Here is a 230,686-nt window from a genome sequence, read left to right as displayed (position 1 = left end):
CATATCGCGGGTGGTCGTGGACGCTCAGACTGTAAAAGACAATCCGAAACTGTTGGTTACAGGCATTTGGTGTATGTGCATGCTGGTGTATGCCTATTCCGGCGAGAAGGATGAGGTGCCTTGGCGTCTGCACCGGCTTATGCCTGTGCAGATGTCGTATGACGATCGCGAGAATTATGTGGCAGTGCGATCTCACTTCACCGATTCGGAATGGATTAATCTGCTCATGCAGTCGATTGGCTTCAACCCTGAGCTGTTTTCCGAACGGGCGAAGATGCTGCACTTGGTGCGCATGATTCCCTTCGTGGAACGCAACTATAACCTGGTTGAATTAGGGCCAAAGGGGACGGGTAAATCTCATATTTACTCGGAGTTCTCGCCGCACGGCATGCTGATTTCCGGTGGCGAGGTCACGGTCGCCAAACTGTTCGTGAACAACGCGAACGGACGCATGGGTTTGGTCGGTTACTGGGATACGGTTGCGTTCGACGAGTTCGCGGGACGAGCTAAAAAGGCCGGCAAAGATCTCGTGGACATCATGAAGAATTACATGGCCAACAAATCGTTCTCGCGCGGCAACAATGTTCTGCATGGCGAGGCGAGCATGGTGTTCGTGGGTAACACATCGCACAACGTGCCATACATGCTCAAGAACTCTGACCTGTTCGAGGAACTGCCCGCGCAGTACCATGATCCGGCCTTCCTTGATCGTATTCACTGTTACTTGCCGGGTTGGGAATTCGAACAAATCCGTTCAGAAATGTTCACACGAGGCTACGGATTCGTGGTGGATTATCTAGCGGAAATCTTGCATAACCTGCGCAACGAGGACTACGGCACTGCGTATCGCAAATATTTCACCTTGTCGCCTTCAATCTCCACGCGAGATAAAGACGGAGTTGACAAGACCTTCTCAGGCTTGATGAAGCTCTTGTACCCCGATGGAAAAGCAACCGCCGAACAGATGGAGCCGTTGCTGCGCTGCGCTATCGAGGGGCGCAAGCGAGTTAAAGACCAACTGTGCCGCATCGACTCCACCATGGTGGAAGTGGACTTCAGCTATACGCGCGTTGGCTCTGATCAACCAATCGCTGTACATACTCTGGAAGAGGATGATTATCCGGAACTGTATTGGCGCGGTGGATCTGCTGCTGATGAGACGGAGTTCTCTGAGCTTGGAGATCAACCTGAAAATGTCAATGCTGCTACACATGAAGTCGGTGTAGCAGCGGAGCCGCAAAAAACATCCAACATCACTGATGTGTTGGTCGAATCTGATATGAGTGAACGGAAATCGGCGGCAATACAGAATGGTGCCGGCGAAGGCGAGTCTGATACGGCTGAAGTGCGACGGGCGGAGAACTCTCAGACTGCTAGCCCAGAGCAGTCAGAACCGACGCAGCCCGTCAAAACGTTGTCTCCTCTGGAACGAGCCGCCGCCGCTGCCCAAGAAGGCCATTGGGAGTTTAAAGAGAGTCAGCGGAATGTGACTTACGATAAATTGTTTGGCTGCCATCTCGCTGGAGCTACGAGTATCACGCTCAAGGATCAATATATTCGTATGCCCTATCAGATGCGTAATTTGGCGGAATTCCTCGAAACGGTATTCAATTTTTCTGATCATACCGAAGAGATCCACGTCCACCTCATCACTGGGCATTCCGACGAGCAGCATGTTGACCAGCAGATAGATCAGCTAACGGAGATACAGACTAACTTTGCTCCGTTTGGAATTATGCTTACCTGGGAATTCGATGATTCAGGCCATGATCGATCCATCGTAGCCGACACCGGTTGGCGTATCATCCTCGGCCGGGGTCTCGATATCTTCCAACCTATTGCGGATCGTGATTGGTTTAATCCGCTTATCAGGCAACAAAAGCTTCGCCGCGTCAAAAACTTCGAAATCACGTATATGAGGAAGTGAGAGAGCAATGTGCTCACCAAGCTGGACAGACATTGTTCAGGCAGTCTGCGCAATAGTCAGTGCTGTCGGAGTCGTTGGCACTTTGTTTTTCGCCGCTTGGCAGATTCATCTTGCTTCTAAGCAAATGAGAGATTCGTCGGCACAAGCCAAGAGAGAAAGCGAAGACCGTAATCGCCCCTATATTAGTTTGGATGTTGTTCCAAGTGTTTCCAACGTTCAGGGGACATGGGACTTGTTAATCGTGAACAGTGGCGGAACGGCAGCAAGACAGGTGAAAATATCTTTGAAAGATGGTGCTCTTATTGGGGAAGACGAAAATTCATATTTGAAAGAACATCTGGAACGATTGATGGCGGATGGATTTGATCTTATGCCGGGAATGCATAAGCGGATTTGCTGGATTATCTCTGAAAACAAAGTGGTGACGCAGGGAGCGCCCTTGTACGGAACCATTGTTGTGAACTATCGGTGGGTTCGTGAAGAGCAGACAGTGTTCTATGAGGACTATTGTCCGTATGATTGTATGACTCCGCCTATTCTTGTACCGGGGAAGGGTAGAACAAGATATGGGTCTAAGGATGCAGACCAGATGAAGAACATTGAGTATGCGCTTCGGAGCATTTCCACACACTTAGGTGAATTAAGACGGTAAAGCTATAACGGTGCCGTACTACTCGTAATTGAAAGAGAAAACGTCATGACCATGATCATGTGCCCAGGATGTGGGACCAATATTTCGAATAGGGCCTTGTCATGCCCGCAATGCGGCTATGTAGGGGATGATCCTTCAACGGCCATTGCAAAGCAATCATCATACGAGATGGTCCCCAGGTTCCAAATCGAGATTGAACGCTGGAATCCTAGTAGTAAAACTCTGACGCCCGAGCTGATAGATATGCCGGTAGAGGCGCGTCGACGTCTGTTCGGGTTTCTTGGCAACTGGGAACTTGTACAAACTGTTGCGCCAGCTTTAGCTGATTCGATTAAACAATCGCTTGGCAAGGAGCAAGCAAAGCTCGTGGCCAATCTCCCTGCTGAAATCATGAAAAAAGTTCAATCGAATGAGCTGCGCTTTGGCTTAGACAAGAATGGACAAATTCTGCCGCATGTTCTTGACGAGAAAGGCAAGTATTACAAACAGGTTAGGCTTGACTGGGAAAAGATTCCTCCGGATGTGACTGACTCTCTGCGTCATTTGCAGACGCAGGTCGCTATTGCTGCTGTGCTTGCTGAAGTGCATAGTCTTAGTGACCAGATTGAAGGAATTCGCATTGATCTGCAGAACGATCGACTGGCGCTTGCTGATGGAGCATGGGATAAACTCATGCAAGCACGTGTGATTGAAGATTCACGGCTGCGAGAAACGCTTATGATACAAGCGATTTCGTCCGCTACGGATGCGAAACGTACGTTGATGCGTAATTTCAGTGAGAACGTGAAGGCTCTTCGTTCCTATGAGAATGATCGTATCGATAGGAAAACGTTGGATGCAATAACTAAACGAAACAGATCGAGAGCCGCGGACGCTTTCAATGACCTTGTGCAGATCACCAACGCCGTGCGTGTGGAGGGAACCGGCTACGCTATGTTAGGGCACAACGAGGCCAGTAAAGTGTGTCTTGACCAGTTTCGGGAGTTCATACAAGCGAACCGGCTTGACGAGCGTGACACGTTGTTGGCGATTAACTCATACCTTCCCTCGGAGGCCAAGATGCCGAGCTTGGTTGATCAGTTTGAAGACATAGGACGGCGTATTGTCGCTTTGGACGGCGTAGATGAGCTGGAATCCGTTCCCGTATCTTTACTAGAGCCGTACAGGCCTGTTGATGACACGTCGCAAGTGGATATGGAGAAGTCCGAAACGGAATGAGAAGGAGGCATCCCATGAAGTTATTTCGGAAGAAGGCAGATACTGAAGATGAAAGTGCAGGTGTAGAGACGAATCAAGCTGCCCAGGGTAGCGCGGGAGGAAACGCCGTCAATTACTGTGTTGACTGTGGTAGCGAGCTGGAAAGCACCTGCACCAACAAAAGGTGTAGGGATTGTGCCGCAAAACGCCATGAAAAGCATGCGGAATTGGCGGTCGTTGCGGCAGGTGCTGTCAGTGCGGCGATCGCAATCGGAAAGAAAGCAGCCCCTGTTGCAATAAAAGTCGTCAAGAACCTCGCTAAGAAATAGTCTGCAGCTGGGTAGCTCGCAACGATGAAAGGAGTATGCTTGCTGAGCTGATTGGAGGGGTTATGTCTTTGAACGTTGAACAGAAGGCTGCGACGAGACGGGAATTCGCGCGGAATTTCGAATTGGTAGACGTGACGCCTGTGCAGGTGGCGGCCGATCTTAGTGTGAACGAGTCTCGAATCGAGGACGTCATGAACTTACGTAATGTGCGGCATCTTGAGGATGCTTGGGTATTGCGTCGGTATCTCATGGCGAAAGCGGCGCAGCAGGGCGTTGAACTGGTACCGTTCACCGCGCTTCGCGGGGATCCGGAGGATTACTGGTTCCTCGACGTGGATCGTGTGAACGCTATGATGCTCGACTGAGCAGAGCATCCGTATATCCAGTTGGCACTTAAGTTGTCCAGTTGGCACTTGCTTAGACGATGCTGATTAAAGCAATGGCGGAATGGCGGTAAGCCTACTGGTCGATGTCGGAAATCAGGTGCCAACTGGACGACTTAAGTGCCAACTGGATTGCATTCACCGATGCGCTATCGGCTATTCGTCTGTTCAAGGCACTGTGGCATTGTAAGTAATGGGCTTAGATGATCATACCTAGGCGATGAATCGAATGTAGGTGCGGTCAGCAACGTTTCTTTTGTCAAAACACCAGGCGAAGGACGTCGCAGATTGTATTTGGCTTTGGATGTCACTCCGTCGATCACTGCCACATAGGCGTCTCCGACGAACAAACCATCCTCGTTCAATGACAAATCGCCATGTTTGCCCACGGTCTGCGATTCCAGGATTCTCACGATAGCCAAGTCTAGTTCGCGGGATGCTGCGTGGAGGAGATTCCTCGACTGCGCTGCGCTTCGCTCGGAATGACAGGAGAGTTGAGCTTCGCTTGGAATGACAGGAGAGTTGAGCTTCGCTTGGAACGTTGGGGCGCGTTGTCGTGACGAGCGAAGCCAAGGCCTCTCATTCGGAGAACAAAGGCAAAGAGCTCGTAGTGGCCGGATGCAGTCGTGTTCAGAACGACGAGTGCGTTTGAGTCTGGGATTCTGAGATAAGCTGAAGCAATGGCTGAATCGTTTTCGCAGAGGGTGTATGACGTGGTGCGTCGGATTCCGGAAGGCAAGGTCGCCACGTATGGGCAGGTGGCGGCGCTCGCGGGCGCGCCACGGTCGGCGCGGTTCGTGGGGTTCGCGTTGCATTCCAATCCCGAGCCGGGCGTGATCCCATGCCATCGTGTGGTGTTCCGCGACGGATCGCTAGCGCCCGGATTCGCATTCGGTGGTCCCGACGTGCAGCGGGAACTTTTGGAAGACGAAGGCGTCGTCTTCATACCGCCCAGCGAACAATCCGGAGAATCCGCCGGCGCGGACGGCTGGCGCGTGGATCTGAGTCGCTGCCAATGGGATGCCTGAAACGTCTTTATCCGTTTAGCCGGCTCCATGGCTCCGCTTGTTCTCTGATTCCGAGGGGTATTTTTGATGGAAAACGCAAAAATACCCCTCGGAATCGATGCGAAGCGACATGTGGGGGAAGCCGAGTCATCCCGTGATCTTATGAGGGTACGCGTACAAAGGCGTCAGCTGAGCTTGTCGAGCTGTTTGAGGAGCGAATCGACGTGGCCGGTGGCGCGCACGTTGTAGCGGGCGAGCAGCACTTGGCCATTGGAATCGACCACGACCGTCGAACGCAGCACGCCGACGTGGGCTTTGCCGTAGAGTTTCTTCTCGCCGTATGCTCCGTAGAGCTTATGCACGTTGAGATCCATATCGCTCAGCAGCGGGAATGTGAGATGGTCGCGTTCGCGGAACTTGGCGAGCTTCTCCGGTGAATCCTTGGAGATGCCAAGCACCGTATATCCGGCCGCGGTGAGGCGGTTGAGATTATCGCGAAAATCACAGGCCTGCTTCGTGCAGCCGGGCGTCATCGCGGCGGGATAGAAATACACGATCACGCGTTTGCCTTCGGCCAGCACGTCGGAAAGCCGCACGGTGGCACCGTCGTCCGCAGGAAGTGCGAAATCCGGCGCGGTCTGGCCTGAGACTAGACGGGCGGGAAGTTGAGAATCGGAAACGTTCTGTGTATCTGGTGTTGCGCTCATAAGGCCAGTGTAGGCGCTCATAGGGCGGTTGCGTGGATGCGGCTGAGATCCCTTGACTTCGCTCGGGATGACAGAGCGGGTTGCTCGGGATGACAGAGTGGGTGATTGGGTATCGGAGTGGGTACTCGGGATGGCGGAGGGACAGTGTGTTTTCCGTCATCCCGAGCGAAGTCGAGGGATCGCTTTGCGGAATCAGAGCTTCCGGTTAAGACAGCGGAAAGCGTCTGCGAATCAGGACGCGTAGGTCTGATCGAGAATCTCGTCCAAATCGGCGATGCGCTTGATTTTGGCATCGGGGCGCCAAATCGGATGGCCCGCGGCGACGACCAGATTCGGATGCTCCAATACGCGCAGATCCTCCAAGGGATTGCCGTTCACCACCAGCAGGTCGGCGGCTCGACCGGTTGAGATCGAACCGGTGACGTCCTCCACGCCGAGAATCTCCGCGTTCACGGCCGTCGCCGCATGCAACGCCTCCGCGGCGGTGAATCCGCCACGTTTGACCAGCAGATCCAACTCTCGCCATGTGCCATACTGCGTGACGAACGTCATCGCCGCATCGGTACCCACGCCCACGCGCAATCCCGCCTCGCGTGCCTGACGCGCGCCCTCAAGCATGCCGGCGACCACGATGCGCGAATTCTCCAACTGGATGTCCGTGATGCCGGACACCGACTGATCGACATCCAACAAGGGCAGCGCGGCGCTCAATGTGGGGATCAACGCCGACCAACCGCGCAAAGCGTTCGGATTGTTCAGGAACAACTCGATAAGGTCGTCGTTCAACACTGCGCCGTGTTCGATGGTGTCCACGCCGGCGAGCAGCGCGCGACGCACGCCCTCGGTGCTTTGCGCATGCGCGGCGACGATCACGCCCGACTCGTGCGCGGCATCGCAGATCGCACGCATCTGCTCCACGGTCATCTGCGGCGAGCCCGCCTCGCCCAGTTCCTGCGCGTCCGTCACGCCTCCGGTCGCCGCGATTTTGATCGCATTCGCGCCATGCGAGATATTCTCCAACGTGTTCGCCCGCGCGGCATCCTCGTCCGGGCAGACCAGCGCGATCAGCGGCGCGCCGTGACCTTCGGGAATCGCCAGCAGTGGGCCGGACGCCAACAGACGCGGTCCGACGAGCTCACCCGCGTCGATACGGTCGCGCAGCGCCACTGCCTCATACCCCACATCACCCAAGGTGCGTAGGGTCGTCACACCGGAACATAGCTGCGCCATCACACTCGACCTTGCCTTCGCCGCGATATACGGCCGGCCCAATGGGGAATGGGCGAACGCGGCCACGCGACGCTGCCCGGTCGGTGTCGCCAGTTTGGGATTGATCGGCTTGCCACCGGAGAAGAGATGTGCGTGCGCGTTGATCAGGCCTGGCATCACGGTTTTGCCGGTCGCGTCGAGCATATGGTAGTCGGACGGAATCGGCGTGGACAGGCTGGGGGAGACCTGCTCGATACGTCCGTTCGCGCCGATGATGACGGTCATGTCGTCCAGTGTGGTGCTTTCGGCATCGCCGGTGACCAGCGTGGCGTGCGCGATGGCGAATGGTTCGATGATGGTGGATGGTGCTGCGCTCATGTCAGGCTCCTTTGCGTTCGGCGGCTTCATACCAGTCTAGTCTCGTTGCGGGGAGATCCCTCGACTTCGCTCGGGATGACGGAAAGGATGGCTCGGGATGACGGAGGGGACGGTTCGGAATGATGGAAGGGGCGGCTCGGGAAGACGGGGAACGTTGGCTTGGGAGGAAGGTATGGGGTTGCGTACAGTGGCGGGTATGAGGATTGTTTTGCAACGAGTGAGCGCCGCGTCGGTGGATGTGGCGGATGCGGCGACCGGCGAGCGGGACGCGAGCTTTGAACCGCGGTCCATCGGCGAAGGCTACGTGCTGCTGGTCGGCGTGGGTGACGAGGACGGCGACGAGCAGGTGGCTTGGCTGGCCCGTAAAATCGCCAACCTTCGCGTGTTCGAGGACGAGAACGGCAAAATGAACCGCTCCATTCACGACGTCGGCGGTGAAGTGCTGTCCATCTCGCAGTTCACCTTGTTCGGCGACGTGCGCAAAGGCAACCGTCCGAGTTTCATCGCCGCGGGCAAACCCGAGCACGCCGAGAAAGTGTGGCGTCGATTCGGCGACGCCCTGCGAGCCGAAGGACTGACCGTGAAAGAGGGCAGGTTCGGCGCGCATATGCGGGTGAGTCTCACCAATGACGGACCCGTGACCATCGTGATGGACACCGACCAGCTCATGCGCAAGGCGTGAACACCCCATATGCGATGGAGGGGTGCCAGTCTGGGCCACAAGCATGCCGCGGCGGACGCAAGGTATGTCGTGCCATGCGAATGGTGATTGACGGCACGACGTCGGTTCGTCGTCTTCGATGACGCGCATCGGATGATCCGCGTGGGATACGACGTTTACCGGCGGATGCACATGCGTACGCTGGCCGCCGAAAAAGCGCGAAACCGCGCCCGCCGTCGCTTGAAGGCGGTAGGCTAGACACTGTTTGAAAACATAGAAGGAGAACCACGGTGAGCAATATGTTTGCAACCGCCCCGGTCATGGCCGGCGACGAGGCGCCCGCGGGCCCCGCCGATCCGATCTTCAACCGCCTGTTGAAGGACCGCATCATCTGGATGGGCGAAGAGGTCAAGGACGATATGGCCAACCGCATCTGCGCCCAGCTGCTCATGCTGGCCGCCGAGGACCCGAAGAAAGACATCTGGCTGTACATCAACTCGCCCGGCGGCTCGATCACCGCGGGCATGGCCATCTACGACACCATGCAGCTCATCGAGCCCGACGTGGCGACTGTGGGCCTGGGCATGTGCGCCTCGATGGGCCAGTTCCTGCTGAGCTCCGGCACCAAGGGCAAGCGCTATCTGACCAGCCACGCCCGCGTGCTCATGCACCAGCCGTCCGGCGGCATCGGCGGCACCACCACCGACGTGCGCATCAACGCCGAACTCATCATGGATATGAAGAAGACGCTCGCCGAACTCACGGCCGAGCAGACCGGCCACACGGTGGAGGAGATCTACCGCGACAACGAATACGACCACTGGTTCACCGCACAGGAGGCGCTGGACTACGGTTTCGTGGACCAGGTCATCACCACACGCGACTCGATGAAGAAGGGGGAGTGACCCATGGCAAGTGAGGAAGCGAAGTTCGCCGCCCGCGCCGACCGTCTCGCCGGCCCCACCGGCGTCGTAGGCTTCATGCCGTCCGCGCGCCGCGAGGCCGCGTTCGCGCCGCAGAACCGGTACGTGCTGCCGCAGTTCGAAGAGAAGACCCCGTACGGCTTCAAGCGTCAGGATCCCTACACCCGCCTGTTTGAGGACCGCATCATCTTCATGGGCGTGCAGGTGGACGACACCTCCGCCGACGACATCATGGCCCAGCTGCTCGTGCTCGAATCGCAGGATCCGAACCGCGACGTGATGATGTACATCAACTCGCCGGGCGGTTCCATGACCGCGATGACCGCGATCTACGACACCATGCAGTACATCAAGCCCGACGTGCAGACCGTGTGCCTCGGCCAGGCCGCCTCCGCCGCCGCGATTCTGCTCGCCGCCGGCACCAAAGGCAAGCGCCTGATGCTGCCGAACGCGCGCGTGCTCATCCACCAGCCGGCCATCGACCAGGGCTTCGGCAAGGCCACGGAGATCGAGATCCAGGCCAAGGAGATGCTGCGCATGCGCGAATGGCTGGAGAACACGCTCGCCAAGCACACCGGCCAGGATATCGACCGCATCCGCAAGGACATCGAGGTCGACACCTTCCTGACCGCGCCGCAGGCCAAGGAATACGGCATCGTGGATGAGGTGCTCGAACACCGCCAGTAGATCCCGCGTCCGCGCCCCACGAACTGCGCACGACCTTTACAAGCGATACCCCTGAACCGAGTCGGGTCAGGGGTATCGTTGTTTCTCGGGCATCAACGGATGCGCTCCGATAGGGGCGCGTCTTGACGGTGCCTGGTGCGGTGCGGGACGGCGCGGCGCAAAGCGCGCGAGATAAGACGAAGGAGACGGTCATGGGACGTGTGGTGAGCTACAACGAGGACATCCCACGTTGCACCTTCTGCGGCAAAACCGAACGGCAGGTCAAAAAACTCGTCGCCGGCCCCGGTGCGAACATCTGCGACGAATGCATCACGCTATGCGTCGACATCATCTCCGAGGAACGCCAGCGCGACGCGCAACTCAACGCGTTGAGTCTGCCGAAGCCCGTGCAGATCAACGACTATCTGGACCGGTACGTGGTCGGCCAGCAATCAGCCAAACGCGCGCTGTCCGTGGCCGTATACAACCATTACAAGCGCGTCAACATGGAACTGCGCGAGTCCGCGGACGAGCTGGAAGGCGCGGACGACGACAACGCCGCCAAAGCTCGCGCCCGTCAGCGCCGCATCGCCCGACGCAACGACCCTTTCGCCGAAGTGGAGGTCGCCAAGTCGAACATCCTGCTTATGGGACCCACCGGCGTGGGCAAAACCTATCTCGCCCAGTCGCTCGCCCGCGTGATGAACGTGCCGTTCGTCATCACCGACGCCACCACGCTCACCGAAGCCGGCTATGTGGGCGACGATGTGGAAACCGTGCTGCAACGCCTGCTGCAGGCCGCCGACGGCGACGTGAACCGCGCCCAGCACGGCATCATCTACATCGACGAGATCGACAAAATCGCCCGCAAGTCGGGCGAAAACACCTCCATCACGCGTGATGTGTCCGGCGAGGGCGTGCAGCAGGCGCTGTTGAAGATCCTCGAAGGCACCATCGCCTCCGTACCGCTGGAAGGCACGCGCAAGCATCGCGAACAGGACACCGTGCAGATGGACACGCGCGGCATCCTGTTCATCTGCGGAGGCGCGTTCGTGGGGCTCGCCGACACCATCAAAACCCGTCTCGGCCGGCGCTCCAGCGGTTTCGGCGCGGCTTGGCACGACCATGAGATCAAGGACGAGGAGCTTCTGAGCCAGGTGAGCGCCGACGATCTGGCCGAATTCGGCCTGTTGCCGGAATTCATCGGCCGTCTGCCCGTCATCAGCGTGCTGGAGGAGCTGACCGCCGACGATCTGGCGCAGATCCTCACCCAACCGGCCAACGCGCTGACCAAGCAGTACCGCAAACTCTTCGCCGTGGACGGCGTGGATCTGGCGTTCACCGACGAGGCCGTCCGCGCCATCGCCGAAACCGCCATCGCGCAGGGGACAGGCGCGCGCGGCCTGCGCTCCATCATCGAAAGGACCCTGCAGGAGACGATGTTCCAACTGCCCAGCATGGAGGACGTGCGGCAGGTCATCGTCGACGAAGCCTCCGTCAGGGGCGAGGGAAGCCCGAAACTGCTGCGTGAGGCCGTCGACGACCTGCCTCGCAGGCGCGTGGCCTGACGGTATGACACGCCGAGTTGCGATATGCCTCATCATGTGTATTATTGTTCGAGTTGCCTGAACGGCTTCAAGTTCAGGCGGCATGCGCGAGTAGCCCAGCGGATTAGAGCAGCTGACTACGGATCAGCAGGTCGCAGGTTCGAATCCTGTCTCGCGCACTCCCGGACCACGGGGATAACAGTGGTATGCGCGAGTAGCCCAGCGGATTAGAGCAGCTGACTACGGATCAGCAGGTCGCAGGTTCGAATCCTGTCTCGCGCACCAGACGAAACCCTTGGGAAACCAAGGGTTTTTTCAGTTGTAGTCCATGACGACGATGTGAAAGGTGAGTCGCCTGATGAGCGTGTACGACTTCGATACCATTCTGGAACGCCACGGCTCCTCATCCGCCAAATGGCATCAGATCGTGGAGGAGATGGGCCAGGGCAACGAGGACGTGGTGCCGCTGTCCGTGGCGGATATGGAATTCAAGCCCGCTCCCGAAATCGTCGAGGCCATCGTCGAAGCGGCCACGCATGACGTGTTCGGCTATGATTACGCGACCGACGACTATTTCGCCGCGTTCACCGGTTGGATGGCCCGCCGCCACAACCTCGCCGTCGACCCGGACGCCGTGCGCCTGTCCGACGGCGTGATGCCCGCCATCAACACCGCCCTGCGCGCCGTCACCCATCCGGGAGACAAAGTCATCATCCAACGTCCGGTCTACTATCCCTTCACCTTCGCCTGCGAACGCAACGGCCTGACCATTCTCGACAACACTCTTCGCCTAAGCGACGAAGGCCGCTACGAGATGGACTTCGACGATCTCGAAGCCAAGGCCGCCGACCCGCGCTGCACCGCGATCCTGCTGTGCAATCCGCACAATCCCGTCGGCCGCGTGTGGACCGCCGACGAGCTCAGGCGCGTGGGCGACATCTGCCTGGAACACGGCGTGACCGTGCTGTGCGACGACATCCACGCCGACTTCGCCCATCCGGGGCACCGCACCGTCATGTTCTCATCATTGGGGGAGCGGTACGCGAACAACGCGTTCGAATTCACCGCGCCGACCAAAACCTTCAATCTGGCCGGTCTGCTGTGCTCGAACGCGATCATTCCGAACCCCGAGCTGCGCCGCCGCTTCGACGTGGCGGCCGAGAACATCGGCGGACTGACCGTCAGCCATTTCGGCCTGGTCGCCTGTCAGGCCGCCTACAACCACGCCGAACCATGGTTGGACGAGCTGATGGTCGTGCTGCAACGCAACCTCGGCGTGATCCGCGACTTCGCGGCACGCACCGACGGCATCCGTCTGATCGAACCCGAAGGCACGTATCTGGCCTGGCTGGACTGCCGTGGACTCGGATTCGAAACCCCCGAGGCACAGTGCGAGTTCCTGCGCGGCAAGGCCCGCGTGTTCCTCGACGAAGGTTCGATGTTCGGCCAATGCGGCGACTATTTCGAGAGGGTGAACCTCGCCTGCCCCACCGCGCTGCTGGAGCGGGTGCTTGACCGGTGGAGCAAGGCCCTGTCCGAACGCTGACGCGCGGCCAGTGACGATGCCATGGCGGATGGAGGATCGCCCCGTCATGGAGAAGCCGCCGGCATGCCAGCCATGCGAGACGACGGCGTGTCGTTCCACCGGGTAAGCCCGGGGCGGAACGTCCCTACGCGGTCCGTACAATGGAACGGATCTAAGGAGCGGCGATGAGCGTGAACACCACCATGACAGGCACCCCGAGCATGTGGGAAAGGATCCGGCGCGTAGCCGCCTCCGACCGCATATCAGGCCTGATCATGCTGGGATTCGCCCTCGCCGGTCTGGTGCTCGCCAACCTGCCGTGGACCGCGCACCTGTTCGAGACGATTTCGGAGACGCAGCTGGCGATTCCGTACACGAATATCGACCTGCCGCTCGGCCATTGGGCGCAGGACGGTCTGCTCACCATCTTCTTCCTGATGGTCGGCCTGGACCTGAAGCAGGAGCTCACCACCGGCTCGCTGTCCAATCCCAAGGCCGCGGCCGTGCCCATGCTGTGCGCCGTGGGCGGCATGCTGGTGCCGCCGATTCTGTTTTTGTCGGTGACCGCCCTATATTCGAGGTTCGCGCCGCCGGGCCCCGGACTGGAGCAGATCGCCAACGGCTCCGTGTTCTCATTCAGCGACATCGCGCAAGGATGGGCGGTGCCCACCGCCACGGATATCGCCTTCTCGCTTGCGGTGCTGGCGTTGTTCGCCAAAGCGTTGCCGGGCTCGATCCGCGCGTTCCTGATGACGCTCGCCACGGTCGACGACCTGCTGGCCATTATTCTGATCGCCGTGTTCTTCTCGTCGCTCAACGCATGGTATTGGTTCCTCGGCATCGCTGTATGCGCCGTCGTATGGGCGCTGCTGGTGCGCATGCGCCGTGTGCCGTGGATCGCGGTCGGCTGCGTGGGCATCCTCGCATGGGTGATGATGTTCGAGGCGGGCGTGCATCCGACGCTGGCCGGCGTGCTGGTCGGGCTGCTCACCCCGTCGCGTGAGATGTACGGCGAGACCAGTCCGCGCGCCGAACGCTACCACGACAAGCTGCAGCCGTTCTCGTCGCTGCTGGCCTTGCCGATTTTCGCCCTGTTCGCCACGGGCGTGCATTTCGACGCGCTCACCCCCGCGCTGATGGTCTCGCCGGTGGTGGTGGGCATCGTCGTGGCGCTGGTGGTCGGCAAACCCGTGGGCATTATGATCACCGCTTGGACCGCCACGCATATCGGCGGCCTGAGCATGCCGCGAGGACTGCGCGTGCGCGATCTGCTGCCCGCGTCATGCGCCTGCGGCATCGGATTCACCGTATCCTTCCTGATCGCCTCATTGGCCTATACCGATGCGGAACTCTCCGCGGAGGCCCGATTCGGCGTGTTGATGGCCTCGTTGATCGCGGCGGCCATCTCCGGCGTGCTGCTGCATCGCCAATCCCAACGCTATGAGGCAGCGCGGGCCCTGGAAACGGGGAAGGAACGAGACCACGAAACGCCGGTCGAACGGATCACCACACTGTCGGACGGCACGCAGAGCGCGACCATCGAAGCGTTCACGCCGGAACAGCTGGCGCAGATCAAAGCGCGCAAGCTTCGGGAAAGAATACGCCAAAGGAGGCATGATGACCGAACATGAGACGCAATCGCCGTTAGGCAGCACCTACCATCGCGGTCCGGTGATCATGCGCGGCGACATGATCCCGCAGGAGAGCACCACCGCGAATCTGCTGCGCTCCGACCAGAACGCCGACTGGCTGCATATGGATCCGTGGCGCGTGCTGCGCATCCAGTCCGAATTCGTGGACGGCTTCGGCGCGCTGGCCGAACTCGGCCCCGCGATATCGGTATTCGGCTCCGCGCGCGTGCGGGAACAGGACCCGGACTATCAGGCGGCGCAAACCATGGGAGATCTTATCGCGCGGCGGGGAATCGCCGTGATCACCGGAGGAGGGCCCGGCATCATGGAAGCGGCCAACCGCGGCGCCGCCATGGCCGGCGGACGGTCCGTGGGATTGGGCATCGAACTGCCCCAGGAACAGGGCATCAACGAGTGGGTGAACCTCGGCATGAGCTTCCGCTACTTCTTCGTGCGCAAAACCATGTTCGTAAAATACTCGTCCGGCGTGATCGTCTGCCCGGGAGGATTCGGCACCTTGGACGAGATGTTCGAACTGCTCACACTCGTGCAGACGCATAAGGTCACGTCCATGCCGATCGTGCTGTTCGGACGCGACTATTGGCAGGGACTGCTGGACTGGCTGGCGGGGGAGGTCAGTGGACGGGGCATGATCGCGCCCGTCGACCCGCACCTGGTGACCGTCACCGACGATCCGCAGGAGGCTGTGCGCGTCGCCGTCAGCGGCATTCGCTGAACGTCTTTCCCACGGCGAATATACGAGCGCGACGGCATAAGGCGGATGCCCATGCCGTCGCGGAAAGTCCAAGCGACCGCCCTCATATTCGGCGGATTCCCGTCAGGCTTTAGCGTTTGACGGCGATCGCCATGCCGGTGCCATCGGGCGTAAGCGTGGAATCGAACTCTTCGTTGGCCTCCAGCGATTCAAGGAACGCGCGCATCGCCACGGTCTTCTCTCCGCGATCGGCCGCATCGAGCACGCCGCCTTGCGACAGCATATCGGTGAATACGATGGTGCCGCGTTCGCTCAGCAGTCGAGGCGCCTGATCGAGCGTCGCCTGGTAGTTGGCCGCATCGCCCGCCACCACGATCAGATCATAGTCGTTCGCGTTCAGGCGCGGCAGAAACACGTTCACATCGGCGTTCACCGCGCGCAGCGAAGTCTGCGTCTCATCCTCCAACGCATGGAAGACGTCGCGGATCATCGTGATGCCCTGCGCGGAGGAATCCACCGCGGTCAGCTGGCCGCCATCGCGCAGGCCCTCCAGCAACGCGACCGTCTCCACCAGCGAGCAGGTGCCCACGGCGATCACGGACTGCGCGCCGGTCAACGTGACCATCAGCGACAGCAATTCGGCCTGCGCCGCGGACGTCTGCGGAACTCCGGCCTGCTCCGCGGCTGCGCGGACCCTGATAAGCGTCTGGCTTTGGCGGGCGAAGGCGCGGTCTTCGGCGAATTCCCATGCTTTGGCGTGATTCGTGTGCTGCATTCTATCCATAAATCCTCACTCTACCGTTTCATTCAGGCGGCGGGTAGCGCGGCGAGCGCAACATGCCGCCGCCGATTGCCGATATCGGACGCCTCGCAACGGCCGCGGCTAGCGTTCGCGCACCTTGGCCACGATCTGCCACATCTCCTCGCCCACGTCGATGCCACGCGGGCATTGGCGCGTGCAGGCGCGCACCGACTGGCACGCGGCCACGCCGTCGGCGGTGTCGATGGCCTCCAGACGCTCGGCGGTCCGCTCGTCGCGCGAGTCGTTGACGAAACGGCTGGCCCAAATCAGTGCGGCCGGACCGATGAAGGCGTCGCCGCCGGCATACACCGGGCACAGACCCTCGCACACGCCGCAGGCGATGCAGTTGGTCAGCGTCTCATACTGCGCCAACTGTTCGGGATGCTGCAGATATTCGAACACGTCGATTTTGCCCTCGCTGGTGGTGGCGAGCACGCCGTCCGCCTGCAGATAGGGCTTGAGCTTACGGATCTGGTCGAGCATCGGATCGATGTCGGCGATCAGATCGCGCTGCACGGGGAAGCCGGGCAACGCGGCGAGCTCGATCACGCCCAGACTGCCGTCGGCATCGGCGACGGGGGAGACGGAGACGACCGCGTCATCCGAACCGGCCGCGGCGACGCCGGTCGCGCGGAACCCCTCGTCATCGACGGACGCGGCGGCTTCGGCGGGCTTCGCCCAATCCTTCACCATGGCGGTGCACAACAGATTCGGCGTACCGTTGATCGCCACCGCATCCGAACCGCACATGCCGTGCCCGCAGGAATACCGGAAGGCGAGGGTCGGATCCATGGTGCGTTTGATGGTCAGCAACAGGTCGAGCACGCTGTCATCCGCGCTGGCGGCGACCACATACTCCTGCACCCACTGCTTGCCACGCGGACGGCGACGCGCGGACGCGGCGCCGGAATCGCCGAACGGCGAGCTTTTCTTCGCGAACGGGCTGCCGCCGCGCGCACGGTCGCGCTCACGCTCGGCACGCGGGGTGAAACGATGGATCTGCAAAGTCACGGTGGTGTTGGTCATACGTTCCTCTCCTTAGTATTCGCGCTTCTGCGGCGGCATATCCACGATGCGCACCGGCTGCCAGACGACCGTGCCTTCGCCGTCGGTCATCGAATGCGCGAGGAAGCGTTCGTCGTCGCGTTCGGGGAAATCGGTGCGTTTCAACGAGCCGCGCGACTCGTGGCGAGCGTCGGAGGCGGTGAGCACCGCCTCGGCCAAGGCAAGGAGATGACGGATCTCCCAGATGGCGGTGATCTCCTGGTTGAATGCGGCGGTTTTCTCATGTGCGGACAAAGCCGCCGCACGGGGCGCGAGATCGCCGCGCAACGCGGCCATCGCTTCGGCCAGACTATCGGCGTCGCAGCGCACGGCGGCGGCCCGCTCCATCACGGAACCCAATTCGGCCATCAACGCGTATGGGTTGTCGTCACGCGGGTCCGCTTCCTCCTCAGATTCGGTCGGGGCGGCGAGCAGCGCGTTCAATTCGGTCTCACGGGTGGATTTGACGGCGTCGACGGCCTGTTCCAGCGCGCCGTCGATATCGGGGTCGGCCATCGGTCCGTCCACAGGATCGTCGGCGATGCGGGCGGCCAATGCCGACCCGGCGCGCGTGCCGAACAGACAGGCGTCGAGCAGGGAGTTGCCGCCCAAACGGTTCGCGCCATGCACGGACACGCAGGAGCATTCACCCGCGGCGAACAAGCCGGCGACGATATGACGCGCGCCATCGGCCCATTGATAGACCTCACCCTCCGTGGTGACGGGGATGCCGCCCATCGTGTAATGCGCGGTCGGCTTGATCGGCACCCAATCCTTGGCCGGGTCAAGATTCGCATACTGTTTGACCGTTTCCACCACCTGCGGCAGCACGGTGAGCATATGCGCCTCATCGACGCCGGTCAGATCCAGCCAGACGCAATCCTTCGGACCGTCCGGATCCTTGGGGTCGGCCACGCCGCGTCCCGCGTCGATTTCGGCCATGACGGAGCGGCTCACCACATCGCGGGCCGCAAGATCCTTATGCTCAGGCGCATAACGGGCCATGAAGGCCTCGCCGTCCGCATTGCGTAGGATGCCGCCTTCGGCGCGCGACGCCTCGGAGAGCAGAATACCGGTATGGGCCAGACCGGTGGGATGGAACTGGACGAATTCCGCATCCTCCAGCTGCAGTCCGGCGGCCAGAGCCAACGCCATGCCGTCTCCGGTCAGATCCCACGAATTCGATGTGGTGTGGAACAAACGGCCCGCGCCGCCCGTGGCCAGCAGCACGTTATGCGCGCGCACGGCATGCGTTTTGCCCGTATGCGTGTCATAGGCGACCACGCCGGCCACGCGCGACCTGTCGTCAGTGAGCGCCAGATCGGTCACATACCATTCCTCGGCGAATTCGACGCCGGCCGCCACGCATTGCTGCCACAGGGTGTGCAGGATCTGATGCCCCACACGGTCGGCCGCGTACGCGGCGCGCTTCGCCGGCTCTCCTCCGAAATCCTTGGTATGGCCGCCGAAACGACGCTGCGCGATATGACCGTCGTCGGTGCGCGAGAACGCCACTCCCTGACGTTCCAGATTGATCACGGTCTCAGGGGCGTATTGGGCGAGCAGCTGCGCCGCATCCTGATCGACCAGCCAATCGCCGCCTTTGACGGTGTCGTAATAATGCCAATGCCAATCGTCGGCGTCCACATTGCCCAGGGACGCGGCGATGCCGCCTTCGGCCGAACCGGTATGCGAACGCAACGGCTGGAGTTTGGATATCACCAGCACTTTCGGATCGAGACCCTGCGCGCGCAGATCCTTCGTTTCCTGGGAGTTCAGCAACCCCAGCGCCGCCGACAGTCCGGCCGCTCCGGCGCCGACGATCACCGCATCATACATATCTTCCAACTGCTTCGGACTCATACCCACGATTGTCCCACAAGGGCGGACCGACGGTGTCGCGACGGCCGTGCGGGTGTTGTCGTATCATGACGGCGCGTCGCCGGCGGGAGTGGCGACGCCGCCGTCCAAATCGACGACGCCAAGGAGTTCCAGCTCTCCCAAGGTCTTCATCACCTTGGCGATGGAGTGGTCGCCGTCGTTCCGCTCTCGGCGCAGAGCTCCGAGCAGCGCGTCCGGCGTGGGGTGGAGATGCTGGGCCCGACAGTCGGCGATAAGCGTCATCATGAGCTGTTGCGCCGCGGTCAACGCGATGGCGGGTTCGGCCTGTGAAACCTCGGGCGCGGAATCCGTCGATTGGAGAGGAACGGCATCGGTTGTCGTCGGCCGTGCGGTCGCGGCCTCCTGCCTGCGATCGCGTTTGCTCGCGACGTCGCGCGGATCCGGTATGGGCGACGATTTCGACGCCGGTCGCTCCGCCGAATCCGATGGCACGGTCGACGTGCTGTGGCTTATGGGTTCGCTTTGTTCCGACTCCGACGCCGCGTCTGCATCGCCGTTGAGATGGGCCTGGGATGACAGGTGCGCGACCTGCGGGTGTGATGGCATGGTCTTCGGCGGTGCCGCCGGGGAGGCGTGTGATTCGGGTTGCGTGGGATCCGTCGAGGGCCATGCGGGTTGGTGCGGTTCGTGGCAGATGTCCTCGATCGAGGTGGCCGCGCACAGCAGCATCGCCTTGTTCTGACTGATGATCGCGTTGCATCCCGCGTTGACGGGGGAGTTGATGTCTCCGGGCGCGGCGTACACTTCGCGTTCCAATTCCGCCGCCCATCCGGCCGTGTTCAACGCGCCCGACCGCAGGCGCGCCTGGGCGACCACCAGCGTGGAGCTCAACGCCGCGATGATGCGGTTGCGCAGCAGGAAACGGCGGGCCTCGGGAATCGTTCCGGGGCACAACTCGCTGATCAACGCGCCATGATTCGCCTCGATGCGTTCGAACAGCTGCTTGTTGCGCAACGGCCCCATATGATGCAGCCCTCCGGCGAACACGGCCACGGTTCGTCCCGCATGGTTCAGCGGCGGATTCTCCGCCGCGCGCAACGCGCCCCAATGGGCTGCCGCGTCCACTCCCATCGCCCCTCCCGACACCACCGTATGTCCTGCGGCTGCGGCTTGTTCGGCGACGGTATGCGCCACGTATCGCCCGTAATCGCTGATGTCGCGCGAGCCGACGACGCCGATCGGTTTCGGGCAGCTGACCAGCGCCCGAGGATCCCCTTTGCCCCACAGGCACAACGGAGGCGCCCAATCCGAACGGATCGACAGATCCATCACCTGTTCGGGCCAACATCGATGGTGCGGGGCGATGATCCATTGCGTGCCTTCGGCGGTGAACCATTCGCCGAGCGTGGTCACCCGCGCCGAAGGCATCTCGCCCATACGCGCATGCCAGCGTGCCAGCGAGGTGTGGAAGGCGTTCATCGCCTGTGGGGTGACGGAACGTCCCCAACGGGCGATGCCTGTGGCGAAGGTTCGGTCGAGTTCTCCCAAAGCGTTTCGCGCGCCGTCGTCGCTGTGTCCGGGCGCGGTCTCGGCCAACAGGTTCCACAGCTCTTCGGCGCTGGGACTGCCTTTGAGCAGGGCGACCATGAACGCGTCGGCACCGTCGAGCAGGAAGGTGAGCGCCGCGCGATACAGGGTCTCCGCATCGGGTTCGGCGATGGATGCCGTGCGTGCGGGAGCCGGTGGGTGGGTCGTGCCGTTCATGTCAGAACTCCCGGGTTTTCATGGCGATGGCCTGGCTCATCATATCGACGTCGGGACTGGTCGCTCCCGCGAGGTCGGCCAACGTCCACGCCAGGCGCATCGCCCGATCGGCGCCGCGCAGCGTCAGCCGTTGCGTCGACAAGGCCTGGTTCACCAGAGTCATCGCATGTTGGGAGGTGTTGCGGTGCAGCCAAGAGCCGGAAACCTGCGCGTTGCAGCTCCACCCGTTTTGACGGAAGCGTTCCGCCGCGGCCCTCCGCGCCTGTGCGACGCGGCCGCGGATCGTTTCGCTCGCCTCTCCGGGATCGGCGTTGGCGCTTGCGATGCGGGAGACCGGCGGCACTTGGATCTGGATGTCGATGCGGTCGAGAATCGGTCCGGACAGGCGTGCGAAATAGCGGATGCGATCCTTCTCCCGGCAGGTGCACAATTCGCCGTTGCCGAAGGAATAGCCGCAGGGACAGGGATTGCTGGCCATCACCAGTTGGAAACGGGCCGGATAGTAGGTGGTGCCTTTCGCCCGGGATAATGCCACATACCCCGATTCCAACGGTTCGCGCAGGGTTTGCAGGGTGCGGGCGGAGAACTCCGGCGCCTCGTCCATGAACAGCACGCCGCGATGCGCGCGCGTGATCGCGCCCGGTGTGGCCAAACCAGCGCCGCCTCCCACCAGCGCCGCCGTCGACGAGGTGTGGTGCGGCGCTTCGAACGGCGGCACATCGCTGATGCCGTATTGGGGAAGCGTGCCGCACAGCGAGCGGATCGACGCCACTTCGAGCTGCTCCGCCTCGTTCAGCGGGCACATGATGCCGGGCAGACGCGAGGCGAGCATGGTTTTGCCCGTGCCGGGCGGGCCGGTCATCAGAATGTGATGCCCGCCGGCGGCCGCGACCTCGAGCGCGCGTTTGGCGCTCTCCTGACCAAGCACCTCGCGCATATCGCCCGCTTTGACGGCGGACCGCATGGCGATATCGGCCGCGGACGGGTCGCCTGCGGGAGCCGGGTCATCGGGCAACGTGTATTTGGCATCGCCTCCCATCAGTTCGATGAGCTCGCCCACATGGCGCACGGCGACCACATGCATTCCGTCGATCATCTCGGCCTCGTCCCGATTGGAGTGCGGCACGATGATATTGCGGATACCTCGTTCCCGCGCGCGCAGCAGAATCGGCAGCAATCCGTTGATGGGCAGCACGGAACCGTCCAGATTCACCTCGCCCAACACGATGGTGTCGGCCAGACAGTCGGCCGGAATCGCGCCCGCCGCCGACAGGACGCTCGCCGCGATCGCCAGATCATGGGAGGAACCGCGTTTGGGCAGGCTCGCCGGACTCATATTCACCGTGACCCGCACGGACGGCCAAGTGAATCCGGTGGCCTGGCAGGCGGATTTCACCCGTTCGCGCGCCTCCGACAGCGAGGTGTCGGGCAGGCCGATGATGGAGAAATACGGCAGACCGGGACTGACGAAAGCCTGCAATTGGATGATGAACGCCTTCAATCCGATCAGTCCGACCGACAGCGTGCTACCGATGGGCATCCTCCCCACCTCCTTTCGATGTCGGCGCGGCGTCCGTATGGGCCGCGGGCGTGTTAGAACGCGTTGATGATGTGATTGATCACGGGTCTGTGCCCGCGAGGCACGATGGTGATGACGTCGAAACGCACGCCGTGATGCGCGATGCGATGCGTCGGCTCCATCAGCCATTCGACGGCGGCGTGGCGCAGATGCTGCTGTTTGTCGTGCGTGACCGCCTCTTGGGGCAGCCCGTAGTGCAGGGAGCGTCGGGTTTTGACTTCGACGAAGGCGATGACATGGCGCGGATCCATCGCCACGATGTCAAGTTCGCCGTGACGCGTCTGCCAATTGCGGTCGAGTATCGTCCAGTCGTGCGAACGCAGCCATGCGACCGCGTAATCCTCACCTGCCGCGCCGAACTGTTTGGCGGTGAGTCGGCGGTCGCACAGCCGCATGGCGAGGTCCGGCAGCGCGCTCTCACCCGCGGCGGATGTTTCCATGTGGGTCGACGGTGCCGCCGGCCGCGTCTGGGGAAGCTGCTGGGAAAACGCCGGGAGCCGCGCCGGCGTACGTGTGGGCGAAAGTGCTGTGGTGTTCATGATTCCACTGTCGGCGATGCCCATGGCTGCGCACAAGCGGAATCGGGAAATGTGAATCCAGCGATGGGGAATTGGCGTGTCGTGGATTCACGGTGGATAACTTTTGGGATTTCCACCGATTTCGCGACCCTGTGGATAACCGCTTGCGGGCGCAACAAAAATGGCCGTTCCCGAAGAACGGCCATCAGAGGAACAACGAACGGGCCGCGAAAAGACGCGACCCGAAAGACTACTTGACCAATCCGGTCAGCTCGCCCAGATTGAGTTCGAAGCTCACGCCGCGCTCCTCGAAACGCGGCTGGTTGCGGGTGCTTTCCATCGCATGGCGCACGAACTCGCCGGCGATCCTCGCGGACTCTCCCAGCGGACGTCCCGCCATCACCGCGCCGCACAGGGCTGAAGCGAACGCGTCGCCGGTGCCGTGGATCATATACGGCAGCTTCTCATGCACAAGTTCGACCTTCGCGGCCGCGCCGGTTTCGGCCGAAGCCACGAAGTTGCGCAGCGTGCCGTCTTCACGGTCGACGCCCTTCAAGACCGCGTTCTTCGCGCCCAAAGCCAGCAACGCGTCCAGCCAATCCTCGGCCTCGGCGTCGGTGAGGTTCTGGCCCGGATAGTCGCGGCCGGTCAGAATGCTCGCCTCGGTCAGATTCGGCATCAGCACGTCCGCGCCGTCGGCCAGCGCGCCCATCGCCCGGCACAGCTCCTCGGTGTAGGTCGGATACATCTTGCCGCCGTCGCCCATCACCGGATCGACCAGACGCAGCGCGCCGGGATACTCGCGGTAGAGGCGCTGGATCAACGCCACCTGTTCGGCGGATCCGAGAAAACCCGAATAGACGCCGTCGAGCTCGACGTTCTCCTTGCGCCACGCGTCGAGATAGCCGTCGAGGATCTCGGTGGTGTCGTGGAAGGTGTAGTCGGCGTACATCGTATGCGCGGAGAACAGGGCGGTGGGCACCGGGCACACGTCGCAGCCCGCGGCCGACAGGATCGGAATCGCGGCGGTCAGCGAGCACTTGCCGTAGCCGCACATATCATGCACGGCGGCCACGCGCGGAATGTAATGCGGGTCGCGGTCGAACAGGGTGACGTCGGTCATCGAAACCTCCAGAAGGGCAATGGAACGATACTGCTGGTACCGACTGTAACGGATGGGCGGCGGGCGTGCGGGACATGTCCGCAATCCGACGGGAATCGTCTCGGCGGAACATGCCGTCGGACGGCCGCGGAGAGGACGCGCAAGCCGTCGTATCGGCGTGTCGCATCGGACTTAGGCGTGGATTCCGACCGGTTGGGCGGTGAGTCATCCCAATGATCCCAACGAGTTAGAGAGGGTCATAAGCAACGGCGATAGCGTTCGGCTTGCGCAGCGCGGATCCGCGCAGGTAGCTTCATAACCATCACCTCGCCAACCCGCCTCACGGCGGACGGGCGACGGACGGAAACGAACCACACCAGCCTCACCACACGGAAGGGAACACCATCATGGCTGAGAAGAACGCGAACTACCGTTTCGAAACCCTGCAGCTGCACGTCGGCCAGGAGCAGGCCGACCCGGCGACCGACGCGCGCGCCGTGCCGATCTACCAGACCACCAGCTACGTCTTCCACAACTTCGACCACGCCGAGGCGCGCTTCGGTCTGGCTGACGCCGGCAACATCTACGGACGCCTGACCAACTCCACCCAGGGCGTGTTCGAGGACCGCATCGCTGCCCTCGAAGGCGGCACCGCCGGCCTGGCCGTCGCATCGGGCGCCGCGGCCGTCGAATACGCGGTGCGCAACATCACCCAGTCCGGCGACCACATCGTCTCCGCCAAGAACATCTACGGCGGCACCTACAACCTGCTGCGCCACACGCTGCGCCGCGACGGCATCACCACCACCTTCGTGGACACCGACGATCCGGCCGAGTTCGAGAACGCCATCCAGGAGAACACCAAGCTCGTCTACTTCGAGACCTTCGGCAACCCGAACGCCGACCTGCCCGACTTCGAGGCCATCACCGAAATCGCGCACAGGCACAACCTGCCGGTGGTCGTCGACAACACCTTCGCCACCCCGTACCTGTTCCGTCCGCTGGAGCACGGCGCGGACATCGTGGTGGAGTCCGCCACCAAGTTCATCGGCGGCCACGGCACCACGCTGGGCGGCGTGATCGTCGAAGGCGGCAAGTTCGATTGGGCGGCCGTGCCGGGCAAGTTCCCGACGCTGACCGAACCGGACCCCTCCTACCATGGTCTGAACTTCTATGAGGCGCTGGGCGGGGCCGCGTTCGTGACCCGCGTGCGCGCCATCCTGCTGCGCGACACCGGCGCCACCCTGAGCCCGTTCTCCGCGTTCCTGCTGCTGCAGGGCGTCGAAACGCTGTCCCTGCGCGTCGAACGCCATGTCGAAAACGCGCTCAAGGTCGTCGAGTATCTGCGGACCGTGCCCGAGGTCGAATCCGTCTCGCACCCCTCGATCGAAGGCCGCAAGGACCACGAGCTGTACAAGAAGTACTTCCCGAACGGCGGCGGCTCGATCTTCACCTTCGACATCAAGGGCGGCAAGGACGCGGCGCGCGTGTTCATCGACAACCTGCACCTGTTCTCCCTGCTGGCCAACGTGGCCGACGCGAAGAGCCTCGTGATCCACCCGGCCTCCACCACGCACTCGCAGGAGACGCTGGAGGAGCTCGAGGACCAGGGCATCCACCAGGGCACCATCCGCCTGTCCATCGGCATCGAGAACATCGAGGACATCCTCGACGATCTGAAGGGCGCGTTCGCCGCATTGCGCGAATCCGGCCTGGCCAAGTGAACACGTTCATGACGGGCGTCATCCAGGGGGAGGCGCTCGGCATGAATCCAAAGTGGCGGTGACGGGACGTGAAGGGCGTCCCGCGCCGTCGTCCACCACATAGGAGAACACACTTACCCTGCAGGGGCCTCGCACCGAGTCATGCGGTGCGGGGCCTTTCGCGTGTCCGCCGTCCGGCGGCGGGCGGACTCGTCCTCAAGGATGAGGCGGGGCCGCGCGCATTTCCACCCGGCGCACGATGGGACGCGCGGGCGTTGATTCGTACCTTGGAAGTATCGCCCGGCGGAAGGTCCGGGCCCAAGCAACGACCAAGCATCAACGAATAGGGGAGAACATGACTTCGCAAACCAGAATGGCCTATCCCACGGCCATCGAGGCGATCGACCTCGTCAAGGACTACGGGCGCGGCGAGAACACCGTGCATGCCCTGCGCGGCGTGAACGTGCGCTTCGAAAAAGGGCGGTTCACGGCCATCATGGGGCCGTCGGGATCCGGCAAATCCACGCTGATGCACACGCTCGCCGGACTCGACTCCGCCACCGACGGCCACATCATGTTCAACGGCGCCGACATCACCGCCATGACCGACAACCAGCTCACCCTGCTGCGGCGCAAGAAGATCGGCTTCATCTTCCAAAGCTTCAACCTGCTGCCCATGTTCACCGCGGAGCAGAACATCCTCATGCCGCTCACGCTCGCCGGCGACAAGCCCGACCGCGCCTGGTTCCGCCAGTTGGTGCGCACGCTCGGACTCGAACAGCGCCTGAACCATCGTCCGAACGAACTGTCCGGCGGACAGCAGCAGCGCGTCGCCATCGCCCGCGCGCTGATCTCCAAGCCGGCGCTGGTGTTCGCCGACGAGCCGACCGGCAACCTCGACTCCGTCTCCAGCGCGGAGGTGCTGGGATTCCTGAAGCAATCCGTCAAGGAGCTCGACCAGACGATCATCATGGTCACGCATGACGCGGTCGCCGCATCCTACGCGGACCGCGCCATCGTGTTCGCCGACGGACGCATCGTGGCCGACGAGGCCAATCCGACCGCCGAAGTGATGAACGAACTGCTGATGGCCGAACGCGACCGCGCCACCCGCCAGGCCGCCGCCGAAGCGGAAGCCATGCCCACGGCCTCCGGTCCGCGTCACCGCCGCTGATCCATAGGAAAAGGCACATCATGTTTTCCATTACTTTGAAACTTATGAAGAAAAGCGCGAGGATGCTCATCCCCGCGGGCATCGCAATCCTCATCGGCACCGCGTTCATCGCGGCGACCTTCCTGTTCGGCAACGCGATGGACTCCTCACTGCGCAACCAGCTGACCGCGCAGCTCGGCGGCGCGAACTATTTCGCCAGTCCTAAAAGCGATCGAAGCGAAGCCGAAATGGAGTCGCTGTATTCCATGACGGTCGCCGACCTGCAACTCGACCGCATCCGCGCCATCGACGGCGTCAACGACGTGCGTGCGGACGTCTCCGTGACCATGCAGGCCAACCACGGCTCCAAACACGCCTCCATCCTCGCGGTCGGCACCGCCAAGGAGGCCACAATCCTGCCGGTCGACATCACGGAGGGCGGCCAGCCCATCGACAACAACGAGATCGCCCTGCCTCAGTCCGTGGCCGACCAGCTCGGCGTGCGCGTCGGCGACACCATCACCGTCGACGGCGGCGACCAACGCACCCAGTCCGACGAACTCGACGTGCGCGTGGTGGGATTGACCGACGATCCCAACGGCGCGTTCTCCTATTACGGCGGCGCGGCCGTGGTTTCGAACAACGTGATCGCCGCCGTATGGGGATACGACGACTTCTCCCAAATCAACGCCTCCATGCTGATGCTCGACCTTGACGAGACGAAAGCCGACGTCGCGCTCGCCGACATCGCCGAGCTGCTGCCCTCGGCGTTGACCACCGAATCCCGCCAGTCGTACTCCGACCGGGCCATGGAGAACCTGACCAACAACGGCACCGACATCACCACCATGTTCCTGCTCGGCTTCGGCGTGCTCGCCATGCTCGTCGCCGCGCTGGTCATCGCCAACACCTTCCAGGTACTCGTGGCCCAACGCCGCCGCACGCTCGCCCTCCTGCGCACCATCGGTGCGAAGAAGGGGCAATTGTACGCCTCCGTGCTGTTCGAAGCCGGCGTGTTGGGATTCGTCGCCTCGCTGTTGGGCATCGCGCTCGGCATCGGCTTGATGGCGGTGGTATGCCATTCCAATGCGATGAACGTTCTGATCGGCACGAAGGCCGAACTGGTGATCACCTGGCCCGTGTTCGCCGTGCCGCTGGCCTTCGGCATCGTCATGACCGTCCTCGCCTCGCTCGGCTCCGCCCGCACCGCCACCTCCGTCACCCCATTGGAGGCGCTGCGGCCGATCGAACTGACCGACACGCGCCGCTCCAGCATGGCGCGCGGTCTGCTCGGCGGACTGATGGTGGTCGCCGGCACCGCCATGACCGTGGCCGCATTGTGGCAGATGCACGGACTGCTGGCCGCCTCAAGCGAGATGGATGACGGCTACACGCCGGTGTTGCTGCTCGCCATCGCCGGCTGCGCGCTGGTGTTCGTCGGCATGGTGGTCACCGCCGTGTTCTGGCTGCCGCTGCTCATCAAAGCCTTCGGCGCGCTCGTCTCGCTTGCCGGCCCTTCGGCCAAGGTCGCGCACGCGAACATCCAGAAGAACCCGCGTCGCGTCGCCGCCACCGGTGCCGCGCTGCTCATCGGCGTGACGCTCGTCTCCACCATCGTCACCGGCGCGGCCAGCGGCAAACAGACCATGGACGAGACGCTCTCCACCCGCTATTCGACCGATGTGGTCGCCACCGGCGACATCAGTCAGAGCACGCGCGAGGCCATCGCCAAGGTCGAAGGCGTGGCGAGCGTCGTCTACGCGCCCACCTCCACCGGAACCATAACGGACGCGAACGGCCATGAGACGACCGTGCTGCTCGTCGGCGTCGAAAGCGAAGCGCAGGTCGCGGACGTGGTGCGCGCCGACCTGTCCGACGCCGTCATCGACGAACATACGGCGCTGATGCCCGAATACTCGTCGGCCGGGACCCACCTCGTCTTCGACGGCGGCCAGCATATCGAACTGACCGACGAGGAAGGCGCGACGACCGGAACCACGCTGGACCTCGACATCACGCAAAGCGACTACCGGCGCGTCTCCAGCATGTACGGCGCGGTCGCGTTCGTCAGCGACGCCCTGTTCGGCGACGGCGACATCACCGAACAGGGGCATATGACGCTGATGCGCATCGAAGAGGGGGACCGCTCCCTCAACGACATCTTCACCGAACTGCAGAACGTCCTGTCCGACGAGGCGGGCGTGAGCTTGACCGGGCCGGTCGCCGAACGCACGCAATGGAACGGCATCATCGACTCGATGATGGCCATGCTCGTCGGACTGCTCGCCGTGGCCGTGCTCATCGCCCTGATCGGCGTGGCCAACACGTTGAGCCTGTCGGTGATCGAACGCACCCGCGAATCCGCGACCCTGCGCGCCATCGGCATGACTCGCGGCCAGCTGCGGCGCTCGCTCGCCGTCGAAGCCTTGCTCATCTCCGTGGTCTCCGGCGTGGCCGGCATCGCGCTCGGCACCCTGTTCGGCTGGGCCGGATCCTACATGGTGTTCAGCATCGTCGGCGAAACCGTGTTCCCCTTCGACTGGGCCACCAACGGCATCGTCCTGCTTGTCGCCGCAGTCGCCGCCCTGCTCGCCAGCGTCTTCCCCGCCCGCCGAGCCGTCAAAACGCCGCCGGTCGAAGCTCTGGCCGAAGCCTGAGCTTCAACCAGCGGTGGTCGAAGCCTGGTCGAGGCCTAAAGCCCCGCGCGCGTCGCATGGCGCGCGCGATATACAAGAAGTGCCCGCTCATCATCACGATGGGCGGGCACTGTCCATTTCAGAAGAGATGGTTGTTGCTAGACGAGATGGTTGTCGTAGGCGAAGACGACGGCTTGGACGCGGTCGCGGGCGTTGATTTTGGCGAGGATATGCGCCACATGGGTTTTGACCGTGGGCAGGGAGATGAACAGTTTGTCGGCGATCTCCTGGTTGCTCAGGCCGTTCGCGATTTCGATAAGCACCTCGCGTTCGCGGTCGGTCAGATCGTCGAGTTCGGGATCGGTGTAGTAGCCGGTCGTCGTCCCACCGACGCCGGGATTCGCCGTCGCGTACCCTCGCGCCGCTTCGGCTCCGGCGGCGGTCGCGTCATGCGTGTTGGCATAGCCGTCCTGCATCATCTTCTCGATGAGACGCTTGGTGGCGGAAGGCTCGATGATCGCGTTGCCGTTGAACACCGTGCGGATCGAACCCAGCAGGGTCTCCGGTTCCGTGTCCTTAAGCAGAAAGCCGGACGCTCCCGCGTTGATCGCGGACATCACATACTCGTCCAGATCGAAAGTCGTCAGGATGATCACACGCGTCTGGCGGACGGCGTCATCTTCCGACTCCGCCGATTCGGCCACGTCGGCCATTGAGGATGAGTTGGAATCGCCCACGGCGGAAGTCAACGCGGTGATGCGACGTGTGGCCTCCAAACCATCCATGCCGGGCATACGCACATCCATCAGCACCACATCGGGGCGCATCTGTTCGGCCAAAGCCACGGCTTCGGCGCCGTCACGCGCCTGCCCGACCACCACCATATCGTTCTGCGATCCGATTACCATCGCGAAACCGGCGCGCACCAGCTCCTGATCATCGGCGATCACCACGCGAATCCGCTGTTCTTCACTCATACTTTCACCTTATCGAATCGGCCGGCGACGCACCGGCGGAACATACCCTGATTTTTCCCTGAGCGGCCATGCGTCGCATCATCCGTGACGCATCGTTCGACGGCCGTCGTGCTCCTCGGAGCGCGCATAGTTCCGTTCCCCGGCCATCGTATGGCTCAAGCCGATTGGGTGGAATGGCCCGCGTTCGGTTCCTCTTCTGCGATGCCGCGCAGCTGCTCGTCCAACGAGGCCGCGGGCGTCAGCTGCAATTCGGGATTCTCCGCCTCGGCCGTATGCGCCTCGTCGCTGAATCCGGTCTCGCGCAGCAGCTGGCGCATGCGGGCCAACGCCTCGCGTCCCTGATGTCCGATCGCCTCGAAGGCCGCCGTGATCGCCTCGCTGGACGGCTCCTCGCCGCGTGCGGCCGCCTCGTCCAGCATCGCCAGACCCGCTTCGGCCCGCGCGCTCACACTGGTGAGGGTGGCCGTCACCTCGGTCTGGATGTTCGCGCTGATGCGGTCGCGTTCCATATTCGCCGCCAGCACACGCTGCTTGGCCCGTTCGGCGTGCAACGCCTCTTCACGCGCCTGTAGCACCAGCGCGTTCGAACCGCGCGAACGAGACCACAGCGCGCCGGCGATCGTGGCCGCGCAGCACAGCATCACGATCATCATGTACATCACCGGCATCAAACGCTGGTAGGAGGTCATGCCGGCGAGCAGTTCACGCTGCCCCGTCGCCAGCCGGTAGAGCGCATACGCCAACGAGAAGTCGCCGTGAGCCTCCGAGTCGGAGAAGATGGGCGCCGTGGTCGACCAGACCTTCGCGCCGAACAGCAGGGAGACGATCGCCGAGATGACCGCATATCGCTTCCATGTGTGCCTGCGCTCGTACAGCACCGCGGAATACAGGGCCACCAAAGCGAATATGTTGGTGAACATCACCGTCGGCAGGAAGATCAGTTGGAACGCCGATACGGCGGCCACGACCAACGCCACGGCGTCGGGGAATCGACGGCGGAACATCAGCGGCAGGATGGTGCCGCCGGTGACGAACCACACGTATGCCGTCGAACCGTAGTCAGACCAGTTCGTGCCCAACAGGACGGACGAGGTGAACGATGTGATCGACAGCAATCCCAATCCCAGCAGCGTGCCGAACACGTCCATGGCCAGATAGTGGCGTTCCGTCCACTGCGACAGCCGTTCGATCCAATTGAAGCGTTCGCCGTGGAGTGAGTCGGGCTGGTCGATCGGCTCGCTCCGCAAGACCTGGGCCGCCGCGGAAAGGGGCAGAGGGATGGGGAGAGGATCCCTCGACTGCGTTTCACTCCGCTCGGGATGACGGGACGAAAAGGCGTTCGGAGTCGTTTCGACGGCGGTCGGGGATGCCTCAGTCGAAGCCGGGGATGTTTCGGATTCGACCGGAGCGTAGGGGAGGAAGGCGGTGACCTCGAAACCGCGGGAGTCGGGACGTGGGCCGGCCGCCACCGAACCGCCGGCCGCCTCGACGCGTTCGCGCATGCCGACCAGACCATACCCGGGCTGATGACCGTCCTCGCTCGCCGTCGCTCCTCGTCCATCGTCCAGCACCTGCAAGGTCACGCCGTTGGCCTCCCAATGCTCGACGACGTCGACCCGCACGCGGGCGCGCGGCGACGTTCCGACCGCAGGCGCAAGCGCGTACTTGCGCACATTGGTCAGCGCCTCCTGCACCAAACGGTACGCGGCCATGCTCGCATCCTCACTGAGACGCTGAGGCGTGGGGACGCCGACGATATGACGCTCCAGCGTCCAGTCGTCGCCCGCCGCCGTCCGTGATTGGTCGATAAGGGACTCGATGTCGCCGTAGCCGGCGCTCGCCGACCAGCCGAACACGGTGAGCAGCCGGCGCATATCACCCAACGCGCGTTGCGACTCGTGACGGATCGTCTCCATCGTGCTGCGGGCGACCTCCGGATCATGCGCGTCCGCATACCGACCGCCATCCGACTGGATGATGATGATCGACAGCGTGTGCGCCACTACATCATGCATATCGCGGGCGATGCGCGCACGTTCCGCCAACGCGGCGATATGCTGCTCCTCCTGCTCACTGGCCCGCAACGCCTGCTCGCGCTCGCGCATCAGCCGCAGCGTGTACAGGCGGGCGCGCTGCCAATAGGCGAGCACAATCACCGAAACCACGCACAACGTGATCGCCACACCGAAACCGATAATCTCTCTGGCCACCGTGCTGGCGCAATCAGCGGTCATCTCGAACGCGCCCGTCGAAGAGCGGCACACGCGAGCGGACGGAACCGGAGGCGACATGAACAACGGTCCCGCGTCAAGCGAGAAGCCGATCACAACGGAGGCGATCACGCTCATCACCGCCGCCACCACAAGAAAATCGCGCGTGTGCTTCGGATCGCCGTACACAATCACCGAATACAACATCACCAGCGCGGAGTAGTCACCCAACACCAGACTCGGGCCGAACACCAGCTGCAGCAGCGCCAGCACGACGAACGCCAACGCGGAGGCCTGCGGCCAGCGTCGGCGAAACGCCAACGGCACCATGACGACAATCGTCCAGATCACGGAACTCGAAGGCGATTGCTCGAATAGCGCGCCAACCCCATCTGTTGCCGAGGCGGTGGAGGCGACGAGGAACAGCATCATGGCCAGCGCGGTCAATGTGTCCATGAACAGCGGATTGTCCACCATCCACCGCCGCGCGCGCCGCCACCAAGCCATGCTGTTCGTCATGAGGTTCAGCCTAACGCCTCAGCCGCACCGCCCGCCATCCGCCTCGCGGACGATGCGACCGGGATGCGGTCAGGATGCGCGGCGACCGGACTAGTCGGCACTCCCCACGACGGGTCGCACGCGTGATGCGCACACGCCCGACGGATGGGCGCCCCGGCGCGTTGCGGCACGGTTTGTCGCGCGCAATGAGTGAGATAGAGGCATGACTTTGCTTACGAAATACTATGTGCCAGGACTGGCCATCGAAGACCACTCCATCGACGTGCCGCTCGACTGGGCCGGCAACGAGCCGGGCCGCGACATCAGCGGCGAAACCATCAAACTCTTCTACCGCGTCGTCACCGCGCCCGAACACGTGCATGACGACCTGCCGCTGCTCGTCTTCCTGCAAGGTGGCCCCGGTGGGGCCGGACCTCGCCCCCTAAGCTCCACTTCTGACGGATGGATTGGAGAGGCCTGCAAGCATTTCCGTGTGATCCTGCCCGATCAGCGTGGCACCGGACGCTCGAACCGCGTCGACACGCACACCATGGCCGCGCTCGCCGCCCGAGCCGACTCTCCGGCCGAGGCCGCCGCCGCACAGGCCGCGTATCTAAAGCATTTCCTCGCCGACTCAATCGTGCGCGATTTCGAACACCTGCGTCTGAGCGAATTCGACGGCCGTAAGTGGGTGACGCTCGGCCAAAGCTACGGCGGATTCCTCACGCTGACCACCCTTTCGCTGTTCCCGCACGGCGTGATCGCCAGCTTCACCACCGGAGGCATCCCGCACGTGCCCGCGGACGCGACCGAGGTGTACGAGCACACCTTCCCGCGCATGGTCGCGAAAACCACGCAATTCTACGAGCGCTACCCGCAGGACGCCGAACGCGCCGCCGCCATCGCCGACATGCTGCCCACCGCGGCCGAAGTCGCCGAACGGCTCGCCGCCGCCGGAATCTACGGTGAGGGGGCCGACTATTCCGCCGGCCTGCGACTGGGAGATATCGACCCGTCGATTCCACTGCTGCCCAACGGCGATCCGCTCACCGTGGAACGTTTCCAGACGCTCGGCTCCGACTTCGGTATGAAACCCGGTTTCGAACGCGTGCATTGGATTCTCGACGACGCCTTCCTCGCCGGAGACGGTTCGACCGTGGCCGGTGGCACGCTGAGCGACGAGTTCCTGGCCCATGTGATGGATGCCACCGGTTCTCGTCCGCTTTACTGGCCGCTGCAGGAGTTCATCTATGCGAACGGCGAGATGACCGCCCCTATCCGTTGGGCAGCCCAGCGCGTGCGCGACGGCCGGCCCGAGTTCGCGGCTGACCAACGTCCGCTGATGTTCACCGGCGAGACGATGTTCCCGTGGATGTTCGAGCAGGAACGCGCGTTGCGTCCATTCAAGCCCGCCATGGACCTGCTGATGGAGGACACAGGTTTCGGCGTGATCTACGATGCGGACCAGCTCGCCCGCAACGAGGTGCCGCTGCAGGCCGCCGTGTACTTCGACGACATGTATGTGGACTCCGGTATGCAGCTCGACACGTTGAGCCGCGTCGGCAATTCGTATTATTGGACCACGAACGAATTCGAACACGATGGGCTGCGCGCCGGCAACGTGTTCGAGAGGCTGTGGAACGAGGCGCTGAACCGCGGCGATTTGGAAGAGCTGTTCTAGAAAGGACCCTTATGGACATCACTGTTGGATTCATCGGATACGGCAATATGGCCCAGGCCATCGCCCAGGGCTGGGTGAACGCCGGCGTGGTGGAGGGCGGCAGAATCGTCGTCTGTGCCGCGCACTTCGACAAGTTGGAAGCCAACGCCGCCAAGCTCGGCGTGCGAGCGATGCGTTCAGCCGCCGAAGTGGTGGAGGCCGCCGACGTGGTCGTCGTGGCGATCAAGCCCTACCAGATCGAATCGGTGCTGAGGCCGCTTGCCGACGCGCTGAACATGCCGGGCAAAACCGTGGTGTCCATCGCGGCCGGATGGGATCTGGCGAAATACCAGGAGCTGTTGGGGGAGGACGCGCACGTGCAGTGCACGATACCGAACACGCCGATGGCCGTGGGCAAAGGCGTGCTCGTCACCGAAATCGCCAACACACTCACCGACGACGAGACGGCGGCCTTCGAAGCGCTGTTCTCTCCGATCAGCCTCATTGAACGCGTCGACACCGCGCATATGGGCATCGCCATGGTGGTGGCCGGCTGCGCGCCCGCATTCACCGACATGTACATGGAAGCATTGGGCGACGCCGGCGTGAAGTACGGGTTGCAGCGCGCCACCGCGTATCGTCTCGCCGCGAAGATGGTCGAAGGCGTGGGAGCCTTGTACCTCGACACCGAAACGCATCCCGGAGCCATGAAGGACGCGGTCTGCTCGCCGGGCGGCACCACCATCAAGGGCGTCGCATCGCTGGAGGAAAGCGCGTTCCGTGGGGCCGTTATCAAGGCTGTGGACGCCATCGTCGGCTGATTGGGTTTTAGCGTCATGCTGAGCGGAGTCGAAGCATCTTGAGATCCCTCGACTCCGCTGTGCTCCGCTCGGGATGACGGGACGGGTCGCTAAGCTAGGGAACCATGTCTCTTACCATCGGAATCGTCGGACTGCCGAACGTCGGCAAGTCCACCATGTTTAACGCATTGACCCGCAACAACGTGCTCGCGGAGAACTACCCGTTCGCGACCATCGAGCCCAACACCGGCATCGTGCCCCTGCCGGACGACCGTCTGCCGGTGCTCGCCAAGCTGGTGAACACGAGCAAGATCGTGCCCGCGACCGTCACCTTCGTGGACATCGCCGGCATCGTCAAGGGCGCCTCCGAGGGCGAGGGCCTGGGCAACAAGTTCCTCGCCAACATCCGCGAGGCCGACGCGATCTGCGAGGTCGTGCGCGCTTTCGAAAACGACGACATCGTGCATGTCAACGGCAAGGTCGATCCGGCCGACGACATCGAAACCATCAACACCGAGCTGATCCTCGCCGACCTGCAGACTATCGAGAACGCGCTGCCGAAGCTTGAGAAGGACCTGCGCGGCAAGAAGATCGAGCCATCCTATCTGGCTGCCGTGCAGAAAGCCAAGGAGATCCTCGAATCCGGGCGCACCATCGACGAGGCCGCCTCCGCGGGCGAAATCGACAAGGCCGACGTCTACGACCTGCATCTGATGACCGCCAAGCCGTTCATCTACGTGTTCAACGTGGACGACGACGAGCTGTCCAACGACGAACTCAAAGCGAAGCTCGCCGCCTCCGTGGCGCCGGCCAAGGCGATCTTCCTCAACGCCCAGTTCGAAGCCGATCTGACCGAACTCGACGAGGCGGACGCCCGCGAGATGCTCGCCGACGCGGGCCTTGAGGAATCCGGTCTCGACCAGCTGGCCCGCGTGGGCTTCGACATCCTCGGCCTGCAGACCTTCCTGACCGCGGGTGAGAAGGAGGTGCGCGCCTGGCAGATCCACAAGGGCTGGACCGCCCCGCAGGCCGCCGGCGTGATTCACACCGACTTCGAAAAGGGCTTCATCAAGGCCAATGTGGTGAGCTACGACGAGTTCGTCGCCGCCGAAGGCTCGATGGCTAAGATCAAGGAGGAAGGCAAGCTGCGCACCGAAGGCCGCGACTACGTCATGGCCGACGGCGACATCGTCGAATTCATGTTCAACGTCAGCAAGTAGCCGTTCCTTACCGCCTTGTGGAGGGCCGTCCGCAAGGTCTGGCGCGACATAACGGAGTCGAGGAGTCCCTTGGATGATTCGGCTCCGTTTTGCATATGAAGACGTTCCTTCGCGAATGCGGTCCGAGGCGTGGTGGGCGGCGCGCATGGAATACTGGTGGCATGTTTGATTTGTTGCAGACGCTGATCGCGGTGTATGAGACCGGCCAATTCACGATGGCCGCCGACGAGCTGAAGGTCTCGCAATCCACGGTGTCGTCGCGCATCGCGCAATTGGAACGGCTGGTGGGCGCGTCTCTGTTCGACCGACATGCGAAAAGCGACGTGACCCCCACCGAGGCGGGGCGTCTGCTCTACGAAAGCGCCGTGGGTATCTGCGGGTCATGGCGCGATGTGCGTGACGCCATCGCCCGCAACCAATCCGCGCACGAGCCTTTCACCATGCTGTTCTCCCATACCACCGCAGGCGTGCTGCTTCCACGGGCTTTGGCCGCCGTCGCCGACAGTCTCGACCGTTTTGACGTTTCGGCCCGTGCCCAGAACTCGGATACGATTTTGGAGCAGGTCGGTTTGAAATCCGCGCAGCTCGGCGTGGTGGAAAAGCCAATCATCAACGATTCCGTCAATCGCGTGACCCTGTGCGAGGATCAGCTGGTGCTGGCGGGGGATCCGGATGGCGTATGGCTGATGCGCGAGCATGGTTCCGGCGTGCGCTACTACACCGATCTGTACTGCAAATCCGTGGGATTGGTACCAAGACGGGTGATCGAGGTCTCCAGCAACGCGGCGATCGCCGCCTCGCTGGCCAGGGGAGTCGGGCAATCCGTGATTTCGAAGGCCTGCGTGCCCCACGGCATCGCCATCCGTGATCTCGGTCCGGAATTCGCCCGGCGCTTCTACGCGCTGGTGCCGCGTTCCGGATTGACCCGCACGCAACGCGAGCTTGTCGATCAGGTGGTTGACGCGTTGCGGCGGTGATCGCATCGGCAGGGAGAGACTGGTTGTGCCGTATGATGCGGCCTCGCATTGAGACGGCACCGCCGATGGATTCCGACTGTTGAATGTGTTATCGACAAAGTCGATGATACATATCGTGATGTTCTATTTGACCGATGACAACCATATGAGTTGAATAGGCAGCATGAGAGAATTCTGCACGAAATGGTGGAAGCGCATCGCGACCACCGATATGCTGTTCATCGCCATCCTGACGCTGATCGCGTCCTTCATCGGCTCCTGGCTCAAACAATTTCCGGGCTTTTCGCTGTTCGGCGCGCTGATCATCGCCTTGCTCATCGGTATGGTGATCCAGTTCCCGATCCGCTCCTTCTATGTGGGTTCCAATGACGACCGCAGGGCCGGCGTCAAGGACGCGGCCGGACTGATCTCCAACAAGCTGCTGCGCCTGGGCATCATCCTGCTCGGCTTCAAGCTCAACCTGGAGGTGCTGTTCACCCAAGGCATCAAATGCCTGCCGATCGCCGCGGTGATCGTGACGCTGGTGATCGTCGTCACCTATGCCATCGCCCGCGCGCTCAAGGTCAACCCGATGCTCGCCATCCTCACCGCCGGCGGCACCGGCATCTGCGGCGCCGCCGCCGTCATGGGTCTGTCTGGCTCCATCACAGTCTCCGAGGAGGAGGAAGAGGAGAAGGCCGATGACGAGGTCATGGCCGTCGCCACCGTCGCCATCATGGGCACCGTGTTCGCGCTGATCGAGATCGCGCTTTTCCCGCTGTTCGGCCTAACGCCCGCCCAGCAGGGCGTCGCGGCCGGCGCGACGCTGCACGAGATCGCGCATGCGGTCGCCGTCGGCGGCGCCTTCGGCGAAGAGGCGCTTAACATGGCCACCATCATGAAGCTCAGCCGCGTGCTCATGCTCGTGTTCGCCGCGATCATCATCGCCATCTGGTGGGATAGGAAGCACTCCACGGTCAAGCATGAAGGCAAGCGCAAGGTCGCTTTCCCGTACTTCATGCTCGGCTTCATCGCCGCGTCCGTGCTCGGTACCTACGTGCCGTTCCTGAGCGCGATCTCCGCCAATCTGGTCGACATCGCCTACATCGTGCTCGGCATGGCCATGGCAGCCCTCGGCATCAACGTGAATTTCAAGGCGATCGCGCAGAAGGGCGCCAAGGCGGTGCTCGCCAGCTTCATCGCCTCCGTGTTGCTCATGTTCTTCGGCGTGGGCATCGCGGTGCTGTTCTTCTGATATCAGAATATTGTGCACTCTGCCGCGCGAACCGTTCATCCGGTTCTCGCGGCAGTTGGCATTTGTGGGCTCCAGTTGGCACATGGTTCCAAACGTCAGGCGACGGGAATGGCTTCATGGCGTCGTGCCCGTTCGCGCGTACCGGCATCTGGGTGCCAACTGGGGCATTCGAGTGCCAACTCGTCGGCGATAGGCTACTGCGACAGAGGTCGTCGTTGAAAAACACTCGAAAATGACGGAGGCCCCGTCCGAATCATCGGACGGGGCCTCCGTAAAGAATGAAGCCGTGGCTTACTTGCGCACGATGCCCTTGATGGCGTTCCAGGCGCTCACCGAGAGGGCGTAGTGGCCCAGGGACGGGTCGGAGGCGGCCAGCGGGGAGCGGAGGGCTTCGTTGATCAGGTTCTTGTTATCCATGGTTATGTCCTTTTCTTATCTAACGTTTTTTTTTAATTGATTATCGAGTCGGTATGCGGTGCGTCTTATTTGCGCACGATGCTCTTGACGGCGTTCCAGGAAGCCTGGGCCAGGGCGTAGGAGCCCAGCGAGGGATCCGTGGAAGCGAGGGGAGCGCGGAGCGCTTCGTTCATGATCTTGTTATCCATGATGGTTCCTTTCCTCACTTGTTGTGTTCCTTGTTCTGTTGACAATGATTACATTACGAGGGTTGAACGGGTTTCGCTAGCCATTTTCATCGCATTCTTGATATAATCATCGGGTAATCAGAGCAATTTACCTTTTGTTCACATGGTGTTGAGGTGATTATCAGGAAAGGAGACGCCTATGGCGGTTGTCGAAGAGGCGAAACTGCGGTATCTGGACTTCCTGAGCCGCGAGGACCGCGTGCGGCACCATCGTTACGTCGAGGAGATGAAGCAGTACGATCTGATGAGGTCGGGTGACGGCGCGGCCATCGCCGAAAGCGTGAAGCTCTGGGATTCCGGGCTGTACGGCCATGTCTGCGACGATCCGTTGCGCAATGCGAAATATCTGTTCGTCACCTCGATCACCCTCGCCACACGTTTCGCCATCGAAGGCGGCATGGACGAGGAGGACGCCTACAACGCGTCCGACCTGTACATTCAGGATGTGGATCGGTGCGAAAGCGTCGCCGAGGTACGCCGCATGCACACCGATATGATGACGTTCTTCACATGGGCGATGGCCGACCTGCAGAAGGTCGACGTGCATTCCAAGGCGGTCGCCGAATGCATGGACTACATCCACTACCACCTGCACGAGCGGATCACCGTGGCGATGCTCGCGAACCATGTGCATCTCAACCCCACGTATCTTTCCGAGCTGTTCTCCAAGGAGACCGGCACGTCGATCTCGCAGTACGTGACCGACCGGCGCATGGAAGCCGCGGCGAACATGCTCAGATACTCGCAGTACTCGCTGGGGGAGATCGCGCAGATCCTTGCCTACAGTTCGCAAAGCCACTTCAGCAAGGTGTTCAAGAAGCAAATGGGCGTCACTCCCGGCGAGTACCGCAAGGCCAACGCGCAGACCGGTATCTGGCCGGAATAAAGAGGATCGTGCTGAGATCCCTCGACTCCGCTCGGGATGACGATGGTGGGAGTGCCGTTCGGAGTGGCAAGCGTCCCTTCGTCATTCCGAGCGGAGTCGAGGAATCCGCATGCGCGACGTGCGCATCCGGGATGACATGATGGAGACGGCGCGGTGAATTCTTCGCGACGTCCCGTCCGCAATGCCGCCGTGCCCGTGTGATTTGAGATACGGTGGATTCCAGCATCGAATAGAAATGCGGCACGCACGCAAGCCGATACGGTAGAGGACGCGCGCTGCGACTAGAAAGAACGCGAGGACGCATCAATGGGCATGCCACTGGACCTGTATGTCATCCGCCACGGCCAATCCGAGGCGAACGTGATCGTGCAGGCGGGGGAGCAGGGCGACAATTCCCTGTTCACCCAAGACAATGTGACCGTTCCTGATCGTTCATGGCGGCTCACCGCCATCGGCCGCAAGCAGGCGGACTGCATCGGCCGTTGGCTGGTGGCGCAGCAGCAGCTGTTCGACCGGTATCTGGTGTCGCCTTATGTGCGCACGCGCGAGACGGCCGCCACGATGGCGCTGCCGAAAGCCAAATGGGAGGAAACCCGCGTGCTGCGCGAGCGCTCATGGGGCGAGATCAACACCATCACCAAGGACGAGTTCCGCGAGAACTACGGGCGCAACTGGATGTTCAAAGCCACCGATCCGCTGTACTGGCGTCCGCCGGCGGGCGAGTCCATCGCCGACGTGGCCGAGGACCGCGTGCACAATCTGCTCACCGCGCTCAACCGCAAATCCGACGCGGAATCCGTGGTGATGGTGAGCCACGGCGACTTCATGCTTGCGCTGATGCTCACTCTGGAGGACCTTTCCGACGAGGAGTTCATGCGCCGCGCGGACGCCCCCGAATGGGCGATCACCAACTGCACCTGCCTGCACTATTCGCGCCGCGATCCCATGACGGGCCGCACGCACAAACGTCTGCGCTGGGAGCAGACCGCGCGTCCCGTGCTCGATCGAGAGACCGGCCGTTGGGAGGTCAAGGTCGAGCCGTGGCGCGAATTCCAGCGCCCGTACCTATCCAACGGCGATTTGGTGGATGTGGTCCACGCCGTCGACCCCCATCTGGAGGAATACGCCCGCTAGACGACATGACGGCGGTGGTGTGTGAGCGATGCATGCCGTGCTGGAACCGGCGTCAGGCTGAACATGGGTGAGACATCAGGTATCGGCATGATGTGGCCGGCACCGTAACGGCGTCGGCGAGATTCTCACTGTTTTCGTCCGAAACGATGCCATGCTTCGGCGGAATCATCTGCCGGGACATGACATCGTTTCGATGGGATAGTTGTCGGTAGGGCGTGGCCGCCATTAAGCGTCTTTGGAGTGGCGGTCGCCGATTTGGAATTCGTCCGCATGCTCGAACATGTACTTCACGGTGATTGGATCATCTCCGGTGAGTTTCTTGAAGTCGTCTGTGAACACGTCCATTTTGCCTTCGCGAATGGCCTGCGCGAAGGTGACCATGCCGTCGGATGAGAACGGGGCCTCGGAGCCTTCCTGGAACACCCCATCCGTGGTGCGCGGCACGCCCATCGCGTCAAACACCTGATAGTTCTCTTCGTCGGTGATCTTCTGGTAGACCACATGGTTGCCGGTCGCGGTGTTGCCTATCTCGATGAACTGGGCGATGGTCATCAGTTCGGGGCCGTTGATGTTCTCGATGGCGTGATGCAAATCGGAATCGCACAGCGCGTAGGCTACGGCCTTGGCGCAGTCCTTGCGCGAGATGTAAGCCATCAGTCCGTCGCCTTGACTGTTTTTGAGCACGCCGTCGGTGTGCACATAGGTGAAGTAGTTGGTGATCATGGCCTCGGCATACTGCGAGTTGCGCAGGAAGATGTAGTCGAGGCCGGCCTCCTGGATGTGCTGCTCCGTCCAGGCATGGTCCTTTTTCTCAACGCTTGGATTCGTGGGATCGGCGGCGTTGACCAGCGAGGTGTACACGATTTTGGTCACTCCCGCGGCCTTTGCCGCGTCGATGGCGTTGCCGTGGGCCCGTTGACGCTTGACGCCTACGAACGGCATCGACACCAAGGCCATGACGTCGCCGCCTTCGAACACCTTCTCAAGCCCTTCCCTCACATTGAAATCGGCGACGCGCGTTTCGACGCCGAGCGCCGCGTACCGTTCGAGGGAGTCCGGATTGTATCCGGTGAAAATAAGCTGTTCGGGCTTTGCGATCTCAAGCAGATAGTCGGCGGCCTGGCCTCCAAGATTGCCATCAACGCCCGTGAGAATGAGTTTGCCCATGAGAATCCTCCTTGATTGAGACGGTAAAGACAGGCCGATTATACAGCGAGAGAATAAAGACCTGCTGATAGCGGGCTTTTCATATTCTGGGAGAACGGTCGCCCGCCATCAATCGATGCGCGAAATCGGCGATGGGACATCCGATGAGATCGGCCAAGCAAGCGCAAGCGTCACAGGAGGCGACGGTGCGTGTCGTCTCCATCTCACAGATTGCGGATTTCGGCGCCGAACGGCCAGAGGGCCAGCTTCGCCATCTTGAACGACTGGATGCCGAACGGAATGCCGATGATGGTGACGCAGTTCGCCGCACCGGCGATCACATAGCCGATGGCCATCCACAATCCCACCAGCACCACCCATACGATGTTGGCCAGCGTGGAGCCCACGCCGCCGCCATACGCCACCGTCTTGCCGAACGGGGTGAGCGTCAGCGCCGCCATCTTGAAGGCCTGCAAACCCAGCGGGATGCCGACGATGGTGACGCATAGCACCAGAGCGACCACCGCCCATCCGAACGCGATCGCCAAACCGCCGAGGACCAGCCACAGGATATTGCCCAAAAGTCTCATGCACCCCAGCGTAACGGGACTGTGGGATTGGCGCTGTCAGCTGACAACTGAGCCATCGCGGTGGGCTTGGTGTCGGTATGGTTGATGCTCCAGCCTTCGGGATGCATCATTCGTCGTGTCGGGCGAAGCCGCATCATCATTCCAAACGCGGAAACGGAGCCGGTGAATCCCCGGCATGCATGCTTTGGGATTCACCGACTCCGTTTCCGCGTTTCCGGCCGTGGACGGAATCAGTCTTCGGACCAGACCTCGGCGGCGACGGACCGCACGAGGGCGATTTTGGCCCACTGCTGCTCCTCGGTGAGCTTGTTGCCCTCCTCCGTGGAGGCGAAACCGCACTGCGTGGACAGGCACAGGCGCTCCAGCGGCACGTACCGCGCGGCCTCGGCGATGCGCTCCTTGATCACGTCGGCGTCCTCAAGCTCGGGCTTCTTCGAGGTGACCAGACCCAGCACCACGGTCTTGTCGTCGGCGACGTGCCTGAGCGGTTCGAAACCGCCTGAGCGCGCGTCGTCGAACTCCAGATAGAAGGCCGTCACGTTCTCATCCGCGAACAGGTACGGCGCGATCGGATCATAGCCGCCTTCGAACGCGTAGGTGGAGTGGTAGTTGCCGCGGCACACATGCGTGGTGACGACCAGATCCTCGGGGCTTCCGGCGATGGCGGCGTTGTTGAGCTCCACGCCCAAGCGGCTCACCTGCTCGATATCCACGGCGCTCATGCCGGTTTTGGCCACGAAATCGGTGTCGCAGTAGATGCCCCATGTGCAGTCGTCGAACTGCACGTTGCGGCAGCCGGCGGCATACAGGTCGGCCAGCACCTGCCGGTAGGCGGCGGCGACGTCGGCCTTGAGCGCCTCGTCGTCCGGATAGACGGCGCGCAGGGACTCCACCTGCCCTTCGGCGCGGTCGAGCGTGATCTCCGAATACAGCTGGATCGGCGCGGGAATCGTCTGGCGGGCCACCTGGCCGTCGTCCTCAAGCGCCTTGACGAACTTGAAATGTTCGACGAAGGGGTGGTTTTCGCCGCCGATCCTGCCGGTCACCACGGCGGTGTCGGCGCGCGTCTCCTCGTCATGGAACATGTAGCCCTGCAAGGCGGAGCGGCGCTCCACACCCTGCAGTCCCCACATGAAATCGAGATGCCAGTAGCTGCGGCGGAACTCGCCGTCGGTGATGACCTTGAGTCCGGCGGCCTTCTGCTTGGCGACCAGATCGGCGATCGCGCGGTCCTCGACCTCCTTGAGCGCGGCGGCGTCGATCCTGCCGGCCTCGAAGTCCACGCGGGCGTCCTTGAGCTCGGCGGGGCGCAGATAGCTGCCGACCACGTCGGCGCGGAACGGGGCGTTCTTCGCATACGTCATGGGTGGGTGTTCCTTTCATGGGGCATCGGTGTCGGATGCGGGGTCCCGGGCATCGCCCGGCAAAACCATTCCACGATACTTGGATGGTGGCCGCAAGTGTCGGCGTTGTCCGCATGCCGGCGCGTCGGACGCGTCGAATCGTAAGGATGCGTCACATGCCGGTGGTCACGACGATCTTCCCTCGGGCGCCGCCCTCCTCCATCAAACGGTGCGCGTCCTGAATATGGTCGATGTCGAACACCGCCCCGATGGGGATGTTCGCCCGCCCCGCCGAGACATCATCCAAAAACGACTGCAGCACGTCGGCGGGAAGGTCGCAGGCCTCGCCGGAATACGCCGTCAGGCGCACGCCTTGCGGCAGGAAGTCGATGGGATAGAAGTCTGGAATCGTCCATTGGTTCGACAGCATGCCCGTGAAACATACGGTGCCGTGCATGCGCACGCAGCGGCAGGTGTCCCTCAGTGTGGGGGCGCCGACCAGCTCGATCGCCCCATCCACTCCGCCGGCCTCGGCGAGAGACGGCATCGCGCGCACCTGAGCGGCGATGTCTCCGTCGTCGACCAACACGATGTCCGCCCCCGCTTCGCGCATCACGTCGGCATGGGAGGGGGAGCGTGTGGTCGACAGCACGGTCAGCCCCATGCGTTTGGCGAGCACCGTGGCCGCCAGTCCCACCGACGAGGTGCCTCCGCGGATGAGCAGCGTGTCGCCGGCATGGGCGTCGACGCCGACGGTGAGGCTTCCGTAGGCGGTTTGCAGCATCTCGGGAACCGCTCCCAGCCGTTCCCATTCCAAGGTGGATTGGAACGGGATGATCTGCGAGACGGGCACGCAGACGTATTGCGCGTAACCTCCATCGAACACGCGCCCCATGCCGCCCATCATGGTCGCCACCTGTTGACCTTCGCGGAACGTGCCGGTGGGGTCGAGATCGATGACGCCGGTCGCCTCGATGCCGAGAATCCGCGGGAACGTGATGGCGTCTCCGGACAGTCCTTGTCTGGTGAACAGTTCCGACCGGTTGACGCCGAAAGCCTTCACCCGGATGCGTGCCCAGCCGGAACGCGGTTGCGGCATGGGCACGTCGCATACGTGCAGATGTTCGACGGGACCGGGCTCGTGCAATACCACCGCTTTCATCACGCATCCGCCTCCGTCTCGTCCGATGCGGCGGACGCGTCCGACGGTTTTCCGTCATCGAGCATGGAGTGCAGCCATTCGATCTGCGCGTTGCGGAACGCGGCCGCCGACACGAACACTCCTCTGCGGTAAGGGTCACTGATCGCCTTGGATTGAATCGGTCGGTCGCCCTGATAGAAGAAGCTCGCCGGCTGCTCGAGGAAATCCAACCGTCGGCGCAGCACCGCCCGCCGTTCCTCCTCATCGGGCAGTTCGGAGAGGAACGAAAGCACCACGTTGAAATGGTTGAGGTCCGTGATGGTCAGCCCGTCGGCCTCGCGCAGCATCTGTTCGAGGCGTTCGCGTCCCGCGTCGGTGAGGGTGAGCATCTTGCGCTGGGTGACGCCCGATCCGGGGACGGTGCGCTCCGTGAGCAGCCCCTTGTCGGTGAGGCGGTGGATGGCGGGATAGATGGTGCCATAGCTGATCGGCCGCGCATAGCCCATAAGCTGGTCCATCTTCTTGCGGAGTTCATAGCCGTGAAGGGGTCCCTCCGCAAGGAACCCCAGAATCATGAGTTCGATCATGCAGCCATAATACACCGAATCGAGATATATCGAATCGAGACACACCGATATTGACATATTACGAATCGATATATAAAGTTGCGGAGCATCAGCACGCGGAGCGTGTGGCCACGGCCCTACGTTCCGCGACCAATCGCAAGTCATAGGGGGGAACGGTGAGCATCGTTTTCGAACATGCGGGGAAAACCTATTCCGATGGCACTCAGGCGGTCGGCGATGTCAGTCTGACGGTCGACGACGGCGAGCTGCTTGTTCTGGTGGGATCGTCGGGATCAGGCAAAACCACCCTGCTGCGCATGGTCAATCGCATGGTGGATCCCACGGCGGGCCGTGTGCTCGTCGACGGCGCCGACGTGGCCGAAGCCGATCCGGTGCGGCTGCGTCGCTCCATCGGCTATGTGATCCAAGGCGGCGGTCTGCTGCCCCACCGCACCGTGGTGGACAACATCGCCACCGTTCCGCGTCTCAACGGCGTCGGTCGGCGTGAGGCGCGGGCGAAGGCTTTGGGATTGATGGAACATGTGGGATTGGACCCGGCCCTGGCCGGACGATATCCCGTTCAACTGTCCGGCGGCCAGCAGCAGCGCGTCGGCGTGGCGAGGGCGTTGGCCTGCGAGTCGTCGATCCTGCTGATGGACGAGCCTTTCTCCGCGGTCGATCCCATGGTGCGCCGCGAGCTGCAGAACGAGGTCAAGCGGCTGCACGCCGAGCTCGGCGTCACGGTGCTGTTCGTCACCCACGACATCAACGAGGCGCTGTTCCTCGCCGACCGCGTGGCCGTGCTGTCCGAAGGCGGCGTGGTCGAGCAGGTGGCCGACCCGCGGGAGCTGCTGGAGCATCCGGCCAACGACACCGTGCGAGCCTTCATCGAGGCGAGCCGGCCGAGAGTGGAGCGTTGAAATGGTCTGGTTCATGAACAACGCCGCCGACATCATGGGATATGCCTGGGCGCATGTCTGGCTGAGCGCGCTGCCCATCGTCGTGGGGCTGATCGTCGCGGTGCCGTTGGGATGGGCGGCGAACGCGCTCGGCCGCCTGCGCGGCGTGGTGCTCGCGCTCGTCGGCGTGTTGTACGCGATCCCCTCGCTGCCGCTGCTTATGGTGCTGCCCTCGCTGTTGGGCACACGTATCCTCGATCCGCTGAACATCGAGGTGGCGTTGGCGATGTACGCGGTGGCGCTGATGACACGGTACGCGGCGGATGCCTTCGCGTCGGTCGATCCCCAGCTGGTCACCTCGGCCACCGCCGTGGGATTCGGCAGGTTGGGTAGGTTCTTCGCGGTGGAATCGCCTCAGGCCGGCCCGGTGCTGCTCGCCGGCATGCGTGTGGTCGCCGTGAGCACGGTGAGCCTGGTGACCGTGGGATCGCTGATCGGCGTGAACTCGTTGGGATTCCTCTTTGTGGAGGGGTATCAGCGCGGATACGCCACCGAGATTCTTGTGGGCGGTGTCGGCACCGTGCTAATCGCCCTCGTCTTCGACAGGCTGCTGGTGTGGGGCGGGGCCATGGCCATGCCATGGACGCGAGTGGGAAGGAAAGAGGTGGATATCCGATGAACGACGCCTATGCGAACGTGCTGCGATGGATGGCCGATCCCGCCAATTGGCAGGGTTCGACCGGCATCCTCTCGCGCACCGGCATCTATCTCGCCTATTGCGCGGTCACGCTGCTGGCCACCATGGCCATCGCCATACCGGTCGGACTGTATGTGGGGCACACCGGCAGATTCCGCGAGCTTGTGGTTCCGTTCACCGGCGCTTTGCGCGCGCTGCCCACGTTGGGACTACTGTGCGTGCTGTCGCTGTGGATGGGCCTGGGATTGGGGGCTCCCATGGTCTCGTTGGTGTTGCTGGCCATTCCTCCGGTGCTGGCCGGAACGTATTCCGGCATCGCTTCGGTCGACCGCTCCGTGGTCGAGGCGTCGCGCGCCGTCGGATTCAGCGAGTGGGGGATACTCACGCAAGTGGAGATCCCCATCGCCTTGCCGTTGATCGTCTCGGGAATCCGGTCCGCCGCGGTGCAGATCGTCGCCACATGGACGGTGGCCGCCTACCTGCCGATCGAAGGGCTCGGCCGCTATCTCATCGACGGCCTCGCCGTGCAGGACTACACCCAGATGCTCGCCGGCTCGCTCATCATCATCGTGATCGAGCTGCTCGTCGACGGGCTGTTCGCCGCCGCGCAGAAGCTCTCGGCCGTCGCGTCGCACGTCTCATAGGGCGGGCGGCGGTCGCGCCGACGCCCGTCCACGTCCAAGTTTTTCAGGAAAGGAAAGAATATGACCATCGGAAACATCACCAGAACATTCGCGATCACCGGCGTGGCCGCGCTGCTTGTCGGCGCGCTGGCCGCGTGCGGAGGATCCGACCCCTTCGCCGACGGCGCGTCGCAGGAGGGGAATGCGGCCGACGCTCTGGTCGTCGGATCGGCGAACTTCGCGGAAAGCGAGATCCTCGCCAACATCTACGCGCAGGCGTTGAACGACAACGGCATCGAGGCGAGCGTCAAAGCCAACATCGGATCTCGGGACGTGTATCTGGCCGCGCTCGAGGACGGATCCATCGATATGGTCCCCGAATACACGGGCAACCTCCTGCAATACTATGACGCCGACAGCGCCGCGGTGACCGCCGACGAGGTCTACGAGGAACTGCCGGCCGCGTTGCCGGACGGCATGACGGTGCTCGACAAAGCCGAGGCCCAGGACTCCGACAGCTTCGCCGTGACCCGTGAGACCAGCGAGGCCAACGGCATCACATCCATCGGAGACCTCGCCAAACTGGGCGACGACCTTGAAGTGGCCGCGCCTCCGGAATTCTCCACGCGTCCCTACGGCATCGAAGGATTGAGGACCAAGTACCGGCTCGGCGTCACTTTGGTGCCGATCAACGACGGCGGCGGGCAGAACACCGCCAAGGCGCTGGCTGACGGCGAGGTGCAGTTCGCGCGTTTCGACTCCACCTCGCCGCTGATCGCCGAGAACGATTTCGTGCTGCTCGACGATCCCGAGCATATGATCGTCGCGCAGAACGTGGTGCCGCTGGCCGCCTCGGACGCGCTGGACGACGAAGCCAAGGCGGTGATCAACGCCGTCCAGGCCGCGCTGACCACCGAAGACCTGCAGGAGATGAACGCCTCCAGCACGCTCGACAAGGAGTCCGCGGCCGATATCGCCAAGGCCTGGCTGGCGGACAAACAACTGTTCTGACCGTCCGGCGACGGGCATGTAACCGGCGGGTGACGCACGAGGACGATGGGGCGATTACAATAACCAAGGAATATGCGGGCGGCCCCACGCGCGGGTCGGAGGCGGCGAGCCGGAACCGGGCCGCGCAGGGTGGCGCCCGCACCCATACAAGAAGTGAGGAGACTCCATTGTCCAACCTGTTCTCCTGGGCGCTGCACGGCGACGGCAAGACGCTCAAGCCGGGCGAGGTCGTCGAACCCGACGAGCGCCTGACCTGGGGCCGCACCATCGGCATCGGCGCGCAGCATGTGATCGCCATGTTCGGCGCGACCTTCCTCGTGCCGATCCTGACCGGCTTCGATCCGTCGACCACGCTGTTCTTCACGGCCATGTCGACCGCGCTGTTCCTGCTCATCAACAAGAACGTGCTGCCCAGCTACCTCGGCTCGTCGTTCGGCTTCATCGCCCCGATCACCGCCGTCACCACGGCGAACAAGGGCATCGCCGTGGCCAGCTTCGGCATCCTGGTCACCGGCCTGCTGCTCGCGCTCGTCGGCGTGCTCGTGCACTACGCCGGCGCCAAGTGGATCGACATCATCATGCCGCCGGTCGTCAACGGCGCCATCGTCGCCATCATCGGCTTCAACCTGGCCCCCAGCGTGTGGACCAACTTCCAGGCCGCGCCCGACACCGCGCTGGTGACCCTGCTGGCCGTGCTGCTCATCGCCGTGCTCTTCCGCGGACTGCTCGGACGACTCAACATCCTGCTCGGCGTGATCGTCGGCTACATCTACGCCTGCATCCGCGGCCAGGTCGACTTCTCCGCCATCGGCGAGGCCGACTGGATCGGTCTGCCGCAGTTCCACCTGCCGCAGGTCGACTTCTCGATCCTGCCCATGTTCATCCCCGTGGTGCTCGTGCTCGTCGCCGAGAACGTCGGCCACGTCAAGTCCGTGGCCCAGATGACCGGCCGCGACTACGACGGCCAGATGGGCACCGCCCTGTTCGCCGACGGCCTGGGCACCGCGATCGCCGGCTTCGGCGGCGGTTCCGGCACCACCACCTACGGCGAGAACATCGGCGTGATGGCCGCGACCAAGGTGTATTCGACCGCCGCCTACTGGTGCGCGGCCGGCTTCGCCCTGCTGCTGAGCCTGTGCCCGAAGTTCGGCGCGATCATCAACACGATCCCCTCCGGCGTGCTCGGCGGCGTGACCACGCTGCTCTACGGCATGATCGGCATGATCGGCGTGCGCATCTGGGTGGAGAACAAGGTCAACTTCGACAAGCCGATCAACGTGATGACCGCGGCCATCGTGATGATCATCGGCATCGCCGACTTCACCTTCGCCATCCAGGGCGTCTCCTTCAACGGCATCGCCCTCGGCACCATCGCCGTGCTCGTCGCCTACCACGGCCTCAAGGCCATCGGCAAGGCCACCGGCACCATCGACAAGGACGATCCCGACGTGAAGTGATCGGCCGTCCGTTTTACACGACGAAGCCCACGCCGCGCGTTCCAGCGGGCGTGGGCTTCGTCATGTCGGAGGCGGATTGGGGCTACTCGAGGTTCGCGTGGAACTCCCACAGCGAATCGAGATCGATGTGCCTCTCCCGTACCATGGACATGGCGATGGCGTCGCCGACCAACAGCAGCGACTGCTCGAACAGGCTGGTCATCGGCTGCTCGCTCGGCTTGGTGCCCGATCCCGGCTTGCCCGCGGCGGGCACATGCACGAACAGATCGGTGTACGGCGTCATCGGGCATTCCTCCACGATGCCGATGCGCGCCACCTTGGCACCGTACTGCTTTGCCTTGCCTGCGATGAACAGGGGAAAGCCGGTTTTTCCGGAGCCCGAGCCGACGATGAGCAGGTCCCGGTCGCAGATGGCCGGCTCGGTGATCTGTCCCACCATCACGGTGTCGATGCCCAGATGCGCGAGGCGCTTGGCGATGGCCTCCAAAGCCAGCTGCACGCGGCCCACGCCGACGAAGAACACCTTGCGCGCGTCGGTGATCATGCCGACCAGCTGGTCGATCTGGTTCTCATCGACGTTGGCGAGCACGTCGGACAGTTCGTTGACGATGATGCGTTCGCATTCGCGGAATGAGGTCGTTGCGGTCATGATATGCGTTCCTTTCTTGCGGTGGCGTGCGTTCTCAGCGGTTGTTGGCGGTTTTCTCGCCGGTGGCCTGCTCGTAGGCGTCCAGCGTCATTGCCCAGGCCTTGCGGATATCGGGGTCGCGTTTGAAGATGCCGGTGTTGCCGAGCACGAAGGTGTCCGCTCCGGCCTCGCGCATGGTTTTGAAGTTCTTCTCGTTGCACGAGCCGTCGATCTGGATCTCGTAGTTCAGTCCGTGTTCGTCGCGGAATCGCGCCAACTGTTCGATCTTGCGCAGGGTTTCGGGGATGAGCGGCTCGCCGCTGTATCCGATCTCCACGGTCATCACGGTGACGAGGTCCACGCGTTCCAGCAGCATCTCGCATTCGGCGAAGGAGGTCAGCGGGTTCACGGCGATTCCGGCGCCGCATCCGTTCTCGCGGATGATGCGCAGGGTGCGGAAGGCGTGCGCGCCGAGCGATTCGACGTGCGGGGTGAGCATGGTCGCGCCGGCGGCCACCAGCTGGTCGATCCAATGGTCGGGGTCGGTGACCATCATATGCACCTCGTTGCGCAGGGTGCTCAGGGGCAGGATCTGTTCGATCCAGGAGGTGCACAGGCCCATGCTGGGGGAGAAGTGCCCGTCCATGATGTCGACGTGGTAGGTGTCGGCCACGGTGTTGAGGTATTCGACCTGCGGGGCCGGGTTGCGGAAGTCGGAGCAGTACAGGGAGATGGCGAAATGGGGTTCGGGGAATGGGGCCGTCATTGGAGTTCCTTGTCTGGTAAAAGGGTGCGTTGGGCCAAGGGTGCGGCGGATCCGTGTCTCGCCCACCCCGGTCGGGTTGTGTTGTGGTGTGGTTGCGCGCCGAATTACTGCTGGGTGACGCGCACGGCGACGCCCATGGCGGTGAGCGCGTCCACGCAGTCGGGCGTGCCTTCCGTCACGATGACGTCCAGCGCATCGCATTCGGCGATGCGGTAGGTGGAGATGTGCCTGAATTTCTCCGGTGTGATGAGGCTCATGACCTTGGCGCCGGCCTTGATGATCACGCGCTTGGTCTCGGCCGACTCCATATACGGCGTGGTGATGCCGTGTTCGGGGTCGATGGATGAGACGCCGAGCAGCACCAGATCGCAGTGCAGCTGCTGCAGCACGGTGAGCGCCGCGGAGCCGATGGTCTCCTTGGACTTATGGTGCACGATGCCGGGCAGCATATTGACCTCGACATGGTCGTAGTCCGACAGCCACAGCGCCACGGCCGGACTGTTGGTGATCACCGTGCCCTCCCAATCCCGGGGGAACGCCTGCGCCGCCAGATAGTTCGTGGAGCCGCCGTCGATGAAGATCACGCGGTTTTCGCAGATTTCGCCCATCGCGGTCTGCGCGAGGCGCTTTTTGACGTCCACTCCGAGGTCGACGCGGTTCTCGAACCGGCTAAGTTCGGTGTCGGGTTTGATCGCTCCGCCGTGCACGCGCTGCACGGCGCCGATCTCGTCGAGCTCCTGCAGATCCTTGCGCAGGGTGGCCTCCGTCACGCCGAGCTCCTTGGCGTAGTCGGCGACGACGATGCGGCCGTTGGCTTCGAGGTACTTGAGGATCAGTTCCTGTCGTTCGGCCTTCATCATCATATGCCTCCTTTGGCTGGCGTCGCGGTGTTGCTGGGTTCATCATACCAAGAGATTTTCGTTTTTTATCGTTTATGGAGAAATATTCATTTCAAAACCTTTCGTTTTGTGTTGACAACTATCGTAACCTTGTGTTATAACTTTGTCAACAAGCAAAACGAAACAAATCGAAATCAAAACGAAATGGTTCGGAATGCTTGGCTGTCGCGCCGATACGGCGACGTGTTATGGCGCGGCACCGACCCCAATAACCGATAATGAAACAAAGACGTCAACGCCCGACGTTCGAATAAGAAAGGCACGCCACCATGAAGCGCTCCGAAATCAACGCCACCATCAAGCAGTTCGAAGAGTTGCTCGACAAGTACCACTTCCGCATTCCGCCGTATCTGAGCTTCACCCCCGAGGAGTGGGCCGGCAAGGACCATGAATGGGATGAGGTGCGCGACAACATGCTCGGCTGGGACATCACCGACTACGGCGAAGGCGACTTCGAACACAAGGGTCTGGCGCTCATCACATTGCGCAACGGCAATGTGAAGGACGACAAGTACACCAAGGTCTACGCCGAGAAGATCATGATGAGCATGCCCGGCCAGCTCTCCCCGATGCATTTCCACTGGAACAAGATGGAGGACATCATCGTGCGCGGCGGCGGCACCGCGGTGTTCCATCTGTACAACGCCGACCCCGAAACCGAGGAGCGTCTCGACACCCCGGTGCTGGTGTGCCGCGACGGCCGACGCTACTACGTGCCCGCCGGCGAGGACATCGAGCTCAACGAGGGCGAGTCGCTGACCTTCTACCCGTACACCTACCACGAGTACTACATCAAGGAGGACTCCGTGCCCACACTGGTGGGCGAGGTGTCGATGTGCAACGACGACAACATCGACAATCGTTTCTACGAGCCCGTCGGTCGCTTCCCCGAAATCGAGGAGGACGAGCCCGCCTACCGCCTGCTGTGCAACGAGTATCCCGCGGTCAAGGAATGACCCGGCCCGCAGCCTAAGCCATCGCGCACCCATCATCCGGCAAGGGGAGCGGCCGACGCATGACGCGCCGCTCCCTTGGCCCCGCATACCCAAAACCCATCATCTTCCAAGGAATGTCTTCATCATGACCAACTCATCACCCGCAACCGTGGTCACCATCGGCGAACTGCTGTGGGATATGCTGCCCGATGGCAAGAAACCGGGCGGCGCGCCCGCCAATTTCGTCTACCATGCCGCGCATAACGGCGTCGAAGCCACGGCCGTCACCGCGGTCGGAGACGACGAGCTCGGCCGCGAACTCGTCTCCGTGCTGTCCGAGGGCGGCGTCAACGTCGTCGCGCAAGTCAACGAATATCCCACCGGCATCACCTCCGTCAGCCTCGACGCCGACGGCGTGCCCTCCTATGACGTCGTGCGCGGCGTCGCCTGGGACCATATCGCATTCACCGACGAGGTGAAGGAACTCGTCTCCCACGCCGACGCGATCTGCTACGGCACCATCGCCGCGCGCGAGGCATGGGGCACAAGGGACGCCATCTACGCGATGATCGACGCGGCGCGCGACGACGCGGTGCGGTTCTTCGACATCAACATCCGCTCCGGCTTCGTGAACAAAGAGGTCATCACCCGGTTCATGGAAGGCGCGACCATCCTCAAGATCAACGATGAGGAACTGCCCGTCGTGGCCAATCTGTTCGGCATCGACGCGCCGGGCGAGTCGATCGCTTCGCAGCAAAACGTCATGCGCGTACTGGCCGAGCAGTTCGACCTCGATGTGGTGATCCTGACGGCGGGCGGCGACTACAGCATCGTGATGGGCCGCGACGAGATATCCATCCTGCCCACGCCGAAAGTCGACGTCGCCGACACCGTCGGCGCCGGCGATTCCTTCTCCGGCGCGTTTCTCGCCTACCTGTTGCGGGGATACGACCTCGCCGCGGCGCACCGCCGCGCCGTCGAGGTCTCCGCGTTCGTCTGCACCCAGTCGGGCGCGTGGCCCCAGTATCCCGACGAATTGGAGGAGGCATGATCATGACAGGCGTCAACGCGGAACATATGGACCCGCATGCCGACGTCGGCGAAGTTGTCGCGGGCGTGGCGTTCGATAACGCAACACGCTCGGATGCGCTCGCCCACATGGGCAGTATGCAGCAAGCCGCCTACGTCCGTCCGATCACCTATCGGGAGGGGCGCGCGCACGGACTCGATGCCATCGAAGTGAAGAACGGACCGTTGAGGTTCGTTTCCATGGCCGACAAGGCGCTCGACGTGAGCGAGTTCGAATACCGGGGCGAGAATCTCACATTCCTGTCCAAGCCGGGGCTCAACGGCCGCAACCAGTTCGACACGCACGGCCAGGAGGCGCTGCGTTCGATTATGGGCGGACTGTTTTTCACCTGCGGGTTCGAGAACATCTGCGGGCCGTATTCGACGCCTGAGGGTTCGCGGTATCCCGCCGGCGACTATCCGATGCACGGCCGCGTGCGCACCACTCCGGCCGAGCATGTGCGCGCCGACGCCCGCTGGGAGGGCGGCGACTACGTGCTCGAGGTCTCGGGCGAGATGCGCGAGGCGGAACTGTTCGGAGAGAACCTCGTATTGCGCCGCGCGATCCGCACGACATACGGCGAGCCGTCGATCATCGTGGATGACGAAGTGTCCAACGAATCGTTCCGCGACGAGCCGCTGATGTGGATGTATCACTGCAACTTCGGCTGGCCTCTGCTGGCGGAAGGCGCCGAGGTCGTCATCCCGAGCCGCGTCGCCACGCCCCGCGACGAGACCACCGCCGCTGACACGACCGCATGGAACGAGATCGGCGCCCCGGAGGCGAACAAGCCCGAAAGCGTGTACATCCACGAACTCGCCGCCGACGAATCAGGGCGCAGCTTCGCGGCCGTCGTCAACCGCGGGCTGGGGCTGGGCGTCGTCATCGATTTCTCCGTGGAGGACTTCCCCCATTTCATGGAATGGAAATCCATGGCCTCGGGCGACTATGTGGTCGGACTCGAACCCTCGAACTCCAAGGTGTACGGACGCGGCTGGCATGAGGAGCGCGGCGATCTGCCCATGATCGCGGCCCAGAGCTCGCAGCGCAAGACGCTCGCCTTCACCGTCGTCGAAGGTCGGGACGCCATCGATGCCCTCATCGCGCGACGCGACGCCATGTTGGCCTGACATCGCCGACTGTCTTTTTTATTTCCAAAAACATCTTTCAACGAAGAAGGAACAACCATGTCCGAAAACAACAAAAGCCAGCGCGCCGTCGCGCGGCGTCTCGCCATCATCGCCGCCATCGGCGGCCTGCTGTACGGCTATGATTCCGCCGTGATCAACGGCGCCACCGAAGCCATCAAAACCGAATTCGCCACCGGCGACGCCGTCCTCGGCTTCGCCGTCGGCTCCGCGCTGATCTCCGGCGGCATAGGCGCGTTGCTCGCCGGCCGCATCTCCGACAAAATCGGCCGTGTGCCCATGATGAAAATCGCCTCCGTGCTGTTCTTCATCTGCGCCGTCGGCTGCGGCTTCTCCACCAGCATCTGGATGCTGGTCGCCTTCCGCGTGCTCGGCGGATTCGCCGCGGGCGTCGCCGCCATGGTAGCGCCGGTGTACATCGCCGAGATCTCGCCGGCCGACGAGCGGGGCGTGTTGGGTGCGATGCAACAGTTGGGCATCGTGATCGGCATCTTCATCTCCCTGCTGGTCAACGCGCTGCTGGTCAACGTCTCCGGCGGTGCGGGCGAGGTCATGGGGCCGTTGGACACCTGGCAGTGGATGTTCATGTGCATGGCCGTGCCCTCCGTGCTGTATTTCGCCTTGGCTCTGGCCATCCCCGAATCGCCGCGATACCTCGTCGCACAGCATCGCGACGAACAGGCCGCGGCGGTGCTCGCCTCGGTCAGCGTCGACCCCGCGCCCATCGACGAGCAGATCGCGCGCATGCGCGCCTCCATCGGCGCCGACCACAAGCCCTCCTTCCGTGATCTTCTCGGCGCGAACGGCCGCGTCAAGCCAATCGTGTGGGTGGCTGTGGTGTTCATGATCTTCAACCAGTTCACCGGCATCAACGTGATCTTCTACTACTCCAACTCGCTGTGGAGCGCCGTCGGATTCACCGAAAAGGACTCGTTCACCATCACCGCCATCACCTCGCTGGTCAACATCGTGGCCACGCTTATCGGCATGACGTTGGTGGACCGTATCGGACGACGCCCGCTGCTGCTCGCCGGATCCATCGGCATGGTCGTGGCCCAAGGCGGTCTCGCGCTGCTGTTCGGCACCGCCCCGATCGTCGACGGTTCCCCGTCGATGGGACCGGTCACCGGACCGCTGGCCTTGGTGTGCGCCAACCTCTTCGTCGTCGCCTTCGGCGTGACCTGGGGCACCGTGTCGTGGGGCATGCTCTCCGAGATGTTCCCCAACGCGATGCGCTCGGCGGGCATGTCCGTGGGCACCGCCGTGCAGTACACCTCGAACTTCGTGGTCACCGTGTCGTTCCCGGTGCTGCTCGGCGTCAACGTGGGATTGGTCTACGGTCTGTTCGCGCTGTTCGCCTTCCTCTCCTTCTTCTTTGTGCTGCGATTCGTCAAAGAGACCAAGGGAATCGCATTGGAGGATATGAAGGCCTGATTCCACCTTCGCACAAAGCGCGTCGCCCCGGACCCGCGTGTGAACTTTGACATGGTGTGAAACGAACATGGGATTCGTGAAAACGCCGAGGTTCCGCGGATCCGGGGCGTGTGCGATTGTGAGGTTCCGTGCGATTAGGGTCGCACGGGCAGGTGGGACGACTCCTTCCGTGCGCGAGGTACCATAGACGGAAACCCAGATAAACCGGTTCGAGAAGGGAACACCCATGTCCGATATCAATGGCAAGCGCATCGCGATCGTCACAGGCAGCGCATTGGGATTGGGATATGAGCTGGCGAGGCAGCTCATCGAACAGGATTGGCTTGTGGCGGGCGTTGACTTCAACGCCGAACGCCAGAGCGAGCTGGCCAAAGAGTTTCCTTCGGATTCCTACCGCGCGTTCGTCGGCGACGTCTCCGACGAGACCTTCGTCAAAGACTCCGTCGCGCGCATCGCCGAGCTGGGCCATATCGATCTGCTCATCAACAACGCAGGGCAGCCGAGCTTCAAAACGCCCACCGGCTACGAGGCCGCGGACGTCGACAAATGCCTCAAGGGACTTAAGGGCATGATCCTGTGGAGTGTGGAGACGCTGCAGGCCACGGGGGAGAAGGACGTCAAAATCGCGAACGTGATGAGCACCGCGGCCACGCGCGGCAACGCCAACGAAAGCGTCTACTGCGCCACCAAATGGGGAGAGAAGGGCTATACGACGAGCCTTCAGGCGGCATACAAGGGCACGAGCGTGAAAATCGTCGGCCTGTACCCGGGCGGCATCGACACCGCCTTCTACCGCGACAGCCACGACTACGTCTCCGAGGAGAAGCAGCATACCTTCATGGATCCGGCCGATGTGGCGCGCGTCATGCTGTTCAACCTCGTCAACGACGCCAACCTCACCGTCTCCGACCTGCAGATCGAACGCAACAGCTGAAGGCTATCTGCGTTACGGGTAGTGGATTCTTTGGACTGCGGAGGTCGATCTGCGTTACGGGTAGTGCCCGATTCGTCATCCCGGCAGTAGCGGCCTTGATATTATGCGGATCCTACTCACGGGTAGACCACATGGACACTACCCGTAACGCAGATCGACCTCCGCAATGGCGTACATCCACTACCCGTAACGCAGATAGGCATGCGACTGGGGTCCTATGGCCGTCCGGCTTCGGCATTGGATCAGATGACACTCAGGCGTCGAGATGATGCAGGGCGCGGACGATGGCGCAGCGATCGTCGATCGTGCCCTCATCCGCGCACATGGTGGCGTACCAGCGCGTGTTGCGCAGTGTGCCGGCCGGTCTGCCGACATGTCGAGCAGCGTGTGTAGGTCGCTGGCGTACTGGAAATGCAGGTGGCTGAGCAGACCGCCTTGCGCGAACGCTCCGCGCGCGGGCATCGGATCGATGGCGAGCAGCCAGCGGAACGGGCAGTCCGTGGACGCGTCGGCGGCTTCGAACACCGTGGTGGGGGAGCCTTCGAGTCCCTTCGGTACCACATGGTGCACGGTGTAGGCGAACGTGCCGAGTTCGCCGCCGTCCTCAGCCAGCCAAGTCAGCGCGAATCCGTCGTCGCCATGCGCGTCGACGCGCCATCCGGCGATGGGAAGCGGCTGTTCCGGACTGGTGGTCGCGCAGGCCATCGACCAGAACGTGCGGATGCCGTGCGCGGCCATCGGCGCGGTGGCCGGATTGGAGAGCGCGGCCTGTTCCGCCTGATTCCATGTGGCCTGCATGGCCGGATCGTTGGACGCGATGTAGTGTTCGAAGCTTTCCCACTGGCCGGCCCAGTCGTTGGGATTGAACGTCATGATTCCTCCTTGGAAGATGGTGTGGTGGATTCCAAATCGATGATGCGGTCGCACCAGTCGGCGGCCAGCTCCTCGTCATGCGTGACGACCAGCACGGCGGTGCCGGTGTCGGCCAGACGTCGCAGCAGCGCGCCGACCTGTTCCATATGCAAGCGGTCGAGTCCGCTGGTCGGCTCGTCCAGCACGACCAGCCGTTTGCCGCACATCATCGCCGAGGCGATGGCCGTACGTTGCTTCTGCCCGCCCGACAGGCTCATCGGATGACGGTCGGCCAATTCGGCAAGGTCGAGCTCGCGCAGCAGCCGTTCGCAGCGGGCGGCGACTTGCGGGTCGGTTTCGTCCAATCCGAGCAGGAGCTCCTCGCGTACGCTGTCGCTGAACAGCTGATAGTTCACGTCCTGCATCACGAGGAATCCGGCGCGGGTCAGCGTGGCGGGACGCGCGGGTCGGCCGTCGAGCGAGATTCGGCCGGAAAGCGGTTTGATCAGGCCTGTGAGCGTGCGCACCAACGTGGTTTTGCCGCAGCCGTTGCGTCCCATCAGACCGGTGATCTCACCGGAACGCAGCTCGAGGTCCGGGATGGCGCGGCTGAACGCGTCGCGTTTGCGATAGCCGACGCATAGGTTTTCCGTGCGCAATATGGTTTCGCCGCGCTTGGGGCGCGAGCGCTCACGGGCGGACGCCGCATCGACGGATGAGCGGTCGGCTGGGGCGGCAAGGTCGTCATTATGGAGCTTTCGTTCGATCCGTCGGCGATATGGCGTGAGATCCAACGCGCGCAGTCCCAAGGCGCGGATCCGCTCCTGCGGCAATGCGAGGAATTCGCTCGCGGGCAGATCGTGCGTGACGTGCCCATGCTCGAAGACCACGTACCGGTCGGCGACGCCGGTCAGCCAGGCGAGTCGGTGTTCGGCGACGATCACGGTCAATCCATCCGTCTTCATCCTTTCGATCGCATGGCGCATATCGTCGATGGCTGAAGCGTCGAGGTTGCTGGTCGGCTCGTCCAACACCACCACTTTGGGGTCGAGCACCGTGGCCGCCGCGATGGCGATACGTTGCTTCTGCCCGCCCGACAGGTGGAAGACGCTGCGGTCCAGCAGATGCGTCACATCGAAACGCCGCGCGACGGACTCCACGCGACGGCGAATCTCCTCGGACGGCAGCCCCATGTTCTCGCAGGCGAAGGTCAGTTCGTCGGTGGTGTTCGCGTTGAAATACTGCGTTTTGGGGTTCTGGAACACGCTGCCCACCAATGGTGTGAACACGTCGATCGGAGTGGACGCCGCATCGAGTCCGCAGGTGCGCTGCGAGCCGGTGAGCTCGCCGGCGAAGAACGAAGGCACCAAGCCATTGAACAGGCGGGTGAGCGTGGTTTTGCCGCATCCGCTCTGACCGCACAGCACCACGCATTCGCCTTGGCGGATGGCAAGCGTCGCGTCGCGCAGCGCATAGTCGTCGCCGGCGGCGGCATAACGGAAGGACGCATGGTCGGCGGCGCAGATGACGGATCCCTCGCCCGCGCCCTGCATGGATACGCCCGCATCCTGCGGCATGGGGGACCCGGAATGGTCACAAGACTTCGGCATGGCGGAATCCATCATCACAACACCCCCACGATATCCAAGGCCAATGGCATCGTGCACACGAGCATCACCAGCCAATCGGCGGCGCGCATGCGGATCTCCGTACGCGAGGTGTGCGCGCCCGGGCGTCCCAATCCTTTGGTCAATGCCGCCACCGACAGATCCTGCGCCACGGTGGTCGCGTTCATCAGCAGCGGGATGAGGATGTATTCCAGCGATTGAGCGGGATGCCGCAGCAGCGCCGCTCCACCCGACGCGATGCCCCGCAATGCCATCGCGTTGCGGATCTGCCGATAGTCCTCGGCGATGGTGGGGAAGAAACGGATCACCACCACACAGGGAATGACGACCGCTTCGGGCGCGCGCATGCGCCGCATCGCGCACACCAATTCGCTGGCCGACGTGGTGGCGAAGGCGTACGCGCCGGTGATGAAACAGGGCAGCATCATACGCATGCCCGCCGCCAGCAATGCCGCGAACTGCAGCCAAACGTTGGGCGTATCGGCCGGAACCAGCATGCTCACGGCAAGCAGCACGGCATAGATAAGCGCGAACCGCGCCGCCATACGCACGCGTCCCGACGCCAGCTGCAGCGCCAGGAACAGCGCGACCAGCATCGCTTCGGTATGCGTGTTCACATGGAAGAACAGCAGGAGATTGGCGACGAGCAGCAGATACAGCTTCGCCCGCGGATCGAGACGCAGGAAGCGGCGCGAGGCGTGTTCCATGCCGTCGCGCGATCCGAATGCCGCCCCGGCGTGTGATTTCGTATATGTCATGGGCTTGCTTGCGTGCGGGATGCGATAGGCGGTGGATGTCGGCGGGCTAGGCGATGCCGGCCTTGACGAAATGCTTGCGCATCATCCGCTGGCCGAACCAGCCGCCGAGAACCGCGCATACGAGGATCGCGCCCATCGACAGCCAGAACGTGCCGACGTTGATGTTCTCGAACACGCCGTTGATATAGGCCGCGTCCTTGCCGCGGTTCTCCAGGCTCGCCACATAGGCGTTCTTCATGAACCACAGCGGCAGGATCGGGCCGGTCAGTCCGTAGGAGAACACGACGTAGCTGACCAGCAGCAGCGTCTTGCTTTTGTATTTGCCGGCGCGGGCGATGAGGTCGGCGGCCAGCGGGAAGACGATGCTGGCGATGAACGAAAGCACGAAATGGCCGGAGATGAACAGGAACAGGCCGATCACCACGCCCATCACCGTGATGCCGCCGAATTTGCCGACACGCGCGGCCAACAGCATGAACACGCAGCCGGAGATCAGCGCCGAGATGGCCGGCAGGAAGATCGAGCCGAAGCCGCCGGTGAACAGCGTGCTCGACAGTGTGGCGACGCACACCATCACGAAATACAAGGCGGTGAACACGCCGATGGTGATGAGGTCGGGCACGGTGAGACGGTTGCTTGCGACATCGGTGGTGGTCTGTTCGGTCATAGGGACGGCCTTCCTTCGTGTGGTGCCTATGGGCGTTGCGAGGTCAGACTTTTCAATCTAACGAGCCGGCGCGCAAAAGGCAATACTTTTTGACAAAAACCCATTATTCGATGACTCGATGTGAGGGATGTCCACCAGTTCGTTCGTTGCCTTTCGTTTGCGCTCAGGCATATGCGCGCGTTCCTGCGCCGATCGGTCCCAGAGAGGGATATAGCATACATGCTATAGTTGGGGCATGAAGATGATCGATGAACTCAAGGACGAGCGCATGCGGCTTGGGCTGAGCCAGAAAGCGGTAGCCGAGGCGATGGGAACCACGCAGTCGGCCGTGTCCCGCGCCGAACGCGTCGGCAATCCCACACAGGATTTTCTGCAGCGCTACAAAAAAGCGTTGGACGGCGCCTTCCACTCCGAGAGCACGCTTGAGCTGGAGACGCTCAAACTCATCGTCTCCAAAGTATGCCGACAATATGGATTGGCGGAAGTATGGCTGTATGGTTCCATGGCGCGCGGCGAGGCGCGGCCTGACTCCGACGTGGACCTGCTGTACCGTCTCGAACCCGACGCGCGCTTCGATATGACGCAGCATGCCGCGCTGCTTGAGGAATTGCGGACCATGCTAGGCAGGGAGGTATCACTGACCTCATTGACCTCATTGGAACGTCATGCCGAAACAAGCCGGGCCAGCAGACGATTCTTCAACCACATCAAACCCGACATGATCAAGGTGGCATGATGTCCGGGACCATCCATGCGGATCAACGCTATCGCGACGAAACCAACCTGCTCCGTCTGTTTGAACATCTGGAACACGCCCTCGCCGACGCGTCCCAGATGGATTCGGCTGATGCGTTGGAATCCGACCGGAGGCTGTTCAATTCGGTGGCGATGGAGATGCTGCAGGCGCAGGAATCCGCGAGGCGATTATCCGATGAGTTCCTCTCGTCCGCGCCGGCCCTGCCGTGGAAGGAACTACGGGGATTGCGCAACATCATCGTGCATCAGTACGACGAGATCGAATCGCACGCGCTCTACGAATCGGCCACGGCGAACGTGAAATCGTTGCTCGAACAGTTGCGTCCCTACGTCGCAACGATTGAAGACGAGTGAGGACCACGGTTTCGTCCCGATGCACGATCGCGCGGCCCGGCGGCCCGTGTCACGCGCCTTATTGGCGCGAATGACGGTTCGCGGCCCAGTCGAACAGCCGTTCCGGTAAGCCTTGGGCGTCGGAGCGGATGATCAGCGAAAAGGTGGCCTTGGCCATATCGTCGTCGATCGGCACCAGGGCGCGCCCCGTCATGGCATCCAGCATGAACGGGGCGTCCGTGACGAAGGTGCAATACGGCGTGGAATGGCGCAGACGGTCGAACACGCCGCGGTCACGCTGTTCGATGAACGTGGAGTGCGGAAGGGACCGGTCCACGCGTTCGCGCCAGAAGCCGATATCGGTGAGGATCAGGAAGGTCTCGCCATCCAGTTGGTCCGCGGTGACGGATTCGCGGGCGGCGAGCGGATGATTCGGCGGCAAGGCGACCGAAAGACGCTCATGCATGAGCTCGCAGGATCGCAATGCCGGCGTCGAAGGCTTCTGGGCTATGATGCCGAGGTCGAGCGTGCCGTCGGCCACATGCCGTTCCACCTCGCTCGAAGCGAGCGTATCCGACGTGAGCGTCTCCTGCGGGAAACGTTCCATCATCAGACTGGCGAGCAGGCAAAGCGGCGCCGGGGCGACGGTGCCCACCCTCACCGTTCGCGTGCGGCGGGCCGTCAGCTCGACGGCCTCGCGCATCAGACGGATGTCGCGCAGGATCTGCCGCGACCAGTCCACCGCGGTGCGCCCCGTCTCGTTGAGGGTGATCCTCCGCCCCGTCCTATCGAAAAGCGGATGATTGAATTCCGCCTCCAGCCGCTGCATGGAACGGGACAACGCCGGTTGCGAGACGCGCAGCGCCTCCGCCGCGGCGGACAGCGTGCCTTCGGCGGCGATGGCGTCAAGGGCTCGCAGCTGGTCGAGTTCCATACCTGACTCCTTCGTTTCTTTTTTGGGACGGGCTGGGCGATTGGCGTCGCCATCAACCCTGCTTATGCGTCTGATGCATAAGCGGTTCCTTGTGTTGCATTGTACATACGGAACCAACTCCGTCAAAATAATGCACGTACGGTATTCAACTCATCAAGGAGTACGCATGCAGCATTTCACCATGAACAACGGTGCCGACATCCCCGCATTGGGATTCGGCGTGTTCCAGATGACATCGAAGGAAGTCGAGGAGCATCTGCCTCAGGCCATCGCCGCCGGCTACACGCATATCGACACCGCCAACGCCTATTTCAACGAAGTGGCCGTCGGCCGTGCCGTCAAGGCGAGCGGCGCCAAGCGCGAGGACCTGTTCGTCACCACCAAGTTGTTCCCGCAAAGCTACCCGTACGAGCAGTGCGCGCGCGACATCGACGCGACGCTCGAACGCCTCGACATGGACTATATCGACCTGCTGCTGTTCCACCAGCCCTACGGCGACTACGTATCCGGCTGGAAGGCGATGGAGGAGGCCGTCGCGGCCGGCAAAGTGAAATCCATCGGCCTGTCGAACTTCCCCGTGCATAAGATCAGGCAGATCCTCGACGTGGCCGATATCACGCCGGCCGTGCTGCAGGTGGAGATCAACCCCTACTGGAACCAGCACGCGCTCAAGAGCGAACTGGCCGACCTGAATCTCGTGTTCGAAGGCTGGTATCCGCTGGGACACGGCGACCAAACGCTGCTCGCCGAACCGGTGTTCGCCCGTCTTGCCGACAAGTACGGCAAAACCGCGGCGCAGATCATCCTGCGCTGGCACCTGCAGGAAGGCAACGTCACCTTCCCCAAGACCTGCGATCCGCAGCATATCAAGGACAACATCGACATCTTCGACTTCGCGCTCGCCGACGACGAGATGGCCGAGATCAACGCGCTGCCGCAGCGCCCGTACTATACGGTGCCCGAAGAGGCCCCCGATTTCGTGCTGCGCCACAACGACTACTCCCAGCAGGTGTGACGCGAATCATTCGGGTCTTTCACGCCGAGGGTGAACAAACGGGGATCCGGTTTTGACCTCAAGCGCTTGAAGTTTTTAACGTCGTGTCCATTGCGTCAAACGCAAATCGAAAGGACACAACCGTGACGAACCATCTGAACTCCATCAACGGGCCCGCCGACCTGAAGAAGCTCGAGCGCGCCCAACTGCCCGAACTGGCCGACGAGATCCGCCAGGCGATCCTCACCAAGGTCACCGCGGCCGGCGGCCACTTCGGGCCCAACCTCGGCGTGGTCGAGGCGACCATCGCCCTGCACTACGTCTTTGACTCACCCAACGACAAAATCGTATGGGACGTCTCCCACCAGTCCTATCCGCATAAGATCCTCACCGGACGCAAAGAGGCCTTCCTCGACCCGGCCCACTACCACGACGTGACCGGCTACACGCATCCGAGCGAAAGCGAGCACGACCACTTCGTCGTCGGGCACACCGGCACCTCCATCTCCATGGCCGTGGGGCTGGCAAAAGGCCGCGACCTGAACGGACGCGACGAAAACGTCATCGCCTTCATCGGCGACGGCTCCCTCTCCGAAGGCGAGGCGCTCGAAGGACTCGACAACGCCGGCGCGATGGACACGAACCTCATCATCGTGCTCAACGACAACGAATGGTCCATCGCCGAAAACCACGGCGGCATGTACGAGGGCCTCGCCGAACTGCGCGCCACGAACGGCGCTTCCGAGCGCAACATGTTCCGCGATTTCGGACTCGACTACCGGTATGTGGCCGACGGCAACGACACCGCCGCGCTCGTCGAAGTCTTCGAACAGGTGCGCGGCATCGACCATCCCGTCGTCGTGCACATCCACACCGACAAAGGCCGCGGCTCCGCATGGGCCGAGGAGAACAAGGAAGCCGGGCACTGGCGTCTGCCCGAAGCCGTGGCGAAGCAGCTGGAGGCCGCCGGCGAGGTCGAAAGCGTCGACTCCGTGACCGTGGACTTCCTGGAGAACAAGATGAAAGCCGACCCCACGGTCGTCGCCATCACCGCCGCCACCGCCGGCTCCGGCTTCCCGCGCGACTTCCGCGAACGTGTGGGCCGTCAGTTCGTGGATGTGGGCATCGCCGAACAGCATGCGATCGCCTTCGCCTCCGGCATCGGCAAGGCGGGCGGCAAGCCTGTCGTGGAGATGTATTCCACCTTCATGCAGCGTGCCTACGACCAGTTGCAGCAGGATCTCGCCCTGCAAGGCAATCCTGCGACCATCATCATGATGAGCATGGGAGCCATCGCGCCGACCGACAACACGCATTCCGGCATGTACGGCATCGCCATGGCCAACACAATCCCCGGACTGACGGGCCTAGCGCCGGCCACGCGTGAGGAATACCTCGCCATGCTCGACTGGTCCATCGACCGCGCGAACCGTCCGGTGGTCATCGCCCAGCCCGGCTCGCTGTATTCCGAGGCCGATCTGGTCGCAGCTTTGGGCGGGCCGGTCGCCGAAGCGAGGGAGGGCTTCTTCGATGAGAAGGATCTGTCGTACCGCACCATCGCCAGCGGTTCGAAGGTCGCGATTCTCGCGCTGGGAGACTTCCTTGGGCTCGGCGTGCGTGTGCGTGCCGAACTTAAAGAAAAGCTCGGCGTGGACGCGACGCTGATCGACCCGCGCATGTTCTCCGCCGTCGACGCGAAGGCGCTGGACGCGCTGCGCGACAAGCATACGGTGGCCGTCACCTTGGAGGACGGCCTCCTCACCGGCGGCTTCGGGCGTGAGGTCGCGGCGCATTTCGCCGCCGACAAGTCCATGACGGTGCTCAACTACGGCGCGGACAAGGAGTTCAACGACTGCGTTCCCGCCGACGAGCTGTTCCACCGTTATCGTCTCGAACCCGAGACGATCGCCGAGGATGTGCGCCTCGCGCTGTAGGAGCCGCTAAGTCGGCACACGTATGGCGGCGTCTCTCTCCTACCTGTTCTGGCGGGGGAGAGACGCCGTTTTTCCGAAAGCGGATATTCGATTGACTTCAAGTACTTGAAGTCATTAGCGTGAACGGTATGACACAGCAGAACACCACAACCAGCCGGACGCAATGGCATACGATCCGCGAAGCCTCGCTGCTGAGCGGATTAAGCGAATCGACGTTACGCTACTATGAGCAGATCGGCATCATTCCGCCGGTGGCGCGCGATCCCAGCTCCGGACACCGCGTCTACAGCGAACATGACATCGACGTGCTGCAGACCATCTCCTGCATGAACGCGATCGGCATGTCGCTCGACGCGATGCGGCAATATCTAGGCAATGCGACCGAAGTCATGTCCGCCGAAGCGGGCGACGTCGATCCTCTGGTCGTGCGCGAACGGGCGAAACAGCAGGTCGAACTGCTTGATGCGCAGGCCCTGCGTTTGGCCGAACAGCTTGAACGCATCAAAATCCAACAGTCCTACTGCGCGATCAAAACGATGTATTGGAACGCCGTGGCCGAGGGCCGTGCCGACGCCGAACGCATCCTCGACGAGAACAGCGATCTCTTCGAGCAGGTGCGTCGCTGCGCATAGCCGGTTTGGTCGGACCGGCTGGATCAGTCGGATTGGTCGGGACGGTCGGGGCGGGTTAGCCCAATGATTTGGTCATCCATCCGTGCTCGCCGTCGTCGAACAGCTCGTCGGTGACCTGATATCCAAAGTGTTCATACATTGGAAAGTTCTCATTTTCGGCGTGCACGGCGGCGATTGCGCCTCCGGCCGCCAAAATGCGACGTTCCGCTTCGGCCAACATTGTTTTTCCGACGCCATGTCCGCGTTCGTCGGCGACCACCGCCAGCCGGGCGATCACCCAACGACCCGGTTGATCGGCATGCTCCGGGTCCGGGAAGAACCGGCACGTCGCCACGGCGCGGTCGCCATCGAAGGCCAGAAGATGCGTGGCGCGCCTCGGCTCATCCCACTCGTCGAACTCCGGGCGGAACTCCTTCTCCTTGACGAACACCGCCGTTCGAATCCTACGAGCCTCATCCGTCGCCACATCGTATTCCAGAATCTTCATATGCGCCTCCGTTACCAACCATACTGTAATATAATCGGGCGTTCTCTCCGCAAATAGTTATTTGATTATGCTCCACGGGCATGCTATGAACAGATCGCTCTGTGGAACCTGCGATCGCGGTGGCTTTGTCGTCGCTGAGGAGGCCGAGTTCAGCGTTGGCCGCCGCGCAGGCGCGTTTGACCGTCGCATAGGCTTTGATGAGTTCGGGATGGTCGCCGTCCGCGAACACGTTCATGAGGGTCGTCAGGTGTTCGAACGGATTGTCGTCGACCGTATGCGCATGACTATCTCAACAGTTCGCATTTGGTTTTTCGGCCGGTACAGTTGATTTCATATATGTATTGGGCATACGGGCGCCGGCAGGAGGATGCTATGGTCACGACGAATCGTTCGCGAGTGGTGGTGGTTGGCACGGGGCAGGTCGGCTCGGCGGTTGCGTCGTCCATTGTGTTGCAGGGATTGACCAACGAGCTGGTGCTCATCAACCATAATCCGGGGAAAGCGCGTGGACTCGCCATGGATCTGGCCGACGGATCGGAGTTCCTCGGCCGGTTCGTATCCATCCGTCACGGCGATTGGGATGATTGTTCGCAAGCCGACATCATTATCATCACAGCCGGGCCTCGGCCGGTCGAAGGGCGGAACCGTTTGGACGGGCTGATGGCCGCGGTCGACATCGTCACCCCGATGCTTGACCGCATCAGGGAATCCGGTTTCGACGGCATCCTCATCATGGTGTCCAACCCGGTCGACGTGCTCAGCTGGTATGCGTGGAAACGCACCGGCCTGCCACGTGCGCAGGTCATCGGATCGGGAACGGCGCTCGACACCTCGCGTATGAAAACCATCATCGGAGAGGTCACCGGTCTTGACCCACGTACCGTGTCCGGATATGTGATCGGTGAGCACGGCGACTCTCAGTTCATTCCCTGGTCCACGGTGTCCTTCGTCGGCAAACCGTTCGCGCGGTTCCTCGCCGACAATCCCGGCCGTTATCCAGGCGTCAGCCTGAATGGCATCGAGAACGCGACACGTCGACGCGGCGACGAAATCAAGAACCGTCGCGGCGGCACCAGCTACGGCATCGCATCCACCGTGTCCGGGTTGGTCAAAACGATTCTCTGGGACGAACGCCGCGTAATCCCCGTTTCCACGCTGATCGACGGCGAATACGAATACGGCGAACGTGATGTGTTCCTCAGCCTGCCGATCGGACTGGACGGTAATGGGGCAAACGAATTCACCGACCTGCATCTGACGGCGGAGGAAATGGAGCGCTTCCATCATTGCGCCGAAGTCGTGCGCTCGCATTGCGCGCTTATCGCCGACAGACTGTAGACAGTCGGCCTTGTCCGTTGGTCGGAATGCGGGCATTGCATAGGTGATGTTTGTTGCGTTCTCCGATTCGCCCGATCGCTCTTCCCTCGTTGAGATGACCTTACGGTTGCGCTCGGTGAGCCCGCTATGATGTCTCGGTGGAAGAAAGGGCGCTGACGGGGAGGTGGGACGCGTGGAACAGTTCGGCATTGTGCTCAATCAGCTGATCGGCATGGGTGTGATGATGCTGATCGGATATATCTGCGTACGTACGAACGTGTTGGGGGAGAAGGCCATTGACGGATTGTGCTCGTTCATTCTCAAAGTCGGCATTCCTCTGATTGTGTTCGCCACGGCGGTGTCCGGCACCACTCGTCACGATCTGATCGAATCGGGACAGATCATCGTGCTTGATCTGGTGATGTACGTGCTGCTGATCGGTTTGTTCACTGTTCTGACCGGGGTGATGGGACTCAAAGCGGAATGCGGCCGTCTATTCCGAGGCTCGTTCGTTTTTGGCAATGTCGGGTTTATGGGATTGCCATTGTTCATGGCATTGTATCCGGACAGGGGCGCCCTTTATTTCGCCTTGTGCTCACTGGTCGATCAGACCATGATGTGGACCTACGGCGTGTGGACGAGCAAACGCATCGGAGAAGACGGGAGGACCGTGGCTGCCACGGATGAAGGCGGACGGGAATCGGATCATCGCGAACATCCTATGTTGGTCGTGCGAATGGCACGGCGCTTGCGCCCGATGTTGAGCCCCGCTCTTGTCGCTGTCGCTGCGGCGTTGGTGGTTATCATCTCCGGCGTGCGATTGCCTGCGGATATGCTGGCACCGCTCAAAGCCATCGGATCCACCGCCTCACCACTGTCTATGGTGTATCTCGGAGGACTGTTCGCGTTGCGTGACTGGATGGGGATTCTAAGAAAGCCGGAACTGTACGTCGGCATCGTGGCCAAAATGCTGGTGCTGCCTATCGTGCTCTACATGCTGTGCATGGGCATACCTCTACTGTTCGGATTCGCGCTTGACCCCGATATCGTGCACACGATAACGCTCGCCTGCGGCATGCCCACGATGGTGGCGATGGTGATGTTCGCAGAGCGGGAACACAACCATCCCGAATATGCGATCGGCATGGTGATGGGCACCACCATCGCCAGCCTGTTCACACTGTCCGTGGTCTCTTACCTGGTGTTCTAATCATGCGGTTCGCATCGAGAACCAGCATGATGACGGCTTTGCTTGATGGTTAGGATTCCAAGGTTTCCAGCTGTTTGCGAATCTTGTGCAGTTTGGCGTAGATCTCGTTGCGCTGGGCCGGATTTTTGGCCCGTGAATGGTCCGTTCGAGTTTGTCGGCCTGGGCCTTCAGCGTCGTCAGCTGCTCGCGTCGGGCGATGCGCGCGTCCAGATCGGATCCATCGGCGGAATCCAGAATCGCCTGCGCGCACAGCATATCCCACACCTCATCCAGCGTCGAACCGGCAAGTTCCAGCTGGGCCTCGCCGGCCGGCTTCCAGTCGCCTGCATACACCTTCGTGACGGGCGTGTGTCCCGGCCTGACCGGCACATTGCGACGCACGGCGAGGGCGCACTCCTCGTGGCGCGCGCCCTCGCGTTCCACCTCACGCACCACGGCGAACACGATGCCCGAGGCGCGTTGGGAGGCGATATGGTCAACGACCTCGACCGGTACGTCCGTGCCGGAAACGCGCAGGCCGATCACCAGGATCTCACGGAAGCGCTTGCCGTCGGCGAGGCCGGTGTTCGCCGCGCGCATCAGCGACAGCATGGTGATCGACTCCACCTCGTTGGCATAACGCTGCTTGAGTTTGGCGGAGACCGGCCCTTTGGCCATGAACATCTGCTTCGGCAGCGTGCCTTTGGCCGCGGGAATCGCCGTGGAGGCGGGCAGTCCCAATGTCAGTGCGGAAACCGTGCCGCAAGCCGCTGCAGTCATCATCGACCTTCTTTCGCCGGAACGTGTCGTTGCCCCGACTCTACCAGTCGAACCTGCGCCACGCCGCGCACGTCCATGAGCCGGGCCGGTAGCCGCGTTCCAAACCTGTATGGCGCCATCCCATATTCGCTTGTCTTTCAGTCAAAGGATATCCAAGGAAGAGAATGTTCGACGCATGTCGTGTGATGATGCCCGTTATGTCAGCATCGTATCAATTGATGAATGTCGGTTGATGTTATGCATTTGCTCTTATGCCATAGGCGATGGGCATCGTACGACACATGTCGAGTGATGTGGGGAGAATACCACTATGGTCATGAAACAGCCCGAGGTCACCGCCAAGACGCGCAACCGTCTGCGCCGCGCGTTCTGGATGCTGTACGAGCGCCAGCCCATCGAGAAGATCACGGTGCGGCAGATCACCGATCTCGCCGGCTACAACCGGGCCACGTTCTACATGTACTACACCAGCGTGCTCGATCTGCGTGAACACGTGGAGGATGATTTCATCGCGCGCCGCATAACCGCCATGCGGGATGTGATCGTCGACTTCAGCGATCCGGACAGCATCCGCATCAATCTCGCCGCGTTTCTCGACCAGAGCGCCAAGGACAAGCCTTTTCTCAAAGTGCTGCTTGGTCCCCATGGAGACCCCGCCTTCGTGGAGAAGATGAAGGAAGCCGTCAAGCCGTTCATGATGCCTCTTATCGAGCGGAACATCGGCAAAGACGCTGCGGGGCGGAACGCGGAATACGTGCGGGAGTTCTATTTCTCAGGCGTCCTTGCCGTGGTCCGCCGGTGGCTCACCGACCCCGATCCCATGCCCACCGAGGATCTGCTTGAACTCATCGTCGGCGTGTTCATGCCGGACGTCAGCGTCGAATAACGCGCGCGATCCGTCTAAACGGTTCGGGTCCCTAGCGCGCGGGCGCGCGGCGCGAAGGACGGTAGACGATCAGCGAGCCGAGCACCAGCGCGGCGGTGACGGCGAGGGAGATCGGATAGACGAGCATAATCGACTCGAACGAGCGATGGGAGGGGAACACCAGCATCACCCAGCCGATACGCGTGCCGCACACGCCGAGCACGGTAAGCAGCGCCGGCACCAGCGAGATGCCGAATCCACGCAGATATCCGGAGGCCATCTCGTAGGCCATGGAGAAGATATAGCCGATGAACACCATGGTCAAGCGGATATAGCCGATATCGACGGCCTCGGGATCATGCACGAAAATCATCAGCAGACTGCGGCCGAACAACAGCACCAGCGCGATCGCCGTGGCGGTGGCGACCACATCCTCCAGATAGCACACGGCGAGCACCCTGCGGCACCGGCCGACCTGACGGGCGCCGTAGTTCTGCCCGGTGAAGGTGGAGCACGCCTGCGCGAAGGAGTTCAGCACCTGGTAGGCGAACACCTCGATGTTGAACGCGGCGCTGGAAGCCGCGATCACCGTGGTGCCGAGACTGTTGATCGCGCCCTGGATGATGACGTTGGCGAAGGCGAACACCGCGCCTTGGATACCGGCGGGCAGGCCGATGCGCAGAATCGACCGCATGGCCATCATGTCCACGCGCAGTTCGCGCAATTCGACATGAATGGGCGCGTCGGTGCGCATCAGCATACGCAGCAGCACCAGCGACCCGAAGGCGTTGGAAAGCACGGTGGCGGTGGCGACGCCCGCCACGCTCATATTGAGCCCCGCGGTGAACGTGAGTCCCAGCGCCACGTTGAGCACGCCCGCCATGGCGAGCACCTTCAACGGCGTGGCGGTGTCGCCCACGGAGCGGAAGATCGCCGCCTCGAAATTATAGAGCAGGATCACCGGCAGGCCGATCAGATAGATGCGCAGATACACCAACGCGAGCGGATACACGTCGGCAGGCACGTTGAGCATGCCCAGAATGGCGGTGGCACCCAGTTCGCCGATGACCAGAGCGGCCACGCCGCCGGCGACGGCCATGACGATCGCGGTATGCACCGCCTTGCGCACGGCATCCATGCTGCCGCGGCCGATCGCGTTGGCGATCACCACATTCGCGCCCAAAGACACGCCTATGAAGAAGTTGATGACCAGCATGACGATGAAACTGTTCGCGCCCACGGCCGCCACGGCCTGCGTGTCCTCGCCGCCTGAGAAATTGCCGACGATGGCGACGCCGGTCGCGTTGAACAGCTGCTCCAGAATGCCCGTGGCCGCCACCGGCAGCGCGAACATCAGCACACGGTTCCAAATGGGGCCGTGCAGCATGTCGATGGCGTTTTTGGAAGCGCTGCTTGTAGCCGTTTCCGCAGAGCTCTTGTTGTCCTTCACAATCATCTCTTTCACTCTTCGACCATCATGGGCCGGCAGGATTATATGGTCATGGGTGTGCGTTGGCCAATAGCCATGCGCTATGGAGTGCCACAGCGCAGAGGCATGGAAAGACTAGCGCTCATCCCAGATGGCTCCCAGCACCGCGCCGATCTTGGACGCGTAGTCGCCGGTGTGGATAGCGGGCGTCCACAGCCGCGACTTGAAATCGTCCATCACCAACGGCACCGCTTTAGCGATGAACTCGTCGCGCGTGTCAAGGGTGCCGTTGTTTCGTAACGTCTCCTGGAGTCCCGACAGGCCGAACCCGCGATAGAAAGTGAGTATCGCATCGGCCACGCGATCGCCGTTGGCGATCGGGTCATCGGATACGGCCACACCGATGCGTTGTCCCACCTTGTGAATCGCGTCCGCCGCCTCGGGGGCCTGTGCGAAATGGCGGTATACGGTCGGCAAGGTCATCGCGCAGGCGTGCCCATGCACGATGTGATACATGGCGCCGATCGCGTGCGCCACCGCGTGGCCGTTCGGCACCGCTCCGGACGCCTCCGCATAATGCGCCGCCCACGCCAAGTGTTCGCGCGCCTCCAGATTCTCCGGTTCTCGGAACGCGACCGGCAGCCAAGTCCAAATACGTTCGAGACAATCGAGCTGTACCAGTTCGCTGAATGCGTTCTGCTGCGTGCCGATAAGGTTTTCCATGCAATGGGCCAGCGCGTCAAGACCACAATATGCCGTGGGGGTCGGCGGCATGCCGACGGTGAGCGTCGGGTCGATGATGGCCAGATCCGCGATGAGGTTCTCATTGCCGATGGAAAATTTGAGATTCAGCGAGGTGCTGGTGATGACGCCGGTGGGAGTGGATTCCGCACCTGACCCTCCTGTAGTGGGAATCGTGATCAGACGGCAAGGCCGGCGATAGGTCTCCGACATCCGTGATCCCTGTTTGCTGTACTCGTGTAGGTCGTCGATGTCCTCAGGGATGCCGGCGATGAGCGCAGCGACTTTCGCGGTGTCCATGCTGGATCCGCCGCCCAATCCGATGACCGCGTCGTAATTCCCCTCAAGGATGAGATCGCGAACCTCAAGACAAGTGGTGTCCGGCGGATCGGGCAAGCATTGGTCGTACACGTCGCAGGAGATGCCCGCCTGTTCGACCGATTGTTTGGCCCGTTCCGCGTAGCCAAGTCCCACAATGCCCTTATCGGTGACCAGCAGGCACGAACGCGCGCCCCAGACGGTCAGATGCCTGCCGATCGTATCGAGTGAGCCATCGCCAAACACGGTGTGTGGGGTTCGCAGTGTTTCGTAAGTGTTCATGAATGTTTGCCTTCGATGAGTGTTCCAGTTTGGAGCGGAAAGAACAAGTCTGTTCCAAAAGTTTATGGATTTATGTCTGTAAATCCTGACAAAGCAATGGTATTCTAATGATTCATTATTAACCAGTGGTATATGAATCAATATGGATTACGGTGTATGAGCCATAGGTTCACACAATCGGAGGCGCGCATGTACGATCGCAGGCTCGATGCCGTCATCGCCTCGGCCGACCTCGGCAGCTTTGGCAAAGCGGCCGAACGGCTGCATATCTCCGTGCCCGCATTGGTCAAACAGGTCAACACCTTCGAACGCGAGCACCATCTCACCTTGTTCCATCGCTCGCGAGGTGGTGTGGAGCCCACGATTGCCGGAGAACAGTTCGTTGAGGATGCCAGAGCGATCATCCGGCAGTGCGATGAGATCGTGCGTCGCGCCCGTGCGGCGGAGATGGGCGGCGACATGCCGGTGAGATTGGGCGTCTCCGTGTTGCGTTCAGGCAAGCGCATCCTCGATTTATGGCAGCACGGAGCCGCGCGGCATGGCGGTTCGCGCTTGGAAATAGTGCCGATGGTCGACGATTACGCCGCATTCGAAAATGTCGTACGGCATCTGGGTGAACATGTGGATGTGGTGGTATGCGCGTTCATGCCGCAGTGGTGGGGCGATGTGTGCGGGACATTGCGTATCGAGGACCAGCCCTTGGCCGTCGCGGTGCCGCGCGACCATCCGTTGGCCCTTCGTAGGCGACTGTCGGTCAGCGATCTGGAAGGCAATCGCGTACGAGTGATCGCCCGTGGACACGGAGGCAACGAGGACGCGCGAGACGCGCTGGAATCCAATGGCGGCATTGAGGTGGTGGACTTCGAACACTACGACTTGTCCGTCTTCAACGACTGCGTCGAATGCGGCGACCTGTTGTTGTCCAAACCGGTATGGTCAGACGTCCATCCGGGATTGGTCACCGTGCCGGTCGACTGGGACTTCACCATGCAATACGGTGTGATGCATGCGCTCGAGCCATCCGCTCATGTGCGCAGATTCCTTGACGAGGTGACCGAACTGGCGGCTTGGGACATGTCTCGATGACATCTCCCAAGCCGTGGAACATCAGAAGGAATGGCGATACAGCGTCGCGCCGGCTTCGTCGACGATGCTGACGGAGGGCTTGTCGTCGACGGTGATGTCGAGATCCACGGTGATGCTGTGCGCGCCGTCCGTGCTGGTGGAGCGGTAGACGTAGCGCGTGTTCTCCAATGTCAGGGTTTCGGTGCGCGCCTCGACCAGCCAAGGGTTGCGGCGGCGTAGGCCGATCAGATCCTGATGCGCGCGGTAGATGGGTTCGCCCAATCGGGAAAGCTCGGCGGGGGAGTCGGGGAATTTCGGGCGGATGTCGTCGTCGCCGCCGAAGCGCTCCTGTTTGATGCCCGTATAGCCCTGTTCGTCGCCGTAGTAGATGCTGGGCACGCCGCCGACGGTCATCAGCACGGCCAACGCGAGCAGGGCCTTGGATTGGCCGATCTGCGAGGCGATGCGCGTCACGTCGTGGTTGCCGATGAAGGTCTGCGGCACGAATGCGTCAAGGAAGGCGTTGTGCCGCTGCAGATTCCAATCGAGTTCGAAGAAGTTGTCGGTTTCCAGACTGTGCTGGATGGACTTCCACAACTCGTATTGCGTGACCGAATCCATGCCGGATTCGCGCACGATGGCCGGATAGTCGCCGTGGATCACCTCGCCGAATATCCAGGCTTGCGGATGGCTCGCGCGCACCTGCGGCAGCACCCGCGTCCAGAACGACGGCGGCACGGCGTACGCGGCGTCCAGACGCCAGCCGTCCGCGCCGCGGTCCAGCCAGTACCCCATCACATCGGCCACCAGATCCACGGTCCGCGATGCCGTATGGTCGAGGTCGACCAGTGAGCCGTGCCCCTCGAACACGTCAAGTGAGGGATTGCCCTCGCCGTCGCGCTCCACTCGAATCATCCCATGCCAAGGGTCGTCCGCGGCGGCGAGTTTGCCGCAAGACTCGTCCAATGCCGCCCGAACGGCCGGATGCTCGCGCCCCACATGATTGAACACGCCATCCAGAACCAGCGTGAGCCCCTTGGCATGGCAAGCCGTAGCGAGTCGGTCGAAGGCCTCGTCGCCGCCGAGCCGAGTGTCCACGCGCTTGTAATCCAACGTGTCGTAACCATGTGACGAGGATTCGAAGATCGGGCCGAGCAGCAGTCCCGAAGCACCCAGCTCGATCGCGTAATCCAGCCAGTCGACCAGCGCGTCGAGACCCCGCCCGTTGAAGCCGCGGCCGTATTGGCGACGGATGTCGCATCCGCAGAATCCCAAAGGATATACCTGCCAGAACATGCCGTACCGCACCCAATCGGGCATCACGTGAGGCGTAAATGTGGCGGTCATCATATCTCCCGTCGGTCGGGTCCGTCGGTCAGGTTGTCGACACCATTGTTCCATGCGGGGCGCGTGGACGGAAGTAGGCACCGCTCCGGGGCGGTGCCTAGTTTGTACGATGCGGGAGCCTTGGGCGGGAGGTCTCAGGCCCCGCATGGGTTCGCCGTTACTTCTTGCCGCCGAACAGACCGCCGACGGATCCGAGAATCGACTGTAGGGCGTCGCCCTTCATGAGATTCTGCGCGAGATCGCCCAAATCGCCGATGTCGAAGCCTTTGCCTTGCAAAGCGGAGGTAAGAGCGCCGACGACCTCGGCCACCTGCTCGTCGCCAAGCTTGATGCCGGTCACCTTTTCGATCATGGCACCGGGGTCGACGCCGAAGGACTTCAGCATCTGCGGATTGTCTTTGATGGCGCTGGCGAGCTGATCGACGATCTGCTGATGTCCGGCGTCACCGGTTGTTTTCTGTGTCATGGGCGCACCCTTTCTTCGCTCTGATGTGTGTTGACTGGTCCATCGTCGCACGCTGGAAGATGTTTGACTGGCCGACTTGCGCGATCTTCGTACGGATGCGTACCGCTTTCAGGTATGTTGCGCCGCCTGCTCCCCGTCGGGGGATGATTCGCGTCCATATAATCGCGGTTGTTGCCTGTAATTCGACGATGGAGAGCATCATGGCAGAGAAGAAGAGCCCGGCGAAGCGCGTCGGCAAGCGCGTCGACGATCCCAAAGACCGCAGGTTCATCGACCGTTCCACCGGTGAGAGCGTCACGGATGTGAAAGCCCACAGCGTCTCGGGCGTCGACTTGGACGCCTCGCACGAGCGTCGCCGCTCACAGGCCATGCCGCTGCGCGTCGTGGCGTTCGTGCTATGGCTGGTCGGCATCGTGATGGAGGTGCTGGCCGTGCTGGAGATGAACGGCACCTTCAACTTCCCCGGACTCGACCGCATGTGGTGGATCATCATCCTGCTGGTGGTCGACTTCGGATTCGTACTGGCCGGCTCGCTGACCTGGAACCGCGCCAACAGCATCGATCCGGCATCCAAGAAGAACGCCGTGGCCTATTGGGTCCAGACCGAACTCGGCGTGATCATCGCGGTGATCGCGTTCGCTCCGATCGTCCTGCTGACCCTGACGAACAAAGATCTCGACAAGAAAACCAAAACCGTATGCTCCATCGTGGCCGGCGTCGCGCTGGTCGCGGCCGGTCTTGGTGGCGCCAACTGGCAGCCTACCACCTCCGAGGCATACGATCAGGCCGAGGTCGCCGCCGCGCAGCTCGCCGACGACGGCGAGGTGTACTGGACCGCGTCCGGCGACGTGTACCACTTCAATCCGGACTGCCCGCATCTCAAGCGTTCCGCCGAAATCTACTCCGGCACCATCGAGGAGGCGTTCGCGGACAACCATAAGACCCGCGCCTGCAAGGATTGCGCCACCGAGGGCGGCCGTTACGTGCTGAAGGACGAGGCGACGGACGGCTCCTCGCAAAGCGATGGCTCCGACGAATCCGGCGATACGGGAGACGAACCCGACGGCTCGGCCGACGCCGAAACCGTCGACGAGGAGTGATCGTAGTTCATTTGCTGTTCATGCGGTCAGTGACGGTTGCGCTGACCGCATGAACAATGTCAATCGGTAGCCCTCAGTCTTTCCACAATGCTTTGCTTCTCCAGATTCTTGAAACAGATATAGGGGATCAGAATCGCAAGCGCAATCAACACCGGTGTACAGATCACCAGCGGCAACAGCGTGAAGTGGAATGTCGCCGTCCAATCGTTCGAGACCATCATGCGGACGCCAATTCCCACGGCCAGAGCGCCCAAAACGTAGGATGCCAACAAGGTGCCTCCGGCGTAATACAGGCCCTCATCGATCAGCATGCGCCGAAGCTGTCGCTTTGTCATGCCGATACTCTGTATCATGGCGAATTCTTTCCGTCGGGAGACAATCGCCGTCAGCATGGAATTGATGAAGTTCAAAATGCCGACAAAGGCGATGATCAAGCTGATGGCGAAGCCCATGACCGTATTGGCCCGTGTTTGTTCCTGATAATGCTCAATCAGAGTGGATTTCGCAGTATAGTTCAGGGATTTATCCACATTATCGCGGTAGTCGACCAGCATGTTTTCCGCCTGTGGCTGGTATTCCTCCGCCACATCGAAGAACAGCTTTCGCAGGGTGTTGTCCGGGTGCGTCTCCCGGAATGTGTCCGCCGGAAGATAGAACGAAAGGAAATCCTGCGTACTGCTGTTGACACCCTCCGTGATCGTGGGGATATCCGCCACAATCGCCATCACTTCATACTGCCGTCCGTCCAGCTCCACCATATCCCCGACGGAATAGGTCGGCTGGGTTTCCTTCTCACTGTCCTCTGCGCCGGTGGCCGCTTCCATCACCACATAGCCTCCGGACAGGAATGCATCCTTATCAAAGGTGCCATCCAATATCCGGCCATCTTGGGCGAACGTATCCAATATCAGGCCGTCAACGCCGTACAGCATGGAAACGCACTCGCCGCTCTCGATCATGTCATGGTAGGCTTCGGCCAGCCCCGCATCCGTTGCTTCAATGTAGGCGATTCGATCGTCGGCATGGTAATAGGTCTGGATATTTTCAAGGGCGGAGGCCCCGATTTGGTGGGTGAATACTTGTGAATACAAACGCCCCGTGGTTTCCAGTCCGGAAAGCCCCTCGATGTTCTGTACCAGCTCCGGGGAAATGGTTGTGCCGTAGGGATTATAGGTTCCGAAGGTGGAGGAAATCGAGCTGTCCTCTACCTCAAAATCACTGATAACCGTCTGGCCCATGTATTTATCAATATCAAAGCTGGCGTTTTTCGCATAAACGCAGGAAAGCAGCACAAGCCCCAGCGTCAGGGAACAGATCACCGTAATGGTGCGCTTCGTGTTCCGACCCAAATTGGCCAACGCCATCTTCGGGATGCTTGCACCACCGGTGCTTTTCTTGATTTTCCGTGTGCTGACGGTGTCTGCGTCGGTGTAGCGCAGGGCCTCCATCGGGGAAACCTTGCCGGCGATTTTGGCGGGCTTCATGCAGGAGATCAGAACGGTCAGATAGGCGAACGCCGCAGAACCAATGAAAATATAGGGATTGACCGCTGCTTGTGCCTCTCCTGTTGTTCCGGTTATCATCACGGGCACCAACACGGCTCCCAGCAGATACCCGATTCCCAGCCCGATAGGAATGCCGATCAGCGACAAACGGTTGGCCTGCCCGTAGATCATCGTCTTAAGCTGCTTTTTGGTGGTTCCTAGTGTTTTCAGCCTGCCAAAAAAGCGGATGTCGCCGGCGACGGAAATCTGGAAAATGTTGTAGATGATCAGATACCCGCTGGCAAATACCAATACCATGCAAATTGCCATCGGCAGCACTTCGCGGATGATGTTCTGGTTCATGGTGGCGTCATAGGCCGCATTGGGGGAAAAGGACACGTCGGACAGTCCGGTGTCGGCTGCGATCCGCTCCGCCGTCCCTTCCAGGTCACTGTCACTGTGAAGATCAAGGTGGAGCATTGTGGTTCCCAAAACCTGCCCGTTCGCAAGTTGCGCTTCCTGGTCAATACCGGAGCACTGGATTTGTACAAAGGCTTCGGAAACCCATGCCATACTTGCCATAGCGGCGGAATTACCGTTCCAATAGCCAGAGAGAACAAAGGTGCTGGTGGTGTATTCATCAGAAGTTAAATCCCTGCGCCATTCAAGGGTGATTTCTTGCCCTAATTCATAGGGCAGCCCCATCTTGTCAAGGGTGATGGTATCCAACGCGATCTCGTTTTCCTGCACCGGCATGGTTCCCGTTGTGGGATAGGAAAAGCTGGAACGGGCGTAGTGTTCGTCGGCATAGCGGATTTCCACCTGCCGCCCGGTCAATTCCTTATTCTCGGCCACGCCGATGATCGTGCTTTTACCGTAGTCCCGAACAGCTTTGTGGGTGATGATTTTCTCCACATCGGCGTCCGCCATGGTGCCGGAGCTCAAATGGCTGTTGTATCCAGCCTGCTGGAAATTCATGTTCCGTATATTGCTCACCATGCTTTGCGACAGGACAAACAGGGATGTGAACATAACCGTTGTTAGGACGATGGCGAAGACGGCAATCAGGTTGCGGGTTGTATTCGCTTTGAAACTGCGGTTTGTCAATGTGCGGATGATTGATTTCTGTTCTTTCATGGTGTCGCCGCCTTACTGCGCAATCCGGCCATCTTCAATGTGGATGGTGCGGTCCGCCCGCGCTGCGATTTCCGGGTTATGGGTAATCATCACAATGGTCTGATGGAATTTCTGGCTGGTGACTTTCAGAAGCTCGATCACTTCGTCACTGGTTTTGCTGTCCAGATTGCCGGTCGGCTCGTCGGCAAGGATAATGGCCGGTTTGCTGGCCAATGCCCTTGCGATGGCCACCCGCTGCTGCTGGCCGCCGGAAAGGGTGTTGGGCATGTTGTAGAGTTTCTTTTCCAGCCCCAGCAACGCCACAATCTCCTTGATGAATTGCGTATCCGGCTTTTTCCCGCCAAGCTGAATGGGCATGACAATGTTTTCGTACACATTCAGAACAGGAACCAGATTGTAGTTCTGGAAGATGAATCCGATCCGCTGGCGGCGGAATACGGTCAAGTCCTCGTCTCTCAGCTTGCCCAGTTCATAGTTATCCACCTTGACCGTTCCGGAAGTGGGGCGGTCTAAGCCGCCCAACATATTCAGCAGGGTGGATTTCCCGCTGCCGGATGTGCCGATGATGGCAACGAATTCGCCTGGCTCGATGGAAATGCTCACGCTGTCCAGAGCCTTGACGTTGATCGGTTCAACGCCGTATTGCTTCGTCAATTGTTTGGTGCTCAAAATGCTCATATACCATAGCCTCGCTTTCTTTTTCTGGATTTGCTCTTACCGTATCCAGGCAAAAGAAAGGCGCAATGGAAAATGCGTAATCTAATATTGACGATGAAAAAACTATGATCTTCCGTCGAAAAAAGAGCAGAAAACGCCGCTTCGCAAAGAAGCGGCGTTTTCGATTAAGGGCAAGGAATCAGAATATTCAGCCGATAGGTTCCTTCTTCCTGTTGGAAGCTGCACTGGCCGCCGTATTTCTCTACGGCTTTTTTGATATTGGGAATCCCAAAGCCATGCACCAAGCGGTCTTGCTTTGTGGTTCTCTCGGTGAGATGGTTCCCCGGTGGCGTATTGTTTTCCACGGTGATAAGCAGCATATCCCGGAAGCGTTCGGCCTTAACGGTAATCAAGCGTTTGGATTCCGGCAGTTTTTCGCTGGCCTCTATCGCATTGTCAATGGCGTTGCCGAAGATGGTGCTGATATCCAGCGGCTCTATAAAGTCGATTCCGTGAAAGTCGACCATAGCGGAAAAATCAATCTGCTTTTCGCGGGCCTTTGCCGCCTTATCTTTTACGATGATGTCCAGAAAATCATTTCCTGTATGCGCATAGTCCTCATAGGCTGTAATTTGGGAGCGCAGCGTTTTCGCCATCTGACGTGTTTCTTCTGTGTTCTGCCTGTTTTCCATAACAAGCAAATGGTTTTTCAGATCGTGGTAGATGGAACGAACCCGTTCCTCATCTTTCATTTTCTCCTGATAGTAAGCGAACTGCTGCTGAAGCTGTGCGATCTGCAGTTTGCCTCGCTGTTCCTGTTCCCGCAGATACATGGTGTTTTTCGCATAGAGAAATGTCATAATGCCGGCCGCAGGAAGAGCCGTTGAAACAATATAGTGGAGTCTGTCTCCCGCAACTCCCAAGTTCAAATGCATATAAACATCTGACATAAAAAACACTATTGCGAAAATAAATACCGTCGTCAGCAAGATAAAGTCTTTATAATTCACTTGATAAGTGAAATTTCTGCACATCAGATATGAAAGGCATAAAACTATAATTCGTGCGATCAAAATAATCGCATATATTTCCCAGCGCATGAGGGAATCGCCGTCAATCGCAACAATAATATCGTCCTGATAGAAAGCGTATCCTATCAGCATTCCTAGGCCTTCGGTTAATACTGGTATCGAAATCAGGTAGGCTTCATAGCAAATACCGCATGTGACAAATGAGTCTGCATAGCATATTTGTATTACAGTCAGACCGACAATGATAAGAACGGGAATTTTATATGCGCCCAACTCAGTAAACCATGTCATAGCATAAATACTGAGAAAATATACGCCTATAATAATGCATTTATTGGTGAAGGCGCTAAAACGAGGCTTCTTACACAGCCATGAGCAGAATAGATACACTGAAATGGCTTCTGTCGCCGTTGAAAGTATATCTAGAATCTGATATGCCCATGTCATAACATATCTCCCCAATAGTCAGCCAGACGCTCCATAAATTCTTTGCGCTTCGGCTGGCTGATGGGAATGGTCTCGCCTGAAATCAATTCAATATCCAGCTTTTTAATGCCTTTCACATAAAACAGATTGACAATATAGCTGGTATGGCAGCGCACAAAGTCGTTATCGCGCAGTGCCCGTTCCATTTCCTTCATGCTTTTGTAGCAGATGATGTTTTCTTGTTCGGTGTGGAACATCAGGTTGCGGTTGAAGGTTTCAATATAGCGGATGGATTTCAGGGGAACCTTGTATTTTCCCGTGTCGTTGGCGATCACCAGAGAAGGATCGTCTTCTTTCCGTCTGCGCTCTACGAATTTATCCAGCTCCGATTTCAGACGGGCGTACTGTAAAGGTTTGATGATGTAGTTGGTCGCCTGATACTTATATCCCTCAAGCCCGTACTGCGTGAGCGTGGTCAGGAAAATAATCCCCACGCGTTCATCCATCCGCCGGATGCGTTCGGCGGCGTGAAGGCCGTTCACCAGCTTCATGCGAATATCAAGGAAAATCAGATCTATGGTGGGATCGTATTGCTCGATCAGCTCCATGCCGTCATAGTAGGGAGTGATCTTTATGCCCAGTCCCGTCTCTTTGCCGTATTGGTTCAATAGGCCGGTCAAATGTTGAACAAAAGCTTTTTCATCGTCGCAAATCGCTATATGCAACACCGGTTCACCTGCCTCTCTCTATCGTCCATCATATGTGAGCTAGCTCATAGTCCGCTCATATAGTGGACTTTTTCTTTCGGGGCAATATGTGGGGGTTAGCGTGATGGGAGCCACGGAATACCCACTGTGGCCGATTCACAGAGATAACACGAGAGAATCACGAACGAGGGAATCATGACGAACGTTGCGTCATCCGCAGCCGCCCAAGCGCCAGCGCCAGGCAGGCTGGAATTCGAGAACGACTATACGCCGGCCGAGGCCGAGCGCGTCATCCGCAACAGTAAGGGACTGCCCGTCGGCGTGCGCCCGAAGATGGTGTGGACCTGGCCCAAGGCCCTGCTGTGGGCCGCCATCGCCATCGTCGGCGCCATCGGCTGGTCCATCCTCGCCGTCTCGCGCGGCGAACAGATCAGCGCCATCTGGTTCGTGATCGTGGCGCTGTGCTCCTATGCCATCGCCTACCGTTTCTACGCGTACTACATCCAAATGAAGATCATGCGCACCGACGACGCGAACGCCACCCCGGCCGAACGCGTGCACGACGGCGCGAACTTCGAACGCGCCGACCGCCGCGTGCTCTTCGGCCAGCACTTCGCCGGCATCTCCGGCGCGGGCCCGCTCGTCGGTCCGATCCTGGCCGCGCAGATGGGCTACCTGCCCTCCGTGCTGTGGATCATCCTCGGCGTGATCCTCGCCGGCGCGGTGCAGGACATGCTGGTGCTGTGGATCTCCGCCAAGCGCCGCGGCCGCTCCCTCGGCCAGATGGCCACCGATGAGATGGGCAAGTTCGGCGGCATGATCCTGTCGATCTTCCTGGTGGTGATGACCGCCATCGCCATGGCCTTCCTCGCGCTCGTGGCCATCAAAGCCATGGCCTCCTCGCCGTGGGCCGTGTTCTCCATCGGCATGACCATCCCGATCGCCCTGCTCATGGGCTGCTACCAGCGTTTCCTGCGCCCGGGACGCGTCATCGAAACCACGCTGCTTGGCTTCGTGCTGCTCGTGCTCGACATCGTCGCCGGCGGCTACATCGCCGACTCGCCGGTGCTCGCCCCGATCTTCACCCTGACCGCCCCGCAGCTGGTGATCGCGCTGGTGATCTACTCCTTCGCCGCCGCCGCGCTGCCGCACTGGCTGCTCGTCACCCCGCGCGACTACCTGTCCACGCTGATGAAGATCGGCACGCTGGTGCTGCTGGTGATCGGCATCCTCATCGCCAATCCCTCCGTGCAGGTGCCGGCTCTGACCGAACTGGCCTTCACCTCCAACGGACCGACCTTCTCCGGCGACCTGTTCCCGTTCCTGTTCATCACCATCGCCTGCGGCGCCCTCTCCGGCTTCCATGGCGCGGTGAGCTCCGGCCTGACCCCGAAGGCCGTCGAGAAGGAGAACCAGATCCGCATGATCGGCTACGGCTCCATGCTGGTCGAATCCTTCACCGCCGTGATTGCGCTCATCGCGGCGATCACCCTGAGCCAGGGCCTGTACTTCGCCACCAACATGTCGACCGCGCAGATCCAGGCCGCCGCCGGCGAATCCTATTCGGCCGAAGCCTCGGCCGAAGCCAACGCCGTCGCCGCCACCGAGAACATGCAGGTCTCCGACATCGAAGGCAACCAGATGACCACCACGTGGGAGTCGGTCGACGAGAACGGCGATCCGGTGGTCTACGAGGGCGAGGAGGCGTTGACCAAGGCCGCCGAGGACCTCGGCGAGCAGAGCATCGTCTCGCGCACCGGCGGCGCCACCACCTTCGCCATGGGCATGGCCAACTTCCTCAAGTCCTACTTGGGCGGCCAGGGATCGCTCGGCTTCTGGTACCACTTCGCCATCATGTTCGAGGCGCTGTTCATCCTCACCACCGTGGATAACGGCACCCGCGTGGCCCGCTACCAGATCGGCGAGATGCTCGCCAACGTCAAGCGGCTCAAGAAGTTCGGCGACCCCACCTGGAAGCCCGGCAACATCATCACCACGCTGGTGGCCACCGCGCTGTGGGGCGGCCTGCTGTGGATGGGCGTGGCCGACGCGAACGGCGGCATCAACGCCATGGTCCCGATCTTCGGCATCTCCAACCAGCTGCTCGCGGCCGCCTGCCTCGTGCTGGTGACCGTGTGCGTGGTCAAGATGGGCCGCGCCAAGTACGCGTGGATCCCCGTCATTCCGCTTGTGTGGGATGTCGCCGTGACCTTCACCGCCGACTTCCAGAAGATCTTCGGACCCTTAAGCTACTTCACCACCGCCGCCAACTACCGCGCGCAGATTGAATCCGGCGCGTTGGAGGGCGAGGCGCTGGCCAACGCGAGGGCCGCGCTGAGCAACGCCTACCTCGACGGCGTGCTGAGCGTGTTCTTCCTCGTGATGATGGGCGTGTTCCTGATCGTCGGCATCGTGGTCGTCGCCAAGACGCTGATCTCGGGCAAAGTGGGCGTCGAAACCACCAGCGAGGAGCCGTTCGTCGAATCCCAGTGGTTCGCCCCGTCCGGACTGGTCGCCACCTCGCTGGAGAAGAAGGTGCAGCGCGAATACAGCGCCAAGCTGCACGAGCTCGCGCAGAACGCCGAAGCCGCGGCCTGATCCGGGCTGCGGCTGGGGTGTGACGCACGTCCCCACGTTGCGTCATTCTGAGCGGAGCGCAGCGGCGTCGAAGAATCTCACTCGCAATGGGTAAGGGATTCTTCGACTCCGTACTTTGTGCTCCGCTCAGAATAACGGTGATAATGCTGAGCGGAGTCGAAGCATCTCCTCGCAGAATGACGGGTCCTATATATGATTCGAACTGGTGGAAAGAACATGAACGTCGTATTGGACAAACTCGAGCGCGCATGGCGCGGCGTCGTCTGGTATCTGCGCGAGGTCAGCGGCGAAGCGCGCTACGACCATTATCTCGAGCATTTCGCCGTCGAACATCCCGGCGAAACCCCGATGAGCGAGGTCGAATACCTGCGCGCCCGCGAGGAATACGACCGTCTGCATCCCAATACGAGCTGTTGCTGTTGAGCGGGTTCGCACGGGATTCTCGGAAAGTGGATGCCGTGCGACTTTTCCGCACACGAAAGTCACATCGCCTCACAAGACGAAATGGCGGCATTCCTTGGAATGCCGCCATTTCCTGTTCGTTTCGGGTTGACAAAGGGTCACACGAATACTTGGTGGGAATAATGCTGTGCGCAACCCGTCAGGATGACGGGTTGCGAAAACGTTGGAATGACGCCGATGCAACCGTGGGTTGCGGAGAAAAATCGGGATGCGACCGCAAGTTGGTAGCGCAAGGACGCGTCGATGCCGCATAGTGAAGGCCGTACACTGATGCGTAACCGGTAAGGAGTCCCGCGATAAGTTTCCGCGACAATCTGCAATATCTGAGAGCGAGCCGCAATCTGACCCAGGAGCGTCTGGCGATGCTGTTGGGCGTCTCACGCCAGTCCATCTCCAAATGGGAGAGTGAAAAAGCGTATCCCGAAATGGACAAGCTGCTGATGATCTGCGACCTGTTCGGCTGCACGCTGGACGATCTGGTCATGGGAGACGTGCGCAATCCCGCGAATCCGGCCGTCTCGTCCCACGATGCCTCCGCTCTCACTGAAACCATCGACGATCGGCGAGTCGGGAACGGTGGATTATCGATGACGGCATCCGAGGAACCGGCGCAGGATATGACCGGCTACGACGATCATGTGCGCCAGTTCGCCCTTATGGTCGCGTCCGGCGTCGCGGCGATCATCATCGGAGTCGGATTGGCGAGTCTGTTCGACGACAACCATTCGATCATCGGGTCGAGCTCATGGAACGAGGTGCTGTCCGTCTTGTTCGTATTCGTCGGCACGGTCATAGGATTGGCCCTGCTGATTCCAGGCGGCATGAGGCACGCTGACTTCAATCGCCAACACCCGTTCATCGAGGATTTCTACACCGACGCCGACCGCACATCCGCCGCGCGACGTACCGCTGTGGGCGTGGTCGTCGGTATCGCCGTCATCATCATCGGCATTCTGATACTGATATACGCCGACGAGGTGTTGGGCGTCGACGACGGATGGCCGGTATGCCTCATGCTGATGACGGTCGCGGTTGGCGTATGGCTGTTCGTCTATGTGGGTGTTCGCCATGAGTTGATGAATATCGAGGGGCGCAACGCCTCTTTGGAAAAGGAACGCAAGGAACGCGCCGGCGAGCGAGACCGCTACGGGGAGCTCACCGGCGCCGTGTGCGGCATCATTATGATCATCGCCACTATCATCGCCCTGCTGCTTCTGTTCACGGGCGAGCCCATCGGTGAGATGGATTGGTCCGACGGATGGCGCACCGGACAAGGCCTGTTCTGGCTGTCGTGGCCCATCGGCGCCCTATGCTGCGGCATCGCCGCGCTGATCATCCAAATCTTCAAAAGCCACCGTGACCGGTAGCGACGGAGAGCTTTAGTGTCTGTCTTCCGCTGGCTCTAGACGTGTGTAATCACGCTAGAGCCAGACGAATCGTTCCGGCGGTAGCGACGTAATGACCTGACTCAGTCGTTCGATGTCGTTGCGGGACAAATGGCCATAGTAGCCATCGAGTCGCGCAGTCTCAAAGCGCACAAGTTGCGCGCAGCGGGCGGTGCTGAGGTGATCGAGTCCGGCCTCGGCCCAATCCTCGATATGAATGTCGCCTTCCTCGGTCCATGTGGGATTACTGGTGACCTTTATTCCCACGCCTTCCTCACCGTCATTGGAGATTCTGATCACTGCAATGGGGCGATACTTGCCGCGTCCTTTATCGTCCTCGTACCTCACCCAAGCGCGTACCACGTCGAAACGACGCAATTGATCAGGAAGAGGCTTGCGATCAGTCATCATCGTCTTTCCAGGACTTGGGAAGAATCATCGCACCGTCCTCGTCATATCGAGGCTGATATACGAGAGCGTCCGGGATGTCGAAAATCGGCCCGTCCTCATCTTCTCCGATCACACTGACGCCTGTGGTGGCAGGCTTGAACGAATTCACCCAATCGGCGACATACTCATCCGGCGTCATGCCTTTAAGCTTGGCGAGGCCGCTGAATACGCGCAAAGCATCCGCATCTACGTTCATGGGCTTGGGATCAAATATCGCAGTGGACATACAAGCCTCCTTCCGCACAACATTCTATCTAAACAATCGTAAGCCGTAATATCGGTTTTATCCTCAGGAGATCCCTCGGCTCCACTTCGTTCCGCTCAGGATGATAGAAAAAGACTTCGCTTTGCTCAGGAGACGTTGATGGCTATGTCGTCATGTCGAGCGGAGTCGAGACATCTCTTCTCAAAGCGTAGGCATTCAACGTCATCTTGGGCGGAGCGGCCGTTTCCTGTCATCCTGGGCGAAGTGAGCACGGCGAACGGAGTCCAAGGATCCGGTTAGCGGTGGGGTTGAACCAGAGAATGGCGAGTTGGGTGCGGTCGGTCGGATGTAGTTTGGCGAGAAAAAAGAGCGTCTTCGTTTGAATATCGGAACCGTATCTGACGAACTCATGGTTGGATGACCAGAGGGCTTTTCAAATTTTTTGTAATACCGCCTGCCATGTAATCACTGAGAAAACGTAGAATATCGTCGGCTGAATAAGCATCGTCTTTCTCAAGCCATAGAGATAAAACGTTAAACAGCGCTCCGACATTAAAGTAGACAATATATCGGCTGAAATCCGATTTCTGGTCGGACAGAGAAAAATGCTCGTCTAAAATTTCTCTGTTGATGACATTCAATACAAGATAAAGCAGATTGTCCCTTTGCAGCAGCTGAAAGAAATTCTTGTTGTGCTCAAGGATTCGGAACGCTTGTTCTATGATCCATGACAGAGTGACTTCTGATTGAGTATGCATCTCTTCAATGTAAGCTGATAATATTTTGGAGATGCAGCTAATTAAAACATCTTCTTTTGAATCAAAGTTACGATAGAACGTTTTTCTTGAGATTTGACTTTTTGAAATGATCTGCTTTACAGATATTTCTTCGTAAGCGGTGTCATTAAGAAGTTGATAAAAGGAATTGATTATCCTGGTCTGCGACCGTAAGGCGCTGGGATTATTTGAACGGTACATCGATTCTCTCAAACTGACACATTCGGACCAGTTTGTGTCATTTGTCATGAAAACATTGCTGACCTTAAAGTCCGACGCTAGCATATCAATATAAAGTGACATAACAGTTTACTTTTGGAGGAAACGGATATGGCTCGCGATGTTTCAATTCGTGTCGTAATCGATGGACGTGAGATTTCCAGAGAGGACGTTCAGAAAAAGGAAATGGAACGATGCGTTCATGCGTCTAGAAAACTTAACCTGAAAATCCAGAATGAAGAACTTTCGGAAATCCGCCAACTCATATTGCAAAGAAAGTTGGATTTAGGACAAGATGTCTTGAAGAAGCTCATGAGAAAAGAAACCCGTTTGGCGGATATTCTCGTCAGGAGATTCGTACGCTTGTCACATGAAGAATATGTGCTCTCTGGGATAGATATCTATGCGAATGGAATTTCAGCGAAAGACTTTACCGCATGGTTCGATCTGCAAGTCAAGAAGAATAATATTCCGGCGATGTTAGCGGCTCATCCTGAACATTACATTATTGATAACCGTCCAGATGGAACGCAATATGTGTGTGAAACCAATGGAGGGTCACCATTCGCGGCGGCGTTCACCATTTATTTCAACGAAACGAATTGCATCAATATTCCGTTGTTGGATAATCATCCCCACCGAATAGAAGGGGTATCGAAACTTTCTGATGGGAAGCGCGTCGGTGCCGCGAGACATCAGTTTCAGGACACGCCTGAGGGCTTGCACGGTCATCTCTGCATAGAATTCCCGAAAAAGACGATGACAGAAGTGGTTGATGGCCATAAGTGGCATCTTGCAATTGAATTCAGCAATTGGCTTGAAGCCGCCGCAGCTGATATCGGTTCTTAGGAAGATCGTTGTTGGAGCCTTCGCACGAAGCCTAAGCTGGATGGAGTCCGTGCGACCTTTCGCACAGGAAAGTCACATTGTCACACAAGACGAAATGGTGACATTCCGAGGAATATCACCATTCTATGCTCGTTTTGGGTGATTAAAAGGGTCGCACGGACGGTTGGAGGGAATAGTTTTGTGCGAAGTCTGTCTGAGCCAGAGGATGGCGAGTTGGGTGCGGTTGGACAGGTGCAGCTTGTCGAGGATGTTGCTAATGCGGTTGCGTACCGTGCCTTCGCTGAGGAACAGTTGCGCGGCGATCTCGCGGTTATCGAATCCTTCGGCGACCAAGGCAGCGACGTCACGTTCGCGGTCGGATAACGAATGCAGTAGGCGTAGGTCTTTGTCCGTGGCGCTGTCGCCGCCATTGATGGTGATGTCGCGGCTGCGTCCTCCGGCATTGTCGTTCCCGGCACGAACGCTGGGAGTATTGTGCGTTCCGGCGGAGGATTCAGATTGGGAGAGAGGGGACCGTCCGTCATTCTCCACGCTGCGTTCGGCCCCCACGCCGGTGAGTTTGCCAAGCACTTCGGCGCCGAGCACGATCTGTCCGGCCATCACCGCCTGCACGGCCGGTGCGACCGAGGCCACATCCTGTTTGATGAGGTAGCCTTTCGCGCCCAACGCCATGGCTTCGTCGATATAGGACTTGTCCGCGAAGGTGGTGAGGAACAGGATGCGGGCCGCCTTATCGAAATCGAGCATGCGGCGCGCGGCCTCCAGTCCGTCCATGCCGGGCATTTGGATGTCGATCAGCATCACATCGGGCCGCATCGCCGGTCCGGAACGGTAGCGTTCCAGCGCTTCGGCCCCGTCGGCGGCCGTCCAAGCCACTTGGGCGACGCCCGTCGCCTGAAAAATCGTGGTGAGCGACGAACACACGATGGCGTCGTCGTCCGCGATGGCCACTTTCATGAATCCGCTCCATTCCTCGTATTCCGGGCTAAGGATTGAATCTCGCCGTTGCGATGCGCGAACGGCGCTTTGGGAATCGACACGAACACCCGCCATCCATCGCCATGAGGGCCAGTCGAGCAGACGCCATCGAGAGCCCGCACCCTGGCTTCGATATCGGCCAATCCCATACCGCGGCGGTCCTCGCGCGGCATGACTGCGGTCCTGCCGGTCGGACGCGAGGGCATCGTCGGCGCGATCCCTCCGCTGCCGTGGGGATTCCTCCATGCGACGGCATCGCCGTTATCCTGTACGACCAGCTGCCAGAACGCGGGGAACTCCTGCGCGACCACCGTCACCCGGTTGGCCGTGCTGTGTCGCGCGGCATTGGATAGGGATTCGCGGATAACCACGGCGAAACAGCGGGCGACCGGCGCGGGCGCGTCGGTGACGGTGCTGCGCAGGTCGACACGCAGTCGGCCCGTCGAACGGGCGGCATCCGCCATCCACGCGGCGAAATCGACCCCCTCGTCATCAAGATCATGCACGGAACGCCGCACCATCGTCATGGCCTCGTCAAGTGTGCTGTGAATATCGGCGAAGCCCTGCTCGGATACGGCGTCATGCCTCGCTTCGGCGAGCACGCGCGACGCCTCGCTCTGCATGATCGCGCGGGTGAGCAGATGGCCCACATTATCGTGGATGTCGCGTGCGATGCGTGTGCGCTCATTCAGCATGGCGGTGCGGGTAGCCGTCATGCGATCCTCGTGGGCGTCGGAGAGCTGATCTCGCAGCGCCCGCACGCTGTTGCGTCGCTCATCCTGTATGCGGTTCAAACGAAGTCCCGTCAGCGTCTGCCGGTGCGCGGACGATCCCCACAGGAACGCCATCACCGTCAACAGGGCGATCACGGCACCGGTGGCGCGCCAGTCGGGATGGGCCAGCAGCGTCCAGCACAGCGGGACCATCCACAGATACGGCAATACCGTGACACGGCCAATCTGCCGCAGCCAGGATTCCGAACGCTGCATTGCGAGGCGTTGATGAGGGTTCCGTGCCGTGTTGGGATGATCGGCAAGGCGGCAGGCGTCGAACGCGACCGTCGGCAGGGTGAAAAGAAACGTCGGCAATATCAGCGAGCATACGATCATCAGACATCCGGGAACCCACGCCCAAGAGAACCGCATCGTGGTGAGCATCCATTCCGTCGCCGACGCGCAGCAGACGGCCGTCAGTATCACGGCGACATCCCGCGCCGTGACGGCACCCCGCCATTGGACAAGCAGCAGCGCGCACAGCGCCATCAGCAGCAACTTGTCCAATAATCCGGTCACAAGCATGAGTCTACTCATCTTCGTCGGCTGCGCGGCCGTGACAAATGTCATTGTCGAAAGTCGAATAGTGAGTGTGGTCACCGGTGTCGAGCCCTGCGCATGGGCGATGATGGAGGTAACGACGAGTATGGGAGGGTGATGATGAGGGATATAGCAAACGAATCGCGTCCGTCTGACGTGCGGGCGGCATCGTCGGCGCGGGATGGAGGCGATGACGTGTCGGATTCGGCGGTCGAAGTGAAGGGATTGGTCAAACGGTACGGTGACATGCTGGCCTTGGATTATTTCGACCTCGACGTGCGGCGAGGTGAGATCTTCGGTCTGCTCGGGCCCAACGGTTCCGGCAAATCCACGGCTATCAACTGCATCCTCGCATTGCTGACCTATGACGAGGGAGAGATCCGCGTGTTCGGCGAACCGGTCACGCCGACCAGCTACGACGTGAAGCGACGTATCGGCATCGTGCCGCAGAACGTGGCCGTGTTCAACGAGCTTACCGTCACAGAGAACATCGACTACTTCTGTTCGCTGTACGTAACCGAGCGCAAGCGCCGCGCCGAACTAGTCGATCAGGCCATCGATTTCGTCGGATTGGGGGAGTTCCGCAGGTTCCGCCCCGGCAAACTCTCCGGAGGCCTCAAACGCCGACTCAACATCGCCTGCGGCATCGCCCACCGGCCGGAGCTGATCTTCTTCGACGAGCCGACTGTGGCCGTCGATCCGCAAAGCCGCAACGCCATTCTCGAGGGCATCCAGCGGCTCAACCGCGAAGGTGCGACCATCGTATACACCAGCCATTACATGGAGGAGGTCGAACGGATCGCCGACCGCATCCTCATCATGGACCACGGCCGGCATCTCGCGCTCGGCACCGCCGAGGAACTCAAAAACATGATCGGCATGGGGGAGCGCATCAGCGTCGCGACCCTGGACCTTGACGACGTGACGCTGCGGCGGATCCGCGCGCTGCCGTTCGTCATCGAAGCCGCTTGGGACGGCAAGGAATTGGACGTGCGCTGCAGACGCGGCGAACGCAATCTCGCCGATCTGCTCGACATGCTCAACGCGTCGGGCGTCAACGTCGGGCATCTGACCAGCCGCCCGCCCTCCCTGAACGACGTGTTTCTGGAACTGACCGGCACCGCCTTGCGCGATTCGGCCGACAGCGACGGAACCGAAGAGTAGGAGCAGGACATGTGGAGTACGTTCATCGCCATGATGCGCGTCAACCTGCGCGACAAATCGGGCGTGTTCTGGATGGTCTGCTTTCCCATCATCCTCGCCACCATGCTGCAGGGTGTGTTCGGCGGCATCTCCGAGCAAAACGTGATCGAGCCGGTGCCAGTGGCCGTGGTGTCGGATGCGGCATGGGACGACGTGTATGGTGCCGAACGCTTCGTGCGGGCCTTGGCGGAAGGCGGCGACGGCGAGACAACGTTGGTGAGCATAACCGAAACAAACGGAATCGAGCAGGCCGAAGAGCTACTGGACGGCGGCGAAGTGAGCGCCATACTGGCCGCGGACGACGACGGCCGCATCGCCATGACCATCTCCGACACGACCGCGGCCCAAGTGCGGGCGGCCCAAGTGAACGGCGGCGACGCGACCTCGATCAGTCTGAGCGCGTTAAGCAACGTGCTCGACGTGTTCAACACGAACAGCGGCATCATCGCCGACGCCATCACCGCGGCACTGCGGCGAGATCCGCAGCTGGCCGGCGACCCCGACTTCTGGACGGCCTTCAGCGACCGCCTCGGCACCGACGCCGTCTCCTACACCAATGAGATCACGCTCACACGGTTCACACCCGACCCCATGGCCAGATACCACTTCGCGCTGCTGGGCATGGCCGCCATGCTGAGCATGCTATTCTCCTGCATCCCCTTGGTGTTCATGCAGGCGAACCTGACCGACAACGGCGCTCGCATCACCGCCGGCGCGCTGCCGAAATCGCGCATGGTGCTGGGCGTGTTCCTCGCCGGATGGCTGATGTCGTTCCTCTCATCCAGCATCGCGTTCCTCTATATCCGTTGCGTGCTCGGCATCACCGTCGGCGGACGTGAGATTCTGGCCGAAATCGGACTGCTTGTCGCCTCGTTCACAGCCAGTGCCTTGGGACTGGCGCTCGGCGCGATTCCCAAACTCTCCTTGAATGCCAAAAACGCCATATCGATCGCCATCTCCGTCGGGCTGTCCGTTCCCGCAGGACTGATGGGCATCACCTCCATGGCGCTCAACGACACGATCCAGCGCGAGGCTCCCTTGTTCCACCTCATCAACCCCGTCAAACAGGTCTCGAATCTGTTCTATGACCTGCTGTACTACGACACTCTCGCCCCGTTCGCCCAAACCATCGCCGTTCTGCTCGTCATGTCCGCGCTCGCCGTAGCCGCCGCGACGGCTCTGCTCAGGAGGCAACGCTATGCGCACCTGTAAAACCGCGTTTCTCGTCATCTGGTCGCATAAAGCCGGGATCTTCCTCGGCTATATGTTCGCCTGCAGCCTGCTGATGATTATGCTTTCCGTCGGCGTGGTCGTTACGTCGGACGATGGGAACGGGCGCTCCGACGCTTTCCAGCAGGTGACGGTCGGCGTGGCCGTCATCGACCGGGACTCCGATTCTCAACATGCGTTCAAGCAGGGGATCGAACGCGCGTTGGCTGACAACGCGACCTTCCACGAGGTGAGCGACACCACACGCGACATGCAGGATGCCCTGGCCGCCGACCAGATCAAACTTCTGGTCATCATCCCGCAAGACTACACCGAACGATTCGTCCAAGCCGCACGCGAGGGGAGTGCGATGCCCAGCGTGGACACGGTGACCGGCTCCAGCTCCGGTACGACCGCCATGGCCGGCATCCAAGTCAACGGATTCCTCGACGCGGTGCGCCTCGCCCTCGCTTCGGACATGGACGTGACAATCGACGAGGCGATCGACCTCGTGGTCGAACAACAGGCCGATCTGCCGCAGGTGACGGTGCGGACCGCGGGCGACGGCAGCACGTCGGGGCGTAGCACCGCAGTGTCGATCACCGCGTTCATTGTGGTGGCGGGCAGCATGGTCTACCCGATGATGATGGTGATGACGCTGGCCGTCGGCCTGGTGGTGTCGCGGTTCAACGAACCGCTCGTCCGTTCGCGGCTGGCGGCGCCGCCGCAATCGTCCGCGAGTATCGGCGGCGGCGTGATGGTCGCCAGTCTGGTTGTGGCGGCGGTCGTCTGGGCGTACCATGCGGCGTTGCTGTTGGTTATCGGTGCCGTGATGCCGGGCGGTTTGGGAGCGTTGGATCCGTCCCGCATCGCCTTGTCGCTGGCGGCGATGCTGGCGCTCTGCCTGACGGCATTGGCGTTCGGCTTCATGGTCGGGCAGTTCTCACTGTCGTGGAACGCCACCAGCGGTGTGGCCAATGTGGTGAGCATGGTCGCGGCGTTTCTTTCCGGCGCGTGGGTTCCCTCGTCGATGATGCCCGATATCGTGATCGCTTTGGCCAAGTTCACGCCCGGCTGGTGGTATGTGGAGTCCATCTACCAATCCTTCGGCGGACGCGACGCCGCCATCGCCGGAGCGCCTGATTTCAGCGGCTGGTGCGCATCGGTCGGCGTGCTGCTGCTGTTCGCCCTGGCCTTCGCCTCCATAGGATTGACGGTGGGCCGCGTGCGTCAGCTCAATCCCACGGCCGCCGGCCCTGCGTTGACGCAGGTGGTGTGATGTTGACGCCTTCGCACGAAGCTTAAGCTGGCTGGAATCCGTGCGACTTTTCCGCACAGGAAAGTCACATCGCTTCACAAGACGAATGGCGGCATTCCAAGGAATGCCGCCATTTTATGTTCATTTGGGGTGATGAAAAGGGTCGCACGGGCGCTTGTCGGGAACGACTCCGTGCGAACCCGACCTATGCTTCCTTCGCCTCCGGTGCGCTCAGACTGTGCTTATGCTTCCTTCGCTGCTGGCGCGCTCAGGAAGTGCTCCTCGCTGGGGAGGACGGCGTTGAGGATCACGGCCACCACGAAGGCGACGGCGATGCAGTTCGAGGCGAAGATCGACTGGAACAGGGCGGGGAAGTTCACGAAGATGTCGCTCACCTGCGTGAAGCCGATGCCGATGGTCAGCGAAAGCGCCGCGATGGTGATGTTGCGCTGCGTGTAGCCCGCTTCGGAGATCATCTGGAAGCCCGAAAGGATGATGTTGCCGAACATCATGATCGTGCAGCCGCCGAGCACGGACTGCGGCAGCGAGTTGAACACTTCGGCGATGGCCGGCACGAAACTCGCCACGATCAGAATCACGCCGCCGGAGAGGATCACCTTGCGGTTGACGACCTTGGTCATGGCCACAAGTCCGATGTTCTGCGCGAAGGAGGTCAGCGGCAGACAGCCGAACAGACCGGAGACGGAGGAGATCAGACCATCGCCCGCGATCGCGCCCGCGGTCTCCTTCTCCGTGGGCAGGCGGTTCAGACCCACCTTGGTCAGCGCGGCCGTATCTCCCAGCACCTCGACCGAGGAGACGACGTACAGCAGACCCAGCGAAATGATCGCGCCCCAATCGAATTCGGGCTTGAACGGCATGAACTGCGGCACGGAGACGATGGCGAGATCGGTAAAGCCGGAGAAATCGACCTTGCCCATGCAGATCGCCACCACATAGCCCACCACCAGGCCGAACAGCACGGACAGCTGCTTGGCGGTGCCCTTCATGAGCAGCTGGAACGCGAGGCAGGCCACCAGGGAGATCAGGCCGAGCGTGAGGTTCTGCCACGAACCGAAGTCCTCGGCTCCATCACCACCGCCGAACGAGGTCGCGCCCACGGTCAGCAGGGAGAAGCCGATCGAGGTGACCACGATGGCCGAGACGATCGGCGGCACGAAACGACGCCAATACTTGGCGGTCAGGCCCAACACCAATTCGAGGAGTCCGCCGACCATCACGGCGCCGACGACCGCGCCATAGCCTTTGTCGGCGCAGATGGCGACCGCGGCGGCCACATAGGTGAACGAGATGCCGGTCACCATCGGCAGGCGCGAGCCGATGCGCCACGCGCCGTACAACTGCAGGCAGGTGCCCAGACCCGCGACCAGCAGACCGGCCTGGATGATGGTCGCGGATTGCGCGTCCGTCATATTCGCCGCGGATGCGACGATGAAAATCGGGGCGAGGTTCGCGACGAACATCGCCATCACGTGCTGCAGACCGAACGGAATGCCCTTCCAGAACGATACGGGAGCGTCGAGGGAGGTCAGCGCCTCCATCGAGATGCCGGACTTCTTCTTCTCTTCAGACATGGGTTCCTCTCTGGGGATTCATTGGTGGATGTGACGTATGCGTTTTACGTCAGAGATGCTTCGACTCCGTTGCACTCCGCTCAGCATGACGACAACGAATCGTCATGCTGAGCGGAGCCGCAGGCGAAGTCGAAGCATCTCAAAGTGCGTTCATGCGGGAATCGTCGCTCAGCGGAACTCGATACGACCGGTCTCAGGATCCATGGATTCGACGATGGCCAGCGAATCGACGTCGTAGCCCTCCTCGCGCAGCTTGTCGCCGCCGCCTTGGAAGCCCTTCTCCACGGCGATGCCGATGCCCTCGACACTCGCGCCCGCCGCCTCGCACAGCGCGATCAGACCGCGCAGCGCCTTGCCGTTGGCCAGGAAGTCGTCGATGAGCAGCACGCGGTCGCCCGCCTCGAGATACTTCTTCGAGACGATCACCGGGAACTCCTTCTGCTTGGTGAAGGAATACACGGTGGTGGTGTACTGGTCGCCGTCCAGATTGATCGACTGCGCCTTTTTGGCGAACACGACCGGCACATTGCCGAAATGACGCGCGGCCATGCAGGCGATGCCGATGCCCGACGCCTCGATGGTGAGGATCTTGGTGATCCGCTTGCCGGCGAAATGCTCGGCCCATGCGGCGCCCATCTGGTCGAACAGGGAGACGTCGCACTGGTGGTTGAGGAAGGCGTCGACCTTCAGCACGTTGCCCGGCTTGACCGTTCCGTCCTGACGGATTCGCTCTTCGAGTTCCTTCATGAACAAACACTCCTCGTATGGTGATGCAAACGGTAATGGGTAAACCATACGCCCCATAGTTGACTCGCGGGCGCACATGCGACGTGCGCGTCGCGAACCGTCCTGACCCGACGGTGTGATAGACATGATGGGCGCATACGCATCGTCCCCGACGCATGACGGACCGGCGGAGGGAACGGACGGTTTGGATAGCAGGAGGAGCACCAGTGCAGCAGGATCCCGATGTCATCGCACGCACCGCCGAGGAACTCGTGGGCGACCTCAATCCGCAGCAGGGCGAGGCCGTGCAATACCAAGGCCCGGCGCTGCTGATCGGCGCGGGCGCAGGCTCGGGCAAAACCCGAGTGCTCACCCGCCGCATCGCGTGGATCCTCAGCCAATTCGGCGCATGGCCCAGCCAGATCCTCGCCATCACCTTCACCAACAAAGCCGCCGCCGAAATGCGCGAACGCCTCGCCACCCTGATCGGGCCGGTCGCCCAACGCATGTGGGTGTCGACCTTCCATTCGGCCTGCGTGCGCATCCTGCGCCGCGACGGCCAGTCCATCGGACTCAAATCGGGCTTCTCCATCTACGATTCCGCCGATTCGGAACGCCTGATCAAAATCATCGCCACCGAATTCAATCTGGACGTCAAGCGCTACACCCCGCGCTCCATCCTGGGCAAGATCTCCGACCTGAAGAACAATCTGACCGGATGGCAGGAATACCTCGCCGCGCACGCCCCGGACTTCACGCCCGGCCAGCGAGGCTACCAGTTCGGCCATGCCGGCGATCTGGAGGCCATCCACGCGGTCCTCTACGCCGAATACGAGCATCGTCTGGGATTGGCCAACGCCGTCGACTTCGACGACCTGATCGGCCGCACCGTCGAACTGCTGCGCAAGGACCCGCAGGTGGCCGACTACTACCACCACCGCTTCCGCTACATCCTCGTCGACGAGTATCAGGACACCAACCACGCCCAATACGTGCTTGTGCGCGAACTCGCCGGAGTGGACGCGCGCGAATCCGCGGACGCCACGCCCGGCGGCAACGGTCGGTTCGCCGGCAAAACCGGCCCCGCATGGATCACCGTCGTGGGCGACTCCGACCAGTCCATCTACGCCTTCCGCGGCGCGGACATCCGCAACATCCAGGACTTCGAGCAGGACTTCCCCAACGCGAAAACCATCATGCTCGAACAGAACTACCGCTCCACGCAGACCATCCTCGACGCGGCCAACGCCGTCATCACCAACAACGAGGGCCGCAAACCGAAGAAACTGTGGACCGCCATGGGCAAAGGCGAGCCGATCGTGGGCTACGCGGCCGACAACGCGCAGCAGGAGGCCGCATGGGTGGCGGGCGAGATCGCGCGCCTGCACGCCGAGGAAGGCATCGCCTACTCCGACATGGCCATCATGTACCGCGCCAACGCGCAGTCGCGCTCGCTGGAAGAGGCGCTGATCAACGGTGGAGAGCCCTACCAGCTGGTCGGCGGCACGAAGTTCTACGAACGCAGGGAGGTCAAGGACGCGCTGGCCTACCTGCAGGCGCTCGTCAACCCCGACGACGACGTGAACCTGCGCCGCATCCTCAACGTGCCCAAGCGCGGACTCGGCGACCGGGCCGAAGGTATCCTGCTCAACTATGCGCGCGAGCACGGCGCCAGCTTCTTCTACGCGCTGATGCATGTGGACGAGATCCAGGACATGCCCACGCGCACCGCCAACCAGTTGCGGGCCTTCCGCGACCTGATGGCCTCGCTTTCGCAGTTCACCCGCGCGCATGACGCCAAACCCAGCGAGGTCGTGGCCGAGGTGCTCGACAAGTCGGGTCTGCGCGCCGACCTGGAGAAATCCGTCGACCCGCAGGACGCCTCGCGACTGGAGAACCTCTCCCAGCTGCAATCCACGGCGGCGGAATTCGAGCAGAAAACCCCGGACGCCACGCTGGCGGGCTTTTTGGAGACCACGGCGCTGGTGGCCGACTCCGACCAGCTGCCCGACGAGGGCGAGGATTCCGGCAAGGTCACGCTGATGACCCTGCACACCGCGAAGGGCTTGGAATACCCGGTGGTGTTCCTCACCGGCATGGAGCAGGGCACCTTCCCGCATTCGCGCGCCATGGAGGATATCAGCGAATTGTCCGAGGAACGCCGTCTCGCCTACGTGGGCATCACGCGCGCCAAGCGGCGGCTGTATGTGACGCGCGCGGCCGTGCGCTCCCAGTGGGGGCAGGCCAGCGACATGATGCCCAGCCAGTTCCTCGACGAGATTCCTGACGAGCTGGTCGACTGGAAGCGGCGCGAGGCCGGCGTGGAGCGTATGCGCGGCGCGTGGGGGCGCGACGAGTTCGACGATGATTTCGGTGGCTGGGACGACGACTTCTCCTCCGGGACGACCTTCGGCGGCTCCGGTTCCTCGTATGGTTCGTCGTACGGGTCGGGTTCCCGATACGGTTCGTCGTATGGTTCGGGATCGTCGTCGTATGGCTCCGGCTCGCGATACGGCGGATCCAGCCGTTCCGGCTCCGGCTCGTATGGAGGCTCATCGTATGGTTCCGGTTCGAGCGGCCGCTCCTACGGATCGGGTTCCGGCTCGCGTTCGTATGGGTCCTCCGGTTCCCGATACGGTTCCGGTTCGGGCTCGTCCTATGGTTCCGGGCGCTCGGGTTCCGGCTCCTCGCATGGCGGTACGCGCGGCGGCAAGGTGACCACGCGCCGCGTCGCTCCGAAGTCCGGCGGTTCGTCCGCGCAGCCCGTGTCTTCGCTGGATAAGGACAACCAGCTGAACATCGCCGATTTTTCGATCGGCGACAAGGTGACGCACGACAAGTTCGGACTCGGCACCGTCGTCGACCTGCAGGACAAGGGGCGCAATTCGGTGATCACCGTCGACTTCGGCTCCGCCGGCACCAAACGTCTCATGCTTCGCGTGGCACCGATCGAAAAACTCTAAAAGAGTTTTTCATAAATCGGTGCAGCGAGGAGTCGGACAGCCCAGCGGGCTGTACGACGACGGAGCCATCCTTAGTTCCGATCGAAAAACTCTGAAGGAGTTTGCCGCTACCACAGACCGGCATGCAAATCAAGTCTTGATTTTCTTGATGTTCGGCTGCATAATCTCGAAGGTTTATGCAACTGATGAGAGGACATCATGAAGAACAAGCTGATCGCATCCCTGCCCGCCATCATCCTCGGCGCGTTGACCGCCATCGCCCCGCAGACCTTCGCGCACGCCTGCGCCGGCCATGACGTTCCCGGCGCCTGCCATTACTCGGCGCTGGCGGCCAGCGGCGTCGGCGTCGTCATCGCCCTGCTCGGCGTGGCCGCCCTGTTCGTCGGCACGCGCGAACGCATCGGACTGAACATCGCCGTCGTGATCAACGCGTTGCTGGTGCTCGCCATCCCCACCGTGCTGATCGGCGTATGCCAGGGAGCGATGATGCACTGCCGTATGGTGATGCTGCCCACGTTGATGGTGCTCGGCGCGCTCGCCATCGTGTTCGCCGCCATCGCCCTGGTCATGGACGCGAAGTCCACCAACGCCGCCGCCACGCGGGTGCGCTGACCGACATGCCGCATATCACCTTGGGCAGGCTGCCCTTCGAGAATCTCAAACGCAAACCGTTCCGCACGGCCGCATTGTTGGTGATCGTCACCATGCTCTCCGCCACGTTCTTCGGCGGCGCGATGCTGGCATTGAACCTCAACGCAGGCCTTGACAGCATGCAGAAGCGTCTGGGCGCCGACCTCATGGTGGTGCCGCAGAACACCGGCGCCAAAGCCGAGGCGCTGCTCACCAGCTCCACCTCCAGCACCTTCTATTTCACCAACGACATCGCCTCATTGGTAAGCAAAGCCGACGGCATCGCGCAATCCACCGTGCAGACGTACATCTCCTCGCTCACCGCCGACTGCTGCGACGAACAGGTGCAGATCATCGGCTTCAACCCGGCCACCGACTTCGTCATCGAACCGTGGATCACCTCGGAATACGACCAGACGTTGGAGACGGGCCAGGTGATCGCCGGCGCGAACATCAACGTGTCCACCTCCGGCACCATCAAACTCTACGACCACGAGTTCCCGGTGGCCGCGCAACTGGCCACCACCGGCACCAGCCTCGACAATTCCGTCTTCGTCAATCAGGAGACGATTCCGCGCATCGTGGGATATTCGGCCCAAGTGGGGCATCCCGCGATTCCCGAGGAATACGCCGACACGGCCGTCTCCGCCGTGCTGATCAAAGTGGCCGACGGATATTCGGCCGAACAGGTGGCCGACAACATCACCGAGGCCTCCGGACTCGACGGCCTGGGATACGTGTATCCGGGTGGCATCACCGCCACCACGAAGACGAATCTGAGCGCGATCGTCGGCTACGTCGCCCTGTTCCTCGCGGCCTTCTGGGTGATGGGCGTGGTCGTGCTGCTCGCCGTGTTCTCCTCATCCACCAACGAACGCAAACGCGAATTCGCGTCGCTGCGCATTATGGGGGCGACCCGCGGCACGCTGGTGGGGCTGATCGTCAAGGAGTCCGCCTTGCTGGGACTTATCGGCGGCGTGATCGGCATCGCGCTCGCCTCGCTGGTGATCTTCCCGTTCAGCACGCTGATCGGCCGCCAGCTGCAACTGCCGTACCTACAGGTCGGCGTGCCCACCACGCTTGGTCTGATGGCGGCCGGACTCGTGTTCGCCGTGCTCACCGGCATGATCGCTTCGGTGGCGTCCGCCTACCGTTTGTCGAAACCGGAGACCTATCTCATGCTCAGGGAGGGGGAGTGACGCGCATGATCGAACTCGTACCCTTTGGTTATCCCGAATATAGGGAAGAGGAGGCGAAGCGATGACGCAGATGGACCAGACGCGCGCGACGGCCTCTGTCGCAACGATGCAGGATCACGAAACGCCTTTACTTGCGATACGCGATCTGACCCGCGAATTCAAACGCCGAGGCGAGGCCTTCGCCGCCGTCGACCATGTGGATCTCACTGTGGACGCCGGCGAATTCATCGCGATCGTCGGACGTTCCGGCAACGGCAAAAGCACGCTGCTCAATCTCATCACCGGATTATTGACGCCCACCAGCGGTTCGGTGACATTGGACGGTCGTGACGTGGCCTCGCTTTCCGACCGTGAGATCTCGGCCCTGCGCAACACGGTCATAGGATTCGTGCCGCAGAGCCATACGCTGCTCGGCAACCTCACCGTGCTCGACAATGTGATCCTGCCCGCCGTGTTGGGCGGCGGAGGCAAGGTTCCGGCGGGAGGAGATCCCTCGACTGCGCTCGGGATGACGGATGATGGGACTTCTGTCGCATCGGAAGGCGACTCCTCCGCCACGTCGAGTGGTGATTCTTCTGTCGCATCGGACGACTCTTCCACCACCTCGGGCGGAGGTTCCTCCGTCATTCCGAGCGAAGTCGAGGAATCCCTTGCCAAGACGGGTGATGGTTCTCTCGTCATTCCGAGCGAAGTCGAGGAATCTCCCGAAACGCAGGTCGATCCGGACATGCCCGACGTCATCGCGCCGATGCCCGCCGCCGAACCCAACGCAAGCGAAGCCGACCCTCTGGTCGACCGTGCGACGGAGCTGCTCACCCGCCTGGGTGTGGCCGATCTGTCCGCCTGCTATCCGAAGGAGCTTTCCGGAGGCGAGATGCGTCGAGTCTCCATCGCCCGCGCGCTGATGAACGATCCCAAACTGCTGATCGCCGACGAACCGACCGGCGATCTCGACGCGGAAAGCACCGCCATCGTCATGCGTCTGCTGCGCGAAACCGCGGACCGGGGCACCGCCGTGCTCATGGTCACGCATGATCACGACGCGCTGGCCTACGTCGACCGCCGCTACCGTATGGACCGGGGCATCCTCACCCAAGACTGACGCTTGTCACGAGGCGCGGGTACTATGTTCACTTTGGTGTGTCCCATCAGGGGCGCACTGTCTGGAGCCTTAGCCCATCAACGGGTCGGCGGCCCGAATCCGTAAGGAGGCAGGCCGTTCGTGAGCGATCACGACGAAGCGTTGGAGAGGCCGGCTCAGCGTGGGGATCCACCCAAGGATTCCCGCGTTCCGTTCAGACAACGACAGAAAGAATAGGAATATCATGACGAACGTTCAGCGTTCCCGCCGTCAGGTGCGTCTTTCCCGCGCCCTGGGCATCGCACTGACCCCCAAGGCTCAGCGCATCTTCGAGAAGCGTCCGTACGCCCCCGGCGAGCACGGCCGCACCCGCCGCCGCACCGAGTCCGATTACGCGGTGCGTCTGCGCGAGAAGCAGCGTCTGCGTGCCCAGTACGGCATCTCCGAGAAGCAGCTGCGCGCCTCCTACGAGAAGGCGACCCGCACCGCCGGCCAGACCGGTAACGCCATGCTGCAGGACCTCGAGGTCCGCCTCGACAACCTGGTGCTGCGCTCCGGCTTCGCCCGCACGACCGCCCAGGCCCGTCAGTTCGTGGTGCACCGTCACATCCTCGTCGACGGCAACATCGTGGACCGCCCGTCCTACCGCGTCAAGCCCGGCCAGACCATCCAGGTGAAGGCCAAGAGCCAGACCATGGTGCCGTTCCAGATCGCCGCCGAAGGCGTGCATCGCGACGTGCTGCCCCAGGTTCCCGGCTATCTCGACGTGAACCTCGCCTCCCTGAAGGCCACCCTGACCCGCAAGCCGGAAGCCGAAGAGGTGCCGGTGCAGGTCAACATCCAGTACGTGGTCGAATTCTACGCTCGCTGATCCTCAGCGAACCCATCCTTTAGGACATACCGGGCGATGCCCCGTGGCCGAATGCGGCCGCGGGGCATCGTTCGTTGTGGCCGGGTTCGCACAGGCCGACGCCCCGGACCATCCCGTGCGACCCATAAATCCCGGCGAAACGCACATATTCCCGAGGAATCGCCGTCATCTTGCCGATTCGCGCTGTTATGCGATGTTCGGTTCGTGTTCGGAAAAGTCGCACGGAAACGATTGCGACTCCCCGTCGTGCGCGTACACTGGGAGGCATGATTCTTCATCTGCACCTCGTCCGGCACGGACAGACCTATTTCAACCGATACAACCGCCTGCAGGGCTGGTCGAACTCTCCTCTGACGGAAGCGGGACTCGCCGACGCCGTCACGGCGGGGGAGAAGCTCAAGGGGATCGACTTCGCCGCCGCCTACTGCTCGGACACCACACGCGCGCAGATGACCGCCGAACGCATCCTCGACATCAACGAGGCGGCCGGCCACGCACGTCCCACGCTTGTCGCGGACATGCATTTCCGCGAGCAATGCTACGGCTATTACGAAGGCCAGGATATGGCGATGGCCTGGTACGCGGCCGGCGCTCCGCACGGCGCGAAAACCTATAACGAAATCGTCTCGAAATTCGGACTCGCCGCCACACGCGACTTCCTTAAAGAGGCAGATCCCTTTCATGACGCGGAATCCGATGAGGAGTACTGGACGCGCGTCGAAGGCGCGTTCGCGCTGATCGCCGCGAATCCCGCGCTCAAAGGCGGCGACGATGTGCTGCAGATCAGCCACGGCAACACGCTGCTCAGCCTCGCCCACCGCTTCGGCGGCGACGATTTGGATCTGAGTGAGCGCCCCGCCAACGGTTCGGTCACCGTGCTCGATTTCGACACCGACAAACCCTTCGCCGAGGCCATCACCATCACCGCGTACAACCGGTGACGGTTCGTGAGTCGCACCTATTGATTAGTCTGGTGCGGTATTGTGTACGGAAGAGTTCGCTGAGCAGGAAAGAGGTTCAAGATGGCTGTAGGAGAGATCGCAGGTCTGATCGCGGCGATTGTGTTCGCGATCCTCGCTGGGTTCATGATCTACCCGCTGATCCGTCTGGGCAAGCTGTTCGACCAGATCGCCGACACCGTCAAGCAGTCCGGCGAGCATGCCATTCCCGCGCTTGACGAGTCCGTGACCACGGTGCGCCAGGTCAACAAGTCGCTGGAGGACGTGAACAAGATCTCCGCGGCCGCGTCCACCACGGCGAACAACGTCGGCGCGCTCACCGATCTGTATGGCTCGTTCCTCGGCAAGCCGGTGATCAAGGCGGCGTCCGCCGCGTACGCGCTGAAAAGCACCGCCCAATCCTTCCTTGCCAAGCAGAGCACCGACCAAGGGGAGAAGTGATGTTCAAACGACTGTTCTGGATCGGAATCGGCGCGGCCATCGGCGTGATGGCCGTCACCAAGGCGCAGGCCTACGTCAAGGCGCACACGCCCGACAAGGCGCGCCAGTTCCTGCTCGGCCCCGATCCCGAGAACGTGACGATGAAAACGATGGAAGGCCTGATCGCCGAATTCAACGCCACGCGTCGAGCCCGCGAGGCTGAACTCAACCGGCAATACGCGGACCGCGCCCGCTGAACACCTATAGGCGCGACTGTTTTCGACGTTTCAACGGCCCTCGGCCACACCTGTAATTCCTCAATGAAGGGCCCGCGCGCCCTCACACCACAACCCACAAGGAGCATGGCACCACAATGCGCACTTCTGAAATCGCGAAGCGCTACCTTGACTATTTCGAGAAGCACGACCATCTCGTCGTGCCGTCGGCGTCCCTGATCTCGCCGAACCCGACCACCCTGTTCACCATCGCCGGCATGGTGCCGTTCATCCCCTACCTGATGGGCGAGCAGACCGCCCCGTACCCGCGCATGGCCTCGAACCAGAAGTGCGTGCGCACGCTGGACATCGACGAGGTGGGCAAAACCACCCGCCACGGCACCTTCTTCCAGATGATCGGCAACTTCTCCTTCGGCGACTACTTCAAGGAGGAGGCCATCCACTACGCGTGGGAGCTGCTGACCCTGCCGGTCGAGCAGGGCGGCTATGGACTCGCCCCCGAGGATCTGTGGATGACCACCTTCACCGATGACGAGGAAGCCCGCGCCATGTGGCGCAACGAGGGCGTCGACCCCGAGCATATCCAGATCATGGGCATGGAGGACAACTTCTGGACCACCGGCGGCCCCGGTCCCGGCGGCCCCTGCTCCGAGATCTACGTGGACCGCGGCCCCGAATACGGCGTCGAAGGCGGCCCGATCGCGGACGAGAACCGCTACATCGAGATCTGGGACCTCGTGTTCGAAAACTACGAGGTCGACAACGTCAAATCCAAAACCGACCTGCATATCGTGGGCGAGCTGGAGAACAAGAACATCGACACCGGCGCGGGTCTGGAGCGACTGGCCTACCTGCTGCAGGGCAAGCAGAACATCTACGAGACCGACGAGGTCTACCCGGTGATCGAGGCGGCCGAACGCCTGTCCGGCCACAAGTACGGCGAGGACGCGGACGCCGACGTGCGCTTCCGTGTGGTCGCCGACCATGTGCGCTCCGCCCTGATGATCATGAGCGACGGCGTGCGCCCGAGCAACGTGGGCCGCGGCTACGTGCTGCGCCGCCTGCTGCGCCGCGTCGTGCGCTCGATGCGCATGCTCGGCGTGACCGATCCGGTGCTGCCCAGCCTGTTCCCGGTCTCCAAGGCCGCGATGGAGGCCAGCTACCCCGAGCTCAACGACACCTTCCATGACGTGACCGAAGCCGCCTACGGCGAGGAGGACACCTTCCTGCGCACGCTGGAGAACGGCACCACCATCCTCGACGTGGCCGTGAGGAAGGCCAAGGAGGCCGGCGAGGAGACCGTGTCCGGCAAGGACGCGTTCACCCTGCACGACACCTACGGCTTCCCGATCGAGCTGACCCTCGAGATGGCCGCCGAACAGGGCGTGAAGGTCGACGAGGCGAAGTTCCGCGAGCTGATGGCCGAGCAGAAGGGCCGCGCCCGCGCCGACGCGCTCAAGAAGCGTCACAACGTGGATCTGTCCGTCTACGACGATTTCAAGAAGACGCTCGCCAAGCCGATCGACTTCCTCGGCTACACCGACTTCTCCGCCCGCGGCACGGTGCTCGGCATCATGCAGGAGGGCAAGGGCTCCGTGCCCGCGGTCACCGCTCCGGCGACCGTCGAGGTGATCCTCGACCGCACGCCGTTCTACGCGGAGGCCGGCGGCCAGCTCGCCGACCAGGGCGAGATCCTCTCCGACGACGGCGCGGTGCTCGAGGTCGACGACGTGCAGAAGCCCATCAAGGATCTCATCGTCCACCAGTGCCGCCTGACCGAAGGCACGCTGGTGGTGGGCACGCAGGTCAACGCCAACATCGATCTGAACCGCCGCGGCGCCATCGCCCGCTCGCACACCGCCACCCATATGGTGCACAAGGCGCTGCGCGAGGAGCTCGGCCCGCAGGCCACCCAGCGCGGCTCCGAGGACGCCCCGAACCGTCTGCGTTTCGACTTCCAGTGGTCCAAGGCGCCGGCCAAGACGGTGATCAGCGCCGTCGAGGAGCGCGTGAACGACCGTCTGCGCGACAATCTGGCCGTCACCACGCAGGAGATGAAGTTCGATGACGCCATCGCTCTGGGCGCCATGCATCTGTTCGGCGAGAAGTACGGCGACATCGTGCGCGTCGTGTCCATCGGCGAGGACGGTTGGAGCCGCGAGCTGTGCGGCGGCACCCACGTTGACCACGTCGGCAAGATCGGCGCGGTCAACATCATGTCCGAAGCGTCGATCGGCTCCGGCGTGCGTCGCGTGGACGCGCTGGTGGGACAGAGCGCCTACGAATACAACGCGCGTGAGCACGCGCTCGTCTCGCAGCTGAGCGACAAGCTCAACGCGCGTCCGGACGAGCTGGCCGACCGTGTGAACACGCTGCTCGCCAAGCTCAAGGAATCCGACCGACGTCTGGCCTCCATGTACGAATCCCAGCTGGCCGCGTCCGTGCCGGAACTGGTGACGGCCGCTCAACAGTCGAACCACTCGATCAAGGTCGCGGCGAAGAACGTCGGACATTTCGGTTCCTTCGACGCGCTGCGCAAGACGGTGCTCGACGTGCGCGGCCGCCTCGGCGAGGACGCTCCCGTGGTGGTGGCCCTCGCCGGCGTGAGCGAGGACGACAAGCCCATGGTGGCGGTCGCCACCAACGATTCCGCCCGCAAGCTCGGCATCAAGGCCGGCGATCTGGTGCGCGGCGCATCCAAGATCCTCGGCGGCGGTGGCGGCGGCAAGCCGGACTTCGCCCAGGGCGGCGGCGCCGACGCGACGAAGATCGACGAGGCGTTGGAGGCGCTGTCCTCCGAGGTGGCGAAGGCCTGACACGCACGACGATGGTGTGGTTAGGCGTTGATCTGGGGAACGCACGGGTCGGACTCGCATTGTCCGACCCGGAGCTCACCCTTGCCCATCCGGCAGGCAACATCGCCGTGTATGGCGATTCCTTCTTCGCGCTGGAGGATGTGTGCGCCCTGATCGAGGATGAGCATGTCGACCGTGTGATCGTGGGGCTTCCCCTGCAGATGGACGGCACGGAAGGCAAAAGCGCGAAAAAGGCCCGTCGGTGGGCCGACAATCTCACCAAACGTTTGAAACTGCTGGTGGACGACGACCAGTCTCCGATTCAGACGGTTCCACAGGTAACATTGGTTGATGAACGGCTGACGACCGTCAGCGCGCACCGTCTGCTTCTTGACGCGTCGGTTCGCACGAACAGGCACAGGCCCGTCGTCGACCAACAGTCTGCTGTGGTGATATTGCAGACGGCACTTGATGGTGCGAAAGAGAAGAAGGAGGCGATCGATGTCCGATAGCTTCAACGATTTTTTCGACGAGAACACGCAGTGGGTCGATCCCGGCGAAACGCCTCTCGGCGCGGAACCCCCGCGTCCGCCGAAATCGCGTAAGGAGATGCGCAAGCGCCGCGAGCAGCGTGCGCGCAAACGCGTGGTGCGCACGATTATCGTCATCGTGGTATTGGCGTTGCTTGCCGCCGGCGGATATTTCGGGTACCGCGCGCTGGCCGCTTGGAGCGCCGCCCGCAACGCGCAGCAGGAACAGGCCGCGATTCAGGACTATCCCGGTCCCGGCGGCGAAGAAGTGCTGTTCACCGTGCAGCAGGGCGAGGGCGCGACCCAAATCGCCGAGAACCTCGTCGAGGCGGACATCGTCAAATCCGCGGCGGCGTTCACCACCGTGGTGGCCGCGAACAATCTGACGCTGTATCCCGGAACCTACACGCTGCGGCTGCAGATGGCCGCCGCCGACGTGGCGAACATCCTTTCCGATCAGACCAACGCCAGCGGATTCCTTGAAGTGCGCCCCGGCGACCGCGTCTCCGCGGTGATCGCCAACGCCGTGCTGCTGACGGACTACACCGAAAGTGATTTCGAAAGCGTCGTCAACGGCGGCGGCGACGGCATTCTGCCGTCCGAGGCCGAAGGCAGCTTCGAAGGCTGGCTGGAACCCGGCACCTACGACGTGCAGAACAAAACCGTCACCGAAATCCTGCAGGAGATGGTCGATGCCCGCATCGCCAAACTCGACGATCTGGGCGTCGCCGCCGACCAACGCCAACGCGTGCTGAAAATCGCATCCATCGCTGAAGCCGAGGTGAATCGCGAGGAGTACTACGGCAAGGTCACGCGCGTGATCGAGAACCGTCTCGAAATCGGCATGAACCTGGGCATGGACACCTCGCTGGCCTATGGTCTGGGCAAAAGCGCCAGCGAAATCACCGACGCGGATATCGCCGACGAGTCGAACCTGTACAACCTGCACAACCACGAGGGACTGCCGCCCACGCCGATCAGCAATCCGGGAGACAACGCCCTCGAAGCGGCGATCAACCCCGAGGAAGGCGATTGGCTGTATTTCGTGACGGTCGACCTTTCCACCGGCGAAACCAAGTTCGTCTCCACCGAAGACGAATTCTGGCAGATCCGCGACGAATACAAGAACAACAACGAGAACGCCAACTGACATGCGTTGAAGGCGGATCGCAAGCGGCCCGGAATCGACAGGTTCGGTTCCGGGCGCTTTTGTTGTTCAACCCCATACGGCGGCGCATGCCACGGCGGCGACCGCGGCGACGACGATCACCGGCACGAACGGCACCTTGCCGCGGTACGGCGTGCGTCGTTGCGGGTCGAATCGCCGCCACCCGGCCATCCACAGCAGGCCGAACGCCCCCTTCGCCAGCCACCAGACCACCACGGCGAACAAGCCGAACATTCCGACGGCCAAACCAATCACGAACGTGCAGGTCACATCCCCGAATCCCAACGCTCCCGGTCGAATCAGCGCCAACGCGCCCTGCACCGCCGCGCACAGCAGCGCGAACAGCAGCGACTGCAATATCACGAACGCGTTGTTCTCGGCCACCGCCACCACGATGAGGGCGAGCAGCTGCGTGAGCGAACCCACCGCAACCCATGCGCGCGGCACCCGACGATGGCGCACGTCTTCAGCGCACAACGCCAGTCCACATAGAAGACTCGGCAGACACGCAAGGTATGACATACCGGTAGGATAGTCCGAAGTTACCCATCGGATAAAGGAGAAGGCATGTTGCGCTGGCAGACCGCGGGAGAATCACACGGCGAGGCGTTGGTCGCGATGATCGAGGGAGTGCCCGCGGGCGTGCGCGTCAACACGGCCGATATCGTCGGCGCACTGGCCCGCCGCCGTCTGGGCTACGGCCGCGGCGCGCGCATGAAATTCGAACAGGACCAGGTGCGTCTGCTGACCGGCGTGCGCCACGGCGTGACCATCGGCGGCCCCATCGCCATCGAAATCGGCAATACCGAATGGCCCAAGTGGACCGAGGTGATGAGCGCCGACCCGCTCGACCATGAACTGGAACGCGAAGGGCGCAACGCGCCGCTCAGCCGCCCCCGCCCAGGGCATGCGGACCTGACCGGCATGCGCAAATATGGCTTCGACGACGCGCGCCCCGTGCTGGAACGCTCCAGCGCGCGCGAAACCGCCTCCCGTGTGGCCTTGGGCGAGGTCGCCCGCCAATTCCTCGAGCAGACACTGGGCGTGACCACCGCCTCGCATGTGCTGTCCATCGGCGGCGCCGGCATCACCGACCCCACCGAGGCGACGTTGCCCACCGCGGCCGACGTTCAGGCTCTGGACACCTCGCCCGTACGCACGTTGGACAAGGACGCCGAAGCCCGCATGATCGCCCGCATCGACGAGGCGAAGGAATCCGCCGACACCTTGGGCGGCGTGGTCGAAGTCATCGCCTACGGCATGCCCGCCGGCGTGGGCACCTATGTGGAATCCGATCGTCGGCTCGACGCGGCGCTGGCCGCCGCGATGATGGGCATCCAGGCCATCAAGGGTGTGGAGATCGGCGACGGCTTCCTCGAAGCCATGCGTCCCGGATCCCAGGCGCATGACGAGATGGTGCCGGGGAAGAACGGCGGCATCGAACGCGTGACCAACCGCGCCGGCGGCATCGAAGGCGGCATGTCCAACGGGCAGCCGATCCGCGTGCGTGCCGCGATGAAGCCGATTCCATCCATTCCCAAGGCCCTGCGCACCGTGGATGTGCTCACCGGCGAGGCCGCGCAGGCCATCAACCAGCGTTCCGACTCCACCGCCGTGCCGGCCGCCGCCGTGGTCGCCGAGGCGATGGTGCGGCTCACGCTCGCCCAGTACGCGCTCGAGAAGTTCGGCGGCGACAGCGTCGAGGAGACCCGCCGCAATATGGAAAGCTATCTCGCCTCCTGGCCCGAGCATATGCGCTGACTCGAGGAACTGTGGAACCTACTGGGATGGATGCTGGGCGGAAAGGCCCGCCCATCCCTATCAGGTTCGCGACAGGCACCCTCGAACCGACGAATGAATGGTTGTGCAGATGAGTGTTGAACGAACTGGCCGTCCGGCCGGCGAAAGCCATGTCATCCTCCCGTATGCGGTGATCATCGGCATGATGGGCGCGGGCAAGACACGCGTGGGCAAAGAGGTCGCGCATATGCTCGGTTTGCCTTTCGCAGACGCGGATGTGGAGATCGAGCGCGAAGTGGGCATGAAGATCCCCGCTTATTTCGAGCGCTTTGGCGAGCCCGCCTTCCGTGAGGTGGAACGCGACCTGATCCTCGACATGCTCGAGGACTTCGACGGCGTCTTCTCGCTTGGCGGCGGCGCTCCCATGACGCCGGCGGTGCAGAAGGCGCTGGCTTTGTATATCGAGCGCGGAGGCAAGGTCGTCTATCTCATGGCCGATCCCGCCGAGGCGATGGAACGCGCCAACCGCGGCGGCGGCCGCCCCATGCTCAACGGCGACGCGGACGCGCGCTGGAAGAAGCTGTACAAGGAACGCGATCCCGTGTTCCAGCGTGTCGCGAACGCGCATGTGCGTACACGCGGACTGACGCCGCAGATGGCGGCGAGAAAGGTGATGGATATGCTTGCGGAACGTACGGTGCATGTGACCGGCTCGACCATCGAACCCTATGACGTGGCCATCGGCGAAGGCGTGATGAACCATCTCGCCGACGTGCTCGGCCCCAAGCCGGTGCGCGTGGCCCTGATCCACACCCAGCCGGTGCAGCGCCATTCCGACCGCGCGCGCACCCTGCTGCGCCAAGCCGGCTACGAGGTGAGCGACATCGTGATCCCCGACGCGGAACGCGGCAAAACCGTCGACGTGGCCAACGGCATCTGGGAGCGTCTTGGCGACGAAGGGTTCACCCGCTCCGACGCGATCGTGGGACTCGGCGGGGGAGCGGCCACCGATCTGGCCGGATTCATCGCCGCCACATGGATGCGCGGCGTGCGCTACGTGAACTGCCCGACCTCCCTGCTGGCCATGGTGGACGCCTCCACCGGCGGCAAAACCGGCGTGAACACGGCCGCGGGCAAGAACCTCGTCGGATCCTTCTACACGCCCGCCGGCGTGCTGGCCGATGTGAAGACCCTGGCGACCCTGCCGAACGACATCTTCACCGAAGGCTTGGGCGAGGTCGCCAAATCGGGCTTCATCATGGACACGGAGATCCTGCGCATCCTCGAAGAGCATGCCGATGAGCTGCGCGCCTTCGACGGCGCGAACTTCCTCGGCTCCGGACTGCAGGATGTGGTGGCCGAACTGATCGAACGCACGGTGAGCGTCAAAGCGAAGCACGTCTCCGCAGATCTCAAAGAGGCCGGCATGCGCGAGTTCCTCAACTACGGCCACACCATGGGCCATGCCATCGAAAAGCTCGAACACTTCCGTTGGCGGCATGGCAACGCCGTCGCGGTCGGCATGGTGTACGTGGCCGAATTGGCGTGCTTGCTCGGCTACATCGACGCCGATCTGGTCGACTACCACCGCTCGCTGCTTTCCTCGCTGGGACTGCCGATCTCGTGGAACAACGGGTCGTTCGATGACGTGCTCGCCCTGATGCACAAAGACAAGAAGGCCCGCGGCAACACGCTGCGCTTCGTGGTGCTCGACCGCCCCGGCCATGTGGTGCATCTGGAGAACCCGCCGGCCGACGCCGTGCGCGAGGCCTTCGAACGCATCAGCCGATAGGCCGGGTGTCGACGGACACGTCGGATTTCGGATTCAAGACGCATCCGTCACAATCGAAGATAATGGGCCGGAGCCTTCCGGTCCTCCCAACAGCCCGTCCCGTGGGGACGAATGGATAAGGAGCAATCATGACCAAGGTCATCGTCGTCAACGGTCCGAATCTGGGACGGCTCGGCGTACGCCAGCCCGACGTGTACGGCCGCCAGGACTTGGAGACGATGCGTAGCCTGTGCGCCGAATGGGGCGCGGCATTGGGGCTGGAGGTCGAAGTGCGGCAGACCGACGATGAAGCCGAAATCATCGGCTGGATGCACCAGGCCGCCGACGAGAAGACCCCGGTGGTGATGAATCCCGCCGCCTTCACCCACTATTCGTACGGTTTGGCCGATGCCGCCCATATGGTCATTGACGAAGGGCTGCCGCTGATCGAGGTGCACATTTCCAACCCGTCGGCGCGCGACGAGTTCCGCAAACGTTCCGTGATCAGCCCCGTCGCCACCGGCACCATCACCGGCATGGGCTTCTACGGCTACAAAATGGCCCTCGACGCCGTCGCCCACCTGATTGCGGACTAGCCGCATTCGCGCTATTTGTAAACACGCCGGGTCACATACGGATGATAGGATGAAATTCCATGGTTAGAAGACAACATGGCAATTCCTCCGAACACATCACCAAGCATATTTTCGTCACCGGCGGTGTGGTCTCATCCCTCGGCAAAGGCCTGACGGCATCGTCCCTCGGCCGCCTGCTGCGCTCCCGTGGCATCCATGTGCTGCAGCAGAAGCTCGATCCCTACATCAATGTGGATCCGGGCACGATGAACCCGTTCCAACATGGCGAGGTCTACGTGACCGAGGACGGCGCCGAAACCGATCTCGACATCGGCCACTACGAGCGATTCCTCGACGTCTATCTGAGCCAGAAGGCGAACGTCACCACCGGTCAGATCTACCAGGAGGTGCTGCGCAAGGAACGCGCCGGTGAGTACCTCGGCCAGTGCGTGCAGGTCATCCCGCACATCACCAACGAAATCAAGTCCCGCATGCGCGCCCAAGCGAGCGACGACGTGGACGTGATCATCACCGAAATCGGCGGCACCGTCGGAGACATCGAATCCCAGCCTTTCCTCGAGGCCGCGCGCGAGGTGCGCCGCGACCTCGGCTCCGAGAACTGCATGTTCGTGCACGTCTCGTTGGTGCCGTACATCTCCGCCGCACACGAGCTGAAAACCAAGCCCACCCAGCATTCCGTGATGATGCTGCGCCAGCTGGGCATCACGCCCGACGCGCTCGTGCTGCGAAGCGACCGTCCTCTCAACGAATCCGTCAAGGACAAGATCTCCCTGATGTGCGATGTGGACGCCGAAGGCGTGGTCAACTGCGTGGACGCTCCGAGCATCTACGACGTGCCGAAGATCCTCTTCGACGAAGGCCTCGACGCCTACGTGGTGCGCGAGCTCGGTCTGCCCTTCCATGACGTGGATTGGGATGAATGGTCCGATCTGCTGGAGCGTGTGCACCATCCCAAGCATGAGGTGAACATCGCCATCGTCGGCAAGTACATCGACCTGCCGGACGCCTACCTGTCCGTCACCGAGGCCATCAAGGCCGGCGGTTTCGCCAATTACGCGAAGGTGAACGTCAAGTGGGTCGCGGCCGACAAGTGCGAGACCGAGGAGGGCGCGGCCGCCGCGCTCGACCAGGTCGACGGCATCGTCGTGCCCGGCGGCTTCGGCATCCGCGGCATCGACGGCAAGATCGGCGCGTTCAGGTTCGCCCGTGAGAACAAGCTGCCCGCCCTCGGCCTGTGCCTCGGTCTGCAGTCCATGGTCATCGAATATGCCCGCGACATGGTCGGTCTTGACGACGCGAACTCCACCGAATTCGAGCCCGATTGCGCCACGCCCGTCATCGCCACGATGGAGGAGCAGAAGGATATCGTCGCCGGTAAGGGTGATATGGGCCACACCATGCGACTGGGATCCTACCCGGCCGAATTGGAGGAGGGCTCGCTGGTCGCCGAACTCTACGGCACCACGCATGTGACCGAACGCCATCGCCACCGCTACGAGGTGAACGTGGCCTACAAGGACGCCCTGCGCGAGGCCGGCCTGAGGATCTCCGGCCAAAGCCCGGACGGCGAACTCACCGAGTTCGTGGAACTGCCGCGTGAGGTGCATCCGTTCTATGTCTCCACGCAGGCGCATCCCGAGTTCAAGTCCCGTCCGACCAAGCCACATCCGCTGTTCGCTGGCTTGGTCAAGGCCGCGCTGGACCACCAGCAGGGCCGCTGATCGCGCCCTGTGACGCACGCAGGACAAGCCCCGTTCGGTGACGGGGCTTGCTGCTATATTGGCTCACGGTGAGCGCCGCGGCATAAACGGCGCTCGTTGTGCGAGAAACAAGGGTTTCAAAGAAGGAACGACAATGGCTGATGAGTCAGTGGACCCGAATCGCTCAGATACGACGCCTGAGCTGCTGTGGAACGTCGGAGACGAGACCGAGGTGATTCGTCCCGTGTCCGAGTCTCCGTTTACCGCGGTCATCGATCCGATGGATGACAACATGGACGCGTTGGGCAAGGTCAAGGTGAAGAAGAAGCGTCTGATTTGGCCGTGGATCGTGCTGGCCGTCGTGCTCGTGCTGGGCGCTGCCACCGCCGGCGGCTGGTGGTTCTTCGAATCCCATGCGCTGCCGGGCGTGAGCCTGTGGGGCAATTCGATGGTGGGCAAATCCAGGCAGCAGATCATCAACGCCATCGACGATCAGGTGAACAACACCGCCGTGCCGGTGGAATACAACGGCGAAACCGCTTCCTTCACGTTGAAGGAACTCGGCTACGACATCGATTCCGAAGAGATCGCCGATCAGGTAGTGAACGCCAAGCGCGACGGCGCATGGTGGAAGCGCTATCTGCCGAACGAACAGGAGAACATCGAGCCCGACATCTCACTGTCCGTCGCGGACGGCTCCGTGATCGACGAGGCTTTGGGTACGGCCGAAGTGACGCCGGTGGACGCCCAAGTGACCCTGAACGCGGATGGCAACGGCTTCGACGTGGTGCCGATGCAGCTCGGCAAGGGCGCGGACGCGCAGGCGGTGGCTGAGCAAGGCATCGCCGCGGTCGAGTCTCTGGGCGATGTCCAGCCGCAGACGGTGACCATCGAACTGAAGGATACCGAGCCCGCGGTCACCGACACCATCGCGAACGAGGCGAAGGCCACACTTGACGGATTGGTGAGCAATCCCGTGGAGATCAAGGTGAACGACCATACCATCGCCACGATCGACGCCCCCGCCCTCGCGGCCTCCATGACGATCAACGCGAACGAACAGGCCAAGCTGGCGGATAATGAAACCCGCAACGGCTATGTGGTGTTCAACGCCGACAAGATGCAGGAGTACTACAACAACTCCATCAAGACGAATCTGCAGACCGGGCGTGAGGATCGCGAAGTCGTCGTCAACAACAACGGCGAAGAGCTCGAAGTGGTCACCGAAGGCCATGACGGTGTCACCGTGGCGGACGGCGCCGATACGAACATCGGTCCGCAGCTCGTCGAAGCGCTGGCCAATGGCGGCGGCTCCGTAAGCGTCGAGGGCACCGTCGATCCGATGCAGACGAAAACCACCAAACGTCACGTGGTGGTCGATCTGTCCGACAACAAGGTCTACGCCTACGAGAACGACCAGCTGATCCGTACGATGAGCATGTCCGCCGGTCAAGGCAACAGCCGCACTACCGGCGAATGCGTCAGCGGCGGAGACCTGTGCACTCCCACCGGAGACTTCACCATCTGGCTGAAGTACGAATCGCAGGATATGAGCGGCAACCTCACCCTGTCCGATGGCTCCACCTCCCAATGGGACGTCAAGGGCGTCGGATTCGTGAACTACTTCTCCCGCAGCGGCTGCGCCATCCACCGCATCGCCACGTCCGGCTACGTCAGCGACGCGGCGGTGGCGGCGATGGGCAACACCTCCCACGGCTGCGTGGGCATCGGCTGGGACCAAGCCGAATGGTTCTACAACTGGTGCGTGATGGGCACCACCGTGCACGTGCAGGTCTGACGAGCCGCACCAGCCGATTCGACAGTCACGCAAAGCGGCTTTCCGCATACGGGAAGCCGCTTTGTCATAAGCGTCCGCCACCACTGGCTGTAGACCCGTTCAGGTGTGTTTCATATCACGTTCGCGGTCGGCCGACATCCGGTGCGGATACTAGTATTGCTCGCCGAGTTCTGTTACGTTGGCGTAAGACGAAATCAAGAAATGTAAGGAGGCGGGCACATGAGCGAGCAACAAGCCCCTGGCGCCGCGTCAGACGTGGAGATGAGCCAGTATGTGGCTGATCGAGGCCGCGTCAACGAGGACAAGATCAGGCAGGATGACGAGATCATCTCGCAGTTCGGCGAATACCTCTACGGCTGGCATGATTCCGACGCCGCCGGCGAGGCCGCGAAAAAGGGCATCAGCGAGCAGGTGGTGCGTGAGATCAGCGCTGACAAAGGCGAGCCCGAGTGGATGCTCGAGAAACGTCTCGAAGGCTACCGCGACTTCGTGAACCGCCCGATGCCCCTGTGGGGCGTCGATTTGAAGGATTTCGACGCGGACGACTTCAAGTACTACGTCAAGCCGATGGACAAGCAGGCCGCCTCTTGGGAGGAAGTGCCCGACGAAATCCGCGACACCTACGACAGGCTCGGCATTCCGGAGGCGGAGAAAAGCCGTCTGATCTCCGGCGTGGCCGCGCAGTACGAGTCCGAGATGATTTACCATTCCATTCAGGACGACCTGAAAAAGCAGGGCGTGATCTTCGTGGACACCGACACTGCGGTGCGCGAATATCCCGAGATCGTACAGAAGTACTTCGGCAAGTGCATTCCCAGCAACGACAATAAGTTCTCCGCGCTCAACACTGCGGCATGGTCGGGCGGCTCGTTCGTCTACGTGCCCAAGGGCGTGCATGTGGACATCCCGTTGCAGGCGTACTTCCGCATCAACACCCCGAATATGGGCCAGTTCGAACGCACGCTGATCATCGCGGACGAAGGCTCCTACGTGCATTACGTGGAGGGCTGCACCGCTCCGATCTACTCCACCGATTCGCTGCACTCCGGCGTGGTGGAGATTTTCGTGGAGCCGCACGCCCGCGTGCGTTACACCACCGTGCAGAACTGGTCGAACAACGTCTACAATCTCGTGACCCAGCGCGCCTACGTGCGCGCGCACGGCACGATGGAATGGGTGGACGGCAACATCGGTTCCAAGGCCACGATGAAATACCCGGCCTGCGTGCTCGCCGAACCGTATGCGAAGGCTGAGACCATGTCGCTCGGCTTCGCCGGCAAAGGCCAGTATCAGGATACGGGCGCGAAGATGATCCATCTCGCTCCGCACACCAGCTCCACGATCGTCGCCAAGTCGATCTCCCGCGGCGGCGGACGTTCCGCCTACCGCGGCCTGGTCAAAATCGTCGACGGTGCCGAAGGCTCGTCGAACTCCACCGTGTGCGACGCGTTGCTGGTGGACGACTACTCCCGCTCCGACACCTACCCGCATGTGGATGTGCGCGAGGACGACGTGTCCATGGCCCATGAGGCGACCGTCTCCAAGGTCTCCGAAGACCAGCTGTTCTATCTGATGAGCCGCGGCCTCAACGAGGACGAGGCGATGGGCATGATCGTGCGCGGCTTCGTCGAGCCGATCAGCCGCGAGCTGCCGATGGAATACGCGCTCGAACTCAATCGACTGGTGGAACTGCAGATGGAAGGATCGGTGGGCTGAGCATGGCCGAGAAGGAAATCAACATCCCCGTCGCGGATCCGAACGATCCGTATGCGACTCCGGCGGCCATGCCGTCGAGCGCCGACCGCAATCCACGCTCCTTCGACGTGGCGGATTTCGCCGCGCCCTCGCGCGACCAGGAGGATTGGCGCTACACTCCGATCGAACGCATCGAGGAGTTCTTCGACGTGTTCGAACCATCCGGCCAGACCGTGGTGGAAATCGGCATGGTGGACGGCTCCCCGGTTCCCGGAAACCACGTCACCATCGCCCAGCGCAAGCTCGGCGAAGCGCCCTCCGGCACCGTCTCCAAGCCCAGCGACCGCGTGGCCGCCGTGGAATGGAACTCCGGCGCCACCGCCACCATCATCGAACTGAACGGCGAACTCGACCAGCCGGTGCTCGTGCGGGTGCACGGCGCGGGCCAGACGCTCGACGCCCTGCATCTGGTGATCGCGGCCGCCCCCAACACGCATGCCGACGTGGTCGTCGAACACGACGGCGAAGCGCGCTTGGCCGAAGGCGTGGAGATCGTCACCGGACAGGACAGCCACATCTCCGCCACGTTCATCCAGGAATGGGCGCACGGTTCCAAGCATGTGGGCAATCATCGCCTGCATGTGGGCAAGGGCGCGAGCCTGCGCCACTCCGTCGTCACCCTCGGCGGCGACGTGGTGCGCATCCGCATGGATCAGGACTTCGGCGGAGAGCAGGGCGAGCTCAACATGCTCGGCATCTACTTCGTCGATCCGGGCGAGCATATCGAACACCGCACGATGGTGGTGCACAACCATCCCGAATGCAAATCCCGCGTGGTCTACAAGGGAGCGCTCGACGGCAAGGACGCGCACTCCACATGGGTGGGCAACGCGCTGATCGAACCGACCGCCCCCGGCACGGACTCATACGAGCTGAACCGCAACCTCGTGCTCACCCCGGGCGCGATCGCCGACTCCGAGCCGAATCTGGAGATCGAGAACGGCAACATCGTCGGCGCGGGCCATGCCTCGTCGGTGGGCCGCTTCGACGATGAGGAGCTGTTCTACCTGCAGTCGCGCGGCATCCCTGAAATCGAAGCCCGCAAACTCGTGGTGCGCGGCTTCTTCGGCGAACTCGTCGACGAGATCGGCGTGCCCGCCATCTCCGAGCATCTCATGACCGTCATCGACCGACGCCTGTCCCGCGGCGAGAACGCGGAACTCGCGAAGGCCTTCGAAGAGCAGTAAGCCGCTACCAGTTTTAGGAGAACACCAATGGCAACCCTGGAAATCAAAGACCTCGTCGCCCACGTCGAAACCAAGGACGGCATCAAGCAGATCCTCAAAGGCGCGAGCCTGACCGTCAACTCGGGCGAGACCCACGCCATCATGGGCCCCAACGGCTCCGGCAAGTCCACGCTGGCCTACACGCTGGCCGGACACCCCAAGTACATCGTCGACTCCGGCCAAGTGCTGCTCGACGGCGAGGATGTGCTCAAGATGACCCCGGACGAGCGCGCCAAAGCCGGCCTGTTCCTGGCCATGCAGTATCCGGTCGAAGTGCCGGGCGTGTCGATGACGAACTTCCTGCGCACCGCGAAAACGGAGATCGACGGCAAGGCGCCCGCCATCCGCACGTGGACCAAGGAGCTCACCGAGTCGATGAAGCGCCTCAAGATGGATCCGAAGTTCGCGACCCGTTCCGTGAACGAGGGCTTCTCCGGTGGCGAGAAGAAGCGCGCCGAAGTGCTGCAGCTCGAACTGCTGCGCCCGAAGTTCGCCATCCTCGACGAAACCGACTCCGGTCTGGACGTGGACGCGCTGCGCGTCGTCTCCGAAGGCGTGAACCGTGCCAAGGAGGCCAACAACTTCGGCATCCTCATGGTCACGCACTACACGCGCATTCTGAAGTACATCAAGCCCGACATCGTGCACGTCTTCTCTGACGGACACTTCGTGAAGACCGGCGGCCCGGAGCTGGCGGACGAACTCGAAGAGCAGGGCTACGACCAGTACCTGCCCGCCGGATCCGATTCCGAGTCCGCGCTGGCGTAAGGACCAAAGTTCCAGCGTGGGCCGCGGGGGCCTGGAGTGGCTCTGTTTTCATCTGCTCTGGATTGTGCTCTAAAGTTCCAGCATGGGCCGCGGGGAGCTGGGATGTTCTATTCACGACACGCTCCGGGCCGCTCAGGCCAAGTCTTTACGGTCGAGAACAGAACATCCCAGCTCCCCGCTCGTTACGTACGCAACTTACGAAAGAGGAATAGGCGAGATGATTGATTTCGATAAGGTGCGGGCTGAGTTTCCGATTCTGGACCAGCAGGTGCACGGGCGTCCGCTGGTATATCTGGATTCCGCCGCGACCGCCCAGAAGCCGCAGTGCGTGATTGACGCGGAGAGCGAGTTCTACCGCACCATCAACGCCGGCGTGCATCGCGGGGCGCATGAGCTTGCGGCCCGCAGCACCATGGCCTTCGAGGACGCGCGCTCCAAAGTGGCCCGTCTGGTCGGCGCGAACGCGGCGGAGGGCGAAGAGGAGGTCGTGGTAACCTCCGGCGCCACGGCTGGTCTCAACCTGTTGGCCACTGCGTTCGGCAACGCGAGTCTGGGCCGTGGGGGAGCGGCGGCCGCCCGTTTCGCATTGAAACCCGGCGATGAGATCGTCGTCTCGAAAGCCGAGCATCATTCGGTGCTGCTGCCTTTCCAGGAGCTGGCGGCCCGCACCGGCGCGACCTTCAAATGGTTGGATTTGGACGACGAGGGACGCGTGCGCGTCGATGAGGCCCGCGAGGTCATCACCGAACGCACGAAAGTGGTCGCCGTCACCCATGTGGCGAATGTGACCGGCGCCATCACCGATATTGCGCCGCTGGTGTCCCGCGCGCATGAGGTGGGCGCGGTGTTCGTGCTCGACGCCTGCCAGTCAGTTCCTCATCTGGCCGTGGATTTCCATGCGTTGGACGTGGATTTCGCCGCGTGGAGCGCGCATAAGATGTACGGCCCTACCGGTGTGGGATTCCTCTACGGCAAGCGTGAACTGTTGGAGGCGCTGCCTCCGGCCAATTTCGGCGGTTCGATGGTGGAACTCGCGTGGATGGACCAGCCGGCCCAATACATGGTGCCGCCCGCCCGTTTCGAGGCCGGAACCCAGCCGGTGGCGCAGGTCGTGGCAGCCGGCGTGGCCGCCGATTGGATGATGGACATCGGCTTGGGGAACATCGAGGCGCATGAGCGTCAAATCGCGGCCGAATTGCTGAAGATCGGCGACATCGACGGCGTTCGTGTTCTCGGTCCCCGTGAGAATGCCGGCCGCATCGGCACCGTCGCGTTCGACGTCGCCGGTGTGCATCCGCATGATGTGGGCCAATTCATCGATGCACAAGGCATCGCCATCCGCGTGGGACACCACTGCGCGCAACCCGTGCACCGCCATTTCGGCATCTACGCGTCGAACCGCGCATCCAGCGGCGTGTACAACAGCGTGGAGGGCGCGCGCGCTCTGGTCGAGGCGTTGGGCAAGGTGCGCGCGTTCTTCGGCGCGTGACCGCGAGCCGCATGACGCGGGTGACGATCACCCGTATGCGTACGGCATACGATATACGGACTGGCTTTCGCTTCGCCTGCCCACGAACGTGAAGACGCTGTCTGGTTGGGCGCGGATGGCGGTAGATTGGAGAACTATGAGTGATTTTGGCATGAGCGGCGACGAGCTGGAGCAGATGTACCAGCAGGTCATTATGGAGGCCGCGCGCGACCCGCATGGCAAGGAGCGTTTCGCCCGCGACCTGACCAAGGAGGAGGGGGCGTCCGGTGGTGAGGCCATCGTGCGTGCGGGGCATGAATACTGCACTCCCGGCGAATCCCACCAGTTCAATCCGACCTGCGGCGACGAGGCGACCGTGCATGTGGAGGTTTCCGACACCGAACCCCACACCATCGAACGGTTGGTGTGGGATGGGCAGGGCTGCTCGATTTCGCAGGCGAGTCTGTCCATCATGGTCGATCTGGTCGACGGCAAAACCGTGGAAGAGGCGATGGCTCTCGCCGTCGCCTTCCGCAAGCTGATGGAGTCGCGCGGCGCCGGACTGGACGACGAGGCGCTCGAGGAGTCTTTGGAGGATGCCGTCGTATTCCAAGGCGTATCCAAATATCCGATGCGCATCAAATGCGCGCTGCTCGGCTGGGAGGGTATGAAGGACGCGGTGGCCAAAGCCCTCGCCGCCAAAGCCTGACGGAGCGCCGCCATCGAGGGATTCCGGAAGGGACCCATACGATGCGGCTCTGCGCCGCCGGATGAAAACGGCGTGACGGTGGTGACAAACACCGCAGATGACGATTATGCTGTGTAGCAGCATGTTCTTTTAATGATGGAGTAGCAATGAGCGACAATCTGGTTCCCGAACCCTCCGCCTCCGTGTTCGACGCCGTCAACGGCGTTCTGCAGGACGAGAACGCCGCGCGCCGTGTGATGGCGAATCCGGCCCTCGCCAAGGGCTTCCCGAACGGACGTCCGCAGCCCGTCGAGGGCGACGATGGAAACTGCGGTTGCGGCGAAGGTGAGCAGTGCGGCTGCTCCGATGGGAACGGCGACGACGAAATCCCGCTGAAATTCGTCGATGAGATCGGACGCGCCACCGCGGCCGACGTGCGTGAGGCGTTGCATCAGGTGATCGACCCCGAGCTCGGCATCGACGTGATCGACCTGGGATTGGTGTACGGCATCGAGATCGACGAGCTTGGCCGCGCCATCATCACCATGACGCTGACCACTCCCGCGTGCCCCCTCACCGACCTGATCGAGGACGAGTGCGCGAGCACGCTGGCCGGGCTTGTGGAGGAGTTCCGCATCGACTGGACCTGGCAGCCGCGTTGGACCATGGAGAAAATCACTCCGGAGGGCCGCGAACAGCTCGCCGCCCTCGGCTTCAACTTCGACAACCTGCCGAAATACTAAGTTCCAGTCATCCTGAGCGGAGTGGCCTCTTTCTGTCATCCTGAGCGAAGCGCAGCGGAGTCGAAGGATCTCTTAACGATGTCCGGCTGAGCGATCCTTACGCCTCGCCTTACGGGCTCCGCTCAGGATGATGTAGGGGAGGCTCCGGTCAGGATGTGAAAGGCTCTTAGGATGACGAAAAGATGAGGGCCTCGCACCGGTGTGGTGCGAGGCCCTCATCGCGTTTCTTGATCGGGTCGATCAGTCGTCGACGATGGTGCCCTTCGGGACGACGGTGATGCCTTCCGGCGTGACGGTGAAGCCACGGGCCAGATCATGCTCGGTGTCGATGCCGACGGTCGAGTTCTCGGTGAGCACCACGTTCTTGTCGAGGATCGCCTTGTAGACGCGCGCGCGACGGTTGATCGTGACGCCATCGAACAGGATCGAATCGACGACCTGCGCCCAGGAGTGGATGTGCACGTTCGGAGAGAGCACGGAGTGGTGCACCTCGCCGCCGGACACGATCACGCCGGGGGAGACGATCGAATCGGTGGCGTGGCCGAGACGGTCGCGGCCCGCATGCACGAACTTGGCCGGCGGCAACGTGCCGGTGTTCGTGTAGATCGGCCACTGCTGGTTGTACAGGTTGAACTCCGGCACATAGGAGATCAGATCCATATGCGCGTCGTAGAACTGCTTGAGCGTGCCCACATCGCGCCAGTAGGCATGGTCCTTCTCGTTGGATCCGGGGATGATGTTCGTGTTGAAGTCGTACACGCCGGCCTCGCCGCGGGAGGCGAAGTAGGGGGCGATGTCGCCGCCCATATCATGCTTGGTGTCGGTCGCCTTCTCGTCCTTGGCAAGAGCGTCGAACAGGGCGTCCGTGTTGGCCACGTAGTTGCCCATCGAGGCGAGGAAGGAGTTCGGATCGTCCGGCAGACCGGCGCAGGTGTCCGGCTTCTCCAGGAAGGTTTTAATCTGATTGGGATGCTCGGGATCCACGTCGATCACGCCGAACTGGTTCGACTGGTTGATCGGCTGGCGGATGCCCGCGACGGTGAACTCGGCGCCGGATTCGATATGCTGCTGCACCATCTGGCCGAAGTCCATACGGTACACGTGGTCGGCGCCGACGATGACGACGATGTCGGGCTGCACGTCCTCGATGATGTTGATCGTCTGGTAGATGGCGTCCGCGGAGCCGAGATACCAGTGCTTGCCAAGGCGCTGCTGCGCCGGCACGGGGGAGACGTAGTTGCCCAGCAACGACGAGAAACGCCACATCTGCGAGATGTGACGGTCGAGCGAATGGGACTTGTGCTGCGTGAGCACGATGATATGACGGTAATCCGAATTCACCAGATTACTTAGGGGGAAATCGATCAGTCGGAACGCGCCGCCGAACGGCACGGCCGGCTTCGCACGGTCTCGGGTCAACGGCATAAGGCGAGTTCCTTCGCCGCCTGCCAGAACGATGGACAGGATCTTCTGCTTGTTCTTCGCCATCGCTGCATCCTCTCTTTAGTCACTGCCGGAGCGTCTTACGACACCGAACTACTTTCACTGAGCCCCGGCTTCGTCGCCAATGACTCGCACTGTCCATAATTGCAGATTTTTTCCGACACGCAAGGTAAGGCGTGGGCGTGGCGCAGGAGATTTCAGCGAATTCGCGTCGCGTAGAAGGCCACGGCGCTGGAGGCGGCCACGTTGAGGCTGTCCACGTCGTGGCTCATGGGGATTTTCACGGTCAGGTCGGCGCGCGCGATGGTGTGTCGCGACAGGCCGTCTCCTTCGGTGCCGAAGATCAACGCGAGGCGTTCGATGTGCCCCGGCGCATCCGCGGGGGAGTGCAGGCGGTCCACCAGTTCGTCCATGGACAGGGAGTCGTCCTCCAACGCCATGGCCACCGTGGTGAAGCCCAACGACTTGAGCTCGTCGATTCCCAGAAACGGCCAGTACCGTTTGTTCTCCGCACCGCTCGGCTCGTATCCGGTGATGCGCGTCCACGGCACTTGGAACACGGTGCCCATGGAGACGCGGGCCGCACGCCGGTACAGCGGGTCGCCGCAGGACGGGGTCACCAGCACGGCGTCGATGTCGAGCGCGGCGGCCGAACGCATCAGCGCGCCCACATTGGTCGGATCGACGATATTCTCCATCACGGCGACACGGCGGGCGTCGCGGCACACCTCGGCCACGGAGGGCAAGGGCCAGCGGCGCATCGCCGACAGCGCTCCGCGATGCAGCCGATAGCCGGTCAGCCGCTGCAGCTGTTCTGGACTGGCGACGTAGACGGGAACGTCGGGACCCCATTGCGCGTCGATGCGCGCGAAGGTTTCGGCCATGCCTTCGATCCAAGGCTCCTCGACCAACAGCGATATCGGTTCGCGCCCGGCGGCCAGCGCGCGGTCGATCACCTTGGGGGATTCGGCGATGAACAGGCCTTTGGCCGGTTCCAGCCGGTTGCGCAGCTGCATTTCGGTGAGGTTCACGTAGGCGGACACGCGTTCGTCGTCGATGGTCTGCAAGGTGATGAACCGCATGCGTGGCCTTTCGTATGGTAGGTGGATACAAGAAAACCCCTTGGATTCCAAGGGGTTTTCGTTGGTGCCCGAGACGGGACTTGAACCCGTACGCCCGTTAAAATAGGCACTAGCACCTCAAGCTAGCGCGTCTACCATTCCGCCACCCGGGCAGGTGTCGTTTGGACAACGAGTAGATACTCTACCACCAAACTACGAGCGTGCAATTCCGGAGTGTCGCGTGTGTCGGTGTAGCCTTGGGACCATGACCGATGCCTTGTTTCTTTTCGATCCCGACGTCGACGGCGTGCCCGTCAACACCGACGAACTGCGCGCCGGATGGACGCTCACCCTGCCCGCCCACGTCAGACGCCACGCCATCCAGGCGATGCGATTGGATGTGGGGGACAGCCTGCAGCTGAGCGACGGACGCGGATTACGCCTGAAAGCCGTGCTCGACGACGCGCAGGAGGGCGTGGCGAAGGTGACCGAAATGGGGCTGGAACCGCAGCCGCTGACTCGACTGGCCCTGGTGCAGGCGTTGGCGAAAAACGGACACGACGAGCAGGCGATCGACACGGCCACGCAGATCGGCGTGGATACGGTGGTGCCCTGGCAGGCGGACCGGTCCATCGCCAAATGGAAGACGGGCCGCACCGACCGCAAATGGTCGCAGGTGCTTCAGGCGGCCACCGAACAGTCCCGCCGCTCCTGGATGCCGACGCTGGAGGAGTGCGCATCCAGCAAACAGATCGTGGCCATATGCCGGCGCGCCTGCGTGCACGGCGATCTGGTCGTGGTGCTCCATCAGGACGCCACCGACACGTGGGCCGGCGTTGAGCGCCATGTCGAGGAGCTGCAGGATCGCTGCCTGTCCGACGGCAAGCCCCGCACCGTCTATGTGGTGGTCGGTCCGGAGGGCGGCATCAGCGAGGCGGAGGTGGAGGGCTTCGTCAAAGCGGGCGCGCATTCCTGCGTGCTGGGCTCCAACATCCTTCGCGCTTCGACCGCTGGGCCCGTCGCCTTGAGTCTGCTCAGCCGCGCGTTGGGGCGATACGCCTGACCGTTTCGGGAATTCATTCTTGCGTAACGCGAAATTTCCACGCGACGCAATAGCATAGAAAGCGACGGCCGAGGGGCCGGCGACGACGAATCAAGGAGCATGATGAGCGATTGTGACGACTGCCTGTTCTGCAGGATCATCGCGGGGGAGATCCCCAGCGGCAAGGTCTATGAGGACGAGACGACCTACGCCTTCAACGACATCAACCCCAAGGCGAAGGTGCATGTGCTCGTCGTGCCCAAGAAGCATTACGCGAACGTCGCCGAGCTGGCGGCGGGCGACCCCGCGCGGCTGGCGCATATGGTCGAGGTGGCGCAGGGCATCGCCGACGACGCCTTCCACGGCGACTACCGTCTGGTGTTCAACACCGGCGCGGACGCCGGGCAGACCGTGTTCCACGTGCACGCGCACGTGATGACCGGCGAGACGCTCGACGAATAGCCGATTCATCCCAGCACGTAGAGACTTTTACGTAACGAAAGGACGTTGTGGCCACCACAACACGCACCATCACGATTCCCCCGCAGCTCGACCCGGTCGCGGTGTTAGGACCGGTCGACGAGGTCATCCGCGAGGTGGAACGCGCGTTCCCCGAACTGACGATCATCGTGCGGGGCAACCGCGTCGCCATCATGTCCCGGTCAAGCCGCACCGAATCCGACGCCTCGCAGGCCGAGGACCTCGTCAATTCGATTATCCAGGCCGCGTTCACCGCGCCCATGGACGCGGACACCGTGCGGCGCATGCTCGACCAGCGCGTGCTGCGCAACGACGTGCGCAAGGAGTTCCCCGGCCGTGGCGCCGCCCCGGCCCGGCTCGCCGTGCAGTCGGCGCAGCGCGACGGTGGCGCGCCGTCCCCGGCGCTCGACGCACGGCAGCGGACGCAATACCGCAAGCCCACGGTGCCCGGCGTGATCACCTTCGCGCTCGGCCAGCCGGTCCGCGCGAAAACCGCGGGCCAGATCGCCTACGTGAACGCGATCGAATCGCATACGGTGACCTTCGGCATCGGACCGGCCGGCACCGGCAAGACCTATCTGGCCGTGGCCAAGGCCGTGCGCGCCTTCCAGGACCGGCGCGTCCGCCGCATCATCCTGACCAGACCCGCGGTGGAGGCGGGCGAAAGCCTGGGATTCCTGCCCGGCACGTTGAACGAGAAGGTGGACCCGTATCTGAGGCCCCTGTACGACGCGCTGTCCGACATGCTGGGCGCCGACCAGCTCAAACGCTATCTGGACGACGGCACCATCGAAGTGGCTCCGCTCGCCTACATGCGAGGCCGCACGCTCAACGACGCGTTCGTGATCCTCGACGAGGCGCAGAACACCACCGAGCAGCAGATGAAGATGTTCCTGACGCGTCTGGGATTCAACACCACCATGGTGATCACCGGCGACGTCACGCAGGTGGATCTGACCGTGCCCCGTTCCGGTCTGGCGAGCATCGAACGCATTCTTGGCGATATCGACGACATCGCCTTCGTGCATATGGCCGCAGACGATGTGGTCCGGCACCGCTTGGTGGGGCGGATCGTCGCCGCCTACGAGCGTCACGCGGCCATCGACGGCGACCATCGCGCGCAGGCGAACGCCTCGCGGGCGTCACGGCACGCGGACCGACGGGAAAGCGAAAACGACGCGCGGCCTGCGGACGCCGAAGGTAAGGAGACTCGCCAATGAGCGTGGAAGTGACCAACGAGACATCGTGGACCATCGATCCCAAAGTGTTCTCCGATTTGGGATTGTGGGTGCTCGACCAGATGCGTGTGAGCACGCAGTCCGATCTGACCATCATGTTCGTGGACCCCGATCCGATCGCCGAACTGCATATGCGGTGGATGAATCTCGAGGGGCCCACCGATGTGATGAGCTTCCCGATGGACGAACTGCGGCCCGGCGACGGCAAAACCGTGATGGAGGGCATTCTCGGCGACATCATCATCTGCCCGTGGGTGGCCGCCCAACAGGCCGCCGCCGCGGGCCACAGCACCATGCAGGAGATGATGCTGCTCACCATCCACGGCATCCTGCATCTGCTCGGCTACGACCATGTGAGCGAGGAGCAGGAGCGTCAGATGTTCGGACTGCAACGCCAACTGCTGCTCACCTTCTTCGCGGCGCGCCCCGCGGGCATCCAGCAGGCGGTGCTGCCGGCCGGCACCCCCGATCTGCTCGCCGCTTGGGACGCCGAACACGGCGGAGGCCGACAGCTCGGCCACTGATCCGTCCTCACCCACCAGTCATCCGCATAGTAGACACAACGATTCTTTTCCGCAAAGGAACACACACCGATGGAGTATTCCAGTACCGTCCTCATCACCCTCACCGTCACGCTCGTGCTGGTCGCGGCGCTGTTCGTCTGGCTGTCGCTGGCCATGGCCGCCGCCGAGGGCGCGGTGGCCCGCGTCACCCGCTCGAGCCTGAACAATCTCATCCTCGAGGTGCAGACCGACGGCGAGTCCGGCCAGTTCGCGCGGATGAAGAAGATCGACCGCATCCACAAAGTCCAACGACTGATCGCGGACCGATACGCCACGGCGGGAAGCTGCGCCTTCGTGCGCATCGCCTGCAATGTGCTCGTCGGCGTGCTCGTCGCCTGCATCGCCTCGCTGTACGGCGCGCCGCTGTGGGCGGAGCTGCTGCTCGGTCTGCTGGTCGCGCTGGTCGTGGCCGTGGTGTCAGTGCTGGTGCGTCCGCGGTCGGCCGGCGCCTCGAAACCGACCGACATCATGCTCAAGCACGCCGGCAAAATCGCCGTGGCCGCGGCCATCACGCCGTTCGCGCGCATCGGCGAGCAGGCCGCCTCCAAACGCAGGCAAAGCCTGTCCGACGATGAGGAATTGGAGAAGATCCAACTCGAGCAGGGGCGCGCCGCCATCGACCGTCTGATGGAGACGAACGAATTCGATCCCGAGGTTTCGGAGATGCTGCGCAACGTGCTTTCGCTTTCCGATACGCTGACGCGTGAGATCATGGTGCCCCGCACCGACATGATCTGCATCGAACGGGACTGCACGCTGGAGTCGATGCTCAAACTGTGCTCCCGTTCCGGATTCTCGCGCGTGCCGGTGATCGGCGGCGACGTGGACGACCTGGTCGGCATGGCCTATCTCAAGGACGCCGTGCGCGCCACCGCGTTCAATCCCGCGGCCAAAGACCGTGATGTGGAATCCATCTGCCGCGAGCCGATGCTGGTGCCCGAATCCAAGCCCGTAGACGACCTCTTCCACCAGATGCAACGCAGACGGCAGCATGTGGCCGTCGTCGTCGACGAATACGGCGGCATCGCGGGTCTGGTGACCATCGAGGACGCCATCGAACAGATCGTCGGCGAACTGGAGGACGAGCACGACCGCACGCAGCGCGCCGAACCGGAGAAGATCGGCGAGAGCAAATGGCAGATGCCGGCCCGCACGCCGATCGCCGACCTGGAGGAACTGTTCGAGGTCGACATCGACGAGGACGACGTCGACACCGTGTACGGACTGCTCACCAAACTGCTCGGCCAGGTGCCGATCGTCGGCGCGTCCGCGGTGACGCGCGGCATCCGCCTGACCGCCGTGGATTCGGCCGGCCGGCGCAAGAAGGTGTCGATCATCGTGGCGGAGCCCGCGCACGTCGAGGCCGACGAGGACAATGACGAGGAATCGGGCGACGAAACGGTCGCCGAACAAACGAATGACGAGGAGTGATATGACCGACAACGAATCGGTGCAGGGCGAGGAAGTCTACCGATCCGGATTCGTGGCGGTGGTCGGCCGTCCGAACGTGGGCAAATCCACGCTGATCAACGCGTTGATCGGCAAGCAGATCGCCATCGCATCGTCTCGCCCCGAGACCACGCGCAAGGCGATCCGCGGTATTCTGACCACCGATCATGCGCAGCTCGTGCTGGTGGACACCCCCGGCATCCACCGTCCGCGCACACTGCTCGGTCAGCGTCTCAACGACATCGTCGACGAATCCCTGTCCGACGTGGACGTGGTGGCGTTCCTTCTTCCCGGCGACCAACAGATCGGCCCCGGCGACAAGCGCATCCTATCCCGTCTGCGCACCGACTTCGCCACCAAGCGCGAGGACGGCACCTACAAATGGCGTGTGCCGCTGATCGCCATCGTCACCAAAATCGACACGCTCAGCCGCGACCAGCTGGTCTCCAAACTCATCGAGATCAACGAGTTCGCCGACTTCGCGGACATCGTGCCCGTCAGCGCCCTGAAGGACGATAATCTGCACGAAGTGCGCAACGTGCTGATCGACCATACGCCCGAAGGCCCGCAGATGTATCCGGACGACCAGATCAGCGAGGAACGCCCTGAAGACACCATCGCCGAACTGATCCGCGGCGCGTTCCTGGAGACGCTGGACGACGAGCTGCCGCATTCCCTGGCCGTGGTCGTGGACTCCATCGACTATCCCGAAGACAACGAGACGGGTGCGACCTACGACGGCAAGGCCCTGGTGAGCGTGTCGGTGTATGTGGAACGCGACTCGCAGAAGCCGATCATCATCGGCAAGGGCGCTTCGAACCTCACGGCGGTCAAGAAGAAGCTGCGCACGCCAGTCAACCGCATCGTCGGCTGCAAGGCGCGTCTCGACCTGCACGTCAAGGTCGCCAAGGGCTGGCAGTCGGATCCGAAGCAGTTGGAAAAGCTCGGTTTCTAAGGCTCGCGATCGACCATGACCGAAATACTGGTGGTGGAGGACGACGGGGACCTCAACGAGGTCACCTGCATGTATCTGCGCGACGCGGGCTACGCCGTGACCGGCTGCCGCAACGTGCACGACGCCTATGAGGCCATGCACGGCCGGCTGTTCGACCTGGTGCTCTCCGACATCATGATGCCCGGCGCGAACGGCTACGAGTTCGCCGAGAAGCTGCGCGAACTCGACCGGCATATCCCCATCATCCTGATGACCGCACGCGACGACATCGCCTCGAAGAAGCGCGGATTCCACGCCGGAGTGGACGACTACATCGTCAAACCGGTCGATTTCGAGGAGCTCACGCTGCGCATCGAGGCGCTGCTGCGGCGCGCGCATATCGAGGATGAGCGCAAACTCGTCGTCGGCGCGTTCGTCATGGACGCCGACCAGGCCACGGCCAGTCTGGACGGCGAGCCGATCGCGCTCACCGCACGCGAGTTCAACATCCTCTACAAGCTGCTCAGCTACCCGAAACAGGTGTTCTCGCGCGCCCAGCTGATGGACGAGTTCTGGGACGCCGGCGGCGAGACCAGCCTGCGCGCCGTGGACGTGTACATCACCAATCTTCGTAAGAAAATCGGCGCCTGCGAGGATTTCGATATCCTCACCGTGCGGGGGTTGGGATACAAGGCGGTGCCGCGGTGAACGCCCGTCCCACGGTCAAGGAACGCCGCTATTCCCCATGGGTGTTCGTCTGGACGTTCCTGATCCTTTGCGCGCTGGCGGGAGGTCAGGCGTTGATCCTCGCCGAATATGCGCGGATCGACAAACTGCCGCTGCCGTTTATCCTCGGCATGACCGGCTATTGGGTGATCGTTGCGGCCGTGATGAGCGTCGTCACCTACCGGCAGATTCGCCGGCGGGTCAAGCCGATGGAGGAGTTCGCCGAGGCCAGCCGTCAGGTCGCGGCCGGCGATTTCAGCGTCTGGCTGGAGCCGCGCCATCTGGAAGGCTCGCGGCAATGGGATTCCATCGACCAGATGTACGCCGACTTCAACACCATGGTCGAGGAGTTGGGCAGCGTCGAGATGCTGAAGGACGATTTCGTCTCGAACGTCTCGCATGAGATCAAAACGCCGCTTTCGGTCATCCAAAGCTACGCCGCCTTGCTGGAGAGGCCGGATCTGAGCGAGGAGCAGCGGATCGAATACGCGCATACCGTGGTCGTCGCCTCCAAACGGCTGAGCACACTGGTGTCCAATGTGCTCAGACTCAGCCGTATGGAAGCCGCCGGCGCCCACGCGCAGGTCGACGACTACGATCTGGCCCGCCAGCTCGCCGATGTGGCGCTGGGCATGGGTGATCTGTTCGACGCCAAGGGCATCGAATTCGACGTGGATATCGAAGACCGCGTGCTGGCGCATGCCGATGCCGGCATGATGGAGATCGTGTGGAGCAACGTGCTGTCCAACGCGTTGAAATTCACGCCGTCGGGCGGGCGCGTGAGCCTGACCCAAACCTCCGACGAGCGTTCCGCCACGGTGACGGTAGACGACACCGGCTGCGGCATGACCGCTTCGGAGGCCATGCACGCCTTCGACAAGTTCTACCAAGGCGACACCTCGCATGCGTCGGAAGGCAACGGGTTGGGATTGGCCATGACCAAGCGGGCGGTCGAACTGTGCGGCGGCGACATCGCCATCGCCAGCGAGCCCGGACGAGGCACCACGGTCACGGTGCGCGTGCCCGTCGCGCGGTAGTCGGTCGGCGCGCGCGAACGCGGTTTAACACAACTCAAACAATTCCTCATCCAAACCAAACAATCCGCCAACAGTCGGCCAACATTCGCCCCGTACTTTAGGAATCACCAACCAAACCAACGATTCCTCGAAGGAGCGAACATGAACGCAACGAACGCGACCGCCGAAACCACCGACTTCATCGGCTACGAGTACCGCACCATGCAGGTGCCCGCCGATCTGGAAGGATTGGTCATCGACAGCTACCGTAGCTTTGGCTGGATGCTGGACGCCGCCAGCCCCCGACAGACCATCGGCAACAGCGAACTGCGGTTCAAGCGCGACCGCCAGATCCGCAACAAAGCCGAACTCTCCCGTCTGCAACGCCAATTCGACTCCTCGATCCAGCGTGTGAACGCGCTGCATGCGTCCCCACGCACCAAAGCCTCCATCGTCTCCTTCACGCTTGGCATCCTCGGCTGCGTGTTCCTCGGCGGCTCCATGTTCTCCTATCTGGGCGGACTGATGGCGCTGATGATCATCCTCGCCGTGCCCGGATTCATCCTGTGGATCGCCGCCTACCCGGCGTACCGCGCCGTGCTGGCAAGCGCCCAGCAGAAGGCCGCGCCGCAGATCGAAGCGGTTTACGATTCGATCTATGAGCTGACCAAGCGCGCCAGCGGACTGCTCGGCTGATGGTTCGGTACGGCGAACGCATCGAACGTATCGAATACTGAAGCGACGGCGTGGAGGGTGCGGCAGACGGGCGATCGTCGTGCCGCACCCCATCCGTGCGTGGTGTGTTGAGGGACAAGGAGCCGGCCTATGTCGTTGCATAAGCGGACCCGTGAGATGATGCGACGGTACCGTGGTCTCGACTATGTCGACCGTATGATGCTGTCCGCGGCCGGCTCGACGGTCGTCGGAGTCGGTATGGCGGTGGCCAAACTGGTGCTCGGCGTGCTCACCCAGTCGGTGCTGTTCGTCGTCATCGCCGTCTATTACGCCATACTATGCGGATGCCGGCTCACCATCGTGCGCAAGCATCTGATGATCCGCTCCATCGGCGACGTCATGACGCGACTGGACCGCGAGATGACGGTGTACCGCTGTACGGGGCTGTTCCTATGCGTGATCGGACTGTCGTACGCGCTGTTTTCGATCACTCTGTTCTTCACCGGCTCCGGCCAGCGTTACGATAGCATCGCCTCGATCACCGTGGCTGCCATCACCGTCGTCAAAATCGCCGTCGCCGTGCGCGGCGCGGTGGTCGCGAGACGCGAACGCAATCCGGTGGATGCTGCGGTCAGGATCATCGCCATCACCGACGCGTGCCTGTCGATCGTCGTCATGCAGAACGTGCTCCTGGAAGCCAATAGATCCGACTATGCCAAGGAAAGCTCCGGCATCTTCGGCGTGGTGTTGGGCGTGGCGGTCATCATCGTAGGACTCGTCATGACGTTGCGGCGTGAGGCGGGACACACCTTCCGCGAGCACGCGCTCGCGTCAGCGGCGGCGCAGCAGGCCGTCGGCCATACCGATCACAAGACCGACGAGAGCCGGCACGACCCAACCGAGGGTGAATTGGCTGAACGGCAGCCATGACAGCGCCGTGTCCAGCCAGGGGATCGAGACTCCGAACACGACGGCGAGACTGGCGATGCAGCGCAATCCGGCCGCCACACCCGTGAACAGAACGGTCCAGAAGTAGACGCGCGGGAACCGGACGGAGAACACATTGTGGGCGAGCGAAAGCGCGACCAACACGATGGCGATCGGGTACAGGGCGGACAGCACAGGCACCGATACTGTGATGATCGCGCTCAATCCGGCGTTCGAGACGATGAAACTGAATATGGTGAACACCACCGTCCACACCCGGTATCCGATGTGATGGCCGGCGACGGTGGGGAAGCGGCTTTGGAAATACGAGCTGCATGTGCAGATCAGACCGGTGCATACGTTCAGGCAGGCGATGACGAACACCGCGCCGAGAAACGCCGTGCCGAAGGGGCCGAACATCGCACCGGTCAAGTTCGTGAGCACGGTCGCGCCAGTGTCGGATTTCGGATCGATCGCGACCAGCGAACCGGACACCACTCCGACGAACGACAGCGCGCTGTAGATCACGATCAGCAGCACGCCGGTGCCGAGTCCCGCGTAGCCGGTCTCACGCCGCACCTGCGCGTCGGATGCGATTCCCATCTGTCTGGCGTTCGCGGAGATCACAATGCCGAAGTACAACGCTGCCAGCAGATCCATCGTCTGATATCCGTCGAGGAATCCCCTCGCCAACTGGCCGTCGGAGTAATCGCCCATCGGCGCGGCCGCCTCTCCTTGGAAACCCAACACGCAGGCGACGAACAGCACTGCGATCATCACCAGCAGCAGCGGTCCCATGAATCGGCCGAGCACTTTCGAAAGCTTTTCCGGGTGTCTCGACAGCGCGAACGCGACCGCGAAGAACACGAAGGAATACGCCAATTGCGCGATCCATGTAGGCGTCTCGCCGGCGAAAGGCACCACAGCCATCTCGAACGAGGTGGTGGCGGTGCGGGGAATCGCGAAACACGGGCCGATAGTAAGCATGATCGCCACGCCCAATCCTTGCGCGAAACCAGGGGAGACGCGGTTGGCGAGACGTTCGAATCCGCCGGCGGCGGAGACCGCCATCACACCCAATACCGGCAGTCCCACGGCGGAGATGATGAACCCGACCGTCGCCGGAGCGGTGCGTGAGCCGGCCTGCGCGCCAAGGCATGGCGGAAAGATGAGATTGCCGGCGCCGAAGAACATCGAGAAGAACGTGAAGGTGAGCAGCATGCGTTCTCGCGCGCCCAGCCTCATCCTGACGCGGATCGGATCGGCTGTCGGGGCCGCGAGCCCCTCGCGATCCACTGTCCGTTGGTTCCGTGTGCGATCTGCGGGCTGTGCGCCGTCGGTCATATCATGCCTCTTCCTCGTGAGCCCTCCCCATCATAGTGGCATCCGCGCGCGATGCCGGTATCGCGCCGTCCGCCGCAAGCGCCGACATGACCCAAACGGGCAGCATGGCGCGCAATTGGCCGGCCGAATCCGTGCGCAGCAACTCCACCAACGTCATGTCGGTGGAGTGTTCGGCGCGGTAGGAGAACAGCGCCATGAACACGCCGAGCGCCGCTTCGACGGCGAGCTGCGAGTTCGGGCCCATCGCCTGCGGGTCGATGTCGAGGATGTCGAACCAAGTCTGGCGGATGGCGCCCCTCACCATCGCGCGCATGCGGGGCGAGCTGCGCTCGCTGGCCGCATGGCAGAGATGTTCCATATGGTTGCTGAGCGTCGGATCGCCGATGAGACGGGCGAGCGCCTCGTCGGAGCCGGTGAATCCGCGCAGCACCGCGGCGACGAGCTCGTGCGGGATGGAGTGTTGCATCGCGCTTTCGGCCAGCTCGTCCAATCCGCTGTAGTGGTAGTAGAAGGTGTTGTGGTTCACTTCGGCGAGACGGGTGACCTCCTTCATGGAGATCTGGGAGTACGGATGGCGTTCGAGCAGCGTCCAGAACGCCTGTTCCATGCGTTCCTGCGCCGAGGGGAGTCCGGAGTCTTTTCTTGGCCGTGGCATGCGCGCTCCTTGGATGGCGTGGGACGGTGCGAAAACTAGAGGAACCGTCTGATTGATTCCGTTTTAATTAGAATAACTCTCTAATATTATGTCCTTTTGGTTTCAGCTGAATCAAATAACGACCATACGGAAATCACAAGGAAAGCAAGGCGGTTCTATGGAACAGCGGAAGAAGCACGGTATCGGGATGGCAAAACGGTTCGCGATGCCCTTCGCGGTGGTGTTGGGCGTGATGTGCATGATGATGGTGATCTTCCACCCGATGATGCACTTGGAGATCAAGGGGCTGCCGGTCGCCATCGTCTCGTTGGACGAAGGAGTCGAGACGCCGCAGGCGAGCGTCAACGCGGGCGAAACGATGGCCGAACAGCTGACGTCGAGCAACGACGACTCCGCGACGATGGTGTGGACACGGCTGGATGACGAAGCCGAGTTGGACGAGGCCATCGAAAACAACGAATACTACGCCGCCGTGGTGATTCCCGAGGATTTCAGCGCGCAACAGATTCAGGCCCAGCTCAACCCCGACGACGAGTCCGCCACGCCGACGTTGCGCGTGATCATCGACAACGGCAAAAGCCCGGTAGCCGCGAGCCTGCTGGCCCAGGCGCTGCCCAGCGTGCTCGAACAGACGGGCGCGAACGTCGAGACCGAAACCGTGCATGAGGGCGATACCGCGTCATCCTCGTCCTCCGGACTGGCCATCGGCACCATGATGGCGCAGAACATGGCGATCGCACCGCTGTTCGTCATGAGCTTCGTCGGCGCCATGTTCGTTTCGAGGGCGATGAGAATCTCCTACGCCGACAACCGGCTCGAGCGCACCAAACGCATCGGCGCGCAGCTCGCACTCGTGGTCGTCGTCTCGCTGGCCGCGTCCTTGGCGGTGGATTGCATCTCCGCGGCCGTCTCCGGCAATTGGATGTCCTCCGCCGCGATCCCGTTCATGTGGATGGCGAGCCTGTGCGTGATGCTCGCCGCATTGGCGCTGTTCGACATCGCGACGCCTCTGGGCGCGGCATGCGGCGCTTTGACGCTCGCGCTCGGCCTGTCCTCGGGTATGTTCCCCTACGAGATGCTGCCCGAATTCTGGCAGGATTGGATCTATCCGTGGGTGCCGCAGCATTTCATCGGCGACGGCGTGCGCGACATCGTCTACAACGGCCACGGCGCATGGAATTCGGGCAGCGCCCCGCTGCTGGTGGTAGGCGCGGTCGGATTGGCGCTGCTGCTCGTGGTGGTCGCCCTGCCGTCACGCAAACCCCGCCGGTCCGTGTTCGAACGCTAGCGGCAGTCGACAGTCGGCCGTGAGGAACTCCGATTCTCGGGTTCCCTCACAGCCGATGTCCATCCGAAGCTGGAACGCGGCCGCCATGCGTGTGCATGCGCCGACCGCGTTGTGTTTGGTTCAGCGGTCGAGTCGGGTCGATGCGGCGAGCACGAGCACGAGCATCACCGCGGCGGTGAGGAAGCTGACGCGCATAGCGGCGTCGAAGGTGGGCAGCGAGGCGACGAGCGAGCCGAAGACGGCGATGCCGAGCGTGCTGCCGATCTGGCGGCTGGTGTTGAACATCGCGCCGGCGATGCCGGATTCGTGCGGTTCCACGCATCTGAGCACCAAAGCGGAGACCGGAGGCGTGACGAACGAGCAGCCGAGGCCGACGACGCCGCTGAAGACGGCGACCAGTGCGGCCCCGAGATGCGTGCCGAGCGCCGCCATCGCGGCCAATCCCAGAATCATCGCGGCGAGTCCCGCCAATACCGGAACCCTGGTGCCGAACATGTTGGCGACCCTTGGGGCGGAGAGATTGCCGATGGCGCCGCATACCGCCGAAGGCACGAAAATAAGCCCGCAGACCAGCGGAGACAACCCGTATTCGTTCTGCAGCAGGTTGGTGCACAGGAACACGGTGCCATACCAGGAGATCATGAACGCCAGTCCGATCGCCAGCGAGACGCGCATATCATACGACCTGAGCAGACGCAACGGCATCATCGGATGGGCGGCGCGCCGCTCGACGAGCAGAAACGCCGCCAGCGCGGCGAGGCCGAACACCAGCAATCCGATGACGGCCGGCGAGGTGAAACCCAGCTCGCCGCCTTCGATCAGACCGCCGACCACACCGCCCAAGGCGAGCAGCGCGAGAATCTGCCCCGGCCAGTCGAACGGCGTCTCCTTGCGTCGGGATGCGGACAGGCGGGGGAGCAGCGCCAGAATCAGCACGCATACGGGAATGTTGATGCCGAACACCAGGCTCCAGTGGATCGGGGTGAGCAGTCCGCCGAGAATCGGTCCGGTGACGCCGGCCACGGCGCCGCCCAATCCCCAATAGCCCATCGCCACGGCCTGCTCCTTGGGGTCGGGGTAGTTCTCGCGGATCACGCTCATCGATGAGGGCAGGAACATCGCGGCCCCCACGCCCATCAGGCACCGGCCGGCGATGAGCATGGGCATGGATATGGCGAAGGTGCAGATGATGGAGCTGGCCAGAAACAGCGCGCAGCCGATGCCGAACATGCGTTTGGCGCCGAACCGGTCCGCGAGGCCGCCGGCGGTGAGCAGCAGCGCGGCGAACGGCAGCGTGTAGCCGTCGACCACCCACTGTTGGGCGGAGACGCCGCCTCCCAGCTCCTGGCTGATGGTGGGCAGCGCGAGGTTGACGATCAGTACGTCGAGACCGCTTAGAAAGAACGCGGCCGACGCCACGAACACGGGGATGTGGGATGCGGAGCGCGCGGCCGATGGGGCCGCGGCGGAGGTTTCGATGATGGTGGTGGACATGGTTGCTCTCCAAATCGTGGGTTTCACCACGCATCCTAGAAAGCGGGGAAATGGAAAACCAATGCATGCGTCGTTGTCTTCTTCATGTCTTGTGAGCATGGAGAGATCCTTCGACCCCGGGCTGCGCACTCCGCTCAGCATGACGAAGATAATGGTTATTCGTCATGCTGAGCGGAGGGCGACGAGGCACAGATCTCCACATGATGATGAAGATAAGGCGCAGCGAGACGCAAGCATCACACGAAACGGAAGCGACAGGTTATGCGTCGGAATCGACAGGTTATGCGGCCGCATCATCGTCGCATTGACTCTGGGACCACAAAACATAAGACCGACAAAGCCTTGAAACGACTGGGTTTTCAGCCATGGCCAGCACAACAGTATGCATGCGAGGCATAGTGGGTGATTCCGACTGCGCATTGGTTTGCGCAGAGAGGTTTGCAGACAATGGAACCACTCGCATAACGGCGTGCACACGTTCCCCAACACAACGGCAGCGAAGCCTTGCGAGCGGTAGAGAAACAAGTAGTCCCACACAGGAGAGAAACCATGCTGGAAATCAATATGGATGACGTCATCGCGGTCATCCAATCCATCCAGACCCAGCTGATCGCGATCGCCGTGGCATTGGTGCTGGCGATCGTCGTCACCGTCGCGGTCAACAAGCGCACCGTCGAGAACACCGCCGTGCGCAAACTCACCCATTCGACCACCTGGGTCGTCGCCGCGGTCGCGGCCATCGTCTCCGTCGCCATGATGCTGATGGGCCCGCTCAACAGCATGATCACCATGGCCACCGCCACCCGATACGATCTGAGCCAGGAGAACATCGACGCGGCCAACGAGCTTGCGGTCGACATCGAACGCGAAGGCATCACGCTGCTGCAGAACAACGACGATCTGCTGCCGCTGAGCGATGCCGGCAACATCAACGTGTTCGGTTGGGCGTCCACCAATCCGATCTACGGCGGCACCGGCTCCGGCGCACTGTCCGACGCGTACGACACCGTCTCGCTGCTCGACGGCCTCAACGACGCCGGCTTCACCACCAACGACGAACTGACCGACTTCTACACCGACTACCGTTCCGAGCGCGGCTCCATCACCGTCACCTCCGCCGACTGGACGCTGCCCGAGCCGCCCGCCAGCACCTATGGCGACGATCTGCTCGCCAACGCCGAGGAGTTCTCCGACACCGCCATGATCGTCATCGGACGCGTCGGCGGCGAAGGACTCGACCTGCCGACCAACATGGGCGACATCGCCAGCGTCGCCGGCACCGTGGAGGGCGTGAACTACGACAACAATTCCGAGGACTACGCCGACTTCGAGGACGGCCAGCACTATCTTGAGCTCAGCCGCTCCGAGCGCGACATGATCGACCTGGTCACCGAGCGCTTCGAGAACGTGGTGCTCGTGTACAACGGCGCGAACGCCTTCGAAATGGACTTCCTGAACGACTATCCGCAGATCAAGTCCGTGCTGTGGGCGCCGCATCCCGGTCAGGCCGGCTTCGCCGCCCTCGGCGAGGTGCTCTCCGGCGCCGTGAATCCTTCCGGCAAGACCTCCGACACCTTCCTGACCGATCTGACCACCGCTCCGAGCTGGAACAACTTCGGCGATTTCGCCTACGACAACGTCGAGGAATTCGAGGTCGAATCCGCCCGAGGCGTGCGCTATCCGCACTTCGTGAACTACGTGGAGGGCATCTACGTGGGCTACCGCTTCTGGGAGACCGCGGACGACGAGGGATTGGTCAACTACGACGAGGCCGTGCAGTATCCGTTCGGTTACGGTCTGAGCTACACCACCTTCTCCCAGGAGATGGGTGACGTGACCTATGCGGACGGCATCGTGAGCTTCGACGTGACCGTGACCAACACGGGCGACACCGCCGGCAAGGACGTGGTCGAGGTCTACTACAACCCGCCCTACACCAACGGCGGCATCGAAAAGGCCAGCGCCAACCTCGTCGAATTCGCCAAAACCGACGAGCTCGCCCCGGGCGAATCCCAGACCATCTCGATCGAGTTCGAGGACGACGACATGGCCTCCTACGACTACGAGAACGCCGAGGCGTACGTGCTTGAGGCCGGCGACTATGTGGTGTCCATCAATTCGGACTCCCACACGGTGATCGACGAGCAGACCGTCAACGTGGCCGAGACCATCACCTACGACACCGAGGACAACACCCACAACGGCGACGAGGTCGTGGCGACCAACGTGTTCGACGACGCGAACGGCGGCCTGAACTACCTGAGCCGCGCCGACGGCTTCGCGAACTACGCCGAGGCCACCGCCGCTCCGACCGACTACAGCATGTCCGACGAGGACAAGGCCACGTTCTACAACACCGGCAACTACGATCCGACCGAATTCGACGATCCGGACGACGAGATGCCCACCATGAACGCGGACAACGGCCTGCGTCTGGCCGACCTGCGCGGCGTCGACTACGACGACGAGCAGTGGGACCTGCTGCTCGACCAGCTCGACTTCGACGAGATGGACGAGATCATCGCCAACGCCGGCTACCAGAACGCGGCCATCGACTCCATCGGCAAGATCCGTCTCTCCGACGCCGACGGCCCCGCCGCCCTGAAGGACAACTTCACCGGCGCCAGCTCCATCGGCCTGCCCTCGAACATCGTACTCGCCTGCTCCTGGAACAGGGATCTGGCCCGCCAGTTCGGCGAGGTCATCGGCGACATGGCCCATGACCTGCAGATCTCCGGCTGGTACGCCCCGTCCGTGAACCTGCACCGCTCCGCCTTCGGCGGCCGCAACTTCGAATACTTCTCCGAAGATCCGGTGTTGACCGGCGATCTGGCGGCCGAACAGATGCTGGGCGCGGCCGACCGCGGCGTCTACTCGTTCACCAAGCATTTCGCTCTGAACGAGCAGGAGACGCAGCGCAACGGCCAGCTGTGCACCTGGGCCAACGAGCAGTCGATCCGCGAACTGTATCTGAAGCCCTTCGAGACGATCGTCAAGGCCGACGGCGACGCGCAGGCCATGATGGGCTCGTTCAACTACATCGGCAACACCTACTCCAGCGCCCACACCGGCCTGAACAACACCGTGCTGCGCGGCGAGTGGGGCTTCCGCGGCTTCGTGGAGACCGACTACTTCTCCGGCACCAACTACGCCTACCAGACCGGCGACCAGGCCATCCGCGGCGGCACCGACGCGATGCTGGCGACCACCGAGACCACGAACCACATCACCGACGAAAGCGCCACCTCCGTGATCGCGATGCGCCAGGCCACCAAGAACATCCTGTACACGGCGGTCAACAGCTACCGGTACGAGAACGGCGAGCCCGAATCCTCCACCCCGATGTGGCAGATCGCGACCTACACGACCATCGCCGTGCTCGGCGTGTTGTTCGTGGGGCTTGAGGCGCTGGCCGTCAAGCGTTATCTCACCCGCACGAAGGAGGCCAAAACCGACATCAAGTAACCCCTGATCTTCTCACCCATTGCATTGCGAGCGCCGCCGTGGACTTCCCGCGGCGGCGCTTTTCCATATCGCGGACGGAACACTGTTATGGAGCCAAGGTCTGTTGCGCGGGCTCCACCTATCCACATTTCGAACGCCCGCGGCATTGAGGATTCGATGCGTTTGCCTCCGCGTCCAGCCGAAACCGGATGCAAGACGATTCGTAAAGGTCGGAACCGACGACAGATTGTGCGTCGAAAACGACAGGTTATCCAAGAGTCATGGGCGCCGCGATCTTTCGGAAGGCGGTCCGCGGGCAACGGGTTCCCTTGTGCGACAACGGCTCACGGAATATCCATATGCAATACATGCGATTTGTGAATGCAATGCATGTATGAAAAACGAATTGGTTTAAACACCGATATTTCGCGACCATAAGCATGAACGCCGACGACGAAGCGACGTATCACAACACACAAGGAGAACAAAGATGAGTTCGAAGCCGAAGCTCCGCATGAGCACACGCCGATTCAACACCATATGGAGCGCCGTTGTGGCGGTCATCGTGGTGATAGCGCTCGCCGCCACCATCGCGATGAATTTCTTCTCACTATCCATGGAGATCTTCCTCGGACGTGGCGCCCAAGTGGTCAGCGCCGATCCGGAGATGTCCGACGTGGACGCCGCATACTACGAGGACCCTGTCGAGAACCTTGACGAGCACACCGACCAGACGGCGCTGGCCATCGCCGAAGAGGGCATCGTGCTGATGAAGAACAATGACGACACCCTGCCGCTGGCGAAGGACTCCGCGGTCACGCCGTTCGGATACCGCTACATCAGCCCGATCTATGGCGGAACCGGTTCCGGCAGCGTGAACACCTCATCCTCGCGCATCTACACGGCGCAAAGCGCGCTCAACGAGTATTTCTCCGTGAACGAGCAGGTCGAGGACGCCATGGAATCGGCCACCGCCCGCGGATTGGACGCCGAAGGATACCAGAATCCCGACGAGCAGAGCGGCTTCGAAGGGGCGACCGAGAAGATCATCGAATACGATCCCACCATCTACACCGGCCTCGAGGACTCCGCCTCCGGCACCACCGGCATCGTGTTCATCGGCCGTTCCGGCGGCGAGGGACGCGACGTGAACGCCGACGTGCCGGGCAGCCAGGTCGAAGGCACCGGATACGCGGACGGCACTCCGCACCAGCTGGCGCTCAGCGAGGATGAGAAGACCACGCTGCGCTTCGCCAAAGCGAACTGCGACAGGGTCGTCGTGGTGCTCGACACCTCCAACGTCATGGAGATCGCCGACCTCATGGAGGACGGCGGCGATCTGTCCGCCGACGCGATCGTATGGATCGGCGGACCCGGCGGACAGGGATTCAAGGCGTTGGCCGAGATCCTGTGCGGCGACGTGAACCCATCCGGCAAGACGGTCGATACGTGGATGACCGACATCATGGCCGATCCGAGCATGTCGAACTTCGGCAATGCCGAGTACACCGACCTCTACCTGCTGCAGGGCGGCTACCCGAATCCCGTCGGAGACCCCACCGAGATGAATTTCATCGAATATGAGGAGAACATCTACGTCGGATACCGCTACTACGAGACCGTGGACGACACCGGCGGCGCTTTCACCGTCAACGGCGAAAGCGGCCGCACCTACGACGAGGCCGTGCAGATGCCCTTCGGATACGGTCTGAGCTACGGCACCGACTTCGACCAGGAGATCGTCTCCAGTGAGGAGAACGACGAAAGCGTAAGCCTCACCGTGCGTGTGACCAACAACGGCACCCGCGCCGGCAAGGATGTGGTGCAGGCCTACTACAATCCGCCGTACACCGAATTCGACGCCGAGAACGGCATCGAGAAGTCCACGGTCAACCTCATCGCCTTCGAGAAGACCGGCGACATCGCGCCGGGCGAATCCGAAACCGTCACCATCGACATCGACAAGGAGGATCTCGCCTCCTACAGCTACACCCATGAGAACTCGGACGGCACCGTGGGCGCCTATCTGCTCGAGGCCGGCGACTACGCGCTGAGCATCAACGAGACCGCGCACGATGAGTACGATTCCGTGACCATGAACGTGCCGGAGACCATCTGGTACGACAACGACAACCCCCGCCAGTCCGACATCGACGCACAGTCGGCTCTCGACGAAGACGGCAATCCGACCGGAGAACCCGCCAACGGCGAGGAGTTCGTCGCCGCGACCAACCTGTTCCAGGAGCTCTCCGACCATATGGAAGGAACCGACCAGCTCACCCGCGCCAACGGCGCCCTGAGCAATACCGCCACCTTCCCGACCGAAGAGGAGATGGCCGAGATTCCCACGGGCTTCCATTACAGCACCGCCGACGACGGCACGATGACGTTGGAACAGATGGATCTCGACACCGACACCACACTTGGCAACACCGAGGAAAGCAAGGTCTACACCGAAGACATGCCCGTCACCAACGCCGACAACGATCTGACCCTGTCCGATCTGCGCGGTGTGGACTACAACGATCCGCTGTGGGACGAACTGCTCGACCAGCTTGACCTGAACGAGTCCAGTTTGTATGTGGCCCTGGCCGCTTCCTACGACCAGACCGCCCAGATCGGTTCGATCAGCAAACCCGCGACGGTGGACTTCGACGGCCCGCAGGGCATCGTCGGATCCATCACCGACGCCACCGAATACACCGCGTATCCGACCGAGCCGATCATCGCCGCCACGTTCAACCGCGACCTCGCCTACGAGATGGGCGACAGCGTCGGCCAGGAGGCGGCCTCCGCGGGAGTCAACTCGTGGTACGCGCCTGCGGCGAACATCCACCGCTCGCCCTTCTCCGGACGCAACTTCGAATACTTCTCGGAGGATCCGGTCCTCTCCGGCGCCATGCTCACCAGCGAGGTGTCCGGCGCCGCCGCCCAAGGCCTGATCACCACGATCAAGCACTTCGCGCTCAACGACCAGGAGATGTACGACAACGACCGCAGCCGCGTGGCCACATGGGCCAACGAACAGGCCATGCGCGAGATCTACCTCAAGCCGTTCGAGATGGCGATCAAGGACGTGACGATGACCGTGGACTACGTCAACGACGATAAGCAGACCGTGTCCAAGACGATGCGCGGCGCCACCTCCGTGATGGGTTGCATGAACTACATCGGCACCACCTGGGGCGGTTCGAGCTACGCGCTCAATACCGAGCTGCTGCGCGACGAGTGGGGCTTCAACGGATTCCTCATCTCCGACATGGTGATGAACGCCGGCTCCAACAGCGTCGATCAGGCGCTGCGCTCCGGCACCGACAGCTGGATGGCATGGGGCACCGCGTTCACCTCGCTGATCGAGGACACGTCCTCGGCCACGGGCGTGAGCACCATCCGCCGCGCGGTCAAGAATATGAGCTATGCCATTGTCAACAGCCGCACCATGAACGGCATCGCCCCCGGAACGGTCATCACCTACAAGACCTCACCGTGGAAGATCTGGCTGGGTGTCGGCGACGCGGCGGCCGCCATCCTCGCGGTCGGACTGGTCGTGATGATGGTCCGTCGCACCAAGCACGCCAAGGCGCACCCCGAACTGTACAAGTCCGGAGGCAAGCGTGTGGTCAATGCCGACGGCGGCGACGAGTAACATACCCACCCATCCCATTGCATTGCGGGCGGCGTTCGATGCTTTCGGACGCCGCCTTTCATATGGCCAGACAGGGACGTGCGACGGGCGCGCATCGGCGTTCGCATATACAATCTGGACATAGCGGCATCTGCGGAGAATGGAGTGGAGGACGACGTGGAGATTCGGGCATTGCGGTATTTCGTGACGATCGTGCAGGAGGAGGGCATCACCGCCGCAGCCGACATGCTGCGCGTCAGCCAACCCACTCTGTCACGCAGAATCGGCGACCTCGAGGATGAGCTGGGCGCGAAACTCTTCACCCGCGGCAACCGCGGCCACACTCTGGAGCTCACCCGCGAGGGGCGCATGCTCTACCGGCGCGCGTGCGAGATCATCGCGCTCGCGGACAAGGCCGAGGCGGAGATCGCGACCAGCGAGACTGTCGAGGGGGACCTGCACATCAGCGCGGCCCAGACCTGCTCGATGCGGATCGTGGCCAAGGCGCTCGCCGCGTTGTGCGAACGGCACCCCGGCGTCGTGGTGCATCTGCAGGACGCCTACAGCGACGACATCATCGACCGGCTCAACAATGGGCTCACCGACTTCGGTCTGCTGGTGCAGCCGGTGGATATGAGCGGTTTCGATTATCTCGACATTCCCGGACTCGACCCTTTGGGCGTCGTGGTGCGCGAGGACCATCCGTTGGCGGGACGCGCGAGCGTCGATGTGGGCGAGCTCAAAGACATACGCGCCATCGTGCCCAAAGGCTCCATCAGCCGCAATGACGCTCTGATTCAATCGCGTCGTCTGACCGATGGACTGCGGATGATCGGTACGATGAATCTCGCCCATAACGCGGGTTATCTGGTGCGGGAGGGATTCGGCGCGATGGTCTGCCCGGAGAGCGTGGCCGAGACGGGCGAGGGGAGCGGTCTGGCGTTCGTGCCGGTGTCGCCGGAGCATGTCGTGCGCGTGAGCCTGGCATGGAAGAAGAACCAGCCGTTATCGCGGCAGGCCGAGGTCTTTCTCTCGTTGCTGCGTGACGTCATCGACGGCGAGTCTTCCGGTGATGCGGACGATACGGTGTGAGTATCGAAATATATTCAGATAACAGATGTGTTTGGTACAAGTTTCTGTATTTGCATTCTTTTTTGACGCGGCCTAGCGTGAAGGATATCAGCGATTCCCCACACGTAAGGAGCACACCATGGGCAAGACATGGATGATCACCGGCGTATCCAGCGGATTCGGCCGCGAAATGGCCGAACAGCTGCTTGAGCGCGGCGACGTCGTCATCGGCACCGTGCGCGACGAAGGCAAGGTCGGGGACCTGATCGAGCGCTATCCAGACACCTTCGACTGCCGTCTGCTGGATGTGACCGACGTGCCCGCGCTCCAGCGCACGGTCAGGGACGCCTTCGAGCGGCACGGGCGCATCGATGTGGTGGTCAGCAACGCCGGATATGGTCTGTTCGGCTGCGCGGAGGAGCTTTCCGACGCCGAAATCGACCATATCGTCGCCACGAACCTGGTCGGTTCGATCCAGTTCATCAAAACCTCGCTGCCGTATCTGCGCGCCCAGGGCGGCGGCCGCATCATCCAGATGTCCTCCTACGGCGCGCAGGTGGCGTATCCCGCCAACTCCATGTACCACGCCACCAAATTCGGCATCGAGGGATTCTGCGAGGCGGTGGCGCAGGAGGTCGCGCAGTTCAATATCGGCGTGACCATGGTCGAACCGGGCGGCGCCCGCACCGAATTCCGCTACGGCAGCGCCAAAGTGGCCGACCTGATGCCGGAATACGAGAGCTGCCATGGATTCCTCACCATGCTCGACGCCTCCAAGGGCCTGGCGCCAGGAGACCCCAAGCGCATGGCGGAACGCATCATCGCCAGCGCGGACCAGGAACCCGCTCCGCTGCGCATGGTGCTGGGCAGCCAGGCGTTGGCGGCGACCATCGAACGGCTGGAAACACGCCTGGCGGACTTCAAAACCCAGACGGAGCTCGCCGCATCCACCGATTTCTAAGCTTCTGCCATATGACGAAAAAGGATGGGCCGCTCAACTCAAGCGGCCCATCCTTTTTCGTCACTTCTTTTTGGTGGTGTACATCTGCGTGTTGAGCAGCGTGGCGTAATGCTTGATCACCTTCGGACGGATCACCTTCATGGAGGCGGTCATCAAACCGTTCTCCTGGGTGAACTCCTCGGGCAGGATGATGAACTTGCGTACGGATTCGGCACGGGAGACGCCGTCGTTGGCCTGGTCGACGAACTTCTGCACCTCGGCGCGCACGGCGGCGTTGTTCGCCGCGGCCTGCATCGACATGTTCCGGTCCAGGCCTTTGGATTCCAGCCAGGGGCGCAGCGATTCCTCATCCAGCGTCACCAGCGCGGAGATGAACGGACGCTTGTCGCCGAGCACCAGCGCCTGCGAGACGAACTGGCAGCGCTGGATGATCTCCTCGATCGGACCGGGGGCGACGTTCTTGCCGCCGGCGGTGATGATGAGGTCCTTCTTGCGTCCGGTGATGTAGAGGAACCCGTCGTTGTCGAGACGGCCCAGATCGCCGGTGGCGTACCAACCGTCCTCGGTGAACGATCCCTCGGTCGCATCCTCGTTCTTATGGTAGCGGGGGAACACGGCCGTGCCCTTGACCTGGATCTCGTCGTCCTCGGCGATGCGCAGGCTGAAGCCGGGGAAGGGGATGCCGACGGAGCCGGGATGATACGACGCGCCCAGAGGGGTGAACGCGCAGGGGGCCGTCGTCTCGGTCAGGCCGTAACCCTCGTAGACGGGGACGTTCGCGCCGCGGAAGAAGGCGAGAAGCTCCGGATCAAGCGGGGCGCCGCCGGCCACGATCCACTTGGCCCGACCGCCGAGCACATCGCGCAACGCCTTGTAGACCAGCGGGTCGAAGGCCGCGCGGCGCGTGCGGGTGAGCGCGCGCACCTTGCCCTCGCCAAGTTCGGCCATGTAGTTCTGCGCGGCGACCACGGCCGCGGCGAACGCCACGCCCTTGGCGCCATGACCGGCCTTCTGCGAGGCCGCGTTGTAGACCTTCTCCAGCACGCGCGGCACCACGATCATCACGGTGGGCTTGGCCACCTGCAGATCGGAGATCAGCGTCTTGATGCCCTGCGCGATATAGATGTGCAGCTCGGAGGCCACCACGATGTAGTTGATCGCGCGGGCGAAGGAATGCGCCTGGGGGAGGAACAGCAGCACGGAATGGTTTTTGTCGTGCAGCAGTTCCGGCATGTAGCTCGGCAGGTTGAGCGCCGTGGTGCAGTAGTGCTCATGGGTCATCTCCACACCCTTCGGCGCCGCGGTGGAGCCGGAGGTGTAGACGATCGAGCAGAGGTCGGTTTTCTTGACCGAGTCGATGCGCTCGTCGAGGTCCTCGTCGCTCACGGACGCGCCATAGGCCTTGATCTCGTCGAGTCCGCCGGTTTCGATGGTCGCGACATGCTCCAGCGAGGGGCATTCCTCCACCGCGCCCTCGGCCTTGTCGCGCATCTCGGTGCTTTCGACGATGAGCAGACGCGCGTCGGAATTGTTCACGATATTGCGGATCTGCTCGGCCGAATCGGTGTCGTAGATGGTGGCGAGCACGCCGCCGCAGGCCATGACGGCGGCGTCGGTCAGATCCCACTCGTAGGAGGTGCGGCACATGAACGCCACGGCGTCGCCCTTCCTCAGGCCGTAGTGCATCAGGCCCTTGGCCACGGCGCGCACCTCGGCGAGGAATTCGTTGGCGGTTTTGGTGGTCCACTGGTCGCCGACCTTATAGGTGTACAGCGGCTCGTCGCCCATGCGGGCGGCGCGGTCGGCGTAGATGTCGTAGATCGACATGCCCTCGTCCAGCGGCGGATTGCCCTCGGTGCGCGAGGTCAGCAGCTTGGAGATCGCGTCGATGTCGGTGACGGTGGGGAATCCCGGCCCCCATTCGTCGGTGTGGGGCAGGTCGACCTGGCTGGAGGAGGCGTATTCGCCGCCGGCGTAATCGGGCTGCCCCGCCGAATCATCACTGACCGGATGCACGAAATCAGCGCCCAGACGCAGCGCCTTGCGCGTCATATTCGCAGTCTGCTGCTTCAATGAGGAAATAACGGACACGTGATGCTCCTTGACAAGTCTTCTTCTTATATGACCTAAGCGGTTCTCAAAATGGCCAGTTTAGCCGGCAAAACGCGACACGTCACCTTACGCTACCGTAGGCGGAGGGCTCGGATGGGCGGACCGCGCGCGAACGGAACGAACATGGGATGCCCATTTGGCGGGATTCGCGGCCGCAAGCTCTGTGGTCTGGGTTACACTGTTCCGCTGTACACCAAGACCTGTTATGACAAGGTTTCGCATGCGTTACGACGTGTTATGACAAGGTTTCGTAAGAAGAAAGGGCTCTCATGGCTGAAACCCAGAAAGCCACGGTGACTTTCGGCGTCCTGAACGAGACGTCGGATATCGAGTCGCGCGTCGCGTTGACGCCCGACATCGTCACCCGGCTGGGCAAGAGCGGCGTCTCCTGCCTGATTGAAAGCGGCGCGGGTGCCGCCGCACAGTACACGGACGAGGATTACGCGAACGCGGGCGCGAAGGTCGCCTCCCGCGACGAGGTGATCGCCGGCGCCGACGCGCTCGGCTTCGTCGACCGTCCGTCCGCCGAGACGCTGGCCAAGGTCAAGGCCGGCACGTGGATCATCGGCATGCTCGGCTCGTTCACCGACGCCGATTATGTCGCCTCGCTCGAGAACGCCGGTTTGGTCGGCGTCGCCATCGAGAAGCTGCCGCGTCAGCTTTCCTCCGCGCAGTCGATGGACGAGATGACCTCGCAGAACTCCGTTATGGGCTACAAGGCCGCCATCGCCGCCGCCGACGCCTACGGCTCCTTCCTGCCGATGATGACCACCGCCGCCGGCACGATCCGTCCGGCCAAGGCGCTGGTGCTCGGCGCCGGCATCGCCGGTCTGCAGGCCATCGGCACGCTCAAGCGTCTCGGCGCGGTCGTCACCGCCTACGACGTGCGTCCCGCCTCCAAGGGCGAGGTCGAGTCGCTGGGCGCGAAGTTCCTTGATCTGGGACTCGACTTCTCCGCGGGACAGGGCGAGGGCGGATACGCCCGCGCGCTCACCGCCGAGGAGCAGGCCGCGCAGCAGGCCGCGGTCGATGAGAAGGCCGCCGGCTTCGACATCGTCATCACCACCGCCAAGGTGCCGGGCCGCAAGCCCCCGGTGCTGCTCACCAAGGCCGGCGTCGACGGACTGCACCGCGGTGCCGTGATCGTCGACTGCGCCGCCTCCGACCTCGGCGGCAACGTCGAGGGTTCCGTGATCGGCGAGCAGGTCACCGACGGCGGCGTCAAGATCATCGGCGCTCCGTATCTGGCCTCCGGCGTCGCCACCACGGCCTCCAACCTGCTCAGCCGCAACGTGGCCGACGTGCTCGCCCACTTCGTGCGCGACGGCAAGCTGGCTCAGGACCTGTCCGAAGAGCTCGACGACGCGCTGGTCGTGGCCGGCCGCGCCGAAGCTCCGGCCGCCAAGAAGGAAGAGGAGTAAACCATGCCCACTCTTGTCGTTTCCATCACCCTGTTCGTCCTCGCCCTGCTCATCGGCATCGAGGTGATCGGCAAGGTGCCCGCCACCCTGCACACCCCGCTGATGTCCGGCGCGAACTCGATCCACGGCATCGTCATCGTCGGCGTCGTCATCGTCGCGGCCGAGGCCAATTCGCCGCTCGCGTACGTGTTCATCTTCCTGGCCGCCGTGCTGGGCACGATGAACGTGGTAGGCGGCTACGTGGTCACCGACCGCATGCTCGAGATGTTCAAGTCCAATAAGAACGAGAAGAAGGGGGAGAAGTAAGCCATGGCAACTGAAACCATCGGAGCCATCGACATCGTCGCCTGGTTCGTCTATCTGTTCTCCGCCGTCATGTTCGTGGTCGGCCTGCACTATATGAACTCGCCGAAGACCGCGCGCAAGGGCAATATGATCTCCGCCTTCGGCATGGTCGTGGCCGTGCTCATGGCATTCATCGTGCTGTTCGCCAAGGGATTCGTCTCCACCGTGGCCGTGGTGATCCTCGTCGTGGGCATCGCCATCGGCGCGATTGCCGGCGTCGTCTCCGCCAAGAAGGTGAAGATGACCGACATGCCGCAGCTCGTCTCCGTGTTCAACACGGTGGGCGGCGGCGCGGCGGCCCTCGTCGCGCTCAACGACATCCTCACCAAGGCCGAGACGCCCGACATCGTCGTGCTCATCACCGCCGGACTCGGCGTGGTGATCGGTTCCGTCACCTTCACCGGCTCGCTGGTCGCCGCCGGCAAGCTGCAGGGCCTCAAGTTCATGCGCAAGCTCACGCTGCCCGCCAAGGGCGTGTGGAACGTGGTCTTCATCGCGCTCACGCTGATCGCCTTCGTGATGCTGTGCGTGCAGCCCGAGCAGCGACTGCTGTGGAGCGTGCTGGCCACCGTGTTCGCCCTGTGCTACGGCCTGGTGTTCGTCATCCCGATCGGCGGTGCCGACATGCCCGTCGTGATCTCCGTGCTCAACGCCTGCACCGGCACCGCCGTGGCCATGTCCGGCCTCGCCATCGACAATGTGGCGCTGATCGTGGCCGGCGCGCTCGTCGGCTCCGCCGGCGTGACCCTGTCCATCCTGATGGCCCAGGCCATGAACCGTCCGCTGCTGTCCGTCCTCGCCGGCGGCTTCGGCGGCGGCTCCTCGGCCGCCGGTGACGCCGAAGGCCCTGAAGGCACCATGAAGGAGACCACCGCCGACGACGTGGCCGTCCAGCTCGTCTACGCGGAGAAGGTCATCTTCGTGCCCGGCTTCGGCCTGGCCCAGGCTCAGGCCCAGCGCGAGCTCGCCGACCTCGGCGAACTGCTCAAGGGCCACGGCGTCGAAGTCTCCTACGCCATCCACCCGGTCGCCGGACGTATGCCCGGACATATGAACGTGCTGCTCGCCGAAGCCAACGTGCCCTACGAGGAGCTCGTCGACCTCGACGACATCAACCCGCAGTTCTCCAGCGCCAATGTGGCGCTGGTCGTCGGCGCGAACGACGTGACCAACCCGGCCGCCCGCCGTCCCGGCACCCCGGTCTCCGGCATGCCGATCCTCGACGTCGACATGGCGCAGAACGTCGTCGTCATGAAGCGCGGCCGCGGCAAGGGCTACGCGGGCATCGAAAACGAGCTGTACTTCAAGGACAACTCGCAGATGCTGTTCGGCGACGCGAAGGCCGGACTGCAGACCGTCATCGCCGCCGTCAAGGAATTGATCGCATAACGGAGCGTCATCCGCGTTGTGGAGGGCTCGACGTACCGTGTGTACGCCTTCGCCCTCCACGCCTTGATGCCGCACACGTTATGCGACCAATTCGAATTGACCGCGTTGTGGTGTGACATCCGCATTATGGAAAGGACCCGGCGCACCATGTGTACGCCTTCGCCCTCCACGCCTTGATGCCGCACACGTTATGCGACCAATTCGAATTGACCGCACCGCAAAGAGACTCCCCGAGGGGAGCCTCTTTTGATATTGGCGAAGGAGCGTCAGTCGCCGAACGCGCGGCGCACGAACGCGCCGACCCTGCGCCAATAGCGTTCCGGATCGGTGCTGGCGCTCATCCCATGGGCCGCTCCCGGGACCAGCAGTTTCTCACGGTCGAGGCTGGCGCAGGCCTCGTAATTGCGCTCCAGAAACGATGAGGGCACGAAGGTGTCCTCGCCGCCGTGGATGAACATCATCGGAATCGTCGCATGTCTCAACGACACGACGCAGGACGCTTCACGGAACCCGTATCCCGCGCGGCGTTTGGAGATCAGTCCCGCCGCGTCCACGACCAAGGCCGCCATCCATCGAGGCATATGGTACATGTTCCCGGCCTGCGCCATGAACTCATCGCGCACGCAGGTGTATCCGCAATCCTCGATCGCCGCCACCACATTGCGAGGCAGGGCGCGTTCACCGACCGTCATCATCACGGTCGAGGCCCCCATGGACAGTCCATACAGCAAAATCCGCGCCTGCGGATCGCTTTCGACGATGAGGTCGATCCACCGCATCAGATCGCGCCTCTCCAACCATCCCATGCCGATATAGCGGCCTTCGCTCGGCTCGTGGCCCCGCGAAGCCGGCGCGAGCACCGTGAATCCCATCCGTGCGAAACGCCGCGCGTACTTCGCCACATGGTCGGGACTGCCGCTGTACCCATGGCAGCAGACCGCATAACGATGCGGGGCGGGGGAGGCGCAGTCCGGATCCAAAAGCCAACCGCGCAGAGCAAAGCCATCCTGGCTGCGGATGGCGACCGGCTGCCGGGACTCGACGAACCAGTCGGCGGCCTGCGCCTCCTCCTGCGCGTCATAGTGCACGCCTTCGAGATTCGCGCCTTCGACCTTTCCGGTACGGAGCCGGGCGATCATCGATCTGGGGGACTGCGTGTCCACGGCGAAATCGAACAGATACCGCGACACGGCGAACACCGCTCCGGTCGCGGCCAATGCGGACAGACCCGCGCCCAGTGCGACCTTGCCTGCGACGCCCATGGATGGCTGCTTCATAAGAACCTCGGTTCGTTGAGGGATGCTGCTCTCATATTAGCCGTCGGAATCGGGGAAATCCGGAAAAACGCGCGCCGATCGCCTTGTCCGCGCCCGGACTATACTTGTGACCCGTTGCTTTGGCGAGGGAAGCCGCAAGGCGGACTTCCGTTATCGACTCGGCGTTCGATTCACTCCTTGAGTGTGTTCCTTCGGCGCGTCGACGCGTCCGAAGCGAAACGTACAAACGATTCAAGGAGTCATCATGGCCGTTACCATCACCCTCGAAGGCGCCAAGCGCACCGAGTTCGGCAAGGGCGTCGCCCGCCGTATGCGCGTCGCCAAGCTCATCCCCGCCACCGTCTACGCCGGCGGCGCCGATCCCGAGTTCATCCAGCTCCCGATGAAGGAGACCACTCTGGCGCTGCGTCACAACAACGCCCTGTTCACCCTGAACTTCGACGGCGAGACCAAGATGGCCGTCGTCAAGGACGTGCAGCGCAACCCCGTCAAGCGCATCGTCGAGCATGTCGACTTCTACGAGGTCAAGGCCGGCGACAAGATCGACGTCGAGGTGCCGGTGTTCGCCGAAGGCGAGCCGAAGGGTGCCGCCGTCGCGTTCGTCGACATGCAGGAGCTCAAGGTGCGCGCCGACGTGGCCAACCTGCCCGAGAAGATCGTCGTGAACGTCGACGGCCTGACCGACGGCTCCAAGGTCCTGCTCAAGGACGTCGTCCTGCCCGAGGGCGTCGAGCTCGACATGGACGATCTCGAGGAGCCCGTCGTCTCCGTCACCGTGCCGGAAGACGCCTCCGCCGAAGCCGCGGCCGAGGCCCCGGCCGCCGAGTGATGATGGCGGGACCCGATCCCGCGACCATCGTCTGACAGCATTCGGACCCATGACGGCGAGTCATGGGTCCTTTGCGTTCGGCGACGTGGCTTTCACCATGTGAACCCCGTGTCGCATGGACGACACCGGTGTGGAAAAGTAAAGTGCAGGCCCCATGCCACAAGCATCACGGGCGCACCCTAAGAGAATACGCCGCTCCGCGGCCGTACATTCCAAGAAGAAGTGATTATGACTGAAAACACGCATCATGATCCGGCGGCTCTTGACAAGCTCGCCGAAGCGTTCACCGTCCTGCCCAACGACAACCCCGCCTCCGATGCCAAGCGCGCCGAACTCATCGACAAGCCCGCCTTCGGACAGCTGTTCTCCGACAGCATGGCCCACATGAGCTGGACCAAGGGCGAAGGCTGGTCCGACCGCCGCATCGAACCGTACGCGCCGCTGAAGATGGATCCGGGCGCGTCCGTGCTCCACTATGCGCAGGAATGCTTCGAAGGGCTCAAGGCCTATCGTCACGCGGACGGCTCCACCTGGCTGTTCCGTCCGGACGCGAACGCCGAACGCTTCCAGAACTCCGCCAAGCGCATGTACCTGCCCGAACTGCCGATCGACGACTTCCTCGGATCCTGCGCCGCGCTCGTCAAGCAGGATGTGAACTGGGTGCCGTCCCGCCGCGAGTACACGCTGTATTTGCGTCCGTTCATGTTCGCCTCCGAACCCTTCCTCGGCGTGCGCGCCCCGCATGAGGTGGACTACTGCGTGATCGCCAGCCCCTCCGGCCCGTACTTCCCGGGCGGCGTCAAGCCCGTGAGCATCTGGGTGGAGGACAAGTGGTTCCGCACCGGCCCCGGCGGCACCGGCTTCGCCAAGTGCGGCGGCAACTACGCCGCCTCCCTGCTCGGCGAATACAAGGGCATCGAGAACGGCTGCGAGCAGGTGTGCTTCGTGGACGCCGCCACCAAGACCTATCTTGAGGAGCTGGGTGGCATGAACATGATGATCGTCCACAAGGACGGCCATGTGGAGACCCCGTCGCTGACCGGCAACATCCTTCCCGGCGTGACCCGCCGCTCCCTGATCCAGCTCATGCAGGACCATGGCCGCGATGTGGTCGAGACGATGATTCCGCTGGAGCAGCTGCTCGAGGACATCAAGTCCGGCGAGGTGACCGAGGTGTTCGCCTGCGGCACCGCCGCCATCATCACCCCGATCGGCCGCTTCAAGTCCGACAAGTTCGATGTGACCGTGGGAGGCGGCGAATCCGGCGAGCTGACCGTGGATCTGCGCAACGAACTGCTCGGCATCCAGCTCGGCGAGATCGACGATCCGCATAACTGGATGTGGAAGGTCTGCTGACCCGTCCGAGTCCGATTCGCATATCGAGGGCTTCCGTTCCGGACGGAAGCCCTCTTTCTTTGGGTTCCCACGCTCCGGTCGCGTTATGGGCAGGAGTGCGCCGTATGAGGGTTGGGCGCTCGCGGCGCGTCCGGGAGCGGGGAGCGTCGGTGTTTGTTATATTGAGGGGCGGCGAAAAGGAGATCTGCGATGGAAGTGGCGCTGGAGAGCAATGCGTTTATTTTGGGCATCGAGTATATGGCCATCTTCTGTTGCGGCATGGTCGGGGGATTGTCGGCCGTACGCAAGGACTACGATCTTTTCGCCATCGTCATCACCGCGTGGCTGACCGCGCTCGGAGGCGGCATCATCCGTGATGTGATGCTCGACGTTCCGCCCGTAGGCATCACCGACAAAGGCTTCGTGCTCACCGCGTTGGCGTCCGGCATCGCGGTGGCGGTGATCCACCCGGAGGTCGACAAGCTCAAATGGCCGATGCTGACCATCGACGCGTTGGCCGTCGCGCTGTTCGCCGTGAACGGCACGGCCAAGGCCATGGGATTGGGGTCGTCCGGCATGACCGCCGCGTTCATGGGCATGTTCACCGCGTTGGGCGGCGGGCTGGTGCGCGACATGCTGATCAACGAGGTTCCGATGGTGATCCGTGACAAGCACTGGTACGCGGTGCCGTCGGCGGTGGGCTGCCTGCTCACCGTTTTCGTATGCAAAGCCCTGAACGCGGGTTGGATCAACCTCGAATGGGAGATGGCTCTGGAACTGGTGATCGTCGCGGTGGTGGTCGTCATGCGGCTGCTGTCGGTCAAGTTCAATCTCACGGTGCCGGGCGCGGTCGAACGTCGGCATGTGTATCTGTAGACGACCGTCGCACGGATTCGCTCCTCGATCTCATCCGTGAGACCCTTTTTGCGGCCCAAACGCACATGATATTCGAGACTTCGTTGGAATTCCGCCAAAATCACGATGTGCGACCATGTGCGCATTCGTAAGAAAAAGTCGCACGGAGCGGCGCGACGACCTGCTCTGTGCGACCCCGGAATATGAAAAACCCCGCATCCCGTTCGGGATGCGGGGTTTTTCATATATCACAGCGCGTTGATGGCGACGGCGAGACCGGACTTGCGGTTGGCGGCCTGGTTCTTGTGAATCACGCCGGCGCCGGCGGCCTTGTCGAGCTTCTGAGCGGCGACCTTGTAGGCGGCCTCGGCGGCGGCCTTATCGCCGGCGGCGATGGCCTCGCGGGTGGCGCGGATGGCGGTCTTGAGACCGGACTTCACGGCCACATTGCGCTTGTGCGCCTTCTCGTTGGTCAGTACGCGCTTCTTCTGCGACTTGATGTTTGCCAATGTAACTCCAAACGACGTTTGCTATAAGGACATACAAAGAGACAATATAACACACACCCCTGACCCTGCGCACGCATGAATCGCAGAGCGCCATCGTCTTCTCAATATATACCCCTGTAGGGGTGTCACATTCAAAGTATCCCGAGTCGTGCTATGTTATATTTGCTGTAGTCCAAAGTCCTTAAAGTGATACACCGCGAAAGCGGACAGAAAGAAGAAGGTTGTTGCTGTGAGTCTCTCCTACGATTTTCCGGTGGCGTTCCGTGGATACGACAAGGAAGCGGTGGATGACGCACTGCGACAGGCGCAGGAACAAATCGACCAACTGACCAAGTCGAGCCAGGAATCCGAATCGCAGATCAAGCAGCTCAAGCAGCGCTGCGACGACACCGAGGTCAAACTCGAATCCGCGACCATGCAGCTGGAGGACGCGCACAAGCATATCGCGCAGATGGAAGAGAAGGTGCAGCGCTCCACCGAGAACGCCATCTCGTCGTTGGGCGCCAACGCGCAGCAGCTGCTTGTGGCGGCGGAGAAGACCAGCACCGACCTCATCGCCAAGGCCAAGCAGGAAGCGACCCGTCAAAGGGAGGAAGCCAAGCGTCAGGTCGCCACGGTGATGACCCAGGCGAACCAGGATGTGCAGCTTCTGCTCAGCGAAGCCCGCAAGAAGGCCGCGGACATCCTCGAACGCGCCAACTCCGAAGCGCAGATGCTCGAAGAGGCGACCCGCACCCAGACCGACCAGCTGAAGGAACGGGCCGAACAGGAGATCGCGGAACGTCGTGAGGCGCTGAACATCGAGCTCGAGAACACCCGCCAGCAGATCACGGACGAGATGCAGACCCAGCGAGCCAAGCAGGAGAACGCATTGGCGCAGCTGCAGGTGGAAACCACCAAGGCCGTGGCCGACCAGCGGCAGGAGGCCGACCGGGCCGCCGCGGAACTGAAGATGCGCACCAGCGAGGAATCGAACCGTATTCTGAACGAGGCCAACGACACCCTGGCGGCCGCCCAGAAGAAGGCCACGGAAATCGTGCAGGCCGCCGAGCGCAAGGCGCAGGAGCGCATCGCCCAGGTGGAGGACGAGTCCAAGCAGATTCTCGACGCGGCCAACATCACCAAGGCCCAGAGCGAGAAGGAGGCGGCGGAATCCTTGGAACGCATGCGCGTCCAAGTCACCAAGCAGCGCGAGGAGACCTCCGAGGAAATCCGTCAGATGCTCAAGAACCTCAACCAGCGTCGCGAGGACGCGCAGCAGCAGTCCGACAGCATGCTGGCCAAGGCGAAGTCCGTGCTGAGCGAGGCCAACGACTACGCCCAGAAGAAGCAGGACGAAGCCAACCAGATGCGCGACTCGATTATCCGCGAGGCCAAGGAGAAGGCCGAGAACGACAGCCGGATGCTGCGTAACGCCGCGCAAAGCGAGATCGACCGTCTCAACGGCCGCATCGCCGATCTGCAGGAGAAGGAAAGCGCATTGGTCAGCCGCGTCAGCGACATGCGCTCGTTGCTGCTCAGCTCCTTCGACAATCTGACCGGCGATCACACGCTGGGTTCCTCCGCGCCGCGAGCCACGCTGGGCGCGTCCTCCGAGCAGTCCGGCACGACGGATGAGGATTCCGCCGCCTGATTCCGGTTGCCGGCCGATGCCGGAAGGACGAACACGTATGACGAATGACATCGAGTATGCGCCTGAGCATAATCCGCGTCTTGACCAGGATTACGCCATCGATGTCTCGTCGTATCTGAGCCACGCCTACACGCAGCTTGCGGAATCATCTCTTCAGGACGATTACCCCCTGTATGTGGACTATCTGCAGCAGCGGGACGATGTCAAACGCATGCTCGCGCGTCTGGAGAACGGGAGCATGCCGGACGATCTCGTGGAGATGGCGAAAACCATCGACGATCTACGTGTTTCCAAATTCGCGGACGCCGACGGGAACATCTCCGTGTCGTCGCTGCTGGCGTCGGTTCGTGCCTCGGGCGCGACGGAAGACGATACGGACGAACACGACGACGCACCCGATGGCGCCGCCGACGGTGAGCATGGCTCATCCGAACGGGACGCCGATTCGGATGACGAGACCGTCTCCAACGGCGACGATCGAAGCTCATCGTCGAAGGCGGGCGAATCCAACGTTCAAAACGAGACGCCGCGTGGACGGCACGCCACGACGCGCAAGCGGATCGAACCGCTTGCGATAGCGAGCACGGCCTTGGTGTCGCTGTTCTTCGTGGCGCTGGTCGCCGCCGTGCTTTTCGCGCTGCGCCTCTACGGAGTTCTCTAGACTCCTGCGGTTTCATCGGTTGCCACCCATCCATTATGATGGGTTGAGTTTGTCTTGCGTCAACAAATAAAGGAGTGTTCGGTGGCCGATCAGCATAACCAGCCGGGGTTCACGGATCAATCGTTGATTCGCAACTTCTGCATCATCGCGCATATCGACCATGGCAAGTCCACCGTGGCGGATCGTATCCTGCAGTTGAGCGGCATCGTGCCCGAACGAGAGATGCGCGACCGCTTCCTCGACCGCATGGACATCGAGCAGGAGCGCGGCATCACCATCAAATCGCAGGCCGTGCGCGTGCCGTGGACCTTCGACGGCGTTGAATACACGCTGGGTATGATCGACACCCCTGGCCATGTGGATTTCACCTACGAAGTGTCGCGCGCGTTGGCCGCATGCGAGGGCGCGGTGCTGCTCGTCGACGCCACGCAGGGCATCGAGGCGCAGACCCTGAGCAACCTGTATATGGCCATCGACCATGACCTGGCCATCATCCCCGTGCTCAACAAAATCGACCTGCCGAGCGCCGAGCCCGACAAGCACGCCGAGGAGATCGCGGGACTGATCGGATGCGAGCCGGGCGACGTGCTGCGCGTCTCCGGCAAAACCGGCGAAGGCGTCTCCGACCTGCTCGACCAGATCGTCATGGACGTGCCCGCGCCGAACGGCGATCCGGACGCACCCGCACGAGCGCTGATCTTCGATTCGGTCTATGACTCGTACCGCGGCATCGTCACCTATCTGCGTATGGTCGACGGCGAGCTGCGCAGCCGCGAAAAGCTGCACATGATGGGCATCGGCATGACGCACGACCCCATCGAAATCGGCGTGATCAGCCCCGATATGACCCCCACCAAGGCGTTGGGCGCCGGCGAGGTCGGCTATGTGATCACCGGAGCGAAGGACGTGAGCCAGTCCAAGGTGGGCGACACGATCACCTCCGCCCTCAAGCCCGCCACCGAGCCGTTGGACGGCTACCGCGATCCCAAGCCGATGGTGTATTCCGGCCTGTTCCCGATCGACAACGCGCAGTTCCCCGAATTGCGCGACGCGCTCGACAAGCTCAAGCTCAACGACGCGGCGCTCGTCTACACGCCCGAGACCTCCGTGGCGTTGGGATTCGGCTTCCGTTGCGGCTTCCTGGGACTGCTGCATATGGAGATCGTCTCCGAACGTTTGAGCCGCGAATTCGGCCTCGACCTGATCCAAACCGCGCCGAACGTGACCTACGAGGTGACCGCGGAGGACGGTACGGAATTCCATGTGACCAATCCGAGCGAGTTCCCCGACGGCAAGATCAAGCGCATCGTCGAGCCGATGGTGGCGGCCGATATCATCACGCCCAAGGAGTTCATCGGCGCGGTGATGGACCTGTGCCAGGAGAACCGCGGCATCATGGGCACGATGGAATACATCTCCACCGACCGTGTGGAGATGCACTACCGCATGCCGCTGGCCGAAATCGTGTTCGACTTCTTCGACCAGCTGAAAAGCCGCACCAAGGGCTACGCCTCGCTCGACTACCATGAGGACGGCGAGCAGAGCGCCGACCTCGTCAAGGTTGACATCCTCATCCAAGGCGAGAAGGTGGACGCGTTCAGCGCCATCGTGCACCGCGACAAGGCGTACAGCTACGGCGTGATGATGACCAAGAAGCTGCGAGAGCTCATTCCCCGCCAGCAGTTCGAGATTCCGATCCAGGCCGCGATCGGCTCGCGCATCATCGCGCGCGAGAACATCCGCGCCCTGCGCAAGGACGTGCTCGCCAAATGCTACGGCGGCGACATCACCCGTAAGCGCAAGCTGCTCGAGAAGCAGAAGGCCGGCAAGAAGCGCATGAAGATGCTCGGCCATGTGGAGGTTCCCCAGGAGGCGTTCATCGCGGCCCTGTCCACCGGCGATTCCGGCAACGACCGCGACACCAAGGACAAGATCCGCGCCGCCCAGAAAACCGAAGGCTGACGGGCGTCCGGCAACACTCGTCATCCCGAGCGCAGTCGAGGGATCCCACGCCATGAGATGCTTCGACTGCGCCTACGGCTCCGCTCAGCATGACGGCAAGGCAGTCCGTCGTGTGCGTATGAAAGGCATGTCATTGACCTACGGAGTGTATGTGCATGTGCCGTTCTGCTTAAGGCGCTGCGGATACTGCGATTTCAACACGTATACGGCGGTTGATCTGGGTGAGGGGGCTTCGCGCGGCAACTACGCGACCATGGTGGCGCGAGAGATGCGTCTGGTGCGCGACTGGCAGCTCGCGCACGGCATCGAAGAACCCGCGGCAAGCACCGTGTTCTTCGGGGGAGGCACGCCCACCATCCTGCCGGCGAGCGATATGATCGCCATGCTGGACGCGGTCCGTGACATCTGGGGGTTGGAGCCCGGTGCCGAAATCACCACGGAGGCCAATCCCGACACCGTGGATGCCGACTACGTCAAGGCTTTGGCCGACGGCGGGTTCACCCGCATCTCCTTCGGCATGCAGTCGGCGGTGCCGCATGTGCTGAGAACCTTGGACCGCACGCATACTCCCGCCAACGTCGAGGCCGGCGTGCGCGCGGCCGAGCGTGCCGGATTGCGATCCAGCGTCGATCTGATCTACGGGGCGCCGGGGGAGAGCCTCGACGATTGGCGGGAATCCGTACGCACCGCCATCGAGCTGGGAGTGGACCACATCTCCGCCTACGCGCTCACCGTGGAGCCGACCACCAAGATGGGCCGTCAGATCGCCGCGGGAATCCTGCCCAAACCCGATGACGACGACGAGGCAGCGAAATACGAAATCGCCGACGAGCTGTTCACCGCCGCCGGACTGCGCTGGTACGAGGTGTCGAACTGGGCCCGACCTGGCTTCGAAAGCCGCCATAACCTCGGATATTGGCGCAACGTCGATTGGGCGGGGCTGGGGCCGGGCGCGCACAGCCACTATTCGCTCGACGGCAACGATATGCGCGCCTGGGATATCACGCATCCGAAGCTGTGGGGGCAATCCATCAACGACGGCGCAGTGCCGTGGGCGGGCAGCGAAGACATATCCGACCAGGAGCATCTCGAAGAGGTGATCATGCTGGGAGTGCGCCTGCGCGAGGGATTGGCCATCGCCGACGTCGAACGCGCGGCCGGACATGCGATCGCGCGCGAACACTTCAACGGATTGCGCCAGGCCGGACTGATCGACGTGGCGGATGATCGCATCGTCCCCACGCTTCGGGGCCGCCTGCTCAACGACACCATCATCGAACAGCTTTTCGACCTGCTCGACTAAACCACGCCAACGCTCCGCACGTCATCCCGAGCGAAGCGCGGAGCGCGCAGTCGAGGGATCTCGTTTGGTTTAGTCGGAGCATGAGATTCTTCGGCTCCGATGCGCTCCGCTCAGAATGACGGGAAAAGAGGGTGTTGCTTGGTCTGGCACGAATCCCGAAAAAATGGGTATTGACTTTTTCCGATATTCGGTATATGGGACACGTAACATAAATGACGCAAGCCGGCGCTACCCTATAAAAGCTTTACCCAAAGAACCGCAGGACCTTCGGGCTCTGCCAAAACGACAATGAAGGTGGTTTCGGTGACTTTCCACGCCCCGCTTGATCTCACGGTCCATAAATCCCAAGGCATGTACGACCCTGGGGCCGAGCATGACGCCTGCGGCGTCGGTATGGTCACCACCCTGAACAAGCGGGCCGAGCACAAAATCGTCAAGGACGCCATCGAGGTGCTCGTCAACCTCAACCACCGCGGCGCGGTCGGCTCCGAGGAGAACACCGGCGACGGCGCGGGCATCCTGATGAGCATGCCCGACGAGTTCATGCGCGCCACGTTAGGCGAGCTGGGCGTAGAGCTTCCCGAACCCGGACGTTACGCCGCCGGCATCGCCTTCCTCGACCGCGACATCGCCACATCCGGCCAGCAGGAGCAGGCCATCGCCCGCATCGCCCGCGAGGAGGGTCTCGAGGTGCTCGCCTGGCGCGTGGTGCCCACCAATCCGGACGGACTGGGCCTGCAGGCCCTCGCCTCCATGCCGAGCTTCAAAACGCTGGTGCTCGCCGACCCGGAGTGCAGGCTCGAAGGCATCGGCATCGACCGCAAAACCTTCCGCATCCGCAAGCGCGTCGAGCATGAGGTGGGCATCTACTTCGCCTCCCTTTCCGCGCGTACCATCACCTACAAGGGCATGCTCACCACCATGCAGCTCACGCCCTTCTTCCCGGATCTGACCGACGAGCGCATGAAGGCCAAGGTCGCCATCGTCCATTCGCGCTTCTCGACGAACACGTTCCCCAGCTGGCCGCTCGCCCAGCCCTTCCGCATGCTCGCCCACAACGGCGAGATCAACACGATCCAAGGCAACCGCAACTGGCTGTCCGCCCGCGAGGGCAGGCTCAGCTCCGAACTGCTCGGCGAACTCGAACCGCTGCTGCCGATCGACACGCCCGGATACTCCGATTCCGGCACCTTCGACGAATGCCTCGAACTGCTGCATCTGGCCGGCCGCTCCCTGCCGCACGCCATCTCCATGATGCTGCCGCCCGCATGGGAGAAGAACACCGAACTCGATCCGGACGTGCGCGCGTTCTACGAGTACAACAACACGCTGATCGAGCCGTGGGATGGCCCGGCGCACATCATCTTCACCGACGGCACCCAGGTGGGCGCGCTGCTCGACCGCAACGGCTTCCGACCCGGACGCTGGCGGCTCACCGACGACGGCTACCTGGTGCTCGCCTCCGAAGCCGGCGTGCTGCCCGAGGTCGCTCCCGAACACGTCAAGGCCAACGGCCGACTGGAACCAGGCAAGATGTTCCTGGTGGACACCGCCGAAGGCCGCATGATCTCGGATGAGGAGATCAAGAAGACGCTCGCCTCCCAGCATCCGTACCGCGAGTGGGTGGAGGGCAATTCGGTGGAGCTGAGCGATCTGCCCACCCGCGCGCATGTGAACCATTCCGGCCAGTCCGTGGTGCGCCGCCAGCGCGCCTTCGGCTACACGGAGGAGGATCTGAAGCTTCTGCTCGCCCCCATGGCCAACACCGGCAAGGAGCCGCTCGGCTCGATGGGCAACGACGCGCCCATGGCCGCGCTTTCCAGCCGCTCGCGCATGCTGTTCGACTACTTCACGCAGAAGTTCGCGCAGGTCACCAACCCGCCGCTCGACTGGGAGCGCGAGGAGATCGTCACCTGCCTGGAATCCGCGATCGGCCCCGAGCCGAACCTGCTGAGCGATTCCGCGTTGCACGCCAAGAAGATCCTCATCCCGCTGCCCGTCATCAACTCCGATGAGATGGCCCAGCTCAAGCGCCTCGACCGCGCCAAGATCCTCGGCGGATACTACAAGCCGTATGTGGTCAAGGGCCTCTACCAGGTCGCCGGCGGCGGCAAGGCGCTTCAGGAGCGCCTCGACGAGATCTTCGCCGAAATCGATCTCGCGATCGAAGGCGGCAAGAACTTCATCGTGCTCTCCGACCGCGATTCGAACCACACGTGGGGACCGATCCCGTCGCTGCTGCTCACCTCCGCCGTGCAGCACCACCTGCTGCGCTGCCACACGCGCACGCAGATCTCCATGGCCGTGGAGGCCGGCGACGTGCGCGAGGTGCACCATGTGGCGCTGCTCATCGCCTACGGCGCGGCCTGCGTGAACCCGTACCTCGCGTTCGAATCCGTCGAGGACCTCTCACGCACCGGATACCTCACCGTGGACGCCGAAACCGCCGTGAGGAACCTCACCAAGGCGCTGTCGACCGGCGTGCTCAAGATCATGTCGAAGATGGGCGTGAGCACCATCATGAGCTACCGCGGCGCGCAGCTGTTCGAGGCCGTGGGCCTGAACAAGGAGATCATCGACGAGTACTTCACCGGCACCACGTCGCGCGTGGGCGGCGTCGGCCTCGACGAGATCGCCGAGGAGGTGGCCATCCGCCATCGCGTGGCCTATCCGAACCAGTGGACCGCGACCCCGCACCGCAATCTGCGCACGGGCGGCGACTACAAGTGGCGCCGCACCGGCGAGGAGCATCTCAACGATCCCGAGGCGATCTTCCTGCTGCAGCAGTCGACCCAGCGCGGCGACTACCAGATGTTCAAGAAGTACTCGCACCACATCGACGACACCTCCAACCGTCTGATGACGCTGCGCGGCCTGATGAAGTTCACCAACGCGCGCAAGCCGATCGACATCTCGGAGGTCGAGCCGGCTTCCGAAATCGTCAAGCGCTTCTCCACGGGCGCCATGAGCTACGGCTCCATCTCACAGGAGGCGCACGAGACGCTCGCCATCGCCATGAACCGCATCGGCGCGCGCTCCAACTCCGGCGAGGGCGGCGAGTCCCCGGAACGTCTGCGCGACGACGAGCGCGTGAGCAAGATCAAGCAGATCGCCTCCGCGCGATTCGGCGTGACCAGCGACTACCTCGTGCACGCCACCGACCTGCAGATCAAGCTCGCCCAGGGCGCCAAGCCCGGCGAGGGCGGCCATCTGCCCGGCGCGAAGGTGCCGCCGTGGATCGCCAAGGTGCGTCACGCGACGCCCGGCGTGGAGTTGATCTCCCCGCCGCCGCACCACGACATCTACTCCATCGAGGACCTGAAGCAGCTGATCAACGATGCGAAGATGGCCAATCCCCAGGCCCGCATCCACGTCAAGCTCGTCTCCGAGTTCGGCGTGGGCACCATCGCCGCGGGCGTGGCCAAATGCCATGCCGACGTGGTGCTCATCTCCGGCTACGACGGCGGCACCGGCGCGGCTCCGCTCAACGCGATCAAGCACGCCGGCACCCCGTGGGAGATCGGCCTGAGCGAAACCCAGCAGACGCTGATCCTGAACGGCCTGCGCTCGCGCATCATCGTGCAGTGCGACGGCGAGCTGAAAACCGGCCGCGACGTGATGATCGCCGCGTTGCTGGGTGCCGAGGAGTTCGGCTTCGCCACCGCCGCGCTGATCGTCGAGGGCTGCGTGATGATGCGCGCATGCCAGAAGAACACCTGCCCGCAGGGCATCGCCACCCAGGATCCGGAGCTTAGGGCCCGGTTCACGGGCAAGCCCGAGCATGTGGTGAACTTCTTCATGTTCATCGCCGAGGAGGTGCGCGAGCTGCTCGCCCAGCTGGGCTTCCGCACGCTTCAGGAGGCGGTCGGCCACGTCGAATGCCTCGACCAGAACGAGGCGATCAAGCGCTGGAAGTCCGACGGCATCGACCTGAGCCACGTGCTCATGCAGCCCGGCCCGGTGCCCGGCACGATCCTGCACAACACCGAGCCGCAGAACCACGAGCTGGAGAAGGCGCTCGACAACGAGCTCATCGCCATGGCCCAGCCGGCGCTCGAGAACAAGGAGCCCGTGCGCATCGACATGCCGATCCGCAACGTGAACCGCACGCTCGGCACCATGGTCGGCTATGAGATCACCAAGCGCTACGGCGCCGAGGGCCTGCCCGACGACACCATCGACATGACCTTCCACGGCGCGGGCGGCCAGTCCATCGGCGCGTTCATCCCACGCGGCGAGACAATGCGCGTCTACGGCGAGGTCAACGACTACGCGGGCAAGGGCATCTCCGGCGGCCGTATGATCGTGCGCCCCGAAGAGGGCGTCACCTTCGACACGCATGAGAACGTGATCGCCGGCAACGTGACCGGCTTCGGCGCGACCTCCGGCCAGATCTTCGTGGCCGGCCGCGCGGGCGAACGCTTCGGCGTGCGCAACGGCGGCGCGACCTTCGTGGTGGAGGGTGTGGGCGACCACGGCTGCGAGTATATGACCGGCGGCACCGTCGTCATCCTCGGCCCCACAGGACGCAACTTCGGCGCGGGCTTCTCCGGAGGCCACGTGTACATGCTCGACCTCGACATGTCCAAAGTGAATCCGAGCGCGGTCAAGAGCGGCGCGCTGCTCTTCCAGCCGCTGGACGCGGAGCATGAGCGGACCGTGCGCGCGCTGGTCAAAACGCATGCCGAGGAGACCGGCTCCGCGTTCGCGGCCGAACTGCTCGCCGACTGGGAGCAGGCCAAGGCCCGCTTCACGCATGTGGTGCCCAAGCAGTTCGTCGCGATGACGAACGCGATGGCCGAGGCCGAGGCCAACGATATCGATTTCAATTCGCCCGGCGTCTGGGAACAGGTGTACGAGCAGGTTATGGAAGGAGCGCGCTGACATGAGCGACCCGAGAGGATTTCTGAAAGTCCGCACCCGCCGCGAGTTGGCCGAGCGCCCCGTCGAGGAGCGCATCAAGGATTGGTGCGATGTGCACGCCGAATCCGGCCTGCAGCCGTGGACCCGCGAGCAGGCGGCCCGCTGCATGGATTGCGGTACCCCGTTCTGCATGACCGGCTGCCCGTTGGGCAACCTCATCCCCGAATGGAACGATCTGGTGCGTCAGGGCAAGTGGGAGGACGCCTACAACCGCCTGTCCATGACCAGCAACTTCCCCGAGTTCACCAGCCGCATCTGCCCGGCCCTGTGCGAGTCGGCCTGCGTGCTCGGCATCTTCCAGCCGCCGACGATGATCAAGAACGACGAGCTCGCCATCATCGACCAGGCGTGGCAGCTCGGCTATGTCAAGCCGCTGCCGCCGCAGCGCCTCACCGACCAGACCGTCGCGGTCGTCGGCTCCGGCCCCGCGGGTCTGGCCTGCGCCCAGCAGCTCACGCGCGCCGGCCACACAGTGGTCGTCTACGAGCGCGACGAGCGGGTCGGCGGCCTGCTGCGCTTCGGCATCCCGAACTTCAAGCTCGACAAGGGCCTGATCGACCGTCGCGTGGAGCAGATGGAGGCCGAGGGCACCGTGTTCAAGACGGGCGTGGAAATCGGCAAGGACATCTCCTGGGACGATCTGCGCGACCGATACGACGCGGTGGTCGTGGCCATCGGATCCACCGTGCCGCGCGATATGAACCTGCCCGGCCGCGAGCTCAAGGGCATCCACTTCGCCATGGACTTCCTGCCCGACGCGACCCGTCGTGTGTACGGTTTGGAGACCAAGAACGACATCACCGCCGCGGGCAAGCATGTGGTGGTGATCGGCGGCGGCGACACCGGCTCCGACTGCCTCGGCACCTCGATCCGTCAGGGCGCGAAGGACGTGACCGTGCTGCAGATCATGCCGAAGGAGCCCACCGAGCGCCCCGAGGGCCAGCCGTGGCCGACCTACGCCCGTCTGTACCAGAAGACCTCCTCGATGGAGGAGGGCGGCACCTACATGTACAGCACCGATTCGGTGAACTTCGTGGGTTCCGACGAGGAGCAGGCCCGTGTGCATGTCGAGAACTCGACCGCCACCGAAGGCTTCATCGCCGATGAGAACGGCCATGTGACCGGCTTGCGGGTCGTGGACGTGGCACCGGGGGAGAACGGTCCGTTCACCCGCCAGCCCGGCACCGAGCGCGTGATCCCCGCCGATCTGGTGCTGATCTCCGTGGGCTTCCTGCATCCGGACACCACCACGCTTGTCGACCAGCTGCCGGTGGAGTTGGACGGCCGCGGCAACGTGGCCCGCAACGACGGCTTCGCCACCTCGCAGGACGGCGTGTTCGCCTGCGGTGACGCCGGCCGCGGCCAGAGCCTGGTCGTGTGGGCCATCTCCGAAGGCCGTTCCTGCGCGGCCGCCGTCGACGAGTATCTGACCGGCGCGACCGAACTGCCCAAGCCGATCGTCGCCTCCCAGCGTCCGATGGCATTGCCGCGCTGATACTCGCGCCTATAGATTCGACGCGTCGCATTCGTGGCCCCTCACCCGAGGGGCCACTTGCGTTTTATGTCGCTTGTCTTTCTTACCAAGAAGCGGGATCCGCGATTGGACGGGTCTTCCATGACTTGATAAGCGCCCATACACGCATGCGCCGCAGTCCATGCGTGTTGACTTTATTTTTCTTGGGGACACATAATGATATTGCCGATGCAAGGACGCATTGGATTGTTCTTGCGGTTTTGAGAAGGAGACATGATGGACAAGATCTGGCAGTTCGGATTGACGCTTATGACGATGGGATTCATATCCAGCGCCATACTGTTCGCGGCAAGCGTGGTCGCCACGCCGTTTTTCGCCTCCGTTGACGGCACGGGGGAGACGACCGCCTTGCCGGGACTGTTCGGCATGGATCTCGCCGTCGCGATGGCCGTCGCACTGGTGGTCACGGTGATCGGTCTGCTGATCTGCATGATTCAGATCACCCAGAGGATTCAGGAGAATAAGGATTGAGCGCAATCTGGGTGGGATTGCGGGTCTGAAAAGGCGTTTTCCGAAACGTCGGTCCGCACATGGCGGGAGGACGGCATCCCATCAGCCCGAACATCATCCGCATGAAGCGGCGTTCCGCCCCTGACGGGAGGGGCTGGGGTACACTGTGTTCCAGCGTTATCCGCCAATCTCGTGAATAAGGAGTTGACTCAATGCCGAATCGTGCAGAACGCCGCAAGGATGCGAAGAACGCGCGTCGCGGAATCCCGTCCCAGTATGACCAGACCCGTGGGCGTGGACGCTCGGGCATGATCGACGAATACGCGCTGCAGCAGAAGTCGATGCGCCTGCAGGAGGGGCTGGACGGCGGCGAATGGAAGCCGACCGGCGGTTCGGTCACGGCCACCGACACCACGCTGACCACCAATCCGAACTACACGAATCCGAAGATGTTCAAAGCGCCGCATTCGTTGCGCCAATGGTTCCGCGTGGGCAGCTGGACGCTGATCGCCCTGTCCATCATCGCGTTCTTCGTGGTGATGTGGCTGCCTAGCCATCCGATCTGGCTGGTCGCCACCATCTCCGGCGTCTTCGTCGTCGGCGTGCTCAGCCTGTTCTTCACCGCCGGCGATCCCAAGCACAATCCCAACCTCGACGCCCACGGCACCGCGGTATAACACCGATTTTGACGATTGATGCAGGAGGCCTCCACATGATTCATGCGGAGGCCTCCTGCATGCGGTTTCACAATATGGTCATACTGAGCACCCCCCCCCGGAAAAATACAATACGGAGTTGAACAAAGAGCAAACCGCGCTGAAACCCATTCGACTTGGCCGTGCTGTTTTTAAGTCAATGTTGACAAAGGACTCTCTGTCCGTGGCGATCAGCGCAACGGAGGGGAAGGAATCAGTATGGTTCAGGGCAAACACATCTCATCGCATCCGGAAACGATCGGTACGCGAATTGACGCACCTCAAGTCGCGAAAATCACCGTCGCCACAACAATCACCGCCGCCACGCTGCTCGGAGGAACGGTGCCAGCCTACGCGGATGAGACCGTGGCGATGAATGATGCGCAGAACGCCGTGGATACGGCCGCGCAAGCCGTGCAGGAAGCACAGTCGTCCACACCGGCCGACCAAGAGGCCGCCCAAGAAGCCATCGAAGAAGCGAAACAGCACGTCGCCGCCGCCCAGGAATCCCTTGACGCGGCGAAACAGGCCCAGCAGAACGCCAATGACACGCAACAGCAAACCCAACAGACCTATGATGCCGCTGCGAAAAGTCAGCAGCAGGCCCAGCAGAATGTGAACGACGCGCAGAACAGCACCATCGTGACCGATGCGCAGCAGGCCATCGAGAACGCGAATCAGCAACTCACCAAAGCCCAGCAGAGCCTTCAGGACGCGAACAAGGCCGTCGAACAATCCAAAACCGATGTCGCGAACGCCCAACAGAACGCCGACAACGCCGCGAAGACCGAAGCCGACAAGAAGCAGAACGCCGACACCGCCGCCGACAACCAAAAGAACGCCCAGACCGAAGCCGACAGCGCCAAGGCCACATTGGATACGGCGAAGCAGAACCAGTCGAAGGTCGAGGACGAGACCGGCATCACCGATGCGAAGCAGAACGTCGCGGACAAGCAGACCGCCGCCGACAACGCCCAGCAGAACAAAGACAAGGCTCAGGCCGACAAGGACGCAGCCGACAAGGCCGAAATGTCGGCCAAGCAGGAGTCGGATGCGGCCGATCGTGACGTGTCCGACAGGCAGACCGCCGCCGATGACGCCCAGAAGGACGTTGACGAGGCGCAGCGGAACGCGGACAAGTACGACACCGAAGCCATCATCCAGCAGGTCGAGGACGCGAAGCTCGCTTTGGATGCGGCCAAGGATGACGTTCAGGCCAAGCAGGACGCCGCCGACAAGGCTCAGACCGTCGCCGATGATGCCAAGCTGAATCTGGACGAGAAGGCCGGTGACGCGGTCGACGCGCTCGACCCTGACAAGTATCAGGCGGCGTTGGACGCTCAGGCGAAGGCTGACAAGGCGTTGGAGGATGCGAAGAAAAGCGCCTCCGACAAGCAGGAAGCCTACGAGAAAGCACAGAAGAAGGCTGAAGCGGCGAAGCTCGCGCTGGATGCGGCCATGCAGGACACGACCGTGGCTCAGGCCGACCGTCTGAACGCCCAGAACGCCTATACGAACGCTTCCAAAGCGCTTGAGGACGCCACCAGCAAGCTGAACGCCGCCAACCAGCTTGTCGCCGACAAGCAGACCGCCAAGGACGAGGCCGACAACGCGGTGAAGGATGCGGAAGCCGAACAGGCGGAAGCCACGCAGGCGCTTATCGACGCGAAGAACGCCGCCAAGGAGGCCGAGCAGCTTCTCGCGGACGCGCAGGCCGATGCCGTGTCGAAGAAGGAAGCCGCCGACAATGCGGACAGTCAGCTCGCCAAGGGGTCGCTCGGCTTCTTCGAAAGCAAGGGCGCGACCGACGCGGTGAACGCGCTTGTCAAACGTCAGGACAATGAATGGCTCAGGCTTGGCGAGGCGGGTTCGGCGACCAGCATCGACAATATGCTCAAGGCGCTCGACCTGATTGACCGTGGCAATGAGATTCGCCGCTCGCTCGGATTGGAGGAGTGGAAGGTCAGCGACTATCAGACAGCGTTGGCCCAGCTCGCCGCCGACTACAACACGTATTCCGGCAACAAGGAGCACTGCTACTCCACATATGCGCAGAACCTCGCATGGGGTTATGCTGACCCATTCGCGGCATGGTATACGAAGGAAAAGGCGCTCTTCGACAAGTATGCCGAAGAGAACCCGGAACTGCGCGACATGAGCGCGTATGAGATTTCCGTCAACTATCCGAGCATCTTCCTTCAGACGGGACACTATCTGAACATCATCGACCCGGAAGGAACCGTCACCGGTTTCGCGCATACAAGTTCGATGACCGACGCGCAGAACTTCGACACCTACTCCGAGGATGGTGCCGTTTCCGTCGCCGAGTACCGCCAGCAGCTCATCGCCTACAAGAGTGGGTTGGAGAACGCCTCAAACGCCTACCAGTCCGCCTTGGAAGCCGTCGAACAAGCTCAGGCGAAGGCCCAGGAAGCTCAGGAAGCCCTGCGCGAGGCTCAGAAACGTGTGGACGCGGCGAACAGCACGCTTGCCTCCGCTCGCGAAGACCAGTCGAACGCCGTTGCCGCGCTGACCGAAGCGCAGAACGCCATCACACCGCTCACACAAGCCCAGCAGACCGCTTTGAACGAGGCGAACAACGCCCAGACCCTGCTGAACGAAGCCAGCGACAAGCTGACCGAAGCGGAATCCACACAGGCTGAAAAGCAGACGGCATACGATGCCGCTCAGGCCGAATACAATGCGGCCAAGGACGCACTGTCCGATACCGCGATTCCCGATGCCGAAGCCGCGAAGGCCGAAGCGGATGCGGTGGTCGTCGACTATGACGCGAAACGCGCCGCCTACGATACGGCCAAGCAGACGTATGACACCGCCATCGCGAAGCTGGAGCAGGCCAAGCAGGACAAGTCCGATGCCGATGAGGCAGCGGTCCAAGCCCAAGCTGATTACGATTCAGCTCTGGAGACCAAGACTCAGGCCGAAGCCGCTGCGCAGAAACTTATCGATGCGAAAGCGATTAAGGCCGTCGCCGACGAAGCCCTCACCAAAGCGCAGGCCGAAGCCCAGTCAAAGCGGGACGCCTATACGGCGGCGCAGGAGAATTCCCGCAAGGCCCAGAATGTCCTCGACACGGCGACTGCCGCAAAAACACAGGCGGATAATGCGTTGGCCGATGCGCAAACCAATTTGGCCGATGTCACCGCCGCCGCGCAAGGGGCGCTCGAGACCGCACAGGCAGCGGTGGACACCGCCCAGCAGAATCTCGATACTGCGAACGCTTCGCTCGCCGCGGCGAACGTCGCCAAGGCCCAGGCCGACGCGGAATATGAGCAGGCCAAGGCCGATTCCGCAACGAGCCTGCAGCAACTTGCCGCCGCCCAGCAAAAGCAGGCGCAGATGGAGTCCCAGCAGAAGCAGGCCGAAGCCGCCGTGCAGACGGCGACCGACGATCTCGCCGCAGCCCAGCAGAATCTCGCCGCAGCCCAGCGGACCTACGACGAGCGGATTGCCGCAGCCCAGGCCCAGCTGGATGAAGCCAATAAAGCCCTTGCCGACGCGAAGACGAAACTTGACGAGGCCAACGCCGACAAGTCCGCCGCCGACGAGACGCTCGCCCAGGCCCAAGCCGACTACGACGCGGCCGTCAAAGCGCAGCAGGAGGCAGAGCAAAAGCTCGCAGATCTGAAGAAGGCCGAGGCCGACAAGAAAGCACAACAGGAGGCTGTGGAAAAGGCTGAGCGGGAACTGGCGGAAGCGCAGGAGGCTAAGAAGCAACTGCTTTCCGAAGAACTGTCCTCAACCGGTTCTGATGAGACGCTGCCGCTCTCGCTGATGGGCATCATGGCCGTTGCCGGAGCCGGATGCGTGCTCCTGAAAAGAAAAGCGGCAAATGACTAGTCCACGGCTGATGCGCTGAGCCCATAAGGGCCGTTTGATAAGCTCCGCCAAATGGCGGAATCAAACGGCCCTTGTGGATTTTAGATTCAGCTCAATTCGCTGCGAGCGGCATCACAGGCGAGCGTAGGTGAAGTCGCGGATCATGTCGAGCGTGATGCCGCTTTCCTCAAGCCATGTCATGCATACGGGGAACACGTGGCCTAGGCTCTCGCCTTTGCCGGTCTTCCAATCGTGCAGTTCGAAGTCCTTGCCCGCTTCGGCCAGATGCATGGCGAGACGCAAGGTCTCGTTCTGGATGAAATCGTCGCTGCTTGTGTTCAGGAACAACGGCGGCAGGTCGACCGTGCTTGTGATCTCTCCAAGATCCAACGCGCGTGGGTCCAGATCCTTCACGCATCCCAACATGATGTCGGAGAATTTATGCAGTAGGGAACTATGATCGGGATCGATCCGGGACTCGCGATCCTCGCGCGGAATATACGGAAGCATGTCATACACGCCGGAGATCAAAGCCGCTCCCAGAACATTGACGCCGCTGGGGGTCACACCGATCTGGCGGGCTAGTTCCGGAGAATGTTCGATCACCGTGGTGAAGAACGCCAAACATCCACCGGCGGAATCGCCGGTCATCCATACGCCGTCCTGCGCGATGGGATATTCATGACGATGCTCACGGATCCATGTCAGCGCTTGGGCGATATCCCGCAATTGGCCGACGAAATCGGTTTGAGGCAGCGGACGGTAGTTCAACGAGAACACGGCGAAGCCGCGCTCGGCCAGATGCGTGCAGAAATTGCGGTTGAGCTCCTTGTATCCGTATACGAATCCGCCGCCATGCACATCCACGTACACGGGCAGCGTCCGCCCGCCACGAATCACGGCATCATGAGGCAGATACAGGTCAAGTCTGTGACCGCGCACCTCATCGGCGTCATCGACGTAGCCAAGGTCCTCGATGACGTCGATCCCCTCCGGGTCGTGCCACAACGGCACGCGAGCCTCGTCGTACCGCACGAATCCCAGACGAGCCTCTCTGATAACCGTGGCCAGGGATCCGGGACAATCCTTCAGATCGCCGTCCACTTCCGTCCAATACTCGTACGGCACTCCCTCGGGCGTGGACATCGTAGTCTCATTCGTCATATCCGCTCCTTCGTCATCGCTTTATTGTGGGCTCCGCAACCCTCGCGAATCTCACATCGGGCATTCGGGCGTCGTTCCCGAAACCCTTTTCAGTTTCCACCCGACAGTCGGCGAACGCAACCAACGACATGTGAATAGGACACGAACAGGCGGATTGTGCGTTTCGTGTGGGGTGATGTCCTAAAGTGGTCAGTGGAATCGAAAACCTATAGGAGAGGTGACCAATGAAGGTTGATATCCTTACCCGCGAATACCCGCCGAAAGTCTATGGCGGTGCCGGCGTGCACGCCGAGGAGCTGTCCAAGGTGCTGGCCGAGCGCGTCGATGTGACCGTGCGCGCCTTCGACGGCCCGCGCACCGAGGCCGACATCCCTGAGATTCCCGGTGACGATCCGGCCGGCTCGCTCAAGCTCGTCGGATATGACACCCCCGCCGAACTGTCCGACGCCAACGGCGCGATCAAAACGCTCGGCGTGGACCTGCAAATCGCCAACGATGTGGATGCCGACATCAGCCACGCGCACACCTGGTACGCCTGCATGGCCGGCTATCTGGCGAAGATGCTGCACGGCACCCCGCTGGTCATCACCGCGCACAGCCTTGAGCCCTTCCGCCCGTGGAAGAAGGAACAGCTCGGCGGCGGCTACAATCTGAGCTCCTGGGCCGAGAAGGAGGCCTACGAGAACGCCGACCGCGTGATCGCCGTCTCCGCCGGCATGCGTGAGGACATCCTCGCCGCCTATCCGAACGTCGACCCGGACAAGGTGGTCGTGGTGCACAACGGCATCACGATGAGCCAGTTCGAGACCCCCTCCGACGACGATCCGGGCTGGAAGGTGTTCGAACGCTACAACATCGACCGCAGCAAGCCGACCCTGCTGTTCGTGGGCCGCATCACCCGTCAGAAGGGTCTGCCGTATCTGCTCAAGGCGCTGCATCTGGTCGACCCCGGCATCCAGGTGGTGCTGTGCGCCGGCGCTCCCGACACTCCGGAAATCATGGAGGAGGTGAAAACCGCCTTCGCCAAACTCGACGAGGAGCGCGGCAACATCGTCTGGATCGAGGAGATGCTGCCCAAGCATGAGCTCAACGCGCTCGAGCATGGCTGCGATGCGTTCATCTGCCCGTCGATCTACGAGCCTCTCGGCATCGTGAACCTCGAGGCCATGGCCTGCGGCCTGCCGGTCGTCGCCTCCGCCACCGGCGGCATCCCCGAGGTCGTCGTGGACGGCGAGACCGGTTATCTCGTGCCGATCGACCAGCTGCACGACGGCACCGGCACCCCCACCGATCCGGACAAGTTCGTGCAGGATATGGCCGATGCGATCAATAGGATCATGGCCGACCCCGAGCTCGCCAAGAAGATGGGCCAGGCCGGTTACGAGCGCGCCCGCGACATGTTCAGCTGGGAGTCCATCGCCGACAAGACGGTCGCCGTCTACCAGTCGGTGCTCGACGAACAATAATCCGCACACCAACATCATCGGGGCCTGTTCGCCATGCTCAGCATGTATGCCGGAGCGGCGGGCAGGCCCCATCAGCACGAAGGACATCTGCCCAGTTGGCACCGAGGGCCTCGAGTTGGCACTCTGCCATACGATGCACCGTTGGAATTACGCCATTCCATGACGCCAATACCGTCGGGACGGTGCCAACTGGACACGCCAATGCCAACTGGATGATCACCACATGAGGAGGACAGCCATGCAACCATCTGAAATCGCCGTGCATATCGCCGATGTGGAGTTCCGCCGCCGCAGGCGTGTGATCCTGACCGATGTGAACCTCACCGTCAAGCGTGGCGAGAAGTGGGTGCTGTTCGGCCCCAACGGCATCGGCAAATCCTCTCTGGTGCAGATGATGAGCACGCGTGGATTCCCCTCCAACGGCACGGTCGACATCCTGGGCAACCGTTTGGGCAAGGTCGACGTGTTCTCCTATCGCAACCGCATCGGTTTGAGCTCCGCGGAGCTTTCGCGCGCGTTCCCGCCTCAGGAGGATCCGCTCGACGCCGTGGTGACCGCGCTCACCGCCACCACCGGCCGTTGGCGCGAGGACTTCACCGACGAGGATTATGCCAAGGCGCGTGGTCTCATGACCCAGTTCGGCATCGACTATCTTGAAGGCAAGATGATGTTCAAACTCTCCGAGGGCGAACGCACTCGCGTGCTGATCTGCCGCGCGCTGATGGCCGACCCGGATCTGCTCATCCTCGACGAGCCGACCACGGGCCTTGATCTGGGCGGCCGCGAGCTCGCCTTGCGGGCGCTCAGCCGCATCGGCGAGGAGGACGCCGACCGCACGGTGGTCCTCGTCACGCACCGTCTCGAGGAGATTCCCGTCGGATTCGACCATGTGGCCATCATGGGCCGCATCACCGGCAGCGAGGCCGACGCCTACGCCGATAATGTGGCGGGCAACGATCCCGCCCCCGGCACGATCATCTACACCGGCGACCTCGAGCACGGTTTCACCGCCGAGCGGCTCAGCGCCATCTTCGGCCTCGACCTCACCGTGACCCACGACAACGGCCGTTGGGGAGCCTTCGCATCCGCCGCAAAATAGGAGATACGCCTAAAGTCGGCCCTCGATGATGTCGCGAAGCATGCGAAGCGTGTGCGAGAATGGCATCCGGAGGAATCGTGAACCCATCGCACGAAAAGAGGATGAATGAGGCGCGGAGCGTTTGAGGCGGGGGAGAAGGTGCAGTTCACCGACCGCAAGGCGAAGAAGATCACCGACCAGCTGGTGGCGGGCGGCAGCACGCAGACCGAGCATGGGCTGATCCTGCACGACGATGTGATCGGGCGGACCGAGGGGGTCGTCGTCACCACGGTGACCGCCAAACGCGAGGCGCAGCTCAACCAGGCGCATCCCGAACGAGACGCGGCCAAGCCGTGGAAGGCGACACGCGCGATCGGCGGCTGGCAATACGCGGTGATGCGCCCAAGGCTGGCCGACTACGTGCTTTCCATGCCGCGCGGCGCGCAGATCATGTATCCCAAAGACATCGCGCAGGTCATCCAGCTCGGAGACATCCGTGGAGGCGCGCGAGTGCTCGAATCCGGCGCGGGCTCGGGGGCGATGAGTCTCAATCTGCTCGACGCCGTGGGGGAGTCGGGGCATCTGACCACCATCGAATTGCGTCCGGATTTCGCCCGCGTGGCCGAAGCGAACGCCACGCTGTATTACGGGAAGAGGCCCTCATGGTGGGATCTGAAAACCGGCGATTTCGATTCCGTCGCCGCCACGCTTGATGGGCATTCCTTCGACCGCATCGTGCTCGACATGCTCGACCCGTGGAACCGCTTGGAGCAGGCGTACCGCGTGATCGCGCCCGGCGGCGTGCTTATCGCCTACATCACCACCACCACGCAGATGAGCCGTCTGGTGGAGGCCTTGCGTGAGGCCGGCACTTGGACCGAGCCGATGATCCAGGAGACGCTGGAGCGCAGCTGGAAGGCGCAGGGGCTCGCCGTGCGTCCCGACCATCAGATGATCGGACACACCGGATTCCTCGTCGTCTCGCGTGCGATGGCGGAGGGATTCCAGGCGTTGAAGAAACGCGACCGCGCCACCAAGGACACGGTCACCGACATCGACGAGATGACGGCCGAGGAACGCGAGGCGCAGTTGGAGGATCTCGAATTACGGGACATCTCCGACCGCAAACTCCGCAAGGTGTTGCGCGACCTCGACAGGCAGGTCGCCGTGCTTGACGGCGATTCGGCCGATTATCTGCAAGAATAGAGCAGAAGCGACGTGGGGGCCGGCGACGGCCCTTCAGGATGCGAGAGGCAGAGGCATTATGGGCGTCAACGTGAGCAAGGTGGCCAAAAAGGCCAAGAACTACAAGCATGTTCTGCTGCTGATGCGGCATGCCAAGGCCGAGCCGTTCAACCCGGACGGCGACCGCAGCCGCGAGATCACCGACAAAGGGCTCAAGCAGGCGAAGAAGGTGGCCAAGGGACTGGTCGGCATGAAGCTCATGCCCGGCCGCATCGCCTGTTCGGCGGCGACGCGTGGCACGCAGACGTTGGAGCGCATGCTCAAAACCTTCGGCGACGAGCCGACCGTCGACTACCGCCAAAGCCTGTACGACGGCGGCATGCAGAGCATCTTCGACGAGCTGGCGCACACCAAGCCGAAAACCCGCGTGCTGATGGTGCTCGGACATGAGCCCACCGTATCGATCTGCAGCCAATGGCTCGCCTCATCCGACTCTGATCCGGCCGCGCTCGACCTGCTCAATCTAGGCGTCTCGCCCGCCTCCGTGGTGGTGTTCGCCTCGAACAAGCCTTTCGACCAGTGGCAGACCCACAGCGGCGACCTGCTCGCCGTGATCACCGCCAAGGATTTCGACTAAGTGCGACTTGTCATCCTGAGCGAAGGTCGTTCCTTGTCATCCCGAGCGAAGTCGAGGGATCCCAGACTCAGGAGATTCTTCGACTCCGCAATGCTCCGCTCAGGATGACGAATAACCATCATCACCGTCATATTGAGCGAAGGCGTCTTCCTGTCATCCCGAGCGGAGTCGAGGGATCTCAAATCTTAGGGGATTCTTCGACTCCGCTGCGTTCCGCTCAGGATGACGTTGATGATGGTTATTGCCGGTTTGTCCGGTGATAATTGAAGGTGGCGGTCCGGGCGGTGACCCCCAGGATGACTGACGCCGTTCCTTTCGGGAAGCGGCTGTCCCGCCCTCGATCTGTCCCGCCCGGGACCGCCGGACCGAGGGCCATGGACGCATGACCTCATAGGAGCGTGGACGCTCCCATCGGACCCCGCATCGTCCATGGTAGCGTGTCCCGTCAACGTCCCGTCTGCGCCGGAAGCCCCCGGAACGACCATCGACGGCCAGCGAAGGAGGACAACGATGACGCCGCCCATGGAGACGATCTACGCCGGGGTGGACACCCACACCGACACCCACACGCTCGCCCTGCTCGACTGGCGCGGACGGCCGCTGGCCACGCGGACGTTCCCGACCGACGCCGCCGGCTACGAGGCGCTGGCGGGCATGCTGCCCGACCCGTCCCGGGTCGTGGTGGGCGTGGAGGGGACCAACTCGTACGGCGCGGCCCTGGCCCGCAGGCTCGCCGCCGCGGGCTACGAGACGCGCGAGGTGCTGCGCCCCAAACGCGCGGTGCGCCGCAGGGACGGCAAGTCCGACCCCGTCGACGCCGCCGAGGCGGCCAGGAGCGTCATGGCCGGAGACGGGACCGGGCCGAAGAGCTCGGACGGCTGGGTCGAGGCCCTGCGCCACCTCAACACGCAGCGCGACCGGCTGGTGTCGGCCATGACCACGCTGTCCAACAGCGTCAACGGCATGCTCGTCACCGCGCCCGAGACCGTCCGGGACCGCTACCGGAGCCTGAGGACCGGGAGGCGCATGACCCGCCTTGCCGCCTGCCGGCCCGCCGGCGGGCCGGTCGAGCGCGCCGCGCTCACCGCGATGAAGGCGTCCGCGACGGCGTGGAAGGCCCTCCGCGAACAGGCGGACGGGCTCGAGAGGGCGATGCGCGAGATCCTCGAGGAACACGCCCGCGCGCTGCTCGACCTGAACGGGGTCGGCGTCGTCACCGCGGCCACCCTGGCCGTCGTCGCCGGCGACAACCCCGAACGAGTCAGAAGCGAGGCCGCGTTCGCCAAACTGTGCGGCGCGTGCCCCCTGCCCGCCTCCAGCGGCAGGACCAGCCGCCACCGGCTCAACCGGGGAGGCAACCGGCAGGGCAACAAGGCCCTGCACCAGATCGCCGTCGTGCGCCTGCGCCACCACCAGCCCACCCGCGACTACATGGCCAAAAGGACCCGCGAGGGCAAAAGCAAGATGGAGACCATCCGCTGCCTCAAACGCTACATCGCCCGCGAGATCCACCGCGTCCTCATCGCCGTCCGCGACGGCGACCCCGGACGCGAGCCACCCGCCCGGCGCGGCGCCATGCTGCGCGAACTGAGGCTCTCCCACGCGCTGACCCAGCGACAGGTCGGACAGGCCCTCGGCGTGCCCTCCAGCAGGATCAGCGAGATCGAACGAGGCGCCCGCGACCTGCCCGAACTCGAACGACGAGCCACCCAATGGATCCACAGCACCACCGACACACCACCCCAACAACAGCTTGACAAACTATAGGAGCATCGAAGAAAGCACCTCCGTTCAGAATGACGGAAAGCGACTGCCAAAGGCATATAGATTTCGGTTATAGCGACACCTTAACTGGCTTGATGACTGCGATCGCGCGGTTTCTTGATACTCTTGTCGGGTTCAAGACGTTTCACCCACGAAACAAGCCCATGGAGGTTTCATGTCCGCTTTGACGTCCGTCTCAGGTTTCCCGCGCGTCGGCCAGAACCGAGAGCTCAAGAAGATCATCGAAGGCTACTGGAAAGGCGCCAACACGCTCGACGAGGTGCGTGCCACCGCCAAGGAGCTGCGCGCCAAGCATTGGAGGCTGCAGCAGGCCGCCGGCATCGATCTGATCCCCAGCAATGATTTCAGCTTCTACGATCAGGTGCTCGACACCGCCATCCTGCTCAACGCCATCCCGCAACGCTACCAGCGTCTCGCCTTCGACAATCCCGAGGAGACGCTGTTCGCCATGGGCCGCGGCTATCAGGGCGAGAAGGGCGATGTGACCGCCCTGCCGATGAAGAAGTGGTTCACCACCAACTACCACTATCTCGTGCCGGAGATCGACGCCGCCACCGACATCAGGCTCAACGGCACCAAGCCCTTCGACGAATACCTGGAGGCCAAGGAGCTCGGCATCGACACCAAGCCGGTGCTTATCGGCCCCTACACCTTCCTCAAGCTCGCCCGCGACCCGCAGGCCCAGGAGCTCGAGTTCGACAAGGGCCTGGTGAACGCCGTGGCCGCCGCCTATGCCGAAGCTCTCGCCAAATTCGCCGAGCTCGGCGCCGCTTGGATGCAGATCGACGAGCCGTATCTCGTGCTCGACAAGGAGCCGGGCGATGTGGAGCTGTTCAAGGCGCTGTACGCCAAGATCCTGCCCGCCCGCGACGGCAAGGTCAAAGTGCTGCTCAACACCTACTTCGGCCATATCGCCGACGTGTACGAGACCGTGAACCTGCTCGGCTTCGACGGCATCGGCCTGGATCTGAACGAAGGCAAGGACGAGAACCTCGCCGCCCTCGCGCAGTACGGCGTGGCCGAAGGCACCGTGATCTTCGCCGGCGTGGTCAACGGCCGCAACATCTGGCGCAACGACTACGCCGTGAGCCTCGGACTGGTGGACGCCGTCAAGCAGGTCACGCCGAACGTGGCCGTCTCCACAGCCAGCTCCCTGCTGCACGTGCCGTTCAGCACCGAAGGCGAGAACGGTCTCGACGAGGGGGTGCTCAAGCATTTCGCATTCGCCGTGGAGAAGCTCGGCGAGCTTCGCGACGTGGCCGAACTGGCCGACGCCGACGAGGACGCCAAGAAGGCCTCCGCCGCGCTCACCGCCAATCAGGCGCTGTTCGACGGCACCCGCGTGGCCGCCGATCCGGCCGTGGCGGCACGTCTGGCCCAGCTGACGGACGCCGATTTCACCCGCCAGCCCGCGCGCGCCGAACGCCAGCGGCTGCAGCGTGAGGCGCTGGACCTGCCTCTGCTGCCCACCACCACCATCGGATCCTTCCCGCAGACCCGCGAGGTGCGTGCCGAGCGCGCCAAGCTGCGCAAGGGTGAGATCGACCAGACCACCTACGACGCGTTCATCAAGCGGCAGATCGACGACTGCATCAAGAGCCAGGAGGAGATCGGCCTCGATGTGCTGGTGCATGGCGAGTTCGAACGCAACGATATGGTCGAGTACTTCGGCCAGAACCTCAACGGCTTCCTGTTCACCAAGAACGCGTGGGTGCAGTCCTACGGCACCCGTTGCGTCAAGCCTCCGATCGTGTGGGGCGACGTCTCGCGCGCCAATCCGATCACCGTGGAGTGGTCGGCCTACGCCCAGTCGCGCACGGACCGCGTGATGAAGGGCATGCTCACCGGCCCGGTGACGATCCTCAACTGGTCCTGGCCGCGCGAGGACATCACCCACGAGCAGCAGACCCAGCAGCTCGCCCTCGCCATCCGCGACGAAGTGCTCGATCTCGAGGCCGCCGGCATCAAGGTGATTCAGATCGACGAGGCCGCGCTGCGCGAGAAGCTGCCGCTGCGCAAAACCGACTGGCACGCGAAGTACCTCGATTGGGCGATCCCCGCGTTCCGTCTGGTCCACTCCGCGGTCAAGCCCGCCACGCAGATCCATACGCATATGTGCTATTCGGAGTTCAACGACATCATCCGCGACATCGACGCGATGGACGCCGACGTGATCTCCTTCGAAGCCTCGCGCGGCGACCTGGTGGTGCTCGACGCGATCCATGAGGCCGAGTTCGAAACCGAGGCGGGCCCGGGCGTGTACGACATCCACTCGCCGCGCATCCCCTCCGAGGCCGAGATCGAGGAGCGCATCGGCGAAATCCTGAAGAAGATGGACGTCTCCAAGGTCTGGATCAACCCCGACTGCGGCCTGAAGACCCGTGGCGTGGCCGAAACCTGGCCGAGCCTGGAGCATCTGGTCGCCGCGACCAAGGCCGTGCGCGCCTCGCTGAGCTGACATGGCCGCATCACTGTTCTCCATTGAGGTGTTCCCACCGAAGCGCAACGCTCCGGTGGGAACCATCTACGACACGCTCGACGGACTGCAGGGCCTCGACCCCGCGTTCATCTCGGTGACCTACGGCACGGGCAAATCGGCGGACCGCACGGCCACCGCCCGCATCGCGCACACCATCCGCAACGAGTACCACATCCCCGCTGTGGCCCATCTGACCGCGCAGTATCTGGACAAGGCGGCGGTCGACGAGGCGTTGGACATGTTTGCCCAGGCCAAGGTCTCCGGCGTGCTCGCCCTACGCGGCGACCGGGTGGAGGGCCGAGAGCCGGCCGGAGTGTTCGAGCATGCCAGCGATCTGGCCGCGTACGTGCGTGAGCGGTGCCCCGACCTGAAGCTGTACGGCGCCTGCTATCCCGAAAAGCATCCGCAGTCGCCCACGTTGGACGAGGACATCGACAACCTCAAAACCAAGGTCGACGCGGGCGTGACCCATCTCATCTCGCAGCTGTTCTACTCTACGACAACGACGACTTCTACCGTTTCCTCGACAAGGCGCGCGCGGCGGGCGTCGACGTGCCGATCGAGGCGGGCATCATGCCGGTGGCCAACGCGAAATCCGTGCTCCGCATGTCCTCGATGTGCGCTTCGCGCATCCCCAAACCGGTGGAGCGCATGATCGAGCGTTGGGGTGACGACCCGCAGACCCTGCGCGAGGCGGGCATCATCTACGCCTCGCAGCAGATCGCCGATCTGGTGGCGCATGGCGTGGACGGCGTGCATCTGTATTCGATGAACCGCCCGGCCGTGACCCGCCGTATCTGGAACAACGTGCGTCCGCTGTTCGGCTGACCCGCGGTCATATGCGACCGTTCGCCCCGATTCCCGCATGGGATCGGGGCGAACTCATATGGACATCCATGTCCGCGCATATCAGGGCGTCCGGTATGCGCGACGATCGGCGAATACGCGAAAACGAGTGTATTACCATAAGGAACCATGGAACCGACGACCTTCAGCCCCCGCGCCATGGACCTGATCCGCGCGGGATTGCAGAACCTCGATGACGCCCGATCGCTGTTCGACGCCCTGCGCGTGGGCGGCGTTCCCGACGACGGGCTGCGCCTGCTGCTCAAGGCGCTGGAGAAGGCCTGCGATCCCGACGGGGCGCTGCGCAACATCGTCGACATCATCAACGCCATGCAAAGCCAAGGCAGACGGGTCGAGGACATGCTGCCCGACCGGGCGTCCTTCGAACGGCTGGTCACGGTGCTCGGCGTATCCGACGCGCTCGGCAAACTCATGCGTTTCCGTCCCGAACTGGTCGAAGCGGCATCCGTGGACCGATGCGACAGCCACCTGTACAACCATGCGCAGCGCCGCGCCCATATGCTCACCGCCGTCGGCGCCGACCCGAACGAGCCGGCCGCGCCGGTCGCGACCAAGGATCTGGCCGAGGCCGCGACAGCGTTGCGCGGCACCTACCGTCGCCAACTCGCCGCCATCATGGCGCAGGACGCGGTCGCCGACGACCCGTGCGCCATCCAGCCGACCATCAGCCGCGAACTGTCCGATCTGGCCGACGCGGCGCTCGAAGGGGCGCTGGCCATCGCCCGGCGTGAGGTGGCGGGCAGCGAACATGTGCGCTTCACCATCATCGGCATGGGCAAACTCGGCGCGCAGGAACTCAACTACGTGTCCGACGTCGATCTGATCTACGTGGTCGAGCCGGCCGACCAGAACGTCGACGGGCAGACGCTCACCCGCATCGGCACCAAAATGGGCACCGTGCTGCAGCGCGTCTGCCAATCGGTGATCATGGGCGTGGCCGAGCCGACCCTCTGGCAGATCGATGGGGGACTGCGGCCCGAAGGCAAGGACGGGCCTTTGGTGCGCAGGCTCGACTCGCATCAGGGCTATTACGAGCAGTGGGCGGAGAACTGGGAGTTCCAGGCGCTGCTCAAAGCCCGTCCGGTGGCGGGCGACCCCGAACTCGGCGAGGCGTATATGGCGATGACCCGCCCGTTCGTATGGTCCGCCTCCAAGCGCCCCAACTTCGTCTACGACTGCCAGCAGATGCGCAAACGCGTGGAGGATCTGATTCCGGCGGCGCTCAAGGACCGCGAGATCAAACTCGGCAAGGGCGGCCTGCGCGATGTGGAGTTCACCGTGCAGATGCTCCAGCTGGTGCACGGACGCACCGACGAGAACCTGCGCACCCGCTCCACGTTGGAGTCGTTGCAGCGCTTGTCCGAAGGCGGATACGTCTCACGCAAGCAGGCGGCGCGGCTGGCCGCCGACTATCGTTTCGAACGGGTGATGGAGCACCGCCAGCAGATGTGGGCGCTCAAACGCACCCACCTGTTCCCCGACCTCGGCGCGGCCAGTCTGGGCGGATTGGAGCGCAAACGCGATATCGACATCGACGAGCTGAACCGCAATCAGGAGCTGCGCAGGCTCGCCCGCACCTTCCGGCTGCATCCCGAAGAGCTGGTCGACCGCTATGACGAGGTGCGCCGCGAGGTGCGCCACCTGCATCTCGACATCTACTACCGCCCCATGCTGCCCATCAACGCCCAGCTCGACGAGGACCAGATCGAACTGAGCCAGCAGGCCACACAGGAGCGGTTCGCGTCCATCGGATTCGGAGACCCGGACGCGGCCATGCGACATGTGGTCGCGCTCACCGCCGGGGTCAGCCGGGCGGCGAAGATCAACCGCATCATCCTGCCCGCCGTGCTCGAATGGCTGGGGCAGGGGCAGAATCCCGATATGGGATTGCTCAACTGGCGCAAACTGGAGGAGCATTTCGGCACGGAAAGCGAATACCTTGGCTTCCTGCGCGATTCCACGTCGGCGGCGCAGCGGCTGTGCCATGTGCTGTCGAATTCGCGCTTCCTCGGCGACGCGCTCAACAAATCGGTCGAATCGGTCACCTGGCTGGGCGACGACGACCGGCTCAAGGCGCGCACACGCGAAAGCCTCGATGTGCAGTGCCGTTCCTCTCTGGAACGCAACGCGAACAACATCAATGATTTCGCGACCTCCATGCGGGCGATGCGCCGCCATGAGATCGAACGCATCGGCTTGGCGTGGATGAGCGGCGTGATGAGCGACGACGAAAGTCTGGCCGGTATGACCGACGTCTATGACGCGATCATCGACGCGGCCCTGACCTGGTCGATGCGCCACCAGTGCCGTGAATTCGGACTCGACCGGGCGCCTGCGGCCATCGCGGTGATCGGCATGGGCCGTTACGGCGGGCGTGAGGTGAATTTCAGCTCCGACGCCGACGCCATGATCGTCTACCGTCCGAACGACGCCGACGACGCCGAGGCGAACCGTTTCGCACGCAAAACCACGGATGACCTGCGCGCGATCCTGCAGGGGCCCACCACCTTGGAGCCGAAGATCGAGCTCGACCTGGACCTGCGGCCCGAAGGCAAGAACGGCCCGTTGGTGCGATCCTACGCCTCCTGCGAGGAGTATTACCGTTCGTGGGCGAGCACGTGGGAGCACCAGGCGCTGCTGCGCGCGCGCCACGCGGCGGGCGACGCGGAACTCGCGCACGACTTTCTGACCAACATCGCCGATCCGCTGCGCTACCCGCACACCGATCTGAACGAAACCGAACTGGCGGACATCCGCAAACTCAAGGCGCGTATGGAGGCGGAGCGTCTGCCCCGTGGCGTTCGCCGCGACCGCCATCTCAAGCTCGGCAAAGGCGGTCTGTCCGACGTGGAGTGGACCGTGCAGCTGCTGCAGCTGCGCCATGCCGGCGATGTGCGCGAGCTGCGCGTGAACGGCACCCTGGAGGCTCTGGACGTGCTGGAACGACGCAAGCTCATCGAGCCGGCCGACGCGATCCAGCTGCGCAAGGCGTGGCGGCTGTGCACGGCGGCGCGCAACGGCAGCTATCTGTGGAGCGGACGCGCGGCCCAGGCGGATATCCTGCCGGACGACATGTACTCGCTGGGCGGCATCGCCGTCTACCTCGGCTACGACGCGAACCGCGGCCAGCATTTCGAGAACGACCTGCTCTCCGTGATGCGGCGGTGCCGCGCCATCACCCAACGTCTTTTCTACGGCGTCACCGAAGAGGAGTAGTCGCCGATCCGCATGGACCGGCGACACGTTCGGCGTGGGAACATGCGAATCGCGGCTTCTGTCGGGAAAATGGCGTACATTTGATTAGGTCACATCACGTGGCCGCCTTCCCGACACGAAAGGTGAGCCGTTGTCTGCTGAGCACAAGACATCCGCCGGAGCGGGCGCTGTCAGTGAATCTTCCCCAACGCCGATGAAAGGCAAAAGCGTCGTCACGCTGGACGACCTGTCCACCGATCAGATCCTCGACCTGCTGCGCAAAGCGGAATACATCGATTCCCACCGCCGCGAGGTGGCGCACACCTGCGACGGCCGCGTCATCGCCACCCTGTTCTACGAGCCGAGCACCCGCACGCGCCTGAGCTTCGAAACCGCCATGCTGCGCCTCGGCGGCCAGGTGATCGGATTCGCCGGCTCGCAGCTGGCGTCCGTGACCAAAGGCGAATCCATCGCCGACACGCTGAAAACCGTCTCGAACTACGTCGACGTGGTCGCCATCCGCCACCCGAAGGAGGGCGCGGCGCTGGTCGCCTCGCAGGCCTCGAGCGTGCCGGTGATCAACGCGGGCGACGGCGGCCACATGCATCCCACGCAGACGCTGGCCGATCTGGCCACCTTGCAGTCGCGTTTCGGCCGCGTCACCGATCTGACCGTCGGACTGTGCGGCGACCTGACCTTCGGCCGCACCGTGCATTCGCTGATCGAGACGCTGTGCCGCTTCGGCAACGTGCGCTTCGTGCTGATCAGCCCCAACGAGCTGACCACGCCGCAATACGTGCTCGACCGCATCAACGCCACGGCATCCTGCTCCTATGTGGAGGTGCGCGACCTGGCGTCCGTGATGGGCGACCTGGACGTGCTGTATATGACGCGCGTGCAGAAGGAACGCTTCTTCAACGAGGACGACTACCTGCGCCTGCGCGACACCTACATCCTCGATGAGGAGAAGATGGCCCTCGCCAAGCCCGACATGGCCGTGCTGCACCCGCTGCCGCGCGTCAACGAGATCGCGGTCGAGGTGGACGACGACCCGCGCGCCGCCTACTTCGAACAGGTCAAAAACGGCATGCTGATGCGCATGGCGCTCGAAAGCTCGGTGGTGGGCGACGAACTGCCCGGATATGAGGAATTCGCGAACAAGGAGGTGCAGGCCTGATGGAGGTCACCAGCGTCCAAAACGGCATCATCATCGACCACGTGCCGGCCGGCACCGCGCTGAAGGTGCTCCACTACCTGCACATCGACCCGGCGAAAACCCGGCTCGCGCTGATCATGAACGCCGACAGCCCCACCCACGGCACCAAGGACATCATCAAAATCGAGGACACGCTCGACGTGGACCTCGAGGTGCTGGGTCTGGTGGCGCGCCAGGCGACCGTCGGCTTCGTGCGCGACGGCAGGATCATCGAGAAGCGCGAGCCGCAGCTGCCCGAACATATCGTCGACGTCATCACCTGCAGGAACCCGCGTTGCGTGACCACCACCGAACGTGGCATCAAGCAGATGTTCCATCTGGCGCATTCCGAGCGGCAGGAATACCGCTGCGACTACTGCGACGAGGAAGCCAAACTCTAGAGACGGACGCAAGCCAAGCCCCGTCCCGCGACGGGCGGCTTGCAGGCAGGACGACCGAAACGACGGCACGGGAGACTACGGGCCGCGTGCGAAAGGAGCCGATATGACCACAATCGTTTTCCATGGCATCAGCGTGTGGGACACCGATGAGATCATCGACCTCAAGGTCGAGGCCTCTCCCAACCTGCTCGTTGAATCGCCGACCACCCCCTCCGTCATCCTGAGCGAAGGGCGAAGCCCGCAGTCGAAGGATCCCATCCACATCGATGCCACCGGGCTGACGCTCGCCCCCGGTTTCGCCGACCCCCACGTGCACTTCCGCGACCCCGGACAGACCTACAAGGAGTCCATGGTCTCCGGTTGCGCGGCGGCGGCCTCCGGCGGCTACACCAACGTGCTCATCATGCCGAACACCGTGCCCGCGATGGACGGAGAGACCATCACCGACCCGAACGCTCCGGGCGCGAAGGAGGTGCTGGACGCCGGATACGACAATGTGATCGACCTCCTGCAGCATTACGAAGCCGCGCACGACGTCGCTTTGCCGGTGAAATACGACCTGTGCGTATGCGCCTCCAAAGGACGCGACGGCCATGAGGCCAGCGATCCCGACGGTTGGGGGCGCTATCTGCCCGGGGTCGACGACGAGGCGAAGGACGCCGACCAGCTCGCCCATCCGGTCACCGCGATCAGCGACGACGGTTCGGCCGTCACCCCCGAGATCATCGACCAGGTGTTCGCCAACACGCGTGAGACCGGACTGTATCTCATCGAGCACTGCGAGCATCACGACACAGGCGCGGTGAACGACGGCCCCGTCTCGCGCAAACTCGGCGTGCCCGGCATCCCCGAAGACACCGAGCTCAACATCGTGCGGCGAGACATCGATAAGGCACGCGAAACCGGCGTGCACGTGCATTTCCAGCATGTGAGCACGGCGATCTCATTCGAGGCGATCCGCGCGGCCAAAGCCGAGGGCCTGCCCATCACCTGCGAGACCGCGCCGCACTACCTCGCCCTGTGCGACGAGGCCCTGCTCGAATACGGCACGCTCGCCAAAATGAATCCGCCGCTGCGTGGGAGAGCCGACCGACTGGCCACCATCGCCGCCGTGGCGGACGGCACCGTGGATCTGCTCGCCACCGACCACGCCCCGCACACGTTGGATGAGAAGGCGCTCGGCTTCCTCGAGGCGCCCAACGGCATCATCGGACTGGAATGCGCGTACGGCGTATGCCACAAGGTGCTGGTCGACGGCGGACATATCTCCGACGCGCGGCTGATCGAACTCATGTCGGTCGCTCCGGCGCGGCTGATGGGGCACACGCCGACGGATATCACGGCGCTGCTCGACAAGGAAACCGACGCTTCACGCGAACCGGACGCCAAACGCGTCCTCGACCTGACCCAGGTCGCGGACCCGGGCGATGTGAATCTGGTCGTGCTCGACACCGCCGCCGAATGGACCGTCGAGCCCGAACGATTCCATTCGCAGGCGCGCAACACCCCGTTCGGAGGATGGCGGGTCACCGGCCGTCCGCTCGCCACGATCGTCGACGCCGCGCTGGCGTTCAGCCGACTGTAGAAACAACCTCACCCGCCCCACAAGCCACCGCCGATCCGGCACAGAAAGGACCCGCTATGGATCGTCTGATCGCAGCCATCAACGCCACCCAGAATCCCAGCGTCGTCGGGCTCGACCCGACCGAGGCACTGGTGCCCCCGCAGGTGGTGGCCAGCTTCGCCGACGAGGTGCGCGACTCCGTGGAGACTCCCGAGGAGGCGCCCGCCGCCCAGCTCGCCGTCGCCTACTTCGAGTTCAACCGCGCGGTCATCGACGCGGTGGCCGACATCGTGCCGGCCGTCAAACCGCAGATAGCCATGTATGAGGCGCTCGGCCCCGCCGGCATCGACGTGTACACGATGACCTGCGAATACGCCAGGCAGCAGGGCCTGTACGTGCTGGCCGACGTCAAGCGCGGCGACATCGGTTCGACGGCCGCCGCCTACGCGCATATGCTTAGCGGCGTGGCCGCCGGCGACGGTTCGTACGACCCGTGGAACATCGACGCGGTCACCGTCAACCCGTATCTCGGCACCGACGGCATCACCCCCTTCGTCGACGCGGCGAAGTCATCCGACAAGGACGTGTTCGTGCTGGTGCGCACCTCCAACCCGTCGAGCAGCGAACTGCAGATGCTCGATCTGGCCGACGGCAAGAAGGTGTACGAGCATGTGGCCGATCTGGTCGAAGGCTGGGGCGCCGACTCGATCGGAAGCCACGGCTATTCCCGCGTCGGCGCGGTGGTCGGCGCCACGCATCCCGAGGAAGGCGCGGCCCTGCGCGCGCGCATGCCGCACACCTTCTTCCTGGTGCCGGGTTATGGCGCTCAGGGCGGCACGGCCGCCGACGTGCGCGGCATGTTCGACCGTGACGGCTCCGGCGCGATCGTCAACTCGTCGCGCGGCATCATCGGCGCGTGGAAGAAGTCGGGGGAGTACCGCGAGTCCATGTCCGCCGACGAGGCGCTCGAACTGGTCGCCTCCACCGCACGCGAAGCGGCCATCGACATGCGCGACAACCTGCGCATGGTGCTGTAGACGACCGATACATTCCCATCTTCCGCACAACCACACAAGGAGAGCAATGGCAACCTTCACCCCAACGGCCGACGTGGTGGCCGAGGCCGTGCAGGCCGGATATTTTCCGCCACGCCACACCGTCGAGATCACCGACGTCACACAGCTCGCGCCCGGCGTCGTCCGGCTGGCCTTCCATGATCCCTATATCGCCGCGCATGCGAAGCCGGCGCAGTTCGTGAACCTCTATACCAAGGATCCGATGCGTCTGATGCCGCGTCCCTTCGGCGTCAGCGAAATCGACGGCGACGAGGTGAGCGTCATCTTCGCCGTGGTGGGCGAGGGCACCGCCGAATTCGCGCGATACCAGGCCGGCGACACGGTCGACGTGCTCGGTCCGCTCGGCAATCCCTTCAAAACGAAAAACCCCGCGCACTATCTGCTGGTGGCGGGCGGCCTCGGAGTGCCTCCGCTGGTGCGTGCCGCACAGCATCTCGCCGCCGACGAACGGTCGCGCACCACCGCCGTGGTCGGATACCGCGACGTGCGCTTCGCGGACGACGTGTTCGCGCGATACGCCGACCGCACGGTCAGCATCGACAACGCGCACGGCAACGTGGTCACATTGCTCGACCGTCTGGAGGCGGACGGCGGGCTGACGGTGGACGGCGGGCTGACGGTGGACGGATTGGAGACGGTGATCCTCTCCTGCGGCCCGCTGCCGATGATGAAGGCCGTCGCCGAATGGGCCGCCAAGCGTTCGCTCGCATGCCAGCTGAGCATGGAGCAGCGCATGGGCTGCGGTTTCGGCACCTGCGTGCTGTGCACCGTCGACACCGTGGACGGACGGCTCAAAGTGTGCGCCGACGGTCCGGTGTTCACGCGCGAACAATTGGGATGGGGTGAGTGAGATGAGCGAAGCCAAGCACATCAACCTGTACGAGGACCACGAGTGGAAGCATCCGACCATCGTGGCGGGCGTGCCGTGGAAGAATCCGGTCGGCACCGCCTCCGGCACCTTCCAATACGCCGCCGTGCGCTGGTTCTACGATGTGAGCCAACTCGGCGCGGTATGCACCAAGGGTGCATCCCCCGTGCCGTGGGAGGGCAATCCGTCCCCGCGCACCGCGGAAGGGCCCGGCAGCAATCTCAATGCGGTGGGTCTGCAGAATCCCGGCATCGACCATTATCTGGCCACCGACCTGCCACAGCTGAAGGAGGCGGGCGCGATGGTCATCGCCAACGTGGCCGGCCATAGCGACGACGAATACGCCGAAGTGGTCGCCAAGCTGGCCGACTCGCCCGCCGACATGCTGGAGATCAACGTGAGCTGCCCGAACGTGAGCCACGGCGGCATGAGCGTGGGCACCGATCCGGTGGCGTTGGGCAAGCTCATCACCCGCCTGCGCGCCATGACCGACAAGCCGATGATCGTCAAGCTCACGCCGAACGTCACCGACATCACCGTGCCCGCGCGCGCGGCCGTCGAAGCCGGCGCAGACGCGCTGAGCATGATCAACACGCTGCTCGGCATGCGCATCGACATACGCACAGGCGAGCCCGTCATCGCGCATGTCACCGGCGGCGTCTCCGGTCCCGCGGTGCTGCCCGTCGGACTGGCCGCGGTCTACCGCGTGCGCACCGCCCTTCCCGAGGTGCCGATCATCGGCATCGGCGGCATCGACACCGGCGAGAAGGCGCTCGAATACCTGTACGCCGGCGCGAACGCCGTCGAGGTCGGCGCCGCGGCTCTGTTCGATCCGGTCGCGCCATTGCGTGTGGCCCGCGAACTCGACGACCTGTTGGACGAACGCCCCGAACTCGCGGCCAAACTCGCCGCGGGCCGGACCTGGCGCTGACGGGAAGCCGCCCGGCGATCCCGCAAAGACGGTCCGCCCATGGCCGGGCGCCAACGGCACGCATCATCCCAAGGCAACCCATATTCCACAGAAAGGCACGCATGATGTCCGATTCGCTTGACATCCGATTCACCCGGTTCCTGCTCGAATCGCAGGCGCTCAAATTCGGCGACTTCACGTTGAAGTCCGGCCGCCAAAGCCCGTACTTCATCAACGCGGGCGCGTTCAACGACGGCCGTAAGATCGCCACGCTCGGCGCGTTCTACGCCGAGAAGATCGCCGCCGAAATCGAGGCCGGCAACCTGCCCGCCGACATCGACACGGTGTTCGGCCCGGCGTACAAGGGCATTCCGCTGGGAGTCTCCACCGCGATCGCATTGACCGGCGCGCACGGCATGGAGGTGGGATACACCTTCGACCGCAAGGAGAAGAAGGACCACGGCGACGGCGGCATGATGGTCGGCACGCAGCTGGCCGACGGCATGAAGGTGCTGCTCGTCGACGATGTGATGACCGCCGGCACCGCCGTGCGCGAGGTGATCCCCAAGCTCAAGGCCGAGGCGGACGTCGAGGTCGTGGGATTGGTGCTGTCCGTGGACCGTATGGAGAAGACCCGCGACTCCGATTTGTCGGCGGTCAAGGCCGTGGAGCAGGAGTTCGGATTCCCGGTGTTCGCCATCGCCAACGTGCGTGAGATCTTCGAGGCGGGACGGCGCATCATGACCGACGACGGGCAGCCGTATGTGACCGAGGAGATCAAGGCCGCGGCCGATGAGTATCTTGGGCGGTATGGGGCTTAAGGGCCGTCGCACGGACGTCGGCCCCGACGGTTCCCGTGCGACCCTTTCGAGGCTCTGAAACGAACATGGCAATGGGTGGTTTTCATTGGAAAACCACCCATTTCTGTTGTTTTCGCCGTGTGCGACTCTGTGACTATCGTGTGCGGAATGTTCGCACGTCCGGCGCGGAGATCTCGGACGTGCGAACCGCATAATCCGTGATCCCGGCCCCGCTGTTCGGATGTTCCATCGAATACGCCTGGTCGACCGCATAGACGGCCAACAGCACGACCGCGACCACGGCCAACGTCTTGGCGTTGACCTTCCTCAGCTGGTTGTCGAGCGCGGGCGCGATCACATAGACGATCGCCAGGCCGCCCAGTCCGAAGGTCAGCAATCCCTCGGCGCAGATCCGGCCGTTCAGGTTGAGGAAGTATCCGGTGTAATCCCACCAACGCTGCCCGTCATGGGTCATCTCCAGATACCAGGAGGAGAAGTACTCCAGCACGCCGCACAACACCGTCGCGGCGATGAATTCCAGATACGGCCGGTCGCGCAGGCGTTTGAGCAGCACGAGGATGACGACGCCGCCCGTGCCGTAGATAGGCAGCCAAGGGCCGTGCAGGGTGCCCCGGTTGACGAACGCGCCTTCCGTGATGAGCGCGAGGCTGACCTCCCACAGCCATCCGACGAAGCAGAAGATGAAGAACATCATGACCAGATTCAGCACCGTGTAGCTTCGCGCGGCGGTCAGGTCGGACGTCACCTCCATTTTGAAACGCATCGGAGCGGGGGCGAGTCTGCCCGGATAGACGCGAGCTTCGATGATGTCACGTCCATCGCGCGTCATATGCCGCCGCGCCTCATACGCCTCATACGCGACCACCTGCGGGGAGGATTTTATTTGGATGCCCAGCTGCTGCGACAGGAATCCGACGAATCCGCTCGGCTTGGCGACCGGTTCGGCGGCTCTGACGTCGTCCACCACGCTCGCCACGTCGCTGTAGGAGCAGCGCACCGCCTCGCGTTGGGGCTTCTCGAACAGGTAGACGTCGCACATCAGTTCGCTGCCGGGCAGTCCGCTCGTCTTGGCCAGTCCGCGCAGGTACGCGTAGTACTCGCCGTAGAAGGCGGCTTGGTACGCATTGGAATAGAAGATGCCCACCAGGCTGAACGTGGCCACGTTCAGCATCTCCCAGCCGAGGAAGCTCAGCTCGACCACGAAGCACTCCCATTTGTGCCCCTTCATCATGCGCCGGGACAGGGTGATGGCCTCGTTCGCCCGGATGGTGGGGTTCTCCGCCAGAATGTACGGCACCATGATGTAGGAGTATCGTTTGATGATGCCGCCGACGATGGTAAGCGTCCACAGAAATTGGTAGACGTAACGCACGAACATGTTCCACGCCATCCTGGGCCACTGGCGGGTTTGGATGGGGTAGAGGAAGCGACGCAGCGGCACACGCTCGTAGACGCGGCTTTCCAGAACCATCCTGCGGGCGACGATGAGATACGTCTCTGATAAACAGCCAGACGAAGGTGTAGACGACGAGACTGAGCACCACCAGTATCACGACCGCGATGCTTTGCGAGCTCGCGACGGATCGAATCGCATCGAAGACGGTAAGGATGACGCCTCCCGACGAGAAGGAGTTGAGCACGGTGGAGAACACGCCGCGCGAACGACCCAACGCTTTGACGGTGTCCTCGCGTTTGATCTCATCCTGACGCTGCTGCACCTCGTCGCGGGCTTCGGCTTCGTTGTCCGTGGCGATGTCCGCGACCAGCGATTGCAGCCGATCGCTGGTTTCGGCGCTCACCACGCTCGTATCCTCATAGGTGGTGGCCCACAACGACGAGCCGTATTCCGCGCCGAGGAACGACGCGAACAGGCATACGATGACCAGAATCCAGTAGTGCCCGCGCAGGGTGCGTCGGGCCTGCCTCTTCATCTCTTTTCTATCCATGCGGCGGAGCCTCCCTCTTCGCTCCTCATAGAATACCGCCGTCCCTGCGCGCAGACCGGCATCTCCAATCCTCTCAGGGGAAAATCAGGGTATGTCCCGACCGATCTTCCGCACGGACGGGCGCTTCGGGCTGGATCAGTCGATCAGCGCGTACCCCTGATCGGCCACCACCGCCTTGAGCTTGTCCAGATAGGTTTCGGCGGCCTTGGACAGTTTCGTGCGCTCGTTGGTGATCCAACCAACCAGCATCGTCTCGTCGGAGTCGAGCGGCACGGTGATGATCTTCTCGTTGTTGAGATCGCCGTTGTCGATGCCGGTGCACACCGTGTATCCGTTGAGGCCGATGATGAAGTTGAGGATGGTGGCGCGGTCGGTCACGTTGATCTGCTTGGGCGCGTAGTCCGGCCAGACCGCCTCCTCGTAGAAGTAGAAGGAGCCCTCCTCGCCCTGCTCGTATTGGATGAACGGGAAGGGTTTCAGATCCTCCATGGTGACGACCTTCTTGCCGGCCAGCGGATTGCTGCGCGAGATGAACACGTGCAGCGGCGCGCGGAACAGCGGGTGGAATTCCAGATGCTTCTCGCGCAGCAGCTTGCCGATCACGTCCTTGTTGAAGTCCGAAAGGTACATGATGCCGATCTCGGACTGCATGTTGGCGACCTGGTTGATGATGTCGCGCGTGCGGGTCTCGCGGATCGTGAACTCGTATTCGTCGGATTTAAGCGATTCGATCATCTTGACGAAGGCCTCGACGGCGAACATGTAGTGCTGCGTGGAGACCTGGCACAGCTGCTTGCGCGGTTTGGCGTGCTTGTAGCGTTCCTCGAGCAGGGCGGCCTGGTCGAGCACCTGGCGCGCGTAGGTGAGGAATTCGGCGCCGTCCACGGTCAGCGCGATGCCTTGCGACGAGCGGGTGAAGATCTCGATGCCCAGCTCGTTCTCCAGCTCTTTGACCGACGAGCTCAGCGCCGGTTGCGACACGTACAACGCGTGCGAGGCCTCGTTCATGGAGCCGCATTCGACGATTTTGACGATGTACTTGAGTTGCAGCAGAGTCATAAGGCTTATTTATAGCAGTCGCCGTGGCCGAAAAGACCACTTATACCCTATAGTGCGACGCCCAGCGCGGCGAGGTCGGCGCGGGCCTGCTCGGCGGTGGTGAAACGCCGGCCGTGCAATCCCACGGCGTTCGCGCCGTCGATGTTCTTCGCCGTATCGTCGAAGAACACGCACCGCTCCGCCGTCAGGCCGAAACGGTTCAACGTCATCTCGTAGATGTCGGCGTTGGGCTTGTGCATCTTCTCCACGCCGGAGACGACGGTGCCGGCGAGCAGCTTTTCGACCTGCGGATATTTCTCGAAGGCGACGTGGAAGGTCTCATGAGACCAGTTGGTCAGCCCCCACACGCCGAATCCGGCCGTCTTGAGGTCGCGCAGCAGATCCTCCATGCCCGGCAGCATGCGGGGGAGCGAATCGCCGTAATGCCCGATGTAGTAGCGGAACACCTCGGCGATCTCGTCGCCCTGTTCGCGGCGCACATCCGGCAGGATGTCGGCGAAATCCTCACCCGCGTCCATGCGGTCCTCATAGGCGTAGAAGCCGCACGGGTCGTCGTCCGCGCAGATATGGTCGACCAGTTCGGCCGGGTAGCCGGCCTTCTCCAAGCAGGCGCGGCACTGCCAATCGAACAGCACGCCGCAGAAATCGAAAATCACATCGGTAATCATGCGTGCCATGATACCGTCCGCCCAGGCCCGCGCGCCGGATATGGGGCCGCGCGCGACTAGGCGAGCAGTTCCGCGATCGCGTCGGGAATGGCCCTGGCCACATCGGAGGCGACGATCGGATGGCCCACGGCGTTGAACCGATGCCGGCCCGTCATGCCGAACACATCCGGCTCCTGCCAGCCGCGCTGTTCGGATTCCGAGGCGATGGAGGCCGCCATTCCGTGCAGATAGGCGCCTGCCGCGGCGATGGAGGCCACGTCGTCGGCGTATTCGTCCGCGTCCACCCCTTCGGCGTCCTCGTCGTATTGCGCCAGCAGCGCGCCGAGCATGCCGGCAAGCACGTCGCCCGCGCCGGCGGTGCCCAGCCAGGCGGGCGCGACGCCCGAGGCCAGCGTCATATCCGATTCGCCGACGACGATGGTGACCGCGCCTTTGAGCAGCACCGTCGCGCCGGTCAGATCATGCGCAAGCCGCGCGTACCGCAACGGTTCGGCCAGCACGTCGGCCGCCGATACGGGCTCGCCGCGCCCTGCGGAATCCAGCACGGCGGAATCCAACGCGGTGCCGCCCGCGTTCTCATCATCCACTCGCGGCGCGTCCCCGCGCAGACGGTTGAGGAGTTTGGCCAGTTCTCCGGCATGAGGCGTGACGATCACCTGCGGCGGCACCTGGCCGGGCAGCAGGTCCAACGCGCCGGCGTCCACCACGATGGGCGGCATATCGTAGGCGGGGTCGTCGTCGGTGGCGTCCACGGCGAGCTCGTAATGGGCCAGCAGCCGTGCAATGGTCTCGCGTTGGATGTCGTTCTCGCCGGGTTTGAGCGCCGCCGCATCGGGCACGCCGGAGCCGACCACCCACGACTGCACATGTCCTTTGCCGAGCACCGCCTCGGGCACGGCGGCGAGCACCATGTTCTGCGCGCGTTCGGGGCCGAGATAGCGCACCATGCCGGTGTTCGCGCGCGACGCGGCCCGCACGGTGAGCACGGCGGCGCCGGGGTATCTCGCGGAGCCGGTGACCAGTCCCACCACGCCTCGCGAGTATTTGGAATCCATCGCATGGGGCAGGCGTATGGCTTCGCCGGCCTGTTCACCGCCCACCGCCGTCACGACGGGATTGCGCGAGTCCAGATCGAACCCGAAATCGACCAGCTCAAGCCGACCGCAGGCGAATGTGGCCGGCGGCAGCACGGCGCAGGACTTCATCGCGCCGAACGTCACCGTCATGTCGGCGGGGATATACGGTCCGGGCAGCGAACCGTCGTCCACTCCCACGCCGGATGGCGTGTCGACGGCGAGCACCATCGGCAGTTCGCCGGACGGTTCGCGGTTGGGCATGGCCGCCCGATAGGGGAGCGGCGCGGATGGGTCACCCTCGCGGGGGACATGCCGAGCGAGGCGGCGATGGTGGCGGGGATGCCGCGCAACGGGCCGACCAGCCCGATGCCGGTCATCGCATCGATGATCAGATGTGCACGTTGGGCCAGCTCGATGGCGGCCTGCAGCCGTTCCCCGGCCTCGCCCGCGGAGAATCCGGCGGAGCAGCCCGCGATGTCGGCGGCGGGGTCGAGCACCAGCACTTTGCCGCCGGCCCGTACGAACGCGGCGAATCCCTTGTCGTGCAACGCGCGCCCCACGGCGATGGCGGTCACCTTCGCGCCCTCCTCGGCCAGCGCGGCGGCCGCGAACAGTCCGTCTCCGCCGTTGTCTCCGGCGCCGGCGAGCAGCACGACGCGGGCGTGGTCCAAATCGACTTCCGCGTCGTCCAGCATGCGGGCGGCCACCTGCGCCGTGGCCGAGGCGGCCATGCGCATCAGCGGCACGTTGTCGTCGAGCAGAGGGCGCTCCATCGCGCGCACGGAGGCGGCGTCATAGGCCGCATGCAGAAGAAGATGGCGACGTTCTACGTCTTGTGCGCTGTCCATGGGGAGTCCCTTCGTTGCGGCCGGTGCTGACGCAGCCCACTCTACTCGCCTTGGACCGTGTTCATTCCGCGCCGAATCACGTCGCCACGATGCCGACACAGCGTTCACTCGATCAGGGCGACGGGGGCCAGGGTCTTGTTGCGTTCGATGATCGAGGCGATCTGTTCGGGGCTTTCCTTGCAGCCTCGCCGCAGCCACAGCCACAGGATCGACGAGACCGCCGAGGCGAGGATCTCCTGCGCGTACGGCCGGGGAATGCCGTGGGAGCCGTCGGCTCCCGGCCCCGGCAGCTTCACATCGACCAAGTTTTTAAGGATATCCTTCATACGGTCGTAGAGGGTCGTGTCCGAGCCTTGCACGGTGATGGCGGCGAAGAACTCGTATTCGTCGCGGATGCGGGTGAGCGCCGCGAGAATCGCGTCATAGGGGATGTAGTCGCATGGGTCGAGACGCTCGCGCGATTTCCGGTCGGGTGCGGCGTCCAGCACCATCGAGGCGATGGTTTCGACCTCGTCATCGATCAGTCTTTGGCGCAGATCGTATTTGTCGAGATAATGCATGTAGAAGGTGCCCCGGTTGACGCCCGCCTCGCGCGCGATGTCGCTCACGGTCATGGCGTCGAATCCTTTCGTGCCCATCAGCGTGATGAAGGCGGCGCGAATCTTCGCTTCCGATTTGGTGGCGCGTTTCGCCGTCATGCCGGCTCCTTTGTTTCGACGATTCGCCTCGAAGTGTTCAAATTGAACAACTCGAAGCGGATTGTTCATTGACCCGTCGTCGTTCGAATTCTACAATCGCAACGACAATAAATCAACATGTTGTTCAATTAAGGATCATACACGGCAATGCCATACATCGAGATGAACCACAGCGTCAAACGCTACCGCATGGGAGACACCGTCATCGAAGCCAACAAGGACGTCACCTTCGCCATCGAACAGGGTGAGCTCGCCATCATCCTCGGCGCGTCCGGCGCGGGCAAATCGACGGTGCTCAACATCCTGGGGGGCATGGACACCAACACCTCGGGGCAGGTCGTCGTCGATGGCAAGGACATCTCCGGATATTCCGCCCGGCAGCTCACCGACTACCGCCGCAACGACATCGGCTTCGTGTTCCAGTTCTACAATCTCGTCGCCAACCTCACCGCCAAGGAGAACGTCGAACTCGCCTCGGAGATCGTCTCGGACGCGCAGGACCCCGTGCAGGCGCTGACCGACGTGGGATTGCGCGACCGTGTGAACAACTTCCCCGCGCAACTGTCCGGCGGGGAGCAGCAGCGCGTCGCCATCGCCAGGGCCGTGGCGAAGAACCCGAAGATCCTGCTGTGCGACGAACCCACCGGTGCCCTCGACTACAACACCGGCAAGCAGGTGCTCCAGATCCTGCAGGACATGAGCCGCCAACGCGGCGCCACCGTCGTTATCGTCACGCACAACTCGGCCATCGCGCCCATCGCGGACCGCGTGATCCGCATGCACGACGGACGCGTCACCGCCGTGGAGACCAACGAGCATCCGATGGACATCAAGGATCTGGAGTGGTGACATGGCCAAACGCATGCTGCGCAAAGACATCCGTCTGGCCTTCACACATTCGTGGGGACGCTTCGTCTCCATCGTCTGCCTGATGGCGCTGGGGTCGTTCGCCCTGGTCGGACTGTGGGTCACGGGGCCGGATATGGAGGCTACCGGCGAGGCGTTCTATGGGGAGCACAACCTCGCCGACGTGACCGTGGTGTCCGAATACGGGCTGAACGACGACGACCGGACCGTCATCTCGGGCACGCCGGGCGTGCGCCAGGCGGAGTTCGGATATTTCAAAGACGTGGTCATCAAGGGGACGAACCGCAGCGTGCGGATCAACTCGCTGCCCGAAGCCGTATCCACCTATGAGGTGATCGAAGGCAGACTGCCCCAGGCATCCGACGAGATCGCGCTGGACGAGGGATTAAAGGACTCCTATGGCGTCGGCAGCACCTTCACGCTCACCGAGGAGCCAGACATCGCCGGAGACACGGTGCTGACCGCCGACGAATTCGAAGTGGTGGGATTCGTGCGTTCCAGCGAGGCGATCTCCGGACTCAACCTGGGCACGTCCACGGCGGGCAGCGGACAGCTCAACCAGTACGCGGTCGTGACCGAAGCGGCATTCGACTCCGCCGTGGCGATGATCGCCCGCATCACCTTCACCGACACGCAGGGACTCGACTATTGGAGCGACGAGTACGCCGACCGCGTGCAGGAGCACAAGGACGAGCTCTCCACGCGTCTTGCGGACCAGCCCGACAAACGTGTGGAGGAGATCCGGGAAAGCCGGCGCGAGCAGATAGCCAAGGCCCGCCAGCAGGTCGACGAGGCCAAGGCGCAGCTTGCCGACGCCGAGGCGCAACTCGACCAAGCCAAAGCGCAGATCGAGGCAGGCAAGGATCAGATCTCAGCCGAAAGCAGCACCGCGGTTTTGGGCGCGCAGGCCACGATGGACGACATCGGCGGCGATCTCGACGTGATCGACTCATCGATCAACGCGCTGCGCGACGCCCAACAGCGGCTGGAGGAGGTGCTGTCCGACAATCGCAACCAACAGGCCGATTCCCTCGAATCCGCCCAACAGCAGCTTCAGGCGCTGAACGACGCCATCGGCGACCTGTACAACCAGATCGGCAGCACGGCCGACCAAATCCAGGATTCGCAGCGCTCCATCCGTTCCAAGGCGGGCGACCTCGCCGACTCCGCGACGGACGGCACAAGCCAGCTGATCGAAGGCCAGCGCACGCTGGAACAGGCCGAGGAGGAATACCAGACCAAACTCGACGAATTCAACGAGGCCAAGCCGGCGGCCGAGGAGCAGATCGCCGAAGCCGAACGGCAGATCCGTCTTGCCGAGGAGAAGGTGGAAGGCCTAAGCGTGCCGGCTTATTCCGTCAACGGACGGCGCGAGGGACTTGGCGGCGAGGGCTACCGCGTGTACATGATCATCGCGGACATCGTGGCGAAACTGGCGCGCATCTTCCCGATCTTCCTTTATCTGGTGGCGGCGCTGGTCACCTTTGCGACCATGGGACGCATGGTCGACGAGGAGCGCGTCAACTCCGGCACCCTCAAAGCGCTGGGATACTCCGATATGGATGTGATGCGGAAATTCACCATGTACGGCTTCGCCGCCTCCACCGTCGGCACCATAATCGGCGCGGCCGCCGGACACACGCTGCTGCCGCTGATCGTGGACCGGGCGTATTCGAACGGATTCCGACTGCCCCGCATCAGTCTCGAATTCCACCCCGGCATCACGCTCGTGGCGTTCCTGCTCGCCTGGGCGAGCGCCGTATTGCCCTCATGGCTGGTCGCCTCGCGCGAACTGCGCGAGAAGCCCGCCGCACTGCTGTTGCCCAAACCGCCCGCCAAAGGGTCCACGATCCTGCTCGAACGGGTCACGCCGCTATGGAACCGGATGAGCTTCACGCGCAAGGTCACGGCGCGCAACCTGTTCCGATACAAGGGACGCATGGTGATGACCATATTCGGCGTGTGCGGCGCTGTGGCGCTGCTGTTCGCCGGGCTCGGCGTGCAGGGCTCCATCGGCGAGATCAGCGAGCGCCAGTTCGGCGACCTGATCCACTACGACCTCATCGTGGCGGAGAACTCCGACAACAACCAGGAGCAGAGCGACGAGGTGCAGACGGCGCTCGAAGACGACGCGGTGAGCTCGTCGATGCCCATCCACTACGAGACGCTGACGAAAACCGTCCGGGATTCCGTCGACAAGCAGGAGATGACCCTGCTGGTGACGGACGATCCGTACAACTACGGCGACTATATGACGCTGCGCGAGCGCGGCACGGAGCGTACCCAGGTGCTCACCGACAACGGCGCCGTCATTTCGGAACGGCTCAGCGAAACCTTGGGCGTCGGCGTGGGCGACACATTCGCCGTGGACGACGAGAACGGCGTGGAGCGCCGCATCACGGTCACCGGCGTGTGCGAGATGTACATCGGACATTTCGTGGTCATGAGCTCCGGAGGGTACGAACGCGCCTTCCATCAGGAATACCAGTCCAATGCGCATATGGTCAGGCTCGTCGATACCAGCACCGACAACGCGGCCGAGCAGGGGGCGCGGTTCATGGAGCTTTCCGGCGTGAGGGGAGTGGTGCAGAACATCACGAACAAGCAGATGGTCGACCAGATCGTCATCTCGCTCAACCAGATCATGGAGGTGCTGATCGTCGTGGCCGTGCTGCTCGGCGTGGTGATCCTCTACAACCTCACCAATCTCAACGTGTCCGAACGCATCCGCGAGCTGTCGACCATCAAGGTGCTCGGCTTCCACACGGGTGAGACGACGATGTACATCTACCGGGAGACCCTGGTGCTGTCGGCGTTGGGCGTTCTGGCCGGGTTCGGGTTCGGCGCGTGGCTGCACCGCTACATCATCACCGAGGTGCCGCCCGACGAGGTGATGTTCGATCCGTCCCTCGTGCCGCACGCCTTCTGGATGCCGGCTCTGGTGATCGCGCTGGTGCTCGCCGCGCTCGGCTGGGTCGTGTGGCGCCGTTTGAAGAAGGTCGATATGCTCGCCGCGCTGAAGTCCGTCGACTGACGGACGGGATTCGCCATGCTTTTTGCGCATGGCTGAACCCTCGTGCGAAACATTTGAATCCGAAATACGCCTCTTCTAGAGTGTGAGGCGTATCAATGATGCGCATCCGGTCCGGTCGCGCCCGCCGTCGCGGCGGCCGTCGGCCGGACGGGGAGCGCCGTCCAAGGAGCGATTCTATGAAGGCAGCGATTTACAAGGGCATCAAGCAGATGGCGTGTGAGGAGCGTCCCGCGCCCGCGGTCGTCGACGCCGGCGACGCGATCATCCGCGTGGTGCGCGCCTGCGTGTGCGGTTCGGACCTGTGGTTCTTCCGCGACGGCCGTGACGCGGACACGCAGACCGGCCATGAGGCGATCGGCGTGGTCGAGTCGGTGGGTGACGACGTGACCGTCGCCAAGCCGGGCGATTTCGTGGTCGTGCCGTTCCCGTTCTCCTGCGGCGTGTGCCCGGTGTGTAAGGCCGGTTTCGAGTCGAGCTGCCCGCACGGCGGCTATTTCGGCTCCGACGAGGGCATGGGCTGCCAGGCCGAGACGCTGCGCGTGCCGCATGCCAACGGCACGCTGGTGGTGGTGCCGGGCGACGCGAAGTCGTTCTCCGACGAGCTGCTGGCCGACCTGCTGGCGCTGTCCGATGTGATGCCGACCGGATACCATGCGGCCGCCTCGGCCGAAGTCAAGCCGGGTGACACGGCCGTGGTGTTTGGCGATGGCGCGGTGGGATTGTGCGGCGTGCTGAGCGCGAAGATCCGCGGCGCCAAGCGCATCATCGCGATGAGCCGTCACGCCGACCGGCAGGCTCTGGCCCGCGAGTTCGGCGCGACCGACATCATCGCCGAGCGCGGCGACGAAGCCGTGGCCAAGGTGATGGAGATGACCGGCGGCTACGGCGCGGACGCGGTGCTTGAATGCGTCGGCTCCGCCCAGTCGAACGACACCGCGATGAAGGTGGCCCGCGCCGGCGCGACCGTCGGCCGTGTGGGTCTGCCGCACGACGTCGAGGCCGACATTCCCGGACTGTTCTACCGCAACGTGGGGCTCAAGGGCGGCCCCGCCCCGGTGCGTCATTACGATACCGAAGTCGACCACCTGCTCGACCTGGTGATGAAGGGCGAGATCCACCCCGGCCGCGTGTTCACCGCCGAGTTCACGCTCGATCAAATCCAGGAGGCCTACGCCGCCATGGACGAACGCCGCACCATCAAGTCCCTGCTGCGCGTGAGCGAGGTCTGAACGGCTGCGCTCTCCGTCATCCAAGGCAGAGCGCTTCCTTTCCGCCCACGGATCTGAGCACTCTCTCCTTGTCATCCTGAGCGGAGGGCGCAGCCCGGAGTCGAAGGATCTGCGATAAATGGTTCATATGAGATCCTTCGACTCCACTTCGTTCCGCTCAGGATGACGTTGATAATGATTATTCGTCATGCTGAGCGGAGTGCAACGAAGTCGAAGCATCCCCACAGGATGACGCTGATGAATACGTATTACACGACACGAAAGAAGTCATGATGTTTGGCAAGAAGAACAGCGGATTCTTTGCGGACGGACGGCAGACGCTGGAACAGAGCGATCCCGAGTTCATCGAACTGTTCTCGAACTTCGCCTACGGCGAGGTGGTCGAGGCCGAAGGCGCGAACCATCCCGAACTGACCGACGCGAAACGTTCGATGGCGGTCCTGGCCGCGCTGATGGGATGCCAGGGCGTGGACGCGTTCGCGATGATGGTGCCGGTCGCCCTTGATTCCGGCGTGACCCCGGTCCAGATCAAGGAGATCGTCTATCAAGGCACGGCGTATCTGGGATTCGGCCGCGCGCTGCCGTTCCTCAAAGCCGCGAACGACGCGCTGCACGAGCGCGGCGTCGCGACCCCGCTGGAACCGCAGGGCACGGTCACGGCAGACGCCCGCGAGGCCGCGGGCGAGGAGACGCAGATCCGCATCTTCGGCGAGCATATGCGCGGCTTCGCGCACAGCGAGCCCGCCGAGACGATGCATATACGCCAGTGGCTCGTCGATAACTGCTTCGGCGACTACTACACGCGCGGCGGCCTCGACGACCGCGAGCGCGAGATGATCACCGCCTGCTTCCTCGCCGCGCAGGGAGGCTGCGAGCCGCAGCTCACCAGCCATGTGAAGGCGAGTGTGGGCGTGGGCAATTCCAAGGAGTTCATGATCGCGGTCGTCTCGCAGATCATGCCCTACATCGGCTATCCGCGTACCCTCAACGCCCTGGCCTGCGTGGACGCCGCCACCAAGTAGCGCTCCAGTATCCCTGAGCGGGGCTTTGCCTCCCCTCGTCATTCCGAGCGGAATCTTGTCTCTCTTGTCATTCCGAGCGGAGCGTAGCGGAGTCGAGGAATCTCACCACTCCAATGAGATCCTTCGACTTCGCCCTACGGGCTGCGCTCAGGATGACATGTTCCGTCATTCCGGATGTAGCATTCCTCCCTCCTTCGTCATTCCGAGCGCAGCGTAGCTTCCCCTCGTCATTCCGAGCGGAGCGCAGCGGAGTCGAGGAATCTCACGTTCAAGAGATTCCTCGACTCCGTTTCTTTTAGAGGTAGGTCACATCAGGCCTTTATATGTCGCGCCGGGATACATGAACTCGTAGATCAGATTGCCGCTGCGTTCCATCCGGTCCCCCTCGGTGGTGAGGATGAGGTCGCCGGTCACGGAGTATCGGGTGTACGCGGGGTCGAGACCGTTGAGACCGGCGACGGTGCGCTTGATCCACGGCAGGTTGTTCCGCCCCGTTGCATTCGATGATCTCGTTCATACGCAGCGTGTAGTCCGCGGTCACGCCGTCGTTGCGGAACGTGTAGTGGATGGCCTTCGGATAGTCCTTCTCGCTGACCTCGTCGTGGTAGTCCTCGAGCACCTCGCATTCCACGTTGCGGGTGTTCTCGAAGATGAGGTCGCCGTTCTCGTCCTGGATGAACACGATGGGGAAGCGCGCGTGTCCCATCTTTTCGTTGGCCACCATGTCGAACACGAGCATGGAGCAGTCGTCGAAGCTTTGCCGCGCCCACACCCAATGGTTCCATTCCTTCAGGAAGTTCACGTTGCCCCACTGGTGGTCGTGGTAGCCGTAGCCGTGCGCCTCGACGCGTTTGCCGTCGATGGTCAGAGTGCCGCTGACCTCGCCTTTGGGCACCGCGCAGAACCATGTGTAGAAGCGGTCCGGCGAGCCGAATTCGAAGTACGCGCTGCCTGGACGGTACGGCTTCGACAGACTGCGCAGATGCAGGTCGGCACCGAGGCCGTCAATCGGCTCGACGTGGATGTCGTAGTCCTTGAGGTCGCCGCTGAAGCGGTGCGCGGCGTAGCGCACATCGCATTGCCGTTCGCCCCACGACGCCTCGGAGACTTGGAATTTGGGTTCCCTCATATATTCGGTGCCATCCGGCAGCGTGACCTTGATGGTGAAGCGCGGATGGTCCTTGCCTGAATAGAGGTAGGCGCCGGATTTGGTGAAGAACTGGATGACGACTTTGGTGCCGTCGTCCAGAATCGCGTCGAAATACCACCATTCCCACATGCCTTTGGCCGACGTGCTGCGGCGACCGTCCTCCCATGTTTCGATATGCTCCGGATCGACGCCCAGCCGCACGTAATCCTTAGGGTCATCCATCAGTCTCGCCGTGGTCATCATCATCGTCCTTTCTAACGAGCGAACGCATGTTAATTGACATTCGCAACTTTTCTTGATATGACCATAACCACGGGCCCATCGGGCCGCAAGGAACGAATGATGAGGATTCGTGACTTAATTGACGAATCGGGTTGATTCCTCCACGAAAAAGGTGAATGACGATGAACGGACAACACGACTTCCAGTCGCCACCGCGATCCTTCGCGCCCCGCGACCTGCGTGTGCGCAAAACCTATGCGGCCCTGTTCGCCGCGTTCAAGGAGCTGATCGGACGCAAGCCCTTCGAGGCGATCACCGTCACCGAGCTGTGCGACGCGGCCATGATCCGTACGGCCACGTTCTATAAGCATTTTCAGGACAAATACGATTTCTTCTCGTTCATGGCGCAGGAATTGCGGGCCGATTACAGCGCCAAAGCCATTCGCGGCCGCGACGGGGACATCAACGCGGTGGAGTACTGCGAGGCCATCATCCGGGCAGGATTCGATTTTCTGGAAGACAACAAGGAGCTGCTCAAGGCGCTGGACGGCGGCAAGGCGGCCAGTGTCATGATCCACGCCACGGCCGAGGAATTCCACCGGGAACTGGCCGATCGCATCCGGACCGACCTGCTGAACAGAGATCCGCGACGAACGGACGAAGAGGCCTCCCGCGACGCGACGCTGCTCGCGGAGATGTTCATCGGCGCGATCAGCCAGACCAGCCAATGGTGGTTCGCCCACCGTGACCAGGTCGACAAGGACGACACCGTCGCCAGACTGACCGCCATCATCCGCGCCCTCGTCGCCAACTACGTCGCCTGAGGAACTTGCCCAAAGCCAAACGCGTCGTACCGCAAACGGTATGATTGGGTCTATGAGTGATGTGCTGACCGTTGAGGACGTGCGCAGGGCCGTAGAGCCCGTCGCGCGCGCGCATGACGTCGGAGAGATGTACGTCTACGGTTCGGTTTCACGGGGAAACAACAGCGCCGATTCCGACGTGGATCTCGTCTATCGGCTCTCTCCCGGAGAAAAAGCCACAGTCGGAACCATCATTGCACTGAAAGACGACTTGGAACGTGAGTTGGGCAAAGAGGTCTCTCTGCTCTCGTTGCGCACGTTGCTGTTTAACGCCGAACACTCTCCTTCGGGTCGCCGTTTCTACGATGCCATCAAAGACGATATGAAACGAGTGGTCTGATGGCCGATATTTCACGGGACGAACTGCTGCTGCTTGAACTGCTTGAACATCTTGAATACGCATACGAAGATGTCTCGCAATTCGATGCCGCCGAACAATTGGCCATCAGCCGCCGAGACCGCAATTCCGCCGCCAAGGAGATCGAACAAGCGCAGGAATGCGCCAAGAAGTTGACCGATGAGACCACGAATAGCCTGAGCCAGGTTCCCTGGAGGGAACTTCGCGGCTTACGCAACGTCATTGTCCACGAGTATGGCGAAGTGGAATGGGATGTGCTCTATGACACCGTGATGACGGACTTTCCCCATGTTATCCAAATAATCCGGGATTTTTGTCGCACCCACGATATCGCATAAGTCTTCCGGAATCGTCAGGCAAGCGTCTCACACCACTGGGCACGAGTGATGACACGGATGAGGCAGTCGTGGTATTCGTCGATGATCGGGAAATGGCAGTGCGACGCGACGCACACCGGTTTGAGTCCGCAGTGTTCCATGACCCGGGACGAAGCGATGTTGTCGATGTAGTGGCCACCCCATACGGCGGGAGCGCCGAGATTCTTGAAGGCATGCCGCAGCATCTCGCGCAGCGCCTCGGTCATGAAGCCCCACCCCCAGTAGGGACGCGCAATCCAATAGCCGAGCTCCTTCGCGCTGCCTGCGGTCAGCTCATACAACGCGCCCTCGTCCATCTCGCAGCCGTCGAGCAGCCGATTGGCCCGAATGGCTTCCCGTACCGGCTCGGTGGTGTGCTCGTCGGAGATATCTTTCAATTCCACGCAGCCGATGGGCTCGTCGGTGCTTTTCAACGCGATCGCGTAGTTCTCCGGCCCCACGAACACATCATTGATGATGTTTCGGCTTTCCTCAACGCCGGTATGCGGATTCCAACCGCATAATGGGCCGATTTCCTCATCGGAAGCATAACGAAACAACGTGGCGGCCTCTTCAAGATTGCCTTTCCTCCACCGGCGCAATTCCAACCGTTCCGTTTCCAACATTCCATCTCCCCTCTGCGAATTGACAAAGACCTTAGGCGCTACGACAACTTCGAACCCTGCAAAGAATCAATATCTGTAATGCCAACAGGTACAATGGTAAGCCAATCAGTAGGGAGGCGCCTTATGACGGAATTGGAGCATCGACAGATTGATTTTTCCGTATTCGTGTTGTATCGACTTGCCGAACGATGGAATAAAAGCGTTCCCGAAACATACCGCATCTTGGATAAAGCCGATGCGCTCGACGGATATCTTATTCCCGGATACGACATGCTGCATACGTTGGGAAGCGAATATCTCATCAATGACGTGACCGATTATGTACGTGACCACGGGGCGTTGGTATGAGGCTCTATCATGGTTCCGATCTGGTCATCGCCAACCCTGACCTCGCTCATTCGAGAAACAACCTGGATTTCGGCAGAGGTTTTTATGCCACCAGTTATCAGTCCCAAGCGGAGCGGTGGGCGTTACGTCGTTCCTTGCGTTCAACAGGCAGCGCGTTGGTGAACGTATACGACTTTGATGAAAATCCCTCGCTCAATATGCTGCATTTTGACGAGAACAACGCGGACTGGGTTGACTTTGTGTGCAAATGCCGGAGAGGCGGATTCCCTGACCCTGCGATCGACCTTGTAGTCGGAGGTGTCGCCGATGACAAGGTCTACGCGGCAATCGACATGTACATGCGAGGACTGTGGGATATGCCAACCACGCTGCAAGCGCTCACATTTTACGAACGCAATGACCAATACTGTTTTTTGACCCGACATGCCTTGGATTCCCTGCGATATCTCGAAACCTATGAGGTGAGGCCATGATCGTCACGGAACAAACGATAAAAGAGTTGGAAACCCTGCGTAAAGAGCACCTTGAATCCGACATCATCTCACTAATATCCGATACCTATGGCTTGTCTCCCGCGCAATCCATGAATCTGTATTTCTCCAGCAGACTCTGCACGGATATCGCCGAGGGAAAGTACGGCATCGAACAGCTTGACGCGCACTATCTTGTGGATGATATGCACAGGTACGAGCCGGAGCTCTTCGCCGATCTGAAATAATTGACCACCATCATTCGGCATGCCAGACGCCGTTCATTCACCGACTATAGGCGCATCTTATCGTCCGACGGCAGCATCCGACTTGATGCCGGGGCAAGCAGAGATGGAGGAGCGGGGCCGGGGACGATTTCGTCGTAAAGCCACCATAATGCTTCATCGTCGTTTATGTCGGATGACTGATTGCGGGGGATGTCGTCGGCTTCTCGGCTTTCGTCGATGATGGTGCGGATTGTGGACGTGTGGTCCGCGATGACGCCGCTGACTCCCAGGCGCAGGTCGTGGCGCATGGTGTCGGCATCGTTCACCGTCCACACATAGACCGGAATATGCAGATCGCGCGCGTTTTCGAGGAACATCGTATTGAGCTGGCTTTCCTTCAACGCCACGAAGTCCACATCCATCTGCCAGTTGAGGTTGCCCAACGCTCCGAAGACGCAGTAACCCACCCACCAGCGCGGCCGTTGCTGTTGCAGCCGATCCACGGCGTTCGCATTCGTCGACATGAACATCGCCTGATCCGCGAAATGATGCCGTTCGACCGTCTCGATCACCGCGTCGGCCAATCGTTCGGCTTGTCCCTGCCCGCCGGTGGTTTTCAGCTCGATCAGCAGTCCCGGACCGTCGGCCATGTTCTGCGCCGTGATGATGGCTTGGTCGAGCGTCGGCATGCGGAAATCCTCGCCACGCGAGGTGAGGCGCACCGTTTGCAATTGCCGCAGCGTATGCTCGGCGACGGCGAGATTCTCGCCGTGTTTCGCCAAGCGTCGGGTCGTCTTATCATGCAGGACCACGACCTGCCCGTCACTGGTGAGCCGCACGTCGATTTCGACATAGTCCGCGCCACGCGCCCCCGCAGCTTGGATGCCGGTCAAGGAGTTCTCCGGAGCCGAGGAATCCCCACGGTGGGCGATGGCCAGTGGCTCGTGCGACAGCGGCTCCTGCTGCAGATACGCCACTATGGGAACCGCCAAAGAGGCAATCGCGATTATCGAGATGATGACGCGCCACCGTTTGTCCTTGCCGACATGGGCTCTTCCGGAATCCGCCATGCTGGCCCGTCCTGCGAACCGTCGCGGAAATGATATGGCATTGGCCGCGTTTTCGTTCCACTGCGCAACACCAGCAGACGTATACCGAATCATGGATACCAGCAGACAGCCGAACGCGAACGCCGCCGCCGAGGCCACCAGCCACCGTATGGTGGTGGCCGTCAGCTGTTCGCGGAAATACGATGATCTGACCACGTAGCGCAGCAGATATACATTGAAATCCCGCACGCTCACCGATGGCGTCGTCCACACCAGACGTGCGGCCATCTCGCACAACGTGATGGTGAGCAACGCTCCGATGATTCGCAACCGTCGCCCCATGTCCAGCGCCTTCCATCGCCCCACACTGTCGCGGCAGGCTTTGGCGAAACTGGTCTCCTCACACGACATCAACATCGGCGCGAATATCAGAGCGACATATGCAAACGCCGCCACGCATACGGCCGTCGCGCCGACGATCCGACCGGGCAATGTCGCGGCGATTTCATCGATGACGTATCGTGGGATCTCCAAGGTGGGCAGCAGCGATGACGAATAGCCGATATGGATGAGCGGGACGAGGAACACATAATACGGCAAGGCGAGCAACGACGAGGGGTGGCGAAGGTTTCCCAGCCGCGCGAGCGAATACCGATACACAAAGGAGGCGTTGTGGCGGGAGTTTTCCATCAGGCATCGCGCGAAGGTGAGCATCACCGTGATTTCGAACACGCCGGCGACCAATGCGATCGCCGCGAGGATTCCAAGCAGTATGACGCCCGGAATCGTCAGAAACGCCTGCAGAATGCCGAGATCGTCCATCATCGGCGAGACGAGACTCGCGTCGGCGTACCAGTTGACGATCAGATCGCATGGCGGTGTGAACACCAACGTTACCGCCAGCCGGTACAGGATTTCGAACGACAGCGCATGCCCCGCCCAATATTCCAAACGATGCGCGCTCGCCCAATCCGCCCAGCGCGCGGTTACTGCCGCCATGCCGTTTCTCCTTCGAATCGTTCCGCCAAGCATTGATATGGCCATTGTGGCGAGTCGCGGAGTTTTCCGTACGCGAGTTCAGTGGCCGCTACGGGGATTTTCAGGGGAAAATCAGGGAATGTCGGGTCGCATGGGCAAAGGTCGAAGCCGACCGTCAGGATGGATGACATGACTGAATCGACACCTATCATTCGTGCCATGCGCCGCAGCGATTTGCCGCAAATCGAACAGATCACCGGCGACATGTGGTATGCGGAATATGAGCCTAAAGTCGGGGCCGCGCTGTCGCATATCGATGTGGAGCATTGTCTGGCGCGCGCCACCTTCGCGCGGGTGGCGGAATTGAATGGCGAGATCGTGGGGTTCATCCTCGCCAGCATTCCCGCGCACACCACTCAGGTGAGCAAGTTGCGCCATACCGCGCGTATGGTCGGCTCCGCCTTGAGGCTGCTGGCTGACAAGGCCGGACGTCGCGGTCTTGACGAGTTCGCACGCATCGCCCGCGTGGACGACCGGTTGCTGCGCGATGCCGGACCGTTCGATGCGGAGGTGGTGCTGTTCGTGTTGGCGCCGGCCGCGCGCGGGCATGGTCTGGGCAAGCGGATGTTCGGCGCCGTGATGGAGTATTTCGCCGCGAACGGCATCGACGAGTACTTTTTATTCACGGACACGACCTGCGATTACACGTTCTATGAGCATCGCGGACTGGAACGCAGGGGAGCGCTGCCGTTGGAGACCAAGCCGGGCGACTGTTACGGCAGCGAACCGCCGACGTTCTTTGTTTATGCGGGGATGACTTCGCACGGACCCCAAGCAAAGTGAGTGCCGTGCGACTTTTCCGCACATGAAAGTCACATCGCCTCACACGCCAATATGGCGGCATTCCAAGGAATGTCGCCATTTCATGTTCGTTTGAAACCTCTCAAAGGGTCGCACGGACGCTTGCCACAAGTCGGCCTGTGCGCCAGGTACGCGTCGTCATTCCGAGCGAAGTCGAGGAATCCCAGACCTCCCGTCTACTCCTCGGCGACGAGCTCGAGATAGGAGTCGTTCCACAGATCCTCATCCCCGTCGGGCATAAGCAGCACGCGTTCGGGGTTCAGGGCCTGCACGGCGCCCTCGTCGTGGGTGACGAGCACAATCGCGCCCTCGTATTTGGCGATGGCCTTCAGAATCTCCTCGCGCGACGCGGGGTCGAGATTGTTGGTGGGCTCGTCGAGCAGCAGCACGTTCGCGCGCGAGGTGACCAGCGTGGCCAGCGCGAGTCGCGTCTTCTCGCCGCCGGAGAGCACGTTGGCGGGTTTCATCGCGTCGTCGCCGGAGAAGAGGAACGAGCCGAGGATGGAGCGCGCGTGCGTGTCGTCGAGTTCGGGCGCCACATGGGTGAGGTTCTCCAACACGGTCGCGTCCAGGTCGAGCGTATCGTGCTCCTGCGCGAAATAGCCGATTTTGCAACCGTGCCCGTAGTCGACCGATCCGGTGTCGGGGTTCTCCAAGTGGGCGAGCAGCCGCAGGGTGGTGGTTTTGCCCGCGCCGTTGTAGCCGAGGATGACCACGCGCGAGCCCTTGTCGATGGCGAGGTTCACGCCGGCGAACACGATGTTGGATCCGTACGCTTTGGAGATGTCCTTCGCCATGATGGGCGTGCGTCCGCAGGGCGCGGGCTCGGGGAAGCGGATGTCGGCCACCTTCTCGGCCTTCTGCGCCTCGGAGGTTTCGCTCAGCAGCTTTTCGGCGCGGCGCATCATGTTCTGCGCGGCCACGGCCTTGGTGGCCTTCGCATGCAGGCGGATGCCCTGCTTCATCAGACGTTCGGCCTTCTTCTCGGCCACCTCGCGCTCGCGGCGGCGGCGCTCCTCGTCGACGACCCTCTGGTGCAGATATGCCTTCCAGCCGAGCGAATACATGTCGATCATGCCGCGCTGCGCGTCGAGATGCCACACTTTGTTCACCACTTCGTCGAGCAGTTCGGTGGAGTGGGAGATGACGAGGAATCCGCCCTCGTATTTCTTGAGGTATCCGCGCAGCCATTCGATGGAGTCGGCGTCCAGATGGTTGGTGGGCTCGTCGAGAATCAGGGTGTCCGCGTCGGAGAAGAGGATGCGCGCCAGTTCGATGCGGCGGCGCTGGCCGCCGGAAAGCGTGCCGAGCGGCTGGGACATGACGTCCTGGGGCAGGCCCAGCGAGGCGGCCATGGCGGTCGCTTCGGATTGGGCCGCGTATCCGCCGGCCTTGTCGAAGTCCTGCATGGCCGTGTCGTAGCGGTTCATGGCGCGGGTCATCACGTCCGGATCCGGGTCGGTCATCTCTTTCTCGGCCTTGCGGATGCGGCTGATGATGGAGGCGATGTCGCGCGCGCTCATCATGCGGTCGAGCGCGGTCTGTTCGGGGTCGGCGGCATGCGTGTCCTGCGGCAGATAGCCGAGTTTGCCGGAGATGCGCACTTTGCCGGCGGTGGGCAGCATATCGCCGGTGATGACGCGGGTCAGGGTTGTTTTGCCTGCGCCGTTGCGTCCGACCAGACCGATTTTGTCGCCTTTGGAGACGTGGAAGTCCGTCGGGTTCAACAGCGTGCGGGCGCCGATCTGAATCTCCAGGCCCTGTGCCTCGATAGCCATGCCGATAACCGCTTTCTCATGTTCGTTGCTTCGCGTGAAAAGTCCAACCGTCCATCATAGCGAACAGGCTAGGCGAGATTGGAACCATCGCGCGCGTTCGCCGATGCCGAGCGGTCAAGGATGGGATTCCCATGCTGGCGTCTCCGTGGGGTTCCGTCATCGTCTTCCTGATCCGAACGGGTCGCCGAACCGCCGTGTCACTCCTGCAGCAGCGCGGGGATGAGTCGGTGGAACAGAACGCCTGCGACGATGGCGGAGGTGATGTCGCTGATCGGCTCGGCCAGGAACACGCCCGTGACGCCGAGCCCCGCCACATGGGGCAGGATGAGCGCCAGCGGCACCAGCAGGATGATCTTGCGGAAGATCGCGAGGAACAGCGACGGCTTGGCCTGCCCCATGCCCACGAAGGAGCATTGCACGATGTTCTGGATGCCGAACAGTCCCATGCCGCAACAGTAGTAGGGCAGCGTGCGCGTCACGATGCCGGCGATGGTGGCGTCCGTGGTGAACAGCGAGGCCAAGGCGGCGGGGAACAGCGCGAACAGCAGGGTCATCGTCGAGTTGATGGCCACCTGCACCACCATCATGGAACGGTAGGTGCGGCGGACACGGTCGAACAGGCGCGCGCCGAAGTTGTATCCGATGATCGGCTGCACGCCCTGCTGGATGCCTTGCGAGAAGATGAAGATCAGCTGCATGAGGCTGGTCATGATGGTCATCGCGGCCACGTAATGGTCGCCGCCGTAGCGTTGCAGCGAGGAGTTGAACACCACTTGGATCAGCGATTCGGTGATCTGCATGATGAACGGCGAGACGCCCAGCGCGAGGATGTTCAGGATGCGCCGGTCGATGCGGATGTCGCGCACGCGCAGACGGATCGTGCTGCGTTGCGAGGCGAGGAATCGCACGATCCACAGGGCGGCCAGCGTCTGCGCGATCACGTTGGCGAGCGCCGCGCCTTCGACGCCCATATCGAGTTCGATGATGAACAGCCAGTCGAGCGCGATGGAGCTGAGCGCGCCGATCATCGTGGAGACCATGGCCACACGCGCCTTGCCTTGCGCGGTGATGAAGGTGTTGAGGCCGAGCGCGGCCATCACGCAGACCGTGCCGGAGAGGTAGATGGTGAGGAACCGTTCGGCGTAGGGCAGGGTGTCGGCGCTCGCGCCGAACGCCATCAGGATGGGTTCTTTGGTCAGTTGCAGGATGGTGGGGATGACGATGGCGATGACCAGCAACGCCGCGACGGAGACGCCGAGCAGCCGTTCCGCCTGGCGTTTGTCGCCCCGTCCGAGCTGGATGGAGGCGAGGGGAGCGCCGCCCATGCCAATGAGCATGGCGAACGCGGAGATCGCCAGCGTGATCGGGAAGCATACGCCCACGCCGGTCATCGCAAGGTCGCCCACGCCGGGGATGCGCGCCAGGAAGAGACGGTCGACGATGGTGTACATCGCGTTGCACGCCTGCGCCACCACCGCAGGCACCGCCAACGACCACACCAGCCGTCCGATGGGTTTGGAGGCAAGACCATTCGATTCCGCAACGTCCATATCACCGGTCCTTCCTCGACAAGCCTCCGGCCCACATGCTAGCCCCGCTGCCGAACAAGGCGCCACACGTCAGGCGGCACGCAGGTTCAGATTGGCCGGACGTTCAGGAACTCACGCAGGTCGGCGATCTCCTGGTCGCAGATGGCGTGGCCCATATCGGGGTAGTTCAGGTCGACGAAACCATGGGTGGCGGAGAGTTTCTCGCGTGCCGTCCGCTGATCCTCGGCGGGTATCGTGCGGTCGAGTCCGCCGTAGGCCAGTATGTATTGTGTGCGCGGCGCATCCAACGCCGTTGAGTCCTCACCTTTGAACGACGGACTGAGCAGGACGGCCTCATCGAACGTTTCCGGATGCTCCACCGTAAGACGATAGGAGAGGTAGCCGCCTTGGGAGAATCCGACGAGGGTTTTGCGCATGCCGCGGTACAGAGGAGAGTCGAGCATGGAGACGACCGCGTCGCCCACGCGCGAGCATTCCCTTCTCCGTTCCGCCACGCCGCACCCGTCCGGATACCAGTAGTTGCCGCCCATATACGGTCTGGGATAGGTGGCTCGGAATGACAGGTGGCTGGGGGCGCGATTCGAGCCAGCATAGATCGCGTCGAGGATGCGGACCATCTCGCTTTCGTCATTGCCGAATCCGTGGAACATGACGAACAGGCGCTCGCCTTCGGCATGATCGGTCTCGATGTTCTGCACGCAGCGAAGTCGCATACCAGCCTCCTTGAACGAGTGACGCATTGCGTCCCATAGTAACGCAGGTGCCTCTTGATTCAGGCGCGATAACTTTCTAGACAAACGTCTTTACAAAACGGTACTCTGACCAATGGGAACAAAGGAGTTTTATGTCGCAAGAAGGTAATGTCTTCGCCGGTTTTTTGAAGTCTACAGGTGATTTGGCAAAAGCTGCCGGAGATATGGCACAAGCGACTGCCAGCGAAGCAGGTAAAATTGCCTCGACGGCGAGAAAAACTGTTGCAGACGCTGCAGGACAAGCAAAGAGGACTATTCAAGATTCTGTCTCTCAAGCAGGACAGATAATAGTACATACATCTTCGCAGATAGGAGATGTGACTTCACACGCCACTACACAAATCAATGAGACATTCGACGAGGCCAAAAGCCAAATTGCGAGCACCATTGCTGAGCAGGATGAGGAAGCTGAGCGGTATGCCATCGAATTTCTCAAAAAAGTTTTACGGCTGCGTGCAGCCCGTATTGACCGTGAACATTTTCTCACCACAGAGTTACGTAAAAAAGCCGTCCCTAAACGAGTCATCAAACAGGCAATCAAGGAACGCCCCGCGGTCGCTGGCATATCTCCGACCGTTCTGGATGCTATAGCAAAAGAGTCTATAGCTTTTGAAACAAAAAAAATCGACAGCAATGTCATTCGCGGCTGGATTACCTGGCGGTTTTGCGATGCTGGGCACCATTCCAGCGGATATCACGCAATACTACATTCACGCCTTCCGCATCATGCAGAAACTTGCCTACTTGTACGGATGGCAATCATTCATCGATGATTGCGAGGACATCGACGATGAGACACTGGGTAAATTGGCAACGTTCTTCGGTGTCATGCTAGGAGTCACGGGAGCCAGTCAATCACTTACCGTATTTGCTGTCAGAATAGCGGCTCCCGCAGTACAGAAAAACATACAGAAACGTGCCTTAACCAAGGGAATCGTGTATCCAGCAGTCAAGAAAACACTTCGTCTTATTGGCGTTCACATCACTAAGCAGAGTTTCGCCAAAGGAATCAGCAAGGTTGTGCCTGTCGTCGGAGGGGTCGTGTCCGGTGGATTGACCTATGCCTCTCTCAACATCGAATCGAATCGTCTTGCCCGCCATTTACGTTTATTACCGCCTGCGCGCATGGATGAACATGTCGCCGAGGATGAAAGAGAGATAGTGGAAACGTTTGAATCAAGTATCATCGAAATCAGTCACAAGGAACAGCATTAGCTCCTTAAGCTAATTTACGAGACCCCCTAGTACTCGATTACCATCATTGATCAGTTAGCAACTGAACGGATGGTGTCCGAAGGTTTGTGCGCTTGTGTCAGCGCACCACAAACAGGCAATAACCTAAGTACGCAAAAACCTTCGGGCACTACCAAATCGTTTATTAGACGATTGAATTCTCTACTGCAAGCGCCATGTAAAATCACATTAATATCTCAATTGGAATATTTGGATAAATCTTGTTCAATTTGTCTCTGATTTTTTGAATGTTTGTAGAAACTAAATCATCATCATAGTTTCTGCCTTGAATATCAATAACCACACGCTGCGTCATTTGGGGGGGGGTAGATTTATCATACGATCTTTGATTTGCTTTTCAAGTTTCATTATGCATTGAGATCGAGTGGAATTATTTACGATGTCGCATCTCTTGACTTCTATAGCTTCTTTATGTCCGCTAACAGCTCTGACGACATCAGGCCTCGTTGCACCTGACTTATTGTATTCCACTTCTTTGCCATTCAGATAAGCTACTTGTTCTTTTCCTCCATATTTCCATAGAGCTTTCTGTTCTGATTGTCTCCATGTAGGAATAGATGGATTGGCCTTTGGATATGTAAGAGCTTTGGAAGCGCCACCCGTAATAACGCCTCCGATGGCTCCCCACTTAAATGCTTCTGATCCAGATGATGCGGCGGCTTTCAAAGAGTCATTGATGTCACCTGTCTGAATGTATGTCATGGCACCTTCAAAGGCTCCGCCGAGAACTCCCGATGAAAGGGCAACACTTGTTGCTGATTTGGCGGAAGCAGCGAATACAACGCTCACAGCGGTGCTTGTTCCAGCGGTGAGCACTGATACCGTAGCTGCGACAAAAATAACTCCAGTGCCAATGGCAATATTTTGGACAGCCTTATTGAACGTATCATCATAGGCCTGAAAAGCTTCAACCTTGGTTTTACCGTCATCGTCGAGGGTGAATACATAGCGTTCACCTTGGAATTGTTCGTCAAGCTCAGACAACGTATATCCGAAATAGACGTTCTCTTTAGAGTTGTATTCCAGCTCTTCAAGATATTCTTTGGATACATAGCTGGCGCTCACAGATTCAATCCGATAATCATCGTCCAACTCATTATCGATTGTGGCACCAACAGAATCTTCAACGTATTGAAGAAGCTTTACATCACCCAAACCAGAAAAATTTAATGACTGAACCTCTTGCTCAATATTTGGTTCAATAGAGGATTTCTCTTCAGAAGCCGTATCAGCAGATCCGCATCCGGCGAGCATAAGCACACTGCACAATACAGCAGCAATAATTCGTTTTCTCATCACTGCTCCATATCAATCGAAGGGGCATTAGGATTTTCCATGTTGGAAGAATTGCTCGTGAAAGTTTTGCGTTTCTTACGAACCAGCAAAAATATGATTACGCCGATTGCAAGAATACAAAAGAACACTGCTAGGATTACAGGGATTCCAATATGTTTCGCTTGTGATGAATCTTTCCTGTCTACCGTAATATCTTTGTCGCTGTCCGTCGATGCTTCATCGTTCGTGTTCTGGTCATTACCTGATTCTGACCGCTGAGTCGTATCGGTTTCCCCAGGACGAAGAAGCGACCCATCACGAGCGATTGTGGCACCATCCGCAAGCTGACTCTCAATATCTTTTATCGGCAGACCTGTGGCCGCATACGCTTTGAGCACGTCATTGGTCCCGACATAGATGACTTTCTTTGTTTTCTCATCGGTGTATCGGTTGGTGACGGTAATGGTGTATACGCCTTCATCGGTGTAGGTCTGTCCGTCAGCGGCTGGTTTATTGAAACGAGTGTCTTCGGTCAATACATTTGTCTCAGCGTTAAACACGGATTTTCGTACATCGATATCGAGATAATGCGATTGCGCAAGGTCAAGCGTGAACCCGTTTTCCGTAAAAGATGTGTTACTCAACTCACTACCGGTTTCCGAATCTCGGGGAAACACCATACTATTGCCGTTTCTCACCTTGAATTTTCAGAGCAAGTGCAACGTTGTTGAGTGGTGGATTTCCCAGGGTGTCCTGTAGCCGTGGCGTTTGCGTGGTCTGTGGTTGATAGCGTCGTACACGGCCTGGACCTGGTCGTCGTCGATGGTGGCGAAGTCGGTGCCTTTGGGGAAGTACTCGCGGACTAGGCCGTTGGTGTTCTCGTTGCTGCCGCGCTGCCAGGGGTGGTGCGGCAGCGCGAAGTAGCAGACCGCGCCGGTGGATTGCTCGACCTTCTTGAAATCGGCGAACTCCATGCCCCGGTCCAGGGTGATGGTGCGCGTCTCGGGATGCTCGCGGAGCATCCGGCTCTCCACGCGGGCGACGTCGCGTTTGGTGTGCGTGGCGGCGCGTCCGCCGGCAAGCAGACCGCTTTTGCGGTCCACGAGCGTGACCAGGCACGCTCCCGCGCCTTTACCCACGACGGTGTCGCCTTCCCAGTCGCCCAGCCTGGAACGCTCCTCGACCTCGGCGGGCCGCTCCGATATGGGCCTTGCGTCGGGGATCTTGCCCCGGCGTTCCTCGGGCCCGTCCTTGCGGTGCCGGCGTTTGCCCTTGCGGCGCAGCCGGCCCTTGATCCCGCGGCGGGTGCGGGCCAGATCGGGCGGGTCGAGCTCGCGGCCGTTGATCGCCCGGTAGATCGTCGACGCGGAGACGGCCAGATCGGGCCGTTCCAGACCAATCCTGCCCGCGATCTGCTCGGGGGACCAACGCTCCCGCGCGATCAGCCGCACGACCAGCCCGGCCAGTTCCCCGTCGTCGAGGCGACGCGGACGCGCGCAGGCGAGCCGGCGTTCCTCGTAACGGCGTTGGGCCGTCGAGGCGCGGTAGCAGCGGCCCGTGCCGACCTTGAACGAGTTGCGGTCTATCTCGCGGCTGATGGTCGATTTGTCCCTGCCCGTGGCCAGGGCGATCTCGCCATAGCTCCTGCCCTCGTGCCTGAGCAGCATGATCTCCTCGCGTTCGGCCAAGGTAAGATGAGTGTACCGGCCCATGGGCCCTCCCGATGTCTGGTTGTCGTAAGCAAACACCATGCTATCGGGAACCCATGGGCCCATATCATTCACACCCGTTGCACTTGCTCTGAAAATTCAAGACCGAAAAAGCGAAGGAGATTCGATAATCCGAATATGCAGGCAAAGGCTTCCATCCGAAAACATTGAGTCTGGTACGCTTGATTTTGTAGTCCAAAACGACTTCGTAATCGCCCTCTTCAAAAACCTCCACCTTGGTATCCGCAGTATCGGTAGATGAAGCAGACAGGAAATCCGTGTATATGTTCGTTTTCGTGTTGTTCTGATAATCTGTCTGTTTGACGATCAGAGCGCCACGTGCAAAGTCTTGCTGGGAAATCCCCATTTTCTGGTCCCAACCGTCTTTGTCTTGAGCAATGGACAACTTGTCATCTCCATTGAGACGGTCAATGTCTTGAGACAATGAGAACCAGAGCGACACCTTGTCTCCAGTATTTTTAAGGAACAACGGTTTGCCATCAGCCGTAGCCTGACGAGTATAGCCTTTCACATAGAATCTTCCTAGGGTCCACCCCCAGTGCGGATCATCCTTATCGATGGCGTTTTCTTTGGAATACCCGTTGTCCTTACCAGTATTGACGAGCGAATCTTCTCCTAAGGTGTATGAAGTATCGTCCGACGCAAAGGCAGAAAATGAAAAAACCGCAAGCATCGCCGCCATCAAGGCACAGCAGATCTTCTTCAATGAATTCATAACGAGTTCCTTCTCGCTTCGTCTGTCTCTATAGAAGCATCATAGCAATCCAATACCATCTCGACGTTTAACTCGCCGGAAATGGCAGGTCATTGAGTTCCGTCTCTGTCCATCCATTGCCTAAAAGTTTCAGTTTCCAACTGAATGCCCGTGCTCTTCCGAACAATAAAATCCACTGGTATCCCATGAAGATATCCTGTCTTCAGTTATTGGAAAGAAGTAGATAATGAAGGGCTCAGATCAACGCATCATCATTCCTTGGATTGTCAGCATCGTTGGATCCGTCGTGATGGCGGCATCCGTGCTGTTGCCGTACGGCGCCGCCAAGGACGCCGAGAGTCTCAGCGCCATGTCGGAGCTGATCGGCGAGGACCTCGTCAATCCTTCCATGGCCAAATTCGCTCAGGTTTATATGGCACATGCCGGTGAATACATCAATGAACTTCAGGCCTATATCACCTTGGGCATCACTACGGCAATCGCAGTGTTCTCCTTGCTGGCGCTGCTCTTCGCCGTTCTTAAGAAACCTATTGCGACAATCGTGTTCGCCATACTGGCATTACTTGTGTTCCTCGCGCAGAGTTTCGATTTCTCTAATCGCGGCGTTGTTCCTTCGGACAATTACGGCTGGGGCATTGGGTACTACGCACTGTTCGCAGGCATCATCGTCACGATCGTTGGCGCGATTTGGATGTTTGCCGCTC

General features: G+C 62.2%; 196 protein-coding genes, 3 tRNA genes and 5 pseudogenes (2 of these 204 cut by a window edge). 134 read left to right on the top strand and 70 right to left on the bottom strand.

Annotation, left to right across the window (positions count from 1 at the left end; genetic code table 11):
- The 6 genes from brxL to BL8807_RS10815 form a co-directional block, all read left to right on the top strand.
- Nucleotides 1–1,927 carry the 3' portion of a BREX system Lon protease-like protein BrxL gene (gene brxL / locus BL8807_RS10840; RefSeq protein WP_083570283.1) on the top strand. 350 nt of this gene lie to the left of the window's left edge, so only the last 1,927 of its 2,277 coding nucleotides appear in the window; the start codon falls outside the window, past its left edge; its stop codon occupies nucleotides 1,925–1,927.
- Between the two features lie 7 nt (nucleotides 1,928–1,934).
- Nucleotides 1,935–2,579 carry a hypothetical protein gene (locus BL8807_RS10835; protein WP_143148010.1) on the top strand — a complete coding sequence of 215 codons (645 nt, stop codon included), beginning with the start codon at nucleotides 1,935–1,937 and terminating at the stop codon, nucleotides 2,577–2,579.
- A 45-nt stretch (nucleotides 2,580–2,624) separates the two neighbouring features.
- Nucleotides 2,625–3,797 (top strand): TFIIB-type zinc ribbon-containing protein, encoded by a 1,173-nt coding sequence (locus tag BL8807_RS10830; protein ID WP_226847374.1) that lies wholly within the window; start codon nucleotides 2,625–2,627, stop codon nucleotides 3,795–3,797.
- Between the two features lie 14 nt (nucleotides 3,798–3,811).
- Nucleotides 3,812–4,105 carry a hypothetical protein gene (locus BL8807_RS10825; RefSeq protein ID WP_143148009.1) on the top strand — a complete coding sequence of 98 codons (294 nt, stop codon included), beginning with the start codon at nucleotides 3,812–3,814 and terminating at the stop codon, nucleotides 4,103–4,105.
- A 35-nt stretch (nucleotides 4,106–4,140) separates the two neighbouring features.
- Nucleotides 4,141–4,470 carry a DUF2316 family protein gene (locus BL8807_RS10820; protein ID WP_083570281.1) on the top strand — a complete coding sequence of 110 codons (330 nt, stop codon included), beginning with the start codon at nucleotides 4,141–4,143 and terminating at the stop codon, nucleotides 4,468–4,470.
- Between the two features lie 698 nt (nucleotides 4,471–5,168).
- On the top strand, nucleotides 5,169–5,516 hold the full coding sequence (locus BL8807_RS10815; protein WP_072726778.1) for an MGMT family protein: 348 nt from the start codon (nucleotides 5,169–5,171) through the stop codon (nucleotides 5,514–5,516).
- 164 nt (nucleotides 5,517–5,680) lie between these two features.
- On the opposite strand, the gene bcp is transcribed toward BL8807_RS10815, so the two are convergent.
- Together bcp and BL8807_RS10805 are read right to left on the bottom strand one after the other, a co-directional pair.
- The gene (bcp, locus tag BL8807_RS10810; RefSeq protein WP_072726799.1) at nucleotides 5,681–6,202 is read right to left on the bottom strand and encodes a thioredoxin-dependent thiol peroxidase; all 522 of its coding nucleotides are present in this window, start codon (nucleotides 6,200–6,202) and stop codon (nucleotides 5,681–5,683) included.
- 231 nt (nucleotides 6,203–6,433) lie between these two features.
- Nucleotides 6,434–7,789, bottom strand: coding sequence for a metal-dependent hydrolase family protein (locus BL8807_RS10805; RefSeq protein ID WP_072726777.1), 1,356 nt, complete (start codon nucleotides 7,787–7,789; stop codon nucleotides 6,434–6,436).
- A gap of 196 nt (nucleotides 7,790–7,985) precedes the next feature.
- Here BL8807_RS10805 and dtd point away from each other — a divergent pair, with 196 nt between their 5' ends.
- The 9 genes from dtd to BL8807_RS10760 all read left to right on the top strand — a co-directional run bounded on the left by dtd (nucleotide 7,986) and on the right by BL8807_RS10760 (nucleotide 15,478).
- A complete protein-coding gene (gene dtd, locus BL8807_RS10800) occupies nucleotides 7,986–8,471 on the top strand; it encodes a D-aminoacyl-tRNA deacylase (RefSeq protein WP_072726776.1) in 486 nt (161 codons plus the stop codon).
- 269 nt (nucleotides 8,472–8,740) lie between these two features.
- The gene (locus tag BL8807_RS10795) at nucleotides 8,741–9,355 is read left to right on the top strand and encodes an ATP-dependent Clp protease proteolytic subunit (RefSeq protein WP_094636373.1); all 615 of its coding nucleotides are present in this window, start codon (nucleotides 8,741–8,743) and stop codon (nucleotides 9,353–9,355) included.
- Nucleotides 9,356–9,358: 3 nt separating this feature from the next.
- A complete protein-coding gene (locus BL8807_RS10790; RefSeq protein WP_072726775.1) occupies nucleotides 9,359–10,060 on the top strand; it encodes an ATP-dependent Clp protease proteolytic subunit in 702 nt (233 codons plus the stop codon).
- Nucleotides 10,061–10,251: 191 nt separating this feature from the next.
- Nucleotides 10,252–11,607, top strand: a complete 1,356-nt coding sequence (gene clpX, locus BL8807_RS10785) for an ATP-dependent Clp protease ATP-binding subunit ClpX (RefSeq protein WP_072726774.1) — start codon at nucleotides 10,252–10,254, stop codon at nucleotides 11,605–11,607.
- Nucleotides 11,608–11,691: 84 nt separating this feature from the next.
- Nucleotides 11,692–11,765, top strand: a tRNA-Arg gene (locus BL8807_RS10780).
- 29 nt (nucleotides 11,766–11,794) lie between these two features.
- A tRNA-Arg gene (locus BL8807_RS10775) sits at nucleotides 11,795–11,871 on the top strand.
- A gap of 79 nt (nucleotides 11,872–11,950) precedes the next feature.
- Nucleotides 11,951–13,132, top strand: coding sequence for a MalY/PatB family protein (locus tag BL8807_RS10770; protein WP_072726797.1), 1,182 nt, complete (start codon nucleotides 11,951–11,953; stop codon nucleotides 13,130–13,132).
- Between the two features lie 182 nt (nucleotides 13,133–13,314).
- Nucleotides 13,315–14,742, top strand: a complete 1,428-nt coding sequence (locus BL8807_RS10765) for a Na+/H+ antiporter NhaA (RefSeq protein WP_083570296.1) — start codon at nucleotides 13,315–13,317, stop codon at nucleotides 14,740–14,742.
- Complete coding sequence (locus tag BL8807_RS10760) at nucleotides 14,726–15,478, top strand: LOG family protein (RefSeq protein ID WP_205408865.1); 753 nt, start codon at nucleotides 14,726–14,728, stop codon at nucleotides 15,476–15,478. Before BL8807_RS10765 ends, BL8807_RS10760 begins: the two co-directional genes overlap by 17 nt.
- Before the next feature lie 109 nt (nucleotides 15,479–15,587).
- Here BL8807_RS10760 and BL8807_RS10755 read toward each other — a convergent pair whose 3' ends face one another.
- From BL8807_RS10755 to BL8807_RS10725, 7 genes are all read right to left on the bottom strand, one after another.
- Entirely contained in the window at nucleotides 15,588–16,241 is a 654-nt protein-coding gene (locus tag BL8807_RS10755) for an O-methyltransferase (protein ID WP_072726772.1), read from the bottom strand.
- Between the two features lie 99 nt (nucleotides 16,242–16,340).
- A complete protein-coding gene (locus BL8807_RS10750; RefSeq protein WP_072726771.1) occupies nucleotides 16,341–17,285 on the bottom strand; it encodes a succinate dehydrogenase/fumarate reductase iron-sulfur subunit in 945 nt (314 codons plus the stop codon).
- A gap of 12 nt (nucleotides 17,286–17,297) precedes the next feature.
- Nucleotides 17,298–19,166, bottom strand: coding sequence for an FAD-dependent oxidoreductase (locus BL8807_RS10745; RefSeq protein WP_072726770.1), 1,869 nt, complete (start codon nucleotides 19,164–19,166; stop codon nucleotides 17,298–17,300).
- Between the two features lie 63 nt (nucleotides 19,167–19,229).
- On the bottom strand, nucleotides 19,230–20,909 hold the full coding sequence (locus BL8807_RS10740) for a DNA-processing protein DprA (RefSeq protein WP_072726769.1): 1,680 nt from the start codon (nucleotides 20,907–20,909) through the stop codon (nucleotides 19,230–19,232).
- Between the two features lies 1 nt (nucleotide 20,910).
- Nucleotides 20,911–22,449, bottom strand: a complete 1,539-nt coding sequence (locus BL8807_RS10735) for a YifB family Mg chelatase-like AAA ATPase (RefSeq protein ID WP_072726768.1) — start codon at nucleotides 22,447–22,449, stop codon at nucleotides 20,911–20,913.
- A gap of 53 nt (nucleotides 22,450–22,502) precedes the next feature.
- Nucleotides 22,503–22,928 carry a YraN family protein gene (locus BL8807_RS10730; RefSeq protein WP_072726767.1) on the bottom strand — a complete coding sequence of 142 codons (426 nt, stop codon included), beginning with the start codon at nucleotides 22,926–22,928 and terminating at the stop codon, nucleotides 22,503–22,505.
- Nucleotides 22,929–23,256: 328 nt separating this feature from the next.
- Entirely contained in the window at nucleotides 23,257–24,129 is an 873-nt protein-coding gene (locus tag BL8807_RS10725; RefSeq protein ID WP_072726766.1) for a pyridoxamine kinase, read from the bottom strand.
- Nucleotides 24,130–24,515: 386 nt separating this feature from the next.
- Between BL8807_RS10725 and BL8807_RS10720 the strand changes: the two genes are divergently transcribed.
- The 3 genes from BL8807_RS10720 (at nucleotide 24,516) to BL8807_RS10710 (ending at nucleotide 29,621) form a co-directional block, all read left to right on the top strand.
- Complete coding sequence (locus BL8807_RS10720; RefSeq protein ID WP_072726765.1) at nucleotides 24,516–25,832, top strand: O-acetylhomoserine aminocarboxypropyltransferase/cysteine synthase family protein; 1,317 nt, start codon at nucleotides 24,516–24,518, stop codon at nucleotides 25,830–25,832.
- Nucleotides 25,833–26,166: 334 nt separating this feature from the next.
- Nucleotides 26,167–26,985 (top strand): ABC transporter ATP-binding protein, encoded by an 819-nt coding sequence (locus BL8807_RS10715; protein ID WP_072726764.1) that lies wholly within the window; start codon nucleotides 26,167–26,169, stop codon nucleotides 26,983–26,985.
- 20 nt (nucleotides 26,986–27,005) lie between these two features.
- On the top strand, nucleotides 27,006–29,621 hold the full coding sequence (locus tag BL8807_RS10710; protein ID WP_072726763.1) for an ABC transporter permease: 2,616 nt from the start codon (nucleotides 27,006–27,008) through the stop codon (nucleotides 29,619–29,621).
- 137 nt (nucleotides 29,622–29,758) lie between these two features.
- Here BL8807_RS10710 and BL8807_RS10705 read toward each other — a convergent pair whose 3' ends face one another.
- Both BL8807_RS10705 and BL8807_RS10700 read right to left on the bottom strand, forming a co-directional pair.
- A complete protein-coding gene (locus BL8807_RS10705; RefSeq protein ID WP_072726762.1) occupies nucleotides 29,759–30,577 on the bottom strand; it encodes a response regulator in 819 nt (272 codons plus the stop codon).
- A 155-nt stretch (nucleotides 30,578–30,732) separates the two neighbouring features.
- Nucleotides 30,733–33,306 carry a sensor histidine kinase gene (locus BL8807_RS10700; RefSeq protein WP_072726761.1) on the bottom strand — a complete coding sequence of 858 codons (2,574 nt, stop codon included), beginning with the start codon at nucleotides 33,304–33,306 and terminating at the stop codon, nucleotides 30,733–30,735.
- A 202-nt stretch (nucleotides 33,307–33,508) separates the two neighbouring features.
- Here BL8807_RS10700 and BL8807_RS12215 point away from each other — a divergent pair.
- The 6 genes and pseudogenes from BL8807_RS12215 to BL8807_RS10675 form a co-directional block, all read left to right on the top strand.
- Nucleotides 33,509–34,225, top strand: a pseudogene (locus tag BL8807_RS12215) (alpha/beta fold hydrolase); the annotation flags it as partial.
- A gap of 84 nt (nucleotides 34,226–34,309) precedes the next feature.
- Nucleotides 34,310–34,966 (top strand): annotated as a pseudogene (locus BL8807_RS12210) (proline iminopeptidase); the annotation flags it as partial.
- Between the two features lie 11 nt (nucleotides 34,967–34,977).
- Nucleotides 34,978–35,766, top strand: a complete 789-nt coding sequence (gene proC, locus BL8807_RS10690) for a pyrroline-5-carboxylate reductase (RefSeq protein WP_072726759.1) — start codon at nucleotides 34,978–34,980, stop codon at nucleotides 35,764–35,766.
- A gap of 104 nt (nucleotides 35,767–35,870) precedes the next feature.
- Entirely contained in the window at nucleotides 35,871–36,965 is a 1,095-nt protein-coding gene (ychF, locus tag BL8807_RS10685) for a redox-regulated ATPase YchF (protein WP_072726758.1), read from the top strand.
- 161 nt (nucleotides 36,966–37,126) lie between these two features.
- Nucleotides 37,127–37,942 (top strand): LysR family transcriptional regulator, encoded by an 816-nt coding sequence (locus BL8807_RS10680; protein ID WP_072726757.1) that lies wholly within the window; start codon nucleotides 37,127–37,129, stop codon nucleotides 37,940–37,942.
- Between the two features lie 163 nt (nucleotides 37,943–38,105).
- Complete coding sequence (locus BL8807_RS10675) at nucleotides 38,106–39,176, top strand: YeiH family protein (protein WP_072726756.1); 1,071 nt, start codon at nucleotides 38,106–38,108, stop codon at nucleotides 39,174–39,176.
- A 291-nt stretch (nucleotides 39,177–39,467) separates the two neighbouring features.
- Here the strand turns inward: BL8807_RS10675 and BL8807_RS12130 are convergent, their stop codons facing one another.
- Together BL8807_RS12130 and BL8807_RS12125 are read right to left on the bottom strand one after the other, a co-directional pair.
- Entirely contained in the window at nucleotides 39,468–39,593 is a 126-nt protein-coding gene (locus BL8807_RS12130; protein ID WP_264298315.1) for a hypothetical protein, read from the bottom strand.
- Nucleotides 39,594–39,658: 65 nt separating this feature from the next.
- The gene (locus tag BL8807_RS12125; protein ID WP_264298314.1) at nucleotides 39,659–39,781 is read right to left on the bottom strand and encodes a hypothetical protein; all 123 of its coding nucleotides are present in this window, start codon (nucleotides 39,779–39,781) and stop codon (nucleotides 39,659–39,661) included.
- 178 nt (nucleotides 39,782–39,959) lie between these two features.
- On the opposite strand from BL8807_RS12125, the gene BL8807_RS10670 reads away from it, so the two are divergent.
- Together BL8807_RS10670 and BL8807_RS10665 are read left to right on the top strand one after the other, a co-directional pair.
- On the top strand, nucleotides 39,960–40,706 hold the full coding sequence (locus BL8807_RS10670; protein WP_072726755.1) for an AraC family transcriptional regulator: 747 nt from the start codon (nucleotides 39,960–39,962) through the stop codon (nucleotides 40,704–40,706).
- A gap of 306 nt (nucleotides 40,707–41,012) precedes the next feature.
- Nucleotides 41,013–41,840 carry a histidine phosphatase family protein gene (locus BL8807_RS10665; protein ID WP_072726754.1) on the top strand — a complete coding sequence of 276 codons (828 nt, stop codon included), beginning with the start codon at nucleotides 41,013–41,015 and terminating at the stop codon, nucleotides 41,838–41,840.
- 225 nt (nucleotides 41,841–42,065) lie between these two features.
- Here the strand turns inward: BL8807_RS10665 and BL8807_RS10660 are convergent, their stop codons facing one another.
- From BL8807_RS10660 to BL8807_RS10640, 5 genes are all read right to left on the bottom strand, one after another.
- A complete protein-coding gene (locus BL8807_RS10660; protein ID WP_072726753.1) occupies nucleotides 42,066–43,007 on the bottom strand; it encodes an NAD(P)H-binding protein in 942 nt (313 codons plus the stop codon).
- Nucleotides 43,008–43,210: 203 nt separating this feature from the next.
- Nucleotides 43,211–43,576, bottom strand: coding sequence for a YccF domain-containing protein (locus BL8807_RS10655; protein WP_072726752.1), 366 nt, complete (start codon nucleotides 43,574–43,576; stop codon nucleotides 43,211–43,213).
- Between the two features lie 230 nt (nucleotides 43,577–43,806).
- The gene (locus tag BL8807_RS10650; protein WP_072726751.1) at nucleotides 43,807–44,940 is read right to left on the bottom strand and encodes a 5-methyltetrahydropteroyltriglutamate--homocysteine S-methyltransferase; all 1,134 of its coding nucleotides are present in this window, start codon (nucleotides 44,938–44,940) and stop codon (nucleotides 43,807–43,809) included.
- Nucleotides 44,941–45,091: 151 nt separating this feature from the next.
- Nucleotides 45,092–46,081 carry a zinc-binding alcohol dehydrogenase family protein gene (locus tag BL8807_RS10645; protein WP_072726750.1) on the bottom strand — a complete coding sequence of 330 codons (990 nt, stop codon included), beginning with the start codon at nucleotides 46,079–46,081 and terminating at the stop codon, nucleotides 45,092–45,094.
- The gene (locus tag BL8807_RS10640; RefSeq protein WP_072726795.1) at nucleotides 46,081–46,647 is read right to left on the bottom strand and encodes a PadR family transcriptional regulator; all 567 of its coding nucleotides are present in this window, start codon (nucleotides 46,645–46,647) and stop codon (nucleotides 46,081–46,083) included. The genes BL8807_RS10645 and BL8807_RS10640 overlap by 1 nt, the downstream gene beginning before the upstream one ends.
- A 155-nt stretch (nucleotides 46,648–46,802) precedes the next feature.
- Here BL8807_RS10640 and BL8807_RS10635 point away from each other — a divergent pair, with 155 nt between their 5' ends.
- The 5 genes from BL8807_RS10635 (at nucleotide 46,803) to BL8807_RS10615 (ending at nucleotide 51,313) form a co-directional block, all read left to right on the top strand.
- Nucleotides 46,803–47,546 (top strand): ABC transporter ATP-binding protein, encoded by a 744-nt coding sequence (locus BL8807_RS10635; RefSeq protein WP_226847373.1) that lies wholly within the window; start codon nucleotides 46,803–46,805, stop codon nucleotides 47,544–47,546.
- 1 nt (nucleotide 47,547) lies between these two features.
- Entirely contained in the window at nucleotides 47,548–48,204 is a 657-nt protein-coding gene (locus BL8807_RS10630; protein WP_072726749.1) for an ABC transporter permease, read from the top strand.
- A complete protein-coding gene (locus tag BL8807_RS10625) occupies nucleotides 48,201–48,866 on the top strand; it encodes an ABC transporter permease (RefSeq protein WP_072726748.1) in 666 nt (221 codons plus the stop codon). The genes BL8807_RS10630 and BL8807_RS10625 overlap by 4 nt, the downstream gene beginning before the upstream one ends.
- Nucleotides 48,867–48,926: 60 nt before the next feature.
- Nucleotides 48,927–49,856, top strand: a complete 930-nt coding sequence (locus tag BL8807_RS10620) for an ABC transporter substrate-binding protein (protein ID WP_072726747.1) — start codon at nucleotides 48,927–48,929, stop codon at nucleotides 49,854–49,856.
- A gap of 167 nt (nucleotides 49,857–50,023) precedes the next feature.
- Nucleotides 50,024–51,313, top strand: a complete 1,290-nt coding sequence (locus BL8807_RS10615) for a uracil-xanthine permease family protein (RefSeq protein ID WP_072726746.1) — start codon at nucleotides 50,024–50,026, stop codon at nucleotides 51,311–51,313.
- Nucleotides 51,314–51,395: 82 nt separating this feature from the next.
- Here the strand turns inward: BL8807_RS10615 and hxlB are convergent, their stop codons facing one another.
- The 3 genes from hxlB to BL8807_RS10600 all read right to left on the bottom strand — a co-directional run bounded on the left by hxlB (nucleotide 51,396) and on the right by BL8807_RS10600 (nucleotide 53,570).
- Nucleotides 51,396–51,962, bottom strand: coding sequence for a 6-phospho-3-hexuloisomerase (gene hxlB, locus BL8807_RS10610; protein ID WP_072726745.1), 567 nt, complete (start codon nucleotides 51,960–51,962; stop codon nucleotides 51,396–51,398).
- Nucleotides 51,963–51,996: 34 nt separating this feature from the next.
- Complete coding sequence (locus BL8807_RS10605) at nucleotides 51,997–52,707, bottom strand: beta/alpha barrel domain-containing protein (RefSeq protein ID WP_072726744.1); 711 nt, start codon at nucleotides 52,705–52,707, stop codon at nucleotides 51,997–51,999.
- Nucleotides 52,708–52,811: 104 nt separating this feature from the next.
- Nucleotides 52,812–53,570, bottom strand: a complete 759-nt coding sequence (locus tag BL8807_RS10600; protein WP_226847372.1) for a DeoR/GlpR family DNA-binding transcription regulator — start codon at nucleotides 53,568–53,570, stop codon at nucleotides 52,812–52,814.
- A 305-nt stretch (nucleotides 53,571–53,875) separates the two neighbouring features.
- On the opposite strand from BL8807_RS10600, the gene BL8807_RS10595 reads away from it, so the two are divergent.
- The 5 genes from BL8807_RS10595 to BL8807_RS10575 all read left to right on the top strand — a co-directional run bounded on the left by BL8807_RS10595 (nucleotide 53,876) and on the right by BL8807_RS10575 (nucleotide 59,126).
- Nucleotides 53,876–54,562, top strand: coding sequence for a D-lyxose/D-mannose family sugar isomerase (locus tag BL8807_RS10595; protein WP_072726743.1), 687 nt, complete (start codon nucleotides 53,876–53,878; stop codon nucleotides 54,560–54,562).
- A 124-nt stretch (nucleotides 54,563–54,686) separates the two neighbouring features.
- Nucleotides 54,687–55,592: a carbohydrate kinase family protein gene (locus tag BL8807_RS10590; RefSeq protein WP_072726742.1), complete on the top strand. Its 906-nt coding sequence runs from the start codon at nucleotides 54,687–54,689 to the stop codon at nucleotides 55,590–55,592.
- Between the two features lie 2 nt (nucleotides 55,593–55,594).
- The gene (locus tag BL8807_RS10585; protein ID WP_226847369.1) at nucleotides 55,595–56,740 is read left to right on the top strand and encodes an aldose 1-epimerase family protein; all 1,146 of its coding nucleotides are present in this window, start codon (nucleotides 55,595–55,597) and stop codon (nucleotides 56,738–56,740) included.
- 57 nt (nucleotides 56,741–56,797) lie between these two features.
- Nucleotides 56,798–58,192, top strand: coding sequence for a sugar porter family MFS transporter (locus BL8807_RS10580; RefSeq protein ID WP_072726741.1), 1,395 nt, complete (start codon nucleotides 56,798–56,800; stop codon nucleotides 58,190–58,192).
- A gap of 226 nt (nucleotides 58,193–58,418) precedes the next feature.
- Entirely contained in the window at nucleotides 58,419–59,126 is a 708-nt protein-coding gene (locus BL8807_RS10575; RefSeq protein ID WP_072726740.1) for an SDR family NAD(P)-dependent oxidoreductase, read from the top strand.
- Nucleotides 59,127–59,306: 180 nt separating this feature from the next.
- On the opposite strand, the gene BL8807_RS10570 is transcribed toward BL8807_RS10575, so the two are convergent.
- From BL8807_RS10570 to BL8807_RS10555, 4 genes are all read right to left on the bottom strand, one after another.
- Nucleotides 59,307–59,999, bottom strand: a complete 693-nt coding sequence (locus BL8807_RS10570; protein ID WP_226847367.1) for a hypothetical protein — start codon at nucleotides 59,997–59,999, stop codon at nucleotides 59,307–59,309.
- Nucleotides 59,996–61,555, bottom strand: a complete 1,560-nt coding sequence (locus tag BL8807_RS10565) for an ABC transporter ATP-binding protein (protein ID WP_083570289.1) — start codon at nucleotides 61,553–61,555, stop codon at nucleotides 59,996–59,998. Before BL8807_RS10565 ends, BL8807_RS10570 begins: the two co-directional genes overlap by 4 nt.
- A gap of 47 nt (nucleotides 61,556–61,602) precedes the next feature.
- Nucleotides 61,603–62,313 carry an energy-coupling factor transporter transmembrane component T family protein gene (locus tag BL8807_RS10560; protein ID WP_072726790.1) on the bottom strand — a complete coding sequence of 237 codons (711 nt, stop codon included), beginning with the start codon at nucleotides 62,311–62,313 and terminating at the stop codon, nucleotides 61,603–61,605.
- 97 nt (nucleotides 62,314–62,410) lie between these two features.
- Entirely contained in the window at nucleotides 62,411–63,031 is a 621-nt protein-coding gene (locus BL8807_RS10555; RefSeq protein ID WP_072726739.1) for an MptD family putative ECF transporter S component, read from the bottom strand.
- Nucleotides 63,032–63,266: 235 nt separating this feature from the next.
- Here BL8807_RS10555 and BL8807_RS10550 point away from each other — a divergent pair, with 235 nt between their 5' ends.
- Together BL8807_RS10550 and BL8807_RS10545 are read left to right on the top strand one after the other, a co-directional pair.
- The gene (locus BL8807_RS10550) at nucleotides 63,267–63,767 is read left to right on the top strand and encodes a nucleotidyltransferase domain-containing protein (protein WP_226847361.1); all 501 of its coding nucleotides are present in this window, start codon (nucleotides 63,267–63,269) and stop codon (nucleotides 63,765–63,767) included.
- Entirely contained in the window at nucleotides 63,764–64,141 is a 378-nt protein-coding gene (locus BL8807_RS10545) for a HepT-like ribonuclease domain-containing protein (RefSeq protein WP_072726738.1), read from the top strand. The genes BL8807_RS10550 and BL8807_RS10545 overlap by 4 nt, the downstream gene beginning before the upstream one ends.
- Before the next feature lie 58 nt (nucleotides 64,142–64,199).
- Here BL8807_RS10545 and BL8807_RS10540 read toward each other — a convergent pair whose 3' ends face one another.
- Nucleotides 64,200–65,054: a LysR family transcriptional regulator gene (locus BL8807_RS10540; RefSeq protein ID WP_072726737.1), complete on the bottom strand. Its 855-nt coding sequence runs from the start codon at nucleotides 65,052–65,054 to the stop codon at nucleotides 64,200–64,202.
- 166 nt (nucleotides 65,055–65,220) lie between these two features.
- Here BL8807_RS10540 and BL8807_RS10535 point away from each other — a divergent pair, with 166 nt between their 5' ends.
- The 3 genes from BL8807_RS10535 to BL8807_RS10525 all read left to right on the top strand — a co-directional run bounded on the left by BL8807_RS10535 (nucleotide 65,221) and on the right by BL8807_RS10525 (nucleotide 68,614).
- Nucleotides 65,221–66,069 (top strand): aldo/keto reductase, encoded by an 849-nt coding sequence (locus BL8807_RS10535; protein WP_072726736.1) that lies wholly within the window; start codon nucleotides 65,221–65,223, stop codon nucleotides 66,067–66,069.
- Between the two features lie 122 nt (nucleotides 66,070–66,191).
- The gene (locus tag BL8807_RS10530; RefSeq protein ID WP_072726735.1) at nucleotides 66,192–67,982 is read left to right on the top strand and encodes a 1-deoxy-D-xylulose-5-phosphate synthase; all 1,791 of its coding nucleotides are present in this window, start codon (nucleotides 66,192–66,194) and stop codon (nucleotides 67,980–67,982) included.
- 128 nt (nucleotides 67,983–68,110) lie between these two features.
- On the top strand, nucleotides 68,111–68,614 hold the full coding sequence (locus tag BL8807_RS10525) for a MerR family transcriptional regulator (RefSeq protein WP_072726734.1): 504 nt from the start codon (nucleotides 68,111–68,113) through the stop codon (nucleotides 68,612–68,614).
- Nucleotides 68,615–68,669: 55 nt separating this feature from the next.
- Here the strand turns inward: BL8807_RS10525 and BL8807_RS10520 are convergent, their stop codons facing one another.
- Both BL8807_RS10520 and BL8807_RS10515 read right to left on the bottom strand, forming a co-directional pair.
- Nucleotides 68,670–69,101 (bottom strand): GNAT family N-acetyltransferase, encoded by a 432-nt coding sequence (locus BL8807_RS10520; protein ID WP_072726733.1) that lies wholly within the window; start codon nucleotides 69,099–69,101, stop codon nucleotides 68,670–68,672.
- Nucleotides 69,067–69,336: a hypothetical protein gene (locus tag BL8807_RS10515; RefSeq protein ID WP_072726732.1), complete on the bottom strand. Its 270-nt coding sequence runs from the start codon at nucleotides 69,334–69,336 to the stop codon at nucleotides 69,067–69,069. The genes BL8807_RS10520 and BL8807_RS10515 overlap by 35 nt, the downstream gene beginning before the upstream one ends.
- A 137-nt stretch (nucleotides 69,337–69,473) precedes the next feature.
- Here BL8807_RS10515 and BL8807_RS10510 point away from each other — a divergent pair, with 137 nt between their 5' ends.
- A complete protein-coding gene (locus BL8807_RS10510; RefSeq protein WP_072726731.1) occupies nucleotides 69,474–70,439 on the top strand; it encodes a lactate/malate family dehydrogenase in 966 nt (321 codons plus the stop codon).
- A 172-nt stretch (nucleotides 70,440–70,611) separates the two neighbouring features.
- Nucleotides 70,612–71,628, top strand: coding sequence for an AEC family transporter (locus BL8807_RS10505; RefSeq protein WP_072726788.1), 1,017 nt, complete (start codon nucleotides 70,612–70,614; stop codon nucleotides 71,626–71,628).
- A 49-nt stretch (nucleotides 71,629–71,677) separates the two neighbouring features.
- Here the strand turns inward: BL8807_RS10505 and BL8807_RS10500 are convergent.
- Nucleotides 71,678–72,390, bottom strand: a pseudogene (locus tag BL8807_RS10500) (DUF4391 domain-containing protein).
- A gap of 307 nt (nucleotides 72,391–72,697) precedes the next feature.
- Here BL8807_RS10500 and BL8807_RS10495 point away from each other — a divergent pair.
- Nucleotides 72,698–73,273, top strand: coding sequence for a TetR/AcrR family transcriptional regulator (locus BL8807_RS10495; protein WP_072726730.1), 576 nt, complete (start codon nucleotides 72,698–72,700; stop codon nucleotides 73,271–73,273).
- Nucleotides 73,274–73,304: 31 nt separating this feature from the next.
- Here the strand turns inward: BL8807_RS10495 and BL8807_RS10490 are convergent, their stop codons facing one another.
- Nucleotides 73,305–74,702 carry an MATE family efflux transporter gene (locus BL8807_RS10490; RefSeq protein WP_226847359.1) on the bottom strand — a complete coding sequence of 466 codons (1,398 nt, stop codon included), beginning with the start codon at nucleotides 74,700–74,702 and terminating at the stop codon, nucleotides 73,305–73,307.
- Nucleotides 74,703–74,816: 114 nt separating this feature from the next.
- Nucleotides 74,817–76,022: an iron-containing alcohol dehydrogenase gene (locus BL8807_RS10485; RefSeq protein ID WP_072726728.1), complete on the bottom strand. Its 1,206-nt coding sequence runs from the start codon at nucleotides 76,020–76,022 to the stop codon at nucleotides 74,817–74,819.
- 156 nt (nucleotides 76,023–76,178) lie between these two features.
- Here BL8807_RS10485 and BL8807_RS10480 point away from each other — a divergent pair, with 156 nt between their 5' ends.
- The gene (locus BL8807_RS10480; protein WP_226847357.1) at nucleotides 76,179–77,108 is read left to right on the top strand and encodes a LysR family transcriptional regulator; all 930 of its coding nucleotides are present in this window, start codon (nucleotides 76,179–76,181) and stop codon (nucleotides 77,106–77,108) included.
- Nucleotides 77,109–77,129: 21 nt separating this feature from the next.
- On the opposite strand, the gene BL8807_RS10475 is transcribed toward BL8807_RS10480, so the two are convergent.
- Nucleotides 77,130–78,437 carry an alpha-amylase family protein gene (locus tag BL8807_RS10475; protein WP_072726727.1) on the bottom strand — a complete coding sequence of 436 codons (1,308 nt, stop codon included), beginning with the start codon at nucleotides 78,435–78,437 and terminating at the stop codon, nucleotides 77,130–77,132.
- 154 nt (nucleotides 78,438–78,591) lie between these two features.
- On the bottom strand, nucleotides 78,592–78,900 hold the full coding sequence (locus tag BL8807_RS10470) for a hypothetical protein (protein WP_072726726.1): 309 nt from the start codon (nucleotides 78,898–78,900) through the stop codon (nucleotides 78,592–78,594).
- A gap of 200 nt (nucleotides 78,901–79,100) precedes the next feature.
- Between BL8807_RS10470 and BL8807_RS10465 the strand changes: the two genes are divergently transcribed.
- Nucleotides 79,101–80,000 carry a hypothetical protein gene (locus tag BL8807_RS10465; RefSeq protein WP_072726725.1) on the top strand — a complete coding sequence of 300 codons (900 nt, stop codon included), beginning with the start codon at nucleotides 79,101–79,103 and terminating at the stop codon, nucleotides 79,998–80,000.
- A 59-nt stretch (nucleotides 80,001–80,059) separates the two neighbouring features.
- Here BL8807_RS10465 and BL8807_RS10460 read toward each other — a convergent pair whose 3' ends face one another.
- The 4 genes from BL8807_RS10460 to BL8807_RS10445 form a co-directional block, all read right to left on the bottom strand.
- Nucleotides 80,060–82,621, bottom strand: coding sequence for an ABC transporter permease (locus BL8807_RS10460; RefSeq protein WP_072726724.1), 2,562 nt, complete (start codon nucleotides 82,619–82,621; stop codon nucleotides 80,060–80,062).
- Between the two features lie 12 nt (nucleotides 82,622–82,633).
- The gene (locus BL8807_RS10455; protein WP_072726723.1) at nucleotides 82,634–83,299 is read right to left on the bottom strand and encodes an ABC transporter ATP-binding protein; all 666 of its coding nucleotides are present in this window, start codon (nucleotides 83,297–83,299) and stop codon (nucleotides 82,634–82,636) included.
- Nucleotides 83,300–83,463: 164 nt separating this feature from the next.
- Nucleotides 83,464–84,756 (bottom strand): sensor histidine kinase, encoded by a 1,293-nt coding sequence (locus tag BL8807_RS10450; protein WP_072726722.1) that lies wholly within the window; start codon nucleotides 84,754–84,756, stop codon nucleotides 83,464–83,466.
- Nucleotides 84,753–85,463, bottom strand: a complete 711-nt coding sequence (locus BL8807_RS10445; protein ID WP_072726721.1) for a LytR/AlgR family response regulator transcription factor — start codon at nucleotides 85,461–85,463, stop codon at nucleotides 84,753–84,755. Before BL8807_RS10445 ends, BL8807_RS10450 begins: the two co-directional genes overlap by 4 nt.
- A gap of 174 nt (nucleotides 85,464–85,637) precedes the next feature.
- Here BL8807_RS10445 and BL8807_RS10440 point away from each other — a divergent pair, with 174 nt between their 5' ends.
- The 3 genes from BL8807_RS10440 to BL8807_RS10430 all read left to right on the top strand — a co-directional run bounded on the left by BL8807_RS10440 (nucleotide 85,638) and on the right by BL8807_RS10430 (nucleotide 89,869).
- The gene (locus BL8807_RS10440) at nucleotides 85,638–88,040 is read left to right on the top strand and encodes a carbon starvation CstA family protein (protein ID WP_072726720.1); all 2,403 of its coding nucleotides are present in this window, start codon (nucleotides 85,638–85,640) and stop codon (nucleotides 88,038–88,040) included.
- A gap of 216 nt (nucleotides 88,041–88,256) precedes the next feature.
- On the top strand, nucleotides 88,257–88,463 hold the full coding sequence (locus BL8807_RS10435) for a CstA-like transporter-associated (seleno)protein (protein ID WP_072726719.1): 207 nt from the start codon (nucleotides 88,257–88,259) through the stop codon (nucleotides 88,461–88,463).
- A 335-nt stretch (nucleotides 88,464–88,798) separates the two neighbouring features.
- A complete protein-coding gene (locus BL8807_RS10430) occupies nucleotides 88,799–89,869 on the top strand; it encodes a helix-turn-helix transcriptional regulator (protein ID WP_072726718.1) in 1,071 nt (356 codons plus the stop codon).
- Between the two features lie 54 nt (nucleotides 89,870–89,923).
- On the opposite strand, the gene BL8807_RS10425 is transcribed toward BL8807_RS10430, so the two are convergent.
- From BL8807_RS10425 to BL8807_RS10415, 3 genes are all read right to left on the bottom strand, one after another.
- Nucleotides 89,924–90,298 carry a type II toxin-antitoxin system PemK/MazF family toxin gene (locus BL8807_RS10425; protein WP_226847355.1) on the bottom strand — a complete coding sequence of 125 codons (375 nt, stop codon included), beginning with the start codon at nucleotides 90,296–90,298 and terminating at the stop codon, nucleotides 89,924–89,926.
- On the bottom strand, nucleotides 90,288–90,563 hold the full coding sequence (locus tag BL8807_RS10420) for a hypothetical protein (protein ID WP_072726717.1): 276 nt from the start codon (nucleotides 90,561–90,563) through the stop codon (nucleotides 90,288–90,290). Before BL8807_RS10420 ends, BL8807_RS10425 begins: the two co-directional genes overlap by 11 nt.
- A 386-nt stretch (nucleotides 90,564–90,949) precedes the next feature.
- The gene (locus BL8807_RS10415) at nucleotides 90,950–91,567 is read right to left on the bottom strand and encodes a TetR/AcrR family transcriptional regulator (protein WP_159431899.1); all 618 of its coding nucleotides are present in this window, start codon (nucleotides 91,565–91,567) and stop codon (nucleotides 90,950–90,952) included.
- An 81-nt stretch (nucleotides 91,568–91,648) separates the two neighbouring features.
- On the opposite strand from BL8807_RS10415, the gene BL8807_RS10410 reads away from it, so the two are divergent.
- On the top strand, nucleotides 91,649–92,386 hold the full coding sequence (locus BL8807_RS10410) for a hypothetical protein (RefSeq protein WP_072726715.1): 738 nt from the start codon (nucleotides 91,649–91,651) through the stop codon (nucleotides 92,384–92,386).
- A 123-nt stretch (nucleotides 92,387–92,509) separates the two neighbouring features.
- Here BL8807_RS10410 and BL8807_RS10405 read toward each other — a convergent pair whose 3' ends face one another.
- Both BL8807_RS10405 and BL8807_RS10400 read right to left on the bottom strand, forming a co-directional pair.
- Complete coding sequence (locus BL8807_RS10405; protein WP_083570279.1) at nucleotides 92,510–93,343, bottom strand: response regulator transcription factor; 834 nt, start codon at nucleotides 93,341–93,343, stop codon at nucleotides 92,510–92,512.
- Nucleotides 93,340–94,674, bottom strand: coding sequence for a sensor histidine kinase (locus tag BL8807_RS10400; RefSeq protein WP_193057468.1), 1,335 nt, complete (start codon nucleotides 94,672–94,674; stop codon nucleotides 93,340–93,342). The genes BL8807_RS10405 and BL8807_RS10400 overlap by 4 nt, the downstream gene beginning before the upstream one ends.
- A 249-nt stretch (nucleotides 94,675–94,923) precedes the next feature.
- On the opposite strand from BL8807_RS10400, the gene BL8807_RS10395 reads away from it, so the two are divergent.
- Genes BL8807_RS10395 through BL8807_RS10385 form a run of 3 tightly spaced genes read left to right on the top strand, consistent with a single transcriptional unit; the run spans nucleotide 94,924 to nucleotide 98,368 of the window.
- Nucleotides 94,924–95,841: an ABC transporter ATP-binding protein gene (locus BL8807_RS10395; protein ID WP_226847532.1), complete on the top strand. Its 918-nt coding sequence runs from the start codon at nucleotides 94,924–94,926 to the stop codon at nucleotides 95,839–95,841.
- Between the two features lie 9 nt (nucleotides 95,842–95,850).
- On the top strand, nucleotides 95,851–97,092 hold the full coding sequence (locus tag BL8807_RS10390; protein WP_072726712.1) for an ABC transporter permease: 1,242 nt from the start codon (nucleotides 95,851–95,853) through the stop codon (nucleotides 97,090–97,092).
- Nucleotides 97,079–98,368: an ABC transporter permease gene (locus tag BL8807_RS10385; RefSeq protein ID WP_072726711.1), complete on the top strand. Its 1,290-nt coding sequence runs from the start codon at nucleotides 97,079–97,081 to the stop codon at nucleotides 98,366–98,368. Before BL8807_RS10390 ends, BL8807_RS10385 begins: the two co-directional genes overlap by 14 nt.
- Nucleotides 98,369–98,589: 221 nt before the next feature.
- Here the strand turns inward: BL8807_RS10385 and BL8807_RS10380 are convergent, their stop codons facing one another.
- Both BL8807_RS10380 and BL8807_RS10375 read right to left on the bottom strand, forming a co-directional pair.
- Nucleotides 98,590–99,942 carry a nucleobase:cation symporter-2 family protein gene (locus BL8807_RS10380; protein WP_072726710.1) on the bottom strand — a complete coding sequence of 451 codons (1,353 nt, stop codon included), beginning with the start codon at nucleotides 99,940–99,942 and terminating at the stop codon, nucleotides 98,590–98,592.
- A gap of 168 nt (nucleotides 99,943–100,110) precedes the next feature.
- Complete coding sequence (locus tag BL8807_RS10375) at nucleotides 100,111–100,689, bottom strand: xanthine phosphoribosyltransferase (RefSeq protein ID WP_072726709.1); 579 nt, start codon at nucleotides 100,687–100,689, stop codon at nucleotides 100,111–100,113.
- 206 nt (nucleotides 100,690–100,895) lie between these two features.
- Here BL8807_RS10375 and BL8807_RS10370 point away from each other — a divergent pair, with 206 nt between their 5' ends.
- From BL8807_RS10370 to mltG, 11 genes are all read left to right on the top strand, one after another.
- The gene (locus BL8807_RS10370) at nucleotides 100,896–103,631 is read left to right on the top strand and encodes an ATP-dependent helicase (RefSeq protein WP_072726708.1); all 2,736 of its coding nucleotides are present in this window, start codon (nucleotides 100,896–100,898) and stop codon (nucleotides 103,629–103,631) included.
- Nucleotides 103,632–103,829: 198 nt separating this feature from the next.
- Entirely contained in the window at nucleotides 103,830–104,243 is a 414-nt protein-coding gene (locus BL8807_RS10365) for a DUF4418 family protein (protein WP_072726707.1), read from the top strand.
- A gap of 5 nt (nucleotides 104,244–104,248) precedes the next feature.
- Nucleotides 104,249–105,460 (top strand): ABC transporter permease, encoded by a 1,212-nt coding sequence (locus tag BL8807_RS10360; protein ID WP_072726706.1) that lies wholly within the window; start codon nucleotides 104,249–104,251, stop codon nucleotides 105,458–105,460.
- A gap of 106 nt (nucleotides 105,461–105,566) precedes the next feature.
- Complete coding sequence (locus BL8807_RS10355; protein ID WP_072726785.1) at nucleotides 105,567–106,562, top strand: ABC transporter ATP-binding protein; 996 nt, start codon at nucleotides 105,567–105,569, stop codon at nucleotides 106,560–106,562.
- 223 nt (nucleotides 106,563–106,785) lie between these two features.
- Nucleotides 106,786–107,412, top strand: a complete 627-nt coding sequence (gene rpsD, locus BL8807_RS10350) for a 30S ribosomal protein S4 (protein WP_072726705.1) — start codon at nucleotides 106,786–106,788, stop codon at nucleotides 107,410–107,412.
- A 266-nt stretch (nucleotides 107,413–107,678) separates the two neighbouring features.
- Nucleotides 107,679–108,353: a histidine phosphatase family protein gene (locus tag BL8807_RS10345; RefSeq protein ID WP_072726704.1), complete on the top strand. Its 675-nt coding sequence runs from the start codon at nucleotides 107,679–107,681 to the stop codon at nucleotides 108,351–108,353.
- An 81-nt stretch (nucleotides 108,354–108,434) separates the two neighbouring features.
- On the top strand, nucleotides 108,435–108,812 hold the full coding sequence (locus BL8807_RS10340; RefSeq protein ID WP_072726703.1) for a DUF948 domain-containing protein: 378 nt from the start codon (nucleotides 108,435–108,437) through the stop codon (nucleotides 108,810–108,812).
- Nucleotides 108,812–109,048 carry a hypothetical protein gene (locus BL8807_RS10335; protein WP_072726702.1) on the top strand — a complete coding sequence of 79 codons (237 nt, stop codon included), beginning with the start codon at nucleotides 108,812–108,814 and terminating at the stop codon, nucleotides 109,046–109,048. The genes BL8807_RS10340 and BL8807_RS10335 overlap by 1 nt, the downstream gene beginning before the upstream one ends.
- Nucleotides 109,049–109,164: 116 nt before the next feature.
- Nucleotides 109,165–111,843: an alanine--tRNA ligase gene (gene alaS / locus BL8807_RS10330; RefSeq protein WP_072726701.1), complete on the top strand. Its 2,679-nt coding sequence runs from the start codon at nucleotides 109,165–109,167 to the stop codon at nucleotides 111,841–111,843.
- 11 nt (nucleotides 111,844–111,854) lie between these two features.
- The gene (ruvX, locus tag BL8807_RS10325; RefSeq protein ID WP_072726700.1) at nucleotides 111,855–112,334 is read left to right on the top strand and encodes a Holliday junction resolvase RuvX; all 480 of its coding nucleotides are present in this window, start codon (nucleotides 111,855–111,857) and stop codon (nucleotides 112,332–112,334) included.
- Entirely contained in the window at nucleotides 112,324–113,502 is a 1,179-nt protein-coding gene (gene mltG / locus BL8807_RS10320) for an endolytic transglycosylase MltG (RefSeq protein ID WP_072726699.1), read from the top strand. Before ruvX ends, mltG begins: the two co-directional genes overlap by 11 nt.
- Nucleotides 113,503–113,568: 66 nt before the next feature.
- Here the strand turns inward: mltG and BL8807_RS10315 are convergent, their stop codons facing one another.
- Nucleotides 113,569–114,042, bottom strand: a complete 474-nt coding sequence (locus BL8807_RS10315) for a prepilin peptidase (RefSeq protein WP_072726698.1) — start codon at nucleotides 114,040–114,042, stop codon at nucleotides 113,569–113,571.
- Nucleotides 114,043–114,087: 45 nt separating this feature from the next.
- On the opposite strand from BL8807_RS10315, the gene aroC reads away from it, so the two are divergent.
- The 11 genes from aroC to BL8807_RS10260 all read left to right on the top strand — a co-directional run bounded on the left by aroC (nucleotide 114,088) and on the right by BL8807_RS10260 (nucleotide 127,773).
- Nucleotides 114,088–115,281: a chorismate synthase gene (aroC, locus tag BL8807_RS10310; protein WP_072726697.1), complete on the top strand. Its 1,194-nt coding sequence runs from the start codon at nucleotides 114,088–114,090 to the stop codon at nucleotides 115,279–115,281.
- 109 nt (nucleotides 115,282–115,390) lie between these two features.
- Entirely contained in the window at nucleotides 115,391–117,052 is a 1,662-nt protein-coding gene (locus tag BL8807_RS10305; protein ID WP_072726696.1) for a bifunctional shikimate kinase/3-dehydroquinate synthase, read from the top strand.
- 128 nt (nucleotides 117,053–117,180) lie between these two features.
- Complete coding sequence (locus tag BL8807_RS10300; protein ID WP_072726695.1) at nucleotides 117,181–117,627, top strand: type II 3-dehydroquinate dehydratase; 447 nt, start codon at nucleotides 117,181–117,183, stop codon at nucleotides 117,625–117,627.
- Between the two features lie 59 nt (nucleotides 117,628–117,686).
- Nucleotides 117,687–119,348 carry a CTP synthase gene (locus tag BL8807_RS10295; RefSeq protein ID WP_072726694.1) on the top strand — a complete coding sequence of 554 codons (1,662 nt, stop codon included), beginning with the start codon at nucleotides 117,687–117,689 and terminating at the stop codon, nucleotides 119,346–119,348.
- A 133-nt stretch (nucleotides 119,349–119,481) separates the two neighbouring features.
- Nucleotides 119,482–121,125, top strand: coding sequence for a L,D-transpeptidase family protein (locus tag BL8807_RS10290; protein ID WP_072726693.1), 1,644 nt, complete (start codon nucleotides 119,482–119,484; stop codon nucleotides 121,123–121,125).
- A gap of 219 nt (nucleotides 121,126–121,344) precedes the next feature.
- A complete protein-coding gene (gene sufB / locus BL8807_RS10285) occupies nucleotides 121,345–122,841 on the top strand; it encodes a Fe-S cluster assembly protein SufB (RefSeq protein WP_072726692.1) in 1,497 nt (498 codons plus the stop codon).
- Between the two features lie 2 nt (nucleotides 122,842–122,843).
- Nucleotides 122,844–124,067, top strand: coding sequence for a Fe-S cluster assembly protein SufD (gene sufD, locus BL8807_RS10280; RefSeq protein ID WP_072726691.1), 1,224 nt, complete (start codon nucleotides 122,844–122,846; stop codon nucleotides 124,065–124,067).
- A gap of 27 nt (nucleotides 124,068–124,094) precedes the next feature.
- Complete coding sequence (gene sufC / locus BL8807_RS10275; RefSeq protein WP_072726690.1) at nucleotides 124,095–124,874, top strand: Fe-S cluster assembly ATPase SufC; 780 nt, start codon at nucleotides 124,095–124,097, stop codon at nucleotides 124,872–124,874.
- A 217-nt stretch (nucleotides 124,875–125,091) separates the two neighbouring features.
- A complete protein-coding gene (locus BL8807_RS10270) occupies nucleotides 125,092–126,363 on the top strand; it encodes a SufS family cysteine desulfurase (RefSeq protein WP_072726689.1) in 1,272 nt (423 codons plus the stop codon).
- A 136-nt stretch (nucleotides 126,364–126,499) separates the two neighbouring features.
- Nucleotides 126,500–127,051 carry a Fe-S cluster assembly sulfur transfer protein SufU gene (sufU, locus tag BL8807_RS10265; protein WP_072726688.1) on the top strand — a complete coding sequence of 184 codons (552 nt, stop codon included), beginning with the start codon at nucleotides 126,500–126,502 and terminating at the stop codon, nucleotides 127,049–127,051.
- 146 nt (nucleotides 127,052–127,197) lie between these two features.
- The gene (locus BL8807_RS10260; RefSeq protein ID WP_072726687.1) at nucleotides 127,198–127,773 is read left to right on the top strand and encodes a metal-sulfur cluster assembly factor; all 576 of its coding nucleotides are present in this window, start codon (nucleotides 127,198–127,200) and stop codon (nucleotides 127,771–127,773) included.
- A gap of 240 nt (nucleotides 127,774–128,013) precedes the next feature.
- On the opposite strand, the gene glgC is transcribed toward BL8807_RS10260, so the two are convergent.
- The 3 genes from glgC to BL8807_RS10245 all read right to left on the bottom strand — a co-directional run bounded on the left by glgC (nucleotide 128,014) and on the right by BL8807_RS10245 (nucleotide 130,450).
- Complete coding sequence (gene glgC, locus BL8807_RS10255) at nucleotides 128,014–129,261, bottom strand: glucose-1-phosphate adenylyltransferase (RefSeq protein ID WP_072726686.1); 1,248 nt, start codon at nucleotides 129,259–129,261, stop codon at nucleotides 128,014–128,016.
- Between the two features lie 152 nt (nucleotides 129,262–129,413).
- On the bottom strand, nucleotides 129,414–130,298 hold the full coding sequence (locus BL8807_RS10250) for a TrmH family RNA methyltransferase (RefSeq protein ID WP_072726685.1): 885 nt from the start codon (nucleotides 130,296–130,298) through the stop codon (nucleotides 129,414–129,416).
- A 62-nt stretch (nucleotides 130,299–130,360) separates the two neighbouring features.
- Nucleotides 130,361–130,450 (bottom strand) — tRNA-Leu (locus BL8807_RS10245).
- A 92-nt stretch (nucleotides 130,451–130,542) separates the two neighbouring features.
- On the opposite strand from BL8807_RS10245, the gene BL8807_RS10240 reads away from it, so the two are divergent.
- From BL8807_RS10240 to BL8807_RS10195, 10 genes are all read left to right on the top strand, one after another.
- Complete coding sequence (locus BL8807_RS10240; protein ID WP_072726684.1) at nucleotides 130,543–131,340, top strand: 16S rRNA (uracil(1498)-N(3))-methyltransferase; 798 nt, start codon at nucleotides 130,543–130,545, stop codon at nucleotides 131,338–131,340.
- A gap of 102 nt (nucleotides 131,341–131,442) precedes the next feature.
- Nucleotides 131,443–131,781, top strand: coding sequence for a histidine triad nucleotide-binding protein (locus tag BL8807_RS10235; RefSeq protein ID WP_072726683.1), 339 nt, complete (start codon nucleotides 131,443–131,445; stop codon nucleotides 131,779–131,781).
- 47 nt (nucleotides 131,782–131,828) lie between these two features.
- Nucleotides 131,829–133,019, top strand: a complete 1,191-nt coding sequence (locus BL8807_RS10230; protein ID WP_072726682.1) for a PhoH family protein — start codon at nucleotides 131,829–131,831, stop codon at nucleotides 133,017–133,019.
- Nucleotides 133,016–133,561, top strand: coding sequence for an rRNA maturation RNase YbeY (ybeY, locus tag BL8807_RS10225; RefSeq protein WP_072726681.1), 546 nt, complete (start codon nucleotides 133,016–133,018; stop codon nucleotides 133,559–133,561). Before BL8807_RS10230 ends, ybeY begins: the two co-directional genes overlap by 4 nt.
- Nucleotides 133,562–133,630: 69 nt before the next feature.
- Nucleotides 133,631–135,031, top strand: a complete 1,401-nt coding sequence (locus tag BL8807_RS10220; RefSeq protein WP_072726680.1) for a hemolysin family protein — start codon at nucleotides 133,631–133,633, stop codon at nucleotides 135,029–135,031.
- A 1-nt stretch (nucleotide 135,032) separates the two neighbouring features.
- Nucleotides 135,033–136,004, top strand: a complete 972-nt coding sequence (gene era / locus BL8807_RS10215; protein ID WP_370737556.1) for a GTPase Era — start codon at nucleotides 135,033–135,035, stop codon at nucleotides 136,002–136,004.
- A 15-nt stretch (nucleotides 136,005–136,019) separates the two neighbouring features.
- Nucleotides 136,020–136,691, top strand: a complete 672-nt coding sequence (locus BL8807_RS10210) for a response regulator transcription factor (protein ID WP_072726678.1) — start codon at nucleotides 136,020–136,022, stop codon at nucleotides 136,689–136,691.
- Nucleotides 136,688–137,746 carry a HAMP domain-containing sensor histidine kinase gene (locus BL8807_RS10205; protein ID WP_072726677.1) on the top strand — a complete coding sequence of 353 codons (1,059 nt, stop codon included), beginning with the start codon at nucleotides 136,688–136,690 and terminating at the stop codon, nucleotides 137,744–137,746. The genes BL8807_RS10210 and BL8807_RS10205 overlap by 4 nt, the downstream gene beginning before the upstream one ends.
- A gap of 141 nt (nucleotides 137,747–137,887) precedes the next feature.
- On the top strand, nucleotides 137,888–138,421 hold the full coding sequence (locus tag BL8807_RS10200; protein WP_072726676.1) for a hypothetical protein: 534 nt from the start codon (nucleotides 137,888–137,890) through the stop codon (nucleotides 138,419–138,421).
- Nucleotides 138,422–138,550: 129 nt separating this feature from the next.
- Entirely contained in the window at nucleotides 138,551–139,330 is a 780-nt protein-coding gene (locus tag BL8807_RS10195; protein ID WP_072726675.1) for a hypothetical protein, read from the top strand.
- On the opposite strand, the gene brnQ is transcribed toward BL8807_RS10195, so the two are convergent.
- The gene (gene brnQ / locus BL8807_RS10190) at nucleotides 139,232–140,572 is read right to left on the bottom strand and encodes a branched-chain amino acid transport system II carrier protein (protein ID WP_072726784.1); all 1,341 of its coding nucleotides are present in this window, start codon (nucleotides 140,570–140,572) and stop codon (nucleotides 139,232–139,234) included. The genes BL8807_RS10195 and brnQ overlap by 99 nt on opposite strands.
- A 100-nt stretch (nucleotides 140,573–140,672) precedes the next feature.
- Complete coding sequence (locus BL8807_RS10185) at nucleotides 140,673–141,326, bottom strand: TetR/AcrR family transcriptional regulator (RefSeq protein ID WP_143148007.1); 654 nt, start codon at nucleotides 141,324–141,326, stop codon at nucleotides 140,673–140,675.
- A gap of 187 nt (nucleotides 141,327–141,513) precedes the next feature.
- Between BL8807_RS10185 and BL8807_RS10180 the strand changes: the two genes are divergently transcribed.
- A complete protein-coding gene (locus BL8807_RS10180; protein ID WP_158217135.1) occupies nucleotides 141,514–142,614 on the top strand; it encodes a YhgE/Pip domain-containing protein in 1,101 nt (366 codons plus the stop codon).
- A gap of 120 nt (nucleotides 142,615–142,734) precedes the next feature.
- Here BL8807_RS10180 and BL8807_RS10175 read toward each other — a convergent pair whose 3' ends face one another.
- Entirely contained in the window at nucleotides 142,735–144,108 is a 1,374-nt protein-coding gene (locus BL8807_RS10175; RefSeq protein ID WP_083570272.1) for an MFS transporter, read from the bottom strand.
- Between the two features lie 549 nt (nucleotides 144,109–144,657).
- Between BL8807_RS10175 and BL8807_RS10170 the strand changes: the two genes are divergently transcribed.
- From BL8807_RS10170 to BL8807_RS10155, 4 genes are all read left to right on the top strand, one after another.
- Nucleotides 144,658–147,573, top strand: a complete 2,916-nt coding sequence (locus tag BL8807_RS10170; RefSeq protein WP_072726672.1) for a glycoside hydrolase family 3 protein — start codon at nucleotides 144,658–144,660, stop codon at nucleotides 147,571–147,573.
- A gap of 469 nt (nucleotides 147,574–148,042) precedes the next feature.
- Entirely contained in the window at nucleotides 148,043–151,198 is a 3,156-nt protein-coding gene (locus BL8807_RS10165; RefSeq protein ID WP_072726671.1) for a glycoside hydrolase family 3 protein, read from the top strand.
- A 156-nt stretch (nucleotides 151,199–151,354) separates the two neighbouring features.
- Nucleotides 151,355–152,269, top strand: a complete 915-nt coding sequence (locus tag BL8807_RS10160; RefSeq protein WP_072726782.1) for a LysR family transcriptional regulator — start codon at nucleotides 151,355–151,357, stop codon at nucleotides 152,267–152,269.
- Between the two features lie 118 nt (nucleotides 152,270–152,387).
- Nucleotides 152,388–153,209, top strand: coding sequence for an SDR family oxidoreductase (locus BL8807_RS10155; RefSeq protein ID WP_072726670.1), 822 nt, complete (start codon nucleotides 152,388–152,390; stop codon nucleotides 153,207–153,209).
- A gap of 60 nt (nucleotides 153,210–153,269) precedes the next feature.
- On the opposite strand, the gene BL8807_RS10150 is transcribed toward BL8807_RS10155, so the two are convergent.
- A complete protein-coding gene (locus BL8807_RS10150; protein ID WP_072726669.1) occupies nucleotides 153,270–155,300 on the bottom strand; it encodes an AMP-dependent synthetase/ligase in 2,031 nt (676 codons plus the stop codon).
- 290 nt (nucleotides 155,301–155,590) lie between these two features.
- Here BL8807_RS10150 and BL8807_RS10145 point away from each other — a divergent pair, with 290 nt between their 5' ends.
- Genes BL8807_RS10145 through BL8807_RS10135 form a run of 3 tightly spaced genes read left to right on the top strand, consistent with a single transcriptional unit; the run spans nucleotide 155,591 to nucleotide 158,476 of the window.
- Nucleotides 155,591–156,742 (top strand): Rossmann-fold NAD(P)-binding domain-containing protein, encoded by a 1,152-nt coding sequence (locus tag BL8807_RS10145; protein ID WP_072726668.1) that lies wholly within the window; start codon nucleotides 155,591–155,593, stop codon nucleotides 156,740–156,742.
- A gap of 3 nt (nucleotides 156,743–156,745) precedes the next feature.
- A complete protein-coding gene (locus tag BL8807_RS10140) occupies nucleotides 156,746–157,048 on the top strand; it encodes an NAD(P) transhydrogenase subunit alpha part 2 (protein ID WP_072726667.1) in 303 nt (100 codons plus the stop codon).
- Nucleotides 157,049–157,051: 3 nt separating this feature from the next.
- Nucleotides 157,052–158,476 carry an NAD(P)(+) transhydrogenase (Re/Si-specific) subunit beta gene (locus BL8807_RS10135; RefSeq protein WP_072726666.1) on the top strand — a complete coding sequence of 475 codons (1,425 nt, stop codon included), beginning with the start codon at nucleotides 157,052–157,054 and terminating at the stop codon, nucleotides 158,474–158,476.
- A gap of 266 nt (nucleotides 158,477–158,742) precedes the next feature.
- On the opposite strand, the gene BL8807_RS10130 is transcribed toward BL8807_RS10135, so the two are convergent.
- On the bottom strand, nucleotides 158,743–159,753 hold the full coding sequence (locus tag BL8807_RS10130; RefSeq protein ID WP_072726665.1) for an alpha/beta hydrolase: 1,011 nt from the start codon (nucleotides 159,751–159,753) through the stop codon (nucleotides 158,743–158,745).
- Nucleotides 159,754–159,997: 244 nt separating this feature from the next.
- Between BL8807_RS10130 and BL8807_RS10125 the strand changes: the two genes are divergently transcribed.
- The 3 genes from BL8807_RS10125 to BL8807_RS10115 all read left to right on the top strand — a co-directional run bounded on the left by BL8807_RS10125 (nucleotide 159,998) and on the right by BL8807_RS10115 (nucleotide 162,793).
- Nucleotides 159,998–160,582 carry a 50S ribosomal protein L25/general stress protein Ctc gene (locus BL8807_RS10125; RefSeq protein WP_072726664.1) on the top strand — a complete coding sequence of 195 codons (585 nt, stop codon included), beginning with the start codon at nucleotides 159,998–160,000 and terminating at the stop codon, nucleotides 160,580–160,582.
- 228 nt (nucleotides 160,583–160,810) lie between these two features.
- Nucleotides 160,811–161,938: a branched-chain amino acid aminotransferase gene (locus BL8807_RS10120; RefSeq protein WP_072726663.1), complete on the top strand. Its 1,128-nt coding sequence runs from the start codon at nucleotides 160,811–160,813 to the stop codon at nucleotides 161,936–161,938.
- A gap of 189 nt (nucleotides 161,939–162,127) precedes the next feature.
- Nucleotides 162,128–162,793, top strand: a complete 666-nt coding sequence (locus tag BL8807_RS10115) for a trimeric intracellular cation channel family protein (protein WP_072726662.1) — start codon at nucleotides 162,128–162,130, stop codon at nucleotides 162,791–162,793.
- 227 nt (nucleotides 162,794–163,020) lie between these two features.
- Here the strand turns inward: BL8807_RS10115 and rpsT are convergent, their stop codons facing one another.
- Nucleotides 163,021–163,281, bottom strand: a complete 261-nt coding sequence (rpsT, locus tag BL8807_RS10110; RefSeq protein WP_072726661.1) for a 30S ribosomal protein S20 — start codon at nucleotides 163,279–163,281, stop codon at nucleotides 163,021–163,023.
- A 229-nt stretch (nucleotides 163,282–163,510) separates the two neighbouring features.
- On the opposite strand from rpsT, the gene BL8807_RS10105 reads away from it, so the two are divergent.
- The 9 genes from BL8807_RS10105 (at nucleotide 163,511) to BL8807_RS10065 (ending at nucleotide 180,303) form a co-directional block, all read left to right on the top strand.
- Nucleotides 163,511–164,914 (top strand): hypothetical protein, encoded by a 1,404-nt coding sequence (locus BL8807_RS10105; protein ID WP_072726660.1) that lies wholly within the window; start codon nucleotides 163,511–163,513, stop codon nucleotides 164,912–164,914.
- A 37-nt stretch (nucleotides 164,915–164,951) separates the two neighbouring features.
- Nucleotides 164,952–165,575, top strand: coding sequence for a hypothetical protein (locus BL8807_RS10100; RefSeq protein ID WP_072726659.1), 624 nt, complete (start codon nucleotides 164,952–164,954; stop codon nucleotides 165,573–165,575).
- Between the two features lie 81 nt (nucleotides 165,576–165,656).
- On the top strand, nucleotides 165,657–167,537 hold the full coding sequence (lepA, locus tag BL8807_RS10095; RefSeq protein ID WP_072726658.1) for a translation elongation factor 4: 1,881 nt from the start codon (nucleotides 165,657–165,659) through the stop codon (nucleotides 167,535–167,537).
- A gap of 127 nt (nucleotides 167,538–167,664) precedes the next feature.
- Nucleotides 167,665–168,840: a radical SAM family heme chaperone HemW gene (gene hemW / locus BL8807_RS10090; RefSeq protein WP_072726781.1), complete on the top strand. Its 1,176-nt coding sequence runs from the start codon at nucleotides 167,665–167,667 to the stop codon at nucleotides 168,838–168,840.
- A 303-nt stretch (nucleotides 168,841–169,143) separates the two neighbouring features.
- Nucleotides 169,144–173,724: a glutamate synthase large subunit gene (gene gltB, locus BL8807_RS10085; protein ID WP_072726780.1), complete on the top strand. Its 4,581-nt coding sequence runs from the start codon at nucleotides 169,144–169,146 to the stop codon at nucleotides 173,722–173,724.
- 1 nt (nucleotide 173,725) lies between these two features.
- The gene (locus tag BL8807_RS10080; RefSeq protein ID WP_072726657.1) at nucleotides 173,726–175,258 is read left to right on the top strand and encodes a glutamate synthase subunit beta; all 1,533 of its coding nucleotides are present in this window, start codon (nucleotides 173,726–173,728) and stop codon (nucleotides 175,256–175,258) included.
- Nucleotides 175,259–175,510: 252 nt separating this feature from the next.
- Entirely contained in the window at nucleotides 175,511–175,768 is a 258-nt protein-coding gene (locus BL8807_RS10075) for a hypothetical protein (RefSeq protein ID WP_143148006.1), read from the top strand.
- 191 nt (nucleotides 175,769–175,959) lie between these two features.
- Nucleotides 175,960–176,424 carry a hypothetical protein gene (locus BL8807_RS10070; protein WP_072726655.1) on the top strand — a complete coding sequence of 155 codons (465 nt, stop codon included), beginning with the start codon at nucleotides 175,960–175,962 and terminating at the stop codon, nucleotides 176,422–176,424.
- A gap of 237 nt (nucleotides 176,425–176,661) precedes the next feature.
- Nucleotides 176,662–180,303: a hypothetical protein gene (locus BL8807_RS10065; protein WP_072726654.1), complete on the top strand. Its 3,642-nt coding sequence runs from the start codon at nucleotides 176,662–176,664 to the stop codon at nucleotides 180,301–180,303.
- A 111-nt stretch (nucleotides 180,304–180,414) separates the two neighbouring features.
- Here the strand turns inward: BL8807_RS10065 and BL8807_RS10060 are convergent, their stop codons facing one another.
- Nucleotides 180,415–181,446, bottom strand: coding sequence for an alpha/beta hydrolase (locus tag BL8807_RS10060; protein WP_072726653.1), 1,032 nt, complete (start codon nucleotides 181,444–181,446; stop codon nucleotides 180,415–180,417).
- A 224-nt stretch (nucleotides 181,447–181,670) separates the two neighbouring features.
- On the opposite strand from BL8807_RS10060, the gene glgA reads away from it, so the two are divergent.
- The 15 genes and pseudogenes from glgA to pyrE all read left to right on the top strand — a co-directional run bounded on the left by glgA (nucleotide 181,671) and on the right by pyrE (nucleotide 200,973).
- Nucleotides 181,671–182,912 (top strand): glycogen synthase, encoded by a 1,242-nt coding sequence (gene glgA / locus BL8807_RS10055; RefSeq protein ID WP_072726652.1) that lies wholly within the window; start codon nucleotides 181,671–181,673, stop codon nucleotides 182,910–182,912.
- A gap of 223 nt (nucleotides 182,913–183,135) precedes the next feature.
- Entirely contained in the window at nucleotides 183,136–184,011 is an 876-nt protein-coding gene (locus BL8807_RS10050) for an ABC transporter ATP-binding protein (RefSeq protein ID WP_072726651.1), read from the top strand.
- A 105-nt stretch (nucleotides 184,012–184,116) separates the two neighbouring features.
- Nucleotides 184,117–185,196: a tRNA (adenine-N1)-methyltransferase gene (locus BL8807_RS10045; protein ID WP_072726650.1), complete on the top strand. Its 1,080-nt coding sequence runs from the start codon at nucleotides 184,117–184,119 to the stop codon at nucleotides 185,194–185,196.
- Between the two features lie 58 nt (nucleotides 185,197–185,254).
- Nucleotides 185,255–185,812 carry a SixA phosphatase family protein gene (locus tag BL8807_RS10040; RefSeq protein WP_072726649.1) on the top strand — a complete coding sequence of 186 codons (558 nt, stop codon included), beginning with the start codon at nucleotides 185,255–185,257 and terminating at the stop codon, nucleotides 185,810–185,812.
- A 510-nt stretch (nucleotides 185,813–186,322) separates the two neighbouring features.
- Nucleotides 186,323–187,579: an IS110 family RNA-guided transposase gene (locus BL8807_RS10035; RefSeq protein ID WP_094725499.1), complete on the top strand. Its 1,257-nt coding sequence runs from the start codon at nucleotides 186,323–186,325 to the stop codon at nucleotides 187,577–187,579.
- A 172-nt stretch (nucleotides 187,580–187,751) separates the two neighbouring features.
- Nucleotides 187,752–190,055 (top strand): 5-methyltetrahydropteroyltriglutamate--homocysteine S-methyltransferase, encoded by a 2,304-nt coding sequence (gene metE / locus BL8807_RS10030; RefSeq protein WP_072727061.1) that lies wholly within the window; start codon nucleotides 187,752–187,754, stop codon nucleotides 190,053–190,055.
- A 1-nt stretch (nucleotide 190,056) separates the two neighbouring features.
- Nucleotides 190,057–190,904, top strand: a pseudogene (gene metF, locus BL8807_RS10025) (methylenetetrahydrofolate reductase [NAD(P)H]).
- 147 nt (nucleotides 190,905–191,051) lie between these two features.
- Nucleotides 191,052–194,159, top strand: coding sequence for a bifunctional [glutamine synthetase] adenylyltransferase/[glutamine synthetase]-adenylyl-L-tyrosine phosphorylase (locus BL8807_RS10020; RefSeq protein ID WP_072727060.1), 3,108 nt, complete (start codon nucleotides 191,052–191,054; stop codon nucleotides 194,157–194,159).
- A gap of 193 nt (nucleotides 194,160–194,352) precedes the next feature.
- Nucleotides 194,353–195,315, top strand: coding sequence for an aspartate carbamoyltransferase (pyrB, locus tag BL8807_RS10015; protein WP_072727059.1), 963 nt, complete (start codon nucleotides 194,353–194,355; stop codon nucleotides 195,313–195,315).
- Nucleotides 195,315–195,734: an aspartate carbamoyltransferase regulatory subunit gene (locus BL8807_RS10010; protein ID WP_072727058.1), complete on the top strand. Its 420-nt coding sequence runs from the start codon at nucleotides 195,315–195,317 to the stop codon at nucleotides 195,732–195,734. Before pyrB ends, BL8807_RS10010 begins: the two co-directional genes overlap by 1 nt.
- 103 nt (nucleotides 195,735–195,837) lie before the next feature.
- Nucleotides 195,838–197,319 carry a dihydroorotase gene (locus BL8807_RS10005; RefSeq protein ID WP_072727057.1) on the top strand — a complete coding sequence of 494 codons (1,482 nt, stop codon included), beginning with the start codon at nucleotides 195,838–195,840 and terminating at the stop codon, nucleotides 197,317–197,319.
- 56 nt (nucleotides 197,320–197,375) lie between these two features.
- Nucleotides 197,376–198,335, top strand: a complete 960-nt coding sequence (gene pyrF / locus BL8807_RS10000; RefSeq protein WP_072727056.1) for an orotidine-5'-phosphate decarboxylase — start codon at nucleotides 197,376–197,378, stop codon at nucleotides 198,333–198,335.
- Between the two features lie 46 nt (nucleotides 198,336–198,381).
- Nucleotides 198,382–199,224, top strand: a complete 843-nt coding sequence (locus tag BL8807_RS09995; protein ID WP_072727055.1) for a dihydroorotate dehydrogenase electron transfer subunit — start codon at nucleotides 198,382–198,384, stop codon at nucleotides 199,222–199,224.
- Between the two features lies 1 nt (nucleotide 199,225).
- Nucleotides 199,226–200,173: a dihydroorotate dehydrogenase gene (locus BL8807_RS09990; protein WP_072727054.1), complete on the top strand. Its 948-nt coding sequence runs from the start codon at nucleotides 199,226–199,228 to the stop codon at nucleotides 200,171–200,173.
- A gap of 104 nt (nucleotides 200,174–200,277) precedes the next feature.
- Complete coding sequence (gene pyrE / locus BL8807_RS09985) at nucleotides 200,278–200,973, top strand: orotate phosphoribosyltransferase (RefSeq protein ID WP_072727053.1); 696 nt, start codon at nucleotides 200,278–200,280, stop codon at nucleotides 200,971–200,973.
- 133 nt (nucleotides 200,974–201,106) lie between these two features.
- Here the strand turns inward: pyrE and BL8807_RS09980 are convergent, their stop codons facing one another.
- The 5 genes and pseudogenes from BL8807_RS09980 to BL8807_RS09960 all read right to left on the bottom strand — a co-directional run bounded on the left by BL8807_RS09980 (nucleotide 201,107) and on the right by BL8807_RS09960 (nucleotide 207,268).
- Entirely contained in the window at nucleotides 201,107–202,444 is a 1,338-nt protein-coding gene (locus tag BL8807_RS09980; RefSeq protein ID WP_226847337.1) for a DUF975 family protein, read from the bottom strand.
- A gap of 610 nt (nucleotides 202,445–203,054) precedes the next feature.
- Complete coding sequence (locus BL8807_RS09975; RefSeq protein WP_072727052.1) at nucleotides 203,055–203,978, bottom strand: LysR family transcriptional regulator; 924 nt, start codon at nucleotides 203,976–203,978, stop codon at nucleotides 203,055–203,057.
- Between the two features lie 47 nt (nucleotides 203,979–204,025).
- A complete protein-coding gene (locus tag BL8807_RS09970; protein ID WP_072727051.1) occupies nucleotides 204,026–204,655 on the bottom strand; it encodes an HAD family hydrolase in 630 nt (209 codons plus the stop codon).
- A 47-nt stretch (nucleotides 204,656–204,702) separates the two neighbouring features.
- A pseudogene (locus tag BL8807_RS09965) lies at nucleotides 204,703–206,570 on the bottom strand (bifunctional ADP-dependent NAD(P)H-hydrate dehydratase/NAD(P)H-hydrate epimerase).
- Nucleotides 206,571–206,674: 104 nt separating this feature from the next.
- A complete protein-coding gene (locus tag BL8807_RS09960) occupies nucleotides 206,675–207,268 on the bottom strand; it encodes a TetR/AcrR family transcriptional regulator (RefSeq protein WP_072727049.1) in 594 nt (197 codons plus the stop codon).
- Nucleotides 207,269–207,415: 147 nt separating this feature from the next.
- Between BL8807_RS09960 and BL8807_RS09955 the strand changes: the two genes are divergently transcribed.
- From BL8807_RS09955 to BL8807_RS09940, 4 genes are all read left to right on the top strand, one after another.
- A complete protein-coding gene (locus BL8807_RS09955) occupies nucleotides 207,416–208,117 on the top strand; it encodes an ABC transporter ATP-binding protein (protein WP_072727048.1) in 702 nt (233 codons plus the stop codon).
- A gap of 1 nt (nucleotide 208,118) precedes the next feature.
- Nucleotides 208,119–211,169: an ABC transporter permease gene (locus tag BL8807_RS09950; protein WP_072727047.1), complete on the top strand. Its 3,051-nt coding sequence runs from the start codon at nucleotides 208,119–208,121 to the stop codon at nucleotides 211,167–211,169.
- A 176-nt stretch (nucleotides 211,170–211,345) separates the two neighbouring features.
- A complete protein-coding gene (locus BL8807_RS09945) occupies nucleotides 211,346–212,398 on the top strand; it encodes a zinc-dependent alcohol dehydrogenase family protein (protein ID WP_072727046.1) in 1,053 nt (350 codons plus the stop codon).
- 272 nt (nucleotides 212,399–212,670) lie between these two features.
- The gene (locus BL8807_RS09940; protein WP_072727045.1) at nucleotides 212,671–213,420 is read left to right on the top strand and encodes a carboxymuconolactone decarboxylase family protein; all 750 of its coding nucleotides are present in this window, start codon (nucleotides 212,671–212,673) and stop codon (nucleotides 213,418–213,420) included.
- A gap of 319 nt (nucleotides 213,421–213,739) precedes the next feature.
- Here the strand turns inward: BL8807_RS09940 and BL8807_RS09935 are convergent, their stop codons facing one another.
- Entirely contained in the window at nucleotides 213,740–214,816 is a 1,077-nt protein-coding gene (locus BL8807_RS09935; protein ID WP_072727044.1) for a lipocalin-like domain-containing protein, read from the bottom strand.
- Between the two features lie 158 nt (nucleotides 214,817–214,974).
- On the opposite strand from BL8807_RS09935, the gene BL8807_RS09930 reads away from it, so the two are divergent.
- The 3 genes from BL8807_RS09930 to BL8807_RS09920 are packed head-to-tail and all read left to right on the top strand — an operon-like array spanning nucleotide 214,975 to nucleotide 216,351.
- Entirely contained in the window at nucleotides 214,975–215,616 is a 642-nt protein-coding gene (locus BL8807_RS09930) for a TetR/AcrR family transcriptional regulator (RefSeq protein WP_072727043.1), read from the top strand.
- 52 nt (nucleotides 215,617–215,668) lie between these two features.
- Nucleotides 215,669–215,995 carry a nucleotidyltransferase family protein gene (locus BL8807_RS09925; protein WP_158217137.1) on the top strand — a complete coding sequence of 109 codons (327 nt, stop codon included), beginning with the start codon at nucleotides 215,669–215,671 and terminating at the stop codon, nucleotides 215,993–215,995.
- Nucleotides 215,995–216,351: a HepT-like ribonuclease domain-containing protein gene (locus BL8807_RS09920; RefSeq protein WP_072727041.1), complete on the top strand. Its 357-nt coding sequence runs from the start codon at nucleotides 215,995–215,997 to the stop codon at nucleotides 216,349–216,351. Before BL8807_RS09925 ends, BL8807_RS09920 begins: the two co-directional genes overlap by 1 nt.
- 14 nt (nucleotides 216,352–216,365) lie before the next feature.
- Here the strand turns inward: BL8807_RS09920 and BL8807_RS09915 are convergent, their stop codons facing one another.
- Nucleotides 216,366–216,995 (bottom strand): GNAT family N-acetyltransferase, encoded by a 630-nt coding sequence (locus BL8807_RS09915; RefSeq protein WP_072727040.1) that lies wholly within the window; start codon nucleotides 216,993–216,995, stop codon nucleotides 216,366–216,368.
- A gap of 123 nt (nucleotides 216,996–217,118) precedes the next feature.
- Here BL8807_RS09915 and BL8807_RS09910 point away from each other — a divergent pair, with 123 nt between their 5' ends.
- From BL8807_RS09910 to BL8807_RS09900, 3 genes are read left to right on the top strand one after another with little or no spacing between them, the layout of a single operon-like run.
- Complete coding sequence (locus BL8807_RS09910) at nucleotides 217,119–217,343, top strand: DUF3791 domain-containing protein (RefSeq protein WP_072727039.1); 225 nt, start codon at nucleotides 217,119–217,121, stop codon at nucleotides 217,341–217,343.
- On the top strand, nucleotides 217,340–217,816 hold the full coding sequence (locus tag BL8807_RS09905) for a DUF3990 domain-containing protein (RefSeq protein ID WP_072727038.1): 477 nt from the start codon (nucleotides 217,340–217,342) through the stop codon (nucleotides 217,814–217,816). Before BL8807_RS09910 ends, BL8807_RS09905 begins: the two co-directional genes overlap by 4 nt.
- Nucleotides 217,813–218,061, top strand: a complete 249-nt coding sequence (locus BL8807_RS09900) for a hypothetical protein (RefSeq protein WP_072727037.1) — start codon at nucleotides 217,813–217,815, stop codon at nucleotides 218,059–218,061. The genes BL8807_RS09905 and BL8807_RS09900 overlap by 4 nt, the downstream gene beginning before the upstream one ends.
- A gap of 44 nt (nucleotides 218,062–218,105) precedes the next feature.
- On the opposite strand, the gene BL8807_RS09895 is transcribed toward BL8807_RS09900, so the two are convergent.
- The gene (locus BL8807_RS09895; RefSeq protein WP_072727036.1) at nucleotides 218,106–220,088 is read right to left on the bottom strand and encodes a glycerophosphodiester phosphodiesterase family protein; all 1,983 of its coding nucleotides are present in this window, start codon (nucleotides 220,086–220,088) and stop codon (nucleotides 218,106–218,108) included.
- 168 nt (nucleotides 220,089–220,256) lie between these two features.
- Here BL8807_RS09895 and BL8807_RS09890 point away from each other — a divergent pair, with 168 nt between their 5' ends.
- A complete protein-coding gene (locus BL8807_RS09890) occupies nucleotides 220,257–220,910 on the top strand; it encodes a GNAT family N-acetyltransferase (protein WP_072727035.1) in 654 nt (217 codons plus the stop codon).
- Between the two features lie 194 nt (nucleotides 220,911–221,104).
- Here the strand turns inward: BL8807_RS09890 and BL8807_RS09885 are convergent, their stop codons facing one another.
- From BL8807_RS09885 to BL8807_RS09875, 3 genes are all read right to left on the bottom strand, one after another.
- Entirely contained in the window at nucleotides 221,105–222,706 is a 1,602-nt protein-coding gene (locus BL8807_RS09885) for an ABC-F family ATP-binding cassette domain-containing protein (RefSeq protein WP_072727034.1), read from the bottom strand.
- 197 nt (nucleotides 222,707–222,903) lie between these two features.
- Nucleotides 222,904–224,256 carry an MATE family efflux transporter gene (locus BL8807_RS09880; protein ID WP_072727033.1) on the bottom strand — a complete coding sequence of 451 codons (1,353 nt, stop codon included), beginning with the start codon at nucleotides 224,254–224,256 and terminating at the stop codon, nucleotides 222,904–222,906.
- A gap of 86 nt (nucleotides 224,257–224,342) precedes the next feature.
- The gene (locus tag BL8807_RS09875; protein ID WP_072727032.1) at nucleotides 224,343–224,969 is read right to left on the bottom strand and encodes an alpha/beta hydrolase; all 627 of its coding nucleotides are present in this window, start codon (nucleotides 224,967–224,969) and stop codon (nucleotides 224,343–224,345) included.
- Nucleotides 224,970–225,100: 131 nt separating this feature from the next.
- Here BL8807_RS09875 and BL8807_RS09870 point away from each other — a divergent pair, with 131 nt between their 5' ends.
- Both BL8807_RS09870 and BL8807_RS09865 read left to right on the top strand, forming a co-directional pair.
- Nucleotides 225,101–225,781, top strand: coding sequence for a hypothetical protein (locus BL8807_RS09870; RefSeq protein ID WP_143148019.1), 681 nt, complete (start codon nucleotides 225,101–225,103; stop codon nucleotides 225,779–225,781).
- A complete protein-coding gene (locus BL8807_RS09865; RefSeq protein WP_143249056.1) occupies nucleotides 225,753–226,223 on the top strand; it encodes a hypothetical protein in 471 nt (156 codons plus the stop codon). The genes BL8807_RS09870 and BL8807_RS09865 overlap by 29 nt, the downstream gene beginning before the upstream one ends.
- A 330-nt stretch (nucleotides 226,224–226,553) precedes the next feature.
- Here BL8807_RS09865 and BL8807_RS09860 read toward each other — a convergent pair whose 3' ends face one another.
- The 4 genes from BL8807_RS09860 to BL8807_RS09845 form a co-directional block, all read right to left on the bottom strand.
- The gene (locus tag BL8807_RS09860; protein WP_193057467.1) at nucleotides 226,554–227,558 is read right to left on the bottom strand and encodes a hypothetical protein; all 1,005 of its coding nucleotides are present in this window, start codon (nucleotides 227,556–227,558) and stop codon (nucleotides 226,554–226,556) included.
- Nucleotides 227,558–228,235 (bottom strand): hypothetical protein, encoded by a 678-nt coding sequence (locus BL8807_RS09855; RefSeq protein ID WP_143148016.1) that lies wholly within the window; start codon nucleotides 228,233–228,235, stop codon nucleotides 227,558–227,560. The genes BL8807_RS09860 and BL8807_RS09855 overlap by 1 nt, the downstream gene beginning before the upstream one ends.
- 9 nt (nucleotides 228,236–228,244) lie before the next feature.
- Nucleotides 228,245–229,249 (bottom strand): IS30 family transposase, encoded by a 1,005-nt coding sequence (locus BL8807_RS09850; protein ID WP_072727158.1) that lies wholly within the window; start codon nucleotides 229,247–229,249, stop codon nucleotides 228,245–228,247.
- A gap of 64 nt (nucleotides 229,250–229,313) precedes the next feature.
- Entirely contained in the window at nucleotides 229,314–229,982 is a 669-nt protein-coding gene (locus tag BL8807_RS09845; RefSeq protein WP_094725459.1) for a hypothetical protein, read from the bottom strand.
- A 226-nt stretch (nucleotides 229,983–230,208) separates the two neighbouring features.
- Between BL8807_RS09845 and BL8807_RS09840 the strand changes: the two genes are divergently transcribed.
- Nucleotides 230,209–230,686 carry the 5' portion of a hypothetical protein gene (locus BL8807_RS09840; RefSeq protein ID WP_072725960.1) on the top strand. It continues 32 nt past the right edge of the window, so the window shows 478 of its 510 coding nt (coding positions 1–478); the start codon lies at nucleotides 230,209–230,211; its stop codon lies off the right edge, out of view.

It is taken from the genome of Bifidobacterium lemurum (genome assembly GCF_014898175.1).
In the GTDB taxonomy this organism is placed as follows: domain Bacteria; phylum Actinomycetota; class Actinomycetes; order Actinomycetales; family Bifidobacteriaceae; genus Bifidobacterium; species Bifidobacterium lemurum.
The sequence above is the reverse complement of the archived record's forward strand: the minus strand, read 5'-3'. Positions and strand labels throughout refer to the sequence as shown.

Excerpts from the sequence above, each read along its gene's own strand:
- BL8807_RS10835 (WP_143148010.1), top strand. The coding sequence starts at position 1,935 with ATGTGCTCACCAAGCTGGACAGACATTGTTCAGGCAGTCTGCGCAATA.
- BL8807_RS10830 (WP_226847374.1), top strand. The coding sequence starts at position 2,625 with ATGACCATGATCATGTGCCCAGGATGTGGGACCAATATTTCGAATAGG.
- BL8807_RS10825 (WP_143148009.1), top strand. The coding sequence starts at position 3,812 with ATGAAGTTATTTCGGAAGAAGGCAGATACTGAAGATGAAAGTGCAGGT.
- BL8807_RS10820 (WP_083570281.1), top strand. The coding sequence starts at position 4,141 with ATGCTTGCTGAGCTGATTGGAGGGGTTATGTCTTTGAACGTTGAACAG.
- BL8807_RS10815 (WP_072726778.1), top strand. The coding sequence starts at position 5,169 with ATGGCTGAATCGTTTTCGCAGAGGGTGTATGACGTGGTGCGTCGGATT.
- bcp (WP_072726799.1), bottom strand. The coding sequence starts at position 6,202 with ATGAGCGCAACACCAGATACACAGAACGTTTCCGATTCTCAACTTCCC.
- BL8807_RS10805 (WP_072726777.1), bottom strand. The coding sequence starts at position 7,789 with ATGAGCGCAGCACCATCCACCATCATCGAACCATTCGCCATCGCGCAC.
- dtd (WP_072726776.1), top strand. The coding sequence starts at position 7,986 with ATGAGGATTGTTTTGCAACGAGTGAGCGCCGCGTCGGTGGATGTGGCG.
- BL8807_RS10790 (WP_072726775.1), top strand. The coding sequence starts at position 9,359 with ATGGCAAGTGAGGAAGCGAAGTTCGCCGCCCGCGCCGACCGTCTCGCC.
- clpX (WP_072726774.1), top strand. The coding sequence starts at position 10,252 with ATGGGACGTGTGGTGAGCTACAACGAGGACATCCCACGTTGCACCTTC.
- BL8807_RS10765 (WP_083570296.1), top strand. The coding sequence starts at position 13,315 with ATGACAGGCACCCCGAGCATGTGGGAAAGGATCCGGCGCGTAGCCGCC.
- BL8807_RS10760 (WP_205408865.1), top strand. The coding sequence starts at position 14,726 with ATGATGACCGAACATGAGACGCAATCGCCGTTAGGCAGCACCTACCAT.
- BL8807_RS10755 (WP_072726772.1), bottom strand. The coding sequence starts at position 16,241 with ATGGATAGAATGCAGCACACGAATCACGCCAAAGCATGGGAATTCGCC.
- BL8807_RS10750 (WP_072726771.1), bottom strand. The coding sequence starts at position 17,285 with ATGACCAACACCACCGTGACTTTGCAGATCCATCGTTTCACCCCGCGT.
- BL8807_RS10745 (WP_072726770.1), bottom strand. The coding sequence starts at position 19,166 with ATGAGTCCGAAGCAGTTGGAAGATATGTATGATGCGGTGATCGTCGGC.
- BL8807_RS10740 (WP_072726769.1), bottom strand. The coding sequence starts at position 20,909 with ATGAACGGCACGACCCACCCACCGGCTCCCGCACGCACGGCATCCATC.
- BL8807_RS10735 (WP_072726768.1), bottom strand. The coding sequence starts at position 22,449 with ATGCCCATCGGTAGCACGCTGTCGGTCGGACTGATCGGATTGAAGGCG.
- BL8807_RS10730 (WP_072726767.1), bottom strand. The coding sequence starts at position 22,928 with ATGGAAACATCCGCCGCGGGTGAGAGCGCGCTGCCGGACCTCGCCATG.
- BL8807_RS10725 (WP_072726766.1), bottom strand. The coding sequence starts at position 24,129 with ATGACCGACGTCACCCTGTTCGACCGCGACCCGCATTACATTCCGCGC.
- BL8807_RS10720 (WP_072726765.1), top strand. The coding sequence starts at position 24,516 with ATGGCTGAGAAGAACGCGAACTACCGTTTCGAAACCCTGCAGCTGCAC.
- BL8807_RS10715 (WP_072726764.1), top strand. The coding sequence starts at position 26,167 with ATGACTTCGCAAACCAGAATGGCCTATCCCACGGCCATCGAGGCGATC.
- BL8807_RS10710 (WP_072726763.1), top strand. The coding sequence starts at position 27,006 with ATGTTTTCCATTACTTTGAAACTTATGAAGAAAAGCGCGAGGATGCTC.
- BL8807_RS10705 (WP_072726762.1), bottom strand. The coding sequence starts at position 30,577 with ATGAGTGAAGAACAGCGGATTCGCGTGGTGATCGCCGATGATCAGGAG.
- BL8807_RS10700 (WP_072726761.1), bottom strand. The coding sequence starts at position 33,306 with ATGACGAACAGCATGGCTTGGTGGCGGCGCGCGCGGCGGTGGATGGTG.
- proC (WP_072726759.1), top strand. The coding sequence starts at position 34,978 with ATGGACATCACTGTTGGATTCATCGGATACGGCAATATGGCCCAGGCC.
- ychF (WP_072726758.1), top strand. The coding sequence starts at position 35,871 with ATGTCTCTTACCATCGGAATCGTCGGACTGCCGAACGTCGGCAAGTCC.
- BL8807_RS10680 (WP_072726757.1), top strand. The coding sequence starts at position 37,127 with ATGTTTGATTTGTTGCAGACGCTGATCGCGGTGTATGAGACCGGCCAA.
- BL8807_RS10675 (WP_072726756.1), top strand. The coding sequence starts at position 38,106 with ATGAGAGAATTCTGCACGAAATGGTGGAAGCGCATCGCGACCACCGAT.
- BL8807_RS12130 (WP_264298315.1), bottom strand. The coding sequence starts at position 39,593 with ATGGATAACAAGAACCTGATCAACGAAGCCCTCCGCTCCCCGCTGGCC.
- BL8807_RS12125 (WP_264298314.1), bottom strand. The coding sequence starts at position 39,781 with ATGGATAACAAGATCATGAACGAAGCGCTCCGCGCTCCCCTCGCTTCC.
- BL8807_RS10670 (WP_072726755.1), top strand. The coding sequence starts at position 39,960 with ATGGCGGTTGTCGAAGAGGCGAAACTGCGGTATCTGGACTTCCTGAGC.
- BL8807_RS10665 (WP_072726754.1), top strand. The coding sequence starts at position 41,013 with ATGGGCATGCCACTGGACCTGTATGTCATCCGCCACGGCCAATCCGAG.
- BL8807_RS10660 (WP_072726753.1), bottom strand. The coding sequence starts at position 43,007 with ATGGGCAAACTCATTCTCACGGGCGTTGATGGCAATCTTGGAGGCCAG.
- BL8807_RS10655 (WP_072726752.1), bottom strand. The coding sequence starts at position 43,576 with ATGAGACTTTTGGGCAATATCCTGTGGCTGGTCCTCGGCGGTTTGGCG.
- BL8807_RS10650 (WP_072726751.1), bottom strand. The coding sequence starts at position 44,940 with ATGACGTATGCGAAGAACGCCCCGTTCCGCGCCGACGTGGTCGGCAGC.
- BL8807_RS10645 (WP_072726750.1), bottom strand. The coding sequence starts at position 46,081 with ATGAAAGCGGTGGTATTGCACGAGCCCGGTCCCGTCGAACATCTGCAC.
- BL8807_RS10640 (WP_072726795.1), bottom strand. The coding sequence starts at position 46,647 with ATGATCGAACTCATGATTCTGGGGTTCCTTGCGGAGGGACCCCTTCAC.
- BL8807_RS10630 (WP_072726749.1), top strand. The coding sequence starts at position 47,548 with ATGGTCTGGTTCATGAACAACGCCGCCGACATCATGGGATATGCCTGG.
- BL8807_RS10625 (WP_072726748.1), top strand. The coding sequence starts at position 48,201 with ATGAACGACGCCTATGCGAACGTGCTGCGATGGATGGCCGATCCCGCC.
- BL8807_RS10620 (WP_072726747.1), top strand. The coding sequence starts at position 48,927 with ATGACCATCGGAAACATCACCAGAACATTCGCGATCACCGGCGTGGCC.
- hxlB (WP_072726745.1), bottom strand. The coding sequence starts at position 51,962 with ATGACCGCAACGACCTCATTCCGCGAATGCGAACGCATCATCGTCAAC.
- BL8807_RS10605 (WP_072726744.1), bottom strand. The coding sequence starts at position 52,707 with ATGACGGCCCCATTCCCCGAACCCCATTTCGCCATCTCCCTGTACTGC.
- BL8807_RS10600 (WP_226847372.1), bottom strand. The coding sequence starts at position 53,570 with ATGATGATGAAGGCCGAACGACAGGAACTGATCCTCAAGTACCTCGAA.
- BL8807_RS10595 (WP_072726743.1), top strand. The coding sequence starts at position 53,876 with ATGAAGCGCTCCGAAATCAACGCCACCATCAAGCAGTTCGAAGAGTTG.
- BL8807_RS10590 (WP_072726742.1), top strand. The coding sequence starts at position 54,687 with ATGACCAACTCATCACCCGCAACCGTGGTCACCATCGGCGAACTGCTG.
- BL8807_RS10585 (WP_226847369.1), top strand. The coding sequence starts at position 55,595 with ATGACAGGCGTCAACGCGGAACATATGGACCCGCATGCCGACGTCGGC.
- BL8807_RS10580 (WP_072726741.1), top strand. The coding sequence starts at position 56,798 with ATGTCCGAAAACAACAAAAGCCAGCGCGCCGTCGCGCGGCGTCTCGCC.
- BL8807_RS10575 (WP_072726740.1), top strand. The coding sequence starts at position 58,419 with ATGTCCGATATCAATGGCAAGCGCATCGCGATCGTCACAGGCAGCGCA.
- BL8807_RS10570 (WP_226847367.1), bottom strand. The coding sequence starts at position 59,999 with ATGACGTTCAATCCCAACGACTGGGCCGGCCAGTGGGAAAGCTTCGAA.
- BL8807_RS10565 (WP_083570289.1), bottom strand. The coding sequence starts at position 61,555 with ATGCCGCAGGATGCGGGCGTATCCATGCAGGGCGCGGGCGAGGGATCC.
- BL8807_RS10560 (WP_072726790.1), bottom strand. The coding sequence starts at position 62,313 with ATGGAACACGCCTCGCGCCGCTTCCTGCGTCTCGATCCGCGGGCGAAG.
- BL8807_RS10555 (WP_072726739.1), bottom strand. The coding sequence starts at position 63,031 with ATGACCGAACAGACCACCACCGATGTCGCAAGCAACCGTCTCACCGTG.
- BL8807_RS10550 (WP_226847361.1), top strand. The coding sequence starts at position 63,267 with ATGAAGATGATCGATGAACTCAAGGACGAGCGCATGCGGCTTGGGCTG.
- BL8807_RS10545 (WP_072726738.1), top strand. The coding sequence starts at position 63,764 with ATGATGTCCGGGACCATCCATGCGGATCAACGCTATCGCGACGAAACC.
- BL8807_RS10540 (WP_072726737.1), bottom strand. The coding sequence starts at position 65,054 with ATGGAACTCGACCAGCTGCGAGCCCTTGACGCCATCGCCGCCGAAGGC.
- BL8807_RS10535 (WP_072726736.1), top strand. The coding sequence starts at position 65,221 with ATGCAGCATTTCACCATGAACAACGGTGCCGACATCCCCGCATTGGGA.
- BL8807_RS10525 (WP_072726734.1), top strand. The coding sequence starts at position 68,111 with ATGACACAGCAGAACACCACAACCAGCCGGACGCAATGGCATACGATC.
- BL8807_RS10520 (WP_072726733.1), bottom strand. The coding sequence starts at position 69,101 with ATGAAGATTCTGGAATACGATGTGGCGACGGATGAGGCTCGTAGGATT.
- BL8807_RS10515 (WP_072726732.1), bottom strand. The coding sequence starts at position 69,336 with ATGAACGTGTTCGCGGACGGCGACCATCCCGAACTCATCAAAGCCTAT.
- BL8807_RS10510 (WP_072726731.1), top strand. The coding sequence starts at position 69,474 with ATGGTCACGACGAATCGTTCGCGAGTGGTGGTGGTTGGCACGGGGCAG.
- BL8807_RS10495 (WP_072726730.1), top strand. The coding sequence starts at position 72,698 with ATGGTCATGAAACAGCCCGAGGTCACCGCCAAGACGCGCAACCGTCTG.
- BL8807_RS10485 (WP_072726728.1), bottom strand. The coding sequence starts at position 76,022 with ATGAACACTTACGAAACACTGCGAACCCCACACACCGTGTTTGGCGAT.
- BL8807_RS10480 (WP_226847357.1), top strand. The coding sequence starts at position 76,179 with ATGAGCCATAGGTTCACACAATCGGAGGCGCGCATGTACGATCGCAGG.
- BL8807_RS10475 (WP_072726727.1), bottom strand. The coding sequence starts at position 78,437 with ATGATGACCGCCACATTTACGCCTCACGTGATGCCCGATTGGGTGCGG.
- BL8807_RS10470 (WP_072726726.1), bottom strand. The coding sequence starts at position 78,900 with ATGACACAGAAAACAACCGGTGACGCCGGACATCAGCAGATCGTCGAT.
- BL8807_RS10465 (WP_072726725.1), top strand. The coding sequence starts at position 79,101 with ATGGCAGAGAAGAAGAGCCCGGCGAAGCGCGTCGGCAAGCGCGTCGAC.
- BL8807_RS10460 (WP_072726724.1), bottom strand. The coding sequence starts at position 82,621 with ATGAAAGAACAGAAATCAATCATCCGCACATTGACAAACCGCAGTTTC.
- BL8807_RS10455 (WP_072726723.1), bottom strand. The coding sequence starts at position 83,299 with ATGAGCATTTTGAGCACCAAACAATTGACGAAGCAATACGGCGTTGAA.
- BL8807_RS10450 (WP_072726722.1), bottom strand. The coding sequence starts at position 84,756 with ATGACATGGGCATATCAGATTCTAGATATACTTTCAACGGCGACAGAA.
- BL8807_RS10440 (WP_072726720.1), top strand. The coding sequence starts at position 85,638 with ATGACGAACGTTGCGTCATCCGCAGCCGCCCAAGCGCCAGCGCCAGGC.
- BL8807_RS10435 (WP_072726719.1), top strand. The coding sequence starts at position 88,257 with ATGAACGTCGTATTGGACAAACTCGAGCGCGCATGGCGCGGCGTCGTC.
- BL8807_RS10425 (WP_226847355.1), bottom strand. The coding sequence starts at position 90,298 with ATGATGACTGATCGCAAGCCTCTTCCTGATCAATTGCGTCGTTTCGAC.
- BL8807_RS10420 (WP_072726717.1), bottom strand. The coding sequence starts at position 90,563 with ATGTCCACTGCGATATTTGATCCCAAGCCCATGAACGTAGATGCGGAT.
- BL8807_RS10415 (WP_159431899.1), bottom strand. The coding sequence starts at position 91,567 with ATGACAAATGACACAAACTGGTCCGAATGTGTCAGTTTGAGAGAATCG.
- BL8807_RS10410 (WP_072726715.1), top strand. The coding sequence starts at position 91,649 with ATGGCTCGCGATGTTTCAATTCGTGTCGTAATCGATGGACGTGAGATT.
- BL8807_RS10405 (WP_083570279.1), bottom strand. The coding sequence starts at position 93,343 with ATGAAAGTGGCCATCGCGGACGACGACGCCATCGTGTGTTCGTCGCTC.
- BL8807_RS10400 (WP_193057468.1), bottom strand. The coding sequence starts at position 94,674 with ATGAGTAGACTCATGCTTGTGACCGGATTATTGGACAAGTTGCTGCTG.
- BL8807_RS10395 (WP_226847532.1), top strand. The coding sequence starts at position 94,924 with ATGCTGGCCTTGGATTATTTCGACCTCGACGTGCGGCGAGGTGAGATC.
- BL8807_RS10390 (WP_072726712.1), top strand. The coding sequence starts at position 95,851 with ATGTGGAGTACGTTCATCGCCATGATGCGCGTCAACCTGCGCGACAAA.
- BL8807_RS10385 (WP_072726711.1), top strand. The coding sequence starts at position 97,079 with ATGCGCACCTGTAAAACCGCGTTTCTCGTCATCTGGTCGCATAAAGCC.
- BL8807_RS10380 (WP_072726710.1), bottom strand. The coding sequence starts at position 99,942 with ATGTCTGAAGAGAAGAAGAAGTCCGGCATCTCGATGGAGGCGCTGACC.
- BL8807_RS10375 (WP_072726709.1), bottom strand. The coding sequence starts at position 100,689 with ATGAAGGAACTCGAAGAGCGAATCCGTCAGGACGGAACGGTCAAGCCG.
- BL8807_RS10365 (WP_072726707.1), top strand. The coding sequence starts at position 103,830 with ATGAAGAACAAGCTGATCGCATCCCTGCCCGCCATCATCCTCGGCGCG.
- BL8807_RS10360 (WP_072726706.1), top strand. The coding sequence starts at position 104,249 with ATGCCGCATATCACCTTGGGCAGGCTGCCCTTCGAGAATCTCAAACGC.
- BL8807_RS10355 (WP_072726785.1), top strand. The coding sequence starts at position 105,567 with ATGCAGGATCACGAAACGCCTTTACTTGCGATACGCGATCTGACCCGC.
- rpsD (WP_072726705.1), top strand. The coding sequence starts at position 106,786 with ATGACGAACGTTCAGCGTTCCCGCCGTCAGGTGCGTCTTTCCCGCGCC.
- BL8807_RS10345 (WP_072726704.1), top strand. The coding sequence starts at position 107,679 with ATGATTCTTCATCTGCACCTCGTCCGGCACGGACAGACCTATTTCAAC.
- BL8807_RS10340 (WP_072726703.1), top strand. The coding sequence starts at position 108,435 with ATGGCTGTAGGAGAGATCGCAGGTCTGATCGCGGCGATTGTGTTCGCG.
- BL8807_RS10335 (WP_072726702.1), top strand. The coding sequence starts at position 108,812 with ATGTTCAAACGACTGTTCTGGATCGGAATCGGCGCGGCCATCGGCGTG.
- alaS (WP_072726701.1), top strand. The coding sequence starts at position 109,165 with ATGCGCACTTCTGAAATCGCGAAGCGCTACCTTGACTATTTCGAGAAG.
- ruvX (WP_072726700.1), top strand. The coding sequence starts at position 111,855 with ATGGTGTGGTTAGGCGTTGATCTGGGGAACGCACGGGTCGGACTCGCA.
- mltG (WP_072726699.1), top strand. The coding sequence starts at position 112,324 with ATGTCCGATAGCTTCAACGATTTTTTCGACGAGAACACGCAGTGGGTC.
- BL8807_RS10315 (WP_072726698.1), bottom strand. The coding sequence starts at position 114,042 with ATGTCATACCTTGCGTGTCTGCCGAGTCTTCTATGTGGACTGGCGTTG.
- aroC (WP_072726697.1), top strand. The coding sequence starts at position 114,088 with ATGTTGCGCTGGCAGACCGCGGGAGAATCACACGGCGAGGCGTTGGTC.
- BL8807_RS10305 (WP_072726696.1), top strand. The coding sequence starts at position 115,391 with ATGAGTGTTGAACGAACTGGCCGTCCGGCCGGCGAAAGCCATGTCATC.
- BL8807_RS10300 (WP_072726695.1), top strand. The coding sequence starts at position 117,181 with ATGACCAAGGTCATCGTCGTCAACGGTCCGAATCTGGGACGGCTCGGC.
- BL8807_RS10295 (WP_072726694.1), top strand. The coding sequence starts at position 117,687 with ATGGTTAGAAGACAACATGGCAATTCCTCCGAACACATCACCAAGCAT.
- BL8807_RS10290 (WP_072726693.1), top strand. The coding sequence starts at position 119,482 with ATGGCTGATGAGTCAGTGGACCCGAATCGCTCAGATACGACGCCTGAG.
- sufB (WP_072726692.1), top strand. The coding sequence starts at position 121,345 with ATGAGCGAGCAACAAGCCCCTGGCGCCGCGTCAGACGTGGAGATGAGC.
- sufD (WP_072726691.1), top strand. The coding sequence starts at position 122,844 with ATGGCCGAGAAGGAAATCAACATCCCCGTCGCGGATCCGAACGATCCG.
- sufC (WP_072726690.1), top strand. The coding sequence starts at position 124,095 with ATGGCAACCCTGGAAATCAAAGACCTCGTCGCCCACGTCGAAACCAAG.
- BL8807_RS10270 (WP_072726689.1), top strand. The coding sequence starts at position 125,092 with ATGATTGATTTCGATAAGGTGCGGGCTGAGTTTCCGATTCTGGACCAG.
- sufU (WP_072726688.1), top strand. The coding sequence starts at position 126,500 with ATGAGTGATTTTGGCATGAGCGGCGACGAGCTGGAGCAGATGTACCAG.
- BL8807_RS10260 (WP_072726687.1), top strand. The coding sequence starts at position 127,198 with ATGAGCGACAATCTGGTTCCCGAACCCTCCGCCTCCGTGTTCGACGCC.
- glgC (WP_072726686.1), bottom strand. The coding sequence starts at position 129,261 with ATGGCGAAGAACAAGCAGAAGATCCTGTCCATCGTTCTGGCAGGCGGC.
- BL8807_RS10250 (WP_072726685.1), bottom strand. The coding sequence starts at position 130,298 with ATGCGGTTCATCACCTTGCAGACCATCGACGACGAACGCGTGTCCGCC.
- BL8807_RS10240 (WP_072726684.1), top strand. The coding sequence starts at position 130,543 with ATGACCGATGCCTTGTTTCTTTTCGATCCCGACGTCGACGGCGTGCCC.
- BL8807_RS10235 (WP_072726683.1), top strand. The coding sequence starts at position 131,443 with ATGAGCGATTGTGACGACTGCCTGTTCTGCAGGATCATCGCGGGGGAG.
- ybeY (WP_072726681.1), top strand. The coding sequence starts at position 133,016 with ATGAGCGTGGAAGTGACCAACGAGACATCGTGGACCATCGATCCCAAA.
- BL8807_RS10220 (WP_072726680.1), top strand. The coding sequence starts at position 133,631 with ATGGAGTATTCCAGTACCGTCCTCATCACCCTCACCGTCACGCTCGTG.
- era (WP_370737556.1), top strand. The coding sequence starts at position 135,033 with ATGACCGACAACGAATCGGTGCAGGGCGAGGAAGTCTACCGATCCGGA.
- BL8807_RS10210 (WP_072726678.1), top strand. The coding sequence starts at position 136,020 with ATGACCGAAATACTGGTGGTGGAGGACGACGGGGACCTCAACGAGGTC.
- BL8807_RS10200 (WP_072726676.1), top strand. The coding sequence starts at position 137,888 with ATGAACGCAACGAACGCGACCGCCGAAACCACCGACTTCATCGGCTAC.
- BL8807_RS10195 (WP_072726675.1), top strand. The coding sequence starts at position 138,551 with ATGTCGTTGCATAAGCGGACCCGTGAGATGATGCGACGGTACCGTGGT.
- brnQ (WP_072726784.1), bottom strand. The coding sequence starts at position 140,572 with ATGAGGCTGGGCGCGCGAGAACGCATGCTGCTCACCTTCACGTTCTTC.
- BL8807_RS10185 (WP_143148007.1), bottom strand. The coding sequence starts at position 141,326 with ATGCCACGGCCAAGAAAAGACTCCGGACTCCCCTCGGCGCAGGAACGC.
- BL8807_RS10180 (WP_158217135.1), top strand. The coding sequence starts at position 141,514 with ATGGCAAAACGGTTCGCGATGCCCTTCGCGGTGGTGTTGGGCGTGATG.
- BL8807_RS10175 (WP_083570272.1), bottom strand. The coding sequence starts at position 144,108 with ATGTCCACCACCATCATCGAAACCTCCGCCGCGGCCCCATCGGCCGCG.
- BL8807_RS10170 (WP_072726672.1), top strand. The coding sequence starts at position 144,658 with ATGCTGGAAATCAATATGGATGACGTCATCGCGGTCATCCAATCCATC.
- BL8807_RS10165 (WP_072726671.1), top strand. The coding sequence starts at position 148,043 with ATGAGTTCGAAGCCGAAGCTCCGCATGAGCACACGCCGATTCAACACC.
- BL8807_RS10155 (WP_072726670.1), top strand. The coding sequence starts at position 152,388 with ATGGGCAAGACATGGATGATCACCGGCGTATCCAGCGGATTCGGCCGC.
- BL8807_RS10145 (WP_072726668.1), top strand. The coding sequence starts at position 155,591 with ATGGCTGAAACCCAGAAAGCCACGGTGACTTTCGGCGTCCTGAACGAG.
- BL8807_RS10140 (WP_072726667.1), top strand. The coding sequence starts at position 156,746 with ATGCCCACTCTTGTCGTTTCCATCACCCTGTTCGTCCTCGCCCTGCTC.
- BL8807_RS10135 (WP_072726666.1), top strand. The coding sequence starts at position 157,052 with ATGGCAACTGAAACCATCGGAGCCATCGACATCGTCGCCTGGTTCGTC.
- BL8807_RS10130 (WP_072726665.1), bottom strand. The coding sequence starts at position 159,753 with ATGAAGCAGCCATCCATGGGCGTCGCAGGCAAGGTCGCACTGGGCGCG.
- BL8807_RS10125 (WP_072726664.1), top strand. The coding sequence starts at position 159,998 with ATGGCCGTTACCATCACCCTCGAAGGCGCCAAGCGCACCGAGTTCGGC.
- BL8807_RS10120 (WP_072726663.1), top strand. The coding sequence starts at position 160,811 with ATGACTGAAAACACGCATCATGATCCGGCGGCTCTTGACAAGCTCGCC.
- BL8807_RS10115 (WP_072726662.1), top strand. The coding sequence starts at position 162,128 with ATGGAAGTGGCGCTGGAGAGCAATGCGTTTATTTTGGGCATCGAGTAT.
- BL8807_RS10100 (WP_072726659.1), top strand. The coding sequence starts at position 164,952 with ATGACGAATGACATCGAGTATGCGCCTGAGCATAATCCGCGTCTTGAC.
- hemW (WP_072726781.1), top strand. The coding sequence starts at position 167,665 with ATGTCATTGACCTACGGAGTGTATGTGCATGTGCCGTTCTGCTTAAGG.
- BL8807_RS10080 (WP_072726657.1), top strand. The coding sequence starts at position 173,726 with ATGAGCGACCCGAGAGGATTTCTGAAAGTCCGCACCCGCCGCGAGTTG.
- BL8807_RS10075 (WP_143148006.1), top strand. The coding sequence starts at position 175,511 with ATGATGGACAAGATCTGGCAGTTCGGATTGACGCTTATGACGATGGGA.
- BL8807_RS10070 (WP_072726655.1), top strand. The coding sequence starts at position 175,960 with ATGCCGAATCGTGCAGAACGCCGCAAGGATGCGAAGAACGCGCGTCGC.
- BL8807_RS10065 (WP_072726654.1), top strand. The coding sequence starts at position 176,662 with ATGGTTCAGGGCAAACACATCTCATCGCATCCGGAAACGATCGGTACG.
- BL8807_RS10060 (WP_072726653.1), bottom strand. The coding sequence starts at position 181,446 with ATGACGAATGAGACTACGATGTCCACGCCCGAGGGAGTGCCGTACGAG.
- glgA (WP_072726652.1), top strand. The coding sequence starts at position 181,671 with ATGAAGGTTGATATCCTTACCCGCGAATACCCGCCGAAAGTCTATGGC.
- BL8807_RS10050 (WP_072726651.1), top strand. The coding sequence starts at position 183,136 with ATGAGGAGGACAGCCATGCAACCATCTGAAATCGCCGTGCATATCGCC.
- BL8807_RS10045 (WP_072726650.1), top strand. The coding sequence starts at position 184,117 with ATGAGGCGCGGAGCGTTTGAGGCGGGGGAGAAGGTGCAGTTCACCGAC.
- BL8807_RS10040 (WP_072726649.1), top strand. The coding sequence starts at position 185,255 with ATGGGCGTCAACGTGAGCAAGGTGGCCAAAAAGGCCAAGAACTACAAG.
- BL8807_RS10035 (WP_094725499.1), top strand. The coding sequence starts at position 186,323 with ATGACGCCGCCCATGGAGACGATCTACGCCGGGGTGGACACCCACACC.
- metE (WP_072727061.1), top strand. The coding sequence starts at position 187,752 with ATGTCCGCTTTGACGTCCGTCTCAGGTTTCCCGCGCGTCGGCCAGAAC.
- BL8807_RS10020 (WP_072727060.1), top strand. The coding sequence starts at position 191,052 with ATGGAACCGACGACCTTCAGCCCCCGCGCCATGGACCTGATCCGCGCG.
- pyrB (WP_072727059.1), top strand. The coding sequence starts at position 194,353 with ATGAAAGGCAAAAGCGTCGTCACGCTGGACGACCTGTCCACCGATCAG.
- BL8807_RS10010 (WP_072727058.1), top strand. The coding sequence starts at position 195,315 with ATGGAGGTCACCAGCGTCCAAAACGGCATCATCATCGACCACGTGCCG.
- BL8807_RS10005 (WP_072727057.1), top strand. The coding sequence starts at position 195,838 with ATGACCACAATCGTTTTCCATGGCATCAGCGTGTGGGACACCGATGAG.
- pyrF (WP_072727056.1), top strand. The coding sequence starts at position 197,376 with ATGGATCGTCTGATCGCAGCCATCAACGCCACCCAGAATCCCAGCGTC.
- BL8807_RS09995 (WP_072727055.1), top strand. The coding sequence starts at position 198,382 with ATGGCAACCTTCACCCCAACGGCCGACGTGGTGGCCGAGGCCGTGCAG.
- BL8807_RS09990 (WP_072727054.1), top strand. The coding sequence starts at position 199,226 with ATGAGCGAAGCCAAGCACATCAACCTGTACGAGGACCACGAGTGGAAG.
- pyrE (WP_072727053.1), top strand. The coding sequence starts at position 200,278 with ATGTCCGATTCGCTTGACATCCGATTCACCCGGTTCCTGCTCGAATCG.
- BL8807_RS09980 (WP_226847337.1), bottom strand. The coding sequence starts at position 202,444 with ATGGTTCTGGAAAGCCGCGTCTACGAGCGTGTGCCGCTGCGTCGCTTC.
- BL8807_RS09975 (WP_072727052.1), bottom strand. The coding sequence starts at position 203,978 with ATGACTCTGCTGCAACTCAAGTACATCGTCAAAATCGTCGAATGCGGC.
- BL8807_RS09970 (WP_072727051.1), bottom strand. The coding sequence starts at position 204,655 with ATGGCACGCATGATTACCGATGTGATTTTCGATTTCTGCGGCGTGCTG.
- BL8807_RS09960 (WP_072727049.1), bottom strand. The coding sequence starts at position 207,268 with ATGACGGCGAAACGCGCCACCAAATCGGAAGCGAAGATTCGCGCCGCC.
- BL8807_RS09955 (WP_072727048.1), top strand. The coding sequence starts at position 207,416 with ATGCCATACATCGAGATGAACCACAGCGTCAAACGCTACCGCATGGGA.
- BL8807_RS09950 (WP_072727047.1), top strand. The coding sequence starts at position 208,119 with ATGGCCAAACGCATGCTGCGCAAAGACATCCGTCTGGCCTTCACACAT.
- BL8807_RS09945 (WP_072727046.1), top strand. The coding sequence starts at position 211,346 with ATGAAGGCAGCGATTTACAAGGGCATCAAGCAGATGGCGTGTGAGGAG.
- BL8807_RS09940 (WP_072727045.1), top strand. The coding sequence starts at position 212,671 with ATGTTTGGCAAGAAGAACAGCGGATTCTTTGCGGACGGACGGCAGACG.
- BL8807_RS09935 (WP_072727044.1), bottom strand. The coding sequence starts at position 214,816 with ATGATGATGACCACGGCGAGACTGATGGATGACCCTAAGGATTACGTG.
- BL8807_RS09930 (WP_072727043.1), top strand. The coding sequence starts at position 214,975 with ATGAACGGACAACACGACTTCCAGTCGCCACCGCGATCCTTCGCGCCC.
- BL8807_RS09925 (WP_158217137.1), top strand. The coding sequence starts at position 215,669 with ATGAGTGATGTGCTGACCGTTGAGGACGTGCGCAGGGCCGTAGAGCCC.
- BL8807_RS09920 (WP_072727041.1), top strand. The coding sequence starts at position 215,995 with ATGGCCGATATTTCACGGGACGAACTGCTGCTGCTTGAACTGCTTGAA.
- BL8807_RS09915 (WP_072727040.1), bottom strand. The coding sequence starts at position 216,995 with ATGTTGGAAACGGAACGGTTGGAATTGCGCCGGTGGAGGAAAGGCAAT.
- BL8807_RS09910 (WP_072727039.1), top strand. The coding sequence starts at position 217,119 with ATGACGGAATTGGAGCATCGACAGATTGATTTTTCCGTATTCGTGTTG.
- BL8807_RS09905 (WP_072727038.1), top strand. The coding sequence starts at position 217,340 with ATGAGGCTCTATCATGGTTCCGATCTGGTCATCGCCAACCCTGACCTC.
- BL8807_RS09900 (WP_072727037.1), top strand. The coding sequence starts at position 217,813 with ATGATCGTCACGGAACAAACGATAAAAGAGTTGGAAACCCTGCGTAAA.
- BL8807_RS09895 (WP_072727036.1), bottom strand. The coding sequence starts at position 220,088 with ATGGCGGCAGTAACCGCGCGCTGGGCGGATTGGGCGAGCGCGCATCGT.
- BL8807_RS09890 (WP_072727035.1), top strand. The coding sequence starts at position 220,257 with ATGACTGAATCGACACCTATCATTCGTGCCATGCGCCGCAGCGATTTG.
- BL8807_RS09885 (WP_072727034.1), bottom strand. The coding sequence starts at position 222,706 with ATGGCTATCGAGGCACAGGGCCTGGAGATTCAGATCGGCGCCCGCACG.
- BL8807_RS09880 (WP_072727033.1), bottom strand. The coding sequence starts at position 224,256 with ATGGACGTTGCGGAATCGAATGGTCTTGCCTCCAAACCCATCGGACGG.
- BL8807_RS09875 (WP_072727032.1), bottom strand. The coding sequence starts at position 224,969 with ATGCGACTTCGCTGCGTGCAGAACATCGAGACCGATCATGCCGAAGGC.
- BL8807_RS09870 (WP_143148019.1), top strand. The coding sequence starts at position 225,101 with ATGTCGCAAGAAGGTAATGTCTTCGCCGGTTTTTTGAAGTCTACAGGT.
- BL8807_RS09860 (WP_193057467.1), bottom strand. The coding sequence starts at position 227,558 with ATGAGAAAACGAATTATTGCTGCTGTATTGTGCAGTGTGCTTATGCTC.
- BL8807_RS09850 (WP_072727158.1), bottom strand. The coding sequence starts at position 229,249 with ATGGGCCGGTACACTCATCTTACCTTGGCCGAACGCGAGGAGATCATG.
- BL8807_RS09845 (WP_094725459.1), bottom strand. The coding sequence starts at position 229,982 with ATGAATTCATTGAAGAAGATCTGCTGTGCCTTGATGGCGGCGATGCTT.